The following is a 230,686-nucleotide window of genomic DNA, read 5'->3' as shown; positions in this document are numbered from 1 at the left end:
TGGCGGAAACCGCCGGCGCTGAAGCCGTAAAGCGCTTTACGCAACGGCTGCCCCACCCTGACAGGGCTACCTTTGTAGGCAAGGGCAAGCTGGAAGAGATCAGGCAGTACGTGGTGGGGAAAGACATCAGCCTGGTGATATTTGACGATGAACTGAGCGGCTCGCAGATCGCCAACATCCAGAAGGAGCTGAAGGTAAAGGTGATTGACCGGAGTGACCTTATTCTCGATATTTTTGCCCGCCGCGCCCGCACCGCGCAGGCCAAGGTACAGGTAGAGCTGGCGCAATACCAGTACATTCTGCCCCGCCTCCGCGGTATGTGGACGCACCTTGAACGGCAGAAAGGGGGCATTGGCATGAGAGGCCCCGGTGAAACGGAAATAGAAACGGACCGCCGTATCGTAAAAGACAAAATATCCCTGCTGCGCAAGCGCCTGGCGGAAATAGACAAACAGTCGCTCACCCAGCGGAAAGACCGCGGAGAATACATCCGTGTAGCCCTGGTGGGATACACCAACGTGGGCAAAAGCACCATCATGAACCTGTTGTCTAAAAGCGAAGTATTTGCCGAGAACAAACTTTTTGCCACGCTGGACACTACTACCCGTAAAGTAGTATTTGAACAAACGCCTTTCCTGCTCAGCGATACGGTAGGGTTTATCCGCAAACTGCCGCACCACCTGGTAGAGAGCTTCAAATCCACGCTGGACGAGGTACGCGAAAGCGATATACTGATGCACGTGGTAGACATTTCCCACCCCCAGTACGAAGACCAGATAGAAGTGGTGAACCGCACGCTCACCGAGCTGAAGGCGCTGGACAAGCCCACCATTCTTATTTTCAATAAAATGGACCTGTATGAGGCCCAGACCTTTGACGAGTGGCTGACGGACGAAGTGAAGCAAGACATTCTGCAGCAGCTTAAAGGAAGCTGGGAGCACCGCACCCATGGCAACAGCGTATTCATTTCCGCTACCGAAAGGCGCAATATTGACGAACTGCGCAAAACCATACTGGACAAGGTGGTGCAGCTCTACCGCGAGCGCTACCCCTACAAATCCGAATATTTCTTTTAATGGCCAAACAATACAACTGGTACCGCCTCGGTGACGAGCAGGTGGCGGCAGAAAAGCATATTACCGTACATGAAGTGAACGGTAAAAAGATCTGTTTCACCCGCCATGAGGGCCAGCTGTACGCATTTGCCTACAAATGCCCGCATGCCGGCGGCATTATGGCAGACGGGCATATAGACGATAAAGGCAACGTGACCTGCCCGCTGCACCGCTACCGCTTTAACATAAAGAACGGCTATAACAGCAGCGGCGAGGGTTTTTACCTCAAAACGTACCCGGTGGAGCTGCGGGAGGAAGGGGTGTTTGTGGGGCTGGAGAAAAGCTGGCTGGGCTGGTAACAGGTAACCGGTGTTTGAGAAGAAAGGCGCGGTTTGACCGGCCGGCCGCTGTTGTAACGCATGGACCGCATAAAACACAAAACCGGTCAAAGCAATGCTCTGACCGGCGGGCCCTTCAATGGATGAGCGCTGTTCTGCTATAAATGGATGATGATCTTTTCGCTCCCGTTCGGGATAACGGCCTTCCGCACTTTACAACTGATCTCCGGGTTAGCCTCCCCCTGCGGGTCAAAGCGGGAGATAGGCTGTATGAAGGCCACGGTGCTTTGCTGAAGCGCCTCCTCCCGGCCGTTCACCGTTATTTTTTCCTGCCCCTCAAAACCGTGCAGTATAAGCTGGATGTGCCGGAACCGGGAGGAGCGCCGGCCGGTGGGCGGCTCCAGCGTAAGGGTACCGGGCTCAAACCGGATGAGGCGTTTGTAAAACCCTTCCTTTTCATAGTCGTACGTTTCCCCGTCATCTTCATAGTATTCAAACCCGTTCTTCACGGCGCCGTTGTAAATGTGGAGGAACAGCGTGTCTGCCGGCTTTTCTCCCGTATGCTGCACCAGTGACTGCGTGGGGATAATGCTGCTTTCCCTTACGTAAACAGGCAGCTGATGAAAGGAAAGGCCCAGCATCTTTTCCCGGCCGCCTTCTTCCGGGGCATCGTCATACAGGCTATACCACCGGCCTTTGGGGAAATACATGGGCGCATAGTTTTCCCTGCTCTCAAACGGCGCCACCAGTATGGACGGGCCAAAACAGAACTGGTTCTGGAAGCGGGCATCATACACCCTGGGGTCATGCGTGTCTGTCAGCGCCAGTGTGCGCATAACGGGCAACCCCGTTTGCGATGCCGTATAAAAGCTGGCGTACAGGTAAGGCAGCAGGCGGTAGCGCAGGTTGATGTAGTTGCGGCAGATTTCCAGCACCTCTTCGCCAAACGCCCACGGCTCCGCGGACTTGGTATTGACGCCGGTGTGGCTGCGGCAGTAGGGAATGAACGCGCCTATTTGCATCCAGCGGGCATACAGGCTGGGTGTAGGGTTGCCGGTGAAACCGCCTATGTCCATGCCGGAAAAGGGCACGCCGCTGAGGCCCAGGCTGTTCAGCAGGCGCACGCCCAGCAGCATGTGGTCTTCTTCCGAGCGGTTGTCTCCCGTCCAGATGGCGGCGTAGCGCTGCAGGCCGGCATAACCGGCGCGGGTGAGTATAAAGGGGCGTTTGTTGGGCGCCACGCTGCGCGCGCCTTCGTAGCTGGCGCGTATCATTTGCAGGCCGTATACGTTGTGTGCCTGCAGGTGTGTAACAGGCTGGCCTTCAAAATTGAACAGCACATTGTTGGGCATGTGCTGGCCCCAGGTGGCAATTTCGTTCATGTCGTTCCACAGGCCGGACACACCGGCATTGGCATACGCCCTGATCTGCTGCTGCCACCACTCCCGGCCCTTTGCGCCGGTAAAGTCAGGGAAATGGCACCAACCGGGCCATACCTGCCCTGTGTAGGGCTGCCCGTCGCTGTATTTGATGAACACATCGGCCCGCAGGCCGCTTTCATACGCATGGTAGCCTTTTTCCACCTTGATGCCGGGGTCTACTATCACCGTGGTCTTAAAGCCCATTTCGCCGAGGCGGGCATTCATGCCGGCCGGGTCGGGAAAACGGGTACTGTTCCAGGTGAACAGTTTGTAAGCGTCCATGTAATGAATATCTAGCGTAATGCCGTCTGCCGGCACCTGTTTTTCCCGGAGGGTTTGCGCAATGCGGTACACTTCCGTATCAGGGTAATAACTGTAGCGGTTCTGCTGGTAGCCGAGGCTCCAGAGCGGCGGCATGGGCATGCGGCCGGTAAGGCCGGTGTAGGAAGAAACAATGCCGGCTACGTCTTTATGGTAAATAAAATAATAGTTCATTTCCCCGCCCGCCGCGCCGAAAGATGAAAAGCGGTTATTGCTGGCGCCGAAATTGAAATAGCTGCGGAAGGTGTTATCGAAAAATATCCCGTAGCTCATGCCGTGGTGTACGCCTATGTAAAAGGGAATGGTGGCGTAAATGGGGTCTTGCCCGGTAGTGTAGCCATAGGCATCCGTATTCCAGTTGGTATAGGCATTGCCCCTGCGGTCAAGGTTGCCCGTTTTTTCTCCCAAACCAATGAACCGCTCGCCTTCCTGCATGGTTTTGTAAGTGGTTACCTCTTCTCCTATCCAGGAGGTGCCCAGGCCCGGTTCATCCGCATTGATGACGGTACCATCCGGCCGGGAAAAGGTAATGGCGAATGGCTTTTTGGCAATGCGCACCGTGAGGGATTCTGTTTCCACTGTTACCGCTTCCGCATTTTGCGTGATGCGGGGCGTGAACGGAGCGGGTTTTGCCACAACGGCGTAGGAGAAGTCCCTGCCGGGCGCCTGTTTGTCCATCCGCACGCGGATCACGGAAGGGCTGTACGCAGTGATGCAGGCATATCCGTTTTGTGTGGCGAGCCGCACTTCCTGCGGCTGTATGTTTACTGAGGTGACATTGCCGGGGCCGAGGACCTGCTGGGCATGGGCGGTGGCGCAGAGCAGCAGCAGCGAAATTACAGGTGCGCATAATAGCCGGCCCGGCGGGTAGTTGTCCCGCAGCGGTACCAACTTGGGCGCAAATAAATGATGGTGCAGGTGTAGCGGGCCATCCACACATACAAAATGTTTCAGCAACAGCCGGGTGATGGATCTGAAAATCATATAGGCATTCTTTTTTTATGGCTACCGGCAAAGAAGGCCCACCGGGAAGCACTGTGGTGCCTCCCGGGTGGACAGACTGCCTGGAGAAGCAGGTCTTTAATAACCAGGATTCTGTTTTAGATTGGGGTTAACAGCCAGATCGTTTACAGGTATCGGAAACAGCAGGTACGTAGGGTCTGTTTTCGACTTGAGCTGCCAGGGCTGCAGGAATTTGTTGAAGCGGATCAGGTCTTGCCGGCGAAAGCCTTCCCAGTAAAATTCCCTGCCGCGCTCATCCAGCAATACGTCCAGGTTGACGCTGGCTAGCGGGGTGGCCTTGCGTTTCACGCGCAGCTCGTTCACAATGGCCAGCGCCCCCGCGCCGCCGCTGCGGAGCAGGGCTTCCGCCTTCATCAGCATCACGTCCGCATAGCGGAAAAACACCCAGTCGTTACTGGCATTGTTGGTGTTGGAGCCGTTGAGCGTTACCATATCCGGCGGGTATTTCACTACGCGGATGCCTTTTACTTCCAGGTCGTTACCGGTTTCCTGCAGCTTGATCTCGCGGGTGAAAATGAGGAGGTTGTCTTTACGGTCTTTGAGCGCTACGCCGTCTTTGTTATACTGCTGCCCTAACAGAAAGCCCACGCGCAGCCCTGTTACTTCGGTAACGCCGGGGTAAGCGCCGCCACGGCGGGTATCTACCGCTTCAAACTTGTCGTAAAAGTCAGACACGGTGGTGAACCCGTTCCAGCCGCCCGGCGTTTGCGCATAGTGCAGTGTGGGCGCCCAGTGGCAGAACGCCGCATTGCCGCCGCGCACCGTGCTGGCGCCGGGACCGTTTTCCTGCGTGAATATCAGTTCTTTGGACAGTACGTTGTTGTTATACGCAAAGTTGTCGAAGTAATTATCCGCCAGCGCATATTGCCCGCCAGCCGCGATCTCGTTGGCAAGCGTGATCACCTTTTGCATGTCTGCCGCGTCAAAAGTGGGCGCGTTGCGGGTAATAAAGGCCCCTTTGTTCAGGTAACATTTCATGAGCAGCGTTTTGGCTGCATCCTTGTTTGCTACAAAAGCCGCTACGGCGCTGCGTTCCGGCAGGTCGGGAATAATTTCCGTCAGTTCCTGGATGATCAGCTCCATGCCTTCCGCCGGTTCCAATACAGCCGGGGGCAGCAACAGGTTATCTTCCGGTTTGCGGTAGGGTACCTGGCCCCAGCCGTCCAGCACGGAAAACATAGACAAGGCCCTGAGGAAGCGGGCTTCCGCCGCCTGCCGGGGAGTGGGGCTGAAGTTGAGCACGTTGGTGGCATTGAACTGCAGCAACAGCAGGTTGCGGAAGCTGTTGGCCACCTGGATGTGCTCGGGCGTCCAGTCGTGCGTTTTCAACGCCCGCCAGGCGCCATTATCGTCCCAGTCGCCGCCGCGGGTGGGGGCCACCGCTTCGTCTGAAGGCATGGTCTGCAGCGACCAGAAGTTGGACTGGTCCTGGTAAGGCAGTTGCAGCGCATCGTACGCAGATTTCAACAGTGACGGTACTTTGATAACAGAGTCTGCCTCACTTTTGGTAATGGTGGAAGCCAGTTTTTCATCCAGCTTGGTGCAGGCGGTCAAAGCGGACCCTATCAGCAACAAGCAAGCTATTTTTTTATAGAAGGTCATAGTAGTAGTTTTTAGTGTTTACAGAGACAGCGTGATGCCCAGTATAATGTTCCGGGCCGTGGGGTAAGGAGAATACTCGATGCCGAAAGACGTTACGCCGTTGATGCTTTTGTCTGTATTCACTTCCGGGTCAAAGCCGCTGTATTTGGTGATCACAAAAAGGTTCTGGCCGGTGAGGGAGAGGTTCACGTTCTTGAATACGCCGCCAATGTTGCCCACATTGTAGTTGAGGGACACGTTAGACATTTTCAGGAAGTTGGCCTTTTCCAGGTAACGGTCAGAGGTGGTAATGGGGTTGGAAGGATTTTCCCCGTTGCCCAGCAATGCCTTTGCAATGTTGCGGGAGCCCAGGTTGTTGATGGGCAGCACCGTATTGGCCGTGTTGTTGTACACATAATGCCCGAAGGCGCCGTTCATGTTGATGGTGAGCCACCATTTTTTGAAGCCCAGCTCCGTGGTGAGACCCAGCAGTTGTTTGGGGTTCGGGTCTCCGGCGTAATACATGGTATTGCCGTTGTTTTCATAAATGCCCTGCCCGTCCTTATCAAAACCCTGGAATTTGCGCACGTAAAACACATTGAGCGGATGCCCGTTGGCAAAGCGCTGCACGGAGGCGTCAGAAACGCCCTGCCCGCTGATGGAACCGGTGAGCACGTTGGGACCGGTGTAATGCTGCAGTTCGTTTTTGATGAACGTAGCATTTACGCCCAGCATCCAGGAGAATTTTCTGCCGCGGATGATCTCTCCTTTTACCGCCAGCTCCACCCCTTTGTTGATGACCTCGCCCGGCAGGTTGATCCAGTAAAAGGATGCCGGGGCGGGGAGAATGCTGGGGAAGTTGAACAGCAGGTCAGACGTTTTTTTATGGAAATAGTCTACGTTGCCGGAGAGGCGGTTGTTCAGCATATAAAAATCTACCCCCGCGTTGAGCTGGTTGGACTTTTCCCACTTCAGATCGGGGTTGGCCACGTTGGAGAGGTTAGCGCTGCCGCTTGCGCCCAGCACATACTGCTCCTGCGCGGCGCCGGCCGGGAACTCCTGGTTGCCGGTAATGCCCCAGCCCAGGCGCAGGGCCAGTTGCTGGAAGAGGCTGCCGCCTTTCAGGAAACTTTCATTATGGATATTCCATTTGGCCGCAAAGGAGGGGAAGTAACCGTATTTGTTGTTAGACCCGAATTTGCTGGAGCCATCTGCCCGCAGGGTGGCAGTGAGCAGGTATTTGTCTTGCAGGTTAGCCGTAACCCTGCCGAACATGGACTGCAGCTCGGAGTTAGGGTTTACGTAAGCGCTCATGAACGTGTTGGCCTGGCTGGCGTTTTGCAGAATGCTGGTGTAGGGCAGCGCGTCTGTAGAGAAACCCAGCGCCCCGAGGTCTACCCCCTGAAAGTTGAAATCCTGGTATTCGTAACCCAGCACCGCGTTCAGGTTAAAGGCGGCGCTGATCTGTTTGTTGTAGCTGAGGGTATGGGTGAAGAGCTTGGTGGTCAGCTCCGCATTGCCATAGTAGGCCTGGCCGAGGTCCTGCACCCCTTCCAGGTTGATGAAAGACTGGATCTGCGCGCGGCGGATGCCGGTCTGGCGGTTGATGGAGAACAGGAAGCGGTACTCCAGGTCATCCGTGATCTTGAAGTAGGGCGAAACATTGCCGAGTATGTAGGAGATGCTTGACTTGTCGTCCCAGGCCTCAGACATGGCCAGCGGGTTCACCGGCGAGTTTTTGGCCAGCAGGTGGAAGGAGCCGTCTGCGTTCAGGATGGGCGTGGTAGGGTTCCATTGCAGGGCCTGCGCAATAAGGCTGCCCGTAAAGCCCGCGTTGTTGGTAATAGGCGCCAGTTGTTCTACCGTTTGGGCGGCCATTACATTAAAATCTATGCCCAGCCGTTTGCTTTCCAGGAATTTGAATTGCCCGGAGAGGTTGCCCGTATATTTTTTCAGGCCTGATTTGCGCACAATGCCTTGCTGGTCCATCAGGCCAAAGGAGGCGCGGTATTTGGCATTATCGTTGCCGCCGCTGATGGCCAGGCTGTAGTTTTGGGTAACACCGTTGCGGAGAATTTCCTTCATGCCGTCGCTATTGCCGCCATCATCCCCGCCGGAGGAGTTGTATTGTTTCAGGGCCTCGCGGTACCCGGCGGCGTTCAGCACTTCCAGTTGTTTCATGATGTTGCTGACGCCTACGGAGTAGCCGAAATCCAGCTTGGCCGGCCCGGTCTGCGCTTTTTTGGTGGAGATGATGATAACGCCGTTAGAGCCGCGGGAGCCGTAGATAGCCGTGGCGGAGGCATCTTTCAGCACTTCCATGGAAGCAATATCCGCCGCGTTCACAAAGTTGAGGGGGTTGGCATCCGGCATCTGGCCCAGATTGTTGGCGTTGATGTTGGGGCGGGCCACCCTGCCGTCTAGCGGTACGCCATCTATCACGTACAGCGGCTGGTTGCCGGAGCGTACGGAGGAGTTGCCGCGGATGCGTACGGTAGCCGCCGCGCCCGGCGCCCCGTTGTTGTTCACCACCATAAGGCCCGCTACCTTGCCCTGTATGAGCTGGTCCGGCGCGTTGGTGATGCCGCGGTTAAAATCTTTGGCTTTCAGGGAGGCAACCGCGCCGGTGAGGTCTTTTTTCCGGGCAATGCCGTAGCCTACCACCACCACGTCTGTCAACGTGGTGTTTTCCGGCTGCAGGGAAACGGTTACGTTGGAAGAGGCGGTAACGTCTACCTCCTGCTGGGCGTAGCCGATGAAAGAAATTACGAGGGTGGTGGCCGAAACCGGCACGTTCATTTTGAACAGCCCGCCGGCGTCTGACACGGTGCCGGTGTTGGTGCCTTTTACGGAGATGGTGGCGCCGGGTATGGGCTCGCCTTTTTCATCCGTAATTTTCCCGGTAACGGGTTTTGTCTGGGCTAAAACTGTCGGAGCGAGCAAGAAAAGCAGCGAACAGAACAGCAGCGCTTTGAGTAGTCGCATTTTGGTCATAACGTAGTGATTTTGAGATTTAGGTTTTGGATAAGTACATCACTGTACGCGGAATCAGTTTTTGGTTGAATTATCCAAAGTAAACGGGTCTTGCAACCGTTGCCAATTAGTATAGCCGGAGTATAGAAATTAAAGGGGGAAATGCGGGGTTATGGCGATGCAGTAGTTTGTTTATCAGTCAGTTGTAAATAAATATAAATTTCCTTAATATAGGTAAATTTATATCTTGATCTGCATGATCCTGTTTTCAAATTCATCGTTGGGAACGATGGATTTGTTCCGGATCTTGGTTTTATAGGCGTAAATGGTGTTGACGGAATATTCCAGGATGCGGGCAATTTTTTCGTTTTCGCTGATGCCGATGCGGAAGAGGGCGTAGATGCGGAGATCGGTATTCAGCAGCTCATTGTCTTTCAGCCTGACCTGGTCCTCTTCCCGGAAGAAGGAATTGAACTCCGCTACAAAGTTGGGGAATATCTTCAGGAAGATGCGGTCAAAGTTCCGGAACAGCTCTTCCCTTTCCTGTTTGATATTGATGTTATTGACAATAAAGCGGATCTCCGCCGGCTTATGGTCGTTCAGCTTGCCGTCTACCTGGTTTTTGAGCTTTTCGATCTTCTCAATGTAGGCCGATGCGATGTGAAAGCAGTAGCCGATGTATTCTTCTTTTATCTTGTTGGATTCCAGCAGTTTATCGTTGATTTCCCGTTGGCGGTGATGAGCGCGGGTAATGATGTTCTGCGCGGTTTTGAGTTTTCTGACCTGTTTAAGGATGATGTAAGACAGCACAATGGAGGCCGCCAGCAGAAAGGTGGCGATGCCGAGGTAAACGAACAGGCGGTTTTTCTGGCTTTCCACCGCGCTGAAGCGTTCCCCTTCAATGATGGGAAGAATGGCGCTTACCTGCACCTTGCGCTGGCGGGCGCCGTAAAAGGTGGCATCCGCAATAGCCCGCTCAATGTAGCGGGAGGCGTTTTTGATATCGCCCGTCTGGAAGAGCAGGGAGGCCAGGTTAAAAGCGGCCGTGGTCTCTTTGATGGAGCCTTTTGCATCAGCCATGGCGGAGCCGGCCAGCAGTTCAACCGCCTTATCGTATTCTTTTTTGATAACATATATGTTGCCGAGGTTGGCATTGATCATGGCCTGCTCGTGAAAGCTGAGGCCGGGGAGGGCAATGGTGCGGTTGAGGTAATGCAGCGCGCTGTCCAGGTTGCCCTGTTTAAAGAACTTGTACCCCAGGCAGCTGAGGCGCTGGAAGTGGTTTTCCGGATAGAGGGCCACGGCAGAATCCGTATACCGGGCCGCTTCGCGGAGGTAGTGGGGAGAATAATGTTGATCGTTTACATAGTCTGCCAGGTCGTAATAATAGCGGCGCATCAGCACAAAAAACTCCGCCCGCATGGAATCCGGCAGGTGGCGGGTACGCAGGGTATCCATCAGCTCGCCCGTTTCCCGGAACATGCCTGAAGAGAGGAGAATGAAGCCCAGCTTTATTCTGGCGTAGAGAAGGCGTTGCGGGTCCTGCAGTTTTTCCGCTATTTTCTGCAGCTGTTGGGCGTAAGAAAAGGCGGAATCATAGTTGTAGGCTTTATATGCTTCGCAGAGGAGGAGGCAGGCATCGTATTCTTGCTGCGGCGCCTGGGCGCGGGAATAAGCGTTTTTCAGTTGCTGGAGGGAGGCTTTTTTGGCGGCATCAAATTCGCCGGTTTTGGCAATGGTGAGGTTGAGTTCGCGGAGGAGGCTGTCCGTACGGTTACTGGCCTGCACTCCCGTTCCCGTGGAAGCAAGGGTAAAAAATAGGCTAAGCAGAATCCATTTCATAATATCACTGGCTGTATAAAGATATCAGAAATAGGGCTGTTTAGAAAAAAAGATGAATTAGATTTTGCAGAAATAAAAATTTGTCTATTTTTGCAATCCCAATTTGCGATTGAGATTCAATTGGTAAAAGGGAAAATTCCTCCTTAGCTCAGTTGGTTAGAGCATCTGACTGTTAATCAGAGGGTCGTTGGTTCAAGTCCAACAGGGGGAGCTTGGTTATCAAACATTTAATAGGTCACTTCGGTGACCTATTTTATTTTTTGCCAACAATTTGCCAGCAGCGTGGTCGTGAGGTAGAGACTTACTATTGTAAATTACAGAATTATTATTAATGCCGCATTGTGATAACGAGCCATAGGCTAGGAATAGTATCGGTGTAGGCTTTAGAGCCAATAGGGAAACGCCAATTAAAACGTTATTCAAAGGGCATCGTAATTATTTTCCAATGAAAAGAAAATTCTACAAGGTTATTGTTTTTTGTAGTAACCCTATAACCGGATTTTTTCGATTTAAAGATATTTTCCAATTATATCCATTAGAATCAAAGAACGCACCAAAATCAGATAAGGTAAAACAATACCCATTTATACTGGAATTCTGGATCGATCACAAGCCCGATGCACCAATTCCCGACGACCTTTCTGAAATAGAAGACTATGTGAGGCAGTCTACTGAAGTAATAAATGCTCAGAAAGAACTTCTATCATTATTATCCGCTTTAACAAATTATCGATTTTATTATCCCACTCCAGATATTAAATGGTTTATTGCATTACCGGACGACATACCGCCAGAGGAATATAATAAAAGTAAGTGTGAACCAGGGTTACAGGCGTATTGGTATCCAGAGATTAGGCAAGAAAATAGCATTGTGAGTTTCTCACCACAACAGCACAATGAAATAAAAAGGATAAAACAGCCGGACTATTACATCGACTTAGATTTATCAGGGAGCAATGAAGTAATTTTTCCGGAGCATATTGATACTGCTCTTCATAACTACTATCTCCTTAATGCTCTTTCTAGGAAAACTATAAATTCCGCTTCTACTCTTATAAGCAATGGCCTAGACCTACGGCTATCTATGAAGAGTATTTCATACGTTTCCTTTATATCTAGCATTGAAACGATGGTGAGCTATGAATATAAAGATGTTAAACCTGTGAATTGCGAAAGCTGTGGCAATTCTAATTATTCTGTAATGAAAAAATTTAGGGAATATATTCTTAAGTACGCTATAGATAATGAAGCCACTAAAAAGAAGATAACTGAAATTTATGGACTTCGCTCCAAAATTGCCCACACAGGTTTACTTCTTTTAGGAGATAATGAAATTGACTGGTCTAACGATCAAGTAAAAAATGAACAGTGGCAGCTACATATAGAGGTCATGCAATTGAGTCGAATCTGTTTAATAAACTGGCTACTTATAGAACCAAAATAGATGACGTGTACCTATTTACTGTTATTTATTCAGGCTATTATCTTTAATCAAATTGTAAATTGGAATAAATCTTCCAAAGACATCTAAAATTGTTTCTACAATATTAGTTTTGCTCAGTTCTGCTGTGCCTAATTTGAAATTCTTCCCAATAGTAAAATAGTAATTACGCCAATTATCATGGGTAGTGAATTCCCATAAAGCCTCTGGGGTTTCAAAATCCAACACTGGTTTAGTATCTCCTGCGATTTCAATCCAGAAAGAGTCGCCTAATTGTTTGATTAGGTTAAAAAAGGTTGATCTGAATTGAATTTCTCTCATTCGAAGCGCGAAATTTTCGCGATCAATTTGTCCAGCTCCTTGTTTGCCTGGCATCAACCAAATTCCAATTTCATTGTAGCGTACAATTACTTGCATACGCATAAAAAGCAGTGGAGTGGCCCAATCCCCATATTCTTTTAATTCTTGCCTATTTCGTCCATATGCAATCCATAAAGCTTTCACATTAAAGTCATGATGAAAGTGATTTTCAATATGCGCAACTATATGTTCATTTTCATAATGTGGATATATTGACCATTCGCGTGGAAATGCAGCAACTAATAGATCATTCAATTCAAATAGTTTTCGGCGGACCTCACTTCTTTCACCTAAAATTTCCACTGTTTCAAGGTGAGTTTTTCCTGGCTCAAAAGCTTGATGATCACTCTTGATGAAAAGCTGACCCGAAAAATCAATATTGTTGATGTTAAACGTATTATTTAATAGATCCAGTAACTGCTTAGTGTTTGATTGCAGCTCTTTCTGTTTTGGCAAATTTGCGAAGTAGATTTGGGAATAGACTTCCAAAAATTTATTAGTAATATCAACAGCTTCATCAAACCAAGAATCGAATTTCTCCTTTAATTTTTGACAGATTATTTGATCAGTAATTTTAATAAATAGTTCTTCGTTCTCATGCCATCCCCCGTTAGTAAAGTTACCTGAGCCCACAAAAGCTATCCAATCATTATTAGTTTTAAATAAGTATAGTTTAGGGTGGAAAAATTTCCTTGTGTAGGCTTTAGCCCGGACAAAGTTACTTTCCTTCAGTTTCTGTAAAACCTTTGGGGGCGTAGGCAAATGTATTCCTGTAATTAGCGCAATATTTGCTTTTGGTGAAACATTACGCATGAAAAAATCAAATTTATTATCTGTCACCATACCCACGGCGATGTAGACATCAGTTATGCTCTCTTTTATTTTGTTAAACTCAATAGTTATTTTATTAGCGATCATCTATATGTATCGTGTTTAGTATTACCATATCCAAAATTGAATGGATGCATTAGTATGGTTACAATCTAAATTAATGATACTATTCTTCAAAATAATTATTGTCCAGTTTTCTTCCGTTTTTGTCATCAATTACTTCAATTCGCCTCCATGTCCTTTAAATCATCTAGTAACTGTCGGAAGTTTCCGAGCCCTGATTCAATGTTGTCAATTATTTCTAATGCCAGCACATCAGGATCAGGAAGGTTGTCCAAATCGGTTAGGCTTTTATCCTTAATCCAGAAAATATCCAAACTGGTTTTATCTCGAGCTAAAATATCATCATAGCTGAATTTACGCCATCTCCCGTCAGAATTAGAATCGCTCCAGGTTTCTTTACGTTTATAAATATTGGATGCATTGTAGCATTTAACAAAATCATCGAGATCGGCTTCTGTTAATGGCTTCTTCTTTAAGGTGTGGTGTACATTGGTCCGATAATCGTAAATCCAAAGCTCTTTGGTAGCGTTCTCTTTTCCTCCCCGCTTATTTTTGAAGAACAATACATTGGCCTTTACGCCCTGGGCATAAAATATTCCCGTAGGTAAACGTAGAATGGTATGCAGCTCAGTAGTCTTAAGTAATTGCTTTCGTATTTCCTCACCTGCGCCACCCTCGAACAAAACATTGTCTGGCAACACTACCGCCGCTTCACCATCTATACTCAAAAGCGTTTTGATATGCTGTAGGAAATTTAGTTGCTTGTTGCTGGTGGTCTCCCAAAAGTCCTGACGATTATAGCTCAGGTCTTCTTGTTCCAGTTCGCCTTCTTCGTTGGTTATCGTGATGCTGCTTTTCTTTCCAAATGGTGGATTGGCCAACACATAGTGGTAAGTTTGTTTAGGTTCCGATATCAATGCATCTCCTGAATCAATTAGAGGCTCCTTGTCAATCTCCCCAATACCATGCAGATACAAGTTCATCAAGCACATACGTCGTGTACTTGCAACGATCTCATTGCCATGAAACGTTTGATTCTTTAGAAATTCCTTCTCGTCTTTATCTAACTTGTTGTTTTCCGTGATCCAGTCGTAAGCTGCTAAAAAAAAACCACCCGATCCGCAGGAAGGATCAGCAATTGTCCTTAACGGCTTGGGCTGAATACATTTCACCATTGTTTTTATTAGCGCTCGTGGGGTAAAGTATTGCCCTGCACCAGATTTTACGTCTTCCGCATTCTTCTCCAACAGCCCTTCATAAATCCGACCCTTAACATCGGCACCAAGCAACATCCAATTCTCTTTCTCTATCATGCTGATAACACGCTGTAATTTAGCCGGATCTTGGATTTTATTCTGGCTCTTAACATAAATTTGGCCCAGCATTCCCTTTTCAGTGGAAAGAGTACGTAATAACTGAGTATAAAATGCTTCAAGCTCTGCCCCATTTTTATTAGTAAGATTCTGCCAGTTGCACACTTCCCCTTTCGGTATTTCTTTTCCAGCAACATCCTTCAACCTGGGCAGGTGGAGTTTTTTACTGTAGGGTGGTTTGTTAAGCTCATCTATCATTTTTAAAAACAACAGGTAAGTGATCTGCTCAAGGTAATCACCATAACCTACTCCATCATCACGCATTACATTGGCCAGGTTCCATATTTTTGATATTATTGTTGCGTCTGTCATTTCTTCTTTTTTAAAGGTGATGGTACAAGTAGCCCGTAACCAGTGGGAATTAAATTGACTTCTTTTTTCCTTAGCCAATTAATAGCATTGAAAAAACGCTCTCGCGAGATTTTCAATTTACGGGCAGACCAGTTCTCCCTGGATTCGGTAACTATTTCTTCATCGGAAGGATTACTATTCCCCAATATGATCAGGTTATTCCATCCTGCATACGTAGTTGCCGCAATTTCTGCCTGTTCCAGGTCAAATTGCAGGAATACTTGAAGCAGTGCATTCACCTTATCATTTTGGTCAATAGAGAGGGAGTTTTCAAATTTATGAATTACACTATCAATTTGATTCCCCGATAAATATGTATAACCAATATTGTTTTTCTTAATCTTGAAAAAACCGGCTTTGATGGCGCGGCTTTCCACCTTCTTCAGATGTGGATAATCATCCGGCCCAGCGGCATCTTTTACAGGTTGACGGCCTAGCGGAACCTGCGCATGGTACTCTACTAAATGGGCAATCTTCTCGCATTTTATATGACTTAGTTTATCCCTATGATCCGGATTTGTTTCATGCAGTTTTATAATCTTAGCAATAAGCCCTGCGTGAATATCGGAGGAAATTTTGGGCGCCTTAACGATTACAGGTTTTATTTCTTGCGAGGAAGTTATTTTCTTATTTATGGTCTTAACATTTCCCTTTTCTTCTTTAATTCTTTCGAGTAGCGCCGAAGCTGGTTCATAATCCGGCTCTTTTTTGCAGGCCGCTATTTCCGCTCGGGTAAGCAATTCTCCGGCAAATGCTTTTTTTAGAATGCTTTGTCGCAAGGCTTCTGATTCTTGCAGGCTGGCATTTATTTGTTGCTCAAGTGTATCGCAAATGGATAACCGGGCTTCTATTTCCTTGACAATCTGTAGCTGTTCTTCAGGTGGAGGGATTGACAACTCGAACTGTCTGATATCATTTTGGAATAGATGGGGAGTTGCGCTGCCGGTGATCCTTTCAGAAACTATTTTCTGCAAATCAGGGCCAAGAAATAAATAATATAGAAAGTCTTGATTCAAAATTTCCATACCCCTAATTACTAAAACGGAGGAATTTACAGTGGCTTTATTCGGCAAATTCTTAACAATGCCTAATTTTCCGATACCTGCACCGTCCTTGCAAAGTAAAACATCCCCCTCTTCTAATTGAATTTCCGGGCTTTCTTGATATCTCTCAATGGATATATGAAATGCCTCATTGTAATCAACGTATTTTCCATGATTTAAAGAATGTACACTTAAGAAAAGTGGACCTTCTTTCTGATATTCATCTTTTTTAAGACCTCTCCACCCTATTCGTGCGGCTATGTACACTAGTTTGTCGAGCGTGCCGCGGGCCCAAGTTGAAATATTTGGATCAACACTGAACTTGAAGTCGTGCGACAATTTGTTATGGTATATTGAGCCTTTTTTATAGCCGCTACTCATGCGTTTTTTTGAAATATCTTTCAGGAATTCAAAAGCTGGAGTCAATCCCTTGTCTTTCCTCCATTTTCTTGTTAGTTTTCCCTCAAACGCCTTTTTCAACACGGCCTGCCGGTATACTTCCAACTGTTCCTGAGCCTTTTTCAGATCTGCAATACCTGCATCTAATGCTGAGAATAATTGTTCTATTTTTTTTACGATGGCACGTTGTTCAGGAAGTGGAGGAAGCGCGATATGCAAACTTTTCAAAATAGTTTGACTTATATTTGGCTGTGCTCCGCCAATAGCTTGTTTAAGTAAAAAAGGTCTTTTGCTGTGAAGCAGGTGATAAGTAAATTTTGTATAAACATACGGGGTTTCAAAAATGCCACAAACTGCCTGATTTGTGGCTGCATCGATACCTAGTACAGCTATCCTTCCAATCGTTGCCCCATATAGAGCAATTAAAATCGTCCCTTTCGGAAATACTTTAGCGCTTGAATTTTGTATCGCCTCCCCAGTAATATGCTCATCTGCTGAAATGATAACATTACTTTTTAGTTCCCCAGATTTAACCCAAGGAATATTTCCATTATAATAATGTGCATGTTTTCGGTTGGGAGTACCACCTGATGTAGTGTCCAGTATATCTTCTAATTTACATTCTATCCAATCCCGTTTCATCATGCTGCCAACGCTTCGTTTAATTCGTTAATAATCTGATCCATTTCATTACCAAACAATTGATACATCCTACCACGGCCACCGCGGGCGTCAAAAGGAGTATAATCCAGGTCATCCAATTCAATATGGTAGGAACTTATGATGTGGTCTTTGATCATACGGAGCCAGTCCATTTGCTCCTGTGTAAAACGGTTATGCTGACCGGCATTCTGCGCAAAAATCCACTTTTTGAAATTGTCGTCAATAGTCTTATCATAAGGCCGTAGCTCTTTATCAATGCCACAAATCCGGCGTATCAGCGAGACCAATGCGGTTAGCTCATCTTTCGGACAGTCTCCATTGGTCTTTTCTATGATAGCAAATGCATCCCAAACGTAGGCTGGGGCAAGCATCGGTTTTTCTAACTTTATTTTTTCCATCACTTCTTTGATCATCTTAAAGGTTATTTCCCGCCGATTGTAAGGCTGGTTGTAAAAAATACTTAACGCCTTTATTTCGTCTTTATTGGCTTCTAGGTAGGCAGTAAAATCGGTTATTAGATTTTGGGCAGCATCCATGGATGTTTTATTCCATTCGGCTTTTAGCACCGTATCCAAGTTAATGTGATCAATGATCTGGTCGTGTTGGCGACGTACCGTATCTATGTATTCGTTCAGTCTACCATTAAAAAGCAGCGAGGCTTCTTTTGCCAATACCTTTTGTGCATCCTGCCTTGCCTGTTCCTCCATTGCTGGGCTGCGGTCTACCGGCGGAGTCTGTTCAATAATTGCTTTTGCCCTTGTCTCGATCACATCTGGATCCCAGGCATCTATCAGCATTTTTGTGAGCTGCTTCAGGGTTCTGCCATTGGCGTATTCCTGGAGCTTTACGGCTTCAGTTTCGGTAAGCTGTTTATCCAACCGTATCAACCTGTTCGCCAAAGAAAGGAACACATCTTCCTCGTTTACCCCCATTGTTACCGCCTGCAAAAGATCTTTTAAAGCTACTGTAGGCTGACGTTCCAGGGGACGGCTATCCGTTTTCTTTGATTTAATAGCGCCGACTGCATCTACAATCACAAAATGAGTTTTGATATCTGCGGTCTTAGTAACCAGTTGGAGTTTATCCGGCGGAATAGTTCGGGTACCACGCCCTTTCATCTGCTCAAAGTAATTGATGCTTTTTACATCCCGCATAAATAGAAGCACCTCCAGGGGCTTTACGTCAGTACCAGTAGCTATCATATCCACCGTAACGGCTATGCGTGGATAATAGTCATTGCGGAAGCGGTTTAATACCGACTTGGGATCCTCTTCTATCTTATAGGTCACTTTTTTACAGAAGTCGTTGCTTTCATCAAATTCCTCCCGAACAATTTGAATGATGTCATCTGCGTGACTGTCCGTTTTGGCGAAAATGAGTGTTTTCGGCACTTCGTATTCCCCATTTTCATCGATACGTTTCGGAAAAATATCTTTTCTCAGCGCCTCTTTATATGCTTTGATGATCGTGCGTATTTGGCTGGGGTTAACAACTTTCTTATCAAGATCATTTTTGTAATACTCGGTGTCTTCGTCTTCTTGTTGCCATCTTTTTGCCCGCGAGAGTTTGTCCCGACGGTCTACAAACCACCCTTTTTTCACTTTAGCTCCTTTTTGAGAGATATGAGTTTCAATCTCGTAAACATCATAAGGTACATTTACACCGTCAATCACAGATTCTTCATAAGTGTACTGGCTTACTACATTTTCATTAAAGAAACCAAAGGTGCGTTTGTCGGGGGTAGCGGTCAACCCAATCAGAAAAGCATCGAAATAGTCGAGTACCTGCTTCCATAAATTGTAAATAGAACGGTGGCATTCATCTATGATAATGAAATCAAACTGTTCAATCGGCACTTTAGGATTGTACACAACGGGCAACGGATCCTTTTTATTAAGATGCTGCTGCAGCCAGGAGCCGCTTTCATTGGGATTAGTTTCATCAGCAAACTCATCCATTTCTTCGCCTTTAAGAATGGAGTACATTCGTTGAATGGTAGAAATGCAAACCTGGCTTTCATTTGCAATGTAAGTTGACGCGAGTCGCTGAACATTATACAGCTCGGTAAATTTTCTATTATCATCATTTGGCTGATAGGCCATAAACTCCTGTTCCGCCTGTTCGCCAAGGTTTTTGGTATCTACAAGAAACAATATCCGTTTAGCTTTGGCAAATTTCAATAACCGGTAGATGAAAGTGGCTGCTGTAAATGTCTTGCCCGCGCCTGTCGCCATCTGGATCAATGCGCGGGGGCGATTTCCTTTAAAAGATTTTTCTAGGTTATTGATGGCAACAATTTGTGCTGGGCGCAGGCCGGTTTCATCCAATTTAGGAAAATCTGCAAAACGGCCCCGGAGACTTTTTTCTTTTTTGGACCATTCCAGCAGCGTTTCTGGACGATGAAAAGAAAATACACTGCGGCCACGCGGTTTGGGATCGGTATAATCTGTAAATCTGGTAAGCACACCGGTGCTTTCATAGATATATTTCAGCCCCTCTGTGTTTGTGAAAAATTTGAGGTGGGCGGTTGCATAGTCGGCAGATTGATCTTCTACAACCGTTAATCGGTGTCCATCATCTTCTTTTTTGGCCTCAATTAACCCCAGTGGTTGTTGACCTACGAACAAAACGTAATCCGCTGGGCCAACACTTGTCTGATACTCCCTGATTGCGATTCCTAAACCCGCACTAAAATCAATACGTTTCTTAGACTGAACGATCCAGCCCGCATCCATAAGCATACGATCAATTCGGTCTCGGGCTATTTGTTCCGGGTTTTGGTTAGTGGATATTTCAGACATAGACAAAAAAGGGGAATACGATTACATTTTCTTTTTACTAATTAATAACTCGCAAACATTTACCTCCAATGCTTCTGCAATATCAAATAAGGTCTCCAATGTAGGTTGTTGATCATTAGTACACCATTTTGAAATGGTGCTCTTATTTTTACCTAATTTCTCAGCAAGCCATAAGTTCGTTTTATCCTTGTCGGCTAATACGCTCTTTATTCTATTCAATGTCCGTTTTTCAACCATATAATAGCGAATTTCACCATTAAGTAGGCAATATAAGAACCTCAAATAATTCATTCTGAGCAGATAAAAGCTAAAAAACAGAATTAAATTTCCTAATAACGATATTATATTTCTGAAATTCGGAACTATTTACTATCTTCGTTATTATCCATATTTTTTTGTTTATGAAGACTCATTCATCTACCAACAGCACATAGTTGCTTCAAAATATAATAATTAAGCGTATTTGCTTTAGTTCTCGCACTGAAAACTGCGACCTTTCAAGAATCCGAGAATAGGGTAAATCGCTCACGTTTTCCTTTATATCTTTAAAGGCAAAGGCGTGGGCGTTCTTATTCGGATTCAGGGTGTCGCAGCCCTTCAGTGCGGTAAGGACCAACCCACGTCTTCTTTATGCGTTGGGCAGCACCGGTCCTTACGGGCTTACATTACTTACTGACAAGCTGCCGACGCCATGAATCACTACATAACCACGAATACTCCGGAAAACGAGTCATACTTCCTCCTTTATCAAAAAGGCCAGGAGGGAGCCTTCACCTATATATATGAGCATCTCTACAAACCGGTTCTATATTACGCCAATCGCATAACAGGGGATGAATTCGCCAATCACACCATTGTCCAGGAAGCCTTTCTCCGCGCCTGGCAGTTCCGGGAGTGCATGACCAGCATGTTGCACCTGTTCCGCTTCATCCGGTTATGTACCCGATGGGGTTGTTATGACTATTTCCGGCAACCGGCAAACCGGTTCTACAGTCAACTTATACATCCTGAATACCTTGAGGATCATAAGGCAGCGGCATACGATCCTGATAAGGAGGAAGATCTTGCAGGCCTTTCCAATACGGAGCAGGAAAGAATTAACCTGGTAAAGGACGCCATTCCCTACCTGCCGGGTAACCGCCAAACCATCATGACGCTTTACTTCCGCTATGGCCTCAGCCTAAAGGAAATTGCCAGCCGCTTTGCCGCACCTTACCAACAAATCAGCCAGGAGGTGCAGGAAAGTATTAATGCATTAAAAAAAATGATCCTGCGAATAAAGCTACCGGAACCCACCTACCAGATCGCCTCTGGCAGTTCACCACCCTCTCATTGGAGTAAGCTACTCAATGATCTCCAAATAAAAGTCTGCCAGTTAAGGCTAGAGCGACAATACAGTTTTGACAGGATTGCCCAGGAGTTACATATTCCCCTTTGGCAAGCCCTGAAAGAGTACGTGTCAGCTCAAGAAATCCTCAAACCTGCAAAGCGATGAAGGAAAACAAGGTAGTGCTGACCCGGAAAATCCAACTATTGATCCATTCGGAAGATCCCGCAGTGAAGCGCCAAACGCGGGAAACTTTCTGGCGATGGCAGCGAATGGTCCACCGGGCCGCCAATTTCATCTACACCCACCAGTTCATCCAGGAACAGGTCAAGGACTTATTCTATTTCACGGATGAAGTACGGGTAAGACTGGCGGACATAAAGAAAGATAAGGACGGCATTCTCACGATGTCGCAGATCGGAACTACCTACCAGTTGCTCAGCCGGTATTTCAAAGGACAAATGCCCATGAGCATCCTGGGGTGCCTGAATAAAATACTGGTGTTTAGCTTCAGCAAGGAAAGGGACAGGCTTTGGAAAGGGGAGCGGTCACTCAGGAGTTTCCGACGGGATATTCCGATGCCAATCGCCCCTACTGACCTCCGCCAGATAAAACAGGAAGACGGCGGTCGGTTTTATACCTGCCAGATATTTGGCCACACCTTCCGCCTGTATTTTGGAAAAAAGGGCGGTGACAAGCGGGCGATCTGGGAAGCCGCCCTCAGAGGAGAGTATAAACTGTGCACCAGCTCCATCCAGGTGGAAGAGCACAAGTTCTTCCTGCTGGCGACGTTCGAGGTTTCAAAAGAGGATCATGCCCTTCATCCGGAAGTAGTGGCCGAAGCCACCCTATCGATGGAAATTCCGATCCGGGTAAAAATCGGGCGGCATAGCTATTCCATCGGCACCAAAGAAGATTTCCTGTACCGGCGGCTGGCCATTCAAAAAGCGCTTCATCGCTGCCAGCAATCCGCCACCTATAACCGGTCAAAGAACGGCTTAACCCGGAAACTGCAAAATCTGGAGCATTACCGGGGCGCGGAAAAGCGGTATGTGAACTATAAACTGCACGTTTACAGTCGCCGGTTGATCAACCTATGCCTGAAGCACCGGGTTGCCACCCTACTGCTTACCGGTCAGCAAGGGAAGGAAGCCGCCGCAAAGGAGGAAGAATTTTTGCTGCGCAACTGGAGTTATTACAGCCTGAAGGACAAAATTGCCTACAAAGCCAACAAAGCGGGCATTGCCCTGGTTGTAGAATAGTGCCCGGCGAAATATTATTACGAGGGTGCTTGTACACCCGTAGCGTGAGGCCTCGATGCACTCACGGAGCATTTTAATAATAATGCATACAACGCGTGGGTTCTCTTGTTTAGAGTAGGCAATTACTACTTTTTAGCCCTCTGGCGAAGCTGCTCGGCCTCCGCTTCTTTGCGGTTCGCTTCATCGAGCATTTCCAGGCGGCGGTGCTTTTCCGCTTCCTTAGAAAGCACGCTGTCCCGGAAATAGTCAGGCTGCGCTCTTTGCAAACTATCTGTGAAATGCAGCAGGTGGACCACCTGCTTGTTGTCGATAAGTTGCAAATAGCGGTATTTAATATCATTGTCACGGAAGTCGTTTAGCCAGGAAGCAGAGAGATACCACCCGGTGCTTACAAGGCATAACATGAGGAATAAGCCTACGGTCGCCCAGGCAACCTTGGGGAAATGATGATGGTGATTTTGCACCTGCGGCCGTGAAAGGGCAGTGATTGTGTCCCGCAATGTCTGGTCCAGGCGCTGGTGCAGATTTGACTGCTCGGGTAGATGGATTAATAATTGATTAATGGGACCGCCGGCTTGGGTGAGGTGATTGAGCGCGCCTTTCAATGCTGATAACTGGCTCATAGTTTCCTGCAAGGCGCTGATTTGTTGGTCGTGTTGTTCTAATTTATTCGTGTGACCTTCACTGATCTCGGTCAGGGTGGTCAAAAGATGCTCATTCATGGTTTGAATTTTTGGCATTTAAAATACTGTTCTGATCTAGCGCAGTCTTTTACGCTTCTTCTTTTTACGAGCTTCGCGCAACAAGTCGGGGTTAACACCCTGCGGTACATACTCCGGCTTCATAAGATCCGATAGCAGGCTACCGGTTGATTGCAGCATTATATTCTCAAGTTCCTGGGCCAGTTGAATAGCCGGATTGGAAGTATTAGAAACGCCAGGCCCGGATAACGGTATTGGATTCGTCGCTCCCATAGCCTGGATTGGATTTTGCCGCTGACCCTGTGAAAGCGTCTTTTCAAGGTTGCCCAATGAGAAGTTCCGGTCTACTTTGCTGCCCTTGAAAACATCCTTCTCCAGGCGAAAACTGATGCCTTGCCGCTCCTGGGTCTGTCCTTTAAACTTGTACAGTACCTCAATGCCATAAGTTTTGAGGCGGGCTTCCAGCTCTTCCAGGTTCCGGCATTTCGTGAGGCTTTCCATGATAGCCGTATAGATTTTGTAACGGTTGGCTTCGGACTGGTCGAGCGCTTCCTGGTGAGTGAGGTCCAGGTTTTTCCTTTCGGCTACGATGAGCCCGTGTTTCAGGGTAAGCTGTTGGGCGGCTTTTTTTCCTCTCAACCCGATATGATTGTCTTTGATACTCCGGGCGTCGTTGTTCACCATATTAGCGATGAGATGCACATGCAGGTGCGCTTTGTCGGTATGTTTGGTAATGGCAAACTGGGTATTGGAGATGCCAATTTCCTGCAGGTACGCCCTTGCGATGGCAACGATCCTGGAATCCTCCGGCTTTTCATGGGGATGAAAGCTCAGTACCGCGTGGAAACAAGCCTGCTTTTTAGTAGGTCGTTGGGCGGCCTGGCCGATGAAATCTTCCGCCATCAGCTTGTAGTCATACCCGCGCACTCCCTCCGTCGCCAGCACTTCTGCGCCTTGTTTGTTACACATATACCGGCAGGCATGGTAAAAGCTATGTCCATCGAAAACCTTACTTATCACTTCTCAATAGTTTTAATAGCTGATCCACTTTGTCCCTTAGCCCTTCAACATGGGCGGCAGTTTTTAAGATGCCGGCTTGTTTGAATTCCTTTACCAACTGATTCAAGTTGTTGGCCATTCCTACAAGCTTTCGGATGAAATCCCGCTCTTCCGTGGTAAGCTGGGCTTTGATTACAGTTACTTCCGCAGCCTGGCGGAGATAAGCGGAGAAGTTTAATCCGGCCTTCTGGGCTTTATGCCGGAGGATAAAATACTGCTCCTTGTCGAAGCGCACCCGGACAATTGTTGCTTTCTTCTTCGCCGCCACTGGACGGCCTCCTGCTTTTTTCTTCGTTGCTATCGTTGTCATCATACTTTGATTTAACTGAGAAACTGTGCATTTCTTCTCCCCATGTGACCAACGGGAGCAAGGGGCAAGCGGTTTTTGTCCTACAAAAACACCGCTTGCCTTAAACCGGACGCTTAAAATCGATCCTGCAAGCCACCGCCGTTTTGAGCAATTGCAAAGCGGGAAAAAGCCGCGGTACTCCCAATGATTCTGGCATCATTATTTGCTGGATTCCTGGTTGAAAACCTTCGGGCTATCCACGCCATATTTCCGGAGGTTGGCTTTCAAATTCATCCAAAGCTGGATGTTGAAGTCGGCCAGTTCCATCAGATCTTCCCGGTCGAGCTTGTGGGGGTTGGTTACTTGACCGGCCTCCTTTCCTCCAGACTGACCTTCGGTGAATGAATAAATATTAGGGGCGTACCCTTCCCCGATCTCCAGGCTTTTGGAAATGGCAAGGCTGCTGCCGTAAAGTTTCAGGAGCTTTCCGCTGGAGAGGGAGAGCGTTTTGCGTTTCAAATCTGCCATCTGCGTCGTTTTTACTGTTAAAAAATAGATTGAATTGGTATAATAGATTATGGACTTGAAGAACTTACATGCGCTTACCCTTCTTACTCTGAGAAATATCCGGTGGAAGGTGTTGGACATCCCGCAATACCTTACCTACCTGTGGGAGGATAGATTGATCTTGCTTCAACCTTGGGAAATTTTGGATCAGCCACTCGTTCAGGTCATTATTACCGACGTAGAAGTGGCTTCCGTCGCGGAACTGCGGCCCGAACTTCAACGCCTGGCTGGTGCATTGGAGTCCTGCGGCATCCCGGTCCAGGTACAGGGTGACCCCGGCATGTTGATCCATGATGGATCTGTTCTTCCGAAAGTAAGCGAGGGAATTCAGGACCAGGAAATTGCAGGTAGGTAGGGAGCGGTATTGCCCGAGGGTAAGAAAGGACAGGAAATTGAAAAAGCCTTCGAATACCGCCAGCTCATGACAGCCCTGATCCAGGAAGGTAGATGCCTTCGGGGCACTGCTCCCTTTGAAATGCGCATTACGTAGCTCAAAGCCACCCAGGTCATTTTTAAACCCGATGGCAAAAAAGCGCCGACCGGACAACTCGAATCGTACCTCCTGGCAATAAGCGGCCGCTATCGACAAGGGAATTTTGCGCTCGGCCAAATAGCGGGAAAGCTGGGGCGACTCCAGCGGGCCGGCGGACAAAACAACAATCCCTTTCTTTTCACCAGCCTGGCTGGTCGAGGATTGAACGGCTGATGGAGCGGAAACCTGCATGGGAAGTTCGGGGCGATGAAAAGAAAGATATGGCGTCAGCCTGTCCAGAAACTCCCGAACATTACAGTGGAAATAAGCTTTCCCGAAATCAATAATTGTTCCTCCCTGGCCGATTCCATGATCGTACCATACGCCTTTCGCCCTGTCTACCTTAAAGGATGGGGTATGCACTTCCCGCAATGGCGATCTGTACCAGTATTCCTGACCGCGGATCTTTTCCGGGTAAAATCCCAGGAATGCGAGGTAATCCACCTGGTCCAGCAACTTGGCTTCCTGAATGGTTACCCTATTCATGCCCGGACAGTTTATCCTGGAATTTGCGTTTCTGCTTGAGGTATTCCAGTACTTCGGAGCGCAGGAAGTATACCCGGCCTCCCTGCTTATGAAAGGGCAAACCCTGTTTCATCCACTCATGGAGGGTTACCAGCGACACCCGGAAGATGCCCGCGATTTCCTTGCGGGTGAGCAAGGGCTCCTTCTGCGGGTCGGAAGTCGCGCCCTCTTTTACCGGGAGATTCTCCAGGCACTCCTTTAGTGCCTCCCTGATCCACCGCCGGAAATCGTTCTCGTTGGGAATAAATAAAGTGTCCATAAACTTTCTGTGTTATGGACGCAAGATGGGTTAAGCAGGAAGGGAAGTCAATGCCGGATTGGTCATGGATTTTTATCTATTGAAATTCAATAGGTTTGCGCCAGTTCGAAAAGGTCAGTATGGGTAAATTAAGACTGGCTATACCTTATGCATAGAAGAATTCCTCCAAAGCCAGGATCAACTTTTGGACTTTGGGGTCGTTATTCTTGAGCTTTGCGATACTTGCTTTTGCATTTTTCTCGATCGTGTTGGATTTCTTATCTGCAAAATCTCGGAAATGGTGCCGTAGTATAGCCGCCAGGTTAATGTTACTGAAGCCGCTGAAGAGCGCCTCCGTCCTATTTTTAGGGTTATGAAGGTTCTGTAGTATATAAAGAAGTTGCACCAGCTTATCCTGGTGGTTTTGATTATTCAGGCCAATACTACCGGTCGGAAGTAGACTTGAGGCGCTCTCCAATCGGGCAATTGCATCGTCAAATCTGTGGTCCAGCTTATCTGCAAGTTTATCCAGTCGCTGTTGCGCCTCATCAGCTTTGCCGGCCGCCTTACTATCGATTACCAGTTGGAGATCCCGCGAAATATCCTCTTTGGTCAGTTCCGCTTTTGTCCGGAATAATTGCTTTTTCTCCGCCACCCAATCGGCGGCTGATTCCAGTTTTATTTTGCGCTCTTTACTGGGGCTTTTCTTTAACCGTTCTGTCAATTGCCTGTCGAGGTATAAAATAAAGGCGTTTTTCTCGGGAAAGGCGTCAAAGTGGAAGTCGAGGTATTTAAAGATATCTTCTCCGGCGTATTCGAATAGCTTATTGAAGACCTCATTGTTGTATCGAACGGCGAAGGGTTCTTTGGGGAAGTAAAGGTGGTGGTCGCGCTGGTAGGTGCCTATCTTATATTGGAAATAAGCGATAAACCCTCCCGGTTCCCCGGTATAGGCAGACCTCGATCCGAAGTCGGCCAAAATATTACGGAATAGCATGTTCGAGGAAAGCCAATTTCTGAAATTTCCCATGACCCTATAATTTGTTCTACTGAAATTTAAGAAATAACAGTCAAAGGAAATCACAGTTTGGGCCAACTTACTTATGTGCTACGCTTAGACAGTCCAGTAGCAATATATTCGGCATGGGTGCAAAGTAGTTTCTTTAGCCACTTCAGGCGATACCGTCAGAACTGGTTTGTTTTTCTTCCTATATCCGTACTCATAGTACGAATAAACCACCTAACTTAAACTTATCTAATAAATATCCTTGTGAAAAACCGAGCGTTGGGACTGATTCCTTTCTATAGAGAATTCTAGTGCTGAGTTGCAATCGTCGATTAATCTTCACGTCTTTTCCAGTTGCCGCAATCGGCCTTGATACGATTGCAAGTAATTACGCTTGGTGGTTTCATCCAGATAGGACGCCAACGTTAATTCCTGCACCTTATCTGTTTGGGAAAGCATAAGTTGCCTGATTGCATCGAAAGAGGCCTGGGAAATGCCTGCCTGATCGGCCAATACTGCAAACTGCTGCATAATTTTCCCCTGCGCCAAATTTTTGGGGAGTAAGCCATCATCTAAGGCGAAATCCTTGTCTTTAATGTGGATCCGGCTGTTAAGCAAGTCATACGCCGGACTCAGCCGGTAATCCCCCATCGGCGTTTCGAGGAGAGAAAAATTCTTGAAATGTGCATCACCATTTGAGAAGAGATAGTTGAACATGAGCAATTTCAATAATTTGGGCGCTTCTACGGGATAAGCCGGGACGTATTTTTGCATGAGCTGAAATAACTCCAAATAGTTACCCAGATATTTATAATGTTCTCCATGTGTTTGAGGCGTGCGCCCGGCTAGGGATGCAAAATCTTCCTGCGCGAGTTTTCTATCATTTTCATCGACATCAAAACGTTTGGTGATGTACGCGGGTGCTCCATTACGGAAAAAAATCAGCGCATTCTCCGCCGTTTCGATATGATATACTTGTCGCGCAATCTGCATCGTAAGGTGTTCATTTGCGGGCATCTGGTCCGGTCGCCGGCCGGCTGCCGGAATTGGTTTCAGGATGTAGCTACCCCGTTCGCCCTCGTTAATCAATCGAAGTTTGTTCTTCCCGAGCAGAACGGAAAATTTTTCTTGTACCCCCGAGATAGAAATGCGTTTTCTGTTCTCATCAAAGAGTTCGTCCATTGCCGCATTAGAGGCGGGTGAATCATAGGGAAGAAGATGACTTACCTTGCGGCCCTTGAAGACCCGGACAAGTGCCGTTCGACTATAGGTCCGATAGCCAGGGGCCAGCGTACCGGGACAATGTTGGATATCTGGTAAACTCATGTTTAATCGATTTTGGACAAGGTAACCGCGCCGATGGTATCTGTTTGGGCAATCGTCAGCAATAACCCGAAATAGTCGGTCTTGTCCAAGTGGTTAAGTTGGCAAACGACCTGTTTGTTTGATCCTTCCGGCAGCATGTTGTAAAAGAACGGGAATAGGTAATTAGAATGGTATGGGGAGGCGGTCTTCGGTAATGTAAGGCTGATGGCTGGCTTGCTACTGTCTTCTACCCACGATGCGTTATACTGGAACGTGAACGTACCATCATCATGTTGTGTTAAGACGCCGGCTTCTTGCCCTTTGAAAAGAATGTTGGCTGCTCTCATACGTTATTCCCCTTGTTTTTAATGACGACCGTTACTTCAAGCCCCAGCGCGTCACCGAGCTTTTGGAGTGTTTGCAAGGTAGGATTGCCCTTGCCGCTTTCAAATTGTTTCAAGGTTCTCAATGCTACGCCGGAAAGTTGAGCGAGCGTCTCCTGCGTCACATTTAGAGATTCTCTTCTGGCTTTCACGATGTTGAATATTTCCCTAGAGTGCATTATAATACCTTTTTCATAGTAAATTTAAGCATTCTGGAGTAAAAATTCATTGTAAAGTGCAGCAAAAAGCACTTTTCGACTAAAATATGTGTGAAGTGTGCCCAAACACAATAAAAAGGGCACTATAATGCCCTTTTGAGACTTTTTTTACTCGTTAACTGTAGCTATTAGCCATTTGTTCACTTTTTGAGACTGTTCACTAAAAATGAACGGCCCGCAAAAGTGAACAACCAGGCCGTTCAGTCGCCCTTGAAATAGTTCATCTTTCCATACCCTCCTTAAAAGCCACCAAACGCTGCGAGTATTCTTTCTTCACCGACTTTTCGAAACTATCCAGGTAACTTTCCGTTGTCTTCATGCTGGTATGCCCCAAAGATTCCTGGATAAACTCCGTGCTGACGCCCGACCGCTTTAAGATCGTTGAAAAGGTATGCCTGGCCACGTAGGTCGTCACTTTTTTCTCGATACCCAGCTTCTTCCGGATCTTCGCCATCCAGTCATTAATCGCCTGGACAAACAATTCGCATAACTCCACCTGGCGCAAAGGTGTAACATTATGCTCCATCCAGGGGAAAATGTAATTCTCCGGGCTCTTGTCTTTATTCCCCCAGTAGTCAATAATCCGTTGCATGTCATCCGAAATAAATACCGTGATGGGGCGGGGATCAAGCCTTGTAGAGTTTACTGTCTTGGCCCGCTCGAAAACGAGATAATCACCGTCTATATTCTTGTATTTAAGATGCATGATATCAGTAGGATTGATTCCATTCGCCAGGTAAGAAAACAACCAAAAGTCTTTCGCCTTCCGTTCCCGTTCATTTTCGGGCTGGTAATAGTATATCTTACTCACATCCTCCAGCGTCAACGCTTTCTTGATATTCCGGGAGGATGGTGGTTGATAAAGCCTCCGGCCAAAAGGATAACAGTTCTCCCGCTTAATGATTCCCTGGAAAATGGCCTCATTAAAGGCGGCACGCAAGCAACGGGTGTAAATACCGACGGTAGTCTTAGAATATCCATGCTCCAGCATCCAGGCCTCAAAACGCTTCAGATAGCTGACATTAATATCAACGAACCGTACATTACCGCTGAAACGGGCAAGTATATTGTACGTAGTCTGGTAATGGACAGCCGTCCGGATGCGGTGCTCGTTCAAAAGTTTGCTGATATAAAATAGGAACACCGCCAAGATCGTGTCGGGCTCTGGCTTGGGCAACCGGAAAATAGGGAAGCGGTTATCATACATCACCTGGTTGAAAGGGTGGTTATCGAGTTCAGCTACTTCTTTGATCGCCTTCCGCTGGTGAAAAGAAGGATTGTTTAGAATGAACGCTTTCTCGAAACCTTCGAACGTGAATGGCTGCAATCCTGCCGCCGCTTCCTCGGCATTTCGCTGCAATTGCTTGAGGGTTTCTTGCATCTTTTTCAGGCACTCTGATTTTTGCCTAGCCGACAAAGCCTTGAATTCTTCCTCGCTCAAGTCGTAAACCGTCTGGTAGCGGCGAGGTTTGCGATTAAAAATTGCCAGCAGCTTCACCGGAAACTTTCCCGTTTTTTTAGCCCGGCGGGTGTCCAGGCTGATCGAAATACTCAATGACATCTTGACTAAATTTTCAGGTTCACAATGGCTCTCCGACCTCCAAAATTTGCCAACAATTTGCCAGCAAAGTCCCGTTAAAGGGCCTTCGGACGGCTTTTGTCAAATTAGTCAAAAAATATTAAACGATTGATAATTAAACAGTTAAGTTAATTCAAGTTCACCCTGGTTAGCCCCGATTAGGCCTCCTCAAGGGCTGTTAATCAGAGGGTCGTTGGTTCAAGTCCAACAGGGGGAGCAAAAGCCGCGAGATCTTCGTGGCTTTTTTATTGAACCAGCCCTGCAGACAAACTGAAACCACCCTGCGCAGTACTTCCGGATTCAGTCTCCTATTCCACAATATTCGAAGAGGACAAAATCTTGAAATCCGCATACTTCCACGCTTCATCAAAAGCAGATTTAGCTTTTTGCGCTTCACCATGTTTTTCCTGCAATGCCAGCGCGTTATGCAGCCCTATCAAAGCCCAGCCGTTTTTCCGCCAGGTCTGTAAATCCCTGTTATAGACCTTCTCCGCTTCTCCATACTTTTCCGCTTTGAGCAGAATAGCGCCCAAATGATGCCGGACGGAGAAAAACCAGTCTGGTGGTTCATTATAATTGAGGCGGTCTTCAATGGCCACCGCTTCTTCCAGTAAGGAAACGGATGCAGCCACCTTGTTTTGTTTAAATGCAATGCCGCCTCCAAGCACCTTCGTGGCAATTTGCACCAGGTCTGCCGTGGTGTTGATCCCCCAAACGGTGAGGTCTTGAAGTGAGGTGTCTGCCGCCAGTATGCGCAGGCTGTCCATTTCTTTTTGTGCGTTGGTGATATCGTGTTTCCCGAGGTATGCCATGCCTTTGGCGTAATGCAGGATGGCATTGGGGTACACAAGGTCTTTTGCGGGAGGGGGGATGGCAATGATCGTATCCCACATGGAGAGTTTTACAGCAATGTAATATGGAATGGTATAATAATGTTGCAATGTTCCCCACCCGGGTGTGCGCATGATGTCTGTGGCAGTATGCGCCTGCAATTTTTTTGCCGCGTTCCAGGCTAATGTTGAGTTGCCTTCCAGCGTGGCGGTTGCAGCGAGAAAATGGTAATTATGCGGATAATACGATAAGGGATAAGCGCCTTGTGCATGGCAGGCAGTGGTATAAATGCTGTCTACCTCTACTGCGCGAATATTTGAAACGGAGCCCAGATGGTAATCTCCCGTATTGATGTAAATATGTGAGGGCATATGCAGCAGGTGGCCTGAGCCGGGTACCAATGTTTCCAGCAGTTTTGCGCTGGCCAGGGCTTTTTCGGGCGTGGCGGAGGCTTCCAGCGCGTGAACGTAAAAATGGTGTGCACCCGGGTGCATCGGGTTTGTTTTGATCAAGTGCTCCAGGATGGCCATCAGCTCCGGCGTCCAGGCCCGCGGCGCCTTTGTTTCTTTATCGTACAAATCCCAGGGGTGCAGGTCCATCAGGGCTTCCGCATATAAGGCCCCGATATCCGGGTCTGTAGGGTACTGTGCATACACTTTTTTCATGGCTGCGGCATAGGCAATGTCTAACGGGCTACGGTCGGCCGGAGGCTCCGCCGCATACCGGGCGGCTAATGCTTTGATCAGCGCCGCTTCTTTGGGTGTACAGTTCCCGATCAATGCATTAGCCTTTACAGCCGCTTCATACGCGCGTTGAAAATTATCTTCTTCCATGCCGCCGTTGTAGTTAGGCCCCAACACGTACGCAAATCCCCAGTAAGCCATGGCGCAAGTGGAATCCAGCCGGGTGGCTTCGTAAAAAGACCTTGCTGCTTCTGCGTGGTTGAATCCGTAAGCTAACATCAATCCCTGGTTGAAGTACTCCTGTGCTTCCTTGCTGGATGTTGATATCCTGCAATCAATACCTTCCAGCCCTTCAAACCTGGGCGCTTTTTTTCCGGTTGCGTACCATTCTTTATCATTTGTTGGGGGTTTATAACAGCCAATTGTCTGGGAATCTTTGCCGGTTGACTGTTTTTCCTTGTTGCCGCTGTGGCTGCCGCAGGCAAAAAGCATGGCGATGGGGAAAACGGCTAGGTAGCGTTGGCGCATAAAACAACGATTTTAGATTTTACCAATGGGGTTAGCCCAAGCATTCACCAACGAGCGATGGAATGGGGTTCTACTTCAATGACCATGATGTTGGAGCTAACATTTTAAATTAAGGAAAAAGCATCATATAAGCAAATTAATTAAAGCCGGTGTGCAATTCCGGCCGCACCGGGCCACACGGGCACGGGTATAGGTAAAAAAGCATGGACGCAAAGGTAACTTTCGTAACTTTAGTTACGACCAATCCCCCGCTTTGATGTTTAATCCCGGTTTTAAAGGCAATGGTTACGCCATACAACCAACGTTACGCTGTTGGACCATTACGGTCATTGGCTGTTTTCTATTTGTATGCGCATCTGCTCAAAACAACCCGGTCATCCTTTCAGACAGCAACGTTACCAGACCGCTATGGCTGGATGGCCGCCAGTGGAAGTTCCACCCCGGTGATAGCATGGCCTGGGCCAGCCCGGCCTACCCGGATGGTCATTGGGATGTTATTGCCGGTACCAACTTTGGCACGGGGAAGTTTAAAAGGGCAGATCCGCCCAAAGGCTGGACGGGCTTTGGATGGTTCAGGATCTGGATCAGGCAGTCAGACCCGGCGGTTACCGGTACATGGGGGTTGTACATCAACCACGATGCAGCGTCTGAGACCTACTTTGACGGGAAGAAGGTTATGACGCTGGGCCGGCTGGGGCATTCAAAGGAAACGATGCGGTCCGCCCGGAACCCCTATCTCACCATACCGCTTGCAATTACGGATACCCTGCCGCATTTGCTCGCTATCCGCTACAGCCACTATGGCAATTTCTTTCCGGATTTTACGGGTTTCAACGCGTATATACAGGATCTGCACCAGATGAACGCTGCGCAAAAATCGTCGCAACGTTTTATGGACCAGCTTTTGATGAGCGTGGCGGCGGCATGCATCCTTACGCTCCTGCACCTGCTGTTGTTCATTTTCTACCCTAAAAACAGGATAAACCTGTACTATGTGCTGTTTGTTGCCGCCGTGGCCGTTGGGTTGTATGCCAGGTATCAGACGGTGGTGGCTACAGACCCGGGGTTGCAGGTGTTCTTCATCAAACTTTTTATTGGGTTCGTTCTTTTGCACCTGAATTTCGGGGCATTGCTCCTGTACGCCGCGGCATATGAAAAGATCCCCCGCTGGAGGGTGGCGGCCATTGCCGCTCTCACCCTGGCGCTGGCTATCTGGGTTTGGGTGGACTGGTACGACCTGTATTATGACCGCTTCAAAACAGCCTTGTCAAACTGGTACCAGATCATTTTTGTACTGGTTGTTTACACGGATGCCATGATTTCCATCGTAAAGGCGATCAGAAAAGGGAACCAAAAACTATGGCTGATCGCTGCGGGGTTGATATTGATCTATTTGATGGGGATCTTTGTGGGGTCAAATCAGTTTGGCTGGTTTACTTTCAAAGAGGTAATGATAGCTTTTGCCTGGGGAAACCTGTTAATGCCGGTATTGTTCTCCATTTACATTGCCCTGGAGGTAGCCGCCACCAACCGCAGACTGGCCACGCAATTAAAAGAGAACGAACGCCTATCCACCGAAAACCTGTTAAAAGAGCAGGAAAAGAACCGGCTCATTTCCGAACAGGCTGAACAGCTGGAAAAAACCGTGCAGGAGCGTACAGCCCAGGTAAGGCAACAGGCAGAGCAGCTGAAGGAAATGGACATGGTCAAATCTCGCTTCTTTGTAAACCTTACCCACGAGTTCAGAACGCCGCTTACCCTCATCACCAACCCCGCAAAGGAATTGTTGCGCCAGGCAGATACAGATGCCGGCCGGCAATATGCGGGATTCATTTTGCAAAACAGCGAACGGTTACTGCAATTAATTAACCAGCTGCTGGACCTTAGCCGGCTGGAAAGCGGGCAGATGGAGATCAGAAATGAGGCCCTGGACGTAGTGCGGTGGTTGCGCCTCCATGTGCAGCAATTCAGTTCCCTGGCAGAACAGTGGCGGGTGCGGCTTTCGTTTCATACAGATACCCCGGTGCTGTGGATCAGTGCAGACGCGGATAAACTGGAGAAAATACTGCAGAACCTGATCTCGAATGCCTTTAAGTTTGTTACGGACGAAGGGATCATTACTGTTTCTTTTGCAAAAAAGTCCGGCCACCAGTTTGAAATAAACGTGCAGGATAATGGGATCGGCATTGCGCCGGAGAAGCTGCCCTATGTATTTGACCGTTTTTACCAGGCAGACGCTACAGACACAAGGTCCAGGGAAGGCGCCGGCATTGGCCTGGCCCTGTGCAAGGAACTGTCAGAGTTGTTGGGAGGCTCCGTTGCTGTAACCAGCGCCTTGCATGCAGGAACAACATTTACTTTAAGGTTGCCCTATCAAGAAGCGGCAGAGAAGGCAACAAATGATGCAATAGCGAAAACCCCGCACAATGAGGGTACGCCCGGGTATGTGCAGGAAGAAGAGACAGTGCCGCAAACGGAGCCTGACGCCACCACTATACTGGTAGTGGAAGACAATGAGCAGCTAAGGCAGTTTATTGCGCTGTCATTGTCAGCATATTATACCGTGCTTGCTGCAAAAGACGGGGAAGATGCCATCAAAATGGCATCTGAGACCATTCCCACACTGGTGATCACCGACCTGATGATGCCGCAGAAAAACGGCTACGAGCTTTGTGCCGCTTTAAAGACGGATGAGCGCACCAGCCATATCCCTGTGATCATGCTAACTGCCAAAACAGACCGGGACAGCCGGATCAAAGGGATCGAAACCGGCGCAGATGCCTATCTTGCCAAGCCTTTTGATAGAGAAGAGCTGCTGGCATTGATAGAGAACCTGATCCGGACACGGCAGCAATTACGCAAAAAGTACAGCAAGGGCAATAACTGGATCACGGTTACGGAAGAACTGCCTTCCATGGAAAGGAAATTCCTTGAAAGGGTACATGCGGCTATAGAAAGCGAACTGGACAATGACCAGTTGAGCACCGATTTCCTGGGGCGGAAAATTGGCTTGAGCCGCACGCAATTGCATAGAAAATTGAAAGACCTGACAGACCAAAGCCCCGGTGAACTGATCCGTACCATCCGTATGCAGCGCGCGCATGACCTGCTGCAGCAACATGCTGCCACTGTAGCCGAAGTATGTTACAAGGTAGGCTATACCAATCCCGCCAACTTCTCCACGGCCTTTTCAAAACATTTTGGCTACCCACCCAGCGCGGTGCCCGAACGCGGGGCGGTTTCCTGACAAACGCGCTTATGCAACAAAAACAAATGTAGCTGCAACAATTCCAAATGATTGTAAACCAACAATTTGGGATACAACATATTCAAGGGTATTTGCAACACGGGCAAATGCCTTTTTTTATGGGAGAACATAGCTTTGAGAATTAAAGAGCAGTTATGAAACAATTGAGTACACTATTGACCGCAACCATCATTTTCAGCGCTTGTAACAACGCGCCGGAAAAGCAACCCGAACATAACATCGTGGGCGAATGGGACGCCCATTTATCTTACAAAGAAAAGCCATATGTGGTGATCGGCCGCTTTAAAGATAATGGCACGTACGATGCTTTTATTGACGGCAAACTGATAGTGAGCGGCAAGTACCGTACGGTGGGTGATTCCATTTACTTCAGGGACGGTAATTGCGATATGGACTACGAAGGTTTATACAAGCTGACCTATTACAAAGATTCCGTCAGCTTTAATGCACTGCAGGATACCTGCCAGGAAAGGGTGCATGGCTCCAGCGGCATGGCCATGAAAAGGGTGAAACAATAACATCATACATCAGACATTTTTTATGAAACTCATTTTATGCTTGCTTGCTGGAGTGATATTTTCTTCCTGCCGGCAAAACCACATGGAACACAGTATTTACGGCAAATGGCGCGTAAAGTTCAACAGCGGCCCTATGGCAGAGGCACGTTTTCATAGTAACGGAACGCATGACTTTTATATAGATGGAAAGTTATTCAGCAGCGGAAAGTCAACGTTCAGAAGTGATACGTTAAAAGCCTATGACCCTATTTGCGGCGGCAACGGCGAGTATTATGGTACTTATAAAGTTGATTTTCTGGGTGGCGATTCCATTCGTTTCAAAGTGATCGATGACAGTTGCCGGCCCCGGCGCTTCGATATGGACGGCACGGTGCTGCATCGGATAAGGAAAGGCTGATCATTGCAGGTTAAATGACGTATCATGAGAATTTATTTCATCGTCATATTACTGATAGCCAGTACAGTAATGTTACCCAATTACTTCTGCGGTAATGCTGATGAATTGCCGGGGGATGATATTACCCTGGGCAGGCGATTATTTTTTGATACCATTTTATCGTCCAATAAAAAGATCAGTTGTGCCAGTTGCCACAAACCGGAATTTGCATTTGCAGACTCCAGCGCAGTAAGCCCGGGCGTATTTGGAAGAAAGGGTGCGCGAAATACGCCATCAGCCATGAACCTCAATTCCGCGGCTTTCTTTTTCTGGGATGGCAGGGCGCCAACACTGGAACTACAGGCGCTGTTCCCCATCACCAATCCTTTGGAGATGAACCTGCCGGTAGACAGCGCAGTACAGCGCTTGCAGCGAAACGAATTTTACAAGGAGGCATTTCAAAGAATATTTGGAGAAAGACCTTCAGCCCAAAGCCTGGGCAAGGCGCTGGCGGCATTTCAGCGTTCTATGGAAACAAACGATTCTCCGTTTGACGAATGGAAAACAAATGAAAATGAATCTGCCGTAAGCGAATCAGTTAAAAGGGGATTTGAGTTGTTCAATGGCAGCGCCAAATGTGTTAAATGCCACTTCGGAACGGATTTCAGCAACACCGAATTCAGGAATATCGGGTTGTTTAACGGAAAACAACTGCATGACAGCGGCCGGGCAGCCATTACTAAAAACCCGGCAGACGTGGGCATGTTCAAGATCGGGCCTTTGCGGAACATTGCATTGACGGCCCCATACATGCACAATGGCATGTTTAGGACCTTGCGGGAGGTAATTGATTATTATGATGACCCGGACAAAATAGTGCATGACCCGGTAAACAGGGACACGTTGTTGTCAGCTCCCCTGCGCCTGTCTGAGCAGGACAAGCAAGACCTTGAGAACTTTCTCCGTTCTCTTACCAGCGCATCGCTTGTAAAGAAATAAATGTGACCGGTCATTCTTTAACGGAAGTTCCTCCCTTCCGGGAAAATCCTGGTTTGGCCGCTGTCTGCCGGTTTTTCATCTGCCGCTGTAAGATGCAATAGCAGCTTGTTCAAATTGTAGCACCGCTGTACAACCACGTGTACCACCTCCCCTTCCCGCTGGAGCTTTCCTTCCACCATCAATAGTTTTGACTGAAGGATCTCCCTGCGGTATTGCGCAAACAGGTTTTTGAAAACCACGAGGTTGCTGCAGCCGGTTTCATCTTCTATGGTAATAAAACAGATGCCGGAGGCGGTACCGGGCCGCTGCCGCACCAGTACCAGCCCGGCCACTTTTACCGGCGCGCCGTCTGCCAGAGCGCTCAGTTCATCTGTGGAAAGGATATGCAGCAGGCGGAGTTTTTCCCGGATAAAACTCACGGGGTGGGCTTTTAAAGACAGGGATGTGGCGGCGTAATCCTGCACCACATGTTCCGATTCCCGCATTTCGGGAAGCTGCGCCGGCGTTTCCGGGGTGGCCTGGCCGGTGTATATGCCGGTGGGCCTGTCATGCAGGGCGGATACTTCCCAGAGGGCGCGGCGGCGGTCAAGGCCTACAGACCTGAATGCATCGGCATCGGCAAGTTTTTCCAGGGCAATATGCAGCACGCCGGCATTGCGCAGGGCGGGTATGCTGGTGTAGCCGGCGCCCCTTGCGGAAAGAAGTGTTTGCATATCCTCTTCCTTCAACCCTTTTACCTGCCTCAAACCGAGGCGGAGGGCGCGGTATTGTCCGGCGGCTTCTTCCAGTGTATTATCCCAGGAAGAATGGTTGATATCTACAGGCCGCACCTCCACGCCATGTTTTTTAGCATCTATCACAATCTGGGCGGGTTGGTAAAAGCCCATAGGCATGCTATTCAGCAGGGCACAGGCAAAAACCTCCGGATAGTGATACTTGATGTAGGAGGAAACGTAGACCAGCAACGCGAAACTGGCGGCGTGGCTTTCAGGGAAGCCATAGCTGCCAAAGCCTTCCAGCTGGCGGAATACGCGCTTGGCAAATTCACGTTCGTAGCCGTTTTTCACCATACCTTCTACCAGCTTTGTTTCGAATTTGGTTACCTGCCCGGGCGCTTTGAAAGTGGCCATGCTGCGGCGCAGTTCATCTGCTTCGGTTGGCGTAAAATCAGCGGCGTCTATGGCAATTTTCATGGCTTGCTCCTGGAACAGGGGTACGCCCAATGTTTTCTTAAGAATATTTTCCAGCTTTTCTGAAGGATATTCTACGTCCTCCTCCCCATTGCGGCGGCGGAGGTAAGGATGCACCATATCCCCCTGGATAGGCCCTGGCCGAACAATGGCCACTTCTATCACCAGGTCGTAAAAATTTTTCGGCCTCAGCCTGGGTAGCATGGACTGCTGTGCCCGGCTTTCTATCTGGAATACGCCAATGGTGTCTGCATGGCTGATCATTTCATACACTTTCTTATCATCTTCCGGAATGTTGGCCAGCGTATAAGATTTGCCATGATGTGTTTCCAAAAGGTCGAAGGCCTTGCGGATGCAGGTAAGCATGCCCAATGCCAGCACATCTATTTTAAGCAAACCGAGGGCATCAATGTCATCTTTATTCCATTCAATACAAGTTCTGTCTTCCATCCGTGCATTCAGAATGGGGCACAGGTCAGACAGTTTGCCCTGTGTGATCACAAAACCGCCGGTATGTTGCCCCAGCTGGCGGGGAAAACCCATGAACTGTTCCGTGAGTTGCAATACCTTGCGCAGGTGCGGGTCTCCGGGGTTGAGCCCTTGTTCCGTGAGGCGGTCTTCTTCAAACCACTCCGGAGTGAACTCCCAGATGGATGCGGAAAGGCGGTTGATGGTATCTACAGACAGGCCCATGGCCTTTCCTACATCACGGATGGCGCCTTTCTGCCGCTGCTGGGTAACGGTAGCCACAATGGCGGCCCGGTCACGGCCATATTTGTTATAGATGTATTGTATCACTTCTTCACGCCGCTCGTGCTCAAAATCCACATCAATGTCCGGCGGTTCGTTACGGGCGGAAGAAAGGAAGCGTTCAAACAGCAGGTCAATTTTTTCCGGGCTAACGGAGGTAATGCCGAGGCAATAACATACAATGGAATTGGCCGCTGAACCCCGCCCCTGGCAGAGGATATTTTGACTTCGCGCATACCTTACAATGTCATGCACGGTTAAAAAATAGGCGGCGTAATCCGTCTCCCTGATAAATTTCAGCTCGTGATGAATGATGCCGGTGATTTTAGGAGAAATGGCATCGCCAAACCGTTCACGCGCTCCCTGCCAGGTGAGAAATACCAGTTCTTCCTGCGGGCTGCGCCCATCATGGGTGATCTCTTCCGGATAAACATATTTCAAACTGTCTAGCGAAAACCGGCAGGCGTCGGCAATTTCGCAGGCATGGCGTATGGCGTCAGGATATTGGCGGAAAAGACGGTGCATTTCATCTGCGGGTTTCAGGTACCGCTCACTATTTTGATGCAGCCGGAAGCCCGCGGTATAAATGGTGCATTTTTCCCGTACGCAGGTAACCACGTCCTGCAGCTCGCGGCGGAGGGGATGGTGGTAGTGTACATCATTGGTGGCTGCCAGCGGAATGTTGAATTGGCCGGACAGTTGTGAGAGGCGGTATAGTTTTTTCAGATCGTCTCCCTGGTAGGAGCGGGTAGCAGACAGGTAGAGTTGCCGGCCGAGGGCTTCCCGGTATTCCTGCAAGGCTTCCACAAATGACGGGGTGAAATTAAATGTTTCATCCAGTGCCGGTGGCGGCAGGGCAATGAACCGCATGCCCTGCGCATGCTGGTATACATCTGCTTTATACAGGTGGCAGTCTCCTTTTTCTGCCCGCAGGTTGCCTGTGGTGAGCAGGTTAGACAGCCGGCTGTAAGCGTCTTTGTCAGTAGGATAGGCGAGCAGGCTGGGCCCGTCTTGCAGGTCCAGCCTGCAGCCGGGAATGAAGCGTATCCCGTTCTTTTTAGCAGCCACATGGCCACGCACAATGCCGGCCAGTGTATTGCGGTCTGTGATGGCAATTTCAGTATATCCATAACCGGCGGCCTGTTCTACCAGCTCTTCCGGGTGCGAGGCGCCCCGTAGAAAACTGAAATTGGAGGTTACCTGTAATTCTGTGTAGCGCATACTTTCCCTGTTCTTTTACGCAAAAAAGCCATGGATAAACCAGTTGCGTGGTTTGTTCACGTCATAGTGGCCAGATCTGAAAAGCCAGTACCTGCGGCCTTCTTCATCTTCCACGCAGTAATAGTCCCGGTGCTCACCGCCTTCCAGCCACCATTCCCGTTCAATCCGCTCAGGCCCATCGGCTTTTTTGATGGTATGCAGTTTCCCTTTGTAACGGAACAGCATGGGCGGGTAATCCGGTATGGGGGCTGTAACGGTGATGGGCTCCGGCCGCGGCAGCATTCGGATAGGGCGGGGCCTGTTGGCAGGCCAGGCGGCCGTGTTTTTTTCCTGCAGATCTGCAGCCGGCTTCATGGAGCGTTCCGGCCAGTAGTGTTCGGCAGGTAAATAACGATGTACAATGCCCGGCCCCATTTTACCCGTCAGGCGGTCCAGCAGTTCTGCTATGTTCACATCTTCCAGCGCGCCGCTCCTGTTCCAGAAAGCATCCTGGCGGGAGGGCGCTGCTTCTGTACGGGTGGCGTGCAGCACAAAAAGCTCAATGCCCAGCGCCGGTTCCATGGAGGGCACCTTCAGTTCGAACAATTTGAACAAGTGGCCTGCATTGTGAGACGGGCGGTTGGTGCCTATCTCCACCTGTTCAATTTTCCCGTCTACACGGTGTCCTTCCAGCACGGCCGTTCGCAGGCCTTTTTCTTCTTTCCGGAGACGGGCGCAGAGGGTTTCCAACAATTTTTGGAGGGCAATTTCAATACCTGTGCCGGTTACAATTGGTTCCAGGCATGGCAGCCTTTCCTGGTACGGCTCAACGGGCTGCAATGGCAGGAATGCCTCTCTCTCCAGGCCCAACGCCTGATCCAGCCGCTGCAGCAGGCCTGCACCGAAGCGCCGCCGTAAGGCGGAGCGTTGCAGGCCAATGAAACCGCGTACCTGGTGCAGCCCCAGTTTGTGCAGGCGCTCTATGGCTGCGGGCTCCAGGCGCAGGGCGGCGGGAGGAAGGGGCAGCAGGGCAGCGAACTGTTCTCCGGGAGCAATAATGGGGGAGAACTTGCCAAAGCGGGCTATGGCCCAGGCTGCGCCCATCGTATCTGCCATGGCGGCGCGTACTTCGTAGCCGGTATTTTTCAGGCGGGTAACAATATCTGTCAGGTAGGGTTCTTCACCACCCCATAGGTGCGCGCAACCGCTCACGTTCAGGATGAGCCCGTCAGGAGGGTCTATGGCGGTCAGGGGGGTGAAGCGGATGCACCATTCTCCCAATGCGGTCAATAACCTGACGGGCAGGCCCGGCTGATCATCCAGCACCTGCAGGTGCGGAACAAGCGCTCGGGCATCGGCCACCGTCATGCCCGCATCTATTCCCTGCTGCCGGGCTGCTGCATTGGCGGCCGTGACCATCAGCCGGCCGTGATCAGGCGCGCTCAGCACAAAGGCCGCATTGCGCAGCACCGGCTGCCGCCGTATGCACCAGTCTGTTGTAAGATGCCTAAACCATATGGAGATAAAACGCTGCCTCATACTATTCACTTTCACGCATGGGTCCACCTGTTGAGACGCAACTAATTTTTGTTCATGCCACCTCTTTCTACACAATTTTACGCACCGGCTGCTGCGGCGCCACCATAGTGTGTTCTCCCACCTGCCGGAACTTCCCTGCAAACCATTCCATAGCCCAGGTGCCTGGCCTGCCATTGCGCACCTTCAGCAGTTCTACCTGCCAGCGTGGAAAACCCATGCCCGGCATGCGCGCTTCCAGTTGGCTGGCCAGCGGGGTAATGCGCCACCGCGAAGTGCAGGCCGTAGCATGCAGGCGGCGGGGCTGATGGCGGAGCACAAAACCGGTAGCCCGGCTTTGTTCTACAGCAAGCTGCAACCGCCGTGAAGCAGTAAAGTCCAGTTCTCTTACTTCACCCACTACGGCGGCCAGCCCCTCACATTTCAACGCTTCTTCCATAGCCCACAATACATCTTTCTCCCGTTGCAGGGTTATAAAAAAGACCCTGTCCGGCTCAATGCCAAATGCTTTTAGCGCCGGGGGAAAAATAGTACCGGAGGTGCTGATCCATAAACAAACACTGCCGTTTTGCATCAGGGCGCCCAGCAACCCGCTGATGAAGCCGGCGCTGGCCGCAGCGTGTTCCGCCGCTTCACTCACGAACTCATGAATAGCCCCCGTAGGGAACGTTGCACCCGGGAAGGCGTTTTTTACCGGCCCCAGCCCTACATCCACCACACCACTGTTACAGGCCGGCCTGAGCCCTTGTAAAAGAAGGATGTCCTTTTGCAATTGCGCAATGATATCGGCTTTCTGTGCAGACATCAACAGCTAATATTTTTAGCAATAATACTAAATTATTTAGTAAGACAAAAAAATTATTCCCTTTGTTCCGGGGCCCTGGGCCAGCAAGGGAACCCCTTTTTATCTCACCCGCAGCATTCTTGCATTTACCGCTACCACTATAGTGCTTGCGCTCATCAGGATAGCGCCCATAGCCGGGCTCAGCATGAATTGGGGGTACAGCACCCCGGCTGCCAGCGGTATGGCAATCACGTTGTAGCCAACGGCCCAGAGGAGGTTCTGCACCATTTTCCGGTAGGTGGCCTTCCCGAAAGCGATCATCTGCACTACGTCTTTCGGGTCACTGTTCACCAGTATGATGTCTGCCGTTTCTGCCGCCACATCTGTACCGGAACCAACAGCAATGCCTACATCCGCCTGTGCCAGCGCGGGCGCATCGTTCACCCCGTCTCCGGTCATGGCTACAATTTCCCCTTTCTGCTGGAACTCTTTCACTTTGCCTTGTTTTTCATGTGGTAGCACATTGGCCAGGTAGCCGTCCATCCGGAGTTTTTTTGCCACGGCGGCGGCCACCTGCTCATTATCGCCGGTAAGCAGGAAAGATTTGATGTTCATGTTCTTCAGCTCCGCAATGGCCTCGGCGGCAGACTCCCGGATGCTGTCTGCCAGCGTAATGATGCCGGCGGGCTGGTCGTCTATCAATACAAAGTTCACGGTGTCTGTAGACTGGTCAACACTGTCAGGAATAGCAGGCATGGTCAGTTTTTCCTGTTTGAAATAATTGGGCCCGGCCGCTACGACCTTCTTTTCGTTCACCATACCCTTTACGCCAATGCCCTGCATGTACAGGAAGTCTGAAGATTTCCACAGTGCCAGTTGTTTCTCCTTCAGCTTTCTCAGTATGCCGTGCGCAATATGATGTTCCGAATTTTGTTGTACAGCGGCGGTGTATTGCAGTATTTCATCTGCGCTGAACTGTTCATTGAGCGGAATAACCTGTTGTACTTCATGGCTTCCTTTGGTAAGCGTACCTGTTTTGTCAAATATGATGGTGGTGAGGCGCCGTGCGTTCTCAAACGCCGTGCGGTTGCGGATCAGCAGGCCATGTGTGGCGGAAAGCGTGGTGGATACGGCCACTACCAGCGGAATGGCTACGCCCAGCGCATGCGGGCAACTGGTTACCATTACGGTTACCATACGCTCCAGCGCATACGCCAGCTCACGGCCGGCGGTGAGCCATACAATGAAGGTGATCACGCCCACGCTGATAGAAATAATGGTCAGCCACTTGGCCACTTTATTGGCCAGGTTCTGCGTTTTTGATTTGGCTCCCTGCGCGGATTGTACCATGCTGATCACTTTATTCAGATAGCTGTTGCTGCCCGTACCGGTTACCCGAACGCGCAGGACGCCGTCTCCATTCACGGCGCCGCCTATCACGGAAGCGCCTGTTTCTTTTTTTACCGGTGTGCTTTCGCCGGTGAGCATGCTTTCATTCACGTAAGAGCTGCCTTCAAGAATGATACCGTCTGCCGGTATTTTTTCGCCCGGCTTGATCACCACTACATGGTCCTGCTGCAGTTCTTTTAACGGAATATCCATTACATGATCATGATGCTCAACATGCACAGTGGCCGGCAACAGTTCCACCAGCGATTCCAGCGCGCGCGAGGCGGCCATCTGCGATCTCATTTCCAGCCAGTGGCCCAGCAGCATAATGTCTATAAGGGTAGCCAGCTCCCAGAAGAAATCCATTCCCGGCAGGCCGAACACTACCGCCACGCTGTATACATAGGCAGTAGTAATGGCAACCGCTACCAGCGTCATCATGCCGGGGTTGCCATGTTTCAGTTCGTTGACCAGCCCTGTGAGAAAGGGCCATCCCCCATATATAAAAATGAAAGTACTGAGGGCCAGCAACAGGTACCGGTCTCCGGGAAAGGCCATGTGGAACCCCAGCCATTGCTGTATCATATGGGAAAGCAGGAGTACAGGTACGGTGACCAGCATACAAATCCAGAAACGCTGAAGGAAGTTGGCGGTATGATGCCCCGCATGCTCGTTGTAGCCGCCGGTATGATCATGTTCCTTATGGTCCGCGGCCATTGATGTATGCTGGTGATGTGCATGATGGTCCATATGCTTGAAGGGTTTATGGTTATAACATTAAGTGACAGGCTTTGTTCGTACTGCTTGTTGCCGGAAGGCGCTAACAAAAATAGGCTGCTGCCGGCGGCATGTCATTATATAATTTTGCCTTTCTTTTATATTTAATCTATATTTGAAAAGTTGTTTTCCCCCGTTAACCAGCCACTGCCTGCCAAAGGCGCTCCAATAATTATGGAAAACCAAAATCAGAGAGAAATATGGAACAGTTTAGCGAAGCCCAGCGTGATGCGATGTACGCAAATATGTTTGCATTGTTTAACCAGTTGTACCCGCTTTCGCCAGCAGTGCTGGCAACCATCCGCCGCCATACGAATATTGTGTTCTTTAAAAGGAGGTCTATCATCCTGGAACACGGAAAAATATGCCGCAATTGTTACTTCGGGCTGAAGGGCATGGTGCGTGCGTATTATATAAAGGATGACGGGCAGGAGATCACCTCATGGTTCATGAAAGAAGGCGATATTATTATTTCCGTGCAGAGCTTTTTCACGCAAACGGAAAGCCATGAGGTGCTGGAAGCGCTTGATGACACCTTATGCATCTCGCTGCGGATAGACGTGCTCGAGGAAATCTACCGCAAGTTCCCCGAATTTAATTTTGTAGGGCGGAAGCTGACGGAACACTATTATATCCAGATGGAGAACCGGGCCTTTTCTTTAAGGATGGATGATGCGCGGCAGCGGTATGACCGGCTGGTGGCCCAGCATCCTGATATTATCACCCGGGTGCCGATCGGTTACATAGCGTCTTACCTGGGCATATCAGCAGAAACATTGAGCCGGATCCGTTCGGGCACCTACTGAATTTTTTGATATATATCAAGACTTGTGAAAATGGATGTATCTATTTTTGTGATAAATCCATTGCATATGAAAGAAATCAGCAGAAAGCTCTACATTCTCCGCATTCTTCACAATTACACCCAGAACTACATTGCGGAGCAACTGAACATTGCAGGGTCTACCTACGTATCTATGGAGCAGGGCCTCTCCAACATCCATTATGGCAGGCTGGAGTCTATCCTGGCCATCTATAACCTCAGCACGCGTAATTTTTTCTCTTTTTCGGAGGAAGACCTGCTGAACGTTATCAGGGGAAAATGCGTCATCATGCAGGATGATGATTCTCCTATGTACCCCTATGTAATTACCAAACTGGAAGCCATCATCAAGCTGCTGGTACAGTTGCTGCAAATGGCAACCGGCGGGCAGAACGGCCCCGGCAGGCCGCTTGGCCTTGACCCTAAATAGTGGAATAATTTTACGGGCAGGCCTTGTTTTACGCCAGACAATGCACGATATTGTAACGCACCTTTTTTGAACGGTGCAGCGAACTAAAAAATATCTGCCACTGTCTGGCGTAGAAACATGCTGTATAGTCTTCTCAAAATATGGGTACGGATAGCTTTGCAATTCTATTGTAAACGCATCGTATTTCATTATAAGGAAAATCACGATCCCTGTATCCTGGCTTGCGCTCATCCCAATTCTTTCCTGGACGCCATGATCATGGGCGCTTTGATGCCCCGGCGCATCCACTTCCTGGCGCGCGGGGACGCGTTCAAAAAACCCGCGGTGGCACGGTTGCTGGGCGCCATGCATATGATACCTATTTTCAGGCTCAGCGAAGGGAAAGAAAACCTGGTGAAAAATGAAGAAACCTTTCACCGGTCTGTGGAGATATTGCGGAAAAACGGTTGCATACTGATTTTCCCGGAAGGGATTTGTGTGAATGAATACAAGGTGAGACCCCTCCGGAAAGGCACGTTCAGGATGGCCATCAATGCCTGGAAGAACGAAGGGCTTGCGTCGCTGCACATACAGCCAGTTTCTATTGTGTATGATTCTTTTGATGCCGTGCCTAAGAGCATTCACGTACACTTCGGGGAGATCATACCGGAATCCCATCACGGCAAAACGTTCAATGATACCCTGCACCACCGCCTCGAAACCGGTATGCAGGCCGGCCTGCAGGATATTGCACCCGCAAAGCGGAACCGCTGGCTGCTGGCATTGCCGGCGGCCATAGGCTGGTTCACGCAAAGATGGTTCTATGTGATCTGGCGGAATTTTGCCAGGAAGAAAACGAAGGGCACGGTTTTTTATGATTCCGTTCTATTTGCCTGCATGTTCCTCACCTACCCGCTTTTGCTGCTGGTAGTTGCCGGGGCAGCCGCGGCCTTCCTTGGCCCCTGGGGCTGGTTGTTGCTGGTGCTGCTGCCCTTTACGGCGTGGTGTTATAAAGAGTACAAGTCTATTTGACCTTGCTGAGAGACAGCATCCTGATCATCCAGTCCGGCAGGGGTTTTTCCAGCGAACGTTTTTTCAGGTTGAGGTAAAGGCCCCATTTTTTATAGAGCGGCACTTTATGTGTTTCCACCAGTTCTATCAGCGTACCGTCCGGGTCTTCCACATAGCAGAAGCGGCCGGCGGCACTTTCCATGGCAAAAGAATCCATACTGTCAATGGAAAAATGATAGCCGTATTTGGAGGCGTGATCTTTCAGCGCGCACATGTCTATTACATCAAAACAAAGATGGATAAAACCGCAGTCTCCCCAGTAACGGTTATGATAAATTTTCACCGGCTCGCGGTCAAGGCATTGCACCAGTTCAATTTCTACGGAGCCCAGCAGTTTATGGAAGGCGCCGATGCTGCCCGGATGTTTTCTCAGCAGCACTTTACGGAATTTGGCATCTGACACGTCGTACACCATTTTATCTATACCGAGAATGTCGCGGTAAAAGCCAACGGCCTTTTCCATATCCCGCACGCCTATTACCGCGCCGGTAACGCCGCCGCAGGCATTGCTGTTTTTATGGAACCAGTGGTTGCCCGTTACTACGTCAAACACATTTTCGTGGGCGTCTGTTACATAAAAATGAGGCTGCCCGGCAGGGTCTTTGGTAAGTTCCCCCACTTTTACGGAGCCGGAGCTTTTCAGGTGTTGATGGGCGGCTTCAATGTTGCGGCATTTGATCTTGGCGGCATAAATGCCCAGGTCCCCATACTGGGGCACCTGCGCGGGCGCTACAGGCTGGCGGTCCTGGAACTGCCAGATCTCGAACCCGCCGCCGCCCTGCATGTTCAGGGACAGTACGGCGCGCCTGCGGTGTACGGTACCGCCGGTATAGGGAGTCATCAGCGTGGCTTCAGAAGTGTCATCAAATATCAGCACGTCCATGCCGAAATGTTCCTTGTAGCCCAGCATGGACTCTCGGACATTTCTCACACCGATCCCTATTTGCTGAATTCCGGTAATGTAAGTCATAACAGTTGATTTAGGCTTTTATTGATTGGCCCCCACTTTGCGGGCAATATAATAATACAAGGGCGGGCAAAATTTATGGAATACCCATAGCAGCCGCTCGCTCCGGGCCACTATCACCCGTTTTTTCTCTTTCCGCATACCCGCCACAATTTTCCTGGCACAGGTAGCCACGGGAATACCGTTGGCCTGCCCCTTGTCCATTTTATTATGCGCCTGGCCGCTGCCGGTAAGCGCATGCAGGGAAATAGGGGTGTTGACGCGGCCGGGACTGGCAATCAGTATTGAAAACCCCGGAATGGTATGTTCCACCTGCAAGGTCTCAAAATACCCCTGCAGCGCATGTTTGGCCGCTGCATAGGAGGTACGCAGGGGGAAGCCCATCAGTCCCGCCATACTGCTCATCACCACCACCTGGCCCGTTTTTCTTTCCCGGAAATGGGGCAGCAGGCTTTTGGTGAGCGCCACAGGCGCAAAAAAATTGATCTCCATCAACCGCCGGTCTACTTCCAGCCTGGTATCTTCTGCCAGGGCGCGTTGCGTAACGCCGGCATTGTTGATCAGGATATCAATATGGCCGAAGGCTTGTAATGCCGCCGCGCTCAACTGGTCCAGATTATCTTTTTCCAGATCTGCGGGCAGCAGAAAACATGTTGCGCCTGTTTGCTCCTTCACCCTGGCCAATGCCTCCGCGTTCCGCGCGGTCAGTATCAGCCGGGCGTTTTCGCGGGAGAGCTGCAGGGCGAGTTCTTCCCCCAACCCGGAGGATGCCCCCGTGATCCATACTACCTTGTTCGTAAAAAATCCCATGCTGTTAGTCTTTTGTGGCGCGCCACATCCATACGCCAGCGCCGGCCACAGACAGTTTTTGCCCGGCAATCCTTTGCCATGGCTGGTTTAGCAATCGTTTCCGGATTCTTTCCCCGTGAGTAATGTCAGTATCAAGGGATAAATGCGGATTCATGCAACGATGGAATACACCAATGATCTGCAATGCGTACGCGGTTGTTGACAGGTCATGAAGATAAGAAAATTAAAATCTTTTCATACTTTGAATCAGGATTAACTTTTTTCCCCTGTAAAATGATGAAACGGTCCGTATTATTTCTGGCTATATTGCTTGCTGGCAGCGGCGCCAGCCTGCTACGCCGCATAACGATGCGGGTTGCCTGACCTGCCATTACAGTAGCGGTAATAAGGAAAGCAAAAAGCTGCCTGTTCCTGCGCCCGGAAAAGTATCATTTCCTGTAATAAAAACAACCCTCACCAGCCAACAAGCCACTTGGCTAGCTGACGGCTAATTGACAGGTACTGGCCATCACCGCAGCGGGAACAAGGCTTGCAGATGGCAATGCCGGCGGCAGGAAGTTCCCCACCTTCTACTAAAAACTGACCAAAACCAGACAATTCTTTCTCTTTAACAACAATACGAATAATGAATTTTCGTTATTTTTGTGGACTATACTTTTTGAAAAACCGTTTTGTTGAATGAAAAAAGAAATTGATGCGGATGAATTTACGTATTAGCAAAAAGACCTTTATACTTCCCTTTATCGTACTCACGTCCCTTTTCAGCCTGAAAGTATCTTCCATTGGCAAAAAGAGCACAGGGGTTGTAGCGCCCGCAGTAACAGCCGTAACAGCATCGGCTGCTGAAATGCTGTACGGGCAATTGTCGCTGGACTCGCTGGGCCTTTCCCATGAGGCGTTCCAGTATGCGCTGCAGGGGCACGACAGCCTGCTGAAAGCGGGAAGGTTATCTAACACGGATATTATTTCTATTGTTGACTTCAGCCTTCCTTCTACCAAAAAGAGGCTGTTTGTAATAGACCTGGCTGCTGGCCGGGTGTTGTTTAATACATTGGTATCTCACGGCCGCAATTCAGGCCGGGAAATGGCCACCAATTTTTCCAATGCCCCGGAAAGTTTTAAGTCCAGTCTTGGTTTCTATGTAACTGGCGGTACCTACAGGGGGGCGCACGGTTATTCCCTCAGGCTGGAGGGCGAAGAGCAGGGCATTAACGATAATGCCATGGAAAGGGGCATTGTGATGCATGCGGCAGATTATGTGAATGAAAAGCTGGGCCGCAGGCAGGGTTACATTGGCCGCAGCCTGGGTTGCCCCGCCGTACCGGTAAACCTGCATAAAAAAATTATCGGCAAAATACAGAACGGCTCCTGCCTGTTTATCTACAGTCCTGACCGGCAATATCTCTCCGCTTCCAAAATGATCCAGCTGCCCATGCAAAAGCAGTACCTTTCAGGTACCGGACATGAGGCATAACGGTTCATAATATGCAGTTTGTCTCTTTACCGGAACAATGCTGCTATTATGAAACGCTGTATACTGCTTATTTTGCTGCTGCCTTTGCTGATGGCTGCCCGGGAAGGAACCACGGATTACATCCGCATTAACCAGCTTGGTTATTTGCCGGGAGGAGTGAAAACGGCGGTGTGGGGGAGCCTCGGCGGGTCTGTGATCAGCCGGTTTGAACTGGTAGACTCCGCCAGCAACAAAGTGGTCTACAAAGCATCTGCCGGCCGGGCTTTCGGCGCCTATGGCCCCTTCAGGCAGAGTTTCCGGCTTGATTTCTCAAAGTTCAACAAACCCGGCGCCTACTTCCTGCGAGCAGGCAATGCCCGGTCCCCGGTTTTTCGTATAGGCGCACACGTTTATGACGGCGCGGCAGATTTCTGTTTGCGTTACCTCCGCCAGCAGCGCTGCGGGTTCAATCCTTTCCTGAAAGATTCCTGCCATACTTTTGACGGCTACACCCTGTACGGCCCCATGCCTGACAGTACGCGTATCAACGCCATCGGTGGCTGGCACGATGCCAGTGATTACCTGCAATATTCCACTACTTCCGCCAATACCGCCTGGCACCTGCTGGCAGCTTATCGGGATTTTCCGGCGGTGTTTACGGACCGGCACAATGCCAGCGGCCTGCCCGGCAGCAATAATATTCCTGATGTGCTGGATGAAGCGCGCTGGGGGCTTGACTGGCTGATGCGCATGCACCCCCGCAGCGACTGGCTGTTTAACCAGATCGCTGACGACCGTGACCACCGCGGCATGCGCCTGCCTGCCCTGGATTCTTTTTATGGCCGCGGGTTTGAAAGACCGGTATATTTCTGTTCCGGCCAGCCGCAGGTACAGGGCGTGAAGTATAAAAAAATGAACAAAAGCACCGGGGTGGCTTCTACCGCCGGAAAATTTGCCAGTGCCTTTGCGCTGGGCCATTCATTACTGAAAAAAGACGACCCCGCCTACGCGGCGGCACTGCTGGAACGCGCTGGCTCCGCTTACCGGCTGGGCCTGCAAAAGCCGGGCGTGCAGCAAACGGCGTCTGTACTTTCCCCCTATATTTATGCGGAAGACAACTGGACGGATGACATGGAGTTGGCCGCCGCGCAATTATATGGTGTAACACATAAACCGGCATTGCTGCAGGCGGGCATGGCCTACGCAGAACAGGAGCCTGTAACCCCCTGGCTGGGCGCAGACACGGCCAGCCACTATCAGTGGTACCCTTTCATCAACATCGGGCATTTTGAGCTGGGCAAAGTGGCTGCGGCACAACAAAAAACGCAGCTGGCCGGCTACTATAAAAGCGGCATTGAAAAAGTATGGGCCAAGGCGAAACAGAACGCCTTTTACCGCGGGGTGCCTTTTATCTGGTGCAGCAATAACCTCACCACGGCTTTTGCCATACAGTGCTACTGGTACCAGCAACTGAGCGGAGACAACACTTACGCCGCCCTGGCCCAGGCCAATGTAGACTGGTTGTTTGGCTGCAACCCCTGGGGCACCAGCATGGTGTATGGCCTGCCGGCATGGGGAGATACCCCGGCAGACCCGCATTCTGCGTTCACTCACCTGAAAAATTACCCGATAGACGGCGGCCTGGTAGACGGGCCGGTGTATGGCACCATCTACGGCAGTCTCATTGGCATACGCCTGGCGGAGCCGGATGAGTACGCTGCTTTCCAGAGCGGCCTGGTGGTATATCACGATGATTATGGGGACTACAGTACCAACGAACCCACCATGGACGGTACGGCCTCGCTGATCTACCTGATGGCTTTAAAAGAAAATGAGGGAAAGGCTAAAAAATGAAAATGCTGATGCGGTGAAGCCCGTTGCGCAGCAAACGCAGCGCTTTGCGCATATGCTGCTCCACGGTGTTAACGGAAATGCCGGAGCGCTCCGCAATTTCCTTATTGCTCAGCTCGCCGTTGCGGCTTAATAAAAATACCTGGCGGCATTTTTCGGGCAGCTGCTGAATAGCCTCTGACATTTGCAGCACCAGTTCTTTATGGGAAAGGTAGGATTCCACATCATTGCTGGCAGCGGCCGGCCGTGTTTCCTGGAACAATTCGTATTTCTGGTGAATGGCCTGCCGGTGCAGGAAGTTCAGTACCCGGTTACGCAGCGCGGTAAAAATATATGCCTTGAAAGAAGTATGTATCTCCAGCCTGTCTTTTCTTTCCAGCAATTCCAGGAATACTTCCTGTACAAATTCGCGGGCGGTCTCTTTATCACCCGTTTTTTCATATGCTTTTTTCAGCAACATAACGGCATAGCGCTCGTAAAGCGCGTCAAACGCGCCCTGATCGCCCTTTTTCCAGAATGAGAGGAGCTCTACGTCTGTATGGTGAATGTAATGTGGAATAGACTTTGGTTCTTTTGCGTAAGTTAAATGTAAGGAAAAATAAGCGCTAAATACAAAGTGAAACCGTTAAAAAATTATTTTTTTTAAGCGCATAACGGTTTCGTTTTTATTGTTTGTCCATATATGTAACCGAAGTTTATTTTTAACGTATGAGCCTGTTTGACGTAAAAGAATTACTGGAAAAATATAAGGCCGGAACGTGCAGTCCGGAGGAATTGCAGGCTCTGGAAAGCTGGTACGAATCCTGGAAGCACCCCGCCGCGGAAGCGGTGGAATGGCGGTCTGATGAAGAGCTTGCCAGGGAACTGCTGCAGGACTTCCGGGAGGTGCGCCGCCGGAAAGACGCTCTTTTCAATGGAGAGCGCCGTCATACCTGGTGGAGGGCCGCTGCCGTACTGGCCCCTATTATAGGCATTGGGGCATTGCTCTGGTTCAGCCGTCCCGCTTCCACAGCGGAAGAAGCCGGCGCCGGGCCGGTACTGGCCATTGCCGCCAAGAAACCGGACAGTAAACGTTTCATCCTGCTGCCGGATAGCAGTACCGTGGTACTGCGTGAAGGCAGCAGCCTCAAATACCCTGAAAAGTTCAACGGCGCCACCCGGGAGGTTACGCTTATAGGGGAGGCCTACTTCGACATCAAAAACCGGCCCGGCCAACCCTTTCTCATCCATTCCGGCAAACTGATAACCACCGTGCTGGGCACGGCATTTAATATTAAAGCCTATCCGGACCAGGCATCCGTAACTGTAACGGTAACCCGGGGGAAGGTAAAAATAGAGGAAGAAGAAGGGCGCAAGCTGTTGGGCATATTGCACCCTGACCAACAGATCGTATATAACCCCGGAAAGGTGGAAACAACCCCTGTAAAATCAGCCGAAACGGTAGCCTGGCTGAAAAAAGGGATGGACTTCAACGCCGTACCGTTTGACGATATTGCCCAACAGATCAATGAACAATATCAGGTAAACATCAGGTTTGCCAACGAAGTAATGAAAAAATGCCGCATCAGGGCCACTTTTGAAGGCACTGAAACGCTTGACAAAGTATTGTTTGTGCTTTGTACGGTGAGCAATGCCTCCTACACCATTTCAGGTAGAGATGTGGTGATCAGTGGAGAAGGATGTTCGGACAATTAAAAGAGAATAACTGGTAGCAATCAAGTTCAGTAAACCAAAATCTTATACCATGACATTTAGTATGGGCCCGCCGTCCTGAGTGAGGTGGGCTACGAAAAACCCCTCCGTCTGTGGTAGGTCGGGAGGGGTATCGCTTAAAACGTAAACAGCCTCAATGGGCTATTTCTTCATCATTTTAAACTATTGCAAATTATGCAAAAATCCGTGGTTTTTGCTAATAGACGGCTATTGCCGGCTTTTACAACAGCAGTTTATTCTACGCAAATGCGTTTTTTTATGAGATTGAGCCTCTCCACCCTCATTTGCATGTTGGCCAGCATCCACCTTTTGTGGGCAATACCCACCAAAGGCCAGGCACTTGACGAGAAGAAAGTGACTATGGAGGCCTCCAATGCCACCCTTGAGAAAGTTCTGGGCCAGCTTGAAAAACTCTCCGGTTTCCGGATTGCTTATGCCTCAAAAAATGTGGCTAAATATGCCAGCGTGTCTCTCGACTTTGCTACCAGGAGCGTCAGCGCCACGCTGAAGGCCTTGCTGAACAATACGGACCTCGGCTACAAGTTGTCAGACAATACCATTATGATCGTAAGTCGCCATGAGCTGCCCCCCGCCCCTGTAGCGGACCAGCAGGCGGCAGATACCACAGTGACAATAAAAGGGCGGGTAACGGACGAGGCCGGCATGCCCATGCCCGGTGTATCTGTAAGGGTAAAAAATACCACCAAAGGCGTTTTTACAGACGCTGCGGGGGGGTATACCCTTACCGTGAACCGTGGCGATGTGATCATTTTCAGCTCCATTGGCGCGGTAACCCATGAGCATGTAGCTGGCAGGGCCTCCGCGGTGAACATCACGCTGAAGGCAGACAACCGTAAACTGGACGATGTGGTGGTAATAGGTTATGGTACGCAAAGAAAGGCCAACGTTACCGGCGCCGTATCTACCGTAGATGTGAAAAAAACGCTGGAATCTCGCCCCCTGTCTGATGTGGGCCGCGGCCTGCAGGGCGCCGTTCCAGGCCTTACCATCACCACCACCAGCGGCGATCTGGGCCGCAACCCCAGCATCAGGCTGCGCGGCATCACCGGCTCGCTCAACAGCAGCGGCGGCGCCAGGCCTCTTATACTGGTAGACAATGTGGAAATACCCAGCCTGCAAATGGTAAACCCGCAGGATATTGAAACCATCTCCGTGCTGAAAGACGCCGCCTCCACCTCCATTTACGGCACGCGTGCGGCATGGGGCGTGGTGTTGATCACCACCAAATCCGGCAAAAAAGGCGCGCCCGCCAGCATTAACTATTCCAATAACTTCTCTTTCAGCAGGCCTACCAAACTGCCTACCATGGCCCCTGCCGCGGAAGGCGCGGAAACCGTGCTGGAAGTACTGCGCCGCTCCAGCAACAACCCCGCCCAAAGCCAGTTTGGCGTGCTGGGGATGTATTTCGATGATATTGGTATCCAGAAGATCAGGGATTGGGAAAAAACGTACGGCGGCCAGAACCTCGGCCCCGAAATGGTAATGGGCCGCGACCTGGAGATCAGGGACGGCAAACTCTTCTTCTACCGCCCCTGGGACGTGGCCGAAGAGTACATGAAGAAAAATACCATGATGCAGAAGCACGACCTGTCATTCACCGGCGGAACGGAAAAAACAACCTTCCACGTGGGCCTGGGCTACCTGAACCAGAACGGTGTGCTGAAATTCAAGACAGATAAATTTGACCGGTACAACGCCAATGTGAACGTTACTACCAAGGTGAACGACTGGGTAGACGTTCGCGGCAAAATAATGTTGGCGCAAACCAATTTCGAAACGCCTTTCACCTTCTCCGCAGATACCTACGGCCCCTGGTACTACCTTTACCGCTGGCCAAGGATCTACCCCTACGGTACGCTTGACGGCAAGTCTTTCCGCAGCGCATTAACAGAAGTGCAGCAGGCTAATATGAACGAGACCAAGTCCCGCTTCAACCGGGTACAGGTGGGTACCACCCTCCGCCCGCTGAAAGATCTCACCATAGATGTGGACTACACCTATTCCGCCACCAACACCCGTGAACGGAACGTGGGCGGTGGTACGGCCGGTATAGATTTCTGGGGCGGTTCATTGAACTATCTCCCCAACTACCAGTCTGCCGCGTATGACTATGTAGCCTATTATTCTTCCTGGAACGATATGAACTCCGGCAGGGCGTTTGCCACTTACACCAAGAGCCTGGGCTCGCACAACGTGAAGGTAATGGTGGGTACGGACGTAGACGTGTATACCAATGGCGGCCAGTCATCCAAAAGAACAGGGCTGATAGACCCTGACAGGGGCGAGCTTTCACTGGCAACCGGAGATCAGACAGTAGGCGGCTCCAGCGGCCATTGGGCTACCAATGGTTACTTTGGAAGGATCACCTATGATTATAAAAACAAATTCCTGCTGGAACTGAACGGCCGTTATGACGGCTCTTCCCGTTTCCCCAAAAACGACCAGTATGCCTTCTTCAAATCTGCTTCAGCCGGCTATGTGATCTCGGAAGAGAAATTCATGGAATTTGCCAAACCGGTGCTGTCATTCCTGAAATTCCGCGGTTCCTATGGTTCTGTGGGTAACCAGAACGTTGGCGACTACAGGTTTATTCCTACCATGAGCGGTACTACTTCAGGCTGGCTGATAGGCAATACGAACATGACCACCGTGGGTACCCCGCAGGAAGTATCCCGCTCGCTCAGCTGGGAAACCGTGGCCACTACAGACTTTGGTGCAGATATCCGTTTTCTGAACAATGCGCTGGGCGTTTCATTTGACTGGTATAAGAGAAAAACAACAGACATGATCACCCCGGGCATCACCCTGCCCAGTACTTACGGCGGCACCATTCCTACCCGTAACTATGGCGCCATGCAGGCTACCGGCTGGGAACTGGCCATTGACTGGAACCATTCGCTTGACAACGGCATCCGTATCAACGCCATGGCCACCTTGTCTGATTTCAGGGAAGAGATTATCCGCTATTCCGGTACAAGGGCTATCAGCGGTTATTACGACGGTAAATTGCTGGGCGAGATCTGGGGGTATGAAACAGACCGCCTCTTCCAGGAAAGCGACTTCACCAAAAACGGGAACAACTGGATACCGAAAGAAGGCATCCCCAGCCAGACCAAGCTGGCCGGCAATACCAACTGGTTCCAATATGGCCCTGGAGATGTGAAGTACAAAGACCTGGATGGCAGTGGCGAAGTATTCTCCGGCACCAGCACGCTGGATGATTATGGAGACCTGCGGGTGATAGGCAATTCCACTCCCCGCTACCAGTACGGCCTGCGTGCAGGTGCGGACTGGAAAGGGATCGATTTCAGCTTCTACCTGCAAGGCGTAGGCAAACGTGAACTGTGGCCCAGCGGCCCGGTAGTGATACCCGGTTTCAATGCCGCGGAAGGCTGGTACACCCACCAGATGGATTACTGGAGGGCAGACCGTACAGGCGCCTTCTATCCCCGCCCCACCGACGCCGGCAAGTCCAACAACAGCCGCAACTTCTTTGTGCAATCCCGCTACCTGCTGGATATGTCTTACCTCCGCCTGAAAAACATTTCACTGGGGTATACATTGCCCGCCCACCTTACCAACAGGGCGCACATCAGGCAGGCACGCGTGTACATCAGCGGTGAAAACCTGCTCACCTGGGACAACCTGAGCGTGCCCATTGACCCTGAAGTGGATCTGACGGCAGAACAGACGGATGCATCATCCTTTGGCCGTGTGTATCCTTACCGCAAAGAAATTTCTTTCGGCCTTCAAGTCACCTTTTAATATTTAAACCGGATAATTATGAAAGCGAGAATATATTTAGCTCTGATATTGATGGCAGGTTTGATGGCAGGGTGTAAGAAAGACTTCCTGGTACGCGACCCGCTTGACAAACTGGACGATGATTCTTACTGGGCCAACGAAAAAAACCTGCGCACTTTTGCCTACGGCTTTTATACCACCTATTTTGTAGGCTACGCCAGCGGGTTCACCTTTGGGCCGTACTTTTACCAGGGCCAGTCTTTGAATGACGACTTTGGCCCTACCAGCCCTCCGCAGTTCACTAAAGTTGTTCCCGCCACAGATGGCGGCTGGAGCTTTACCAACATTCGCAAGGCCAATATTTTTATAGACAGGATAGGCACGGTGCCGGGTCTTTCAGACGAAGCCAGGAACCACTGGCTGGGCGTTGCCCGCTTTTTCCGCGCCCTGGCTTTCTCCGACCTGGTAAATACGTATGGGGATGTTCCCTGGTTTGGCAAACCGCCGCTGTCATCAGAGGAAGAGCTGATCTATAAACCCCGGGACCCCCGTGCCGTGGTGATGGACAGCGTGCTGGCAGACTTCAAGTTTGCCGCGGAAAATGTGCGTGCGGCAGATGGAGAAAAAGGCCTGAACGTTTCCAAATGGGTGGTGATGGCCTATATGTCACGCATCATGCTGTTTGAAGGCACCTGGCAAAAGTACCATAACCTGAGCACCGCCAAGGCGGCAGAGTACCTGGCTGCTGCCAAATGGGCGGGCAATGAAGTGATCACCAAAGGCGGCTTTAAATTTACCAATGCCTACCGCGAGTCTTTCAATTCGCTGGACCTGTCCAAGAACGAAGACATGATCATGTACCGCAGGTACGCTACCGGATTGCTCACTCACTCCCTCAACAGTTATGTGAACCGGGAAGGTCAGACAGGGCCTAACAAAAACCTGGTCGAAACCTATCTTTGTGTGAACGGGTTGCCCATAGATCCCTCCGGCGCAAATCCCAACCCGCTCTATGTGGGAGACAAGAATATTAACGAGGTAATGGCCAACCGTGACCCGCGTATGTTCGGCACCTACAACATGGAGGTCCGCCCGAACGGCTCTTATAACAAAACGAACCTGCTGGGCGTGTCTACTTCCGGTTATTGCACGCTCAAGTTCCTGAATGATGAAATTAAGGACCAGTCCATCGGTCTTTCCAACCTCAATCCCACCCATGCCCCCGTGATCCGTTACGGAGAAGTGCTGGTAAACTACGCCGAAGCGGCCGCTGAACTGGGCACGCTGGGCCAGCCCGGCATTACACAGGAGGACCTGGACAAATCCATCAACATATTACGGAAACGCCCCACCGGTATTCCCGGCAACGATACCAAGTTACCAGACCTGCAGGTGGTTGGCGGCCAGCCGGCCGTTGGCGGCACTGTATATGACGATGAAAAGCGGGATCCTCTGGTGCCGGCCATGATCTGGGAAATCAGGCGGGAACGCCGCGTGGAGCTGGTGATGGAAGGTTTCCGGCTGGATGACCTGCGCCGCTGGAAAAAACTGGATTATACAGACACGGAGAAAAACCCGGACATCAACCGCGGTGCGTGGATAGTGCGTTCCGAATGGGATAAACAACCGCCCGCTACCGGCTCCTGGCTGAAAGACGTTACGCTCACGGGCGCCAACGAAGGGTACATCATTCCCTCGCCGGTGGCTAAACGTATTTTTGAAAGCGACAAGGTATACCTGCAACCTATTCCCCTCAACCAGATAAAACTATATGAAGACGCCGGGGCAGAATTGTCCCAAAATCCGGGCTGGACGCAGTAACTTTAGGAAAAAATTTGCGTATGCTGACAGCACTCACCGGCGCGGTTATTTACACTGGAAAAGACATTGTGAGAGAGAAGGCCTTATTAATCGAGAACGGAATTGTAAAGGGCCTGGCAGTTCCTGACAGCATCCCCACAAAAGCCCGCATCATCAACCATACAGGCCATAGCATTGCACCCGGCCTGCTTGATCTGCAGATATATGGAGGAGGAGATCATCTGTTTTCAGATGATCCCTCCTTCACTGCTTTACAGCAAATTGCCGGTTCCCTGGAAGCCAGCGGCACAACCGGTTTTCTGCTCACCCTGGCCACCAACAGCCTGGCCGTTTTTGAAAAGGCCATAGACACTGTGCGCGATCATCCGGTACCTTCCGTATTAGGCCTGCACCTGGAAGGCCCTTACCTCAACCCCGTAAAACGCGGCGCGCATATTCCCGAGCACATCCGGCGCCCGGAAATAAAAGAAGTGGAGGCATTGATGGAAAGAGCGCAAGGAGTAATAAAAATGATGACCCTGGCCCCGGAAATGTGTGACCCCGCAGTGATAGACCTGCTGCTCCGCCATGGCGTGATCATATCTGCCGGCCACAGCAATGCTACTTTTGCAGAAGCTGCCGCAGGTTTCAGGCAGGGCATTCAAACCGCCACCCACCTGTTTAATGCCATGAGCGCCTTTCACCACCGCGATACCGGTTTGCCCGGTGCGGTATACCAGGCGGAACATGCATATGCCAGCATCATACCTGATGGTATTCATGTTGATTATAACACCCTGGCCATCAGTAAAAAAGTAATGGGCAACCGCCTGTTCCTGATCACAGACGCTGTAGCGCCCAGCAAAGGCGCTTACCCGCACGTGTTCAGGGGAGACCGGTACACGCTTACAGATGGCACGCTATCTGGCTCCGCCATCACGTTGCTGCAGGGTGTAAGAAACTGCATGCAGCATGCAGGCATTCCGCTAGACGAAGCCCTTCGCATGGCATCTACCTATCCCGCCCGCCTGATGGGCATGCCGGAGCGTGGAGAGATCACACCCGGTCAACCCGCCAACCTCACCATTTTTGACGAAGCATTTCAACCCAGGGGCATTTACATAGCAGGGAAAGAAAAATAAAAAGCCACCTCCGCTTGCTGGAGATGGCTTTGGGGTTATTGCATACCGTCACCCTTATGGTACGCGCAGAACCGTTTTCGGAGTTATGGAAATAATAGAATCGTGTGTCCAGTTGAAAGTGTATTGTGTGGCGGTGGCCGTAACGCTGCCTGTATAATTTTGACCGTTCAGCTTGATGATGAGAGGATAGTTGCCGGGCGGCTGCACCTGGCCGTACATGATGCACGTTGCCTGCCTGCTGATAACAGAAGGGCCGATATGACTGATGCCGTATGGCGCAATGTATAACGTACTGCTGTCAATAGACCCTTCTACCAATAAATTGGCGGCTGCCGTAGGGTAAAAATCGGTGGTTTTGATAAACAATACCAAAGCGGAATCCCTCACGGCATCAGGAGTGATCTGCAGGCCGCTGATGATATTGAATACACTGTCCGGCACGTGAGGAATGGTATCAGGCCGGCTGGTATCGCCCGGGATGGTATCCCGTATGCCGGCTCTTATTTCCGGCAGGTTTTCCGCTAATGAAAATTCTTTACCGCATGCCAGCGCAAACAGCAAGCCCGTTAACATCATCGGGAGAAGGGGAAATTTTTTCTGCATATACATGGTTTTGTATAGATAGACAGGCCGCTTTACGGAGAAGGTTGGGTACCGCTAAAATTCTTTTTCCGGAAATACCATCTCACCTCTGCCTCCAGCCAGGAGGAGAACGGCAGAGTGGGAGCATTGCCAATAAAACCTTTCCCCGCCGGCTGCGCCTGTAATTGTACATTATACCGCAGCCCAGCCTGCCATTGCGGGGCCAGCCTGTAACTGACGCCGGCCTGTAAACCCAGCCTGCCGCTGCCCGGGAGCCTGCGGGGAGAAAACAACTGGGGCTGGTAGGCTGGAAGATGAACGGTATCTGCACGCGTGATAAAAACAGAATCTCTCCGGCCATTCACTTTGAGCATACGCTGGTAAGCAATACCGGCAAACAGCTCCCATTTTCTGTAATGGTAGGTTACCTGCAGCCCGCCTTCGCCCAGCCATGCGGATGTGGCTTTAAAATCTGTTACGATGCTGTCTATCCAGAACGAGTTGCCGGAGCCGGCACCGTGAGAGCGCTCATAGAAAGCCTGATGCTGATATACCTGGTTGAGGCCGGCCATGTACCCGCCGCCTATATAGGGCCGGAGGCTCCACCGTTTTGACAGCGGGAACGTATATGCCGCGGCCAGGTTAAAGGCATACGTGCCGCTTTGCGGAAGAACGCCGCCCAGTTTTATGCTGAGACCAGCGGGTTGCTGGTTAAAGCGGTGGCCTGCTTCCGGGCGGAGCTGTATGGTTGGAGGAAGGTTGCCGGAAAGGGTAGCCTCCGGGTTTGCGGTGGAACGCCGGACAGTGGCGGCGGGAGCTATGTTATTGAACTGCCGGTTACCCCCAGCCGCATGATCAACGGGCAGGGTTGCGGTTGAATGCATACTATGTTGTGCGTGTACCACATGGGCACCGGTGTTTTTCTTGCCACTATTATTCCCGGCCTTGTGGTCTACAGCCGGAACGTTGTTCCTCCGGCTATATTTTCCTTTCGTGTTTTCACCCTTGTTCGCCGTTTCCCGGGCACCCGCTTTTTCCTTTGCGGGAAGACCTTGTTCTTTTACACTTCCGCCTTTATTCGCTCCCCCTTCACTACTACCTGAAAGCCTTTTCTCCCCGCGTTTCACATCCATATCAACCGCCTTCTCAACCCCGGCGCCATCACCCGTCCGCAAGGCCGTTTCACTGCCATTCCACCGCAGCAGGAAATAACCCGTTAAAGCCAACAACAGCGCCCCGCTCAGCCAGAGCCCCCAGCGGCGCCGGCGCGGGTGGAGCATGCCCTGCAACGCAGCCCAGGCGGCCTGCTTCTCCTGCAGGGAAGCGGGCTCCTGCTCTTGCCGGGCGGCGGCCTGTTGCAGCCATTGGTCAATATGGGTATTGCGTTCTTCCATGCGTCAATACTGGTTTTCTGGAAATTGTAACAACTGTTTCAGCAACTTCTTCCCTTCGGCCACATGCCATTTGCTGGTGCCGGTGCTAATACGCAGCATAGCCGCTATTTCTTTATGGGAGTACCCTTCAATAATGAATAGATTGACCACCAGCCGCGTTGCCGGCGGCAAACGTTGCAGTATGGCCACCAGGTCTTTTTGCAGAAAGGGGTCCGCGGTGGTTGTTCCGGCAGAATTTTCCGTCAGTTCGCCAACGGGCCGGGCCAGCGCCGCCTTGTTGGCCTGAAAGTGGTCTGCCACCGCATGCAGCATAATTTTCCGCAGCCAGCCTTCAAAGCTGCCGTTACCACTGTATTGCGAGATCTTTTTAAATGCCCTCAGAAAGCCGTTGTTTAATATGCTGATAGCCGTGTCTTTGTCGGGAAAGTTACGCCGCACCACCGCCAGCATCTTGTCAAAAAAAAGCATATACAGCTTTTCCTGGCATAAGCGGTCTTGCCTTTGGCAGCCCTCCAGCAGGGGGGCCAAAAGCTCGGGCTGCCCGGTGGGTTCAGCCGGTTTGTGCTTATGGATATTTGATGTGTCCAACAGTGTTAATGATTACAGACACCCTGGCGGGAAAGAAAGGTTGGGTGAAAGGGAAAATTTATTTCCGGGTCACCAGGTAGTTATAGTCGTTCAGCAGCGTTTCCAGGAAGGCAAGGGCATCCATATCGGTCTCAATATGCAGTACAGACTTTATTTTGTCTGCAATACGCACGGCCATTACGGTGTCCCGGGTGCGGCCGGCATTGTCCAGCACGGCCTTTATTTTACTGAGGTCGCGGTCTGAAAGGCGAAGGATCTGGGGAAACTGGGGCACATAGTCTTCCCGGTCTATTTCCCGGAAAATAGTGTCGTGAATGGAATGGCGCTGTTTGTTCACCACCAGTATGGTGCCAGCGGCAATATCTCCCAGGCGCTGGTTGTAATCAGAGCGCACTACAATAATTATAGGTAAAATACCCACTGCCAGCCAGATGATGGCCACAAATGCAGACTCCTGGCTGAGGGTGGCGCTGATAAAGGCCAGGCTGAGCAAGGGAGATTCTACCAGCCTGAACATCCACCGCAGCAAGATCTGGCTGATGCTGGGCGTATTGCCCATGAGGCTCACCACTTTGATGTTCATGGCTTTCTTACCCGGACTTTGCCCCTTCATCAATATTTCAAAAAACAGGTAGTACAGGGAAACAGGCACCACCACTATGGCAAACATCAACATCTCCCGCGTTTTGTAATAGAGGCCCATCTTTGAAATGAGGTAAATACCCAGCAGCAGAAATGCCACCCGGGCCAGCAGGTCTATAAAATATGCAACGGCCCGCCGCCCAAGGTCCGCCCGCTCAAACTCCAGGTCTATATTAAAAACAGTGGGTATTTTGATAATAGGCATAAACAAATTTAAAATTTATTATATTTCCACTGCGTATTTTTATCCCCCCGCTACGGAATGAGAGAATCCTCGTTTATCAAAAAGAACCTGCCGCGCTGGAAGAAGATCCAGGAGGAGCCCACGGAAGACCCGGATGAGATGGCGGAGCGTTTTACTTCCCTGCTGGACGATCTGGCCTATGCCAAAACTTTCTACAGCCACAGTAAAGTAACCCAGTTCATCAACGGTCTGGCGGCGGGTATATTTCAACGCATTTACCGTGACCACCAGGGGGAAAAGGGGCGCATCGCCAAATTTCTCTATTACCAGTTACCTCTGCTGATACGCAAACATCACCGCCTCTTCCTGTTCACTTTTGCCTACTTTCTGCTGTTTTGCATCATTGGCGCTTTTTCCGCGGCGCATGACGAAACTTTTATACGCGGCGTGCTGGGAGATGAATATGTGAACATGACGGAGCAGAACATAGAGAACGGAGACCCTTTCGGCGTATATAAGAATGAGAACGAATGGTCTATGTGGCTGCGCATTGCCTACAACAATATCAGGGTAAGCATGCTTTGTTTTGTGCTGGGCGTCAGTTTTTCCGTTGGCACCATGTGGGTGATGCTGCAGAACGGCATCATGCTGGGCTCTTTCCAGTATTTCTTTTTTTCGAAGGGGTTGGGCTGGGCATCGGTGCTGGTGATCTGGATACATGGCACGCTGGAGATATCTTCCATCATTATTGCGGGTACGGCGGGCATGATCATGGGCAACAGCCTGTTGTTTCCCGGTACGCATACCCGTAAAGAATCTCTGAAGAGGGGCGCTATGGAAGGGCTGAAAATTATTGTGGCCCTGGTGCCTATTTTTATTGTAGCAGCCTTCCTGGAAAGTTTCATCACCCGCCAAACCTCCATGCCGGTGGCGCTCAGCATCAGTATACTGGCAGGCTCGGCCGCTTTTATGATCTGGTATTTTGTGATTTACCCGGTGCGGGTGCAGCGGGCAGGGTATCGCCTCAGCGAAGACGGGAAACTGTTAAAACCTGCGGCCATATGAACGGGGTGAAGATGCTGATAGTGGCGGCGTGCATGCTGTGGGGCGCCCGTGCCGCGGGCCAGGACTCAATTGGCGCAGATAACTTCCGGTATGTAGATACGGCTGCCGCCGGGGAAACAGATGCGGAAGAAGATAATACAGACCTGGAAGGAAAGGTCAGGAACGGGAGCGTAGCCCACTCCACCTGGGACAGCCAGGTGCCCGGAGAGTGGAGCGATGGTTCACAGACCCGCCTCACCATCCGTAAGGTGCCGGCCGCCACCCTGAAAAACCTGCGTGCTGCAAAGGCCCTGCAATACCAGCGCGCCGGAAAATCCCAGCCTCCCAACTGGGCCACGCGTGCACTTGTCTGGATAACCGCTCACGGCAGCGCTTTACAGGGCGTATTGCTCTGGTTGCTGGCCATTCTCCTGTTTGCCATTATTGTATTGTTTATTCAGAAAAACGATATCCCCGTTTTCAGGTGGAAGCGCCGCGCCACGGTAGATGAAGATGAGCCGGCCGCTGCGTCGGGGCCGGTGAATTACGACGCGCAGGCGCAGGCCGCCATTGCTGCGGGTAATTACCGGGAGGCAGTGCGGATGCGCTACTTGCAAACCCTGCAGGCGCTTCAGAACCGGGAGCTGATTGCCCCGGGGAAAGACAAAACCAATATGGACTACCTGCGGGAGCTGGCGCCTACTGCTTGGCACAAGCCGTTTGCGGCCCTCACCCTGCATTATGAATACGTGTGGTATGGCAAGCTACCCCTCAGCAACGGACAGTTCTCACACCTGGAAGAACAATTTTTTTCGTTCAGACAATCTTTAAACCAGCACCGGTGAGAGCAGTCATTATTATCATTATATCCATCATTACAGCCGCGCTGCTTTTTCTGCTGGTCCTCGCCGCCAGCGTGAACAATAATGCGGCCGTGGAAGAAGCTCGCTTTACCCGCCGCAATATCAGCTACAGCAGTCGTGACAAAGCACCCTACGGTGCTTTTGTGGCGCATCGCCTGCTGCAAGACCAGTTCAACACCAGGCCCAAAACCATTACCAGGTCTTTTGCGTCTACCTACCGCAAGAACGCGGTCATGAAAGACTATAACAACCTGTATTTTATTGTGGCCGGCAAGCTGTATGTGACGGCAGAAGATGTGAATGCCATGTACAACTATGTGAGCAACGGCAACCGCCTGTACCTGGTACTGGAAGAAACCGACTCGCTGCTGGAGGCTACCTTTAACTTCCAGACAAAATATATGGCAGACTCCGCCGTAACACTGCAATTCGGCGCCGGCGAAAACAGCCAGTCATTTTCCAATCCTCACCTGGCGCCAGATACGCTGTTTTCCGCCAAAGGCATTCCCATGAACAACGCCCTGGCCCTTGCAGACTCTGCCGTTACCACCATATTGGGTACCAACGCCAGCCACAAGCCTAACTTTTTCAGGATCAATGCCGGCAACGGACAGTTATATGTGCTGCTTAACCCCATGACCTGGACCAACAACTTTTTGCTGGAAAAAGACAACATCAAGGCGCTGGAAACACAAATGGCCTACCTGCCGCAGTTTCCGAAAAATGTGTATTGGGATGAATTTTACAAACAATTGCGTGGCCGGCAGGATGGCGATTTTTCCAACTGGCAGGTGCTGATGCGCCACCCTTCGCTGCGCTGGGCGCTGTGGCTGACCGTGCTGCTGCTACTGCTCTATGTACTTTTCGAAGGCAAACGCCGGCAAAGGCTTATCCCGCCAAAACCTGTGCTGCACAATAGCTCGCTGGACTTTGCCGAAACGCTGGGCCGCCTGTACTATCTGCATCACAACAACAAGAACCTTGCGCAGAAAATGATACAGCACCTGCTGGAGCATATCCGTACCCATTATTTTATGAATACGGGCCAGCTGAACGCGGAGTTTATCAGCAACCTCTCCCGCAAGTCGGGCCGGCCGCCGGAGGTGGTGAACAATATGATCAGCCAGGTGCATGCTATCCGCATGGCAGATACCGTAAGTGATGAAGACTTGCAGTATTTTTATGACAGTATCTATCAATTCTATATAAAACCGAACTAATGGAGATCAATACCTTTGAGCCGCGCGCAGACCTGTCTGCCCTTCACGAGGCGGTAGCGGCCATCAAAGCTGAAATAGCAAAAGTGATAGTAGGGCAGCACCAGATGGTAGACCTGCTGACGGCGGGCCTGCTGGCCAATGGCCACATCCTGATAGAAGGTGTGCCCGGCGTAGCCAAAACACTGGCGGCCAAACTGCTGGCGGGTACCATTGACGCAAAGTTCTCGCGCATCCAGTTCACGCCAGACCTGATGCCGGCTGATGTACTTGGCACTTCTATCTTCAACCCGCAAAGCAAGGAGTTTGAATATAAAAAGGGCCCCATCTTCGGCAATATCATCCTGATAGATGAAATTAACCGCGCCCCGGCCAAAACACAGGCGGCGCTTTTTGAAGTAATGGAAGAGCGCCAGGTTACCAGCGATGGCATCACTTACTCACTGCAGCAGCCGTTTATGGTGATAGCCACGCAAAATCCCATAGAGCAGGAAGGTACTTACCGCCTGCCGGAAGCGCAGCTGGACCGTTTCCTTTTCAAGGTGGAGGTGAAATACCCCGCCCTGGAAGAAGAAATTGCCATTCTGCAGGCTGCCAACCGCCACCAGAGCGAACATAACCTGGTGGCCAGCGTGAGCAAAGTGGTAGATGCCGCTGTTATACAACGCCTGCAGGCGCAGGTGCGCCAGGTGCTGGTAGAGGAAAAACTGTTGCAATATATTGCCACACTGGTAAATGAGACCCGCCTGAACGCCAGCATCTACCTGGGCGCTTCCCCGCGCGCCTCCATTGCGGTCATGAACTGCGCCAAGGCCATGGCCGTTATGCAGAACCGGGATTTTGTAACGCCAGACGATATTGTGTTCATTCTTCCACACGTGCTCCGCCACCGCATTATGCTTACGCCCGAACGGGAAATGGAAGGCATTACGCCAGACGATGTGATCGCTGAAATCTTAAAAGCCGTAGAAGTACCGCGCTAATATGACCGTACTGAAAAAGTTATACCGTTCCCTCTTTTTTCACCTCCGGATGTACCTGGCCCTGGGGGCGGTCATTGTGCTGTTTATCATTGCGTTTTTCGTTCCCCTGTTCATGATGATAGGTACGCTGGCGCTGATGGCCCTGGCCGGGCTGGCCCTGCTGGATTTTCTGCTGCTCTACTTTAACCGCCATGCTTTAAAGGCGGAGCGGGAGGTGGCAGAAAGGTTCAGCAACGGAGATGTGAACCCGGTCAGTATCCGGCTCCGCAGCTATTACCGCTTCCGCATCAAAATGGAGGTGCTGGACGAAATACCCTTCCAGTTCCAGCAGCGGGATTTTTTGCTGAAGGGAGAACTGAAGGGCCAGGAAGAGCAGGAACTGCAATACCAGCTGCGGCCGGTGGAAAGAGGGGAATACGCGTTCGGAAGCATCCATGTGTTTGTACAAAGCCCCTTTGGCCTGGTGAAGCGGTGCTTCACCTTTCCGCAGAACGAAATGGTAAAAGTGTACCCTTCCTTTCTGCAGCTGCGCAATTATGAACTGTTTTCCATCCGCCACAAGCTGAATGAAATTGGCGTTCACCGCAAACGTGTGCTGGGCCACAGTATGGAGTTTGACCATATCAAAGAGTACACCCGCGGTGACGATGTGCGCACGCTCAACTGGAAAGCCACCGCCCGCCGCGGCAACCTCATGGTGAACAGCTTTATGGAAGAAAGGAGCCAGCAGGTATACTGTGTGATAGACAAGGGGCGCACCATGAAAATGCCGTTTGACGGGCTTACGCTGCTGGACTATGCCATCAATGCCACGCTGGTGTTCAGCAATGTGGCACTGGGCAAGGGAGACAAGGCCGGGCTGGCGGCTTTTTCAGGACAGCAAACAGAGTTTTTGCCCGCCAGCAACAAGAAAGTACAGTTAAATAAGATACTGGATTTGCTGTACGCCCAAACCACGCAGTGGATGGAGAGTGATTACGAGCGCCTGGGCGTACACCTGCGTGCTTCCCTGTCTCAGCGGTCCCTGCTCATTCTTTTTACCAATTTTGAATCTGCTTCCGCCCTGCAGCGACAGTTGCCCTACCTGCGGCAGCTGGCCAAATATCATTTGTTGCTGGTGGTGTTTTTTGAGAATACAGAGATCAAAAAACTTAATGAGCGCCATGCGCAGGAAGTGGAAGATATTTACATACAGGTTATTGCCCAGAAGTTTGCGCACGAAAAAAAGCAGATCGTTAAGGAACTGGCGCAGTACGGCATTATGTCACTCCTCACCACCCCGGAACATTTGACGGTAGACGTGGTGAATAAATACCTGGAGCTGAAAGCCCGCATGCTGGCTTAATTACAGCGGCTCTTCCTTTTCAAAGTCTTTCGGCCCTTTCTGGCCCAGCTTGGTGAACTTGCGGATGTTGTACGTAACGTTCAGGCTGAGGTAACGCACGTTCCTGCGGGCATTAGACGTTTGCTCGTAGGTACTGGTCAGCTCGTAGGAGTTACGCACCGTGGAACCGAAAAGGTTCTCTATGGTAAATGACACGTTCAGCTTGCGCTGGAAGAGGTTTACCTGGCTCCGCAACCCGCTGTTGAAACGCGCTTCCTGCTTGCCCTGCGCATAGTACCGCGGGCCGTTGTAGCGCCCGTTCACTGAAATGGAGAACACGCGGATGCGGTAGGCGGCCCACATGGTGAGGTGAGACGTCCACCCTTCTACATGCGCAAACTTTTCGCTCACCGCGTCTTTCCCTTCTTCCCCCCCGTCTGTAACAGTGTTGTAATACCGCACCCCGCCGCTGATGTTCATGTTGAACGAGCCACGGTTGTTTTGCAAGGCTTTGAAAAAGTGGGAATTGATGGTGATATAGGCATTCCGGTCCCGGCGGGAGGCCAGGTTGGTGTAAGTGATGGTGTTCACCACTGTAGTGTCGTTAATAAAGTCAACCTTGGTGTAGCGGGAAATAATATCGTCCGCATCTTCTTTTTCAATACCTGCCTTGATCTGGTGACGTTTGATCTGCACCAGGTATTCCAGCCGGTAGTCTTTTTTGAAAGAAGGCCGCAGATTGGGGTTGCCCATCCGGATGTTGAAACTGTCTGCCGTGTTCACAAACGGGTTCAGCTGGTCTGGCGTGGGCCGGTCCATATTGCGGTTGAAGTTGAACGTGAGCTGCTGCTGCTTGTAATCATACTGGAAGTTGATACCCGGCGAAACATTGGTGTATTTGAAGGGTACCCGGCTCCGCAGTGAATCCAGCAGGGCCAGCTGGTTGAAGAACTGAACGCCCGGGTTGAAGCGCAGGTTAGCCATATGGTTTTTCCAGGGGCTGTAGTTGATGCCCATGGAACTGCGTACTTCGTACGTTTCGTTATTGAACTGGTTGCCGGCGTACAGCTCTTCAGACTTGGCACCCGCGTAGCTGAGGCGGCCGGTGAAGTTATAGCCCAGCTTGCGGCTGCGTTTGCCTACGGCGGCATTTACGGCGTAGGTCTGGTTAAAGTTGGAGTAGTCTGAAGACAGGCGCGGCGAAAAAAGCAGCTCATTGTCGTTCACGTTCTTGCGGCGGGCCAGGTTTTCGCTGGTGCCGGAGGCCAGGTCTACGCTGCTGCTCAGGTCATAGTATTTGCCGTTTTCCAGTGGCTTACGGTAGTGAAAGTTGGCGCGCATGCTGTAGTTGCCGTTCTTTCTCTTAGTTCTTTGCAGGGAAGTATCTTCTGTTAAGAGGTAAAAATAGTCGTTGTTGCCGTAGCCGTTGCCATTGTTTTTGGTGAAGTTGAAGCCGGCTTCCATCTTATGGTCAGGCTTCTCATATTCCTTGTAATAGAACCAGTCTGTTACCGCGCGGTAGCCGTTGCGGCGGTTTTTACTCTCCTGGTCTTTGAGCATGGTGGGCTTGTGGTTCTTGTCGCTGTTGATGCTGTTATTGTAACCATTGCTGCCGTCTCCCGTCCAGCCCAGGGTCACAGAGCCGCGCAGTTTCTCTTTCTCCGAGATCTTCAGCTCATACCGCCCGTTCAGGTTATGGGCAAAGTTATAGGAAGTACGGAAGTTTTTCTGGTCAAGGAAAGTAGTGTCTTTTCCTGCTTCCTTGGGAAAATTTTTCCGGCTCAGGTAGCTGCTGTCCGAGTTGTACTGCCCGTTGTTGAAATAGGTAACCTGGAAAGGCGCCAGGTTCAGGTTGTACCGCATTTTGGCGTTGAGGTTGCGGCGGCTGTCCATGCCTGCCGTAAAGGCCGCAGAGTAGCCGCGGAACTGTATTTTACGCGTAATGATGTTGATGTACCGGATGTTGGTGCGGCCCTCCACCAGCGCTTGTTCCCGCTCCACCGCATCGGGCGGTGCTTTCAGCACTTCAATTCTTTCTATCATAAAAGAGGGCAGGTTGTTCAGGTAGCTGTTGGCATCCATACCGGTGAGGGCTATGGGTTTATCATCCACATAAAATTTTACCTTGTCCTTTCCCTCCATGGTAATATTATTGTTGGCATCTATAGTCACCCCGGGCACGTATTCCAGCAGCTCCATGCCGGTACCCCCGGGCAGGAAATTTTCATCAGGCATGAAAACAATGCTGTCTTTGTTCATGGTGAACATCTGCTTCTGGCCCACTACGTTCACTTCCTTGAGAGCGCGGGCGCCGGTTTCCATGAGTATATTGCCCATTTCCCACAGCGACCTTTCCGCATTGGGCTTTACTTTCAGGAAAACAGGGGTATAGCCCATGGTGCCTATCCGCAGCAGGTAGCTGCCGTAAGGCACGGGTTTGAGCACAAAGGCTCCCCGCTCGTCAGCGGCTACACCGGTAACAATGGTAGAATCGTCTTCGTTCAGCAAAGCAACGGTAGCAAACGGGATAGGCTCTTTATTGGTAGCTTGCATCACTCTCCCGCTTACTGTGCCTGTTTCCGTATCCTTATTGGATGGGGTTTGCTGCGCCCTGGCTTTGTTTATAGACAACATACATCCCAGCAGGCATACACCCATAAGTGAGGGTATGCTGCTGATTAACTTAATATTCATCTAAAAAATACTTCTAGGTTGATGGTTGATGGCCGTAAATTAATACCCTGCTCTTTCCTAATTGTATTATTTACACATATGCATGATAAACAGGATAAATGGTAGGGACATGCCGCATATGCCCTGTTTAACGGGCATTAACCATCCACGGCCGCAACAGGAGGCGTCCAGGGCATGGGGGCTGTTATTTAGTAAGACGGCAAAAGGAAGAAAAACCTGCGCGGGAAAAGTATCCTTTCCCGGCATATTGTGGTGAGGGTACTATTATTTTTTGATGAGCCGCTGCTCGATCAGCATTCCGTATTGCACACGTACAAGTGGTAGCGCGGCATGTCTGAAAACCAGGCCAGCGTTTGGGCGGCCGCCTCGGGGTCTTTTCCTGTGAAATGGATGAAATGCCGGCAGGAAGGGATGAAACGTATGTGCCCGCATCCAGCATAAAAAAACCGGCCTTTTCGGCCGGTCCCCTCATGGCAAGCATATACTCTCGGGGCGCCAGGTATCCGCCATCTACCGGATAATATGCGCCGGATGGCCTCCACCGTAGCATTGCCGCCTTCTTCGTTCACGTCAGACACGATCACTTTGGCGCCGTGTGCGGCATACAACAGCGCGGTAGCCTCACCAATGCCGGAGCCGGCACCGGTTACCAGGGCTACTTTCCCGGTAAATAACGGTTCTTTCATATATCTTTTTTTAGTATGAATAATAGCTGGGGTATGGGAACACATTATTATTAACAGCGGGCAGCGGGGAAGGGTTGTGTTGCATTAACACATTTGTGTTAATGCAACCGTAAAACATAATAATTTTCAGTTATTTCTGTTATAGAAACGGCATCCGGCATCCTATGTTCCTAACGTACAGGCATATATTGTTTTTTTTATTGGTTTTGCCGCCATGGTGGCAAGTGCAAGCCCAAAACCTGGTGGCCAATCCCAGCTTTGAGGATGTGAACATCTGTACGGAGTTCAACGCTCCCTGCGCCCCTGCCGCCTGGGAAAGCGTATCTCCGGAAAGCGCCAAGCTGGATTACATGTTCCACCAATATAGCGGCGGGGCCGGCAACAACCTGGTGAGGCTGGTACACCGCTCGCAGGACGCGCTGCGTAATTATGCCCAAACCCGCCTGCTCTGCCCACTGGAAAAAGGGCGTAGCTACCGGGTTACCCTGGTAGGCTGGCAGGATGGAGATGCGCCTCCGGCCATTGAGCTGCGCTTTGACACCACGTGGACCTTCCGGGAAACAGGCGGCCAGTTAACAGACCTTCAACCCGGCTTGCAACTGGACTCGGCCAGCGTGGCGGCAACAGGCAATAAAAAGCGGGTATTCACCCTTCAGAAAGAATTTATAGCGGGAGACCACTACACCCACCTTGTGCTGGGCACCTTTCGCAAACGGCCCTGGTCTGCCGCCAAGATCTGCAATTATATAGATAGTATTGCTATTACGCCTGTTTCCGGCGGGCCTCTCTGCGTAACCGCGGCCGGGCAAAAAGACAGTTTGTACAACCAGCACCGGCGCCATAGCATTCCCTCCCGGTTCTACCAGCACCACGAGGCCCGGCGCCGTCACCTACTGGAAGGCCCGCTCAAGTGCATCACCGTTCGGGTAAAAGACCATACCATTTTCACCGCCGCCGGGCGGGCGCAGAACCCGGAAGCCGCTGCCCGCATAGATTCTGCAGTGCGGATATATGAGCCCGCCACAGGTATGAAGGTGCGCATTACCGGCCACTCTTTCCGCGAAGGCTCTTTCAATTACAACAAGATAGTTGGGGAAGTAAACGCCAAAAAGGTGATGGACGTGCTGATTTACATGAAAGGCTTCAGCTTTGAGGATATTACTGTAGACAGCAGGGGCAATACCCAGCCGGCTTATGATACGGCTACGGCAGAAGGCAGAGAGCGGAACAATTTTGTAGAGCTGGAATTTTGCATGCCCCGCTCCCCGGAAGAAGCTACAGTAGCCGCAGCGCCGCCCGTGCAACGGCCTGATACGCTGGTGGTGCCGGATGTGCTGTTCCTTTTCAACAGCGATGTGCTCAATACCAAACTTCACCGGGAGCTGGACAAGCTGCTGAAAAAAATCCCTGTTGGCCAGCCGGTGCAGTTACAGGTGATAGGCCATACAGACAACCGGGGAGAAGAAGACTATAACCTGGAACTGTCTAAACGGAGGGCGTTGGCCGTGGCCGCGTATTTAAAGCTGCAGGGCTGGGGCAACTACATCCGGCATGTGGCTGGTGAGGGCGAAAAACGCCCCGCTGCCTCCAATGAAACCATGGAAGGCCGCCAGCTTAACCGCCGGGTGGAGATCATTGTATACCAGGGCCTGGACTAAAAATTTTGCTGGCAGGCAACAACAAGAAGGCCGGTCAACGTAATGTTGATCGGCCTTTCTTACCAGGGGGCAATAGTTTATTTAGACAGGTATGACCGCAGCATCCACGCCATTTTTTCGTGCTGGCGCAGCAGGCCGGTCACAAAATCGGAGGTACCGAGATCCTTTTGTTTGTCTGAAAATTCTGTGATCAGCTCGCGGAGGAAGCGGATAATGGTCTCATGATCGTCCAGCAGGTATTTGATCTGCTCCGTCTGTTTGTTGGTGTACTCCTGTTCCAGCAGGTTGGTCAGTTTCAGGAAGTCACCCATACGGCCCGTGCTATAGTGGCCAATCATGCGGATGCGCTCCGCTATCTCGTCAATAATTTCCGCCAGCTCGCCATATTGTTTTTCGTAGAAAAGGTGCATTTCCGAAAAGTTGTCCCCAACTACATTCCAGTGGAAATTCCTTGTTTTTGTGTACAGCACATGCTCGTCTGCCAGCAATACCTGTAATTTGTTCGCTACTGCCTGCAAATGTTTGTCGGGTATACCAATGTTTACTTTCATGGTTATAATGTTTTTGAGTAAAAAATCTACAATTCTATCAGGGCATACACTTTGTCATTCAGGTACCGGCCACCGGGGTGCCTGGCGGAATAATCCAGGTTGATCCAGTATTCGCCCTTCATTTCATGATAATATAACTCCTTAACAGGCGGATTGTTGAATAAAAGCGCAATAGCCTGCTTCAGGGTCTCAAAATCCTCTTCGTTGCCGCAATACAGCTCGGGGTATGCATGCCCCCTGATGAGCACTATGCGCGTTCTGGCGCCAATAGCCTGCAGGCAGGAGGCCATGAGTATGGAATGATCGTCACAATCCCCGCCAAGGCCGTTTTTAATGGTTTCCATGGGCGTGGCAAAATACTCGTCCCGCTGGCTGTCATTTACATATTTAAAATTTTCTCTAATGTATTTAAAAAGCGATAGGTACCGTACAATTTTGCCGTATTTGGGCCAGTACTCGTCGAAGTAGGCCAGGGAGTGGGTAACGGCAAAATTACGGACGGTAGAGTCCTGGTAATTCGTTTTTTCCCGGATGCCGCGTACCGTTTTGTCTACATAACTTTCCACCTTGCGCGGGTAAAGGCTGAGAATGTCCAGTTGCTTGTTATCCCGTGTGCCCCAGTTGCCCTGTACCATGCCCTGGTAATCATTCAGCACGTTGGTAAAAGAATAGCGGCCGGTAAAGGAGTTAAACACCAGTATACCGAACACCAGTACAAAAGCCGGTATGATCAGCGGTTTGAAAACCCACAGCAGCAGGCGGGTGAACAGGAAAGCGATGAGTATTGACAGGAACAGGTCAATATGCCATTGCCCGAGCTGCACAATTGGCATGAACCTGTTGATATACGGCGCAAGGGGCAGTATGGTCAACAGGCTCAACAGGTTCAGCAAAAACTGCTGAAAAGTGGTGTATTTGCTCTGGTCTATGGGCATGCGGTAATGAATACCGCAAAATTATGCCAATTATATGCAAAGGAACCGTTAAAGGAGGCCTTTACAGGTGCATCAGGTTAGGTAAGGCCTGGGCAAACGTAGTGCTGTCACGGATCATCTCAATTTTCTGCTGCGCTTCTTTCCGCTGCTTGTCCATTTGCAGGTGATGGTAAATGCGGTTCAGCACACCGAAGTTCAGGAGCACAAAAATTTTGAAATCGAGCTTCAGCGCGGTTTCCATGGCATATTCTCCCGCTCTTACGGCCTTGTTGTACTCATTTTCCCGGGCATAGATATCTGCGGCAATTATTTTTTGCAGAGTTTCCAGGTGCCGGCCATTGAAGAAATCGGTAGAAAAGTGTTTTAATACGATGTCTACATGCCGGTTGATGCGTTTGGCGGTGTTGATATCATTCAGTGCCAGGTGCGCCTGTGCTTTCCAGCAAAGCATCATCAGGCGGAAGGGGTCCGTTCGGTTAAAGAGGAAAGAGCGGTGTTCTTTAAACAGCCGCTGCGTAAAATCTACCAGGTGCTGATGGTCTCCCAGCAGCAAAAAGATGAAGCTGATAGCACGGAATACGGCCTCATCCGCCACGGAAATGGTTTTCTGTTGCGGAAAGCTCCAGCATAAGGCAAAGTGATAGATCTTTTCTTTGGCGGCCTCGTCCGTTACGCCAAACTTCAGGTATTCGTAAATGAAATAATACGCCTCATAGGGGGTTACCCGCATATCCCGGACGGCCTCATCTGCCGTACATATTTTGCGGATGTTGGACAGCTCAATTTCGCACTGCTCCGCGTCCAGTTGCATCAGCGCAATAATATAAAGGTTGGAGCGGATCTTCAGCTTGTCTTCAGAAGACTCCGCCAGGCTCAACAGCGCCTGCAGCAGTTTCCGCTTTTTGAAGTGTACAAAATCGTCGCTGATAAAAGTGCTGATCGGGTTTTTTTTGAAGTAGCCTGCGGGAAACACTTGTGCAAACCGGGGGTTGCCTTCTTGCTGGTAGTGCAGCACCAGGTACTCGAGGAGGTGCGCTTTTTCCGGCGTGGCCAGCGGGAGGGTGAAAACGCTTTGTATACCCGCCGTTTGCTCATGCGTGATGGCGTAACGTAGCAGCCACTTGAACACATACATGCGGAAAGGTGACTGGGGAAAGTCTCCCAGCACGCTGGAAAGCAGTTCGTTATTGACCTGCTGCCCGTGTGCCTGTATGTAGTGCATGGCGGTAAAATATTCCAGCAGGAAGTTGTGGGCAAAGCGCACTTTTACATTGAACATGATCTCCTGGCTGAGGTTTTCCTCCACCAGTATATTGTCAGCCAGTAGCTCGCGATAGGCGGGGAACAATTCGGGGTTTTGTTTCAGCAAGGCGGCTTTGTCTGCGTACAGGCCCGCTCTGCCCATATCCAGCAGTTGCAGCAGCTTTTCAATGATGCTTACTTTAAAGGCATTGTTGGGAGAGCTGAACAGCCGGTTTTGTATAAAGTGCGAAATGATCTCGAAAAGGCTCAGGTTTTCATCTATGAATGTTTGCCCACCCGCGCTGTTCAACTGGGTGAAAAGCTGGAGGTAATACGGATGCCGCAGTTTTTGCAGGAAGCTGTCTGAAAAAAGGCGTACGGTTTCCGGCTCAAAATCGGCGTTATACAATACGCTTTTCGCTTCCTGCTCCGTCAGCATGGGAATATTGGTGCTGGTGTCTTCGTCCATTTCCGCGCCCAGGAACCAGAACCGCCGGAACGCGGGCGACTGTTGGGATTGCTGGAACACCTCGCTCCAGGTGCTGGAGCGGATGGAGAGGATCACTTTTATCCAGGGATGCTGATCATTAGAATATACAAAGTCTTCCAGCTTGTTGTACAGCAGCTTCAACTTGTCTCCTCCCATGGCAATTTCGTCAAACCCATCTATGATCAATACAAGGCGCCCGCTTTTTTCTTCCGGGTGGGCACTGAAGTATTCCCTGAAATTATCTCCGTTGCCGAGGTTAAGCTGGTTGTCCAGCCAGGAAGACAGGGAGAACCCTTTCAGCAGCAGGCTGCCGGCGGCATGCGCGTTAATGAACCAGCAAACATCCTGCGGGTGAACGGCATTTTTACCAAACCAGTAATGTTCCGCCGCATGTACAAGGGCCAGTGATTTGCCCCAGCCAGCGGGCGCAATAAATACAGTGGCGGCATACTGGCTTTCCAGGAAACGGTCAATGTGGGAAAGGCAGTATTGACGCGGGGCGGTATGGTCAAAAGGGATACCGCTGCGGTTTTTAAGGGTGAGCATGGTGTACTGGGACACTGCATTGGCTTTCTTTTTCACCTCTCCCCACCGGGAAAGGTCTGCCTGTTGCCGCGGGCGGAACGCTTTTTTGTAATAATGGGCCTGGAAGTCGTCCCAGTCTTTGTACCGGCAATACTGTGCCAGTGTGTTCAGGGTGTAGCGCGAAAAACTGTGCTGGGTAACCGCAAAGCCAAATACCCGCTTTAATGTGGTTTCACTAACAAGTTTGCCAGTGTGGTTAAGAATGGCCTGGGCAAGCAGCTTACATTGATTCGGTTGAAGATTGTCAACACCAAATTGCCTGAGCACCTCGGACTGTAAGGTGTTAATGAAATCGTAGGACAGGTCGATCATAAGGGTACAATTAATGGATCACAGTGATATAGGACCAAAATGAATAGATACGTAGTAGAATGAACGAATGGATTTCGGGTTTTAAAAATGAACAAAATGAACGGGATACATACAAATGAATGGTCATATTTACATTTTTGAGTATAAGGAAATTAAGAAGATAAAATCGACAAAAAAATTTTTTGTGCGGCTCATGTGCAAAATATCATAAGTAGGATGCCTAACCGCTTGAAATGGAGTGAATAAGGGTGAGAGGAAATGAGGGATTTTACAGGAAACTGACAATGCTGGCCACTTTCAGCCGACCGTACAATTATTCAGCGCTTTTGTTCTGTTTGCCAGAAAATGAACAGAGTTTTTTTTAAATGAACAGAATGGCAAATACTGAATGGAATGAATAGGAATGGCCTTTCGTTTCCATTGACGGGCCTGTTAATTTCGCTGTGAAGAATGCATAACAACCAAAAGAAAGTATCCTATCAAAAACATCAACGGAACTGTTAGCTATGGAATCTTTTTGACAGATATTCTTTCTACAATTCATAACCCTATGCAGAAATCAAAGGACAGTTTTTGTTGGAACCATATCCTGTTCATATACAGGTGTGATCCCCATAAGCTATACCATCAATAAAAACTTTTTCATTCTTACCCAAACCATTGTATATGAGTCTTAATGTTACTCCTGGGAACTTATTGCGTCTCATTTGCATCGTTGCGGTTGCCTTGCTCCAGCTTGTGCCATTGCAGGATGCGCGCGCAGCATCACCACAATACTGGTGGTATCCCGCTCACCACGAAAGCAACGCCGGGGAAATGACCCGGCCACAGGCTTCTTCACAATTTTTTGCCGCACCTATTATGACCCGCGGTACTTCCGCAAGCCCCGTTACCTTATCAGGCTTGTGTTTGCTCTGTTCGCTGTCCAGCCCGGGAGCCTCCTGGGACAATGACCCCAACACCGCCACTACCATCAACATGGGGGTAGGCGTGGTGGCAACCTTTGGCCAGCGTATTACACTGCCGGCCGCGTATGAGGCGGGAGACAGCATACTGGTTGACTTTGAGGTGCCCAATGCAACGCTCAGCCTGGATGTGCTGAACGCCATTACGGTAACGCTCCGCATGAACACCGGCGCCGCCGTTACCACGGCAAGTCTTGGCAGCCTGGCCAACCTGCGGTTGCTGGGAGCCGGCGTTGGCAGCACGGGCAAAAGAAGGGCCGCTATTGCGGCCACCGGCGCCTTTAACACAATAGATGTTACACAAGGTTCTGTATTAAGCGCCTTAGGCGGATTACATATATATGATGTACGTGCAGTGGTGCCCGTAGTAGTAACGCCTTCCCCGGCGGTTACCCCTTATGGTTCTACCGCTACGCTGAATGCATCTATTCGTGGTACAGACCCGGTTTTTAACTGGTACACGTCTCCAACCGGCGGTACCCCCGCATTTTCCGGCCCATCTTTTACCACGCCTGCGCTTACCCGCAGTACCACTTACTACGTGGAGGCGGTAGACGGCGGCATAGCCAGTCCTGACAGAAAAGCGGTAAACGTAAACCTTGGTGGCGGCCCCGGCCCGCTATGGACGTATGGAGACCGGCAGCAAAGCCCCGTTATCACCCCGCTCTGCGTAGGTTGTACCGTGTCTAATGGCAATGCCGCTGTAGATGGTGATACCACCACCGCATCTACCGCATCTATTACGGTGGGCGCCCTGGGATCAGTAGGGCAGCGTATTACCTTCCCTGGTACCTACCAGGCGGGAGACAGCATTTCCTTCACCCTGGGCGTGCCCGCACAATTGCTCAGCGCAGACGTGCTCTCCGGCATCAGGATACAAACCTTCAATGGAGACACGCCTAACGGAGATACCCGGACGCTTAACAACGCACTGGCCAACCTGCAGCTGCTGGGGCTTGATCCCACCGGCAGCGTAGGTAAATTCCGTGTAACGGTCCCCGTTAACAGTACTTTTGACGGGGTGCAGATAGACCTCACCGGCGCAATATCCGCCCTTTCCAACCTGAACATCTACGAAGCAGCGGCCTTCATCCCCGTGTCTGTTACACCAAACGATCCCGCTGTGCCTTTCGGCAGCGATACCACGCTCACAGCGTCTATTCGCGCACCAGGCGCCACATTCAGCTGGTATACAACACCCACCGGCGGCACGCCTGTTGCCACCGGGGCCACATTTAATACGCCTGTACTGGTGCAGGGCACTACATACTATGTAGAGGCATCAACGCCTGACGGTCTGACAAGTTACATCCGTACTGCCGTACCGGTAGCAGTAACAGTAGGCCCCAATAGCCCCAACCTCGATTGCGGCGCCGGCGCAACGCAAACCAATGGCACCACAGGCCTCTGTTTGCTGTGCCAGGTGAACGAGCCCACGCTGGCGGTAGACCAGAACCCGCAAACGGCCACCAACCTGCATGTACCGGTTGGCCTGCTGGGCGCTGCGGTGTACCAGCGCATAGCGTTTGCGAATGAAAGTGTACCGGGAGACAGCCTTCGTGTGGTGGTAGGCGCCACTACCGGGCTGCTTAACCTCAGCCTGCTGGGCAACGTTACCCTCCGTCCGCGTAACAATGGCGTAGAAACTGCGGCAGACGTACGCGCTCTTAACAATGGCCTGCTCAGCCTGCAACTGCTGGATGGCGGTACCCGTGCATCCATTACCTACGCTCCTTCCGCCGTATTTGACGAAGTAGAAATAAATGTAGGTGGTGTGGCTACGGCACTTACACAAATAGATGTGTATTATGCGCAGCAGATTACGGCCCGGCCGGCTCTGGCGGCAGATACCGTGAACGTATGCATCGGCCAGACGGCCACACTTACCGCCAACGCACCGGCAGGCGCTACCTTCAACTGGTACGACGCACCTACCGGCGGTACACTGCTGGGCTCCGGCGCCACCTTCACCACCGGCGCCATAACCGGAGATGCGGTATATTACGTGGAGGCGGTTTCAGCCGGTTCACAATGTAAAAGCGAAGTGCGCACACCGGCATTTGTGAAAGCAGGCCTTGCGGCCGTATCGGTTACGGCATCGTCTGTTACCATCGGCAAGGGGCAAACGGCCACGTTCAACGTAAATACGCCTGATCCTGCGCTTACCTATAACTGGTACGGCACGCCCGCCGGCGGTACGCCGCTGTTCTCCGGCCCCAGCTTTACCACCCCGCCGCTGGACGCTACTACTACCTATTACGTAGAAGCTACTACTGCTACCGGTTGCGCCAGTGCCCAGCGGGTACAGGTAATTGCCAATGTACTGATAGATAACCCGGACGTACCTTGTGACTACGCTAATACGCAGGTAAGCGCCGCCAATGGCCTTTGCATAGGTTGTTATGTAGAGAACCAGCCTTCTGCCATTGACGCCAGCACCACCACTTTCTCCAGCATGCATGTAATAGCAGGGCTGCTGGGAGGTTATGTACAGCAAACGCTCATTTTCCCCTCGCCGTCAGATGCAGGAGACAGTGTGCGGCTGCTGGTATCCTTCCCTGCTTCCCTGGCAGATGTAGGGCTGCTGGGCAGCATACAGATAGCTACTTATAATGGCACTACCTATAATAATGACCGTACGGCCTTTAACAGCGCCTTGCTGCACCTGCAGCTCCTGCCCGGCAACCAGCAGGCCATACTGACCTTTGCGCCGGCAGCTGTGTTTGACAGGGTGGAAGTGCGCATGAACTCCGGTGTGGCCACCGCGCTGAGCGCGCTTAACATACATTACGCGCAGCGTTTTGTACCGGCGCCGGTACTGCAGCCGGATGCTGTAACCACCTGCGCAGGAGGTACGGTCTCTCTGGGTGTTGCGCCCAGGGCCAATACCACCTTCCGCTGGTACAGCACGCCTTCCGGCGGTACACCGCTCGCCACAGGAACTACCTTCGAATCCGGGCCGGTTACAACAGACACGGCATTTTATGTTGAAGCGGTGAAAACGTCTATCAACTGCGCCAACCCTGTAAGGGCCAAGGCTGTAGTAACGCTGGGCGCTGCTCCGGCGGCTCCCACCGTAGATAACAGTTCCGTTGCCACCTGCAGCGGTACCAGCGCGGTATTGAAGGCCACCGGCCCCGCCGGTGCTACTTTCCGCTGGTATGCTACACCCACCGGCGGCACGGCGCTCTTTACCGGAGATACCTTTACTACTCCGGTGCTTGACAGCTCGGTGGTATATTATGCGGAAGCCGTTTCTTCCGGCGGTTGCGCCAGCGCCGCCCGTACGGCGGTGCAGGTGAATATTGCTGCAAAACCGGTAACACCGGTGATCACACCGTCAGCGGCAATTATCTGTGCCGGTTCCACGGCTACCCTCACAGCCAGTTCTACCACGCCCGGCGTTGTGTTTAACTGGTACTCCAGCGCGGCAATGGATAACCTGGTATTTACAGGGCCGGTATTTGTAACGCCCGCGCTGAGCGCCAATACCAGCTACTACGTAGTAGCCGCTAACGGGCAGTGTACCAGTGCCGCGGCCATTGTGAACGTAACGGTGAATACCACGCCGTTGCAACCCACTGTCAGCATTTCACCCGCCAGCGGCACTATTGAATACGGCCAAACCGCTACACTCACCGCTTCTTCCACCACGCCGGGCGCCATTTACAAATGGTACCTGAGCCCCACCGGTGGTACGCCTGAGTTTACCGGAGCCGCTTTCACCACTCCGCAACTGGCGGCCACTACCAAATACTATGTGGAAGCGGCCAGCGCATCAGGTTGCGCCAGCGCCCGTACGGAAGTAACGGTGAACGTGAACCGTAACTTTAACCCGGCCTGCGATTTTGCAACAGCGCAGACTAACGGCGTGGGAGGCGGCATTTGCCTGCTTTGCGGCGTAATTGATCCGTTGTTCTCCACTGACGCCGATACTACCAACGTATCTTCCCTGCGGTTGACCGGCGCATTGCTCGGCACCTCCGTTTACCAGCGCCTCGACTTTGGAAGCGTTGCAGCGGCGGGCGATACGATAAAAGTTCGCTTCCGCGTGCCCACGGGCCTGCTGGACGTGAATGTGCTCTCGGCAATTGAAATCACTTCCTACAATGGCACTACCTCCAATGGAGACACCAAGGCGCTGAATGCCAGCGGCCTGCGGTTGAGCCTGTTGGGCGGTACGCAGGATGCCGTTGCCCTTTTTGTGCCGGAAGCGCCATATACGCAGGTGGAAATAAGGGCAAGAGGCGGCCTGGCCTCTGTGCTCACCGGTGTAGATGTACTGTACGCCAACCGGGTGCTTAGCGCCCCGGCCGTAACGGCAGATAACACCACTGTGTGCGCAGGCACCACTGCTACGCTCACAGCAACAGGGTCTGCCAGCGGCACCATCAAGTGGTACACCACACCAGCAGGCGGTACGCCTGAATTTACAGGAACTGTATTCACAACGCCTGCATTAACGGCTACTACCACTTATTACGCAGAGATCACGCGTACGTCTACCGATTGCGTAAACCCATTACGTACGCCTGTTACCATACAGGTTCGTCCTGTACCGGATGCGCCTCAGATACTGAAGGGAGATACCGCCATTTGCGTAGGCAACACCGCTGTTCTCATAGCGCGCGCAGTAGATCCCACGCATACTATCCGCTGGTTCACCACAGCCACCGGCGGTACACCGGTATCTTCAGACAGCGTGTTCACAACACCGGCCCTCACGGCCAATGCCATTTACTACGCAGAAGCATATAATGGCAGCTGTGGCAATGTAACCCGCGTGGCCGTGAACGTAACGGTAAGCACAGCGCCCGCAGATCCTGTGGCGGAGTCAGCCAACGTAACGGTTTGCACCGGTATGCCTGCCACCCTGCGCGCTACCTCTTCCACTCCGGGCGCCATCATCCGCTGGTACTCCGTACAATCTGGCGGCACGCCGGTATTTACGGGTAGTGAATTTACTACACCGGCCATCAATACCACTACGCTGTATTATGCAGAAGCCGTGAACAGTGGCGGCGGATGCCCCAACAGTGGCGGCCGCGTGATGGTAACCGTCAATGCGGACGCTACGCCGCCCGTGCCGGTAGTAGCAGACAATGCAAAAACCTCCTGCGCTAACCAGGCTGTAACCTTCACGGTGCAGAACCCGGTTGCCGGTATTACTTACCGTTGGTACGATGCAGCTACCGGTGGCACGCTGTTGCACACCGGCGCCAGCTATACCACCGCCCCGCTTACCGCAGATGCAACATTCTTTGTAGAAGCGGCCGGCGCCGGTAATTGTGTCAGCACTACACGAGGCACCGCAACCGTAACAGTGGTGCCCGGGCTGGACGCACCAACCGTAGAAGCCACAGATGTAACCGTTTGCCGCGGTTCGCAGGCTACGCTCCGCGTAACCGACCCGCTGGCAGGCGTTACTTATAACTGGTACAGCACGCCGGGCGGAACCATCCTTTTTAGCGGCGCTACGTTCGTAACCGGTGTGCAGGTGGCCAATGGCAGCTTCTATGTGGAAGCGGTGAGCAGCAGCGGTTGCCGCAGCACCACGCCCACGCGTGTGAACATCCAGGTAACGGATGCTCCGCTGTTACCTGTTATTGCAGGCAATACCACCATATGTGAGGGAGCTACGGCCAATCTGTCTATACAAAACCCGCTGGCAGGCCTTACCTATAGCTGGTACGATGCTGCCACCGGCGGCAACAAGCTGGCGGAAGGCACCACGTTTGCACCTGCAGGTCTTACTACCACCACTATTTTCTATGCGGAAGCCATGAGCGGCAACTGCACCAGCGCCGGCAGAACCAGTGTAACCGTAGTGGTGAACCCCGCACCGGGCGCCGTAACGGTAGACGCCACCAGCAAAACCGTGTGCATTGGCAATACGGCTACCCTTCGCGTGGCAAACCCCGCGGCCGGTATCAGCTACCGCTGGTATGATGTGGCCACCGGCGGCACGCCGCTGGCAACTACCGCGGACTTTGTAACGCCGGTATTGACAACTGACAAAACGTACTACGTAACGGCGGTAAATGCCAATGGTTGCTCCAGCATCAGCCGTACACAAGTGAACGTAACTATTACCAACGGTCCCGATGTGCCGGTAGCGCCGGCTGAAGTGACCGTGTGCAGAGGCCTGCGGCCCACGGTAAGAATTACCAACGCACGCACGGACCTGCAATACCGCTGGTACGACGCGCCCATTAACGGCACACTGCTCTTCATTGGTGAAGCATATACCACTGCCAGTCCGCTGAGCACAAAAGACACCGTGTATGTGGAAGCAACCCTGTCTGGCGGCACCTGCGCCAGCAACGGCCGCGCACAGGTGATACTGGTAGCGGCAGATGCCCCGGCCACGCCTGTACTGGCCAATGGCGGTGCGGTAACGATCTGCTCCGGTACTACGGCCACCTTCAATGTACAAAACCCGCTGTCTAACGTTACCTACCGCTGGTATGATGCGGCAGGCAACCTGCTGCGGGATGATGCCTCCGGCAGCTACACCACCGGCCAGTTAACGGCAGACATGGAAGTGTTTGTTGAAGCGGTAATTGGCGGCGGATGCGCCAGCGCCGGCAGGGCCAGGGCAGTAGCAACGGTAGGCGGCGTGCCGCAGGTACCCAGTGTAACGGCCAACGCCAATACGGTTTGTCCTGATAGCACGGCTACGCTTACTGCCACTTCTGCACAGGCCGGCGTGGTATTCAAATGGTACACCACGGCTACCGGCGGCACACCGGTATTCACCGGGCCGGTATTCACAACGCCAGGCCTCACGGCAGCCGCCACCTACTACGTGGAAGCAGCCTACACCGGCGGATGCGCCAGTGCTACCCGCGCGGCCATCACCATCAATGTGTATGCTCCGCTGCCGGCACCTGCCGTAACCGTAGCCGCCAAAACGGCCACTTCTGTTACCTTCCAGTGGAATGCCGTAGCCGGCGTACTCGGCTACAGAGTATCAACAGACGGTGGTACAACGTTCACACAACCCAGCTCCGGGCTTACAGGCACTACGCATACCGTGGTTAACCTGCAGCCGAACCAGACGGTTACCCTGCTGGTGATGTCTGTAGGTGCCAATGAATGCGCCAACAGCTCCTGGTTCCAGGGCGGTGGCGAAACGGAAAACCCGGCAGGTAACACCATATTTGTACCGAATGCATTTACACCGAATAATGACGGGGTGAACGATATTCTCTACGTGTATGGTACTACTATCAATACCATGGAGATCAGGATATACAATCAGTGGGGACAACTGGTGTTTGAATCGAGAGACAAAGCGCGCGGATGGGACGGCACCATGAGCGGCAAACAGCAACCCCTGGGTGTTTACACCTACGCGCTGAGAGCCACCCTGCAAGATGGGACTACTGTACAGAAACGGGGAACAATTACCCTTGTAAGATAACCCCGGACGCAATAGGCAAGCACACTCAAAAAAGGCCGGAATGAAGCCCCGCGCTTCACTCCGGCCCATTCAAAATTCAAAAAGAATTTCTCATGAAACATAAAATTCTTGTCACCCTGCTGGCCATCAGCGCCTTCTTTGCAGGTACGGCCCATGCGCAGGTTGATCCGCATTTTTCACAGTATTATGCATACCCCTTATGGCTCAACCCCGCTATGGCCGGGGTGATTGACGGAGACTACCGGCTTACCGGCAATTACCGCAACCAGTGGGCCAATTTCGGTTCCCCCTATTCTACTGCCGGCGTATCTTTTGACGCACCTACGCAGAAGAACCTGGGCCTTGGTATTACTGCACTGAATATGTCTGCCGGCGAAGCCGGGTTTAACTATTTTAACGCTATGGCCACCGTGTCTTACAGTGGTGTTAAAATGGGCAGGAACGGTACCACCCGCCTGGTAGCAGGGGTACAGGCCGGCATCATCAACCGCCGGGTAGACCAGTCCAAATTTCAACTAGGCAGCCAGTACAACCCTGTGATGGGCTTTGACCCCAACATTCCTTCCGGAGAAACGCTGAGAGCCACCTCTTCTACCGTTTTTGATGCCAATGCGGGCCTGTTGCTTTTTGATGGCAACCCCAACCACCAGTTCAACCCCTTTATTGGCGTGGCCGGTGCGCACCTCACCCAGCCGGAAGATCCCTTTGTGGCAGATGACACCGAAGCGCGCAAACTGCCTGTACGTTACCTGGTACATGGCGGGTCCCGCATCCGGCTGACAGATATCATCGCCATCACACCGCACGGCCTTTACATGCGCCAGGGCAACGCGGAAGAAATTGTAGCGGGCGTATATGGTCAACTGAAAGTGAACGAAGAGTGCGACCTGCTGCTGGGGGCTAACTACAGGATAAATGATGCGGTGTCTCCCTTTGCCGGCGTTCATTATAAAAACTTCACGCTGGGCCTGAGCTACGATGCCAATACATCCAACCTACGGCGCCTGGCCAGCGGCAGCAATGCTTTCGAGATATCGCTGTCTTTCATAGGCCGCAAGCGCAGAATTATGCAGCCCGAATATTTTATCTGCCCGAGATTATAAAAAAAAGTTCCAGTAACATCAAACAGAACTTATGAAAAAAGTTACACTCATATTGTTGTTGATGGCAGGATGCTCATTGAACGCCCTGCGCGCACAATTGATATACGATTATAAACGCACGGCGGATACCTACTTTGAACAGAAAGATTATTATTCCGCAGCGCAGTACTACAGCAAGGCCCTCACTACCTTTACCGTGAAGCCCGGAGAGTACAAACCCTACCAGCTTGTCAAAGATGGCAAGAGCAAACAGAAAAAGCTGAAAGATTATGAACAGGTGGTATACCGCCTGGCAGAGTCTTACAGAATGTACTATGATTACAGCAATGCTGAAAAATGGTACGCGGAAGCTGTCAATTTTGACCCGGTGCAGTTTCCCCTGGCCCGCTTCTGGTACGGCACCTGCATCCGCGCCAATGCAAAGACCGCGGCAGATTACGAAAAGGCGCTGGCACAGTTCCAGCAGTTCAAACAAAGTTATAAGGGGGTAGATGAATACTCTAACCGTACCGGACTGGAAATACAGAACTGCGAGTTTGCGGTAGAGGAAATGAAATACCCGCCCCGGTACGAAGTGGTGAAGGTAACCGGCAATATCAACCAGGGCGGGGCCAACTATGCACCCGTGCCGGTGAGCAGCAATACATTTTATTTCACGTCTTCCCGGCCGGATTCCGTACTGCTGGAAAAGAAAGCCAATCCTTTTGTGAACACATTGTACGTAGCAAGAGGCGGCCCCAGCAATTTCGAGAGTAATGAAAAGCTGTCTATTCCCATGGAAAAAGGCATGGAACAAGGGGCCGCTGCCATTACACCGGATGGTAATACGATGTACATCACCCGGTGGACGAAGAAAGACGGCATCAAACAGTCTTCCATCTACCGCAGCACCCGCAGCGGCAGCACCTGGTCAGAGCCGCAGCCGCTGGAAGCTGCCATCAATGCGCCTGGCTATAACGCCAAGGAACCGTACGTGACGGCTGACGGGAAATATTTTCTTTTCGTGTCAGACAGGCCTGGCGGTAAAGGCAAGTTTGACATCTGGTACAGCACCATCGGGGCCGGCGGCGCCCTGAGTGCCCCCAGCAACATGGGTAACACCATCAACACCATAGAAGAAGAAAGCGCCCCGTTTTATGACCCTGCCAAACAGGTGCTGGTATTCAGCACCAGTGGAAGAACGGGTTTTGGCGGGCTGGATTTTTTCAGCAGCAAGGGAGACTTTACACGTTGGGCCGTACCGGAAAACATGGGTTACCCCCTCAACTCCGCAAAAGACGACCTGTACTTTGCATCACTGGTTTCAGGCAACGCCCTGCAAAAAGGGTTCATCAGTTCAGACAGGGAATCTGTATGCTGCCTGGAAATATTTGCTGTAAAACGCAAGGTGAAAATGGCCGGAGGCCTGGTGCTGGACTGTGATGGCAACAAGCCGCTGGAAGGCGCCAGGATCACGCTGCTTGACAGTACCCAGCGCAATGTACTGGAAACGCAAACCACTGGCCCGGGGGGCAACTATACTTTTGAAGTGGAAATGAGTAAAAAGTACAAGGTGCTGATAGAAAAAGAAAACTACTTCTCCAAAAACTTCAATTTCACGTCAGAGCAGCTCAGCATGGTAGATTCCATGATGAACCCTGCCGTCTGCCTGAAACGTTTTGAAATAGACAAGCCGATTGTGATCAATGATATCTTCTATGATTACAATAAGGCCTCCCTGCGCCCGGAATCAAAGGTAGTATTGGACTCTCTGTATTACCTGTTGCTGGATAATCCTAAAATGGAAATAGAACTGGGGGCTCATACGGACAGTAAAGGCACGGATGCCTATAACCTGAAATTGTCTAACGAACGAGCTAAATCCTGCGTAGACTACCTGGTGGGCAAAGGCATTCCTCAAAACCGGGTGATCAGCAAGGGCTATGGCGAAAGCAGGCCCATTGCACCCAACACACTGCCCAACGGGAAAGATAATCCTGATGGCCGGCAATTGAACAGGCGCACGGAATTTAAAGTACTGAAGAATTAGGAGCTGAACAGTTAACGCAGTAAAGATGTTCTTAGCGGGAATTCTTTCCCATCATGAACCATATCCTATTCATATACAATGATGGCCGGATGCTTTATCCGGCCATTCCTTTTTACCGGCGCCTGAAAAATAAAAGGCTGCTCTGTGGGGCAGAACAGCCTTCTCCATCTATCAACTAAAAAAACTGTACGTTAATTACTGTGCACTTTTGCCGATGTTGCCGATGGCTACCAGGCTATCTTTTGGAGCGGCAACATCTTCCAGGTCTTTGAAGGTTACGTTTACAAAAGCCTGGTATTTCAGCAGGCTGTCATACGTAAATTTCTGCTTGTGCGTTTCGTCTATCTGTATGCTGTCTATCCGGTCAAACTTGGCGTCTACAGGCGCGCCGGTGGTTTGGCTGGTAATGCGCATGGCAAATGCGGTATCTGAAGTGGGCGTACCGGTGCTGCCTTTTAAAATGGCAAAGGTGTAGCTGGTGTCTTTGGTAGATTTGTCGAGGCGGATGGTCAGACGGAAAGTGCTGTCAGAAGTTTCCTGAACGGTTACTTTACCGGCCGCTGCGTTGGCTTTGTCTTTCAGCGGGTATTCTTTGGAGCGGTATACCTTGTCCGGCTCCTCGTTTTTTGAGCAGGAGGCAATGGTAATGCCGGACACGGCAATAGCGATCAGGCCCAGGGTACGGGCTTGGTTTTTAAGCATAAGCATGATTTCCGTTTTAATAGCTTAGTTTAAAGTAATTAGGTTAAGTGGTGTACTTTTCGTTTGCAGTACATGTGTTAAACGGAGCTTGTTTTAAAAAGTTACAAAGGGAACGCAGGTTTTTTTGAAAAGAGTACTGGTGAACATGCTCAAATGCTTTACGGTATTGCGTTGCAGGTAAAATATTTTTTGGTTCTATCATGTGCTTTCTTGAAGACCGGGCATTTGCAAACGATGTGAGGATGTTTTTATTGTGAGAGGCGCCGGTGTCCGCCATTATGCTCAAATGGGGCGTTTGACTATTATTATGGCCGCCCGGTTTGTTGCAGCGGCATCGCCATCAGTATGGGCCCAGGGAGGGGAATTGGAAGAAAACCTGGGTTTACAGGCTAATTTGTTACATTTGCTGCGTTTTTTAAACCTTTAAATCAGCTCATTACATGTCTCTTACCGTAGTAGGTACCATGGCGTTCGACGATATTGAAACGCCCTTTGGTAAATCGGATAAAATCGTAGGTGGCTCTGCTTCATATATTGCCTGGGCAGCTTCCAACTTTATACAACCTGTGAACCAGGTATCTGTGATAGGCGGGGACTTTCCCCAGGCCGAGCTGGATGCCCTGGTAAAAAGAGGCGTAGCCCTCGACGGGGTGCAGGTAAAAAAAGACGAAAAATCCTTTTACTGGGCGGGCAGATATCACCTGGACATGAACTCCCGTGATACCCTGGCTACAGAATTGAACGTGCTGGCAGATTTTCAGCCGGTAATACCTGCCAGCTACCAGGGCAGCGAGTTCCTGATTCTCGGCAACCTTACGCCCCAGGTACAGATGAGCGTAATAAACCAGATGAACCCACGGCCCAAGCTCATTGTGATGGACACCATGAACTTCTGGATGGACGTGGCGCTGGAAGACCTGCTCAAGACCCTGAAAATGGTAGACGTGCTGATGGTGAATGACAGCGAGGCCCGCCAGCTTACCGGAGAGTATTCCCTGGTGAAGGCGGCCAAAAAGGTGCTGACCATGGGCCCGCGCTTCCTGATCATCAAGAAGGGCGAACACGGCGCGTTGCTGTTCCACGAAAACCATGTTTTCTTTGCACCGGCGCTGCCGCTTGACGAAGTGTTTGACCCCACCGGTGCCGGTGATACCTTTGCCGGCGGTTTCATGGGCCACCTCGCCAAAACGAAAGACATTTCTTTCGAGAACATGAAAACAGCCATCATTGTAGGATCTGCCATGGCTTCCTTCTGCGTGGAAAAGTTTGGCGCCGCCCGCCTGCGCGAAATTACCAAAGAAGAGATCAGCGCCCGCCTGGAGCAATTTGTACAGCTCGTTAATTTTGATATTGACCTGGTATAGCAGGAAATGATATTGTAGCATAAAAAGCGGTTGCCTTCATTACAGGGGCAACCGCTTTTTTTAACAGGCCTGGCGGATGAGGGGCCGCCGGCTACCCGAATACCTCGTTCAATACCTTTGCCAGCCGTACGCCGCCTTTCAGCAACTGGCTGTTGAGATCTTCCGCAAAAAGATAATTGTACCGGTAACTGAGCTTGTCACCTGGTTGGGTGCGGTCATATATTTTGTCAGACAGCAGATGGGATTCCCACATCCAGTCTGCCGGGCCTCCGGCCCGTATGGCTTTGGCCTGCGCCTGCGTCATTACCCGGTTCAGGAGGCCGGCATATTCTGTATAGCTGTACTGTTGAAAGTCTACCAGGTGCTCGTCCCACACACGGTGCAGGTTGGTGGGCCGTTCAAACCAGGTTACCTGTATCTTGTTGCCACCCTGGTCTTCGTCCCGCCCTACATGCAAGGGCATATGCATATCCCCGATCATATGCACCAGGAAGCTGAGGGCAAACCGTTTGCGGGCCTTAGGGGTGACCGGGTTTTTCAGTTCTTTCATCATGGCCAGCGTCATGGTATACAGGTTCTCTCCCCTGGAGGCGGCCATAATACTGTCAAACGTAGCGCGGCTGCAATGCCCCGGAAAATCCAGGTAATGCCAGGGCGAAGTATGTTTATACAGGTTGGTAGTATCTGATTTAATGAAGTCCGGCCAGTTGGATATCATGGCCAGTGTTTCATTCCCGATAATGCCGCTAACGGCCTGGCGTGCTTTCTGGCTCAGGTGAAAAGACGCAATTTCAGCTACTACCCTGTGCCCTGTAGGGCCCCAGGCTAAAGCCGCCCTGTTGGTTACCGCCAGCAGCAGCACTGCCAGTGCCGCCTTCCAAAAAAGTTGTTTCATGGAACTGTAATTGTAGATATTTTAACGTCCGAATTTCGGTCATTCCCCGGTAAATACCGAAATTCGTTTCCCGATCAACGAAATCCAAATATAATTATGCCCTTCAAGCTGCACGCACCATATCAGCCCGCCGGCGATCAGCCGGGGGCCATCAGGCTCCTGACGCAAGGACTCCAGGACGGAGAAAGGGCGCAAACCCTGCTGGGGGTAACAGGCTCCGGGAAAACCTTCACGGTGGCCAATGTAATACAGAACGTACAGAAGCCCACCCTGGTACTCACCCATAATAAAACCCTGGTAGCCCAGCTCTATGGGGAGTTTAAGCAGTTTTTCCCGGAAAACGCCGTGGAATACTTTGTGAGCTATTACGACTATTACCAGCCGGAAGCCTACATGCCGGTAAGTGATACATATATAGAAAAAGACCTGGCCATCAATGAGGAGCTGGACAAGCTCCGCCTCCGCGCCACCAGCAACCTGCTTTCCGGCCGGCGGGACATTATTGTGGTGGCCAGTGTTTCCTGCATTTACGGCATGGGTAACCCTACAGATTTCGAGAACGGCATTCTCCGTATCCATAAAGGCCTTACCATTGGCCGCAACACCCTGCTGCACGGTCTTGTAAACGCCCTCTATACCCGTACCACCGGAGACTTTAACCGCGGCAACTTCAGGGTACAGGGAGATACGGTAGATATTAACCTGCCCTATGTAGACTACGGCTACCGTATTACCTTCTTCGGGGACGAAATAGAGGAAATTGAAAGCATAGACGTTGCCAACGGCAAACGTATTGCCACGCTTGATACCGCGGCCGTATTCCCGGCTAATCTCTACCTGGCGCCCAAAGATCTCATGGTGCAGATATTGCACGAGATCCAGGACGAACTGGGCGCCCAGGTGGAATACTTCAAAAGCCAGGGCAAGCTCATTGAAGCGCAACGCCTCTCTGAAAGAGTGAATTACGATATTGAAATGATCCGGGAACTGGGCTACTGCAGCGGTATTGAGAACTATTCCCGGTTCCTTGACCGGCGAAACCCCGGCACAAGGCCGTTCTGCCTGCTGGATTATTTCCCGAAAGATTTTCTGCTGGTGATAGATGAGAGCCATGTTACCATTCCCCAGGTAAGCGGCATGTACGGCGGAGACCGCTCCCGAAAGCTGACGCTGGTAGACTTCGGGTTCAGGCTGCCCTCGGCGCTAGACAACCGCCCGCTGAACTTTCATGAGTTCGAGAACCTGCTGAACCAGACCATATTTGTCAGCGCTACCCCCGGTGAATACGAGCTGAAACAGACGGAAGGGGTGGTGGTAGAGCAGATCGTTCGTCCTACCGGCCTGCTGGACCCGCCTATAGAGGTGAGGCCGAGCAAAAACCAGGTAGATGATCTGCTGGATGAAATAGACAAGCGGGTGCTGAAGGGAGACCGGGTACTGGTAACCACCCTCACCAAACGTATGGCGGAAGAAATGGATAAATACCTGCACCGTATCAATATCAAGAGCCGTTACATCCATTCCGAGGTAGACACGCTGGAGCGGGTGGAAATTTTGCGGGACCTGCGCCTTGGCAATATAGACGTGTTGGTGGGCGTGAACCTGCTGCGGGAAGGGCTTGACCTGCCGGAAGTATCCCTGGTGGCTATTCTGGACGCGGACAAGGAAGGGTTTCTGCGGGATGAGCGGTCTCTCACGCAAACAGCGGGGCGCGCGGCCAGGAACGTAGACGGGCTGGTGATCTTTTATGCAGACAAGATCACTGACAGCATGCAGCGTACCATGGACGAAACGGCCCGGCGCCGGGAGAAGCAGCGGAAACACAATGAGGCACATGGTATTACGCCCAAAACCGTGCGGAAATCCAAAGAACAGATACTCGGCCAAACGTCTGTACTGGAGATCAGGCACTTTGATGACAGCTCTCCTTATGCCGTGCACGATGAAATGGCGGTGGTAGCGGATGATGGCGTCACTTTCAACCAGAATACCATTACCAGCATCCCGCAAATGGAGAAAACCATACAGCGGGTGCGCAAGGAAATGGAAAAAGCCGCAAAAGATCTTGATTTTATGGAAGCGGCTCGCCTGCGGGACCAGATGTTTGCCATGCAGCAGGAACTGGAAAATATGAAACGGAAATAGCCGGCTAAAATAAAAAGTCACATAGAATTTATTATAATATTAATAAGGGAACAATGCTGTTTATATATAAACAGCATTGTTCCCTTTAATATTTAAATCCTTACTGGTCAAATGTTTCAACCAATTTATTGATTTTTGTAGTAACAAACTGATCCAGCGGAATTAGATTTTCGTAATTTAAAGATCATTTCTTCTTAATTAAATGATTATCAAATATTTAAATGCAATGAACAACCACATTTAGCACTATTGTACCTGTCCAAAACAAACATTATATTATAATTATTTAATATTTCATTGCGCTCAACCCTCCCTTAATCCCCATTTTTTCAAAAATTTCCAATTTTTGCCTCTTCTATTTGACGTTTTAAATCTCGTGCCTACTTTTATTTCGAAATTTAAAATGAAACGCTATGAAGAAAATTTCATTTCAGGACTATCTGCCTTTTATTTTTTTGACTGCCATTGCATTAATTGGCATTTTTTTACCTACAATTCCCACATTTGCTGATGCCAGCAAATATAATGTTGCAGATATCGCCTGGATTTTGGTGGCTGCTTCACTGGTGTTTTTAATGACGCCCGGCCTTTCCTTCTTTTACGGAGGCATGGTAAACCGTAAAAATGTGATCTCTACCATGATGCAGAGCTTTATTGCTACCGGGCTCATCAGCATTATTTGGGTAGTAGTAGGGTTCAGCCTTGCGTTCGGAGAATCAAAAGGAGGGCTTATTGGTGACCCCACCACTTACTTTTTCTTTAACGGAGTAGCTTCCGGGGAGCCTTGGGGCACTATTCCCCTGATGCTGTTTGCCCTGTTCCAGTTAAAATTTGCCGTTATTACGCCGGCGCTGGTAGTAGGTGCGGTGGCCGAACGTATCCGTTTTACTTCTTATGTATTGTTCATGGTACTGTTCAGCCTGCTGGTATATGCGCCCATAGCGCACTGGACCTGGCATGCAGACGGCATTCTCTTTAAATTGGGTGTGCTGGACTTTGCCGGCGGCACCGTAGTGCATATTTCCGCTGGTTGCGCTGCCCTGGCAGGCGCCCTGGTACTAAAACGCCGGAAGGCCCATATTGCCAAGCAGGAGCTGCAGCCCGCCAACATTCCTTTTGTACTGATCGGTACCGGCCTGCTCTGGTTCGGCTGGTTCGGTTTCAACGCCGGTTCCTCCCTGGGTGCCAACGCGCTGGCAGTAACAGCTTTTGCCGCCACCAACACAGCTACCGCAGCGGCCGGTCTTTCCTGGATATTCTTTGACGTGATCCGCGGCAGAAAACCTTCCGTGCTCGGCTTCTGTATCGGTGCTGTGGTAGGCCTGGTGGCCATCACCCCAGCCGCCGGTTTTGTTGGCGTACCGCAGAGCCTCTTCATCGGTTTTGTTGCAGCCATTGTGTCCAACATTGTGGTGCATTATAAGAACAAATCTTCTGTGGACGATACGCTGGACGTATTCCCCTGCCATGGTGTAGGTGGTATGACGGGCATGCTGCTTACCGGTGTATTTGCTTCTGCTGCTGTTAACCCGGCCATTTCAGAAAGTGGTTGGGCTTACGGTAACTTCAACCTCTTTAAGAACCAGGTACTGGGCCTGCTGCTGGTAGTGAGCTACAGCTTCGTAGTATCCTGGGCTATTTTCAAGCTCATCAACTACATTCACCCCCTGCGTGTGACTGAGGAAGAGGAAGAGCTTGGCCTGGACGTTACCCAGCACAACGAGATCTATCACCCGAACAATCTCAGCGTGAACGGCCATGGCAAGCTCGCGGACGAGGAAGTGGGTGTACAACAGTCCTGATTTCCCCTATCATCTTATCAACCAGTCAATAATCTAGTCAGTACAATTTGTTTGATCCCGGATACATTGTTTACCACTGCGGCGCATAAAACGCCGTGGTGGTGGGCAGTCCGGCCGGCTCATGCCTTTACTCAGCACCTCAACAACCAGCGGCCTTATCATTTTATTCACCAGTTCAAACCAAATCTCCCGTATAATGAAAAAAAGTTTATTCGCGCTTCTGGCTGTATGCTCTGCTATGTCTGTCTCTGCACAAGACTCCACCCGCCTGCTTCCGGTAGGTTTCAAATTATCCGGATCTGCAGACGTGTATTACAAGTATAACCTCAATGAAAATGATACGGACGGGAAAACCAGTTTCACCAACTCCCACAATTCTTTTGAGCTGAACATGCTTTCCCTCAAACTGGAAAGCTCTTTCAAGAATGTGGGCATGGTGGCAGACATCGGTTTTGGTAAAAGAGCGGAGGATTTTTCTTATAACGATGAAAATACCCGGCTGGCCATCAAACAATTATTTGTTACATATGCGCCTGCGGACTGGCTGAAATTCACTTTCGGCAGCTACGGCACGCATGTGGGGTATGAACTGGTGGATGCGTATGCTAACAGGAACTATAGTATGTCTTATATGTTTTCCTATGGGCCCTTTTTCCACACCGGGTTAAAAGCAGATTTAACTTTCGGATCGCACAGCTTCATGGCAGGCGTGTTCAATCCGACAGACTTTAAGTCTGCTTCCTGGGGTGGGATCAAGTTTATAGGTGCGCAATATGGATTTTCCCCGGCTGAAGTACCGTTCAAGTTTTACCTGAACTACATTGGCGGCCGCGATACCTTCCAGACCCGTAATGACCAGCTGGATGCCGTGATCACCTACCAGGTAGCCCCCAAGTTCGGCCTGGGTTACAATGGTACTGTGAGCATGTACAACAACAAACCGGCCGATACAAAAGGCAGCTGGTTCGGTTCCGCCCTGTACCTTAATTACGACCCCGTTGAGAGCTTCGGCCTTACGCTTCGCGGAGAGTACCTGTCTGACAAAGACGGCCTGAAATTCTATTCCCTGGCGGAATACCCGCAAGGCGGCAGTGTAGTGGCGCTCACCCTTTCAGGGCAGTACAAGGTAGGCGGCTTCACCCTCATTCCGGAGGTGCGGCTGGATATGGCTTCGGAAGATGCGTTCATGAAAAAAGCAGAAACGCCCAAGAGCAATTCTGCCAACGTATTACTGGCCGCCATTTACAAATTTTAAATCTAAACGCTGGCTCATATAAGAAGGTTTAACCAGACCATTATGCTGAGGGGCCGGTTATTTTAGCCGGCCCCCAAATTGACCGCTCCGGTTTGCCAGAGGAAAAAAATCCCCGGCAAACCGGAGTTTTTGTATCTTTTTGCCCCAAAAGGGGCAAAATATATGCTACAACGTTCTACATTGAAATTCCTGAAAGACCTCCGGCTACACAACAACAAACCCTGGTTTGACGATAACAGGGCCCAGTACCAGCAAGCCAAGGAAGACTTTGAGAGCCTGGTACAGCAGATCATAGACGGGCTTGCCAAAATAGACCCCGCCCTGGGAAGCCTGCAGGTGAAAGACTGTGTGTTCCGTATATATAAAGATGTGCGTTTCTCGAAAGATAAAACGCCTTACAAGGCCAATATGGGCGCTTCCTTTTCCAAGGGCGGCAAAAAGAGCCCTTATGCCGGTTACTATTTTCACCTGGAGCCCGGTGGCAACAGTTTTGCCGGTGGCGGCATCTGGATGCCGGAAGCGCCGGTGCTGAAAAAGATGCGGCAGGAAATAGACTACAATTTCCCGGAGTTTGAAAGTATTATTGGACAGAAAGAATTTATACGCCTCTTCGGCAAAGTAAACGGCGATTCTCTGAAAACAGTGCCGCAGGGGTATCATGAAGATAATCCGGCTATAGCCTATATAAAATTAAAAAGCCTGATCGTTAGCCACCATGTGCCAGATGAAGCGGCCATACAGCCAACCATTGTGCGTGACATACTGCGTACGTTTGCGACCATGCAGCCTTTTATCAATTTCCTCAACAGCGCGTTGCACGAGTAAGACACCCTTGCTGCACTAGTTACCGGAAGGTACCTGTTTAAAAGGGCTGCCGGCAACTAGCATTTCGCCCGGCGCCGTTGCCGGAGAAATAAGGGGGAACAGTAAATCAATTCTTGTGTATCAAAAACTCAAACGGGCGGGATTTACGGTTTTTCAAAAGGTTCTCCTTGTCTGTACGTGTTTGTGCAAAACGTTGATTGTATACGTTCGCTACTTCAATGATAGGCATAATTCCATCGAGGGTGTCTTTCTGATCAACAATGTTCATGATCCGGGAGACCTGTGAGGAAAAATTCGTGCTCCACTCTTCGGTAAACTTGTGCATTAACAGAAGTTCACGGTTAGTGTTGGTTTTCATAGGATAAAGGGTGTTTAGTTTGATAGTTTAGTTGTCATGCAAAAAACAGATAAAGAATTTATTAGCATAGGATTGTAATTCAAAGTTGAAGTTTATCCCCCACATATCCATACTACTTCTGTGTAGTTTTTATTACTAGTTATTAACAGTTTCTCACGCTAAAAAAAATAACGGCCCGCAGGCACTTTGGCAGTTGCTCTTAACAGTTTGTTCGTATATCCCGCCACGTAATTTTTTGACGGGGAAGTGAATTTACATTTCTTTTTTTCAAATTCCAAATGTGCAATTATATAATTCATTGAGAATAAAGGACGCATGACGGTCTTTACCGGTAAAGCGGTATGGGCGGGCTTAATAATCGGTTGAAAGTAGCTACAGGTAAGTGATTGAGATGCAATGGGATACTAAAAAGCAGAAAAAGGGCCGAAGTGTGCTGTAACAGTCTCCGGCCCTTTGGAATAAATTTTTGTAACGGATTTATAACCAGTTTTTCTGTTGCAGGTATTCCGCAATTTGTACCGCATTGGTAGCGGCGCCTTTGCGTAAATTGTCTGCCACAATCCAAAGGTTAAGCGTATTGGGCTGCGTTTCATCCCGGCGGATGCGGCCTACAAAAACTTCGTCTTTGTCATGTGCATCTTTCGGCATCGGGTAACTTGCACTGGCAGGTTCATCTACTACTATCACACCCGGTGTGGCTGCCAACACTTTCCGCACTTCGGCCAGGTCAAAATCTTTTTCAAACTCTATATTCACGCTTTCGCTATGCCCGCCCATTACAGGTATTCGTACAGTCGTTGCCGTTACCTTTACCCGCTCGTCTCCCATGATCTTTACCGTTTCCTGTACCATTTTCATTTCCTCTTTGGTGTACCCGTTGTCCAGGAACACATCTATCTGCGGTATTACGTTGAGGTCAATTTCATGCGCATATGCCTTTTCACCGGCAATGCCCTGGCGCTCGTTCATGAGCTGCGTAACGGCTTTTATACCGGTACCGGTTACAGACTGGTAAGTAGATACTACCACGCGGCGGATGCCGTATTGCTTGTGCAACGGGTCCAGCACCAGCACCATTTGTATGGTGGAGCAGTTAGGGTTGGCAATAATTTTATCTTCCGGCGTTAACGCGGCGGCGTTCACTTCCGGCACCACCAGTTTTTTGGCGGGGTCCATCCGCCATGCGGACGAGTTGTCGATCACCGTAATACCGGCCGCGGCAAATTTGGGCGCCCACTCCAGCGAGGTGCTGCCGCCGGCGGAAAAAATGGCTACGTTCGGTTTCATGCTGATAGCCGTATCTGCGCTCACCACCTTGTACTGCTTGCCCTTATATTCCACTTCCTTGCCTACAGATTTTTCGGAAGCTACGGGTATCAGTTCCGTTACAGGGAAATTTCTTTCCGCCAATACTTGCAACATTTTGGAGCCTACCAGACCGGTTGCTCCTACTACGGCTACTTTCATTTTACATATGTGTTTTTAAGAGGCCCAAAATTAATACAGAAAACCAAGATTTTATTTATATTCGGTGAGTTTGTTAACTCATTAAACTCTTCTTGTATGTATTCCATTGTTTGGGGCGTCCTGTGGGCCGTTCTTCCTTTGCTGGCAATTGGCCAGCGGCCTTCTCCACACCGTTACCAGGTGCTGATCCACGAAATTATGGCAGACCCTACACCAACCGCCGGCCTGCCGGAGTATGAATTTGTAGAGCTGCGCAATGCCGGTACCGCGCCGGTGAACCTGAAAGGCTGGCTGCTGAAAGACAGCACCGGGGCCATGAAACTGCCGGAATACTGGTTGCAGCCAGACAGCCTGGTGGTGCTGGCCTCCCGGCCTGTTTTCTCGCCCTGCATTGCCGGCTCCGGTTTTCCGTCTCTTTCTAACGAAGGGGAGACCCTGGCCTTGTATGACGTGCAGGGCGCCCTGGTGCATGCGGTGGCTTACCGCAAAAGCTGGTACCAGGGCAGCATCAAGGACAATGGCGGCTGGAGCCTTGAAATGAAAGACGCGCGCCGGCCCTGCTCCGGGGAGTGGAACTGGGCCGCGGCCACGGCGCCTGCAGGCGGTACGCCGGGCCAACCCAATTCTGTGGCGGGCGCTATACCCGAACCGCCGCTGCCGGTAATAGTTCGTATATCCGTTACCGATAGTGTACAGCTTGTGCTGCATTTTTCCGGCGGGGTAGACAGTGTTTCCGCCGCCATAGCGGCAAATTACAGCCTGCCGGGCATTGCGGCCGTGGTAGTGGCGCCGCCGCTCTTCCATGCCGTACATATACATCTGGCGGAGCCGCTGCAAAAAGGGCGCAGTTACAGCCTGCAGGCCAACGGTTTACAGGATTGCGTGGGCCGCCCGCTGGGCGCCCTGCCAGCTGTTCCCTTTGCCCTGCCGGAACCACCCGCCCCGGGGGAGCTGGTGATCAGCGAAGTGCTGTTTGACCCGCCGCCCGGTGCGCCTGATTTTGTGGAGATCTATAATAACAGCGGCAAGGCGCTGGAGCTGTACCCGCTGCACCTGGCCGGGCGCGGTGAAGACGGGGCGCTGCGGCAGGCAGTGCCGCTGGTAACCGGGCCGCACATGCTGCTGCCCGGAGCGTACCTGGCCTTTACTGACAATGCGGCCGCCCTTTGCCATGCTTACACCTGCAAGGGCGCGTTGCTGCAGCTGCCCGCACTGCCCACCCTGCCGCCCGATGCCGGCCATGTTGTGCTGCTGCACCCCAACGGCCCGGTGGTGGATGAACTGGCCTATCACCGCTCCTTTCACCTGGCCACCTTGCCTGCTACCCGTGGCGTTTCACTGGAAAGGCTGGGGCTTTCTCAACCTGCGCAAGACCCGCAAAACTGGCATTCTGCTGCTGCCACAGCGGGTTATGCCACGCCCGGGTATGAAAATTCCCAGCGGTTGCAGGGGGGCGGGGGGCAGGAAAGCCCGTTTGCGGTGCATCCACCGGCGTTTAGCCCGGATAATGACGGGCAAAACGATGTGGCCGCCGTTCAGTGGCAACTGCCGGAGGCCGGCTATACAGGTTCTATACTGGTACTGGATGCCCGGGGCCGGGAACTGCGCACGCTGGCAGGTAATTTGCTGTTAGGAACGGGCGGAAAGGTGTTTTGGGACGGGCTCAACCATCAAAAAATGCCGGTTCCGCCCGGAATCTATGTTATATTTATAAGGATTTTCAACCCGGCAGGCCGGGTGAAAACCTGGAAACTCCCGCTGGTATTGACCGCCCGCTGATTTTTGTAGGAGCCGGCCACCAAGTGAAAATTTGTCGGGGGTTATCTATTGCTATTTTTTTATATTTGCCGTTCTTAAAAATGAATTCATGCAGTACAGAGAAATTGTTGCAGTAACCGGTTTGGGCGGTTTATTCCAATTGCTGGCCAGCAAGCAGGATGGCGCTATTGTAAGATCGCTGGAAGACAAAAGCACCCGCTTCGTGTCTTCACGGGTACATAATTTTACCCCCTTGGAAAGCATTGAGGTGTTCACTACGGGCGATAATGTAAACCTGTCAGCGGTATTCAAGGCAATGCAGGAGAAAGAGGCCCAGTTCCCCCTTGCAGACGGCAAAGCCGATAATAATGCCATCAAAGCGTACTTCAAAAACGTGTTCCCCGAATTTGACGAGGAGCGCGTTTACGTGAGCGATATGAAAAAAATGGTGAAGTGGTATGCCATCCTGAAAAGCAACGATCTGCTGACCTTTGAGGAAGAGACCGAAGAAACCGCGGCAGAAGAAGAGGCTGCTCCTGCACCGGCGGAAGAAGCCAAGCCCAAAGCCAAGGCAAAAGCAAAAAAGGAAGAGGCGCCCGCTGAAGAAGCACCGGCGGCTGAAAAACCCGCTCCCAAAAAGAAAGCGGCGGCTAAAAAAGCGGCAGCTGATACGGCGGAAGGGGAGGAAAAAAAGCCTAAAACTACCCGCAAAAAGAAAACTGAAGAATAAAACCGGCATCGCACCGGTGTTAAAATTCCAAATCCAGCCCGGATTTGGAATTTTTTTTAAAGGGGCTTATCTTTTTATATCATTAAATCAAAGGGACCATCATGCAAAATGCTCATATAACAGCGCCGCCCAGGCGCTTTTTACCGGAAGATTTCAGTGTTACCACCTGGGAAGCCTTGCAGCCGTACTTTGAGACCCTGCAAAACAGGGAGATCAGCAGCCTGGCAGATATGGAAAAATGGCTGGCAGACCTCAGCGAGCTGGAGGCAGTGATCAGTGAAGATGCCTGCTGGCGCCAGATACGTATGACGCGTGATACCGCCAGCAAGGAATATGAAGCAGCCTTCACGTATTTTTGCATGGAGATACAGCCCAAACTGCAGCCCTACGCGGATGCGCTGAACCGCAAACTGCTGGCCTCTCCTTATAAAAAAGAACTGGACCCGCAGCTGTATTTCACCTACCTGCGCAACGTGGAGAAACAGGTAAAGCTGTTTAACGAGCAGAACATACCTATACAGGCGGAGTTGAGCGTGCTGGCGCAGCAGTACGGTGTTATTTCAGGAAAAATGACAGTGGAAGTGAATGGCCAGGAGTTTACCCTGCAACAGGCCGCCAAGTTCCTCGAAAACCCTGACCGCGCCCTGCGCGAAGAGGTGTTTGCCAAAACTGCCGCCCGCCGCCTCCAGGACAAGGACGCGCTCAATGAACTGTATACCACGCTCGTTACCAAACGCCACCAGATTGCGCGCAACGCCGGCTACGAAAACTACCGGGATTACAAGTTTGTGGAGCTGGGCCGCTTTGAATACACCAAAGAAGACTGTTTACAGTTCCATACTGCTATTAAAGAACACATGCTGCCGTTGGTACGCCAGACACTGGAGCGCCAGCGGGCCAAGCTGGGCCTGGATACTTTGAGGCCTTGGGATACGGAAGCGGAACCGGCTGGCACCAAACCGCTGGAACCTTTCAAGACCGGCGATGAAATGATTGGCAAGTCTATTGAATGTTTCACCCGCCTGCGCCCGTTTTTCGGGCAATGCCTGCAGGTGATGAAAGAAATGGGGCGGCTGGACCTGGATAGCCGCAAGAACAAGGCGCCGGGCGGTTACAACTGCCCGCTTGCGGAAACAGGCGTGCCTTTCATTTTTATGAATGCCGCCGGGCAAATGAAAGACCTTACTACCATGGTACATGAGGGTGGGCATGCCATCCATTCCTTCCTCAGCCACAACCTGGCGCTCAGCGCCTTTAAGGAATACCCGATGGAAATTGCAGAAGTGGCCAGCATGAGCATGGAGCTGTTCAGCATGGAACATTGGGACATTTTCTTTAGTAACAGCGAAGACCTGCGCCGGGCCAAACTGCAGCAACTGGAGCGTACCATCACCATCTTCCTCTGGATAGCTACTATAGACAAGTTTCAGCACTGGGTATATGAGCATCCCCAGCATACGGTGGAAGAACGTACGGCTGCCTGGCTGGCCATCATGGACGAGTTCAGCCCGGGTAACGTTGACTGGAGCGGCCATGAAAACTACCGGGCCGGCAACTGGCAACGGCAGTTGCACCTTTTTGAAGTGCCTTTCTACTACATTGAATATGGCATTGCGCAACTGGGCGCTATTGCCATGTGGAAACAGTACAAGGAAAACCCCGGCCAGGCGCTTGACAACTATATGAAGGCCCTCAGCCTCGGGTACACCCGAACGCTGCGGGAACTGTACACGGCTGCCGGCATCCGCTTTGATTTCTCTCCTGCTTATGTAAAAGAATTGGCGGGATTTGTGCAGGGAGAAATAGAGAAAGTACTGGCCGAAGCCTGAAAATGATAAAATTTGCGATATACCTGTTTTTGGCCTTTATGGCCGCCATTCCCATGCAGGCGCAGGATGTGGGCAATGCTGCGCTTGCCCGGGCTATGGACAGTATTTACCGTAAAGATCAGCAATACCGTCTGCTGCTGCAGGCCGTAGAGACCCATCCGGCCCTGAAAGACTCTATAGCCCGTGCCGCAGGCATTACCGCAGATGCGGACACGGTTTATTTTTACCTGCTGGACGAAGTGCTGGCCCTGGATGCTGCCAATGTCCGTTTTATTGACTCCGTTACGAGGCAGGAAGGTTTTCCCGGCATTAAAGCGCTGGGCCCGCAACGGGCACATTTTGCCTGGCTGGTTATTCAGCATTCGGACTCAGCCACGCTCAGCCGTTATCTGCCTATTATAAAAGAAGCCGCAGACAAAAAAGATCTTCCTTTTTACTGCTACGCCTATTCGGCTGACAAAGACCTGGTGCGCAAAGGGAAAGCGCAGCGGTACGGATCGCAGATAAGGGAGGGCGTGATAAAAAAAACAGGGAAAACCATGCGGTTCATATGGCCGGTAGAAGTACCGGGGCAGCTGAACGAGCGCAGAAAGGCCGCGGGGCTGGCAGATACCGTGGAGGAATATGCACGTAGCAACGGCTTTACCTACCAGGTGGTAAAACTGGGGGAATTTACAGTGAATACAGAGAAAGAATAACTATTTGCACTCTTTGCAAACCCCGCTCACTACTACTTCCACATTGTGCGCATCATATCCTTTGGGCAGCGAAATAACAGGGATGTCTGTTTCTTCCAGGCAACGGGTACTGCCGCATTCTTCGCAGCGGAAATGCACATGATGGTCGTGATGGTCATGTTCCCCGCAGTCGGACTTGCAGATGGCATAACGAACAGAAGTGTCTGTGGTAGGGATTTTATGTACAATGCCTTTATCCAGGAACGTCTGGAGGGTACGGTAAATGGTTACCCTGTCAAACGATTTTCCACTTAATTTTTCAAAATCAGCATGTTCCAGCGCGCCGTTACTTTTCAGAAAGAGCTCCAGGATTTTTACACGCGTATCCGTAATACTGAGTTTACTGGAGCGCAACAACTGCACGATGAGTTCTTTTTGTTTTGCAAGCATGTTCATCAAATTTATTCATGCATGAGCCGGTCAATGTCTGTGATCAGCTTCTCAATATCTTTGTCTTTAGTGCCTTCATACAGGCCCCGCACCTGGCCTTCGCCGTCTACCAGCGCAAACCACTGGGTGTGAACGAAATCGTCTTCACCCGTGAATTGGCCATCATCTACCAGGTAGCTTTCGCGGGCCAGTTTGTACAGGTGCTGTTTGTTTCCCGTGAGGAAATACCAGTTTTTTGAATCGGCACCATGTTTCCCGGCATATGCCTTCAGTACAGGAATGGAATCATAGTCAGGGTCTGAGGTATGGGAAAGAATGAGAAAGTTGGGCGTGCTGCCGTATTTCGCATACACCTTTTCCATGTTTTTATTCATTACCGGGCAAATATTGGTGCAGGTAGTAAAAAAATACTCTGCCACATAGATCTTGCCCTTTACATTGTCCTGGGTGATGGTATCCCCGTCCTGGTTCACCAGGGTAAAACCCTGTATCTTGTGGCCGGGCGTGCCCAGCACCGGCAGCTTCTCTTTCCCGAAAAATTCTCCGGTACCTTCCTTGATCATCAGGCCGGAATAACCCATGAAGCCAATGCTCAGCACCACAAAAAATATGATATAAAAGATCGCTTTCTTTGACATAACTACACTCTTAAATCCAATATGCAAAGGTAGCACAGTTTGTTTACTTACCCATGAATACGGCGTCGTCTAAATTATAGTATAATTCGTATATGTTTTTCTCATTGAGTCTTAATCTCCCTTGCATGCTTACATAATCATCTGTTTCAAAAGAGGGTTTCCCTGATTTGAATTTCAACGCCATAATGGTTTCCGGCCCGGCCCCGCCGCAGAAAAAGCAGGAACTGTTGGGGTTGGAAGACAGCACGTACATGCCTGCCTGCGCCTCTACGGGGATCACGTAACCGCTGATGCGGATGGTTTTCCCATGAAGCGCCTTGATGTTACGGGAGAAAGAGGGGTAGAGCATGGGCATTTGCATCTTTTCGTCCCATTTGCGGTTGAAGATCACGTCAGACAGCTGCTTCCAGGTCACCTTTTTTACTGCGGTGTCTTCATAGGTAACCGTAGAAACGGGCAGTTCATCTGTGTAACCGGCCTGCTGCCGGAGCGTGAGCAGCTGGTTCAGGTACCCTGCGCCGGCATTGCCATGTTTGCACCACTGGGAAATGTTGGAGCAGGAAACGAAGGTAAATGCCATGGCGGCAATGAATATCTTTTCTATTTTAAGCATTAGCCAGAGTTTTAGAAATGTTCAGCCGGAACGCCCGGATGGCGGGGAAGCTCGCGGCCAGTAAGCAGGCGGCCAGTATAGCCCCGGCAGTCAGCATATCCGCCTGCGTTACCTTCCAGGCGCCGGAAAAATTCAGATGGTACCGGGTAAATACCTGCTGTTGCAGGAACCAGCCTGCCAGCCTGCTGAGCAAAAAGCCGCCCAGTATGCCGCTGATGCCCAGGATGGCGGCTTCCGCTACTACCAGCGCCAGCAGCTTGCTACGGCCGCAGCCCATGCTGCGCAGTAAGGCCAGCTCGTAGCGGCGCTCGTGGGTGCCTTGTACCAGCATTACAAATATACTACAGGCGGCGAGCGCGGCCAAAAGCCAGCCCAGGATGCGCAACACCTCCGTGCCGGAACCCAGCAGGGATTGCAGCCGGTTGATCTCTATGGCCGGTACGGCAGCCTGCATGTTGGTGTTTTCATTGATCATCCGGGGAAGCTGCAGCTGCGCCAGCGGGTTTTTGAATTTCATCAGCACCGCGGTGATCTGTGTATTGGGGGAGAATTGCGCGCTATTGTTCCGGGGGCCAGGTGTATCAGAGGCCTTGCCGGAAGGCGCATGTTGATGATGGGCGCCCTCCGGCCGGTGGTCACCATGCTCATGGCTGTGTTCCCCATGTGGGTCAGTGCCGGTTTCACTTCGTGCATGATCATGGGGTTGAGCTGCATGGTGCTCATCCCGTTCGTTCTCCGTATTTTCCGCATGACCGTGTTCATCATGATCATGACCGTCTTCTTCCTCCCGCACCTGCACGTTGGTTGCATGTATGGCCCACACGCTTTCCAGCGGCGTGAGTATCAGCTGGTCAAGTGAAAGCCCCGTAGCCGGCAGAATACCTTTTACCACGTACTGATGCTCATCATGCACATGCCCTTTTTCTCCCAGCCCGTGCGTGCCGGCAAAACTGTCACCCAGCGCAAGGCCTGCGCGTTTGGCCACGGTAGCGCCTATCACTACTTCCATTGATTTGTTGAAAACAGTGCCGGCGGCGGGTTTCAGCTTGTATTTATCCAGGTAGGCGTGTGTGGTGCCAATGATGCGGTACCCCCGATAAGAGTCTCCCAGTGAAACGGGAATAGCGTATTCCACCAACGGGTGCTGCATGAATCGCTGCGCGTCCCGCAGGTAGATGTTACCGGTGGGCGCATCCAGGTTGTATACGCTGGAAAGAATGAGCTGCAAGGGGCTGCCTTTAGCGCCCAGCACCATGTCTACCCCCGCAATCTGTTTTTCCAGTTGTTCTTTGGCCTGCCGGTTGAGGGCTACCAGCAGCAGCAGCACTGCTGTACTGCAGGCCAGCAGCAGCCAGCAAAGGCCGGCGTATAGCGGTTTGTGGAGCAGGTTCTTGAAAGCGATGCGACAAATCATGATAAGATAATCTGGTTGGCAAATAATTCTTTCAGCCGGCTGTCGTGCGTAACGATCAGCAGGGCTGCCTGTTGCTGCTGCGCCTGTTCTGCCAGCAGTTGCGCTACGGCCATACAGTTCTCATCGTCAAGACTGGCGGTGGGCTCATCTGCCAGCAGCAGTTGCGGGCGTTGCATCAGCGCGCGGGCTATGGAGGCCCTTTGCTGTTCACCCTGGCTGAGGCGTGCGGGCTTTTTGTGCAGGAGCGTGCTGATCCCCAGCTTTTCCGCCAGTTCCTGCAGCTCTTCCCGCTTCTGCGCACCATGGCCCAGGGTGGCGGCCAGCTGCAGGTTTTCCGCTATGGAAAGGGCCGCAATAAAATGAGACTGCTGGTAAATAATACCGATGTGGCGGCCGCGAAAAGCGTCCATGGCCGCAGGCCGCAATGTTTGTATGAAAGTGCCCGCCACATTTATTTCCCCGCTGCCGGGCCGCAGCAAACCGGCCAGCAGATGCAGCAGCGTGGTTTTACCCGCGCCGGAACGGCCCGTTATGAGCAATACTTCCCCGGCCGCGCAAGCCATGTCGGGAAATTGCAGCACGCCGCCGTTGGGATGGGCATAAGCAAGGTTTTTAGTATAGATCATGTCCTTTCAAATGTTAAAAGCAACATAGTTGCATTCTGTTATTTCTGCGGCGTGAAGATACCCCTCCCGCCTGATATTATTTCTTAAATTTAAATAAAATTGCAACAATGTTGCATAAACATCCTAGATTTGTTGTCCACAAAAAAATCAACACCCATGAACCTGTTCTCAAAATGGAGCCTGGACACGCTGGGCATAGGCGCTTCGCTGGTATGCGCCGTTCATTGCGTGGCGCTGCCGCTGCTGATTACCGCCCTGCCGCTGCTGGGCCTTGAAGTACTTGAAAATGAAAACCTGGAATACGCGTTGCTGGCGCTCTCTTTTGTAGTGGGCTGTACCGCGCTGTGGCGGGGGTACCTGAAGCATCACCGCCGGGTGGCGCCGCTGGTGCTCTTTGCCGCGGGTTTTGCCGGTCTGCTGGCGGGGCATTTCCTGATGCCGGAAAACTGGGAGCCTTTTGTGATTGCGGCAGGAGCGGGGCTGATCGTGTGGGCGCATCTGCGGAATATCAAGGCCTGCCGGCACTGCGTGGTTTGCAGCCGCGAAAATGCCGCCGGATGTGAAGGGGCGGAAGGATAAGAGGCGCCCGCCCGTTTGCCGGCTTTTTGAAACATCATCTAAACGACCATAAAAAACACGCAACATATGCAACTCCCCTTTACTCCCGGCGCGCCACGCCGCGCCAAACTGCCGGTTACCGTACTCAGCGGCTTTCTCGGCGCGGGCAAAACCACCCTGCTCAACCACATATTGCACAACAAAGAGCAATTGCGGGTGGCCGTTATTGTGAATGACATGAGCGAAGTAAACATTGATGCGCAACTGGTACGTAATGAAAACGTACTGCATCAAACGGAAGAAAAACTGGTGGAAATGAGCAACGGCTGCATTTGCTGCACCCTGCGGGAAGACCTGCTGCTGGAGGTACAGCGCCTGGCCGCGGAAAACCGGTTTGATTACCTGCTCATTGAATCCAGCGGCATCTCGGAACCGTTGCCCGTGGCACAAACCTTTACTTACCAGGATGAGCAGGTGGGCATAGACCTGGGCGCTTTCAGCCGGCTGGATACGCTGGTAACCGTAGTAGACGCCTTTAACTTTCACCGGGACTACGGCAGCAGCGCTCTTCTGGAAGAAGACGGCCGCGCGGTTGCCAACCTGCTTACTGACCAGGTGGAGTTTGCCAATGTAATTGTGCTGAACAAATGTGACCTGGTGAGCGCCGAACAAAAACAGGTCTTGAAGGCATTGCTGCGCAAGCTGAATGCAGATGCGCATATTATAGAGGCCTCGCAGGGAAAGGTACCGCTGCGGGAAATACTGAACACCGGCCTCTTCAACTTTGAGAAAACCTCGCAAAGCGCAGGCTGGATAGCGGAACTGGAAAAGGAACATGTGCCGGAAACGGAAGAATACGGCATCAGCTCTTTTGTATACCGGAGTCGTGCTCCTTTCCACCCGCAGCGCTTCTGGAACTTCATTCAGCAGCAGTGGCCTTCAGGCATCTTACGCAGCAAAGGCCTTTGCTGGATAGCTTCAAGGCCTGATGCGGCTATTAACTGGAGCCAGGCCGGCGCTTCGGTCATGGCAGACAAGGCGGGTGTTTGGTGGTGTACCGTTCCGAAGGCGGAATGGGGGTTGAACGCGGCGGAGGAGCAGGCGGTGCTTCACCGCTGGCACCCGCTTTTTGCAGACCGTTACAATGAAATTGTGATCATTGGCCGCCACTTGCGGCAGGAAGAAGTTTCCGCCGCGCTGAACGCCTGCCTCTGTAACGAAGAGGAGGTTAACCGCTGGTTACAGGGCGGAGCGTTTACAGACCCGTTCCCTGCCATGTAAATGGTCACTTAATTTAGGCTAATCTAAAAATAAATTTAGATATATATTGTTTTAGGTTTTAAATTTGCCTTATAAAATTTTACAATGTTCCCTAGAATAGTATGCCTCGTTTTAATGTTGGCCGTTGCGGCGGGTGCTTCCGCGCAGGGGCGCCTCAAAGGAAAAGTAATGGCGGCAGACAAGCCCGTGCCTTTTGCCAGCGTTGGTTTCAAAGATCTGAAAACCGGTACCGTCACCAACGAAGCCGGTGAATTTGACATACCCTCCCTTACGCCCGGCAGGCATACGCTGCAGGTAAGCGCTGTAGGATATGTTACCTATGCGCAGCCGGTACAGGTGAAAGCAACCGGTACCACGGTGGTGGCCATACAGCTGCAAGCAACCTCTTCCAGCCTGAACGAAGTAGTGGTGAGCGGTACTTTGCGGCCGGTTACCAAAATGGAGAGCCCGGTGCCGGTAGAAGTATATTCTCCCGTGTTCTTCAAGAAGAACCCGACCCCCAGTATTTTTGATGCGTTGCAAAACGTAAACGGTGTACGCCCGCAGCTGAACTGCAATGTGTGCAACACCGGAGATATTCATATCAACGGCCTGGAAGGGCCGTACACTATGGTAATGATAGATGGCATGCCCATTGTCAGCGCGCTTTCTACGGTATATGGCCTCTCGGGTATCCCTAATAGCCTGGTGGAACGGGTGGAGATCGTAAAAGGCCCGGCTTCCACGCTTTATGGTTCAGAAGCTGTGGCGGGGTTGATCAATATCATCACAAAATCTCCGGGTACCGCCCCCGCCTTTACGGCAGACGTGATGGCCACCAGCTGGCAGGAATATAGCGCAGACCTGGGCATGCGCTTCAATGCTGGCGCAAAGGCGGAAGCACTGCTGGGCCTCAACTATTTCAACTACCAGCAGCCGTTTGACAAGAACGGTGATGGTTTTACGGACGTTACCCTCCAGCACCGCATCTCCGTATTTAACAAATGGAACTTCAAACGCCCGGAAGGCAGGGTGGCCACTATTGCGGCCCGCTATTTTTATGAGGACCGCTGGGGCGGCCAAACGCAGTGGAATAAGCACTGGCGTGGCACAGACAGCATCTATGGCGAAAGCATTTTTACCAGTCGCGCGGAAATAATAGGCCAGTACCAGCTCCCGTTCAAAGAACGGGTAATGCTGCAGGCTTCTTTCAATTTTCATGATCAAAATTCCTACTATGGCGTGGTGCCGTTTATGGCCAAACAGCAAATATCCTTTGCGCAGCTTACGTGGGACAAAACAGCCGGCAAACACAACCTGCTGGCCGGCCTTCCTTTCCGGTACACGTTTTATGACGATAATACGGTGGCCACTGCCGGTAAAGACCATAACGAACCGGAGCGTACCTTTCTGCCGGGGGTATTTGTGCAGGACGAATGGAAATTTGCTCCGCAGCACTCCCTGCTAACCGGTCTCCGGTATGACCATAACTCCATTCATGGCAGCATTTTCACGCCCCGGCTGGCCTATAAATGGTCTCCCGACTACAAAAACGTATTACGGCTGAACGCGGGTACCGGCTACCGGGTGGTGTCTATTTTTACGGAAGACCATGCCGCCCTGAGCGGAGCGCGGGAGGTGGTGATCGAAAATGAGCTGAAACCGGAACGGAGCTGGAACGTCAACCTTAACTACACCAAAAAGATACCGCTGAACAATGCTTTCCTCAATCTGGACGCTACGGCCTTTTACACCTATTTTTCCAACAAGATCATGCCTGATTACAGCCGGCCTGATACTATTGCTTATGATAACCTTGCCGGCCACGCCATTTCCAAAGGCCTGAGCCTCAATGCAGACCTGATGTTTGCCTTTCCCCTCAAGGTGATTGCGGGGGTTACCCTGATGGACGTGTATGAGCAGGAAGGCGGGGAAAAAACGCGCCCCATGCTGACGGAAAAGTTCTCCGGCACCTGGGCCGTTTCTTACAGCTTTGCCGGGGCGGGCCTGAGCGTGGACTACACCGGCAACATATACGGCCCTATGCTACTGCCGGTGCAACCCAATGATCCCCGGCCTTCCCGCTCGCCGGTATGGAGCATACAGAATGTGCAGCTGACCAAAAAATTTGCCGGCGGCTGGGAGCTGTACGGCGGTGTTAAAAACCTGCTGAACTTTTTGCCGCCCCGCAATTCCATTGCGCATGCGCATGATCCGTTCGATAAAAACGTGGGGTATAATGCGGATGGGTCAGTAGACCCGTACGGGCTCACGTTTGACCCAAGCTATGTATTTGCGCCCAACCAGGGTATCAGGGGGTTTTTGGGTGTGCGGTTCACAAAGCAGTAAAGAAGTTGCCCGGCTGTTCAACCGTGGAAGATAGGCTACTGGCCTGTATTAGTTATGCAACCGTAGGAGCGGCCGCGGTTTTGCAGAAAGAAGCTCTTACAGGCTGAGGCCCACCTTGATACCCAGGTGCAGGCTGGGTAATACGTTCACCACCTCGCCCCGGTCCACATTCACCGCTACGCCGGAAGAGGAGTGGTTGGTATAGTGGTACACCTTGCTCCTGACGCCAATGCCCAGGTAAGGGTCCAGTATCCACTTTCCCCTTGTCATTTGCCTGCCCAGCAGGAATTGAATGCCATATATACTTTTATCGCCGTCATCTTTATAGATGACGTTGTTGAGGACTACGTCCTCTTTGGGGTAGAATATCTTTTTATAAAAGAGTACGGGCTCGAAGTAGGTGCCCCGGGCGTTAAAGGCCGCGGCCTGCCTGACCAGGTACCACTTCATGCCCACCCTGAAGCCGAGGCCCCGGCCTTCCACAAACTGCTCCGTAGTGATGCCGGGCTTTTCCCTCCCCAGGTCTATGCGCTTAAAGAACACATAATCAGGGTAATCTGTATAAATGCCGGTAATGCCCAGTTCCAGGCTCAGCTTTTCGGAAAGGTCCTGTTCCAGGTAAATGTCCAGTTCATTAATAATGGTGGAAGGGTTTACTTTCAGATAGGTGCCCTTGCGGAAGGGGGCCTGGCGGGTTTCCTGGGCAACAGTGGTCAGGCAGGAAAAGGCAAACAGCAGGAAAAAGGGTAGTGATCTTTTCATACAACTGTAGGTTCTCTGAATTATTTCAATAATCGTTCCACAATTAGGGGGAACCATTGGTGTTCCAGCACCTGTACTTTTCTGGCCAGTGTGTCTGGCGTATCTTCCGGCAATATGGCGCAGCGCTCCTGGAGGATCACCCCGCCATCGTCATACTTTTCATTTACATAATGGATGGTAATGCCGCTTTCTTTCTCTCCGGCGGCCAGCACCGCTTCATGTACAAAATGCCCGTACATGCCTTTGCCCCCGAACTTGGGAAGCAGGGCGGGGTGTATATTAATAATACGGCCGGAGAACGCCTGCACCAGGTTAGCGGGCACCTTCCACAGAAAACCGGCCAACACCACCAGGTCCGTTCCCAGCTCCTGCAGTAGTTTCACATAGGTATCTCCCCGGAAAAACTGTTCTTTATCTATTACTACGGCGGGTATCTGCTCCCGTTCGGCTATGGTCAGCACCCCGGCATCGGCTTTGTTGGACAGTATAACGGATACCCGGGCCAGCCCGGAGCTTCTGAAATGGTCTATGATCTTCTGGGCGTTGCTCCCGGTACCGGAAGCAAAAATCGCAATGTTTTTCAAGCCGCTTGTTTTATTAAGCTGCAAAAATAGGCAGATAAGTCTTTATGGTTCAGGTATTTTTTTCCTAAATTTAGGGAATTGAGCTTCCCCGGTGTTGATATATGATGATAATCAGACCATGTGAATGACCCTGGTCAGCCGGACTCAACCTTTATTATTATATCTTGTTAAGGATTGGTATCGGCAGGCAGGCTCTTCTCCAACCAACAGGCTTTTCTTCTACTGCAAAAATAGTATCACTCTTACACCGCAATTTGATGGATTGCGGAAATATGATTTTTATCAGGAATTTATAACAGAATAACGGGAGCGGCTATTGGGTATACCCTTGATATTAGCCATGGAATTGAGTTTCGGGAGATTCAGGTCTCGCGGATATTATATAAAAAGCGCTTTCAAAACAAGGACAACTTTTTTTTAATTGTTGGGAAATTGTCAACATTCTGTCTTATTTTTGCTGGCACTTTTAAGAAACCTTAGGTCAAATCTAAACTAAATAGGCTGTGTATCGTCGTGTTTCCATTCGTTTGCGTAAGCAATTTGTGAGTGTTCTTATCCTATGCGCGGGACTGGTTGGTGCTATTTCCGTTGCGCGGGCACAGGATCCTGCTGCAGGTAAGACGCTATTTCAGCAGAAATGTGCTTCCTGCCACAATCCTCATAAGAAATTAACCGGGCCTGCGCTGGCCGGGGTAGAGGACCGGTGGCCGGACAAAAAACTGCTTCATCAGTGGATACGCAACTCCGCATCCGTTCTTGCTACTGGTGACAAGTATGCCAATGATCTGTTCAACGAGTACAGCAAGCTCACCATGACGCCTTTCCCGGAGCTGAAAGACGAGGATATCGATAATATCCTGGCCTATGTCAACTCCGTACCGGCCCCGGGCGCGGCCAAGCCGGGCGCTGACAGCGCTGCTGCCGGTGAGGTACAGGAAGAATCAGGCAGCAATAGCCTGCTTTTCGGCGTAATTACCCTCATACTGGCTATTGTAGCGGTAATACTGATGCAGATCAACAGCAACCTGAACAAACTGGCTGCTGAGAAAGAAGGCCACGAGCGCCTGGAGCCCGTTCCTTTCTACAAGAACAAGGCTTACATTGCGCTGGGTATCCTGATCCTGTTCGTTATTGGCGGTTACTTTACCATCCAGGGCGCTATAGGCCTGGGCCGCCAGCAGAACTACATGCCGGAGCAACCCATCTTCTACTCCCACAAGGTACACGCCGGCATTAACCAGATCAACTGCCTGTACTGCCACTCTTCCGCAGAAAAGAGCAAGCACGCCATGATCCCTTCAGAAAACGTGTGTATGAACTGCCACAAGGCCATTACGGAATACACCGGGCCTGAGCTGTTCACCGCGGAAGGCAAAAAAGTGAACGGTACGGCGGAAATCCAGAAATTATTCGACCACGTAGGCTGGGACCCGAAAGCCGGCCGTTATACCAAACCCGGTCAGCCCATTGAATGGACCAAGATCCACAGCCTGCCTGACCACGTTTACTTCAACCACTCCCAGCACGTAGTAGCCGGCAAAGTACAATGCCAGACCTGCCACGGTGATATTCAGCAGATGGACGAAGTAAAACAGTTCGCAGACCTCTCTATGGGCTGGTGCGTGAACTGCCACCGTACTACCAAAGTACAGTTCACCGAAAACAACTACTACAGCATCTTCGAAAAACTGCACAACGATATCAAGGAAAACAAGATTGACAGTGTAACCGTAGAAATGCTGGGTGGCACCGAGTGTCAAAAGTGTCACTATTAATATATAAGGAAGCAACGGCTGCCCACAAACCGGCCGTAACTCAACATTTTTTAAATCGTAACTCGATATAATCACATGGAGCAAAAAAAGTATTGGAAAGGCTTGGAGGAGTTGCACAATACCGCTGCGCATCAGGAAGCTGTGAAGAACGAATTCAGGGAAGATCTGCCGTTTGAAGAGAGTGACAGTTTTCTGGGTGCCACTACCCCCCGCCGGGATTTCTTGAAATACCTCGGGTTCACCACTGCGGCCGCTACCATTGCCGCCAGCTGCGACATCCCGGTTAAGAAGGCCATCCCTTACGTGAATAAACCCCAGGACATTACACCTGGCGTACCCAATTATTATGCTTCTGCCTATACCGTTGACGGTGAGTATGTGCCCCTGGTGGTAAAAACCCGAGAAGGCCGCCCCATCAAGGTAGAAGGTAACGAAATGTCTACCGTAACCGAAGGCAGCAACACCGCCCGGGTACAGGCATCTGTACTGGGCCTGTACGATGTGGCACGCCTCCGTTACCCCGGCATTAACAACGGGCCTGATAAAGAAAGCCTGGAAGAAAGAGTGAAGGAAATTGCCCTTTTCTCCGAGCTGGACAAACAAGTGACGGCCGCTATTACCGGCAAACCTGTTGTACTGCTCACGGCTACTATCATCAGCCCTACCACTAAAAAGCTGATCGGCGAGTTCCTGGCCAAATACCCCGGCTCCCGCCACATAACATACGACGCAGTGTCTTACTCCGGCATGCTGCTCGCCAACGAGCAGTCTTACGGCAAAAGGGCCCTGCCTTCCTACCATTTTGAGAACGCAAAAGTAGTGGTAAGCCTTGGGGCCGACTTCCTCGGCACATGGCTGAACCCCTCCGAATACTCCCGCCAGTACGGCAAAAACCGCAAGATCGACGCTAAGAAGCCGGAAATGAGCAAACATTTCCACTTTGAAAGTATGATGAGCCTTACCGGCGCCAATGCTGACGAGCGCTACACTCACCGCCCTTCAGAGACCGGCGCGGTAGCGCTTGGCCTGCTGGCTGCCCTGGGCGGCGGCGTTACTGCCCCCGCACTGGTAGACGCCCGTTTGAAAGAAGGCATTGCCAAAGCCGCCAAGGCCATCCAGGCCAACCCCGGCAAAGTACTGGTAGTGTCAGGCTCCAACGACGTGAACGTACAGATCATCGTCAACGCCATCAACAACCTGGCTGGCGCCAACGGAACTACCATAGACTGGGCCGTTACCAGCAACTACCGCCAGGGTATTGACGCGGAAATGGAGCAACTGGTGAAAGACATGAACGCAGGCAGCGTAGGCGCCCTGCTGGTACATGGCGTAAACCCCGCCTACGATTACTACGATGCGAAGAAATTTGTTGACGGTATCAAAAAAGTAGGGGTCACCGTATCTTTCAACGACCGTTACGACGAAACAACCCAATACTGCAAATACATCATCCCTGACCATCACTTCCTCGAAAGCTGGGGCGATGCGGAAGGCCGTACCGGCTACTATGCCTTTATTCAGCCTACCATTGCACCGCTGTTCAAAACCCGCGCTTTCCAGGCTTCCCTGCTGAGCTGGAGTGGTAACACCACCGCCTGGGAAGACTACCTGAAGAACGAATGGGTGGCCAAACTGGGCTCCCAGGAAGCATGGGACAAAGCCCTGCAGGACGGTGTGATTGAGCCTGCCGCGGGCGCCCCGCTGACAGGCGCCGCTTTCACGGCAGACGCTGGTTCCGCCGCAACGGCCATCAGCGCTCCCAAAACCGGCGGCATGGAACTGGTGCTGTACGAAAAAGTAGCCATTGGTAATGGTAAAGAGGCCAACAACCCCTGGTTGCAGGAAATGCCTGACCCGATCACGCGCGCTACCTGGGACAACTACGCCTGCGTATCCAACACCGTGGCCAAAACTTTCAAAACCGAACTGGGCGATAATTACGAGATCAACGCTGAAAGACGGGTATTGAAGATCACCGCCAAAGGCTACTCCGTAGAGCTGCCGCTGATGATCGTGCCCGGTATTCACCCCGATGTAATTGCCATTGCAGTAGGTTACGGCCGCGGCAAAAAACAGTTCATCGGCAAGGCCGCCGGTGAAATAGGCGCCAACGCTTATCCCTTCGCTTCTTTCAACGGTCAGACCTTCAGCTACTTTGCTACAGACGCAAAAGCAGAAGCTACCGGCAGAAAATATCCGGTGGGCCTCACTCAAACGCATAACAGCTATGAGGGCCGCCCCATCATCAAAGAAACCACCCTCGACGCGTTCATCAAGAACCCGAAAGAGGTGAACCACGACAGGGAGCACCTGGCTCATTACGGTGAAGATTTCCGTAACGATGCCACCCTGTATACCGGCGGTACCAAGTTCGAATACCCCGGCATCAAATGGGGCATGTCTATAGACCTGAACTCCTGCTTTGGCTGCGGCGCCTGCGTAGTAGCATGTACTGCGGAGAACAACGTTTCCGTTGTAGGTAAGGAGCAGGTGGTACTGGCCCACGAAATGCACTGGCTGCGTATTGACCGCTACTTTGCGGGTGACGAGAACAACCCCGAAGTGGTGTTCCAGCCTATGCTGTGCCAGCACTGCGATAACGCTCCCTGTGAGAACGTTTGCCCGGTAGCAGCTACCAACCACAGCTCTGAAGGTCTTAACCAGATGGCTTACAACCGTTGCATCGGTACCCGTTATTGCGCAAACAACTGTCCGTATAAAGTACGCCGCTTCAACTGGAGAGACTGGAACGGGGCAGACAGCTTTGAAGGCAACCTGCACGATACGGCTGATATGAACGACGCTATTACCCGCATGGTGCTGAACCCGGACGTGGTAGTGCGCAGCCGCGGTACCATGGAGAAATGCTCTTTCTGCGTACAACGCTTACAGGACGCGAAACTGGCGGCCAAAAAAGCCGGCCGTCCCATGAAAGACGGCGAGGCCCGCACCGCCTGCCAGCAGGCCTGCGCTACAGACGCTATCGTGTTCGGTAACATCAACGATAAAGACAGCCGTATAGCCAAGGTTCGTAACGAGGAGCAAACTGACCGCCTGTACTACGTACTGGAAGAAACGCATACGCTGCCATCCATCAACTACCTGGCCAAGATCCGTAACAAGGATGCTGCACCGGTAGCTGCAGGAGCGCACAAGGAAGAAAAAGCTCATCACTAGGATGAGCCTTTCCCGGAAGCGGGAAATGGCAAAGATCGAATTAGAAAAGAATCAGTTTTAAGTTTTGAAACAACGTAGTTCCGGAGAGATCCGGGACGAGCAAAGCTCAAAATACTATGCATTTGAAGTACGAATCCACACTGAGAGAACCTTTAATAGATGGGGTTAAGGATTATCACCAGGTAACCGAGGATATTATCAGTCCTATTGAGGCCAAGCCTGGAAAGCTGTGGTACATTGGTTTATTTATTTCCATAGCCCTCTTGCTGTTCGGTGTTTTCTCTGTAACCTGGGAAGTTTATTTCGGTACCGGGGTGTGGAACCTGAACAAAACCATTGGCTGGGGTTGGGACATCACCAACTTTGTATGGTGGGTAGGTATCGGCCACGCCGGTACGCTGATCTCCGCTATCCTCCTGCTGTTCCGCCAGGGCTGGCGTACAGGGGTGAACCGCGCCGCGGAGGCCATGACCATCTTTGCCGTAATGTGCGCGGGCCAGTTCCCGATCTGGCACATGGGCCGCGTCTGGATGGCCTTCTTCGTAATGCCTTACCCCAACACCCGCGGGCCGCTCTGGGTAAACTTCAACTCGCCCCTGCTGTGGGACGTGTTCGCGATCTCTACGTACTTCACCGTTTCCCTGCTGTTCTGGTACTCAGGCCTGCTGCCTGACTTTGCCACCGTACGTGACAGGGCCAAAACAAAACTGCGTAAATACCTGTACGGCGTAGCTTCTTTCGGCTGGACCGGTTCCACCAAACACTGGCAGCGCCACGAAGCGCTTTCCCTGGTGCTGGCCGGCCTGTCTACCCCGCTGGTACTGTCTGTACACACCATCGTATCTTTTGACTTTGCCACTTCGGTGATCCCCGGATGGCACACCACCATCTTCCCTCCCTACTTTGTGGCCGGCGCTATCTTCTCCGGTTTTGCCATGGTGCAAACACTGCTGATCATCACCCGTAAAGTACTGAAGCTGGAAGAATACATCACCATAGGCCACGTGGAGGCCATGAACAAGGTGATCGTGCTCACCGGTTCCATAGTAGGGGTGGCTTACCTCACAGAATTGTTCATGGCCTGGTATTCAGGCGTACAATACGAATTTGACACCTTCTACAAGTTCCGCGCCGCGGGTCCCCTGGGCTGGAGCTACTGGATCATGATGACCTGCAACGTAATTTCCCCGCAGGTGTTCTGGTTCCGTAAAATGAGAAGGAACATCATGGTAACGTTTATCATGTCTATCATTGTGAACATCGGTATGTGGTTTGAACGTTTTGTGATCATCTGTACTTCACTGTACCGCGATTACCTGCCGTCCAGCTGGAGCTACTACCGCCCGTCCTGGCCCGAAGTTGGTTTTTACCTGGGTACCTTCGGCCTGTTCTTCACCTGCTACTTCCTGTTCGCTAAATACTTCCCGGTTATTGCAGTGGCGGAGATCAAGTCCATCCTGAAAACTTCCGGCGAGAACTTTAAAGAGAAAATGGTGAAGTACGAAGACGAAGACGTGGAGAAATTTGCGCACGATCAGACACATCACTAAGAATTGAATTTGATTAACGGATTATTGAATATTTATCCATATGGCTGTTAAAAAATTTGTTGTAGGCTGTTTTGACGATGAGGCGGTACTGTTTCCGGCGGTAAAGAAGGTACGCGCAGCCGGGTACAAGATACACGATGTGTACACGCCTTTCCCCGTACACGGGCTTGACCATGCCCTGGGCCTGCGGGAAACCAGCCTGCACACCGCCGGGTTCATTTACGGTATTACCGGTACCACTACCGCATTATCTTTCATGAGCTGGGTATTTACAACAGACTGGCCCATGAACATTGGCGGCAAGCCGCACTTTCCGCTGCCCGCTTTCATTCCCATCACCTTTGAGCTGACCGTACTGTTTTCTGCCGTAGGGATGGTAATGACCTTCATGTACCTCTGCCAGATGGCCCCCTTTGTGAAAAAACACATTTTCCACCCGCGGCAAACGGACGACCTGTTCGTGATGGCCATTGAGGTAACGGAAAAAACCCGTCCTGAAGAGGTGAAAGCCTTCCTGGACAGTGTGGGCGCCAAGGAGATCAATGAACAGACCGCAGAAGCCGGCTGGTGGTTAGGCCGCTTTGACAGGGAAGACAAGCTGTTCACCAAACAGATTGAACCGCTGAACGCATAAACAAAAGAGATCAGCTAGAATATAAACGAGATGAGACCGAGCCAAGCAAGGTTCCATCCGACCACTGAAAAGACAACTAATTACGGATGAAAAGGACTTCCAACATACTGATTGTAGCAGCCTTGGCCGGCGGGGCATTATTGTCCGCCTGCGGTAACAAGGGAGCACATAATAGAAAGCCCGGTAAGATCTATATGCCTGATATGTACGAGTCCCGTGCATACGAGTTCTACAGCGGCCGCCTGGCCGGCCTGAAACCGGTGGAAGGTACGGTTAAGAGAGGCGCCATGCTGCCCTATCACCTGAAAGCGGAAGATACGGCACAGGCAAACCTGGTGAAGAACCCGCTGGTGTTGGATGAAGCCGGTATCAAGGAAGGCAAGCGCCTTTATGATATCTACTGCGGCGTATGCCATGGCCAGAAGCTGGACGGTAACGGCCCCCTGTACAAAGGTGGGGACGGCCCGTACCCCGCAGCCCCTGCATCTTTCATTGCAGGCAAGGTGCTGGGCTTCAGCGAAGGCCGTATCTTTCACGTAATCACCTACGGGTACAACGTGATGGGCAGCTACGCCAGCCAGCTGGATATGGAGCAGCGCTGGAAAGTGGTAGCCTATATCAAGAACATACAGGGCGGCGGTAATGCACCGGCGGCACCCGCGGCAGACTCAACTGCTGCGGCAGGCGCACCGGCAGTAGCGCAGGCACAGTAATTTGTTTTAAACGCATTTCAACTTAGTATTTAATATACAACGGTAATGAAGGACCAATTTGTAGTACCAGCAAGATTAAAAACGACCAGCTACGTGCTTTTGGGTATTGGCTTGCTGACTTTATTGATCGGATTATTTGCATTCCATGGCGAGCATGGTTCCACCCGTTTCTGGGCAGGCTTACTGCAAAACAGCACCTACTTCCTGATGGTGGTGTTGGCCAGTACCTTCTTCATTGCGGCAACCACACTGGCCCAGGGCGGCTGGCAGATAGCGTTCCGCCGCGTGCCTGAAGCAATATCCATGGCTGTACCCGTACTGAGCGCAATTTTGCTGGTTGTGCTGGCTTTCCTGATCTTTGGTAACAAAGGGCACATTTACCACTGGATCCACCCGGAAGGAGACAGGATACTGGAGTTCAAATCTCCCTTCCTGAACCCCTCCATGGTAACCATCTTCACGGTGATCACCATTGGCGCATGGACGGCGCTGACGCTGAAGATCCGGAAAATGTCCCTCGCTGAAGATACCATGAAGCTGGACCAGAACAGCCGCAGGACCCTCCTCTGGAACGGCACCGTTTGGTGCGCCGTTTTCATAGTGGTTTACGCGCTTACCATGGGCTCCACCACCCCGTGGATCTGGCTCATGAGCATAGACGCGCACTGGTTCTCTACCATGTATAGCTGGTACACCTTCGCCAGCACCTGGGTATCAGGCCTTTCCCTGATCGCATTGTTCGTGATCTACCTGAAAGGCAATGGTTACCTGCCCTGGGTAAATGAAGAGCACCTGCATGACCTCGGCAAGTTCATCTTTGCCTTCAGCATCTTCTGGACGTACCTCTGGTTCTCCCAGTACATGCTGATCTGGTACGCCAACATGCCGGAAGAAACGGTCTACTTCCAGCCCCGCGTATGGGGTGCTTTCAGGCCCGTGTTCTTCCTGAACCTGATCATTAACTTCATTGTACCGCTGTTGATCTTTATGAAACGCTCCACCAAAAGGAACTATACAGTAATGGCCGTAATGTCAGGAGTAGTTATTTTCGGCCACTGGCTTGATTTCTTCCAGATGGTAATGCCGGCTACCGTAAAAGAGCTGAATTTCCCCTGGTTTGAACTGGGTATCGGCCTCGGGTTTGTGGGACTGATCATCTGGGTTACGGCTAACCAGCTGGCCAAAGCGCCGCTGACGCCGAAAAATCATCCTTACCTGAAAGAAAGTATTGTACACCACACCTGATGCGTGGCGTAACGAAAGGAGAAAAAACGTTTAGCATTAGATAACTTAATTATTATTCATAGCAATGTCAGGATATTTAGCAGTTTTAGTAGTTGTTCTCATATTCGTCGTGATCTTCCAGATCGCGAAGGCAAGCGAATATGTGTCCATTCTGAAAGGTGAAAAGAAATCGCGCGAGCAATCCAACCGCATCAACGGTTTCCTGATGATCGTATTCCTGGTGTTGGGGCTGATTGCCGTATGGTGGTGCCACGATCTCCTGGATGACAAGATGCTCGGAGAGTCTGCTTCCGTTCAGGGCGAAGGGGTGGACCAGCTCATCAAGGTGACATTCATCATCACCATGGCGGTGTTTGTGGTTACACAGATACTCCTGTTCTGGTTCTCTTTCAAATACCAGGAAAAAGAAGGCCGCAAAGCCTTTTATTTCCCCCACAATAACAAACTGGAGGTGATCTGGACGGTGGTCCCTGCCATTGCGCTTACTATCCTGGTGGCTTTTGGTATCCGTCACTGGATGCGCATCACTTCCGAAGCGCCGAAAGACGCCATGGTGGTAGAAGTGATAGGCAAACAGTTTAACTGGATGATGCGCTACCCCGGGAAAGACGGCCAGCTGGGCCGCCGCCACTTTAAACAGATCAACGAAAGCAACAACCCGCTGGGCCAGGACTGGGCAGATAAACTAAATCACGACGATTTCATCTCTTCCGAGCTGCACGTGGTAGTAGGCAAGGACGTGAAACTGATCATCGGCTCCCGCGATGTGGTGCATGACGTAGGCCTGCCGCACTTCCGCCTGAAAATGGACGCGGTGCCCGGCATCCCCACCACCCTGTGGTTTACGCCCAAGTTCACCACGGCAGAAATGAGAAAACGTACCGGCAACCCGGACTTTGTATATGAACTGGCCTGTGACCAGATGTGCGGAAAGGGGCACTATTCGATGAAAGCGAATATCGTAGTGGAAACACAGGAAGAATATGACGCATGGCTTGCATCTCAGCCCACGCAGTACTCCCAGGCCCACCCGGCTCCCGAGGCTGCCCCGGCCAAGCCAGCAGACAGTACCAAGGCCGTAGCAGTAGCTGCCGCCCATTAATTTTGAAGCCAGCGATTTTTGAAGAGAAAACATTAAAGACATAGCCGGCAGGCCTGCCCCGTTTACCGGCTGATCATAAACAGAACTTATTATGAGTAACGAAGCAACATTGCACAGTCAAGATTTAGCGCACCACGGCCACGTGGAGCACGGGCATGGTAATGGCCATGATGGTCACGACCATCATCATGAGGAGACCTTCATTTCGAAGTATGTTTTCAGCATGGACCATAAGATGATTGCCAAGCAATTCCTCATCACAGGGATCATCTGGGCTATCATTGGGGCGTTCTTCTCTGTACTGTTCCGTTTGCAACTGGGTTATCCTGAAGCTACCTTCCCCTGGCTGGAAAGCATTCTCGGCCACTGGGCCGAAGGCGGCAGGATCACGGCTGAAGCATATTATGCCCTGGTTACCATGCATGGTACCATTCTCGTATTCTTCGTACTGACGGCCGGTTTGAGCGGCACCTTCTCCAACCTGCTGATTCCCCTGCAGGTAGGCGCGCGTGACATGGCTTCTCCATTTATGAATATGCTGAGCTACTGGTTCTTCTTCCTGGCCAGCGTGATCATGATGAGCTCCCTGTTCGTACAGACCGGGCCTGCTTCCGGAGGCTGGACGGCTTATCCCCCGCTGAGCGCCCTGGGAGACGCTTCCATCGGTTCCAAAATAGGGATGGACCTCTGGCTCATCAGTATGGCCATCTTCGTTGTGTCATCACTGCTGGGCTCACTGAACTATATTTCCACTATCCTGAACATGCGTACCAAGGGCATGAGCATGACGAGGCTGCCGCTCACCATCTGGGCGTTCTTCTTCACCGCCGTGCTGGGCGTACTGTCTTTCCCGGTACTGCTGAGCGGTTTCGTACTGCTGCTGTTTGACCGCCATGCGGATACCAGCTTCTACCTGAGCGAGATCTTCATCCAGGGTAAGGCGCTGGCCCACGAAGGCGGTTCCGCTATCCTTTACCAGCACTTGTTCTGGTTCCTGGGGCACCCTGAAGTATATATCATCATTCTCCCTGCCATGGGTATGGTGTCTGAAATACTGGCCGTTAATTCGCGCAAGCCGATATTCGGCTACCTGGCAATGGTGGGCTCCCTCTTTGCGATCTGTATCCTTGCGTTCCTGGTATGGGCGCACCACATGTTCGTAACGGGGCTGAACCCCTTCCTCGGCGCGTTCTTTGTACTGCTGACCCTGCTGATTGCCGTACCGTCGGCTATCAAGGTGTTCAACTGGTTAACAACTATCTGGCGTGGTAACATCCGTTTCACCCCGGCGTCGCTGTTCTCCATCGGTTTTGTGAGCACCTTCATTTCCGGTGGCCTTACCGGTATCTGGCTCGGTAACTCCGCTATAGACATTCACCTGCATGATACCTACTTTGTAATTGCGCACTTCCACATTGTAATGGGCGTGTCCGCGTTCTTTGGCATGTTTGCCGGTATCTATCACTGGTTCCCGAAAATGTACGGCCGTTATATGAACCAGACGCTGGGCTTCATCCACTTCTGGATCACCCTGGTGGGCGCGTACCTCATTTTCTGGCCCATGCACTACGAAGGGATGGCCGGCATGCCCCGCCGTTACTTTGATTACTCTACCTGGGCTTCCTTCAACCAGTTTGAAGGCCTGAACCAGTTCATCAGCTTCGTGGTAATTATTGTATTCGCCACGCAACTGCTGTTCGTTTTCAACTTCTTCTACAGCATATTCAAAGGCCGCAAGCTCACCACGCCTAACCCGTGGAACGCTACGTCACTTGAATGGACCACCCCGATCAATCCCGGCCACGGTAACTGGCCCGGCGAAATTCCGGAGGTACACCGCTGGGCTTATGACTACAGTAAAGACGGGAAGGACTTCATTCCGCAGACCGTACCTGTATCGCCAGACGAGTCCAACCACTAGGGAGTAGAAGGGTGTTGTAACTGCTTATGGATCAATTTTATGCAGTTACAACACAAAACAGGAATTAGCGCGGGAGATCGAAATTGTGGAACAGATTTAGTGAAGAAATCATATGTTGCAAGAAAATTCCATAAAGTTGTCTTTATCATACGCCATCGCAAGCAGGGTGAAAGATTATTTCATGATGATGAAATTCACCCTCACCTTCCTGGTAGTGTTTTCCTGCGTGGTAGCCTACCTGCTGGTGCCCGGCGTGGAATTTGACTTGATCAAAGTTCTTTTATTATTTACAGGTGGCATACTGGTATCCGGCTCGGCCAATATCATTAACCAGATACTGGAAAAAGAAACAGACAAGCTGATGGCGCGCACGGCCCCCAGGCCATTGCCCGCCGGCCGCCTTACTGTTTCCGAAGCCAGTGTGGTGGCGGTAGTGACCGGGGCCACGGGTATTGCCGTTATGGGTTTTACCTTTAACTGGCTGGCCGCGGGCCTGAGCCTGCTTTCCCTGGTGATATACGGTTTTGTGTACACACCCTGGAAAAAATGGAACTCCCTGGCTGTGCTGGTGGGCGCCTTTCCCGGCGCTTTGCCCCCGCTGATAGGCTGGGCGGCAGGGGACAACGCCCTTTCAGAAGGCGGCTGGGCCTTGTTTGCCATACAGTTCCTCTGGCAGTTCCCCCATTTCTGGGCTATTGCCTGGGTGGCGCATACAGACTATACCCGTGCGGGTTTCAGGCTGATGCCGTCTGACAGGGGGCCGGGCAAAATGATAGCCCTGCAAAGCGCCATGTATGCGCTGCTGCTGATACCGGCGGGCGTAGCGCCTTACCTGCTGGGCCTTACCGGGTATATTTCAGCTATTGTGGCCATCCTCATAGGCTGTTTTTACCTGTACCGCGCCATCAACCTGTACCGTAAATGCGATGTGCCTTCGGCCCGCAAGCTGATGTTCGGCTCGTACATTTACCTGGCAGTAATATTCCTGGCATTGTTGTTTGATAAAGTAAAATAGTGAGGAGATGATTACAATGAACGCGCAAAAAAACAAGATACACCCGCATAAATACTCCATGTGGATAGCCATGGCCAGCATTACCATGATGTTCATCGGCTTCACAAGTGCTTATGTGGTGAAACGCGCCCAGGCCAGCTGGCTGAGCTTTGAGCTGCCCTCCATTTTCTGGGTGTCTACCGGCCTTATCCTGCTGAGCAGCGTAACCATCTATTTTGCGCAACGCCAGTTCAAGGCCCGGAACATGGGCAGCTATAAACAGCTCATTACCATTACGGCGCTGCTGGGCCTGGCATTTGCCGCGTGCCAGGTGATCGGTTTTTCAGACATGAAGAACCATGGGCTGGCGCTGGACAGTACGGTGTCTGCCTCTTTCATTTACGTGATAGTAGGGGCGCACATCCTGCACGTGCTCGGCGGTGTGGTAGTATTGCTGGTGCTGTTTTTCCGCGCTTACCGTACGCGCATCAGGACCTACAGCTCGGTGCCTATTGAAGTGGCGTCCACTTACTGGCACTTTGTAGACGGGCTCTGGATTTACCTGCTGATATTTTTCAGCCTGGCAAGATAATTTTTAAAGAAGATACTGTTTAGAACCAATAAAATTCATAATTCGTAAAAATGGATAACGCAGTAACAGCGAAGAAAAAATGGTGGAACGGAGGGTATTCCCCCTTCAGCGTGAGCTATGGCAAGTTGATGATGTGGTATTTCCTGATCTCCGATGCCTTCACGTTTGGCGCATTGCTGATATCTTATGGTACGCAGCGTTTCATGGCAGAAGCCTGGCCTGACCCGAACGTGGTGTTCCACTCCTTCCCGTTCATGGGGCATACCAACTTGCCGCTGGTATTTGTGAGCTTGATGACCTTTATCCTCATCATGAGTTCCGTTACCATGGTACTGGCTGTGCACGCCGGCAAGTATATGGACAGGCAGGGCGTAACCAAATGGCTGGTGCTCACCATTGTTGGCGGGTTGATGTTCCTTGGCTGCCAGGCCTGGGAATGGACGCATCTGCACGAAGTAGGCGCCTGGTGGGGCCGCAACCCCTTCCCGAACGCAGACGGGTCTGCCGCCATCTCTACCAACTTTACTGACTTCTTCTTCACCATTACCGGTTTCCACGGCCTGCACGTAACGTCTGGTGTGATACTGAATATCATTGTGCTCATCAACGTACTGAAAGGTACCTACGAGCACCGCGGTCACTACGAAATGGTGGAAAAAGTAGGCTTGTACTGGCACTTTGTAGACCTGGTTTGGGTATTTGTATTCACCTGCTTCTACCTGCTGTAAGTAACAGAATTGAATTGATTATCATAAAAGAAACTGAATTATTTAGATCATGGCGCATACACATTCAGCACACGATAAAGACGCACAGGTAAAGGTTATCTGGAAAACGTTCTGGATATTGTTAGGCATCACTATCGTGGAAGTAGGTATGGCATTCGTGCACCTCTACACAGGCTTTCCCAGCAAGTTATGGCTGAACTCACTGTTCATTCTCCTTACCTTGTTCAAAGCCTTTTACATTGTGGCAGAGTTCATGCACCTCAGGCACGAGATCAAGAACCTGATCATGACCGTCCTGATGCCGTTGATGCTCTTCATCTGGTTCATCATCGCATTCCTTGCAGATGGAGACTCCTGGAAGAACATGCGGAAAGACCTTTCACCGGGCACGCCCGTCAAAAAGGAAGCGCCTGTAGCAGCGCCTGCTCATCATTAACACCATTGATCAACGATCATCGCAGAATGTAAAAGTGATGCCTTCAGGACCTGATTGCTTCACTTTTACATTTTTGCATTTATGTCACTTTAAAATCTTAACGTCATTTCCAGGAAAGCATTATTAGGAGTAGCATTGGCCATGCTGGTACCCCTGGCGGGTTACCTGATAGTGGACCATTACGGCAAGAACGTGGTGCATATACCGCCCTATCTTATTGCGGAAAGGGTAGACACCATTGTGAAAGATGGGAAAACCACCTACGATACCGTGTATCACCAGGTGAAAGATTTTACGCTGACCAACCAGCTGGGAGAAGCGGTACGCCTGAGCGACGCCAAAAACCGGATACTGGTGGTAGACTTCTTCTTTACCAGCTGCCCCACTATTTGCCCCACCCTCACACAGCACCTCAAACGGGTACAGGACGCGTACGAAAAGAACGATACGCTGATACAGATCATTTCCATTACGGTAGACCCCACGCGGGATACGGTACAAATGCTCAAGCGGTATGCGGACCGGAACAATGTTGACCCGAAGAACTGGTGGCTGCTCACCGGGGACAAGAAGGAGATCTATGACCTGGCCCGCCACGAGTTTTTTGTGAACGCGGTGGAAGGAGACGGCGGCCCGGACGATTTTATCCATACAGAGAAGTTTGTGGTGATAGACAAAGACCGGTACATCCGCGGCTATTACAACGGGCTTGATACCAATGATATCAGCCGCATGGTGAATGATATTGCCGTGCTGCACATTGCGAAAGACAAGAAGAAACCCGGCCTGCTGAAGCGCCTGTTCTCTTCCAAACAGTAGTGAACATGAGTAACCTGAAAAACAAGAACCTGAACCTGCCCATAGCGATCATTTCCATCGTTATACCGGTAGTGGTGGCCGTACTGTTTGTACTGCCCAAGCCTGATATTGAGACCGGTTTTGATGTAAGGGTGATGCCCTTTTTTCATGCGCTGCTCAACTCCGCCACCGCCGTATTGCTGCTGGCCAGCCTGTTTTTTATCAAGAACGGGTATGCCACCGCCCATAAATGGGCTAACCTTACCGCGGTGATCTTGTCCGTTTGTTTCCTGCTGTCTTACGTTACGTATCATTTTCTTACAGAAAGCACCAAGTTCGGGGACATGAATCATGACCAGGTGGTAGACGCTATGGAAATAGCCGCGGCAGGCAACATCCGTTACCTGTATTTCTTTTTCCTGCTTACCCATATTGTGCTGGCCGTGGTAATAGTACCGCTGGTGCTGTTTACGCTGCTGCGCGCGTTCCAGGGAGATAACGCCCGCCACCGCAAAATTGCGCGCTTTACCTGGCCCATCTGGTTTTATGTAGCGGTTACCGGCGTGGTGGTATACATCATGATACAGCCGTATTACGCATAAGCTGACGCAAATCAGGTGCGGCACTATAAAAATGCCTTAACTTCGTACCGTGAAAAAGCTGTTTTTAATACTGACAATATTGGCGCTGCTGCTGCCCTGCAGTGAATTGCTGGCGCAATGTTCCCTCTGCACCAAAACGGCCCAGCAACTGGGCGAGGGGCCTGCCAAAGGCCTCAATAACGGCATTCTCATGCTGGCATTTACGCCGCTGGCCCTCATGGCTTTTTTAGGCTACCGCTGGTGGAGGAGCCAGAAAGCCCAATAAATTTTCAATTGCTTAAACCGGCCAACGGCACGGTAAACTCGGGGCAGTCTACCCGCAGGTCTCCCGCTTTCAGGAAAGATTTTACAAGGTTGCAGTAATGCAGCTTGCCTTTCTTTTCATAAAAACGGCAGTTGAGGCACATGCGTTGCGGCGTGATCACCAGGTTGCGGTTCAGGTCTTGTATCAGGTTCAGCAGCTGCTCCAATAAACCGCCCTGCTTTTCTGCTGGTATGGTATTTACAGAGCGTTGGATGGGGTTGGCAAAATCTTCTATTTTACGGGCAATCATTTTTCCCTCCCTGGTGAGCAGGAGCGTGTGGCTGCGGCTGTCTTTAATATCTTCTTTCCGTTTCAGCAATCCTTTTGATTCTACAGATTTGATAGCATCACTGATGGTAGCCTTGGTCATGTTAAAATGAGAAGCCAGGTGCGTAACGGTCTTGAACTTGTCTGGATAATGCAGCAGGTAAGTGAGTATCTGCACCTGTATGGGGCTGATACCATGTTGTTTGGCTTCCTGCCAGAGCAACACCCGAAATGCTTCAGACAGCCTTTCTAGTGCCGCTACCACTTTGCTTGCGGTATTGGTTGCCTGGTGTTCAGGGTTAAAGGTAGATTCCTTTGCCATGTTCAAATTTATGTAACGGGTTGCTGCTGGTGCCCGAAAAGATCCTAAAAATACTAATTTTCAGTAGTGTGCGAATAGCACGTTCATGTTGTTTGAAAAACCGCCATTAGAACGATGTAAATCAAACAAAATTGTGTCTGGTTGATGTCGATGGTCCTTACTGCCGTAACAAATATAAGGTGGTTGCATGAAACCGCCCGGAATGGTGAAAAATTTCACTGCGGTCTTTCCGCAGCGGTCCACTTTGCATATTGTTGTACAATGCGGTAAAGGTTGAATTGCGGATGGTCCAGCAGTGCCTGTACTTCATGGAGGAGCGCCTGTTTGTCTACATCCTGCATGCGGCGATGCTGTATCAGCTGGTAGGCTTTTTCCGCCAGCAGCAGCGCCTTTCTTTCCCGGTTGCCATGCGTCTGCAGGCGGTGCGCATCCAGGGCGGCTATCAGTTCCGGAATGCCCGCTGCCGTGGTGGCAATGGTTTTGATCACCGGCGTTTCCCAGCCTGCCGTACGTTTGGTATGGGCCAGCAGGCGGAGGTTCTTTACAAATTCGTTTGCAGCAGGGCGGTCGGCCTTGTTCACTGCAAAAATATTGGCGATCTCCATCAGTCCAGCTTTCATGGTCTGTATCTCGTCTCCCGCTTCCGGCACCACCACTACCACCGTGGTGTCTGCCACGCCGGCTATTTCTACTTCGCTTTGCCCTACGCCTACTGTTTCAATGAAAAGATAATCGAACCCGGCGGCTTTCACCAGGTCACTCACCTCCAGTATTTTAGGGCTGAGCCCGCCGAGCGCGCCGCGGCTGGCCATGGAGCGGATAAATACGTTGGGGTCTGAAAAATGTGTGCTCATGCGGATGCGGTCTCCCAGCAGCGCTCCGAAATTAAAAGGGCTGGAAGGGTCAACGGCTATGACGGCCACTTTTTTCCCTTCCGCCGTTAAAGCGGTGATCAGCGCATTGACCAGCGTACTTTTACCGGCGCCCGGCGGCCCGGTAATGCCCGCCACCCGCGTATGCCCGCCTGCCGGCAGGGCCTCCAGCAAAGCGGTGTAACCCGGTGCTTCGTTTTCCACCAGTGATATGCAGCGCGCCAGTGCCCGTACATTGCCCTCCCCTAAACGGGCGAGTAATTGCTGATACATAAAACAAATGTATCAATGATTTTCCACATCTTTGCAGCCATGAAAGTGTCCGGATTTACTTTTGTTCGCAATGCGGTGAGGTATGATTACCCGGTGGTGGAAGCGATCCGCTCCATTTTGCCGCTGTGCGATGAGGTGGTGGTCAGCGTGGGAGATTCGGACGATGGTACCTTGCAGCTGATCGAATCCATTGGTTCTCCCAAGCTGCGCATTGTACATTCCACGTGGGACGATTCCCTGAAAGAAGGCGGCCGCATTCTGGCCGTTGAAACAGACAAGGCGTTTGCGCATGTGAGTGAAGACAGCACCTGGGCTTTTTACATACAGGGAGACGAAGTGGTGCATGAAGATGATTACCCCGCCATCCGCGCCGCCATGGAACGGTATAAGGATGATGCGCGGGTGGAGGGCCTGCTGTTCAACTACCGGCACTTTTACGGCAGCTACGATTACCTGGGAGATTCCCGCACCTGGTACAACAAGGAAGTACGCATTATCCGCAACAATAAAAATATCCGCTCCTACCGCGATGCGCAGGGTTTCCGCCTCAACGGGAATAAGCTGCACGTAAAACCTGTAGCGGCTTGGATGCATCATTACGGCTGGGTAAAGCACCCGCAGGAGCAGGCTAAAAAACTGAAGAACTCTATTTCCCTCTACTTCGGGAAAGAGGAAGAAAAAGCGATTGAGCGCCATGGCCTGAAAGACGCGTTTGACTATGCAGGCATAGACTCGCTGGTGCGCTTTACGGGTCAACATCCCGCTGTGATGCAGGCGCGTATTGCCCAGAAGAACTGGCAGTTTGAACACGATGTGAGCAGGAAGAACTTCAAAGGCCTGAAACGCAAGGTCCTGTACTGGATAGAGCAGAAAACGGGCAAGCGCCTGTTTGATTACAGGAACTATAAATTATTGAAATAGACTGATCCACCATATGTCTTCCAGAAATTTGCTGATCATGCCTTTTGGCAACCAGTCTTTGTTAAGCAGCTGGATAACGGATGCCGCCAACCGGCGCTTCAACGTACTGCTGCTGTATTATCATCCGCAGATCACACAACCGGAGCTGTTGCAGCCTTCCACCGCCTTCCGCGTATGCCACCTGAAAGATTTTAAATGGTGGATGATCAAAGACCTGTTTGATCAGCAGCCGGCGTTGCTGGAAACCTATGACCGTTTCTTTTTCCCGGATGATGATATTGTGATGGCGCGTGAAAAGATCAACTGCCTGTTTTATTTCTTTGAGAGGTCCCGCACCGAACTGGCGCAGCCCGCGCTCACCCGCAACTCTTTCAAAAGCTGGAAGGCCCTGCTGCAAAAGCGTTTGTCAGGTATCCGTTATATGAACACCGTGGAGCTGATGTGCCCGATGATGACCAGCGCGGCCGTCAGGCAGTTGCTGCCTACCTTCAAGCTGACCCGCTCGGGTTATGGAATAGACCTGCTGTGGGGCGAAATGGTGCGCAAGGCGGCCGGGGATAGAAGCATTGCCGTATTTGACACGCAGCCTGTGTACCACTCCAAGCCGGTAGGAAAGGGCGAGCTGTACAAAAAAGTACCGGAGTCCGTATTTGCGGAGCGGGACCGGATATTCAGCGATTATCATATTACAGACCAGGAGATCCACAGCATGCCGCTGCCGGAAAACAGCTGGTGGCAGCAATGGAAAAGTTACCGGCAATACCGGCAATACGCAGTTGACTGCAAAGCTCAGTGAGTGATGTGGCGGGATAGCCCTTCTTCCGCAAAGGTCCTTCTTTCCAGCCGGGTTTGGGCCAGCAGGCGGTCATTCTCCGCTTCGCGGCCGCGGGAGGCTTCGCGGTGATGAATGTGGTACATGATGCCGCCGCCTTTTAGGAAACGTTTGCGAACGCCTGCATTCACCAGGCGGATGGCCAGCTCGCTGTCTTCCCTTCCCCAGCCCGTGAATATTTCATTATAACCGTTCACCTTTTCCAGGTCAGCTTTCCAGAAAGCCATGTTGCAGCCTTTTACGTCAAACGGGTCTTTTTTATAGCGGTGGGCCAGGAAGTCCGATATCCACGGCATGTGCAGGCTGTTGAAAAAGTTCTTGCTGTTTTTACGCAGCAGGGTGGCGTTGATATTTTTGGTGGTCAGTACTTCCCTGGACAAGGCTTCTCCCATCAATACGCGGCTGCCTGTGGCAAAACAGCCCGGCCGGGCAAAGCGTACGTGGTCTTCCACAAATTGCGGGTGCAGTATCACATCTCCGTCAATCTGGACAATGTAGGGCTGCGCGGCAGCCAGTATGGCCTTGTTGCGGATGCCAGCCAGCCGGAAGCCCTCATCCGCCTGCCAGATATGTTTCAACGGTATGGGAAACCGCTGCTGGAAGGAGGTGATCAGTTCACGGGTGGCGCCGCCGGAGCCATCGTCAGCCACCAGCACTTCGGCCGGCATCACTGTTTGCCCCAGCACGCTCAACAGGCAAACCTCCAGTGCGGCCGGCCAGTTGTAGGTAGATATGCTGAGAGAGATCTGCATGTGTTCTTAATTCGGGATATTAAAATAATCAAAAAAATAATTCGCCGGCTTCAGGTTCAGCAAGGCTTCGCGGTTTTGTTCCAGGTCGTTGTACCCCATATGCCGGATCTGCTCCGGTGAATAGGGCAGTTTTTTCTCCGGGGCGCCTTTGGTAATGATACCCAGCCCTTCGTCACAGTCCAGTACAAATACGTTAATATCATCCCGGGTGCTACGCAGGTGAACAATTGACTTCCATACGTCACCGTTCCATTTACCGGTGAACCTGGCCGCTTTCCACTCTTCAAAAGTGCCCGCATGTTCCGGGGTTACCGGGTTGCAGTCATGCATCACAATGACGCCGCCCTCTTCCAGGTATTGCAGGCAGTTTTCCACATCGCGCAGCGCATAACCATATTCATGCATGCCATCTACCAGGCTCACCTGCAGGGCTTTTTCCGCAAATACCTTTTCCGCGTTCTCGCGGAAGAAACGGTCGCTTTCCTTTTCAAAAAAGCGGCTTTCCCAGATATTGGCGGGCTGTTTTATATGCATCCAGATCTTTTTATACCATTTCATTTTGAAATAGGGATCTACGGCAATTTTGCGGGGCGCCCTGATCGGGAAAAAATTGTAGCCCTTAAATACTCCGATTTCCAGATAGGTATGGGCGTTGATTTTCCGTATAAGGCGTTCGATGACGAAGCGACGGTTGATATCCATGTAACAGTTGTTGTAGTTGTAGGTTTTCGCGTTGCGCTGCTGAAAATTCTGCGGCAAGATATATATAAAATCTTTAGTTTAGATGTGTATTTTCATTGTATTGTTACAGGTACCATGACCAATTTCATACCCATATTTCCCCTCGGCATAGTTGTTTACCCGGGTGAGCAGCTGAACCTTCACATTTTTGAGCCGCGGTACAAACAACTGGTATCCGAATGCATCCAACACCAGAAGCCCTTTGGTATTCCCGCGGTGATAGACAAAAAGGTGAACGAGTTCGGCACGCTGGTAGAAATAACGGCCGTGGAAAAGCAGTATGACAACGGGGAGATGGATATTAAAACGAAGGGCCTCAGGGTGTTCCGCATCCTGGAGATCATCCGCGAGGTGCCTGACAAGCTGTACGCGGGCGCTATTGTGAACTATCCTGAAAACCACCAGCGTACCAGCCGCAACCTGCAGAAGCAGGTGCTCACGGCGGTGAGGGAGCTGCACCAGATATTGCAGGTGAGCAAATCTTTTCCCCGGGCAGACGAGCACCTGCATGCTTATGACATAGCCCACCATGCCGGCCTTTCCCTCCAGGAGGAATATGAGCTGCTGCATCTTTTCCAGGAGCTGCAGCGCCTGGAGTACCTGAAGCGCCACCTCACCAAGGTGATCCCCATGATGATGGAAATGGAGCGGCTGAAAGACCGGGTGAAGCTCAACGGCCACTTCAGGAATTTATCCGTGGATAATTTTTAACTTGGCGCCATGATAGGCCCGATTTTTTGCCTGGACCTGGGTAACTCCCGCCTGAAATGCGGGGTGATGCTGAACGGGGAATTGCAGCAGGAACTGTTTTTTTCAGCCACCGGATTGCTGGACGAAGTGCGCGGCGCGCTGGAGCAATTCCGGCCGGTGGCGGCTATTTTATCTTCCGTGGTAGACCACCCGCGGGAGCTGGAAACCCTGCTGGCCGCCCATACTGCCTTTACCCGGCTGCACCATACCACGCCGCTGCCCATTGGCCTGGCCTACGAAAAGCCGGAAACGCTGGGGGTAGACCGCATTGCCCTGGCCGCGGGGGCCTGGCGCCAGTTTCCCGGCCGGCACAGCCTCATTATAGGCGCCGGTTCCGCCATTACCTACAATTTTTTGCATAAATCCGGCCAGTTCATGGGCGGGGGCATCAGCCCCGGCATAGACATGCGTTTCAAAGCGCTGCATGCCTTTACGGATAAATTGCCCCTGGTGGAGCCATCCACCCAATATGCCTTTGTAGGGTACAACACCCGCCAGAGCATACTGAGCGGCGTGCAGGAAGGGGCCGTGGCTGAAGTGGAAGGCATGATAACAGCGTACGCCCGCCGCTACAGGAACTTTAACGTGCTTTTAACAGGGGGGAATTTGGTTTTTTTTGCTTCCCGCCTTAAAAATAAGATATTTGCAAGCCCATATTTAATGTATAAAGGTTTAAACTCAATTGCAGAACTCAATGTATTGGACAAAAGCTAGCTTCTTTTGCCTGTTAGGCGTTATTGTGCTATCGGCAAAAAATGCTGCGGCCCAGGATAATTCTCCGTACTCTCGCTTTGGTTTAGGCGAGCTTTCGCGTTCCGAAAATGCCGTCAATCTGGGTATGGGAGGGGTTGCGCAGGCTTATTCAGACGCCCAGTCCATCAACTTCCTGAACCCGGCCAGTTACTCCAACCTGCAACTGGTTACATTCGATGTGGGCCTTAACGGCGGCGTACGCCGGCTGGCTGGCGCGGATATCAGCTCCCGGTCCGGTTTCGGCACGCTGAGCTACCTGCAGCTGGGCATGCCCCTCGGCAAAAAATGGGGCCTGAACATTGGCCTCCGCCCTATGACAAGGGTGGCCTACAACATTGCGGAATCTGAGGAAAAGACCTATTTCGATACGTTGAAAGTACCCGTAGTACACCAGTACGAGGGCAGCGGGGGTACCTATCAGGCCTATGTGGGCACCGGTATAGGCTTTGGCGGTTTCAGCATTGGCGCTAACATCGGCTACCTGTTCGGTAACGTGCAGCACAGCACCAAAGAGCTGTATTCCACCGCTTCCAGCATTCTGCCCAGCAAACACAGCCGCCGCATCAGCTACAGCAGCTTCTTCTACTCCGTAGGCCTGCAGCAGTCCATCAGCCTGGGCAAAGACCTTGAGCTGTCACTGGGCGTAAGCGGCAGCCTGGAGCAAAAGCTCAACGCCCGCCGCGAGCGGATGCGTGAAACGCTTTATTACGACGCCGCCTCAGACGAGTATGATACGCAAGACACTGTGCTGTACGAAAGAGGCACCAACGGTGATATTGTATACCCCCAAACCATCGGTGCGGGCATCATGCTCACCAAAACCGATAAATTTACCTTTGGCGCGGACTTTACCACGTCCAAATACAGCAACTTCCGCAGCTTTGGCGATCCTGACTCTACGCAAGACAGCTGGAGAGTAAGCATAGGCGGCCAGTTTGTGCCCAACGCCAGCTCCTTCACCGGGTACTGGAACAAGGTAGCCTACCGCCTGGGCGGCTTCTTCGGAAAAGATTACATAAAAGTGGGCAGCAAAGACATGAACATCATGGGCTTTTCTATTGGCGCCGGTTTCCCCGTCAGGAGGATCATGCCGGCCATGAACCAGTTCACCATGATCAATGCCGCATTTGAAGTAGGCCAGCGCGGAGACATCAACATTGTCAAAGAGACCTATTACCGGCTCACCCTGGGCTTCACCCTTAGCGACCGCTGGTTCATCAAGAGCAAATACGACTAATACCTTGAAACAACTTCTCACATACCTGGCCGTAGCGCTGGTTTGCTGTAGTTGTGAAAACGACATGAACGCTGTACGCCGTTTTGATAAAGACAAGCTGGGCGTAGAGCAGGGGTATAACGTGGAAACCATCATGAGCCAAACGGCCCACGTAAAAGGTATCCTCACTTCGCCTTACATGGAAAGGCATACTACCCACCCGCCCTATACGGAATTTCCCCGCGGCCTCAAAGTAGTGTTCTATTCAGATTCCCTCACTATTTCAAGCATACTCACCGCCAATTACGGCAAGTACATGGACGGCGAAAAAGACGTGTACCTGCGTGACAGCGTAGTGTTCATCAGCCTTAAAGATCCCAAGAACATTCAACGGCTGGATTGTAAAGACCTGCGGTGGGACGCAAAAAAATCCCTGTTCACCACGGATAAATACTGCCGCTATTCCACCCCTTACGATACGCTGTTCGGCGTGGGCTTTGACGCCAACCAGGATTTCTCCTGGTCAAGGTTTCACACGGCGCACGGCTCTTTCATGGCGCCAGACAGCAGTTTTGTAGAATAAACATATTCCGCTATAAACGCAGCAAGCCGGTCATATGACCGGCTTGTGCGCTTTAACCTATTTTTTAACCTAAAATTTCCTGACTTACATGGTCAACAACCATGCCAAAGTATTATTTTCCAGGGCTTCCTATTGGGAGCATGAATATTTATTTTTGGTTCCTCAATATCAAATCAACACATCATGGAATACAGAAGACTCGGTAAATCCGGCCTGCAGCTCAGCGTACTGTCTTTCGGCAGCTGGATCACCTTTCACAAGCAAATAGACGATTCGCTTTCTGACCGGCTCATGGGCCTGGCGTACGACAACGGTATCAACTTTTTCGACAACGCGGAAATATACGCCCTGGGCGAATCTGAAAAGATGATGGGCCGGATATTGAAGAAGAAGAACTGGGACAGAACATCTTACACCCTTTCCAGCAAGGCGTACTTTGGCTGGCGGGGCGAGCAGAACAAGCCCAACCAGACCGGCCTCAGCCGCAAGCACCTGACAGAGGCCTGCCATGAGGCGCTGCAACGGATGGGGGTAGATTACCTGGACCTGTTTTTTTGCCACCGGCCAGACAAGCACGTGCCTATGGAAGAAGTGGTGTGGACCATGAACATTCTCATCCAGCAGGGCAAAATTCTTTACTGGGGCACGTCTGAATGGAGCCCGGCGGAAATTATGGAGGCCCACATGATAGCCCGGCAATACAACCTCATTGGCCCCGTAGTGGAGCAACCGGAGTACAACCTCTTTCGCCGGGAAAAAATGGAGCATGAGTACCTGGATGTTTTCCGCACGGTAGGGTTGGGCACCACCATTTTCAGCCCGCTGGCCTCCGGCCTGCTGACCGGCAAGTATAACAAAGGCATTCCGGAAGGTTCCCGCCTGGGCCTGGAAGGTTTTGAATGGCTCAAGAACCGCAATTTGCTGGAAGAGAATGTGGCCCGCGTGGTAAAGCTGGAGGCGGTAGCCGCGCAGCTGAACACCAGCCTGGCCACCCTGGCGGTAGCCTGGTGCATCCGCAACCCGGATGTAACTACCGCCATCCTTGGCGCCACCAAGGAAGAGCAGCTGAAAGAGAACCTGAAGGCGCTGGAGGTGTACCCTTTGCTGACAGACAGCATATTGGAGGAAATTGACGGTATTATGCAAACCAAACCCCGGGCGCGTACGCATTGATGCTGCCGCGGAAAACGTGTAGCCCTCCCCGGGGCCGCAGGCGGGTGCCGCTGGTTAAATTGCTGTTAACAGTACTTTATTTAATACGTTTACGAGATAAAACCTGCCTTTGGCGAAAACAGGAGTACAGATGTGCGGCACGTGCCTATCTTTGTATTGGTTTTTCATAGGATATGGTTAAAAATATTGAGGGCGGTATTCTTACCGCCCTATTTTTTTCCCCCTCTCTTCCCGTATTTCCCCTCAATTTGGCTAATTTCCCTTTATTAAATATTTATAGCATGGAAACCATTACATGGAATGATTTTGAGAAGGTACGCATTCATGCCGGCACTATTCTGACGGCCAAAGTGTTTGAGAAGGCCCGTAACCCTGCTTACCAGCTGGAGGTGGATTTTGGCCCCGCAATAGGCATTAAACGGTCTTCCGCGCAGATCACCAGGCTCTACAGCCCTGAAGAGCTGGTAGGCCGGCAGGTGGTGGCGGTAATTAACTTTCCCGTAAAACAGATCGCAAATTTCTTTTCGGAGTGCCTGGTGCTGGGTGTAGTGGGCGATGAGCAGGAAATAGTGCTGCTGCAGCCGGACAGGCCGGTTAAAAATGGCTACAGGATTGCATAGTAGTAAAAATAATAATTTAAATAATTTCAATATCCAATTGCAAAATAGGTGATTTTGGCGCTTCACGAACAATTTTAGCACGTTCACGGAAATGGACTTGCGCGGCAGATGAACCACCTTATCTTTGACTTAGGTTTTTCATAGGATATGGTTAAAATTATTACAAAGGCGGTATTCTTACCGCCTTTTTTCATTTCCACCCTTCTCTGCAATGCCCTGTCCGCGGTTATCTCCTCGTATCTAAACATTCATCATATTTGTTGTTGCAACATGATTTTACGGTGCGCCGGAAGCAGGCTGGAAGCGGCTATAAAGTTATCTTGAAGGCCATTTTAAGGGGAAAAACCGTGTAGTAATGGATCGTTTAAAGCAGTTTTCGCTACGTTAACCAGAAAAAATATAGCGTTCACTAGTTTGGGGATTAAGCTTACTTCTAAATTATTGAAATTTGTACTAGGTTTTTCAATAAAGATATGGTTAAAATTTTTCGGGGCTGTATTCTTGCAGCCCTGTTTTTTTGCCCCTAAGTCATTAAAAAAGGTCACTCCCGCGGGAGTGACCTTTTCTTTTTATAAGGTACTAATGTTTTAATTGGCGCCTTTGAATGCGGCCGGCAACGGCTTGCGCAGCAGGTTTTCGTATACAAAGCGGTAGGTCTCATTGCGCAGGTGCGCGGCCTTGGCGCCGCCCCAGCCGTGGCGCTCGCCGGGGTACAGCATCAGCTCAAAGTGTTTGCCCAGGTCCTGGAACTTGTTGACCAGCTGTATGGAGTTCTGCAGGTGTACATTGTCATCCATGGTGCCATGTACAATGCGCAGCAGGCCTTTGTATTTTGCCGCGTGGGTGAGCACGGAGGTGATCTTGTAACCTTCCGGGTTGTCTTGCGGGGTATCCATAAAACGTTCGGTATAATGGCTGTCATACAGGCTCCAGTCTGTTACCGCAAAATTGGCCATGCCATAGGGGAACACGTCCGCGCCGTAGGTAAGGGCCATGCATGACATATACCCGCCAAAGCTGCCGCCTGTAATGCATACTCTTTCCGCATCTACACCGGGCTGGCTGGTGAGCCAGCGGGTAGCGTCCATATAATCTTCTATTTCGTATTTGCCCAGCTGGCGGTGAATGTAATTCATGCCCGCTTTGCCGAGGTGGCCGGCGGCGCGGTTGTCAATGGCCACCTGTATGAGGCCTTCCTGTGCATACCATTGTGTGGCCAGCAGGTTGGGTTTCCAGGCATCGTATACCGTGCCGGCATCCGGCCCGCCGTAAATGCTGATCAGCACGGGGTATTTTTTGCCCGGCTCCATGTTCAGCGGCCAGATGATGGTGAGCGGCAGTTCAAGCCCGTCTCGCGTTTTATAGGTCTTCAACTCGGTGGTGGCCAGTTTGTAGGTATCAAAGGCTGCGCCTTTTGCATTGCCCAGTTCACGCACCACTTTGCCTTTTTCGTTGAGCAGGGCCATGCGCGGAGGGGTGCGGAGGTTGCTGTAGGTGGTAATAAAATAATCCCCGCCCGGCGCCAGCTTCACATCGTGAGAGAACTCCCCGAAGGTGAGGCGCTGCGGTTCACCGCCATTGATGCTGATCTTGTAAAGATCGTACCGCGTGCTGGCTTCTTTACGGGCGGTGAAATAAACGGTCTGCTTCCGCTGGTTGATCTCCAGTACGGCCTTTACACGCCAGTTGCCGCTGGTGAGCTGTTTTTTCAGGCTGCCGTCCATATTGTGGAGGTAGAGATGGTCCCAGCCGGATTTATCGCTTTTTACAATGAAACCTTTGTTATTGTCCAGGAAGTAGATGTCTGTGAACCAGTCTATCCATGTTTTCTGCGTTTCGTTGTAGATGGGCTTTTTAGCGCCGGTGGCGGTGTTGATGGCGTAAATGATGAGGTTGTTCTGGTCACGGGGCATCCATTGCGCCCAGAGGGCGCTGCCGTCAGGCGTCCAGAAAGGCTGGCCGAAATACTGGTCGTCTTGCGCGTTGAAGTCGGCCCAGGTAATGTTGCCGCCGGCAACGGACACCATGCCCAGCTTCACTTCCGGGTTGGTATCTCCTGCCTTGGGATAGCGGGTGTTTTCCAGGAAACCGTGCTGCCCTGCTTCGCTGTAGATCGGGAAAACCGGTACTTTGGAATCGTCAAAGCGCATAAATGCCAGCCGGCGGCTGTCCGGGCTCCACCAAAAGGCGCGGTAGCGCGAGGCACGGCCCAGTATTTCTTCGTAATACACCCAGGAGGCCCAGCCGTTGTAGATCACGTCAGACCCGTCTGTAGTGTACCTGATCTCTTTTTTGGTAGCTACTTCTACCGCATACAGGTCGTTATTGCGGGTAAAGGCCACATATTTTTCGTCTGGCGAAAGAGTAGGGTTCTTTTCCAGGGCGCTGTCACTGGTAAGGCGTATTTCCGCTCCGCCGTTGGGCTCCTGTACAAATACATCGTTATTTTTTACCGCTACCGTTCTGCCGGTGGCCGGCGGCGGCGTGTAAGGAGTGGCGCCGCCTGTTTTTACATCTACTGCCAGCGCTTTACCGGCGCGGGTCTCAATATAGTGCCCCTTGTCCGCCCAGCCGCGTACTACGGGCAAAGGCTCGGTAATGTTCACCGGGCGGGTAAAAACCTGGTCAAAGGTCAGTTCCTTTTTTTCCTGGGAAAAAGCCGGCTGGGCGGCCAGCAGGTAAATGCCCGCCAGCAGGGTTGGCAGTGGTCTGTACATACTTCTCATAATTTTTTACAGGTTGATTGCAGATTAGCGCAAACGAAAATAAAGATCAAATATCAAATATAGCAATGAAATATACCGGCGGCGCCGGCTACCCGCGGAAACCGGCTGGTTATAGCGCTAAAGCCGCAACGCAGCAACTCATGCTGCCATGGCATGGAGAATCGGATTACATTAGCACTGGTTTTTCACAGGATATGGTCGAAAATCAAACAGGGCAGTCATTCAGTTACTGCCCTGTTTGTGAATAGGCCGGATGTTGGCAATGATAATGGCGCCGCAAAGCAGCCCCAGGTCTTTCAGGATATTCACCGGCGCCATCAGGTTGCCATTGATAAGGCCCGGCACATGTATCGTAAAAATGAATACCAGCAGCATAAGGGCCAGCAGGTAGCCGGCCAGCCTGGCCTGTATGTTGAAAATAATGGCGATGGCCGCCAGCAACATGGCTACTCCTGTGAAATAGATCCAGAATACACCGCCCGGTACGGGCACCATACTCACTATTTCTTTTGCGTTGATGAGGTGATTGATACCGAAACAGGCCCATATAAGGGCGTAAAGTACTACTGCGGCCTGGGTAGGGATGTTGAATCTCATAGAAAAGCTTTTGTAATTAACAGGAAAGGCCGGCAAGGGTTCAATGGGCGCTTTGCCCTGCTTCCTCATTTTTGGATAGATGCTATATCCTACGGTATATTTAGGGTTATCCTGGGGTTTTCTTAGGGTTTGAGATATAAAATTACTCAAGAAAACCCTAAGAAAACCCCAGGATGAACCTAAGAAGATAAATGAATGACCATCAGATCCACCTGGCACGGTCTAGTCCTGGTATAGGTTACACCTGGTGCAGCCACAGGCCTTTCCCGGCCGGGTGTGTACCTGCCAAAAAAAGGCCGGCCCATTGCATGGCCGGCCTCCGGTTTCAAAAAATAAGTTGTTTATGCTTCGCCGCTGGTTTTCTCCGGGCGCATTTGCGGGAAAAACAGCACGTCCTGGATGGAGGGCTGGTTGGTCATCAGCATGGTCAGGCGGTCTATACCGATGCCGATGCCGGATGTGGGCGGCATGCCATATTCCAGCGCGCGCAGGAAATCATAATCGATATACATGGCCTCGTCATCTCCCCGCTCCATCAGCTGCACCTGCTCTTCAAAGCGCTGGCGCTGGTCTATGGGGTCATTCAGCTCGGAGTAGGCGTTGGCAATTTCCTTCCCGTTCACGATCAGCTCAAAACGCTCTACCAGGCCGGCTTTGCTGCGGTGCTTCTTGGTCAGCGGGCTCATTTCTACCGGGTAGTCTATGATGAAGGTGGGCTGCACGTAGTGGTGCTCGCATTTCTCCCCGAAAATTTCATCTATCAGCTTGCCCTTGCCGGCACTGGCTTCTACGGGTATGCCCAGTTGTTTGCACACGTCGCGCAACTGCGCTTCGTCCATGCCGGTAATGTCTATGCCGGTGTGTTCCCTGATGGCATCGTACATGGATACGCGGCGGTAGGGGGCTTTGAAGCTGATCACCTGCTCGCCGGCCTGCACGTCCGTGCTGCCGTTCACGTTAACGGCCACTTTTTCCAGCAGGGCTTCCGTGGTACGCATCATCCAGTCATAGTCCTTATAGGCGGCATACATTTCCATTACGGTAAACTCCGGGTTATGCGTGCGGTCCATGCCTTCGTTGCGGAAGTCTTTGGCAAACTCATACACGCCTTCAAACCCGCCCACGATCAGCCTTTTCAGGTACAGCTCATTGGCAATGCGCAGGTACAGCGGCATATCCAGCGCATTGTGATGGGTAATGAAGGGACGGGCGGTGGCGCCGCCGGGGATAGCCTGCAAAATGGGGGTTTCCACTTCCAGGTAGCCCATTTCGTTATAAAAATCACGGATGGTCTGCATGAGGCGGGTGCGTTTTTTAAACACTTCCTTCACCTCCGGGTTGATCACCAGGTCCGCATACCGCTGGCGGTACTTGAACTCCGGGTCTGTTACCGCGTCAAAGGTCTCGCCTTCCTTTTCCTTCACCACGGGCAGCGGGCGCAGGGCCTTGGCCAGCACCGTCAGTTCTTTCACGTGTACGGAGGTTTCGCCGGTTTTGGTAGTGAATACATAACCTTTAACGCCTATGAAATCGCCAATGTCCGTCAGCTTTTTCCACACTACGTCATACAGGGATTTATCTTCACCGGAACAAATTTCGTCCCGCTTGATGTACAGCTGGATACGGCCCTTGCTGTCTTGCAGCACGGCAAAGTTGGCCTTGCCCATGTCTCGCGTTTGCATGATGCGGCCTGCCAGGCATACCTGCTGGTACTGGTCTTTCGTTTCTTCGGAATAACCGGCCTTAATGTCTGCAGAATACGCATTCACGGGGTATTCCGGCGCCGGGTACGGGTCTACGCCCAGTTTCTGCAGCTCCTGCAGTTTTTCCCGGCGGATGATCTCCTGTTCGGAGAGTTGCTGTTGGGTATTTACGCTCATTGGTGTTTATCATATACGGCCGGCAGATTCAGCCCCGCCGGCCTTTTAAGGAGTGCAAAAATAACGGATTTGCGCAGATTTGTCTATACCGGCGGAACACGGCCCCGTGCAGCGCCATGTATATATTCATCTTTTATAATTTATTTATGACTTTATGCCAACGATTGGTGCGGTTATTGCGTAACTTTATATAAAATCTCCCAGGCATGAAAACCATCATTGTACCAACTGATTTTTCAGCAACCGCCTATAACGCGGCCCGCTATGCCCTGGGCCTGGCGCAGCAAACGGGCGCTACCCGTGTGCTGCTGTACCATGCCTATGAACTGATCGTTCCCATCCCGGACTTGCCTACCGCCGTGCCTATGGTGAACATGGAAGACCTGAAAGCCTCCAGCCTGGAGGGCCTGCAGCATATGCAGGCGGAGCTGGCGCCGGCAGTGCCCGCGGGCATCACCGTAGATCACCGGGCAGACAATCACCTGCTGGCCGCCAATATAGACCAGGTATGCAGGGAAGAAGGGGCGGACATTATTGTAATGGGCATCACCGGCGGCAGCCAGCTGGAAGAAATACTGGTAGGCTCCAACACCGTAGATGTGGTCAAAAATTCCAGCTTCCCCGTTATTGTAGTGCCTACCGAAGCCGTTTTCAGGCCGGTGAAAAAAATAGTGTTTGCCTGCGACCTCCGGAAGGTGGCCAAAACCACCCGCAAAGAGCTGCTGCATGGTTTGCTGGACGAGTTCAAGCCGGAGCTGCTGGTGCTGAACGTACAGAAAGAAGGCAAAGAGCATATGCACCCGGAAGAGAACCAGGAGCTGGACAATATGCTGCATAATTACAACCCGCAATATCATTTTGTAGACCACCCCAATGTGGTGGAAGGCATTACCGGTTTTGCGGAAAAAGAAGGCGCGGACCTGCTGCTCATCATCCCGAAAAAACACGGGTTGTTTGACAGTATCTTCAAACGGAGCCACACGTCGCGCATTGCTTTCAACACAAACGTACCGTTATTATCCATACATGAATAATTCCCTTTACAGCTACCATTCATGAATTTTCAGACTATGCTAAAAAGAACATTGTTATTACTGGCAGGCGTATGCCTGCTGCACACCACCCAGGCGCAGATACTCAAAAAGGCCTCAGGCATATTGAAATCTGCCGGCGGCGCCACCGCTACCGGTTCCGTTACCGAAAACGAGGCCGGCATGGGTATTAAGGAAGCGCTGGAGAAAGGCGTAAGCGCGGGCATTTCCCTGCTCAACAAACAAGACGGGTTTTTCGGCAACGAGCTGTATAAAGTGCTGCTGCCGCCGGATGCGTTGAAAGCTGAACGCGCCCTGCGCAGCATTGGGCTGGGCAGCCAGGTAGACAAGGCCATTCTCCAGATCAACCGCGCCGCGGAAGAAGCGGTGGGTTTTGCCAAGCCCATTTTTGTGAATGCCATCAAGCAGATGACCATTACAGATGCGCTGAACCTGTTGCGCGGCGGCCAGCGCTCGGCAACGGACTATTTCCAGGGCAAAACCACGGAGTCATTGAAAAGCGCTTTTGCGCCGGTGATAGACAGCGCGCTCAATAAAACCAGCGCCACCCGGTATTATGGGGACCTGGTCACCAAATACAACGGCCTGCCTACTACCTTCAACAAAATTAATCCTGACCTGAAGGGATATGTGACGGAAAAGGCCGTGCAGGCACTGTTTGACCAGATAGCCAAAGAAGAGCTGGCCATCCGGCAAAACCCCGCGGCCCGTACCACAGACCTGTTGAAGAAGGTATTCGGGAACAAAAGCTAGTGAGGATCGTTTATCAGCAAAAAGGGCTGGCCGGCATCCGCGGTCAGCCCTTTTTGCTGCAACTGCAGGGTGTTGCATGCAAACATGCGCCCTGTCATGCGTGCTCATTTCCTGCCGGCACGCGGCAAATCAGTTCATACGGTTTCTTCCGCCTCACACCCCCGCCAGCAACACCTGCCATGCCTCCGCCACTTTCCCCTGCTCCAGCAATTGCCGGGCGTAGCGGTGCAGTTCTTTCTCCATTTCATCGGGGCTGATGCTGTAGTACTGGATGATATTTTTCAGGTGGTCATCGTGGAAGGCAACATCGATCACCGGCATTTCGTGTACATTGGCCAGCTGACCCAGGTTGTTGCCGGTGAGTATGTGGCTGTGGCGGATGCCCTGCGGCAGCGCATCCACCCCAATACCCAGCTGCAGGTTGGGCTTGGCCACTTCAAACACGGCGCTGCCGGATGCCCGGCAATAATAGTCCGCGCCCATGCGCGCCACCAGGTCTATTCTCTGCGGGTCTATGCGGCCCTGGGCGTTCAGGATGCTTTCGTTGATGTGCAGCAGCACTGGCTCACAGATCACCAGGTTGCCCGCGCCGCCGCCGGTACCCGTCTCTATCACCTGCTTCACCACGCATTCCATTTGCACGGGACTTTCCTGCACCCTGAAAGGTTTTATTTTCTCGGAGGGCAGCGGCGTAAAGCCTGCTTTTTCGAACTCGCTCACCCCCTGGGGATATTCGCAGCTGGAAAGGGAGGCCTGCTGCACCATGGCATAGCTCACCACGTTGATCACCACTTCTTTGGTGGCGTAGATATTCTCCAGCGTATGCTTCACCGTATTATCCCGCACGCGGCGCGAGGGGGAAAAAATAAGCGTGGGCGGGTTGGAGCCGAACACGTTAAAAAAACTGAAGGGAGAGAGGTTGGGGCGGCCCGCCGCGTCTACCGTGCTGGCAAAACAAATGGGGCGGGGCGCTATGGCCCCCAGCAGATAGGCGTGCAGCTCCGCTGTTTTCACATCACCGGGTACTACTCTCATACGTTCTTTTTCTGGGCAAGGATCGAAAAGTCGCTTTCTTCCGCTACAATGGTATTGCTGAGCAGCCCCAGGCCGTCTATTTCCATCTCCACCACATCGCCGGGCTGCAGCCATTGCTCCTGGTAATCGGGATCGTTGAGCTTGCCGGTGCCGTTCAGCTCCAGGAAGCAGCCGGTACCTACCGTGCCGCTGCCGATGATATCGCCGGGCAGCAGGTCCGCGCCATATGCGCAGCGTTCAATAATTTCCGCAAAGGTCCAGTCCATGTCTCCCATATTGCCTTCGCTCACCTGCACGCCGTTTACCCGGCAGCGCATGCCGAGGTTGTAGTTATTGCCGGTGTGGCCGTCTTTGGCGGGTATGCGGTAAGGCTCCAGCTCGTCTGGCGTTACCAGCATGGGGCCTGTGATGGTGGCAAAGTCTTTCCCTTTGGCCGGCCCCAGGTTGAGTTTCATTTCTTCCAGCTGCAGCACGCGGGCGCTCATATCGTTCATGATCATGTACCCGCCAATGTAGCCGTCTGCTTCCGCGGCGGGAATATTGCGGCCGCGCTTGCAGATCACCACGGCCGCTTCCAGCTCAAAATCCAGGTTGCGGAAATGGTCCGGCATGCACAATACTTCGCCGGGGCCTTGTATGGCGTTATGATTGGTGAAATAAAAAATAGGGTATTGGTCAAACTCGGGTATCATATCCGCTTTGCGGTTGCGCCGCGCCGCCGCCACATGCTGGCGGAAGGCGTAGCCGTCCCGGCAAGACGTAGGGAAGGGTACGGGCGCCAGCAGCTGCGCGGTTTCGTACGGCACGCCCCAGGTGGTCATTTTGGGCATCTTCCCGGCTTTCAGCTGCGCGTCTACATGTATGGCAAGGTCTATCACCTCCTCCCACATCTGCAAAAACATATGCATGGTGGTGGGCAGGTCAGGATGCAGCTCCTGCATGCTATATAACTGGCCGTTTACCAGTATGGCCAGCTGGTCTACATCTTCCCGGATATAGGTAACGAGTTTCATTGACGGTTGAGTTTTGGTGTTTACGGGCCAAATATAGCCCTTTTGGAGAACCATGGGATTTTTATAGCTTTAAGGCATGTCTCGCACCTGGCTCATATCCCTGCTGCTGCTGGCCACCGCTGCGGCAAAGGCGCAGCAGCGCACAGACGCGTTCCTGCAAGACCTGCTGGAGCGGCACGCGTCGCCGGCATTGCGGCATATATTGCAGCACCCTGACTCTTTCCAGGTGCAGCTCATTTACACCCGCATCAACCGGGACGCGCAGAACCGCCCGGTGTTCAAGCACTATTATTACCACCTGGACAAAAACACGTATTTCAACCCCGCGTCTACCGTTAAAATGCCGCTGGCCTTTCTGGCCCTGGAGAAGCTGAACAGCCTGGGAATTGACAAGTATACGCCTATGCTGACAGACAGCGCGTACAGCCGGCAAACCCGCGTAACTACAGATACCTCCGCTGAAAACGGCCTACCTTCCATAGCGCAGTACATCAAAAAAATATTCCTGGTAAGTGATAACGACGCCTATAACCGCCTGTACGAGTTTATAGGGCAGCAGGCCATTCATGAAAAATTGTGGGCAAAGGGCTATAAGGACATGCGCATTGTACGGCGGTTTGTGACCATGAACGAGGAAGAGAACCGCCACACCAACCCGGTATATTTCGTGCAGGGCACAGATACCGTATACCCCCAGCCCGCCGCCGTGAGCACCTTGCACTACGACTATGGCAAACCCGTTTTTATAGGGCAAAAACACTATGACCGGGATGATGTGCTGATTGACCGGCCAATGGATTTTACCCGGCATAACAATGCCCCCCTGCAAGACCTGCAGCAGCAGCTGCAGTCTGTATTATTTCCGGCATCCGTACCCGCCAGGCAGCGTTTCGGCCTTACGCCTGACGATTACCGTTTCCTCTACCGGTACATGGCCGCGCTGCCCTTTGAGTCCGCACATCCCAAATACGACACTTCGGAGTTTTTTGACAGCTATACCAAGTTCTTCCGGTTCAAGGCCGGCCGGGGCAAAATTCCGCCCTATATGCGGGTATTCAATAAGACCGGCTGGAGCTACGGGTTTTTAACCGATGTGGCTTACTTTGCGGATTTTAAGCATAACGTGGAATTTATGCTGAGCGGCAGTATTTATGTGAACCGGGACGGGGTGCTGAATGATAATAAATACGAGTACGAGGAAGAAGGGTACCCGTTCTTCAGGGAGGTGGGCAACATCGTATACGACTACGAGTTACAACGGCCCCGCCCCCACGCGCCGGACCTGGGCATTTTTGAGGAAGCCACCGCCGGGCTGGGCCAGGCCCCCGCGGCCATTACCCGGGGAGATACTACCCGCCGCCGGCTGGCCCTGGTGTTCACCGGTCACGAGTTTGCGGACGGAGGCCGGCATATTGCGGCCGTGCTGAAAAAATGCGGGGCGCCCGCCTCTTTTTTCCTGACGGGCACATTTTATGATACCCCGGCTTTCAAGCCCCTCATCCAGCGCCTGAAAAAAGACGGGCATTACCTGGCCGGCCACTCCGGCCGGCACCTGCTGTACTGCGACTGGACAAAAAGGGACAGCCTGCTGGTAACCCGCCGCCAGTTTGAAGAAGACCTGGCCCTCAATTACCAGGCCATGGCCCGCCACGGCCTGCCCGCCCCGCATTATTTTTTGCCGCCCTATGAGTGGTATAACGACTCCATTGTGAAATGGACCGCGGCGCTGGGCCTGCAACTGGTGAATTTCAGCCCCGGCACGCGCAGCACGGCAGATTATACCTACCCTGAAATGGGGAAAAGCTACCGCAGCAGTGACAGTATCATGAAATCCATTACAGACTTTGAAAACCAGCGCCCTGCGGGCCTGAACGGATTTATACTGCTGGTGCATATTGGTACGGACCCCCGGCGTGTAGATAAATTTTATTTACAATTGGAGAAATTGATACGATATTTGCAGGGTAAACAATATGAATTGGTTACAATACCCCGGTTGTTGTCCCTTCATCTGTGAGCTGTGCCGGTTGTATCGACAATAACCTGATAATTTTAGTTTCCCTACTCCTGTTATACTGATGAATTAAAAGGTTTAACCAAAAATTTGGGAGTCATGAAATTCGACAAGATCAAGAATAAAGGACAGGCGCGTTTGTTTGAAAGCCGGTATCTGGAAATGCTGACCAAAACCCATCCCCTCATAATCTGGGGCATGTACCTGCCTATTATCGGGTACATGTTGTATTACAGCCATACTACCCTGGGTTATGGAATAGGGAAAATTTCGCTGATATTCCTGGGCGCTATTTTCTTCTGGTCCTTTTTTGAGTACATCATGCACCGCTTCCTGTTCCACCTGGTAACAGACAACAAGCGGCTCACGCGGTTCGTGTACGTGCTGCACGGTAACCATCACGAATACCCGAGAGACAGGCAGCGTCTCTTTATGCCGCCCGTGCCCAGCCTTATTATTTCTTCCATCATATTTGCCCTTATGTACGTGGTGATACGGGATGTCACTTTTATGTTCTGGCCGGGCTTTATACTGGGATACCTTATCTACGGCAGCATGCACTACGCCATTCATGCCTGGAACCCGCCTTTCAAGTTCATGAAGCCGGTATGGCGCAACCATCACCTGCATCACTACAAGAACGATGAAAAGGGCTTCGGGGTCAGCTCTTCTTTCTGGGACAGGGTGTTTGGCACCGTCTTCGACCTGGAAAAAGAGAAAGAAGACAAAACGAAAGTAAAAGAACTGATGTTCGACAAATAATATGCTGGAACTGACCGCAATAGAACGGGCTGACCTTTGCAAAGGTCAGCCCGTTCTTGTTGGGAGCCAATCGGCCTTGTAATATGTTCACCACCGTTTGCTTCTCCTCGTTTTTGTCGGGAGCCATCCGGCCCTGTAATATGTTCACCATCGTTTGCTTCTCCCCGTTCTTGTTGGGAGCCATCCGGCCTTGTAATATGTTCACCACCGTTTGCTTCTCCCCGTTTTTGTCGGGAGCCATCCGGCCCTGTAATATGTTCACCACCGTTTGCTTCTCCCCGTTCTTGTTGGGAGCCATCCGGCCTTGTAATATGTTCACCACCGTTTGCTTCTCCTCGTACAGTTCGGCAATCAGGTGGCTTTCTGCTGTTCCTTTTCACCGCACCGGTCTCACCATTTCTCCTCATCGTCCGGCAGGCTCTCCGGCGGCTGCCGGTACTTTTCCCGGCTTTTGATCTTTTCGGTCTGCCGGCTGATAATGAGCCGGGCAATAGACAAGAACACGTCCGGGTAATTTTCCGAAGCCAGTATTTCTTTCACCTTCCGTTCCGGCACGTCTACCTGGTAAAGCAGCAGTACAAATTGCTGAAAGTCCCGTTCTACCAGCATTTCCAGGTGGCGGGCCAGTACGGCCTCCAGCTCCGCCATGTTCATGGCGGCCGGCAGGCGGATGCCGGCGTTTTGTTCCAGCCAGGCCCCGGTTTGCTGCAAGTAACGGTCTTCCATTATTTCACCTGCTTGATCTTGTAGGAGGCGTTGGTCACAATTTTTACTGGTACTTTCAGGTCTTTTTTGAGTTGCTTTTTGCGGTTGGCGAGGTACACGTATTCACCCTTCATTTCTGTATTCTGCACACAAATGCTGGGCAGGCCGCTTTCGCGGTTAATGAGGTAGTTGGTGGTTTGCGTACCCTCTATGGCAGCCGTGGCCTGAATGCCTTCTTCTACGGTGAAGGTTTCTATTTTGTCTGTTTTGATGTTGCCTTTACCGTCTATCTTGGCGGTCTGGCTGTCCCAGTGCGCCAGGTTCCAGTAAAGGTCTATGCGGCCCTTGAGGCCGGTGCGCAGGGGCACGGTTTCCTCCCACTGCGTGCCGTTCTTGATACCGTGAACGGGGTATACCACCAGCAACTGTTCCAGCCAGGAGCGGAAGGCATCCGTGCCAAACTGGTCTTTCAGGAGCTTTTTATAGGCGGCCTGCTCGTCTGCCTTGAGGCTGGAAAAAGCGGCGGAGGCTTTGTCCATCAACGCGTCCAGGCTGTTCACGTTCTTGATAAGGCCGTTAGACTGCAGCTCCACCGTAAAGGGTTGGTCAAGAATGAGCTTCAGCGCGCCTTGCAGAGGCTCCTGGTCGTTAGCTACCTTGGCGTCTACAAAAATGTTCTGGTTCTTGGCGTTGAAATTGAACTTGATGTCCGAGTAGGACCATTCCAGCAAAAACCGGCCGCCGCCGGCCTCTGCCACCTTCATGTTCATTTTGGTGTTGTAGTCTCTTGTGGTGCGTTGTATTACTTCATTCACCGTAATATAGGTTTCGCTGCGGCTCTGTTGTTGCAACTCAAACGCATCACCGGTTTTAAATCTGTAATCAAGCTCCACATAATCCTGCGCGGAGAGCGATAAAACGTAGCAGCACATCGCTACCAGTACGGTAATTTTCTTCATTATCTGGTAAAAATTGATCTAAACATACTTTTCGATCACCCCCAGCCCGAACAAGGCAAAATCATATTTGACCGGGTCTTCGGGGTCCAGCTCGCGGAGCCTTTCAGTCAGCTCCACGGCGGTGTTCCAGTTGGCATCCGGTTTATTGATCAGGCCGAGCCTGGCCGCTACCCTGCTCACATGCACGTCCATCGGGCATACCAGCTGGGCGGGCGAAATATATTGCCATAGTCCAAAATCCACGCCATTTTCATCGTTCCTCACCATCCACCGCAGGTACATGTTCAGCCTTTTGCAGGCCGAGTTGCGGGCCGGGGTGGAAATATGTTTGCGCGTTCTTTCCGGGTGCTCCATGGAAAAGAACATGCGCTGAAAACCGGCCAGCGCTTTTTCCACATCGGCGTCTTCCGGGCTGAGGTGGGCGCTGAAGGCAAATTCCAGCGAAGTTACATTATTGTAATAATGCTGGAGAAACTCCACAAAATACATCAGGTCCAGCCCGTTGAAGGTCCGGTGTTTGAAGCCCATCAGCCGCATGCGGTCCCTGGCCTGGTGGTTACGGATAAAATCGTACGGCGCGTTATCAAAGAGCTCCATCAGTTCCGTACACTTGTTTATGATAGTGGTACGGTTGCCCCAGGCAAGGATGGCTGCAAAAAGGCCGGCTATTTCAATGTCCTGCAATTGACTGTAGCGGTGGGGGATGCATATGGGATCTCCGGCTACAAATGCGGGCTGATTGTAATAAGCTGCCTTGGCATCTAAATAATCTTTCAGTTGTTGGGACTTCATTGGTTTCTTCGGTATATGGAAACCTCCCGGAACAGCCGGGAGGCGTAGGTGTTACCCTTAAAAGTAAGTAGTTTATGCCAACTTTAAAAATTGCTGTTTATCAACCTATTGCCTGTTCCAGGTCTTTCACCAGGTCTTCCGCATCTTCAATACCCACGCTAAGACGGATGAGCGAGTCTACAAGGCCGTTTTTCATCCGCTCCTCGCGGGGAATGGAGGCATGGGTCATGCTGGCGGGGTGGCCTATCAAGGATTCCACCCCCCCCAGGGATTCCGCCAGGGAAAAGAGTTTGGTGCCGCTGAGCACTTTCAGGGCGGCCTCCATGCTGTCATCCTGCAGGGTGAAGGAGATCATGCCCCCGAAACCGCGCATCTGCTTTTGCGCCACGGCGTGATTAGGATGGTCTTCAAACCCGCACCAGAACACCTTGCCCACTTTGGGGTGCTGGCGGAGGAAGCGGGCCACCGTTTCCCCGTTCTCGCAGTGCCGCTGCATGCGCACATGCAGGGTTTTCAAGCCCCGCAGTACCAGAAAGCAGTCCTGCGGCCCGGGTACCGCCCCGCAGCTGTTCTGTATAAAGGCCAGCTGCTGCGCCAGGGCATCGTCTTTTACGATCACCGCGCCGTGTACCACATCACTATGGCCGCCCAGGTATTTGGTAGCGGAATGCACCACCAGGTCTGCCCCCAGGTCAAGCGGGTTTTGCAGGTAGGGAGACGCAAAGGTGTTGTCTACCGCCAGCAGAATGTTGCGGTCACGGGCCAGGGCGGCGCAGGCGGCAATGTCAATAATGTTCAGGAGGGGGTTGGTGGGCGTTTCCACCCATATCATTTTCGTATGCTCATTTACGTAATTGAGCAGGTTGTCAGCGTTTTGCAGGTCCGCAAAATGGAATTTGATGCCGTAGCGGGCAAATACCTTGGTAAAGATGCGGTAAGTGCCGCCGTAGAGGTCTGCCGAGGCGATCACCTCGTCTCCCGGCGCCAGCAGCTTGATCACCGCGTCTGTTGCGGCCAGGCCGCTCCCGAAGCAAATACCATGTTTCCCGTTCTCTATGGCGGCCAGGGCGTTCTGCAGGGCATCGCGCGTGGGGTTTTGCGTACGGGCGTACTCATATCCCTTATGCTGGCCGGGGGCCTGCTGCACATAGGTAGACGTTTGGAAAATAGGGGTCATAATGGCCCCTGTTGAGGGGTCTGGCTCTACGCCCGCATGTATGAGTTTGGTGCCTAACTTCATGGTTTGCTATATTTTATGGGAATGGCAAAGGTACGGAATTTGGCGTTGGCCCCTCATAACGGCCCCGCGGCACGCATATACGTAGTTATCACATCACACGTACGTAGTAGTACGGATACGCTGTAGTTCAATTACTACGGGCATTTGCGGGGATTCCAGGGCCTGCCTGGCATCATACCTTCCATATCCCGGCACTTACGAGGAAATTTGATGCGTTCACCAGAAACGGGTTTTCCCGTAACTGCTGTTGCCTTAATTTTACCGTAGGTTTTTCATAGGATATGGTTAAAATTTCTGAAGGCGGTATTCTTACCGCCTTTTTTTATGACGCCAATGCAAGCCCGGGCTTGCAACATTATAAAAATGGGCAGGCCACTTTGTGGCCTGCCCATTTGATTATTAACTGATTTGCAGCGGATTATTTCTTTTTCCTGGCAGTGGGCGCCCCGGCTGATTCAGACCAGCGGATGGGGAGACTGACCAGCGTTTTGTCCCACCCCATCAGCAGGTTGGCGCCGTAGGAGGCCTTTTCAAATACCATGCTGAAGGCTTCCAGCTCTTCGTCATTGGCGGCTACGGGCACGTCCGTACGCAGCAGGTCAAGGTTTTGTTCATATTTATAGGCGCCCCAGATGTCCGTTTGTTTGTTGAGGATAACGGTCCATTTTGTTTCATTGGGAATGGCATAGAGCGTATACCGGCCTTTAGGCACCAGTTTGCCGCCAATGGTCACCGGCCTGAAAAATTCAATTTCCGTGGCCTCATTAGCGCCGAGGCGCCATACCTTGCCGTATTCCACCAGGTTGCCGAAAATAGGCCGGCCTTTTTTCTGCGGGCGGCTGAACACGGCCCGGGCCACCAGCATGCCGGGCTCACCTTTCACCTTGCATACATAAGGGTACATCACCGGGTAATAGGCCATGTCCATGGGGCTGGGGTCTACCGGCGGTAATTTCTTTTCCTGCGCAAAGGCTGCCTGGGTGGCAACCGCCAGGCATACTATGGCAACTAGCTTTTTTACTGTATTCATAACTGTCTTTACTTTTTGAATTGCGGGTCAAATTTGCCCCAAACCTACGCGTTTTTCGGAAAATCCTCAAAATGCGGTGCGGCAGGTGTAGACAGACGCGCCGGGGCGCCGGTACCCCTATTTTAGATTGCCGCCGCCCCGGTTTTGAGGGCGGGGGGGCGGGGAGTTGCCCGCCGCCAGCTTTTCAACCCCGGCGCAAGGGCTTGGTATGTTGCCGCCGGCTTTTCACCCCCGGCGCAAGGGCTTGGTATGTTGCCGCCGGTTTTTCACCCCCGGCGCAAAGGCCTGATATGCCGCCGCCGGCCTTTCAACCCCGGTGCAAGGGCCTGACATGTCCTTATAAAAGGAGATCAGTACTGGCCTTTCATAAAGGTTTCCGCATCCGGGAAAAACTCGCGGTAGCAATCGCCCAGCGTCAGGTAGTGTTCTTCAAACACGGCAAAAGGCACCGTGGCCGGGCGTTTGAAATATTTGGCGCGGCGTACTATACCGGAGAAGCTGCTGAATATGCCATCCCACTCCCGGTAATGGAGCAGCCAGTTTTGCGTGCGCATATAGGCAAACACCTGCTGAAACATGGGCGGCAACAAGTGGTGCTGTTCTTCCAGCAAGGCGTATACAGTGGCCGCAAACTGCGTCAGCGTGTCAGCATTGAAGCGGGTTTCATCATTGGCCAGGTAATGATCATACACCACGTCCATGAACACGCCCCCGTAAGCCCCGCACTCCGGCTGAAAAATGGCTTTGGCGCGGCGGGTGGCGGGGTGCCTGTCTGTATACTCATCCAGCGCCCGGTGCATGCGGATGCCCTGCTGAATGCGGGCGGGGTAGGTGTACAGCTGCTTTCCCTTTACAAAGTCCGCTATCATCTGCCCTGCCGTAATGGACGGGTCTTGATAAGAAAAATATGCGTGCGCTAGGTAGTTCATGGGCTGTTGAGCGGTATTGTTCCTGAATGAGCGGCAATAACCTGGTAATCAGGCGGGGCCGGCTTTCCGAAGATAGTGATAAATAACGAGGCTGTTCAGTATTGGAACACGGTGTCCGCTTTCGTAAAAAGAGGTTTGTATGCTACCGGTTGTCACCAGCATTCCACTTTAACAAAGTCTTAACCTTCAGCCGTGCAACATTTGCTGATTCCGATCAACTCCTTTGCTGGCAAGTGTTTCAAGGGTATTGGCTAGATGCGTTTATATATGCGGGGCAACATGCATAACATTGAATTAATCTTGGTAAACCAGTCATAACTATTCACTTGGCGCCGGCTGCGCCTGTTGCTACTTTTACATCGTCAATCAGACAAAACATTTTAAATAACCTGGATAAAATTTTTCCGCCATGAAAAAACTTATCGCCATTCTGACCATTGCTGCCATATTGGGCAGTAGTGCAACTTTTGCACGAGACGCTACCGTTAACAACAAAAAGGTAATGGAAGCATTCAAGAAAGAATTTGTAGGAGCCTCCGATGTTTCCTGGTACACCACGGCAGACAAGTATGTTGCCAAGTTTACCATCAAGTCATCTAAAGTAACTGCGCATTTTGACAGGGAAGGTAACTTGCTGGCCACTTCCCGGTACATTACAGACAGCGATCTGCCGTTGAACGTAATTACCCGGCTCATGAAGAAGTTCCCTGACCAGAAGATCCATAACGTTGTGGAGTACGAATCAGAAGGGGCTACCACTTACGTGATCACCCTGGAGAGCGACACACACTGGACGGTTTTGAAGGCCGCTTCATCAGGCGGTTTGTCAACGCTGAAAAAATTAAGAAAAGCATAACGGCACGCCGTTCGCCGACCTGGTTTTAGTTTTAGTTTTAGATCAGTATAAACCGTTCCGGTTCATCCGGAACGGTTTTCTTTTTGCCCCTTTATCTTGTACCTTTTATTGTACCTTTGCCGTTTGAAACATTTAACTGTTATGAATAAAGGACCGATTTCTCAGTTTATCCAGCACCATTACCGCCACTTCAACGCGGCGGCCCTGGTAGACGCGGCCAAAGGCTACGAAACGCATTTGCTGGAAGGTGGTAAAATGATGGTAACCCTTGCAGGCGCCATGAGTACGGCTGAACTGGGCATCTCTTTCGCGGAAATGATCCGCGCCGGTAAAGTTGACATTATCTCCTGCACCGGTGCCAACCTGGAAGAGGATATCATGAACCTGGTAGCCCACACCCATTACAAACGCGTACCCCATTACCGTGACCTGAACCCGCAAGACGAGTGGGAGCTGCTGGAAGGCGGTTTTAACCGGGTAACGGATACCTGTATTCCGGAAGAAGAGGCCTTCCGCCGCATACAGCAGCATATCCACAAGATCTGGAAAGATGCCGAAAGCAAGGGAGAACGCTATTTCCCGCATGAATACATGTACAAGCTGCTGCTTAGCGGCGTCATGAAAGAGCACTACGAAATAGACCCCAAAAACAGCTGGATGCTGGCCGCGGCGGAAAAGAACATTCCCATTGTAGTACCGGGCTGGGAAGATAGTACGATGGGCAACATCTTTGCCTCTTATTGCATCAAGGGAGAACTGAAAGCATCTACCATGAAGAGCGGTATTGAGTACATGGTGGAGCTGAGCGACTGGTACCGTAAAAACTCCGGTGGTAAAGGCGTAGGCTTTTTCCAGATCGGCGGCGGTATTGCGGGAGACTTCCCCATTTGCGTGGTGCCCATGATGTACCAGGACCTGGAATGGACAGACGTGCCCTTCTGGAGCTACTTCTGCCAGATATCCGACTCCACTACCTCTTACGGTTCCTACTCTGGCGCTGTGCCCAACGAAAAGATCACCTGGGGCAAGCTGGACATTCATACTCCCAAGTTTGTGATAGAGTCTGACGCTACCATTGTAGCGCCGCTGATTTTCGCTTATTTGCTGGGCTGGTAAGGATTTTATTATTGTGCCGGGCAACCGGCTGAAATAGATCAAAAAGGGCTGCTGCTGCGGCCCTTTTTATTGCCTCCGTGTACCGGCGCCTGCTATCACCGGCCAACGCGGCCCCCGGTGCACCGCGGGGCCGCTCTTTTTACCTCGATAAATTCAAATTTCTTCCTTCCCCTCGTGTTGTTTCTATTAAAACCCCGTGCCCCGCGGTTTTAACAATTCTTTTTTCATTTACATATATAAGTATTAAATATTTCTTTATGTTTGCATCACAATTGTGTTATGCATTACAATTTCTGTAGTTCTTTATAAATCCGGAGAAAATTCTTTTTGCTGTTCCAAAAAAGGGTGTACATTTGACCCGCAAAGTCAAAAAGTCAAACGGTTCTTTGCAATTCCGACATGGCGGAACAGGATCAAAAAAGGGAAGTGATACTGGAAGCTGCGCTAAGGCGTTTCAAGCGCTTTGGCCTGGCAAAGACCACCATGGAAGAAATTGCCCGGGACCTGGAGATATCGAAAGGCTCTTTGTATTACTACTTTCCTGACAAAGATAGGATCTATGTGGCAGTGATTGAAAGAATTGTGTCACAATGTTTTACAGATGTCAGTGCTACACTTGAAAGTGCGGCGTCCGTAAAGGAGGTGATGGAGAAATACCTGTCAGTCAAGGAAAGGATTTTACTGGACTACCATTTTCTGTTCGGCATCCATGAGTGGGTGAGTGACAAGCCCAGCAGCCTTATGCGGCAGGTGGGGGACCTGGTACACCAGTCGGAGATCAGCTTTTTATCTGCATGGATCCGCAAGGGGAAAGCCCTGGGAGAAATAGCGGTACAGCACGACCCGGAAAAAACGGCCGATCTGTTGGTGCATGTGTTGTTTGGTTTGTGGGTGATATGGTGCAAATGGCAGGCCGCAGGTTTTGAACTTCAAAATTCAGATAATATCAAAGAATTCATGAGCCGGGAAAGGGCGGTACTGACCATCTTTTTCCAGGGATTGAAATAGTAACCCATCATCAGCCATCTTCTTCTTCCCCCAATCGCTTAAGTAGTATTATGTATGTAGAACATAATTAGCAGAATCAATTATTGACATATCAAATTTAAATTGTACGACAGATGAAAAAAATGATCGTTATGGCCGTTTTGGGCCTGGTTGGTACCCAGTTTGCAAAAGCTCAGGTTCAGAAAGGTGACTTCCTGGTAGGTGGCAATGTAGGTGTTACTTCCACCACTCCTGACAAAGTAGATGGTTCTGATGACAAAACCACTACCACTACTTTCAACATCAGCCCCAAGGTTGGTTATGCCCTTTCTGACAAATGGATGGTAGGTGTATTTGTAGACGCGGGTTTTGCCAATATTAAGGACGTAGACGCCGGTACTACTACAAAAATCAAGAGCCACCTGATTGCCCCCGGTATATTTGTGCGTAACTACCACATGCTGGGCGAATCCAAAGTAGCTATCTTCGGTGAGGCCAATGTTTCTTACGGTTTTGGTTCCGTGAAAGCAGATGACACAAAAACTGCGTCTCTGAACACCCTGGAAGCCAATGTACTGCCTGGTATCACTTACTTTGTGACCAAACGTTTCATGCTGGAAGGCGTATTCGGCGGCATCACTTACCGTACCGAAACAGAAAAGGCTCAACCGGCTGGTACTCCCAAAACTACCACCAGTACTTTTGATTTCTCTTTCACCAAACAATTCCAGGTGGGCGTTTCCTGGTTGTTCTAATAATATTAGAATTATTTACAAAGGCATTGTCGCGCTGCGGCAATGCCTTTTTTGTTTCCGGCACAGTTTGGCAGAGTTTTGGATGGCATAATACAGAACAACCTAATGATGAAAGTAAACCGGATACACCTGCTGTTAATGCTTGTTTTGGGCGTATTGTTAAGCAGTTGCACCGTATATCACGACGCCTCCGGCAAGCGGGTCCCGCCGGGACAGGCAAAGAAGATGTATGGTACAAAATCTGCCAAGCCATTTGCACCGGGACAGCGCAAGAAGCAGCATTAAAATTTTAACCATGAAAAATTCGAGAAAACTTCAGGCCGCTGCTATTGCACTGTTATTTTTAGCAGCAAGCTGCGCATCGCAAAGAAACATGCCAGATGATCCGACTACGCCACCGCCGGAAAACCCGGCGATGCCGAATGAACCGTCAACACCAGCACCGCCGCCGCCGTCTGAACCGCCATCAACACCACCGCCACCGCCGCCCTCTTCACCGCAAACTCCGCCGGTGAACGGGCAGCATCACGTTGATCTTGACCATAGCATACCCGCACAGATAAACACAGGCACATGAATTGAAGAAAAAAGGGCTGTTACACCATCGCGTAACAGCCCTTTTTATATCACATCGTGGTATAGTTACCTGTTCATGGTAATGAGGAACTCTTCGTTGTTGCGGGTGCCTCTCATATGCTGCAGCATGAAGTTCATGGTTTCTTCCGTATTCATGTCTGCCAGGTGATTGCGCAGGATGTAAATACGTTGCAGCATTTCTTTTTCCAGCAGCAGGTCATCGCGGCGGGTAGAAGACGCGGTAACGTCAATAGCCGGGAAGATGCGGCGGTTAGCCAGCCTGCGGTCAAGCGCCAGTTCCATGTTACCGGTACCTTTGAACTCTTCAAAGATCACCTCGTCCATTTTGGAGCCGGTATCTATCAAAGCGGTAGCCAGTATGGTAAGCGAGCCGCCGTTCTCTATCTTGCGGGCGGCGCCGAAGAACTGTTTAGGTTTCTGCATGGCATTGGCTTCCACACCACCGCTCAACACCTTGCCGGAAGCGGGCGCCACGGTATTATGGGCACGGGCCAGGCGGGTAATGGAGTCCAGCAGGATCACCACATCGTGGCCGCATTCTACCAGCCGTTTTGCTTTTTGGAGGGCTATGGCAGATACTTTCACGTGTTTTTCGGCGGGCTCGTCAAAGGTAGAAGCAATCACTTCCGCTTTCACGCTGCGCTCCATGTCTGTCACCTCTTCCGGGCGCTCGTCTATCAGCACTACCATCAGGTAAATTTCCGGGTGGTTGGTGGCAATAGCGTTGGCCACTTCTTTCAGCAACATCGTTTTACCTACTTTCGGCTGCGCTACAATGAGGCCGCGCTGCCCCTTACCAATGGGCGTAAACATGTCCATGATACGGGTAGAATAGTTGTTGGACGTGGTGGTGAGCGTCAGCTTTTCAAAGGGGAACAGCGGCGTCAGGTAATCGAACGGTACGCGGTCGCGCACCTCTTCGGGAGACTTGCCATTGATGGTTTCCACCTTCAGCAGGGCAAAGTATTTTTCTCCTTCTTTCGGCGGGCGCACGCTGCCGCGTACGGTATCGCCGGTTTTGAGACCAAACAGTTTGATCTGAGAGGGAGATACATAAATATCGTCGGGCGAGCTGAGGTAGTTATAGTCTGAAGAGCGCAGGAAACCATAGCCATCGGGCATCATTTCCAGTACGCCTTCGCTCACTATCACCCCGTCAAACTCAATGTTGAATTGAGGTTCTTTTTTGCTCGGATACTTGTTGGCCGGGCCGGCGGCGGCTTTCGGCTGTATTACAGGCTCCTGCACGGTTACGAAATCATCTTCCGGCTCTTCCTCCTGCAACACAACTTCCTCTTCCTCCTCCTCATCTGACAAGGCCGGCAACACCAGGTCTTCGTCATCGTCAAAAGTAAGTGAGGGAATGTCCAGATCTATATCGAGCTTACGTTTTTTGGGTGCTTCGGGCTCTTGTTCTGGTTTGGGAGTAGTTGTTTTGGTGGCGGCTTTTTTGCCTTTTTTTGCGGAAGGTTTTTCTTCGGAGGGAGCGGGTTCTTCAGGTGCCGGTGCTGCTGGTGGTGCTTCTTCTTTTTTCGAGACCGGTTTCCGCTTTCTTGTTTTCTTTTCGTCTCCGTTGCTTTGTTGGTCTTCTGATGCTATCACGGCTTGTTTATCTAGTATTTTATAAATTAATGCTTGCTTGTCGAGTTTCTTTGGGTTTGAAATATCCAGTTTTTCTGCAATATCAAGCAGCTCGGGAACGAGCATGTCGTTCAGTTGTAAGATGTCGTACATCATCTGAGTTTGTCAAATTTTAGAATTGTCGTAAGGAGGGTACCACTGCATACCAACATACACCAATTAACAAATAATTGTTTTGAGTCAATAATAAAGCTTTGATCATTAAATTGATAGGGATCGCTTGAGTTAAGGACTGCGCTGATGAAGATGGCAAAATGGAACTTAATCAGACAGATTGTGGGTACAAGATTAAAACAAGTTTTGCTAATCTCCAAAAAAATATTCGCCGGTAAATACCTGCCAGCAGGGGCATTAACCGGTTTGCCCTGGCGCCGCAGCGGCTCCTTTACCCTGCTCCCGGCGCAAATTCCCGGCCAGTTTTACAGCCTTTTCTCTATTTTTGCACTCAATTTCAAAAAAAATATCAATGATATGAGCCAAAGAGTAAAGATCAGGCAGATCCTGCTGAATAGCAGTACAAACTATGACGTAACGGTAAAAGGATGGGTGCGTACCTTCCGGAATAACCAGTTTATAGCTTTGAACGACGGCTCTACCAATAATAATTTACAGGTGGTGGTGAACGAGGCGGAGATAGACCCCGCCCTCTTCAAACGCATTACCCGCGGCGCGGCTATTGCCGTTACCGGCCAGATCATCCCTTCCCTGGGCAAAGGGCAGCGGATAGAGCTGAAAGCCGCGCAGCTGGAGATACTGGGAGACTGTGACGCGGAGGCCTACCCCATCCAGCCGCAGAAACAAAGCCTGGAGTTTCTCCGGGAAATTGCCCACCTGCGCTTCCGTACCAACACCTTCGGCGCCGTTTTCCGCCTGCGCCATGCGCTGGCCTTTGCCGTACACCGCTTTTTTAACGAAAAAGGTTTCGTATACCTGCATACCCCCATCATCACCGCTTCAGACGCGGAAGGAGCCGGGGAAATGTTCCGCGTTACCACGCTTGACCTGAAGAACCCGCCGCGTACGGAAAACGGGGAAATAGATTATAAGGAAGACTTCTTTGGCCGCACCACCAACCTTACCGTATCCGGCCAGCTGGAAGGCGAACTGGGCGCTATGGCCTTTGGTGATATCTACACCTTCGGGCCTACCTTCCGTGCGGAAAATTCCAACACGGCCCGCCACCTGGCGGAGTTCTGGATGATTGAGCCGGAAATGGCGTTTTACGATCTGAAAGACAACATGGACCTGGCGGAAGAGTTCATCAAATACGTGATCAGGTATGCGCTGGACAATAACCGGGAAGACCTCGAGTTCCTGGCGCAGCGCCTGGCAGATGAAGAGAAAGGCAAACCGCAGGTAGAACGCAGCGAAATGGGGCTGATCGAAAAGCTGGAGTTTGTGCTGAACAACGAGTTTATGCGCATTACCTATACGGAAGCCATAGACATCCTGAAAAACAGCAAACCCAACAAGAACAAGAAGTTCCAGTACCCGGTAGAAGAATGGGGCACAGACCTCCAGAGCGAGCATGAACGCTACCTGGTGGAAAAACATTTCAAGAAACCGGTGATACTTACAGACTATCCGGCCGCCATCAAGTCTTTCTACATGAAGCAGAATGAAGACGGTAAAACGGTACGCGCCATGGACATCCTGTTCCCCGGCATTGGTGAAATAGTAGGCGGTTCGCAACGGGAAGAGAACTATGACAAACTGGTGCGCCGCATGAACGAACTGAACATACCGGTAGAAGAGCTGTACTGGTACCTGGATACCCGCCGCTTTGGCACGGCGCCGCACGCCGGCTTTGGCCTTGGCTTTGAGCGGCTGGTGCTTTTTGTGAGCGGCATGAGCAACATCCGCGATGTAATCCCTTTCCCCCGCACACCGAAGAACGCAGAGTTTTAATAACAACGTTTGTAATACATGCAAAAGGCCGGCTCACAAAGAGCCGGCTTTTTTATGCGGTAGCCGGAAAACAGGGAACTGACGCATCAGATTTTTGAGGTCATAGGCGCCCCTGGCGCAGGCAGGCATTTGATGTGAAACCAGTGCTTCAGGAACACTTCCTGCATCTTATGGAATTTTTTTCCTCCCGCATCTCTTACCTGAGCAAACAATGCAAAGTGTGTGTTATCCCAAAACGGCAGCGGGTGCTATACCCGTTGCCGGTTTTACCACCTTTAAATTTACGGCCATGGCAGAAATGAACACATCCACCGAAAATGGCTGCCAGCGCGGCGGCAGGCGCAGCAAAAAGTTATCTACGAGAGTAGACATGACGCCTATGGTAGACCTTGGTTTTTTACTCATCACCTTTTTTATGCTCACCACGGTTTTGACCAAACCCGGCGCCATGCCGCTGGTAATGCCGGCAGACGGGCCGCCCACCCCCGTAGGGGACAGCAAGGCCCTCACGCTGCTGATACACGGCAACAACCGTATTTCGTGGTACGACGGGCAGGGGCAGGATGCGCAACACCCTCCCGTGATATATGCCAGCAACTTTTCCGTACACAATGGTATCGGCGAAGTGATACGCGCCAAACAACAAAAGGTGGCCAGCGCCACGGGAGATGCAGACCAGCTGGTGGTGATGATCAAAGCAGCCGGGAGCGCCCGCTACCGCAGTGTGGTAGATGCGCTTGATGAAATGAAGATCAACCGGGTGGCCAGGTACGCCATCACAGACATCACCCCGGAGGAGCTTGAAATGTTGGGGGAATAGGCAACGGCACGAAGGTGTTTTTCCCTTACCTTTAGTGTTCCAAAACACCACTATATGGCTACCGTTAATTCCATTCCTTCTGTAGACCTGGCGGAGTTCACCACCGGCAACCCCGCCCACAAGGCAGCTTTTGTAGCGCAACTCGGAAAAGCATATGAAGAAGTAGGTTTTGTTGCGGTAAAGAACCATGGCATACCGGACCAGCTGATCGCAGACCTTTACCGGTACGTGCAGGAATTTTTCAAACTGCCGCCCGATGCCAAGCACGGGTATGAAATACCAGCCCTGGCAGGGCAGCGCGGCTACACGTCTTTCGGGAAAGAACACGCGAAAGGTTTTGATGCGCCTGACCTGAAGGAGTTTTTCCAGTTCGGGCAGTCTGTGGAAGACGGGGACCCTGTGCGGTCTGAATACCCGGAAAACGTACAGGTAAGGGAAGTGCCGCAGTTCACGCCCACCCTCTTCAAGGCCTACCGCGCTTTTGAGAAATCCGGCCAGGCGCTGCTGCAGGCCATTGCCTTGTACCTCGGGCTGGACGAGCATTACTTTGACAGCCGGATACACAACGGCAACTCCATTTTGAGGGCCATACATTATCCGCCTATCACGCAGGAACCAAAGTCTGCCATACGGGCCGAGCAGCATGAAGACATTAACCTCATCACCCTGCTGGTAGGCGCTTCTGCAGACGGTTTGCAGGTGCTTGACAAACAGGGCAACTGGGTGCCGGTTACTTCATTACCAGACCAGATCGTGGTGAACGTGGGAGATATGCTGCAACGCCTCACCAATAATAAACTGAAGTCTACCACCCACCGCGTGGTAAATCCTCCGCGCGAAATGTGGGGCACCTCCCGCTTCAGCATCCCATTCTTCCTGCATCCCAAATCCAGTATGGACCTCACCTGCCTGCCGGCTACGGTAGATGCGCGACACCCTGCGGAATACCCGCCCATTACGGCCGGTGAGTATCTTGATGAGCGGCTGCGGGAAATTGGCCTGAAAAAATAAGAGGGGGTTGATCAGAGGTGTGTGTGGCCGGCCGTTTCCTTCCCGGTGTCAAGCAGGCTGATAGCCTCGTTGGGAGACACTTCCTGCCCGTTGAAAATTCTTGAGAAATAGGCTACCATGGCCGGCGTTAGCCTAAACTCGTTTTTGGGAAAGTTCATGAAATAGCTGTGCTGCCAGCCCACCATGTTGTGGAAGTTAACGTATACCGCGTTGGATGCGCGGTGGCGTTTCTTCACTTTTTCTCCCAGCTGTTTTTTCAGCATCAGCAGGTGGGCGCCTTTCAGCTGCAGGTCTGACCGGTTGTAGTGTATGTATACCTGTTTGGCAAAATTTATCTTTTCCACCCATTCCGCATGCCCCTTCTGCGGTACGCAGGCGGCGTTGATCACCAGGTTGTCTATGAACGGCGTGTTGTTGAGGCCGCTGATATGCTGGTGCTGCACCATTTCCTCGAGGATGATATTACCCATACTGTGGTAAAATGTGGTGAGCCTTGCACCTTCTATCCATGGCGCCCCTGCGGTTTTAGCCTGCTGCAGTTGCCGCATGAGCTGCAGGTACTGGCCGGCGGAAAGCCTGGCATTGTGCCGGGCAAATTTGAAGTTTTTGGAAGGTTTGTAGGAATTGTTGATACTGGCGTAGTCAAACATGATCACGTTCACCTTGTACTGTGCGGCCATCAGCTTGGCGCGTACCACGTTGGCCGTGAAAATTTTGCCCATGCCTTCCGCGTACACCACAATGTCTTTTCCCCGGGGCATATGCTCCATGGCCTCTCCGAGGGAGGGGGCCTGGTATACGTTCCACTTGCCGCCGGTTTTCTGGAGAAAGAAGTATTTAAGGGAGGTAGTGTCCAGGTGCTCATCTGCAAAGCGGAGGCTATCCGGGTGAATGTACCGGTTGCTGACAAAAACGAGGCAGGTATCGCTTTGGGTTTGCGGTTTCAGGGTTTCCGGCTGGAGGAGGAACTCCTGCCAATGCTCGTTGCTATTGTAGGGGGCGGCCCCGTTCTGCGCCTGCGCCACCGTAATGCCCGCCATCAGAAAAATGGCCGTCAAGAATCGCTTCATATAATGTACCGTTGAGCTGTTTTTCTTTAACGCCTAAACGAAGGCATTTGTTGGTGCCCTACCGTTGTTTTCAGTACAAGTTCCATGCCTTGTTGCAAGCCGTTGAGAAACAGGATGTAGGATAGAAGTCGAAAATTTCATTACTTTACTGGAAATTGGGCAGCTTTTATCCAAACCTATAGTGTTTTTACGTCACATTTCATTTCTGAGGGCCGTATTGTTGCACAGCATCACCGCTTTTGGTGGACCACAAGGCCACCTGGCCATGATGATGAAAACGTTTGTGCAACAGCGGAGAGATGTAACGGAGCAGGAGCTGATGGAATACAACGCTTTCTGCCAGTTGCTGCCGGGCGCCTCATCGTCCCAAACTCTTACCCTGATAGGGTATAAACGGGGCGGCGTAATGCTGGCCGTGGTCACCCTCATGATCTGGGTCACCCCTGCCTGCCTGCTGATGGGCTCCCTCAGTTTTTTGCTGCAGTACTTTGACAAGCGGGCCCTGGAGGTAGACATTTTCAAATACGTACAGCCTATGGCGGTGGGCTTTCTGGCCTACGGCGGCATCAGGGCCTACCAGATCAGCATTCGCAGCACCGCCACCCTCGTTATTATGCTGGTGGCCATGCTGGCCAGCTATTTCCTCAAGTCTCCATGGACGTTCCCGGCGCTCATCATCCTGGGCGGCATTATTTCCAATTTCAGCAACAAACGTATCCCTGATATTGATGAAAAGCCCAAAAAGATACAGTGGGGGAACCTCTGGCTGTTTGCCCTCCTGTTCATCCTGGCCGGCTTTTTATCCGAGCTGGCGCGTACCAATAACTGGATCACGCGGCGGCCTTTCAACCTGTTCGAGAACTTTTACCGTTTCGGCAGCCTGGTATTTGGCGGCGGGGACATTCTCATAGCCATGATGCTGGAGCAGTACGTATTCCGCGCCAAGTCTACCTTTATGACGGCGGAAGAGTTGCTGACCGGTGCGGGTATTATGCGGGCCATGCCCGGGCCTACCTTTTCCGTGTCTGCCTATGTAGGCGGCATGGTGATGCGCAACCTGGGGCCCGGCGCCCAGTTCCTGGGCTGCATACTGGCGCCCATGGCCATTTTTCTGCCCAGTTTGCTGCTGGTGCTGTTTTTCTTTCCTATCTGGAACAACCTGAAAAAGCACGTGATGATCTACCGGGCGCTGGAAGGTATCAACGCCGTTGTGGTAGGCATTATGTGGGCCGCTACCTTCATCCTTTTCTTTTCCATACAGGTTACCTGGTACAATGTGCTCATCATGCTGGTTACCCTGAGCCTGTTGTGCCTCACGCGGCTGCCGTCTCCCTTTATCGTAATTGCCTGCATACTGGCGGGGTGGCTGCTGTAGCCAGCGGCTCAGTCCTGTTTCCACAAAGCCACCAGCTCCCGCATCCGGCGTTCCGTTACATCAAGGCAATGGTTTTGCAGGTGAATTTTATTGCCGGCGGGGTCTAGTTGCTGAATATGGGGCACCTGCACCATGTGGGTGTTATTGATCTGATAAAAACGCATGGGTGCAAATAACTCTGTGTAGTAGCGGAACGTGCGGGCGGAAGGCAGTGTGCGCCCGTCCCGGAGGTAAAACACCGTTTTGTCTGCCTGCCCTTCCAGGTAGAGGATGTCTTCCACCCCAACAATTTCTTCCGGGCCGGCGGCTGCGGGCAATACCAGCTGGCGCACTTCGCCCGCGGGTTTGCCGAAGTTGCGGAGCAATACCTCATACCGGTCGTGATGGCGCTCCTGCCCTATGCGCTGTACCACTGTGCCCACGGCCTGCAGCAGGCTTTCCTTGTCTATGGGTTTCAGGATCAGCTCCACTTCGCTGAGGCGGATGGTATGCAGAAAGCGTTTCTCGAAAGCCGTTACGAATATGGCCTCAAAAGAGGAGTCGTATGCTCCGGCCAGCACGTCAAAGCCGGTACCGTCCGGCATTTCGAGGTCGAGGAATACAAGCTGGGGCTGGTGCATGCGGATCTGTTCTATGCCCTCCCTGCAGTTGGCGGCCATGCCTACTGCTTCAATTTCGGGGCAGTATTTGCCCAGCATCAGGGAGATGATATCCCTGCTGTTCCGTTCATCGTCTATAATTACAGCGCGGATCATAAGCGTTTTATAACTGACACAGGCAACTATAACTGGGGTATGAATATTCTGATGATGGTTCCGCTATCGTTGGCCTGTTTTCTTGATTTATCTATTATTTCTATCTGGATATCTGTATTATACATTTTGTTCAGCAGCTCCGCCCGGTTGAGGCTTATTTCCATGCCGGAAGACTGGTGGTGCGGCGGCAGGGAACGCAACGCCCTGGAGCGTTCTATGCCTATGCCGTTATCTTCAATGACACATTCCAGCATGTCTGACGCTGCCAGCCTGAAGGTGATAACAAGCAGGCCGGTAACCCTTTCATCATTATTCATGCCATGTTTGACGGCGTTTTCCACGTAGGGTTGGAGCAACATGGCCGGCACTTCCAGCTCTGCGGCGGCAATGGTGGGGTCTATCACTATTTCGTAGCTCATCTTCTGCTCAAACCGCATTTTCTCCAATCCAAGATAGGTATTTAAATAGGTAATTTCGTCAGCCAGCGAAATAAAATTCCGCCGGGAAAAGTCCAGCGTTTTCCGGATCAGGTACGAGAAATCCGACAGGTACTTCTGGGCATGCTCAAAATCCCGTTGCATCACAAATAGCTGGATGGAGTTGAGGCAATTGAAGATGAAATGCGGGTTGATCTGCGCGCGGATGGCCTTCAGTTCAATTTCCGCCAGTTTTTTGCCGTACTCTATGTCCAGCTGCAGTTTGCGCTGCTCTTCCAGCTCCATTTTTTTCCGCAGTATTTCCGTGGTCTGTTCTTTTACCAGCTCTTCCAGCTGTACATTGAGCTTGCGCTGGAGGTCCTTGTTCTTGTTCAGCTGTTTGATGAGCATTTCCTGCGTTTTGGTTTTTTCCTGGTGTACCAGTTTGTTGCGGTAGCTGAGGCCCGCGGCAAAAAACAGCACATGCAGTAAAACGCCCAATATTAACAGGTTGTACGGCGCCACCAGCTCTGGCAGCGGCGTAAAGCCCACCGGCTCCGTATTGACCAGGAATGCGTAGAACGACAGCAGGAAAAGGCTCAGGGAGCCGAAGAGGAAAAAGCGCACCAGCGGGTGATGGCGGGTACGGCGGGCCAGCGCAATAAAGGAAATGGCCAGCGGGATGAAAGTGATGTAATACACTGCCTTGTAAATAATGGCGGGGGCCTGGTAGTTGCCCATGGCAATCAGCGTAATGCAGAGCACTATCAATACGCCCGTGGCAATAGCGCCGTAGCGGTAGGCCTTTTCCAACAGCGGGTAGCGCTCCCGCAGGCTCAGGAACATGTTGCCGAATAGCATGTACATGAGGTAAAAGCAGAACAGCATGGCCGGCACATCCCAGTAATATTTGAACATGGGGCAGAAATGGAAGAAAGATAACTGGAAGGGTTTTGTTTCCAGCCGCAGGGCAAAGAAAATGATCAGCCCCAGCAGGTAGCCTGCAAAATAGAGCGAAGAGCGGTCTGGCAGCTGTGTGTAGTTGATGATGGTGATGGCCAGCAGCACCAGCAGCATGCCCAGCAACAATTGTATGATCAGCGCTTCTGACTTGTAGTGATCTGCCTGGTCCTGGCGGAACTCCGCATAGTTCACGGCATCAAACAGCACCGGCATGAAATTGTTTTCCCGGTAGAAGCGGTTCACCACGTGCAGGTAAAAAGTGCCTGCCTGGCCGGGGGCCAGCTGAACGGGAAAGGCAAAACGGTCCCAGCGGCTTACGTTGCCGCGGTCTGTCATCAACCCCGTGGCCACGGGCGTTTGCGGTGCGGGCGGGTACCAGGTGAGCGCATCGTGCCAGCCGGTAAAAAAATAAAGGGTGGCGGTTTTGGCGCCGGTATTTTTTATGGAGAACCTGAGCCAGCGGTCGTTCACCGTATGGAGGGCTTTTTTGTGGAGGTGAAAAACGGCGGTATCCTGCACAAAAGCGGCCGGGGGAATGCTGGCGGGAGCGTTTATGCCGGGAGAACCGCGGAACAGCTGCAGGTACGGGCGAACGTCCAGCTCCCGCACCGGCGCTGTAAAGTCCAGGGCCAGCGTATCCTGGGCAAACGCTTGGCCGGCGGGGCGCAGGGCACAACAAAACAATAGGAATGTAACAATAAGACGGTTCACGGCTGGCCGGTTGTTAAGAGGGTTCATATAATTTATCAACAGCCGCGGCCAGCTGGTGGTCTTTTTCTGTTACCACGTTGCCCGCGCTGTGCGTGGAGAGGTACATATCAACCTGGTTATAGGTATTGGTCCAGGTGGGATGATGGTCCATTTTTTCAGCTACCAGGGCAACCTTGGTCATAAAGGCGAAGGCTTCCTTAAAGTCGGCAAAGCGGAAGGCCCGGTGGAGTTGATGATCTTTTTCCTGCCACATATACAATTGGTTTGAGGGGAAGTTAAAGCATAGCTTAAAATATCAGGTTGATCTTGTTGCGGATATCTTTCATATCCAGCAGCGATACCAGTTGGATAAGCTCTACTTTCCGGCATTGTTCAATCAGTGTTTTCACGTCTGCGTCCTGGTAGTAATTGCCTTTAATGAGCCAGATGTAGTCCACATGTTTCAGTTCCGGCAACAGAAATTCCGCTTTGCAGTGGTTGTTGTACAGGTAGTGCGCGGCGGACTTTGTAAGCTCTTCATATTCGAACACCGTAAAATAAAAAGCGCGCCGCTGTTTGGTGAGGTTGATCTCCAGGGAATTGTTGACCCGGAAATCGTACCCGAGGTGTTTGTTGATCTGCCAGCAAAGCTGGTAGTCTTTAGCCTGGGAAATGATACCGGCCAGCCAGGTGTCCTCGAAAAAATCTTCCACCAGTTGTTCCTGGTCCAGCTTGAGCTTTAGTACGGACATATCGGAAAGAAAAATGCTTTCGTAAAGGTATTCAAACTATGCGGCATCTACCGTGGTTTTTTGCGTTGGGGGGATTTGGCGGCTTTTTGTTTGGCCGGGGCCGCTTTGGCGGGTTGTACGGCCGTTGCCTTTTTGGAACGGACTTTAAGGGCCGCCGGTTTTACCGCCGCCTTGCCGGGTTTCCCCGCCGGGTCCCAGAATACGCGCTCAAAATCGGCTATCCGGTCATTTTTCACGGTTACGCCTTCCTGCTCCAGCAGTTCCTGCATGAGCGTGGGGGTGGCAAAGAACGATCTTCCTGAAAGCTCGCCTTTGCTGTTCACCACGCGGTGGGCGGGCACCGGCGGTTTGGCGCGGCCGGCGGCGTTCATGGCCCAGCCTACCATTCTGGGGGTGAGGCGTATGCCGGCGGCTTCCGCAATGGCGCCGTAGCTGGTGGCGCGGCCTTTGGGTATGCGGCGCGCAATGCTGAACACCACTTCCATGTAGTTACTGCCCGCCTTGCTTTCCGCGGGCTTTGCGGGCGGCAAGGAGGCCGCCTTTTTTATTTTCGGGGACGTTTTCATAATCAAAAGGACAGTGCAGGCAACCATTTCCGCAGCAATACCCCCGCTCGCGGTGGTATTTTTCAGTGAGCACTACATACCCCTGCTCGTTATAATAAAAGTCAATGTTCTCCTTCAGCGGCTGCTTCATCTTCCGGTTCCGGTTTAAAGGCCCGCCAGTTGATGGGCTCCGCGGGCAATGCAAATTTAAGGAAACGGATGGTGCGGCCGTCTGCCAGGTGCATGCCTTCGTAATACGTCTGGATGCGCAGCAGCTCGGGCACGGGGTTTAGGGCGTACACGTTTGGGATATCTTCCAGCAGGGTGCAGCCGGTAGCCGCTATTACATATTGTGTGAAATGGTACAGTTCAGCCGAGTCCGTTTTCAGGTGAATGGCGCCGCCCGGGGCCAGTATCTGCTGGTAAAGCGCCAGAAACCTGGGGTGGGTGAGGCGTTTGCGTGCTTTGGACTTGCGCAGGAAGGGGTCCGGGAAGGTGATCCAGATATTGCTGACCTCCTGCGGGGCAAAGTAATCCGTCAGTTTTTCTATCTGGGTACGCAAAAACGCAACGTTCGGCAGTTTTTCCGTTAAGGCCGTTTTGGCGCCCCGCCAGATGCGGTTGCCCTTCAGGTCTACCCCCAGGAAGTTGCCTTCCGGGTACCGCCGGGCCAGGCCCAGGGTGTAATCTCCCTTGCCGCAGGCCAGCTCCAGGGTGAGGGGATGGGCGTTGCCAAAGTGGCTGGCCCAGGCGCCCGGCATGTTCTCCGGGTAGATCAGTACGTTGGGAAAGGTCTCTATCTCAGCAAACCGTTGTAGTTTCTTTTGTGCCATGAGGCGGCAAAATTATAAAATTGTTCCCTGCCGGGCTAAAAAAGGTATATTCCCATCTGTCATCCTTCGGTGATCCTTCGGTGATCCTTCGGTCAACCTTCGGTTAAACACCCTCAAACCCGTACTGGCACCGAACACCACCGAAGGATCACCGAAGGATTGTCAGTAGCATGTCAGTAGCGCGCCAGGGGGTCAGGCGTTGTTTTGGGCCGCCAAACAGGCTGGGAACGAGGGCGTTAAGGAAAAGCGGCCGGGGTGCTGATGTATGCATGGCGGTGTGTGGGCCGGGGTGCAACGAAAAAGGGCCGACCGGTTATGCGGTCAGCCCTTTTGAAAGCTGTAGGAGTAGGATTCGAACCTACACGAGGCAGTTAGCCATAGCACAAAGAAGATTAGTGGTCAACCCATTACGCTACGTTTATCCCGTGATCCTCACCCCCGAGACGAGAGGGCATGTCTGCCAATTCCATCACCCCACAAAGTTTGGAGCGCCCGGTCAGAAAACTGCTTCTTTCAAGCGTTTGCCGGCTTCCGGGAGCGGCTTGTTTTCAACGATTATGATGCAAATCTAAAGAGAGGGGGTATTTTTTGCAAATATTTTAAGAAGAATTTTGGAAATTTCGATATTTTTTAAATATTTGCATGTAAGTTTAAAACATTCAAAAACAATTTGTCAAAATGAGCCACAATTTGAATATTGACAAACTGGACCTCCAGATCATCAGCGAGATGATGTCTAACGCAGAAATCTCATACGCAGACCTGGGGAAGAAACTCTTCGTTTCAGGGGGAACTATCCACGTTCGTATGAAAAAACTACAGGAGCTTGGTATTGTTAAAGGTACGAGATTACATGTAGATTTAAAAATGATCGGTTATGACGTGATCGCTTTTATCGGCATTTTTCTCGAAAAAAGCTCCATGTACGATGCCGTAGCCAAAGAATTGCGCAAAATGCCCGAGATAGTGCGGCTGAACTACACCACCGGTGGCTGGAGCATGTTCGCCGAAATTATCTGTAAAGACATTTCCTCCCTGCGCCGCGTGCTGCACGATGAGCTGCAAAAGATCAAAGGCATAGAACGCACCGAAACATTCATTTCCCTGGAAGAGAGCTTTACCCGTACCATCAACGTGGTAGAATAAAGCCTCCCGGTTTTATACGCAATAAAAGCAAAAAGGGCCACGGCGCCCGTAGCCCTTTTTGCTATTTAACCGTACCATATCAGGTAAAGCCCAGTCTTCTTCCCATTTCCGGACTTAATACCGGCAATTTTCTCCTTTCTATCAAAAAACTGGTGAGCTTGGCCACATCGGCAAAAATGTAGTGTTTGTCCAGCGCGCCCTTCAGGTAATTGCGCCCTGTGCTGCCGCCGGTACCTATGCGGGAGCCGATCATCCTGTGTACCATGCTCATGTGCCGGTACCGCCAGGTGCTGAGCTGCTCGTCTGTTTCCAGCAGGCTGTTCAGCAACTGGAAAGGCAATTGCAGCAAGGGATAACCTCTGTACAGCATAATGAACAGGGCCGCGCGGCAGGCTTTGGGGGAGAGCCGGCGGGGTACGGCCATATCGCTTTTTTCTGAAGCCGCGGCCGGCGCAGTGCCTGTGGTTGCACCCGGCGCCGTATCGCTTCCTCCTGCAGCGGCGGTTAGCGCTGCACCGTCTTCCGGCGGGGTACCTGCGGCAACGTTCCCGTTCCCGAACACGGCATCAAAATGCGCCAGGTTGCCTTGTTCGGCTTCGGCCAGGCTGTTTTGGTACACCTGCCTGTAATGGCGCCAGAAAATATGCGTGCTGTTGCTTTCTGAAGGGGCGCCTTCTTCCAACTCCGCGTTGTAATGTGCCCAGTTGGCGGGCTCGTTGAAGAAGGGCATTCTTTCCAGCCATTCGTTCACCAGGGTCAGGATGGATTTTTCACTTTCTGCGCGGCGGATCATGTCTACCTTGTCCTGCTGCAGTTGGGAAATATAATATTCCTGCCCGAAACGTTGCTCGTATTGCAGGCCCAGCCGGGCTTCCAGCACTTTAAACTGCCAGCTCTGAAACCCGGAGGCGGGCCGCAGCATATCCCGGAAGTCAAGAAAATCCATCGGCGTCATGGTCTCCATTACATCTATCTGCTGCACCAGCAGCTTGAGGATGGTCACCATGCGGGAGAGGCGGTGTACAATGGTTTGCAGCTCCGGTGAATTGTCGTTCACCGGTTTTTTTAGAATATCCGCAACAGATTCGGTTTCGTAGAGCAATTGTTTGAACCACAGCTCATAGGCCTGGTGGATCACTATAAAGAGCATTTCGTCATGGGCGGGTTGACGGTATTTGTCGCTTTCGGGAAACTGCGCATTGAGGATCTTGTCCAGTTGCAGGTAATCACCGTATTGCACGTTGGTATTCATCTGAAAAGAGGTTGGGTGGAGAAATAGTTCATTGTCCGGTATGAGCGGCGGGCCTCAGGTGGGGCTTTTGATGATATTTTTCCAGATGTTCATGCGCGGCAAAAATAAGGACCGGTCAGCAGCTTACAAGCTGGGTGTTTTGCCCCCGTCTACGGGCAGGTTGATGCCGGTGATATACCCTGCGGCGGGCGATGCCAGGAAAGCCACGGCCGCGCCAAATTCAGCTGGGTCCCCAAACCGCTGCATCGGTATTTCCTGCCGCCATTCTTCCTCCACGGTTGCCACCGGTACGCCGCGTGCCTCGGCGGTGGCCCTGAAGAGGCTGCCCAGCCGGTCTGTGCTCATGCTGCCCGGCAGCACGTTGTTCACGGTAATGCCGAAGGGCGCCAGCTCGCCGGCCATTGTTTTGGCCCAGTTGGCCACCGCGGCGCGGATGGTATTGGAAACGCCCAGGTTTTTGATAGGCACTTTTACCGAGGTGGAGATGATCTGTATAATGCGGCCGTAACCGCTGGCCTTCATACCCGGTACCACGGCCTGCGCCAGTAGCTGGTTGCACACCACGTGCATTTCAAAAGCCTTGGCAAATGCGCCGCCTTCGGCCGCCAGTATGGGCCCGGAAGAGGGGCCGCCCGTGTTGTTGACCAGTATGTTCACGATCTGTTCATCTGTAATGGCCGCTATGGTGGCTTTTACTTGCTCCGGCCGGGTAAAGTCCGTTACGTAGTAATTATGCTGCTGGCCCTGGCTGGCATCCAGCGAGGCGGCGGCCGCTTCCAGCGCTTTTTCGTTACGGGCCAGCAATATGCACGAAGCGCCGAGCAAGGCCAGTTCCCTGGCTGACGCAAGGCCCAGGCCTTGCGATGCGCCGCAAACAACGGCGGTTTTGCCTGCAAGTGAAAGGTTCATGCCATAAAATTAAGTAAATGGGCGCTCATGGGGGGCTGCCATGTTTTATAAATATTTTTCATTAGGTTTGCAGAAGTTGACTTCACCTGAAGCCGTTCCGCACCAAGGCACCTAGCGTTACTTCGCGTATGAATGGCTGGTAATCAAGCATTATACTTTTAAATTACTACAATGGAATACAATACCGCACGTAACCATTTGATCATGCGGGAATATGGAAGAAATATCCAGCGCATGATCGAGTACATACTGACCATCAAGGACCGGGAGCACCGCCAGCAGCAGGTAATGGCCGTTATTGAGCTGATGGGCACCCTGCAGCCGCACCTGCGCAATGTGGAAGATTTCCGCCACAAGCTGTGGGACCACCTGTTCCTGGTGTCTGATTTCAAGCTGGACGTGGATTCCCCATACCCCATTCCCACCAGGGAAACGTTGCGCAGCAAGCCTGACCGGCTGCCTTACCCGAAAAAATACCCCCGGTACCGCCACTTCGGCAAAAACCTGGAAATGGTGATAGACAAGGCGCTGAAGGAAAAAGACCCCGAAATGAAGGAGGGCTTTACCCAGGTAATAGGCAATTATATGAAACTGGCTTACGGCAACTGGCACAAGGAAAGCGTGCATGACGATGCCGTTAAGTCCGAACTGTCCATCATTACGGAAGGCCAGCTGCAATACTTGCCCGGCGTTGGTATTCCCGCATCTTCCGCAGGGTTTAACCTCCAGGGTGGAGACCAGCAGTTCCGCAGCGGCAACACCGGCGGCAGCGGCAAACGCAAGGCTTACCAGCAAAACAAGTTCAAGCAGGGCGGCGGCAGCAATTCCGGAAAAAATAAGCACAAATACAAAAACAGGAACAAGTGAGCAGCGTGTTCGAAGTAAGAGGCGGAAACCGTCTGAAAGGAGAGATTATACCGCAGGGAGCAAAGAACGAAGCATTACAGATCATCAGCGCGGTATTGCTGACCCCCGGCAAAGTGACCATCAACAACATTCCGGATATACTGGACGTAAACCTGCTCATAGAACTGATGGGCGATATAGGTGTGAAAGTGAACCGCATCAGCCGTGCCAGTTGCGAGTTTCAGGCAGATGATATAGACATGGCCTACCTGGAAAGCGCGGAGTTCAAAAAGAAATCAGGCCGCCTGCGCGGTTCCGTGATGATGGCCGGCCCGCTGCTGGCCCGCTTCGGCAAGGCCTATATCCCCAAACCGGGCGGTGACAAGATAGGCCGCCGCAGGCTGGATACGCACGTGATCGGCTTTGAGAAACTGGGCGCCGCGTTTGTGTACGATACGGACGATAATTATTTCCGCCTGGAGTCTAACGGCGGGCTGAAAGGCACCTACATGCTGCTGGACGAGCCTTCCGTGACCGGTACGGCCAATATTGTAATGGCCGCCGTGCTGGCGCAGGGTACCACCACTATTTACAATGCCGCCTGCGAACCTTACCTGCAGCAGCTTTGCAAAATGCTGACCAGCATGGGCGCAAAGATCAGCGGCATTGGCTCCAACCTGCTGGTGATAGAAGGCGTTAGCACCCTGGGCGGCTGCACACACGCCATGCTGCCAGACATGATCGAGATCGGCTCTTTTATTGGCCTGGCGGCTATGACGCAGAGCGAGATCACCATCAAGAACGCCGGCATACAGCACCTCGGCATTATTCCCGAAAAATTCCGCCTGCTGGGCATCCAGATGGAGTTCAGGGGAGACGATATTTATATTCCCGGGCAAGACAGCTACGAGATACAAACCTTCATAGACGGCTCCATTTTAACTATTTCAGACCACCCCTGGCCCGGCTTTACGCCAGACCTGCTCAGTATTGTGCTGGTAGTGGCCACACAGGCCAAAGGCAGTGTGATGGTACACCAGAAAATGTTCGAGAGCCGCCTCTTTTTTGTAGACAAACTCATAGACATGGGCGCGCAGATCATTCTCTGTGACCCGCACCGCGCGGCCGTAATAGGCCTGGGCCGGCAGCACAAGCTCCGGGGCATCACCATGAGCAGTCCTGACATCAGGGCCGGTGTATCCCTGCTGATCGCCGCGCTGAGCGCAGAGGGCAAAAGCACCATCCATAATATAGACCAGATTGACCGCGGCTATCAGTACATTGACGACCGCCTGCGCAACCTGGGAGCAGACATCAAGCGCGTGTAAATTTTATAATGGCAGCACACAAGATCATTATTGTTACCGCACCCTCAGGGGCCGGTAAAACTACTATTGTTAAAAAATTGCTGGGCGAAATGCCGCAGCTTGCCTTTTCTATTTCCGCCGCCACCCGCAGCCCGCGGGAGGGGGAAACCCACGGAAAAGACTATTATTTCCTGAGCCCTGAAGAGTTTCAGCAACGCATTGAGCACAACGAGTTTGCCGAGTACGAAATGGTGTACGCCGGCAAATATTACGGCACCCTCAAAAGCGAGTTGCAGCGCATCTGGGACAATGATCAATACCCCATGGTAGACATTGACGTGAAAGGCGCCCTTTCCATCAAGGAAAAATACCATGCCAACGCCCTTACCATCTTCATACAGCCCCCTTCCCTGGATGCGCTGCGGGTACGCCTCAGCGAAAGAGGCACGGAAACCCAGGCCTCCCTGGAGGAGCGGCTCGGCAAAGCCCGCTACGAACTGTCTTTTGCCCGGCAGTTTGACCAGATCGTGGTCAACGAAGAACTGGAAAAAGCCTACCGGGAAGTAAAAGCCCTGGTAGAGAACTTTTTAGCCGGCTGACCGTTATATAACGACGGGGTTGCCGGCTTCCCCGAATTTCATATCTTTGTTTAGATGGATATTTATACGATTGTTTTACTGGTTATAGTAATCCTTGTGGCGGGCTTCTTTGCCGGCATGGAAACTGCTTTTGCCAATGTGAACAGGTTGAGTATAGAGTTGAAAAAAAAGCAGGGCCGCGCTACCGGCAAAATACTGTCGGGCTTTAACGAGCAGCCGGCCCGCTTCCTGGCTACCAGCCTCATTGGCCTTACGCTGGCCATTGTGGTGTACAGCATGCTGGTGGCCGGCTGGCTGGACTCTCTCTGGGCATCTATCTGGACGGAGAACCAGATGGCGCAGTACGTGGCCATTTCCCTCTTTGTAGAGATCATTGCCGCCACGCTGATTATCCTCTTTTTCGGTTTCTTCATTCCCCGCAGCATCTTCCGCTCCCGGCCGGAGGCCATGCTGGGCTTTTTTGCCCTGCCTATTTCCGTACTGTCCAAGCCGCTGTACGTGCTGGGCAACCTGCTGGAATCCATTTCGGAATGGATGCTGAAATACCTTTTTAACGTCCGCATTCTTGACAACAGAAGCTCCTTTGCCAGGGTAGACGTGGAGCATTTTATCAGGCAGAGCCAGCAGCACCTGGGAGACTCGCAGGAGTTGAACACGGAACTGTTCGAGAACGCCCTCAGCCTGGTGCATGTGAAAATACGCGGCTGCCTCATTCCCCGGAAAGAGATAGAAGCGCTGGACATTGGCAGCACCATAGAACAGGCGCGCGAGAAGTTCATCAACACCAAACTCTCCAAGATCATCATTTACGAACAGAACATAGACAATATCCTGGGTTATGTACACCAGCTGGACATGTTCAAGGACCCGTCAGACATCCGTTCGGTGATACACCCCATTCTGGCCGTGCCCGAAACCATGAGCGCCATAGACCTGCTCAGCAAGTTCAACAAGGAGCGCCGGAGCATTGCCTGGGTGGTAGACGAGTTTGGGGGAACGGCGGGCATTGTGACCATTGAAGACGTGCTGGAAGAGATCTTTGGAGATATCAAGGACGAGCACGATGTGGAAGAGTTCGTGGAAAAACAGATCGCTGAAAAGGAGTATATTTTTTCCGGCCGGCTGGAGCTGGACTACCTCAACGAACGGTACGGCTTCGATTTTCCGGAAGACGAAAGCGAAACCCTTTCCGGCTACATCATTTCCCATTACGAGACCATTCCCCGGCTGAAAGAGCGGATCATTATAGACGATTATGAGTTTGACATTCTGAATGTTACGGATACGCGGATAGAAATGGTCAAGATGAAAATATTGAATTAGTGGCTTTCGGCGCGAAAATTGCTGTAAAAGTGAATACGGGGATTTTTTCCTACGGGCCCATGCGGGTTTAGTGGCATCAGCCACTCAACAGGGAACATAATTAAAGACTGGTATACAATAAATTAGGAATAATTTCGTTTAGTAATTATACAAAAATATAATATCGGCGTTTGTTAAACCGCTTTGAGCAGAGTAGTAGTAAATTAACACGAATTGCATTCACCGCATAGGCTTAACGTAACACAATAATTTGATTTTTGTTAAAAGGTTGTAAAAAACTTTGTTGTAACATTGATAATACGATATTTCTTTCTATTTTTGTTTTAGAAATTTAAAAGCGCTGTGCGGGTTGTAACTTAAATCTGATAGCTTGCCATTAAAAGAGTAAGTTATTTCTTGAACAGTAGCGAAAAAAGACATTCTCGAATTCAACTTTTTTGGGGTTAACAAACAATGGATGAAAGGCCGGCTCTTGATTCTTCTCGGGCTGGCTCTTTTTTTTGCCCTGCATCCCGCACCTCCCGCCCCGGCAAAATTCTCCCGCTCTTTAAATTCGTACTGGTAATTCCCGATTCGTAATTCCTAATTCGTACCTTACACCCGTTTTTCACATTTTCTATTCACTGTGCACGTATTATATTTGTGCTCCTGATTCATCATATAGCATGTTAAAGAAGTTATTCTCGAGCAACGAGGACAAAGCAGAGATGTCGTTTTTTGACCACCTGGAGGAGCTGCGCTGGCACCTGGTAAGGTCTGCCTTCGCCATTGTTGCGGTGAGCATTCTCGGGTTTGTTTTTACGGACTGGATACTGACCAACGTAATTTTTGGGCCCACCCGCCCCGATTTTCCCACATACCGCTGGTTGTGCAGCGCCAGCCAGGCCCTGGGCCTTGGAGACAAGCTGTGCATTGTGCCGCCGGATATCAAATTCCAGAACTATAAAATGGCCGGGCAGATCATGCTGCAGTTCAAGCTGGCGTTCATCCTGGGCATTATAGGCGCTTTCCCCTATATCATTTACGAATTTTGGCGCTTTATACGCCCGGCCCTGAAAGAGAACGAGGCCAAGGGCTCCCAGGGTGTTATTTTCTGGGTGAGCCTGCAGTTCCTGATGGGTATTGCGTTCAGCTATTTCCTGATCGCCCCCTTCATGATCAACTTCCTGGCCAGCTACACCGTGTCTGAAGTGATCAAGAACGAATTTTTCATTGACGACTATTTTGGGCTGATGTCCCAGATCATACTCGGTATGGGCGTGCTCTTCGAAATGCCCATTCTTGTTTATTTCCTGACCAAACTGGGCATTCTCACACCCATGTTCATGCGTTCTTACCGAAGGCATGCCATTGTGGTGATACTCATACTGGCGGCCGTTATTACCCCGCCAGACGTACTGGACCAATTGCTGGTTTTCGTACCTTTATACCTGCTGTACGAGATCAGTATCTTCATTTCCGCCAAGGTATACCGTGAGAAAGAGAAAGAAGAAGCGGAAGAATGGTCTTGATAACCGTACGCCGCACATTGCTTAACCAATATAAACTGTAGGGTATGGAACAAACAACTTTTGATCTTGCATTGCCGGTGGCCATTGGATCTGACCATGCGGGTTTTGAGTATAAGGAAGAGGTGATCTCTTACCTGGAAGGGAAAGGAGTGCAGGTAAAAGATTATGGCACCCATTCCGTTGATTCGGTAGATTACCCTGATTTTGCGCATCCCGTAGCCAATGCAGTAGAATCCGGGGAATATGCCTATGGCATTCTCATTTGCGGCAGCGCCAACGGCGTGGCCATTACGGCCAATAAACACCAGGGCATCCGCGCCGCCATTTGCTGGGGCGATGAGCTGGCCCGCCTGGCCCGCAGCCACAACAATGCCAACGTGCTCTGCATTCCGGCCAGGTTTGTAGACACCGCTACCGCCAAGGAAATGGTGGATATTTTCGGGGAAACGCCGTTTGAAGGCGGCCGCCATATGAACCGCGTAAGCAAAATAGCTTGTAGCTGATACATCGAAAAAAAGTTACAGAACGGGCCGCGTCTTTCGGGATGCGGCCCGTTCTCTTTTTAAGCGCATGGCAGCCTTCCCCCGCCCTGTTTTTAAAATAAATTAAAATAGAAACTTGCATTATTAAATTTTAATTCGCATTTTTCGGTTACCCTCCAGTAAACATTTACATACAACCAGAAACACGTTCATGCAGTAGTTTCAACATGCCGTTTTTACACGTTTGTTCCCGCCTGCAAATGGCTATGGGAAAGGCATGCCATACCCTGATGGCTGAACCTGTTCTGGCAAAAAGAAAATAGAATAAAATGCTACGGAACTATTTGCTGCCGGTTGTATTGCTGGTGTTACTAGCCTCGTGTTCAGGCCCCAAAAAGAAAGTACTGTATTACGCCGCCCTGCCGGAAGACCCGCTGGCCGCACAGTTGACCCGGGTAGCCGCCAGCCACGGTTACACCGCCGTGGTAACCGGCAATGCCGCGTACCTGCACGCAGATTCCCTGGCCATGTTCCACCTCATATGCATGCCTGTTTCTGCCATGAACGGGCTGAACTACATAACCATACCAGAGCTGAAACGCTACCTGGAAGCGGGCGGCGGGCTGCTGGCCATCAGAGACACGGCGCTGGGCCAGCGCGGGCACCCCTGGCTGCACGCGCTTGATACGGCCACCGGCGCCCTCCGCCAGGATAACGGTACCGTCTATATGTTGCCGCCGCAGCCCGGTGAACAGCAACTGGAGGCGGCATTGACGGCCGCCGCCGGCCGGCCTGATATGAGCAGGGCCGTTACCCTGCCGGTGCCTGACAGTGCGCGCTACACCCGTACCGTGCTGGCGCAGGGTTTTGACGAGCCCATGGAAATGACCGTATTGCCGGGAGGGGATGTGCTGTTTGTAGAGCGCAAGGGCGCGGTGAAGTTATATGACCACATCACCGGCGCTGTAAAGACCATTGCAAGTTTCAGCGTATTCAGCGGCATTGAGGACGGGCTGCTGGGCATGACGCCGGACCCTGGCTACGAACAGAACCACTTCATTTATTTTTACTACGCCGTGCCCGGAGAAAAGACCGTCAACCGGCTCTCGCGCTTTGAGCTGAAAGAGGGCAACCTGTTGCAGGCGTCTGAAAAAATATTACTGGAAGTGCCTACCCAGCGGCGCTATTGCTGCCACTCCGCGGGCTACCTGCAATTCGACAATAAAGGGTTGCTCTATCTTTCTACCGGAGACAATACCAATGCGGAAGAAACAGAAGGCTATACGCCCGTAGACGAGCGGCCCGGCCGCCACCTGTCTGACGTGCAGGCCACCTCCGCCAACACCAAAGACCTGCGCGGAAAGATACTGCGCATCAGGCCGGAGCCCAACGGCACCTACAGCATACCAGACGGCAACCTGTTCCCGAAAAACGGCTCCAAAGGCCGCCCTGAAATTTATGTAATGGGCAGCCGCAATCCCTACCGGTTCAGTATAGACGCAGAAACCGGCTATCTCTATTGGGGAGACGTGGGGCCAGATACCAAGGTGCGCGGGGAAGACGGGGAGCTGATGAGCTATGACGAGATCAACCAGGCCAAACAACCCGGTTTTTACGGCTGGCCCTACTTCCTGGGCAACAACCAGGCCTTTCCCTTGTACAATTATGCCAGCAAGCAGGAGGGGCCTAAAAAAGATCCCGCCCGCCCGCTGAACGTTTCTCCCAACAATACCGGTCTGCAGGAGCTGCCGCCCGCCCGCCCCGCTATGATCTGGTACGGCAAAAGCGCCTCCCGCTATTTTCCGCTGGTGGGCAAAGGCGGCGCCAGCGCCATGGCCGGCCCGGTATTTTACAGCAAGGCGTTTGAAAAGGCGCCCTACCGCCTTTCTCCCTACTACAACGGCAAATTGCTGATCTATGACTGGATACGCGGCTGGATGATGTTCATCACCTTTGATGAGAAAGGTAATTACCTGCGCATGGAGCCGTTCTTGCCCCACATACAATTTGAAGCGCCGGTAGACGTGCAGTTTGGGCCGGATGGTGCGTTGTACGTGCTGGAATACGGTTCCAACTGGTTCTCCAGGAACACCAATTCCAAACTGGTGCGCATCAACTTCAAGGAAGGCAACCGGGACCCCGTGGCCGCCATCAGCGCAGACCGGCGCTATGGCGCCGCGCCGCTTACCGTGCGGCTTTCCGCGGCCGGCTCAAAGGATTTTGATAAAGGGGACGTGCTTTCGTTCCAATGGAAAACCGGGGAGCATACCATGGAGGGCGAAACAGCTACGCATACGTTTGACAAACCGGGCGTGTACACAGTAACCCTTGCGGTAAAAGACGGGAAAGGCGGTGAAGGCCGCGCCACGCTCCAGCTGAACGTTGGCAATACGCCGCCGGTAGTGAACATTCAGACACCCGCCAACCGTACTTTTTACTGGGACAATGCCCCGCTGGAATATCGGGTGGAGGTGACGGACGCGGAAGATAAAGTGATCAGTCCTGACCAGTTGCAGGTCTCTTTCGGCTTTTTGCCGGATGGCCGGGATGCGGCGGTGGTACTGGCCCAGGGTGGCACGGGCAGCATACAGCACCTGGCCGGCCAGCAATTGCTGAACGCGCTTGATTGCAAGGCCTGCCACGCCATGAAAGATACTTCTATTGGCCCCGCCTATACGGCCGTAGCAGCGCGGTACGCGGGCAAGGGGCATGAAACGGCGCAAACTCTCGCCACCAAGATCATCCAGGGCGGCAGCGGCAACTGGGGCACCCGCCAGATGTCTGCCCACCCGGATATGCAGCCCGCAGACGCCCTGGCCATTGTACAGTACATCCTTTCGCTCGCGGAGCAGCCCGCGGCACTGCCCGCGTCAGGCACGCTGGTGCTGAAAGAGCATATAGGCAAAAGCCCGGAAGGCCGCTACCTGCTGAATGCACGGTATACAGACAAAGGCGCCAACGGGGTGCCCGCCCTCAGCGGCAGCGCCTACCTGCTGCTGCGCAACCAGCTGGTAGAGGCGGAAGATTTTGATGAAGGGGATGTGCATACCAGCACCATCACCACACAATTCCTGACCTTTGCCGCCAATGTACGCCATCACAACTACGCCCGCTTTAATGATATTGACCTGACCGGTATCAAACACGTGAAGTGCAGGGTAAAAGGTCTTGACGGCGGTACAATAACATTGCACACAGATGCGGCCAACGGGCCGCAGGTGGCGTCCGTAACGGTGCCCGGCGGCATGAAGGACTGGCAGGAAATAACCGTGCCCGTACAAGGGCTTCCGGGCGTGCATCCTTTGTACCTGGTATTTACCGGGGCGGCCGGCAAGCCGCTGATGCACTTTGACCGGATCTATTTCGACCACCGGTAGCAACTGGCAATTATTGTGAAGGCGCTGCGCTATGGCAGGCATATTTCTTTATTTTTACCGCCATAAACAACCGTACATGAAAAAACTTGTATTCATGGCCTGCCTGATGGCGGGCGGCACCGTGGCTTGTGCGCAGGTAGCTACCAAGCGCAGCGCGCCCAGGGCCGCTGCTCCCTATGCCAAAACCATTAAGGCGGCAGATTTGAAGAAACACCTCTACATTATTGCCGCAGATGACATGGAAGGCCGCGAAACAGGCAAGCCGGGGCAATACAAAGCCGCGCAATATATTACCGAACAGTTTAAACGCGCAGGCCTGCAGCCGGGCGCGGGCAATGGTGAATGGGAGCAGCCCTTCAGCCTTTACCAGGACACGCTGGTGAACGCCACCATCACCGCCGCCGGCAAAACGTTCGAGTTCGGGAAAGATTTTTACACCGGCCTGCGGGATGCTAAAAACCTGGAGCTGCAGCAAACAGGGGTGGTATTTGCCGGCTACGGCAATGTGAGCGAAACTTTCAACAGCTACGAAGGCATTGATGCTACAGACAAAGTGGTGGTACTGGCTGAAACACCCCGCCAGGGCGCCGGAGAGCAGAAAGACAAACTCCGCGCCGCGGCCGCCAAGGGCGCCCGTACGGTGTTTATCGTGTCTTCCAACATGCCGGGCATTACCCGCGCTGGCAGCCGCCTCCGCAGGACCGGCCTCTATTTCGGGGATATGGCCACTACCATGGAGTTTATTCCCAATGTATATTTTATTTCACCGGACGTGGCTTCGGCCATATTCGGGAAACCCTACGCCAGCCTCGCGGAAGGCCTGAAGCCGGATAACCCCGTACCTTCCGCCACCGGGCAGATAACCGGGCTTACCTGCCGCAAAGACGTGGTGGAGATCAAATCCAGCAACGTACTGGGCATACTGCCGGGAACGGATAAAAAAGATGAATACGTTTTTGTGACCGCCCACTATGACCATATCGGCATCATCAACGGCGAGGTATACAACGGCGCAGATGATGACGGCTCCGGCACGGTAGCCGTAATAGCCATGGCGGAGGCGTTCATGAAAGCAAAAAAAGCCGGCAAGGGCCCCCGCCGCAGCATTGTGTTCATGACGGTGAGCGGTGAGGAAAAAGGGCTGCTGGGCTCCCGCTATTATACGGACCACCCCGTGTACCCGCTGGCCAATACGGTGGCGGACCTGAACATAGACATGATAGGCCGCATAGACGCGGACCACGCCAAAGACAGCAACTATGTGTACATCATTGGAGACAACAAGCTCAGCTCGGAGCTGCGCCCGGTTAGCGAAGCGGCCAACACCCTGGTGGGCCTCAAGCTGGACTACAGGTATAACGATCCCAATGATCCCAACCGGTTCTATTACCGCTCGGACCACTACATGTTCGCACAGCATAAGATTCCCATCATCTTCTACTTCAACGGGGTACACCCTGACTACCACGGCCCGCATGATACGCCAGACAAGATCAGCTACCCCATGCTGGAAAAACGCGCCCGGCTGGTGTTCTACACTACCTGGGAAGTGGCCAACCGGGAAGGCAGGCTGAAGGTGGACAGGAATGAGAAATAAAAGACAGGCAACTTATAACCACGGGCTGGCCGGAAAGTACCGGCCAGCCCTTTTTCTATGCTGGCGGCTGACTGGGAAAAGAGGTGCTCAGGCGCTTGCCCTGAGACCGGTCGAGCCTCTCAATCTCTCATTCTCCCGGACTTTTGCCGGGCCACCGCGGCGGGTTTACGCCTAGTTATCCACTTATTTCGTGATCCCACCCCCAAATCGTACTTTTACAACCTGCAAATTTTTTGAAGTGATGAAGGCAAACTATTTAGACGATCTGAACGAACGGCAACGCGAAGCGGTCATCTCCCTCAAAGGGCCCCTGATGATCATTGCGGGCGCGGGTTCAGGCAAAACCAAAGTACTGACTACCAGAATAGCCCACCTGATGCGGAACGGGGTGGACGCTTTCAATATACTGGCGCTGACCTTTACCAACAAGGCGGCCAAAGAAATGAAAGAAAGGGTGGAAAAGATCCTTGGCGGCAACGAGGCGCGCAACCTCTACATTGGTACCTTCCACTCCGTATTTGCCCGCCTGCTGCGGGCGGATGCCCCCAAGCTGGGCTACCCCGGAGATTTTACCATTTATGACGCGGATGATGCCAAAAGCGTGGTGAAAACGATCATCAACGAGCTGAACCTGGACGACAAGCATTATAAGCCCAACCTGGTATACAACCGTATTTCCGCCGCCAAAAACAGCCTGATGGGGCCGGAAGAATACCAGCACGATTATTACATTCAGCAGGAAGACCAGCGGGCCAGCCGCCCGCTTACCGGCAAAATATATGACATGTATGCCAAGCGCTGCTTCAAGAACGGCGCCATGGACTTTGACGACCTGCTGTTCAAGATGTACGTGCTGCTGAAAAGTTTCCCGGAAGTGCTGGCCAAGTACCAGCACAAGTTCCAGTACATCATGATTGACGAGTACCAGGATACCAACCCCGCCCAGTACGAAATAGTGAAGCTGCTGGGCGCCGTGCACGAGAATATTTGCGTGGTGGGAGACGATGCGCAGAGCATCTATTCTTTCCGCGGCGCCACCATCCAGAACATATTGCAGTTTGAAAAGGATTATGACGATGTAAAGGTGGTGAAGCTGGAGCAGAACTACCGCAGCACCAAGTCCATTCTCAATGTGGCCAATGAGGTGATCGCCAAAAACAAGGGCCAGATAGAAAAGAACCTGTGGACGGACAATGCGGAGGGAGACAAGATAAAACTCATCCGTACCAATACGGATAACGAAGAAGGCAAATTCGTGTCTGATACCATTGCGGAACAGAAACTCCGGAACCATTACAACAACCGGGATTTCTGCATCCTCTACCGCACCAACGCCCAGAGCCGCGCCTTTGAGGAAAGCCTGCGCCGCCTGGCCATCCCCTACCGTATTTTCGGAGGGCTCTCTTTTTACCAGCGCAAGGAGATCAAAGACTTTATTGCCTACCTGCGCGTGATCATGAACTCGCGGGATGAAGAGGCCATCAAACGTATTATCAACTACCCCGTGCGGGGCATTGGTAAAACCACCATAGAAAAAGTGTCTATCTACGCCAATGACCAGAACATCACGTTCTGGCAGGTGCTGGAAAACGCGCGTGACTTTGGTTTCAAAGGCGGCACGCTGGATGCCATAGACAACTTTGTGACCATGATACAGAGCTTCCGTATAATGCTGGACAAACACAACGCCTACGAAGTGGCTGTACAGGTTGGCAAGTCTACCAACATGGTGAAAGAGCTGTTTAACGATAAAACCACGGAAGGGTTGGCCCGGTACGAAAACGTGCAGGAGTTGCTGAACTCCATCAAGGAATTTACCGAAACGCCTACGGAAGACGGGGAGTTGCTGGACAACAAGAGCCTGGGCATATACCTGCAGCAGATCACCCTGCTCACCGATGCGGACAATACCAATGACGAGAACAGCGATGTGGTGAAGCTCATGACCATTCACGCCGCCAAAGGGCTGGAGTTCCCGGTGGTGTTCACGGTAGGCCTGGAAGAAAGCCTGTTCCCCAGCGGCATGTCTATCAACTCCCGCGAGGAGCTGGAAGAAGAACGCCGCCTGTTCTACGTGGCCGTTACCCGCGCAAAATCACGCCTGTTCCTGACATACGCCAACAGCCGCTACCGTTTTGGGCAGCTGCAGCAAAATGAGCCCAGCCGCTTCCTTGACGAGATGCCGGAGAACTTTGTAGACCGCAGCTACGCCGGCGGCGGGCTTCGTAACACCGGCAGTGTTGGCGGCGGCGTTTCCTGGGGCGGCATGTTTGACAAAAAAAGAACAACCCCGGCGCCTGCCGCATCCAACCCGCTGGCCAGAACAGCGCCCAAGCCTGCTGCCGCTCCTGTGAGCACGCATGTGCCCACGCCCGGTTTTACGGCAGACGATCCGGCTACCATGGAAGCCGGCATGGACGTGGAACACCAGAAATTCGGCTTTGGCAAGATACTCAACCTGGAAGGCGCGCCTAACAACCGTATTGCCACCGTCATGTTCCCGCAGGCAGGCGGAGAAAAAAAGATCATGCTCAACTACGCCAAGCTAATGATCGTGAAAAAGTAAATTTTTCCTTTCATGAAAGCCGATCTGCTTAAACTGCGCCACTACTGCGCCTACCAGGAACGCTGCCATTCCGAAGTAAGGGAAAAGTGCTACGGGCTGGGCCTGCGTGGCGAAGATATAGAGGAAGCCATTGCCCACCTGGTAGAAGAGAATTTCCTTAACGAGGAGCGCTTTGCCAGGGCCTACGCCGGCGGCAAGTTCAGGATGCAGCAATGGGGCCGCAAAAAGATCAGCATGGTGCTCAAGCAAAAACAGATAAGCCCGTATTGCATCAAAAAAGGGCTGGAAGAAATTGATGAGGAAGATTACCGCAGCACCCTGCAGGCCCTGGCGGAAAAGAAATATCACCAGCTGCGGGGAGAACAGCTCCTGAAAAGGCAATACAAAACCATGCAGTTCCTCCTGCAAAGAGGCTTTGAACAGGAGCTGGCGAGGGAAACCATTGAACAAATCGCAAAAAAGGAAGAATAAATCCGCAATAATTCAAAACTTTCTAAGTTTTACTGGCGTAAATTTGAGGTCGTTTTGTAGTAATTCAACTTTGTTATGTCTGATTTAACGGTCACGCTGATCCAGGCTAATCTGCACTGGGAAAACATTCCGGCCAACCTGGCCATGTTTGATGAGAAAATTGACGCTATCAGGGAAAAAACTGAAGTGATCGTACTGCCTGAAATGTTCAGCACCGGTTTCAGCATGCAGCCGGAGAGGCTGGCCGAAACCATGGATGGCAGCGCTGTGCAGTGGATGAAGAAGAAAGCAAAAGAAAAGAACGTGATCCTCACCGGCAGCCTGATCATTGAAGATGGCGGCGACTATTACAACCGCCTGATCTGGATGCTGCCCAACGGCCAGTACGGTATCTACAACAAACGCCACCGTTTCGGCTTTGCCGGAGAGGAAGATCATTATGCCGCGGGAGACAAACGGCTGATTGCCCAGGTGAAAGGCTGGAAAATAAACCTCAATATCTGCTACGACCTGCGTTTCCCCGTTTGGGCACGCAATACCATACAAGACAATGGCGCGCCAGAATATGATGTGCTGATCAACGTAGCCAACTGGCCCGAACGCCGCAGCACGCCCTGGCGCGCTCTGCTGCAGGCCCGCGCTATAGAGAACCAGTGTTACGTAATTGGTGTAAACCGTGTGGGTAATGACGGGAACGACATTTACCACAGCGGGGACTCCAGCATCATAGACCCCGTGGGCGAGATCATCTACCACAAGGCAAACAGCGAAGACGTGTTCACCCACACCTTCTCCCGTGCCCATCTTGATGAGATGCGGGCCAAGTTCCCCTTTATGAAGGATGCGGACAAGTTCATGATCCTTTAACTATCTTCGCGGACTATGATCCGCTTTTTTACCAAAAACCAGTACAAGTACGGGATTTTTGCCCTTTGGGCCATACTGGCCATTTTGCAGGCCTCCTTCACAGAGCTGATGGATGATGAGGCGTATTATTGGGTATACTCCGGCCACCTGGACTGGGGGTATTTTGACCATCCCCCCATGATAGCCCTGCTCATCAAAATGGGGTACGCCCTTTTTCACAATGAACTGGGCGTAAGGCTGGGCATGGTAGTGCTGAACGTCCTCACGCTGATACTGGTAGACAAGCTGATACCACAAAAGAACAACCTCGTATTTTATCTCATACTGGCCGGCATGGGCGCCATGCAACTGGGCGGCATACTGGCCGTACCGGATATTCCGCTGATATTTTTCGCCACGCTGTATTTTTATATTTACCGCAACTTCCTGGAATCCCAAAGCTGGAAAAACACCCTGCTGCTGGCCCTCAGCATGGCGCTGATGTTTTATAGCAAGTACCACGGCGTACTGCTCGTTTTTTTCACCGTGCTCTCCAACCTGCATTTGCTGAAGCTGTACCGCTTTTACATAGCCGTGCTGGTAACCAGCCTGTTGTTTTTTCCGCACCTGTACTGGCAGTACACACACGGTTTCCCTTCCCTGCAATATCACCTGGTAGAGCGCAATGCTTCTTCTTATGACATCAGTTTTACGCTGGATTACCTGGCGGGGCAGGTGTTGCTGTTTGGCCCGCTGGTGGGCTGGCTGCTGCTGTATTATGCTTTCCGCACGCCCGTGCAAGGCAGCTTTGAGCGTGCCCTCAAATTCAGCCTGGTGGGCGTGCTGGCCTTTTTCCTGTTCAGCACTTTCAAGGGCCGCGTGGAGGCCAACTGGACCGTAATGGTGTTTGCCCCGCTGGTGATACTGGCCCATCAGGGCATGGTACGGCAGGGCTTTTCCGTGAAGGTGCTGCGGAAAACCTGGTGGGTATCTCTGTTGCTCGTATTGGTGGTGAGGGTATATATGGTGTGGGACTTTGTACCCGGCGTAGAGATCCGCCCTGAAATACATCATAACAAAACCTGGACGGCCGCGCTGTCCCAAAAGGCCGGCGGCCGGCCCGTGGTGTTCGTGAACAGCTACCAGGCCCCCTCCAAATACATGTTTTACGCCGGCGGTGTTTCGTATAGCCTTAACAGTGCCTGGGCGCGCAGAAGCCAGTACAATTACTGGCATACGGAAGAAACCATGTGGGGTAAAGGAGTGTTGCTGGCCACGGGGTATAGGCCTCACATCCCTGACCAGGACAGCCTGCTGCGTACACAGGGCACCATTTACTGCCGCATAGATTCGCCCTACTACTCCTATCAGCTTATACAGTTCATGCCGGCCGTAAACGAATATACCCTGCGGCGGGGAGACACCCTTCAGCTGAAGGTAGGGGTACAGAACGGCTACAACGTGCCGGTGCAAACCAGCGCCGGGGCCGCGCCTTTTGTGGAATACGTTTACTGGAACGATGAAGGAGCGCGGAACGTAGTGAGATCTGCGTTGCCGCTTGCCGTTGCCTTGCGGCAGGATAGCGTGGAGATCCCCATAGCGGCTCCTGCAACACCGGGAAATTATAACCTGAAACTGACACTGCCTGTACCTGCGGGCCTGGACCCTTCCAATAACAGCCCGCTGATCCGGTTAAAAGTGGAATAAGACCTTGCCCGGCACGTTAAACAGCCTGTTCATGCCCAGGGCCCGCCGTTCGTTGTAGGCTGCTGACAGGCAGTGCCATCTACCTGCCGGAATGTTCCAAGGTGCCTCATCCGTACGTACGCGCCCGATTGAAGGTCATTTGAACGCGTTCCACCCCTGCGCGGTGATCTGGTGCTTGTTGCCGCTGCGGGTAATAATGTGGCTGCCTTCCGCGGGGTCTGTCATATAACCGATCACGGCAATTTCTTCGTTCAGGGTGATCTTGTCATAATCCGCCTGCTTCATGGTAAAAAGCAGCTCATAATCCTCTCCGCCGCTAAGCGCGCAGGCGGTGGGGTCCAAGCCCAGCTGCATGGCCAGCTGGCGGGCATCGTCTGCCACGGGGATCTTTTCTTCATACAGTACGCAGCCTAGCTGGCTCTGTTTGCAGATGTGCAGTATTTCGGAGCTGAGGCCGTCGCTCACGTCCATCATGGCGGTAGGCATTATTTCTTTGCCGGCCAGGAAGGAGATGATGTCTTGCCGGGCTTCGGGCTTCAGTTGCCGTCCAATTACGTAGGTCTGGTTTTCAAGATCTGGCTGTACCTGCGGGTTCTCCAGGAAGATCTTTTTTTCCCGTTCCAGCAGGGTAAGGCCGAGAAAAGCGGCCCCCAGGTCTCCGGATACGCAAAGCAGATCGCCCTTTTGGGCGGTAGAGCGTTTCACGAACTGGTCAGGCGCTACTTCCCCTATAGCTGTAACACTGATCACAAACCCCTTTTGGGAGGTAGAAGTATCTCCGCCCACCAGGTCTACCTTGTATCTTTCGCAGGCGGCATATACGCCTTCGTAAAACTCGTTCAGCGCCTCCAGGGAAAAGCGGTTGGAGAAGGCCAGGCTCACGGTGATGTGGGTGGGCGTGGCGTTCATGGCGTAGATGTCAGAGAGGTTGACCACTACGGATTTATACCCCAGGTGTTTCAGGGGGGTGTACATCAGGTCAAAGTGAATGCCTTCCACCAGCATGTCTGTAGACACAACGGTTTGTTTGCCGAAGTGGTCTATCACGGCCGCATCGTCCCCAACACCCAATACGGTGCCGGCATTGTATATTTCAATGTTGCGGGTGAGGTAGTCAATCAACCCGAACTCGCCCAGGTCATTAATTTCAGTTCTTTCTTCCATGGCATTATCTGTTGATCTCTTTCAGCAGCTCGTTATGCAGATGGCCGTTGGTGGCCAGTATTTGTTTCTGGTAGGGGGAATAGGTGTTGCCGCTGAAATCCGTCACCTTGCCGCCCGCCTCCTGTACAATGAGGTAGCCGGCCGCGGAGTCCCACGCATTGAGGTGGTGCTCCCAAAAAGCGTCAAACCGGCCGCAGGCCACCCAGCAAAGGTCTATGGCGGCAGAACCCAGGCGGCGCACCGGCAGGCCCTGTTTAATGAAACGCTCCAGGGTTACCAGGGCGTGGTTGGGCTGTTCCTCTTCCCAAAGGTACGGGAAGCCGGTTACCATAAAAGCATTGCTCATGCTGGTTTTGGAAGAAACATTGATGCGCTTGTCGTTCAGCGTGGCCCCAAACCCCTTCTGGGCAAAGAACAGTTCGTTCATGAGGGGGTTATATACCGCGCCCAGTATCATCTCACCGTCTTGCTCCACCCCAATGCTCACGCAACACAGCGGTATGCCGTGGGCAAAGTTCACGGTGCCGTCTATAGGGTCTATGATCCACTTTACGGAAGAGTCAGTTTTGATCTCCCCGGATTCTTCGCTGAGTATATGATGACCGGGGTAGTCTTCCCTGATCACGTTTATAATGGCTGTTTCCGCAGCTTTATCGGCTTCTGTTACCAGGTCGTTCACCGTAGATTTATGGCTAACTGTGAAAGTACCGTTAAAATATTCCTGCAAAACTTTTGCACCGGCTTGCGTAGCTTTGAGTAAGGTAGTTTTTAACATGGCGCAAATGTACGAAGCTTCGCCAACTTCCCCCCCAATTCCAAACGAATTAACTATTTTTGCTTTTTAAAACCAGAAACGCAATTAATGGCCATCATTGGTAACCTGATTTCCAGATCCCTTCGAATCCGAAAACAGTTCACGTTCAAGTTAGGGACGCCTCGCCAGTACCAGTTGCAGGTATTGCGCCGGCTAATGGAAAAAGCGAAGCATACGCAGTTTGGTGAACATTATGAGTACGAGAAGATACTGAACAGCCCCAATTGGGTAAGCCAGTTCAGAACGCGGGTACCCGTGCACAACTACAATAAAATGCACAAGGAATGGTGGCACAAATGCCTGGAAGGGGTGCCCAATGTGAGCTGGCCGGAAAAAGTGAAGTATTTCGCCCTCAGCTCCGGTACCTCTGAGTCTGCCAGCAAACATATTCCCGTTACGCGAGATATGCTGAGAACGGTTAAAAAGGTAGGGGTCAAACAACTCTACTCCATGGCCAACTTCAACGTGCCGCCCAAGTCTTTCGAAAAAGGCATCCTGATGCTGGGAGGCACTACCTCTTTATTTGAAAAAGGGGATTACTACGAAGGGGATATGAGCGGCATCCAGGCCAAAAACATCCCGAAATGGTTCCGCCGCTTCTATAAACCCGGCGGCAATATATCCCGCAAGCCCAACTGGGAGCAGCGCATCAAGCTGATCGTACGCAAGGCCCCGCATTGGGACGTAGGCACCGTTTGCGGCGTGCCGGCCTGGGTGCAGATAGTGCTGGAAGAAATTATCAAATATCATAATGTAAAAAATATCCATGAAATATGGCCCAACCTGGCCATTTACATTCATGGCGGGGTGAGCTTTGAACCGTACCGGGACAGTTTCCAGAAGCTGCTGGGCAAACCCATTACCTTTATAGAGACCTACATGGCCTCTGAAGGCTCCTTCGGTTTCCAGGCCAGGCCGGGCGTAAAAGGCATCAAACTGGTGCTGAACGCGGGTATTTTTTATGAGTTCATTCCTTTTAATGAAGAGAATTTTGATGCGGACGGGGAGGTGAGGCCCAACCCGAAATCATACATGATACACGAGGTGGTGGAAGATGTGGAATACGCCGTGATGCTCTCTACCTGTGCGGGCGCGTGGCGTTACCTGATCGGTGACGTGGTGAGGTTCACCTCCGTAAAAGAGCACGAGATCACCATTGTAGGGCGTACCAAACAGTTCCTCAGCCTGGCCGGCGAGCATATGAGCATAGATAATATGAACAAGGCCATAGACATGGTGCAGAAAAAGCTGGGCATCACCATCCGCGAGTTTACCGTGGCCGGCTTCGGGTACGAAAACCTGTTTGCCCACCGTTGGTATATAGGTACGGACGCGCTGAATGTAGATGCGGAGAAGGTGCGGGAAATCATTGACCAAACCCTCTGCGAAGTGAACGACGACTATGCGGTGGAGCGTACCTCCGCCCTGAAAGAGATCTTTGTAGAAGTATTACCTAACCAGGTTTTCCTCGATTACCTGCGTTGCAAAGGAAAAGAAGGGGCCATGAACAAATTTCCCCGCGTATTGAAAGGTGAGAAACTGAAAGACTGGGAACAGTTTGTGACCACGAAAGTAGCTGTGAAAGCATAACAAGTAATTGAACACATGATTGCCGCCATCATTGCCGGACTGGGATTGGGAGTGTTTTTATCCGTGTCTGTGGGGCCCGTTATTTTTGCTATCATTAAATACAGCATCAGCAACGGATTCCGCGCGGGTATTAGTTTTGCGCTGGGCGTATCCGCCAGCGACATTATGTTTGTGCTGCTCGGTAACCTGGCTTCTTCTTTTGTTGGCTACCTCGGCAATTTCACCACGGCCATTGGCATTGGCGGCGGTATTCTCCTCATTGGCATGGGCGTGTACGGCCTGCTGTTCAAGAAAGTAAAGATCACTACCGGAGATGAGCCCCCTGAAATGTTCAGCACGCGGGACTATGCCAAAATATGGCTGGGCGGCTACTTGATGAACACGCTCAACCCCGGCGTTATCATATTCTGGCTGGGCGTATGCGTGGCCTATGCCGGTACTTCTGTAAGCTACCGGGTTACCATGTACAGCGTTTGCCTGGCCTTTGTACTGTCTGCCGATATTTTAAAGGTTTTTGTATCTGACAAGATCCGCCATAAGCTGACCCTTACCAACGTGGTGTGGCTGAACAAGGTGGCGGGCGTATGTATGATCATTTTCGGGCTGGCGCTGCTGTACCAGGTATTTTTCGGAGACGGTACGTTTACCCATTAGGGAAAAAGCGATTCCCTGCAATATGCACAAAGGCCCTGGTCCGTTGAAGAACCAGGGCCTTTGTTATTTTTTGGAGAATGGTTTACAGGATCGTCCAGGTCTCATTCCCGGCCAGCAGCTTGTCCAGGTTGCCGGGGCCTCTTTTGGCCGTAGCTTCCTCCAGCTGCGCCGTCATGATATCATCATAAGTGGGCCTGAAAATCTGGTAGAACACGCCGAACGGGCGCGGCAGGTGGCCTTCTATGCGCGGATCGTCAAACATCCGGGTCAGTATCTGGGCTTTGCCGAAGTCTTGCTCATCATGTATCCAAAGGTCTGAGGCGCTATATTGGCTTTCGCCGAGGTCTACCACTACGGGCCGGTGACCGTCCAGCCGGATGCCTTTGTTTTTCTGGGCGCCGAAGATCAGGGGCTGGCCGTGCTCCACAAAAATAGTTTCCTGCGCCTTGGATGATTTTTCAGTGAACACCTCAAAAGCGCCATCGTTGAAGATGTTGCAGTTCTGGTATATTTCCAGGAAAGAGGCGCCTTTATGGGCGTGGCTGCGTTTAAGCATTTCCTGCAGGTGCTTGGGGTCCCGGTCCATACTGCGCGCCAGGAAGGTAGCGTCTGCGCCCATGGCCAGGGCCATGGGGTTGAAGGGGTGATCTATACTGCCGTAGGGCGTGCTTTTGGTGACTTTATTCCTTTCTGAAGTAGGAGAATACTGCCCCTTGGTAAGCCCGTATATCTGGTTGTTGAACAACATCAGGTTCACGTCAAAATTACGGCGCAGCAGGTGAATAGTGTGGTTGCCGCCAATGGAAAGCCCGTCCCCGTCTCCCGTTACGATCCATACGCTCAGCTCGGGGCGGGTTGCCTTCAGGCCGGAAGCGATGGCCGTGGCGCGGCCGTGGATAGAGTGCATGCCGTACGTGTTCATGTAATATGGAAAGCGTGACGAGCAGCCTATACCGGAAACGATCACTATATTTTCACGGGGTATGCCTAAGCCCGGCATGATGGTCTGAACCTGTTTCAGTATGGAATAATCCCCGCAACCCGGGCACCAGCGTACTTCCTGGTCCGTTGCAAAGTCCTTGGCCGTCAATGGCTGCGGAGGGATGGTGGTAGTTGACATTTATTTATATAGTTTGAACTTCAAAGTTACGAATTACGCAGTTCATCCCAATACGCCGCCTCAGCTCGGATCGGGAATTTTTTTGCCTTGTAAGTACGTATTTATCAATGTTTAGTAACTGATACGCCTGCAAGGGCAGTGCTGTTTGCTGCGCTGGCAAAGATAGGTATTAATCTACTAATATGGTAGGATGTTAACGCGCCCCGGGGGCTGGCTGAAAAATACCCATTAATGAGTATTGTACCAGTGAAGGGGAATTTACAATTTTACAGTACTGCGTATTTTAGGAATTCCCCGCACCGGCCCCTGAAACACTGCCTAGACATGGGACATGACTATACCTGGTTAAAACGTTATTTCACCTTGAGTAATATATAATAAAGATTCGTTCTGGATATGGAAATACCGTAAACGGTTTACTGTCACGGTTATTTTACATGGCTCCCTCTGCGGGAGCCATTTCTCTTTTCAGGGGGTAGCGCACCATATATTTTGGTTATGCAGCATAACAAATTGGAATGGTATAGGCGGGTATCCTGCGCCTTTTGAGCGGGCCTGGCTGAATAGAGGCCCCCCTCCAGGCGGCCGTTTGCCCACATACAATGTTTATCCACCAGGCCGGTTTGCCGTGGCCGGCATTTATTCTCCCGGCTTTGCGTAAGACGCGGCCACAAAATCCTTGATGCCCAGCACAATTTTATCCGCCATGCTTTTCCGGAAGCCGGCGTCCAGTATTTTCATTTCATCTTCAGGGCTGCTGAGAAACACTGTTTCTACCAGTACGTTGGGGTATTCTGTGGGGTTGTTAAGGGCAAAGTTGAAATTGCCCACATTGCCGAACTCATTCAGCCCCAGCTCCAGCAGGTGTTTGTAAATATACTGGCTGAGGGGGCGGAACCCCACGTGTTTATAATAGGTGCTGGTGCCTTTGATGCGGATGGGGTCTGCGGCGGAGTTAAGGTGAATGCTCACCAGCAGGTCAGGGTCTTTGTCCCGGTAGGAAATAATGCGGTAGTTGTTGTCTACATACGAGTCGTTCACCCTGGTCATCAGCACGCGGGCCCCTTCTGCCCGCAGGGCCTGCTGCAGGGCAATGGCCACGGCCAGGCTCATTTCTTTTTCGTACACCCCGGTGGGGCCGCGGGCGCCGGCGTTGCTGCCGCCGTGGCCGGCGTCTACCGCAATGGTGAGGTTGCCCAGGCCGGGTTTGGCGGGCGGCCGTTTCACTTTTACGGTAAGGGTGTTGCCGTTGTAGTACACCTGGTGGCCCCAATGCTGGTTGTGTTTTAACTCTATGGTGACCCGCAGGATGTCATCTTCTACCTGGTCGTAATACACATTCTTTATCTCGCGGGTGTTTTCCAGCTGGGAGATCCAGTTGGTATTGGCGGTGGCGCCGTAGATGTCTACAATAATTTTTGACGGCTCCAGCTGCTGGGTGGAGCGGTAAGGCAGCTTCTGGCCCAGGCCAACAGTCACATAATCGAACTTTTCATCTCCCCATACGCGCCAGGAGCCGGTGAGGGAGGAAGGAGGGAACGTGCCCGCCGGCAGCAGTTTTACCATATCCTGCGGAATGTAGGCGGTAAAGTTCTTGGCCAGTTTTACGCGGTAGTCAGACCCTACCTTGCCGGTCAGGTGGAGGTACACGCCTTCGTCCAGGTAGCCGGCTTTGGTACCTCCCAGCCGGTCATCTCCCAGGCCAAACTTCAGGAAGGGGGCATCTCCGGTGGTAACGGCTACCTGGGGCTGCAGCTGCGGGTCTCTTAAGGTAAAGCTGTACACCGTGTTGCGCTGTACCTGCTGGCTGCCGTTGCTAAGGGTAACGGGCAAGGCCCTGCCATTGATCATCGGGTCATTGCATTGCACGGTGTAGGTGCCCTGGTAAATGCCGGGCATGGTCTGGCTGCCGCTCAGGGGCAGCTCCGTAAGCGCAAAATTGTTGCCGACCATAACGGTGCCGCCGGGCATGGCTTTCACCCTTATTTTGATCAGGTCTCCGGGGGCCACTATCAGGTTCCCTTCCGGGAAGGTCTGTATATAGCCGATGTTGAAAGAATTGATGGGCTTGGGCGCTTCCGGTGTGCGGTAGGAGAAGGAGACGAGCCTGACGGTAGAATCTCCGGCCGGGCCCCTGGATTTGATCTCGAACTCGTTTTCTCCTTCCTCCAGCGCCACCTCAATGGCAAAGGCGCCGGTGGGGTATACCTTCTGCGGCTCGTCATTCACAAATACGGCGCAGCTGGTGCAGGTGCTGCCCACCAGGAACTGGCGGGTGGCGGTTACCGGGTTGTGCTGTTTGCCGGGCTGGGTGAGGCGTAAAAAGCTCTTGTTCTGCGCGGTGGCCTGTAATGCCAGCACGGCTGCGAGCAGCAGGCTTCCTCCTGTCCTTTTCATCATGACTCTCTGAATTATCCTGAAAAGCAAGGGGCTGTGCCGGTTACTGTCAACACACCCCCTTGCCATATTGATACTATGTAATTGCTGATGCAAAGATCATTATTCTGGCTCAATGCTGCAAGCCGTTAAAAAGCATACCGGTTGTCTGCGATCAGTTTGGCGGCAATGCGCCGGCGTGCATCCTTTGTGTTGAAGGGCGCGGTTTTGGTAAAACGTTTCAGGCCCAGGAGCATCATGCGCTGTTCATCACCCTCGGCAAAGCCATTAATGGCGTCTTTACCGGACTTGTTGACCCGGTCTGCCGCATCGCTGAGGTATGTGCGTACCATGTCTGCCTGCAGGGCCACGGCCGCCGCTCCTTTTTCTTCCGTGAGCCTGATGAGGCGCAGCAGGGCGCTTTCGCTCACAAAGGTCTCAATGGCCATGTCCGCAATGTTCATGAGTATTTCCTGCTCGCTTTCCAGCTTCATCTGCAGTTTTTGCACCGCCCCGCCCGCTGCCATCAGTATGGCCTTTTTCATATTGGCGATGATCTTTTTCTCCGGTGCAAAGGCCGCTTCGTCATCTCCGCCAAAGTCGGGAATGCTCATTAGTTCCTTCATAACGTTCATGGCGGGCGTCATCAGGTCCAGGCGGCCTTTGAGGGCGCGTTTCAGCGTCATGTCAAGCGTAAGCAGGCGGTTAATTTCGTTGGTGCCTTCAAAGATGCGGTTAATGCGCGAGTCCCGGTAGGCTTTGGAAATAACATACTCGTCACTAAAACCGTTGCCGCCATGCACCTGCACCCCTTCGTCCACCACAAAGTCAAGCACTTCGGAGCCGTTCACCTTCAGCATGGCGCATTCCACGGCGTATTCTTCCGCGGCGCCCAGTGAGGCTTCTCCCAGGGATTTGCCTTCCGCCAGCAGTTCCTGCTCTTTCTGGTCTATGAGCTGCGCCGTGCGGTACAGGGCGGATTCGCACACCCAGATGCGGGTGGCCATTTCGGCCAGCTTGTGTTGTATGGCGCCAAAATTGGCAATGGGCTGTTTGAACTGTTCCCGCGTATTGGCATACTGAATGGTGATGTTAAGGCTGCCCTTGGCCCCGCCCAGAGCGGCGGCGCAGAGTTTAAGACGGCCAATGTTGAGGATGTTGAAGGCAATGAGGTGGCCCTTGCCGATCTCACCCAGCACATTTTCCGCGGGCACCTTTGCGTCCTGGAAATAGATCTGCCGGGTGGAGGAACCTTTAATGCCCATCTTGTGCTCTTCCGCGCCCAGCGTGAAACCGGGCGTGTCTTTATCTACAATGAAGGCGGTAAACTTGTCTCCGTCTATCTTCGCAAATACGGTAAACACATCCGCAAAGCCGGAGTTGGTGATCCATATCTTCTGGCCGTTGAGCAGGTAGTGCTTGCCGTCTGCCGTCAGTTTGGCGGAGGTTTTGGCGCTGAGCGCGTCAGAACCGGAGTTGGGCTCGGTAAGGGCGTAGGCGCCTTTCATTTCACCGCTGGCCAGTTTGGGAATATATTTTTGTTTTTGCGCGTCGTTGCCAAAGTACAGGATGGGCAGGGAGCCAATGCCGGTATGCGCAGCCATGGCCACAGAGAAGGAATGCCCGGCGCCCAGCGCCTCGTTAATGAGGGTGGCGGTGATAAAGTCTTTTCCCAGGCCGCCATATTCCTCCGGGAAGGCCGCGCCCAGCAGCCCCTGTTCCCCGGCTTTTTCCAGCAGGGAAGGCATCAGGCCTTCTTCCAGTTTATCCAACCGCTCCAGCACGGGAGTTACTTCCTTGGCAACAAATTGCTCGGCCATGTCACGGATCATCAGCTGCTCTTCCGAAAAATTTTCCGGGATAAATATCTCTGCCGGCGAACTTTCTTTCACGAGAAACTCAGCGCCTTTGAGGGCTGCTTTACTGTTTACTGCGGTTTCCATCTTGCATATTTTAGTCTACTCGTAATTTACCTAGATTATAGCAATTGGCAAAAGTTGTTTAAAATTGTTGCCCCGTTGGGAACAGGACATGGATTTTTTTCTCCCATATAAACAAAGTGAGTTTACCGGCATTGTTGCCGGTTCCGGGCCTGAATTGCTGATCTGCTTTCACGGGTTTGGCGAGCGCGCATCGCACTTTCGTTGTATGGATGCGGGTTTGGGCAATTTATTTACGATCATCGCGTTAGATATGCCCTTTCACGGAAATACCGCCTGGCGGGAAAACAGGCCGTTTGAAAAAGAGGACCTGGCGGCGCTGACGGAAAAAATATTGGAAAAATTCGGCAAACAAACTTTCTCCCTTATGGGTTATAGTATGGGAGGAAGGCTGGCCTTGTGCATCATTGAAAAGCTGGCATCCCGGGTAAAGCACCTGGTACTGGCGGCGCCGGATGGACTGAAAAATAATCCGTGGCATATGTTTGCCACGCAAACCATATTGGGGAACCTGCTGTTTTCTTACAATACCCGTCATCCGGCCGTGTTTTTCAGATTGCTTGCCTTATGGCGGCAGTGGGGGTTCCTGAATGAAAGTGTGTACAAGTTTGCTTATCACAGAATGGATAAGCCGGAGAAACGCCTGCTTGTATACAACGTATGGACCATTATGAGAAGGATGATGCCTTCCATGAAACATTGCAAGCAACTGCTGGCGCGTTACAGGGTAGACACCGTTGCCATTTTCGGGCGTTATGACCGGGTGATCCCCCCCGGGATAGGTGAACGCTTTGCAGACGGTTCGTTCCCCTGCAACATTGTAGTGCTGGAAAAAGGCCACCAGCTGATTACGGAGGAGCTGGGATTCATTATCAGAAAAAATATCAGGAGCTAGCAAGCATGAACGCTTTATTGATCATCACTTTAGGACTCGCTTTTTTATACGGTATACTTATGCTGTCTTACAGCTATGGCTGGCGGCGGCTGAAAACATTTGATCCCTCCGCGCATGCCTATACCTTCAATACCAGGGTGTCTGTTATCATTCCCGCCCGGGATGAGGAGCAAAACCTGCCGCCCCTGCTGGAAGCCCTGCAGCACCAGAGCTATCCCGCCAATCTTTTTGAAGTGATAGTGGTAGACGATTTTTCGGAAGACGGTACGGCAGACATCGTCAAGTACTTCCCCGCCGCCAACATACGCCTCATCCGCATGAGCGATCATATCAGCAAAACGCAGCGGCTGAACTCTTACAAGAAAAAAGCCATAGAGCTGGCCATTGGCCAGGCAGAAGGGCATCTCATAGTGACCACTGACGCGGATTGTGTGATGGGGCCCAAATGGCTGGAAACCATCGTGAAGTTTTACGAGACCTATCACCCCCGCTTTATTGCGGCCCCCGTTGCTTATCACCGGGAAGATGGTTTTTTCAAAAAACTGCAGTCGCTAGACTTTATGACCATGCAGGGCATTACCGGTTCGGTGGCCTACCTGCAAACGGGCACCATGTGCAACGGCGCCAACCTGGCCTATGAAAAAACGGCCTTTGAAGAAGTGGGCGGGTTTACAGGCATAGACATGATAGCGTCCGGAGATGACATGCTGCTGATGTACAAAATATACCACGCCTACCCGGACGGGGTGATGTACCTCAAAAGCCGCGAGGCGGTGGTACGCACATTGCCGGTAGATACGGTAGGGGGCTTTATGCAGCAGCGCATCCGCTGGTCTTCCAAGGCAGATAAATATGAGGATAAAAGGGTTACCCGCGTGCTGGTGCTGGTGTACATCTGGAACGTGATACTGGTGTTGCTGGCGCTGGTAGCGGTTTTTAACCCGGCTTTGTGGAGCTGGTGGCTGGGCGTGCTGGTGTACAAGGTGGTGATAGAACTGATCTTTCTGGCGCCGGTAGCCTCATTTTTCCGTAAGGCCCGCATGCTGGCCTGGTTCATTCCCGGGCAGCCTTTTCATATTATCTACGTGGTGGCGGCCGGCTGGCTCGGCAAGTTCGGATCTTACGAATGGAAAGGGCGCCAGGTGAAGTAAGCGCCCCTTCCATCGCTTTTTTACAGGCGGGATATGAGCCAGTTGCCGCTGGCCGTTTCCGTGATGTTCATCCGGTACCGGGCCGTGTCACCGAAGCTCCAGTCCAGGTTGGCCCGCATCCAGGCTTTCAGTACGGTGATGTAACGCTGCAGTTCATCGTTGGTCTCTTCTCCAAATGCCGGCAGCGACTCGCTAAGGGCAATAAACCGCCGTACTTCCGCATCGTGCATGCGGGCGGCTTCGTTCATGGCCTCTTCCAGGGAGAGGCCCCTTTCTTCTTTCAGTACCAGCACCAGGTTGTGTACATCGCCCTGGCGGCGCTCCTTGTCAAAAGAGAATAGATCGTTGGCCCAGCACACTACGTTGTTGCAGGCCAGGGAAAGCTGCTTCACCGTTTCGTGGGCGTGAACTTCGTCCGGCAGATAGATGCTTTCCAGTACTTCTATCAGCTCAATGTCTGCAAACAGCGCGCCGGTGTAAGGGCGCTTTTCGATGTAGTCCGCCACGGCCGGCGCCTGGTGACGCATGCGGTTTTCCACCTCCCAGAGGCAGGCGTCCAGGTAGTCCGTCATGCTTTTTACGAAGCGTTTTTGCCAGGCGGCGCTGCCGATCCTTTTCATGCGTTTCCAGAGGTCCGCAAAGCTGTTGGCCAGCGGCATGCCTTCGTCTGGCGCTACCACGGCGTTGTTCTGCAGGATCATGGTCACAAATGAATGCACCATTTGCAGGAAGTCCATTTTACCGAACATGGACTCGTCGTTTTTGTCGTCCAGCAAAAAGAGCCAGGTGTTGAACTCCGCGGCAATGCAAAGTTCAAAACGCCCTGCCGTGGGAAAAGCGCGCGCGGAGAGCATGGCAAATTTGGCCCGGCGGAAGCGCTCCCAGGCCTTGTCGGATTTTACCAGCTCAAAACGGCTGACCCAGTCTGTGGTGTGTTTTTCTGCTTCTTTTGCGAAGGGATTGAGCATAGAAGGGAACGGGCAGTAAATCTGCGGGAGTTGGAGGGATAGCATAAACTGTGTGTTTAATGATTAATATAAATGGTTACAATCTGTCTTCAAGCGTGCATTAAACGGTTACTATGTCTGGCATAAGCTAAAAAAAACGGTTACGATCAGTCCTTAATCGTGCTCTTGGTAGTTACTGTGTCTGCCCATAAATTACATCATTTAAACCGTATGTAGATACTGCATTTTAGTAGCAGCGTTGATATTCGTGTTACTAACGGTAACGGATAGGTGAAAGCGCCCGCGTTGGAAATTCGGGGGTTTGCTTTAACTTGTAGCCTTCATGGGCATGTCCGCATCATCATTTCAGCAACAGGCATGGAAGCGCCTGCGGCGCAACAAGGGCGCCATGGGTGGCCTGGTGGTTATTGCCATTGCCATACTGGCAGGCATTTTCGCCTATTTTATAGCGCCTGACCATACGCCTTTTGCCAACGGCATGGTGCTGGAGATCAGCGGCCAGAAACCCGGTTTCAGCATAGACATGCTGGCCTTGCAGAAGCCGCAGCCCGCCCCCCGCCGCGGCTGGTTTCACCGCCTGGTGTACGGGCAGGAAAGCCCGGTTACCCTGGTGCCGCTGAAAAGCTGGGCGCTGGCGGGAGACTCCGTTCATGTGCAAAAATATGTTGATGAGGCTACAGCGCAAGGCCAAAGCTATTCGCTGGGGCAGGTGCTGTACGGGAAAGATACCCTGCTGGCAGACCTGCCGGCCGCGCAGGAAACCCTCCGCCGGCGGCACTTGCAAACGCACCGGTACTGGCTGGGTACGGACAAGTTTGGGCGCGATATTCTGAGCCGGCTGCTGGTAGGCACCCGTGTGAGCCTCAGCGTGGGCTGCATTGCGGTGCTCATTTCACTCACCATCGGTATTTTCCTCGGCGCCGTGGCCGGATATTTCAGAGGCGTGGCAGACGAGGCGGTGATGTGGCTCATTAACGTGATCTGGAGCGTGCCCACGCTGCTGCTGGTGTTTGCCATTACGCTGGCGTTGGGAAAGGGCTTCTGGCAGGTGTTTGTGGCGGTGGGCCTTACCATGTGGGTGAGCGTGGCCCGTATTATCCGCGGGCAGGTGCTGGGCCTGCGGGAGCTGCAGTTTGTTGAAGCCACAAGGGCATTGGGCTACGGCCACTTCCGTACCATCACCCGGCATATTCTCCCCAACATCCTGGGCCCGGTAATGGTAGTGGCAGCCGGTAACTTTGCCACCGCCATTGTGGTGGAAGCCGGCCTCAGCTTCCTGGGCGTGGGCGTGCAACCGCCGCAACCTTCCTGGGGGCTGATGATCAAGGAGAACTACAATTTCATCATCACCCACAACCCCCTGCTGGCACTGGCACCCGGCTTTGCCATCATGCTGCTGGTACTGGCATTCAACCTGTTAGGCAATGGCCTGAGAGATGCGATGGACGTAAAGGGGCGCATATAAGAAATAATTTGAATAGAACAATGAATTGTTATAGCTTTATGGTATAGAAACCATATCCTGTATGCCCTACAAGCAACTTTTACTGGTCTTTTTCTGCGCCTTCACCGTGATGGCCGCAGGTTGCAAAAAAAAGAAGAAAGACGTGCCGGACCCCGTAACGCCGCCGGCGCAGGAGGCAGACCTGGTGGTGGCCATTCCCAATATTTACCTGAATGAAGACAGAAATGCCGCACAGGGCAGTACCCTGGGCATCAAGGTGAATATCACCTCCACGCCGCCGCCGCCCTCCGGTGTAACCATCACTGTTACCGCGCTAGACCCCGCGGGCCTGCCTATTGCGCAGAACCCTGCGTTTGACAGCTCTACACCCAGCACAGACGTAACGCTCATCAACCTGCCCAGCCTGAAAGTGGCCAGCATACTGGTAACCGTTACCTCCAAAACCAAACCTTCCAATAGCCAGCAGTTCCGTTTTGGCGTGTTGAATAAAACACCCTGACCGGTGGTGACGCCGGGCGCCTTCCCTGCAAAAGCATAACGCAACGGCATGCCTGCCGCGGTTTTCCGCACATCAGGGAGGTAAGCCGCTGTTTCCGGAGAACACCATCCCGCATGGCGGCCACGCGCTTCTTTTCTTTATTTTTCCCTAGGTTTGTGATCTTTCGAACTGGAAATTAACATGCGTATTGCCGTCAACGCTGTTCCCATGCTGCAGGATACCCTGCCAGACACCGGGAATGTGCTCACCGAAATATTTTACAACCTCTGCCGCCTGCATCCGGACGTGGAGTTCCTGTTGATCAACAACCGCCCGTTGCGCCCGGCGCAACCGCTCCCTCCCAATGCCAGGCTGGTGGAACTGAAGCCCCTGGCCGGCGGAAAATTGGGGCAATATATCTGGCGCCGCATGCAATGGCCCCGCGCGCTCAGGAAACTGAAAGCAGACCGGATATTATCGATGGACGATGTGCTGCCCGTGCCGGAAGGCATGCCGGCCCACCTGCTGCTGGGCCGCAATGTGGCCGTGCTGGACACGGTGAGCGCTTCCAGGTACATCCGCCAGTATGCTTCCATTTCTCTTTTCTCCGCCTTCATGCAGGAGCAGCTGAACAAACGGTTTGGCGGGCTGGGGGCCCGGGTACAGCAACTACAGCCAGGCACCGCAGATGTGTTCAGGGCCGTGAACTGGGAAGAGCGGGAAGATATCAAGCGGGAGTTCACCAGCGGCATGGAATATTTTATTGCGCTGGGCAGCCTGGACCCGTCCAACAACATCATTCCCCTCCTGAAAGCATTTTCGATGCTGAAGAAACGCCTGCTTTCCAGCATCAAGCTGGTGCTGGCAGGGCAGCTTACCGGCCCGGGAGAAGATATTGCGGAGGCCCTGAAAACCTACAAGTTCAAAGACGATGTGATATGGCTGAAGAACGCGGATGATGAAACGCTGGCCAGGCTGGTGGCGGCTGCCTACGCCCTGGTGCACACGGCCGGGGCAGACGGGCTGGCGGTACCGGTATACGCCGCGCTGCGTTGTGATGTGCCTGTGGTAACCCTCTATGCCGGCGCGGCGCCGGAAGCCGGGGGAGATGCCGCCCTCAACGCCCTGCCCAATGATATTTCCGACCTCTCGGAAAAAATGGGGGCCCTTTATAAAGATGAGCTGCTCCGGGGGCGCCTGCTGGCGCATATTACAAGGGTGCCTGACTGGGAGCAGGCGGCCCGTACGCTGGGGAATACCATTATTGGCTGAACATGCCCGCACAAAATCTTATTTTTGCCCTTTCAAATCATTTTATAAGCAACGTATGACAAAGAAATCTACCATACAGATACAGGTGGAGCTGGACGAGCAGCGGGTGCCCGAATCTATTGAATGGACGGCCACAGACAGCACCGCAGACAGGATGAACAAAGCCAAGGCCATGATGGTGGCTTTCTGGGACGGGGCAGACAAAACCGCCCTGCGCATAGACCTGTGGACAAAAGAAATGATGGTAGATGAGATGGCAGATTTCTTTTACCAGACCATGATGACCATGGCGGACACTTACCAGCGCGCTACGCCTTGGGGAGACCAGGCGGACGACCTGCGTAAATTTGCCGCTGACTTTTACAAAAAATTTGAAGAAAAACTGAAAAAGGAGAACCCGTAATATGTCATTAGAACAAAACATCAACGGCGCTATCAAAACCGCCATGCTGGCCAAGGCGGAAGCTGAACTGCGCGCTCTTCGCGCCATCAAGGCCGCCGTGTTGCTGGCCAAAACCGCAGAAGGCAGCACTGGTGAACTTTCTGAGGCAGAAGAGCTGAAACTGCTGCAAAAGCTGGCCAAACAGCGGAAAGATTCCCTGGAAATTTTCCGGCAGCAAAACCGGCCTGACCTGGCGCAGAAGGAAGAAGAAGAACTGGTGGTGATTGAGCGTTACCTGCCCCGGCAGATGGACGAGGCTACCCTGCGCAGCGAGCTGACCGCCATTGTAGCCGCCGTTGGCGCCACCTCTCCCGCGGATATGGGCAAGGTAATGGGCGCTGCTACCAAACAACTGGCCGGCAAGGCGGACGGTAAAATGATTGCCGCGCTGGTAAAAGAATTATTGACCAAATAACCTCCCGCGGCCTTGGCCATAGACGTTATTTTTGCCGTTATCATGGCCTTTGCCGTGTACCGGGGCTTCACACGCGGCCTCATTGTGGCCGTATTCTCCCTGGTGGCCTTTGTATTGGGCCTGGCCGCCGCGTTAAAGTTATCTGCCGTGCTGGCCGCATACCTGGCCCAGTCCGGCATGCAGGGCCGCTGGTGGCCTGTGATCTGTTTTATCGTAATTTTTCTGGCGGTAGTGATACTGGTGCGCCTCGGCGCCGCCGCACTGGAAAAAGTGGTGCAATGGTCCATGCTGGGCTGGGTAAACCGCCTGGGCGGCATATTGCTGTATGCCGCCGTGTTCCTGGTGGGCTACAGCGTACTGCTGTGGCTGGCCAACCAGCTCTACTGGCTCAGCCCCGAAGTGAAGCTCCAGTCTGTTACCTACCCCTACATTGAACACCTCGGGCCTAAAGTAATGGAGCAAATGGGCCGTATTTTACCGGTTTTCAGGGATGTTTTTGCTGAACTAGAAGCATTCTTCGAAAGAGCGGCCCGTGAAATGCCTGTACAGTAGGGCCGTCTTAGAAATTATTTGAATTAAGAAAAAGAATTATTTTAGCGCAAAATTGACTTCAAGCATAGGTAATGAATTACGAAATCAAAACACAGGGCAAGTTCAAATTTGTAGAAGAAGGAGAAGGAGAACCGGTGATCCTGCTGCACGGACTTTTCGGTGCCCTCAGTAATTTCAGCGGCCTCCTGGAGTACTTCAAACAATACAATAAGGTAGTGATCCCTATGTTGCCCCTGTTTGACCTGAATATCCTGGAAACCTCCGTAGGCGGCCTTGCCAAATACGTGCATAAATTTATTGAAACCCGCGGCTATACCAATTTTCACCTCATGGGCAACTCCCTCGGCGGTCATGTGGCACTGGTGTACATTCTCAAACATCCGGAAGATGTAAAATCCCTGATACTCACCGGCAGTTCCGGCCTTTTCGAGAACGGCATGGGAGAAACCTATCCCAAACGGGGAGATTACGAGTATATCCGCAAAAAGACCGAGCTCACTTTCTATGATCCCGCCATGGCCACCAAAGAACTGGTAGACGAGGTGTTCGAGATCACCAGCAACCGCCTGAAAGTGATCAAGATCATCACCCTGGCCAAATCCGCCATCCGCCACAACCTCGGAGACGAGCTGAAAACCATACAAGCACCCACCCTGCTCATCTGGGGCAATAACGATACGGTTACGCCGCCCATGGTGGGTGAAGAGTTCCATAAACTGATCCCTAACTCGGAACTGCACTTTATTGACAAATGCGGCCACGCCCCCATGATGGAAGTGCCGGACGAATTTAACGTGATCATGCACGATTACCTGAAAAGGCTCAACAGCGGCGCCATCAAGCCGAAGGCCGTTTAACCGCTCATCCATACTGCATTGCCACTGCTCCGCGATTCTGTAATTTTTACAGGGTAGTTTCACGGTATTGGAATATTCTTTGTTATTATTGTAGCAGAAACACGATCTATTATGTTGGCACAGGAACTTATTTCTACCGTAGTGCCGGTTTTGCATCCCATGGATACCGGCGCAAAAGCATTACGATTGATGAATGAATTTCATCTGACGCAATTGCCTATGGTAGTAGATAACAAGTACCTGGGGCTGGTGGAGGAAGACCGTGTGATGGATTGGGAAGACCCTGACATGCTGCTGGGAACACTGAACGGCAACACCTTCAAGCCCGCCGTTACGGAAGGGGCCCACTTTTATGAAGCCCTCAAACTGTTTTATGACCAGAAATTGTCTGCCCTGCCGGTGGTGAACCGGGAGAACGACTACCTGGGCATGATCACGAAAGACAACCTGCTGGCCATACTGGCGCAATATAACGGTGTGAAGGAACCCGGTGGCCTGCTGGTGCTGGAAGTGGAACCGAGAGACTATAGCCTCAGCGAAATAGCCCGCATCGCCGAAAGTAACGAAGTGACCATTCTCAGTGTCAATACTATTACCAACCCCAATACCGCCCGCCTCGAAGTGCTGCTCAAAACCAACCGGCAGGAATTGCAGGGCCTTGTAGCCACCTTTGAGCGCTTTAACTACACCATCAAGTACATGTTCAGCGAAGAGCTGGAAGAGGACCTGCTGAAGAAGAACTATGACCTGCTGATGAACTACATCAGTATGTAGTTGTTCTAAAAGCCTTATTTTTAAGCAGAACCTACAATCCTGCATGCAACTGTTTCAATTACAAAAAGGGAAATGCCAGGCATTCATCATCTTTTTTACATAACGCGGATATGAATGCGGCCAATCATTTAAAAATACGAAAAGATAGTGCCCGGAGGCTGTTTTACGGCCTTGCCTGCTCCGTGTTGCTGGCCGCGCTTGCCGTGGCGCTCCCCGTGGCCGCGCAGGTGCAGGATAGCGCCGCCGCCCCGCCGGATACCGCCACCACCCCCCGCCCGCTGGCCGTGGTGCAGGATTCCGGGTATGTGATTGTGCGGAATATACTGGTATCTGGCAATAAAAAAACGCGTACTTCCATTATTATCAGAGAGTTGCATGTAAAGCGCGGCGATACCGTGTACCTCCGTACCCTGGCGGAAACCCTGGAAGCCAACCGTAAACAGCTTCTGAATACCTCCCTTTTCCTGAATACCACCGCCAACGTAAAAAACTGGGATGGCAACCAGGCGGACTTTGTATTCGAAGTATGGGAAAGATGGTACCTCTTCGCTTTTCCTATTTTCAAGCTGGCAGACCGCAATTTTAACCAGTGGTGGGTAGAGCAGAAACGCAGCCTCAACCGTGTGAACGTTGGCATAAAGGCATTCCAGGATAACCTCACCGGCCGTGCGGACGATGTGTATGCGGACGTAACGGTAGGTTACACCCAGAAGTTCCTGCTGGGCTACAACCTGCCCTATATAGACCGCCAGCTCCGGCAGGGGCTGGGTTTTGTGGTGTCCTACAGCCGCAACAGGGAGATCAATTACATTTCCGATCTCAATAAACAGCAGTTTTTCCGGCAAGACGATTTCTTGCGCCGCCAGTTTGCGCTGGGCGTCAACTACACCTACCGCAAGGCCATCTCTACCCGCCACCAGGTAGGGCTTAATTATTACTTTGAGGCGGTAGACGATTCTGTGGCCATCAAAAACCCTGATTACCTGGGCAACGGCCGTACCAGTATGGGCTACCTGGAGCTGGCCTACAAACTGCACTACATCCAGGCAGACAGCTGGCAATACCCCCTGGTAGGCCAGAGCTTTTATGCGGAGGTGGCACGCGCCGGTTTCGGGCAGCTGAACGGGCTGGAATACTTCAAATTCAGGGTGAAAGGCGCCAAATACTGGGAGCTGGCGCGCAAAACCTACGGCGCCCTGAGCCTGATGGGGCAGGCCAAGCTCTCCGATAAGCAGCCCTACATAGGCATGCGCGCCATGGGGTATACGGACGATTACCTGCGGGGCCTGGAATATTATGTGATAGACGCCACCAGCTATTTCATTTTCAAATCCACCCTGCGCCGTGAGCTGCTGAACTTCAAGGTACACCTGCCCATAGTACCCAAAAAATTCAGCAACCTGCCCATCCGCGTATTGGCAAAAGCCTATGGGGATATGGGATATGGTTATGCCCGCCAGGGCCTGGTGCTGAACGGCAAGCTCAACAACCGCATGCTTTACACGGCCGGAGTGGGGCTGGACGTGGTTTCGTTCTACGACGCCTGCATCCGCGTTGAATATAGCATCAACCAATTGGGAGAAAAAGGCCTATTTTTACACGCTAAACTGGATATGTAAATGCACGTTGCCCTTTATAGTCGCGGTTTTGTCAAGGAAGACCTGGAAGATATACGATTGTTGCTGGATGAGCTGAACCGCCAGGAGATCACCCCCGTAGTGTACGAGCCTTTTTTCAAGGAATTGCGGCCCCACGTGCAGTTTCCCGCAGATGCGGATACTTTCTCCAAAGCGGCGGACCTGGACGGGCGCATAGAGTTCCTGATCAGCCTCGGAGGAGACGGCACCCTGCTGGACACGGTGAGTTTTATACGGGACAAGAACATTCCCGTAATGGGCGTCAACTTTGGCCGGCTGGGCTTTCTGGCCAGCATAGGGCGCGAAGAGATCCACGAAGTTGTGGGCTCCCTGGTAAGCCGCAGCTATGTGGCAGACCGCCGTACCCTCATTCACCTGGATGCCAGCTCCCCCCTGTTTGGCGAAGTGCCCTATGCCCTCAATGAGTTTACCATCCATAAAAAAGACACCTCGGCCATGGTAAAGATCCATACCTACCTGAACGGGGAGTTCCTCAACACCTATTGGGCAGACGGGCTGATTGTGGCCACCCCCACCGGCTCCACCGGTTACTCCCTGAGTTGCGGCGGGCCTATTGTGTTCCCGGAGGCCGGCAGCTTTGTGATCACCCCCGTAGCCCCCCATAACCTGAACGTAAGGCCCATTGTGGTGCCGGATGATCATGTCATTTCCTTTGAGGTGGAAGGCCGCAGCGACCAGTTCATCTGTACGCTGGATTCGCGTATGGAAGTGATCGATAACCGGGTGCAGCTGGCCGTAAAAAAGGAAGATTTTGGCATTAACCTCCTGAGGCTCAATGAGGGCAACTTCCTGCATACCCTGCGCAACAAGCTGCTTTGGGGTATAGATACCCGTAATGCAGGTAGAAAATAAGTTATACGAAGCCGGGCCCCCCAAGCGTTTATGCACGGGGCAAACACCCCTACGAGGCTCCCGTCTGTCCTTGAAAAAGCCAGATAGTGGCGGGTAAAACCGCTTCCGGGAAATGTTTCTATGACTGGGAATGTGAATGCGCGGTGGCATCAGGCCATTGAAAAAGTCCGGGGCCCACAGATGAAAATGGCTTATTTTACGTTTTTACTGGTACTTTATGCTGCAATCGCGTATTTATTTGAAGGTTTTGCTAACGGCCGCCCTCGGGCTGGCGTTGCTGCCGTTTAACAAGGCCTTGGCCCAGAACGAGGAGAGCTACGTGGGAGAACTGGGTTTTACGGCCGGCGGCGCGCATTATTTTGGCGACCTGAACACCCATACCGGCCTGCAGGCCATCAAGCCCGCTGTGGGCATTTACTACCGCAAGTATTTCAATGGTTACGTGGGGGCCAGGGCCCATTTCCGCTTCATGCAGCTGGGGTATTCAGATGTCTACAATACCAACAGCTTCCAGCGGCGGCGCAATCTGAGCTTCAATACAGACCTGTATGAGCTGGCCGTACAGGGGGATTTTAACTTTTTCCGCTTTGAGCCCGGCAGCGACAACTACCGGTTTTCTCCCTACCTCACCCTGGGCGCCTCTTTTTTCCATTTTAACCCCTATGCGTATTACCAGAACAACAAATACTTTCTGCAGCCCCTGCATACGGAAGGGCAGGGCACCAGCCGCTTCCCGGACCGCAAGCCCTACCAGCTGTACTCCTACGCCTGGCTCATAGGGGGCGGCTTCAAATACAGCCTGAACCGGCGGCTGAATATAGGGGTGGAATGCCTGTTCCGCTTCACCCAAACGGATTACCTGGACGATGTGAGCACCACTTACGCCGGGATGGACGCCTTTGCCGCCAAGCCGGACGGGAGCAACACCATAGCCGCCATTCTGCAGGACCGTTCGGCGGTTACAGGCCCGCCCATAGGGGAAATGGGCCGCCAAAGGGGCAATAGCCGGGATAAAGACCAGTTTGCCACCATAGAGGTCACCCTGGGCATCCTTTTCACCTCCTACCGCTGTAAGTTCTAAGGCCCAAAATGCGCCCCCAGCCGCTATTCCCGTTAAAACTACGTTAAAACCACCCCGCCCCCTTTGCAGGAAAGGGCATAAAGTTATTTTTGTATCTTTGCACACTTTTAGTAAATCTGTTTTTAACACGCCTGAAATAGTCATGAGTTTGAAGGATCAATTAGACCTGCAACGACTGCCTCGACATATTGCCATCATTATGGACGGCAATGGCCGCTGGGCCAAGGAGCGGGGTCAGGACCGGCTCTACGGGCACCATCAGGGAGTGGAAAGTGTGCGCGATATAGTGGAAGGCTGTGCCGAGCTGGGCATAGAGTACCTTACGCTGTACGCATTTTCTACAGAAAACTGGGACCGTCCGGTGTATGAAGTGAATGGTATCATGGAGCTGCTGGTAACCACCATCCGCAAGGAGGTGGATACCCTGAACAAGAACAACATACGCCTGCACGTGATCGGAGATATGACCATGCTGCCGGCTCACTGCCAACGTGAGCTGCAGGAAGCTATGGATATTACGGCGCCAAACAAGGGGCTTAACCTTGTTATGGCACTGAGCTACAGCGCCCGCTGGGAAATAGTGCAGGCCGCCCGCAGCGTTGCAAGGGACGCGCAGGCCGGCAAGCTTAACCCGGAGGAGCTGACGCCGGAACTATGGGAAAAATACCTATGCACCGCCAAACTGCCGGACCCCGAGCTGATGATCCGGACCAGCGGCGAACACCGTATAAGTAACTTCTTATTGTACCAGCTGGCCTATGCGGAACTTTATTTTACCAGTACACGCTGGCCCGATTTCCGCAAGGAGAATCTTTACGAAGCCATCTTAAATTATCAAACCAGAGAACGTCGATTCGGCAAAACAAGCGAACAAATACAGCAGAATGAAGAAATCGTTTCCTAAAAGCCTCCTGGCCGTAGTTTTATGTTGCAGCGCGGGTATAACTGCGCGTGCCCAACAAAGGGATACTGTTCCCCCACCGGCAGAAAGACCGGCGGACATCAGCCCTTTTTCCCTGGGTAACCCGCAGCAATTCGACATTGCCGACATTGCCGTAACCGGTACAGAGTTTCTCGATAAATCATTACTGCTTTCCCTCTCCGGCCTTGCTGTTGGCGACAAGGTGGTGATGCCCGGAGACCACTTTGCCAAAGCCATACAGGCACTGTGGGGGCAACGCCTGTTCTCGAACATCGCTATCTACATCACCAAAATAGAAGGCAACAAAGTATGGCTGGAAATCAACCTGGTAGAGAAGCCGCGGATGTCTTCCTTTGTATTCAGGGGCGTTAAAAAATCCGAATCGGACGAACTGGTTACCAAGGCCGCCCTGCGCAAGGGGAGCGTGGTAACGGAAGCACTCCAGCAAAATACCCTGGCCGTAGTACGCAAGTATTACGCGGAAAAAGGTTTTCGCAATGTGACCGTTCGCATGGAAGAAAGAAAAGACCCCCCGCCGGCCATTAATTCGGCATCTGTGATCTTCTGGGTAACCAAGGGGAACAAGGTAAAGGTGAACGATATCAATATTGTAGGTAACGAAAACCTGGCAGACAATGCGCTGAAGAAGAAAATGAAGGGCACCAAGGAACTGACCCGCATCACCCTTTACCCTGAAATGGCTGACGCCTGGACGGACAGCATGGCCACTTCAGACAGCTACTGGAAAGACATGGGTTTCCTTTCCGCCACCCGTACCCTTCAAAAACTGGACCCCTACTTCCGCTTCCACCTTTTTTCTTCTGCCAAGTTTAACGACGTCAAATACACTGAAGACAAGGAAAAACTCATTGCTTTTTACAACTCCAAAGGCTTCCGCGACGCACAGATCGTGAACGACACCACCTACAGCTCCGCCAAAGGGAACCTGAACGTGGAAATGCAGATAGAAGAAGGCAAGAAATATTATTTCGGCAACATTACCTGGCGGGGTAATACCGTGTACAGCGATACCGTGCTTTCCCGCGGCCTCGGCATTAAAAAGGGCGATGTATATAACCTGGAGCTGCTGGGCAAACGCCTTGGCAACCCTCCCGGTCCCGAAGGTGGGGACATTGGCAGCCTCTACATGGATGACGGTTACCTCTTCTTCCAGGTAGACCCCGTGGAAATTGGTATCCGCGGAGATACTATTGACTACGAGATCCGCATACAGGAAGGCCCGCAGGCCACCATCAAAGATATACGCATTGCCGGTAACGAAAAGACCAATGAGCACGTGATCCGCCGCGAGCTGCGCACCCTGCCCGGTGAAAAATTCAGCCGGCAGAACCTGATGCGCTCCCAGCGTGAAATTTCTCAGCTCGGTTTCTTCAACCCGGAAACCATTGGCATCAATCCAGTGCCCGATGTGCAGAACGGTACCGTGGATATTGACTACAAAGTGGAAGAAAGGGCCAATGACCAGCTGGAGCTGTCCGCGGGCTGGGGCGGCTACATCGGCCTCACCGGTACGCTCGGCGTAACCTTCAACAACTTCTCCCTGCGCAATATTTTCAGGAAAGAGACCTGGGACCCGTTGCCCAGCGGCGATGGCCAGAAACTGAGCGTAAGGATATCTTCCAACGGTAAAGCATACCGCTCCTATAACTTCTCTTTCACCGAACCCTGGCTGGGTGGCAAAAAACGGAACCCCTTCTCCGTGAGCTTCTACAGCAGCCACCAGAGCCCGTTTGCCATGGCCAAATATTATGGCCAGACGGTAGAGAACGAAAACGCATACCTGAAGGTTATGGGTGGCTCCATTTCACTGGGCAAGCAGCTGCGCTGGCCTGACGACTGGTTCTCCCTGCAATACTCCATTCAGTACCAGCGTTATAAACTGTGGGACTATAACTACTTTGGCATGCCCGGCTTCGAAACCGGCACGTCCAACAACCTGAGCTTCCGCCTTACGCTGGCGCGCTCTTCCGTTGACCAGCAGATCTTCCCGCGCAGCGGCTCCAGCTTTATGCTGTATGGCCAGTTCACACCGCCGTACTCCATGTTCAACCCGGAGAAGGACTACAAGGCCGAACCTATTGCGGAACAGTTCAAGTTCATTGAATACCAGAAATACCGTATGAGCGCTGAATGGTACGTGCCTCTCAGCCGCCCCCGCGGTACAGACAATAAATCGCTGGTACTGAAAGTGGCCGCCAAATTCGGTTACCTGGGCCGGTACAACAACCGCACCACGCTTTCTCCCTTCGGGCGCTTTGAGCTGGGCGGCGATGGTCTGAGCAACTTTGCGGTATATGACAGGGACATTATTTCCCAACGCGGATACCCGGTATATTATACCTCCAACCCGAAGCTGAACCCGGAAAACGGGGGCATACCGGCAGGGTACTCCGGTTTCACCATGTTTAACAAATATGTGATGGAACTGCGCTATCCCTTCAGCCTCAACCCGAGCTCCACCATTTTCGGCCTCATATTCATGGAAGCGGCCAACGGTTACCGCGACTTCAAAGAATATGACCCGTTCCGCCTGCGGCGCTCTGTGGGCGTGGGTGCGCGCTTCTACCTGCCCATGTTCGGCCTGCTTGGTTTTGACTATGGCATAGGATTGGATAGGTTAAGGCCGGGCGCAGGAATGAAGGATGCCGCCAAGTTTACCTTCATGCTGGGCTTTGAACCGGAATAAAATATTTATTATATATTGCGAAACCCCCGGAAACGGGATGCAGTATAACCTAACAAACCTTATTCACATGAAAAGATTTTTGATCACAGCGGCTTTGGTAATTGGCTCCGTAATGGGGGCGCTGGCACAGAAGTATTGTGTGATAGATACCAAATACATTCTTGAAAGCATTCCCGATTACAAGGATGCGCAAAAGAAGCTGGATGCTATTGCTGAACAGTGGCAGAAAGAGATCGACGCCAAGTTCCAGGAAGTAGACAGGATGTACAAATCCTATCAGGCGGAACAGGTCATGCTGACAGACGAGCTGAAACGGAAAAGGGAAGACGAGATCATTGCGCGGGAAAAAGACGCCAAAGACCTGCAGAAGAGCCGCTTCGGGTATGAGGGAGACCTGTTCAAGAAGAGGGAAGAGCTGGTGAAGCCCATCCAGGACAAGATCTACAATGCTGTACAAAAGCTGGCGGCTGCGCGTATGTATGATTTTGTGCTGGACAAGTCAGGCGGCATCACCGTTATTTTTTCAGACCCGAAACTGGACAAAAGCGAGGAAATACTGAAATCACTGGGCGTAAAAAAATAACCAGTCATTATTCTCTACCTATAACTTTTTTATTTTCTTTTAAACACTAGACAACATCATCATGAAGAAGTACGTAATTATTGCAATTGTTGCATTCACCGGCTTTTGCAGTGTGAAGGCCTCTGCACAGTCCAAAATCGCGCATATCAATACCCAGGCGCTGATAGAGGCTATGCCGGAAAGCAAAAAAGCTCAGACAGAAATTGAAACCTTTGCCGGAAATCTCGAAAAAGAAAGCAAAACACTCATTGACGAATATAACAGGAAAATGAAGGCTTTTGACGACGAGCTCGCCAAAACTCCTACCATGAGCGAAACCATGAAGGAAGTAAAAGCCAAAGAGATCCAGGAAGCACAACAACGCATTCAGCAGTTCCAGCAAGTGGCCCAGGAAAAGATCGGCCAGAAACAGAATGAACTGCTGCGGCCGGTATATGACAAAGCCCGCAAAGCTATTGAAGACGTGGCCAAAGAAAAAGGGTACAACTATGTGCTGGACAGCTCTCAGGGTGGCCTGCTGGTTTCACCTGCCGGAGATGATATTCTGGCTGCCGTGAAAACCAAGCTGGGCATTTCGGCTACCGCTGCCGCGCCTGCCAAATAAACGTAATAACGAATGGAGACCGGGAGGCTGTAAACATGGCCTCCCGGTTTTTATTTTAGGGAGGAACAGACCTGCTGATGGGGCCGTTCATGTACCCGGGCGCAGATTTCCCCGGAACAGGCAGGGATTGAAGCGGGGTGTTTATTTATAGGTATTTGATTATCAATACATTATTGTCTGCCTCCATTTTTTGTCTTTTTATTTCCGCCCCTGCTTTTCAATTTAAATATTTTACCCTACCTTTGCCTTCCGTTTTAAACGGGGCTGATCACAGTCTGCCTGAAACGGAAGGGTATCAAAGTTTAAGTGAAAAATTAAAAAAGGATGAAACCGGGCATGCGCGGTTCCGTCTGACAAAGCAAAACAAACATTAACAGATGAAACGTACTTTTCAACCGCATAACAGACGCAGAAAGAGCGTACACGGTTTCAGAAAGAGAATGGAAACTGCCAACGGCCGTAAAGTATTGGCATCCCGCCGGGCCAAAGGCAGAAAAAAACTGACTGTATCTGACGAGCGCAAGCTGAAATAATCCGTCATAAATTCATATTGCCATAAAAACTTATTCTTTTAACAAGGAAGAGAAGTTAAAAAGCAGGAAAATGATTGAAACGCTTTTTCGGGACGGAAAAGCGTTTTCTGTTTTCCCTTACCGGGTGATCTTTATGCCGGCCAGGCTCACCACGGAAAAGTACCCCGTTCAGGCCGGTTTCAGCGTGTCTTCCCGCCGCTTTCCCCGGGCGGTAGACCGCAACCGCATCAAACGCCTGGGCCGGGAATGTTACCGCCTGGAAAAACAGGTGCTGTACGATGCATTGCAGGCCAGATCCGCCCGGATGGCCGTTTTTTTTATCTATACAGACAAAAAAATACCCGATTTCCCCACGTTGCGCCATAAATTTTCGGTAATTTTAGAGAAGCTGGTAAAGGAAACAAACAAGTGGCCGGCGGATAGTGTGCAATAATGAAGAAAATACTGCAAATACTCGGCATCCCTTTCATCATACTCATCAAAATATACCAGTGGTGCCTGAGCCCCCTGCTCGGCTCCCGCTGCAGATATACGCCTACCTGCTCACAATACGGATTGGAAGCGTTCAAAAAGCATGGTATCTTTAAAGGCTTCTGGCTTACCACGAGGCGCATCCTCCGGTGTAATCCCTGGGGAGGCCACGGTTACGACCCGGTACCTTAACCGGGCTTCATTCATCTTTACAATTGTACAGCATGCGGATTTCAAAAAAGAAGATCATCCTGTTTTCACTGCTGGGCCTCTGCCTGGTGTTTGCAGCATTCCGCAACAGCGATAAATACTTCCTGATTGCCAAGAACCTCGATATTTTTGCCGCATTTTACCGGGAACTGAACACCTACTATGTAGAAGACCTGCCGCCCGAAAAACTCATGCACAAAGGCATAGAGGCCATGCTGGAAGAAACGGACCCCTATACGGACTTTGTGCCGGAAGAAGAGCTGGACGAGTTGCGTTTTATGGCCACCGGCAAATACGGTGGCGTAGGCACTTCCATTTACACGGAAGGAGAATGGACTACCATTACAGATGTATATGAAGGCAGCCCCATGGCCCGCGCAGGTGTAAAGGCGGGAGACGTTATTGTATCGCTGGACGGCAAGAGCGCCAAAAACATGGAACAGGAAGAAGTGAGCCGTTACCTCAAGGGCAACCCCGGCACCGTGCTCAACATCGTACTGCGCCATCCCATCACCCAGCAGGAAACGCCCTATAAAATAGTGCGGGAAGATATTAACGTGAAACCCGTGAGTTTTGCCGGCGTGGTGCGTAATAACATCGGCTATATCAAGATGACGCAATTCACGGAAGGCAGCGGCCAGGCTGTGCAGAACGCCTTTGAGCAGCTGAAGAAAGACCACCAGGGCCTGAAAGGCATTATCCTTGACCTGCGGGGCAACCCCGGCGGGCTGCTGGAAGAAGCTGTAACCCTCTCCAACATTTTTATAGACAAGAACAAGCTGATAGTATCCACCAAAGGCAAGGTGAAAAGCTGGGACCGTGAGTATAAGACCACGCAAACCGCGCTGGACCTGGCCATTCCCCTGGTGGTGCTCACCAGCCGCTCCTCCGCTTCCGCGGCTGAAATTGTGGCCGGCGCCGTGCAGGACCTTGACCGCGGCCTGGTAGTAGGCCAGCGCTCCTACGGCAAGGGCCTGGTGCAAACTACCCGCCCCCTGCCTTACAACGCCAAGCTGAAGGTGACCACAGCACGCTATTATACGCCCAGCGGCCGCTGCATCCAGGCTATAGATTATACTACCCGTAATGAAGAGGGAGAGGCAGACTACGTGCCGGATTCCCTGCGCCGCTCCTTTGTGACCGCCGGCGGCCGCCCCGTGAAAGATGGCGGCGGCATTGAGCCTGACGCCAAGGTAGACAACATGGTGCTGAGCCAGGTAGCCATCACCCTGCTGCGCAAACAGTATATTTTCGACTATGCCACTCAATACTACTACTCCCACCAGCAGGTGAAACCCGCTGCGGGCTTCAGCCTCTCGGAGACCGAGTTTGACGAGTTCGTGAAATTCCTGGACGGGCGGGACTACAGCTACAAGACCCGCAGCGAAGAGGCCCTGGAGAGCTTCCGCACCACGGCGGAAAGGGAAAAGTACTACAGCGGCCTTGCCAAAGAATTTGAGGCCCTCCAGCAGAAAATGAAACATGACAAAAAGCAGGACCTGCTCCGCAATAAGACCGAGATCAAACACCTGCTGGAAGAAGAGATCATGAACCGCTACTATCCGCAGCAGGGCCGCATTGAGAAAGGCCTCACCTGGGACCGTGATGTAGACCGGGCCGTGGCCCTCCTCAACAACCCCGCCCAATACCAGGAACTGCTGGGAAAAAAATAATTGCTCCTGTCCCGTTACATCTTTTATAATTTAACCGTGCATCCGTTGCACGGTTAAATTGTTTTTTGTTTTTTTATGGTTTCTATCCTCATTAATTGCTGACCATGCGAAACAGCTTACTCCTCTTGTTGTCTGTGCTACTGGCTGCCTGCGCCGGTTCCCGCCGCGTTGTGGTTGAAACGCCCGGTACCATTAACGTGCTGAGCTATAACATCCACCACGCCAATCCGCCGTCTGAAAAAGACAAAATAGACATACCCGCCATTGCCAAAGTGATCAGCAATACTGCGCCGGATATAGTGGCCCTGCAGGAAGTAGACGTGCATACAGACCGTTCCGGGAAAGACCTCCACCAGGCCGAAGCGCTGGCCAAACAGGCCGGCATGCATTCCTTTTTTGCCAAAGGCATTGACTATGGCGGTGGGGAATACGGCGTGGCCATTCTTTCCAGGTTCCCTATTGTGGAAACCAAACGCTACCCGCTCACCACCCTGCCTGGTACCAATGGTGAGCCTCGGGTACTGGCTACCGCGCTTCTGCAGTTGCCGGGCAACAAACGCATGCTGATGGCCTGCACCCATCTGGATGCGCAACGCAGTGACTCCAACCGGCAGGTACAGATCAGGGAAGTAACGGCCATTCTGCAAGAACAACCCTACCCGGTAGTGCTGGCGGGAGACCTGAATGCGGCCAACGGTACGCCGGTGATCAATGAGCTGGACAAGCACTTTACCCGCAGCTGCAACGATTGCGCCCCCACTATTCCCGTCATCAATCCCCGCAGGTGCATAGATTTCATTGCGTTCACACCGGGCAAATTTGACGTGGTGAAACATGAGGTGATCCAGGAAACCTATGCATCAGACCATCTGCCGGTAAATGCCGTTTTGCGTTTGCGGTAAATTATCTTTAAATTAACACCTTGCGCCTGCCAACGCGCAAATAACGGTTAACAAATAAATGACTGACAATATGAAAAAACTGATTCTCCCTGCATTCTGCGCTGTTGCCCTGGCAGCAGCTTCCTGCAATAATGCGGCTAAGGAAGAAAAGAAAGACTCCGTAACGGCCGGCAGCGAAAACATGGCCACTACCGAAGCGCCCGCCAACGTGCTCACAGACGCTGAAAAAGCAGAAGGATGGGCATTGCTCTTCAACGGCAGCAGCCTGGACGGCTGGCGTATTTACAAAGGCAAGGAATCCAACACCTGGGGTGTGCAGGATGGCCTGCTGCATTGCATAGGCAGCGCTACAGACAAGAGCGACATGCGCGGTGACCTCATCACCAACAACCAGTACGATAACTTTGAGCTGGTGGCAGACTGGAAAATTGCGCCCCAGGGCAACAGCGGCATCCTTTACCTGGTAACGGAAGAGTTTGAAGCACCCTACATGAGCGGCCCTGAATACCAGCTGATCGATGATGAGAACTTCCCTGAAAAGCTGGAAGACTGGCAGAAATCAGGCGCCAACTACGCCATGAACCCGCCTTCCAAACTGGCCGCCAAGCCCGTAGGCGAGTGGAACCATACCCGCATTGTGCTGAACAAAGGCAAGCTGGAGCACTGGCTGAACGGCGAAAAAGTGGTGGATACTGAAATGTGGACAGACGAGTGGCAGAAACACAAAACCACCGGCAAGTGGAAAGACTACAAGGGGTACGGCACGGCCAAAAAAGGCCACATCTGCCTGCAGGACCATGGTAGTGAAGTATGGTTCAAGAACGTGAAGATCAGGGAGCTGAAATAAGCGCCCCGCTTATAACGGAAAAAGGGTTGCGTCCATACGGGCGCAACCCTTTTTGCATGTAAGAAGATGTCAACTAGGCAAAGCGTTTGCTCACCGCATCCCAGTTTACCAGGTTCCAGAAAGCGGCCAGGTACTCTGCGCGGCGGTTCTGGTACTTCAGGTAATAGGCATGCTCCCATACGTCTACGCCCAGCAGCGGAGTGCCTTTTACTTCAGCCACGTCCATCAGGGGATTGTCCTGGTTAGGGGTGGAGGTGACCTCCAGCTTGCCGTCTTTTGCGATCAGCCAGGCCCAGCCGGAGCCGAAGCGGGTCATGCCGGCGTTGTTGAATTTTTCTTTAAAAGCATCAAAAGAGCCGAAGGCGCTGTTGATGGCATCAGCCAGTTTACCACTGGGAGCGCCGCCTGCCTTGGGGGCCAGGCTGGTCCAGAAAAAGCTGTGGTTCCAGTGGCCGCCACCGTTGTTGCGAACTGCGGGGCTGATGGAACCGGCTTTAGCCACCAGTTCTTCCAGTGTTTTATTTTCGTTTTCGGTACCAGCTATAGCCTTGTTCAGGTTGTCTACATAAGCCTGGTGATGCTTGCCGTGATGTATTTCCATCGTCAGCTTGTCAAAATGCGGTTCCAGCGCATCTGAAGCGTACGGCAAAGCAGGAAGTGTAAATGCCATAATCCAATTTTTATGGGTTAAAAATTATATTATAATACAACGAGCACCAAATTTACTGCCTAATGCGGTAATTGTCAAACCCTTTCTCCAGACTGTCGTTATGGGCAAAGCAGGGTGTTAATGGTGCTTGGATATATGGCTTTTTCTTTTATATTTACATAAAGGTGTTATAACGGATGTTTCACATTTAATTATATTCGTATAGTATTCATCGTTAGTTTTCACTATTGTTTGTTTAAAAAATAAATATGCAGGACATGGGCACAGAAAACCGCGATTCTCAGGATGCGCTGATATCGGAGAATGCAAAATTGCGGAGCCGGCTGGAAAGATTGGAAGCAATTATAGATCAGGTACCGGCAATGCTTTATACGTCCAACAATTCCAGGAAGGCAGTTAACTGGTGTAACAAAAGGCTTACAGACACATTAGGGTATTCACAGGAAGAGATCCTCTCACTGGGCACTGATTTTTTCAGGCAAATACTTCATCCGGACGATACAAGCATTCTGGCTATCTCCCAGCAATCTTTCCGGGAAAAGAAATCGATGTACGGCGGCGTGCTGCGGGTGCGCCGGCGCAACAGCCCAGACTGGTTCTGGGTGGTTGGGCTGGGCATTCCCTTTACTTTTGACAAGCAGGGCAATGTGATAGACGTGATCTGCGTGTTCCTCGATTTCACCAATGCCATAGATACCGGCAACCAGATCAGCGAAGCGCTCCGGGAGGTACTTCGCCGTCGCAACGAAGACGCCCTGAACAAACTTACCGCGCGCGAAAAGGATATTTTTATGCTGGCCGCCGGTGGCCACAACAATAAGGA

195 protein-coding genes and 1 tRNA gene (2 of these 196 cut by a window edge) are annotated in these 230,686 nt (G+C 51.8%); 115 read left to right on the top strand and 81 right to left on the bottom strand.

What is annotated here, in order from left to right; translation table 11 throughout:
- Together hflX and D3A97_RS06625 are read left to right on the top strand one after the other, a co-directional pair.
- Positions 1 to 1,076, top strand: the 3' portion of a protein-coding gene (gene hflX, locus D3A97_RS06630) for a GTPase HflX (protein WP_119077599.1). It extends 115 nt beyond the left edge of the window; only the last 1,076 of its 1,191 coding nucleotides appear in the window; its start codon lies beyond the left edge, outside the window; it ends in the stop codon at positions 1,074 to 1,076.
- On the top strand, positions 1,076 to 1,414 hold the full coding sequence (locus D3A97_RS06625; protein WP_119077598.1) for a Rieske (2Fe-2S) protein: 339 nt from the start codon (positions 1,076 to 1,078) through the stop codon (positions 1,412 to 1,414). The genes hflX and D3A97_RS06625 overlap by 1 nt, the downstream gene beginning before the upstream one ends.
- Positions 1,415 to 1,551: 137 nt before the next feature.
- On the opposite strand, the gene D3A97_RS06620 is transcribed toward D3A97_RS06625, so the two are convergent.
- The 4 genes from D3A97_RS06620 to susR all read right to left on the bottom strand — a co-directional run bounded on the left by D3A97_RS06620 (position 1,552) and on the right by susR (position 10,554).
- Positions 1,552 to 4,119, bottom strand: a complete 2,568-nt coding sequence (locus D3A97_RS06620; protein ID WP_119077597.1) for a glycoside hydrolase family 31 protein — start codon at positions 4,117 to 4,119, stop codon at positions 1,552 to 1,554.
- A 96-nt stretch (positions 4,120 to 4,215) separates the two neighbouring features.
- Complete coding sequence (locus tag D3A97_RS06615) at positions 4,216 to 5,760, bottom strand: RagB/SusD family nutrient uptake outer membrane protein (protein ID WP_119077596.1); 1,545 nt, start codon at positions 5,758 to 5,760, stop codon at positions 4,216 to 4,218.
- 18 nt (positions 5,761 to 5,778) lie between these two features.
- Complete coding sequence (locus tag D3A97_RS06610; protein ID WP_119077595.1) at positions 5,779 to 8,733, bottom strand: SusC/RagA family TonB-linked outer membrane protein; 2,955 nt, start codon at positions 8,731 to 8,733, stop codon at positions 5,779 to 5,781.
- Between the two features lie 219 nt (positions 8,734 to 8,952).
- A complete protein-coding gene (susR, locus tag D3A97_RS06605) occupies positions 8,953 to 10,554 on the bottom strand; it encodes a SusR family glycan utilization regulator (protein WP_119077594.1) in 1,602 nt (533 codons plus the stop codon).
- A gap of 137 nt (positions 10,555 to 10,691) precedes the next feature.
- Here susR and D3A97_RS06600 point away from each other — a divergent pair.
- Together D3A97_RS06600 and D3A97_RS06595 are read left to right on the top strand one after the other, a co-directional pair.
- Positions 10,692 to 10,765 (top strand) — tRNA-Asn (locus D3A97_RS06600).
- A gap of 234 nt (positions 10,766 to 10,999) precedes the next feature.
- The gene (locus tag D3A97_RS06595; RefSeq protein ID WP_119077593.1) at positions 11,000 to 11,998 is read left to right on the top strand and encodes a HEPN domain-containing protein; all 999 of its coding nucleotides are present in this window, start codon (positions 11,000 to 11,002) and stop codon (positions 11,996 to 11,998) included.
- Positions 11,999 to 12,019: 21 nt separating this feature from the next.
- Here the strand turns inward: D3A97_RS06595 and D3A97_RS06590 are convergent, their stop codons facing one another.
- From D3A97_RS06590 to D3A97_RS06570, 5 genes are all read right to left on the bottom strand, one after another.
- A complete protein-coding gene (locus D3A97_RS06590; RefSeq protein WP_119077592.1) occupies positions 12,020 to 13,273 on the bottom strand; it encodes a phospholipase D family protein in 1,254 nt (417 codons plus the stop codon).
- 134 nt (positions 13,274 to 13,407) lie between these two features.
- Positions 13,408 to 14,934, bottom strand: coding sequence for a type I restriction-modification system subunit M (locus D3A97_RS06585; RefSeq protein WP_119077591.1), 1,527 nt, complete (start codon positions 14,932 to 14,934; stop codon positions 13,408 to 13,410).
- On the bottom strand, positions 14,931 to 17,060 hold the full coding sequence (locus D3A97_RS06580; protein WP_119077590.1) for a restriction endonuclease subunit S: 2,130 nt from the start codon (positions 17,058 to 17,060) through the stop codon (positions 14,931 to 14,933). Before D3A97_RS06580 ends, D3A97_RS06585 begins: the two co-directional genes overlap by 4 nt.
- On the bottom strand, positions 17,057 to 19,879 hold the full coding sequence (locus tag D3A97_RS06575) for a type I restriction endonuclease subunit R (RefSeq protein WP_119077589.1): 2,823 nt from the start codon (positions 19,877 to 19,879) through the stop codon (positions 17,057 to 17,059). Before D3A97_RS06575 ends, D3A97_RS06580 begins: the two co-directional genes overlap by 4 nt.
- A gap of 21 nt (positions 19,880 to 19,900) precedes the next feature.
- Positions 19,901 to 20,116 (bottom strand): helix-turn-helix transcriptional regulator, encoded by a 216-nt coding sequence (locus D3A97_RS06570; RefSeq protein ID WP_119078464.1) that lies wholly within the window; start codon positions 20,114 to 20,116, stop codon positions 19,901 to 19,903.
- Between the two features lie 454 nt (positions 20,117 to 20,570).
- On the opposite strand from D3A97_RS06570, the gene D3A97_RS06565 reads away from it, so the two are divergent.
- On the top strand, positions 20,571 to 21,374 hold the full coding sequence (locus D3A97_RS06565) for a sigma-70 family RNA polymerase sigma factor (RefSeq protein WP_119077588.1): 804 nt from the start codon (positions 20,571 to 20,573) through the stop codon (positions 21,372 to 21,374).
- Complete coding sequence (locus tag D3A97_RS06560) at positions 21,371 to 22,468, top strand: hypothetical protein (protein WP_157986383.1); 1,098 nt, start codon at positions 21,371 to 21,373, stop codon at positions 22,466 to 22,468. The genes D3A97_RS06565 and D3A97_RS06560 overlap by 4 nt, the downstream gene beginning before the upstream one ends.
- Before the next feature lie 125 nt (positions 22,469 to 22,593).
- On the opposite strand, the gene D3A97_RS06555 is transcribed toward D3A97_RS06560, so the two are convergent.
- The 12 genes from D3A97_RS06555 to D3A97_RS06500 all read right to left on the bottom strand — a co-directional run bounded on the left by D3A97_RS06555 (position 22,594) and on the right by D3A97_RS06500 (position 32,912).
- On the bottom strand, positions 22,594 to 23,190 hold the full coding sequence (locus D3A97_RS06555; RefSeq protein WP_157986382.1) for a hypothetical protein: 597 nt from the start codon (positions 23,188 to 23,190) through the stop codon (positions 22,594 to 22,596).
- A 36-nt stretch (positions 23,191 to 23,226) separates the two neighbouring features.
- The gene (locus D3A97_RS06550) at positions 23,227 to 24,138 is read right to left on the bottom strand and encodes a relaxase/mobilization nuclease domain-containing protein (RefSeq protein WP_119077585.1); all 912 of its coding nucleotides are present in this window, start codon (positions 24,136 to 24,138) and stop codon (positions 23,227 to 23,229) included.
- A 40-nt stretch (positions 24,139 to 24,178) separates the two neighbouring features.
- Positions 24,179 to 24,541: a plasmid mobilization protein gene (locus D3A97_RS06545; RefSeq protein WP_119077584.1), complete on the bottom strand. Its 363-nt coding sequence runs from the start codon at positions 24,539 to 24,541 to the stop codon at positions 24,179 to 24,181.
- A gap of 195 nt (positions 24,542 to 24,736) precedes the next feature.
- On the bottom strand, positions 24,737 to 25,045 hold the full coding sequence (locus D3A97_RS06540) for a hypothetical protein (RefSeq protein WP_119077583.1): 309 nt from the start codon (positions 25,043 to 25,045) through the stop codon (positions 24,737 to 24,739).
- Positions 25,046 to 25,109: 64 nt separating this feature from the next.
- A complete protein-coding gene (locus D3A97_RS06535; RefSeq protein ID WP_119077582.1) occupies positions 25,110 to 26,102 on the bottom strand; it encodes a DUF8464 domain-containing protein in 993 nt (330 codons plus the stop codon).
- The gene (locus D3A97_RS06530) at positions 26,095 to 26,400 is read right to left on the bottom strand and encodes a helix-turn-helix domain-containing protein (RefSeq protein WP_119077581.1); all 306 of its coding nucleotides are present in this window, start codon (positions 26,398 to 26,400) and stop codon (positions 26,095 to 26,097) included. The genes D3A97_RS06535 and D3A97_RS06530 overlap by 8 nt, the downstream gene beginning before the upstream one ends.
- Before the next feature lie 145 nt (positions 26,401 to 26,545).
- On the bottom strand, positions 26,546 to 27,409 hold the full coding sequence (locus D3A97_RS06525) for a hypothetical protein (protein WP_157986381.1): 864 nt from the start codon (positions 27,407 to 27,409) through the stop codon (positions 26,546 to 26,548).
- A 315-nt stretch (positions 27,410 to 27,724) separates the two neighbouring features.
- Positions 27,725 to 28,711, bottom strand: a complete 987-nt coding sequence (locus D3A97_RS06520) for a type II toxin-antitoxin system HipA family toxin (RefSeq protein WP_119077579.1) — start codon at positions 28,709 to 28,711, stop codon at positions 27,725 to 27,727.
- A gap of 2 nt (positions 28,712 to 28,713) precedes the next feature.
- Positions 28,714 to 29,037, bottom strand: a complete 324-nt coding sequence (locus tag D3A97_RS06515; protein WP_119077578.1) for a HipA N-terminal domain-containing protein — start codon at positions 29,035 to 29,037, stop codon at positions 28,714 to 28,716.
- Positions 29,034 to 29,225, bottom strand: a complete 192-nt coding sequence (locus tag D3A97_RS06510) for a helix-turn-helix domain-containing protein (RefSeq protein ID WP_198673886.1) — start codon at positions 29,223 to 29,225, stop codon at positions 29,034 to 29,036. Before D3A97_RS06510 ends, D3A97_RS06515 begins: the two co-directional genes overlap by 4 nt.
- A 286-nt stretch (positions 29,226 to 29,511) precedes the next feature.
- Complete coding sequence (locus tag D3A97_RS06505) at positions 29,512 to 30,852, bottom strand: tyrosine-type recombinase/integrase (RefSeq protein WP_119077576.1); 1,341 nt, start codon at positions 30,850 to 30,852, stop codon at positions 29,512 to 29,514.
- A 326-nt stretch (positions 30,853 to 31,178) separates the two neighbouring features.
- Entirely contained in the window at positions 31,179 to 32,912 is a 1,734-nt protein-coding gene (locus D3A97_RS06500; RefSeq protein WP_198673885.1) for a tetratricopeptide repeat protein, read from the bottom strand.
- Between the two features lie 256 nt (positions 32,913 to 33,168).
- On the opposite strand from D3A97_RS06500, the gene D3A97_RS06495 reads away from it, so the two are divergent.
- The 4 genes from D3A97_RS06495 to D3A97_RS06480 all read left to right on the top strand — a co-directional run bounded on the left by D3A97_RS06495 (position 33,169) and on the right by D3A97_RS06480 (position 38,073).
- A complete protein-coding gene (locus D3A97_RS06495; RefSeq protein ID WP_119077574.1) occupies positions 33,169 to 36,159 on the top strand; it encodes an ATP-binding protein in 2,991 nt (996 codons plus the stop codon).
- 155 nt (positions 36,160 to 36,314) lie between these two features.
- A complete protein-coding gene (locus D3A97_RS06490) occupies positions 36,315 to 36,698 on the top strand; it encodes a hypothetical protein (protein WP_157986379.1) in 384 nt (127 codons plus the stop codon).
- A 22-nt stretch (positions 36,699 to 36,720) separates the two neighbouring features.
- A complete protein-coding gene (locus D3A97_RS06485) occupies positions 36,721 to 37,095 on the top strand; it encodes a hypothetical protein (RefSeq protein ID WP_157986378.1) in 375 nt (124 codons plus the stop codon).
- 24 nt (positions 37,096 to 37,119) lie between these two features.
- The gene (locus D3A97_RS06480; RefSeq protein WP_119077571.1) at positions 37,120 to 38,073 is read left to right on the top strand and encodes a cytochrome-c peroxidase; all 954 of its coding nucleotides are present in this window, start codon (positions 37,120 to 37,122) and stop codon (positions 38,071 to 38,073) included.
- 17 nt (positions 38,074 to 38,090) lie between these two features.
- Here the strand turns inward: D3A97_RS06480 and D3A97_RS06475 are convergent, their stop codons facing one another.
- The 4 genes from D3A97_RS06475 to D3A97_RS06460 form a co-directional block, all read right to left on the bottom strand.
- Positions 38,091 to 41,234, bottom strand: coding sequence for an error-prone DNA polymerase (locus D3A97_RS06475; RefSeq protein WP_119077570.1), 3,144 nt, complete (start codon positions 41,232 to 41,234; stop codon positions 38,091 to 38,093).
- 15 nt (positions 41,235 to 41,249) lie between these two features.
- Complete coding sequence (locus tag D3A97_RS06470) at positions 41,250 to 42,752, bottom strand: Y-family DNA polymerase (protein WP_119077569.1); 1,503 nt, start codon at positions 42,750 to 42,752, stop codon at positions 41,250 to 41,252.
- Positions 42,753 to 42,819: 67 nt separating this feature from the next.
- Complete coding sequence (locus tag D3A97_RS06465; protein ID WP_119077568.1) at positions 42,820 to 43,554, bottom strand: ImuA family protein; 735 nt, start codon at positions 43,552 to 43,554, stop codon at positions 42,820 to 42,822.
- A 99-nt stretch (positions 43,555 to 43,653) separates the two neighbouring features.
- Positions 43,654 to 45,672 carry a copper-translocating P-type ATPase gene (locus D3A97_RS06460; RefSeq protein ID WP_119077567.1) on the bottom strand — a complete coding sequence of 673 codons (2,019 nt, stop codon included), beginning with the start codon at positions 45,670 to 45,672 and terminating at the stop codon, positions 43,654 to 43,656.
- Positions 45,673 to 45,899: 227 nt separating this feature from the next.
- Between D3A97_RS06460 and D3A97_RS06455 the strand changes: the two genes are divergently transcribed.
- The 3 genes from D3A97_RS06455 (at position 45,900) to D3A97_RS06445 (ending at position 47,963) form a co-directional block, all read left to right on the top strand.
- Positions 45,900 to 46,505, top strand: a complete 606-nt coding sequence (locus tag D3A97_RS06455) for a Crp/Fnr family transcriptional regulator (RefSeq protein WP_119077566.1) — start codon at positions 45,900 to 45,902, stop codon at positions 46,503 to 46,505.
- Between the two features lie 66 nt (positions 46,506 to 46,571).
- A complete protein-coding gene (locus D3A97_RS06450; RefSeq protein ID WP_157986377.1) occupies positions 46,572 to 46,952 on the top strand; it encodes a helix-turn-helix domain-containing protein in 381 nt (126 codons plus the stop codon).
- A 156-nt stretch (positions 46,953 to 47,108) separates the two neighbouring features.
- Positions 47,109 to 47,963 (top strand): 1-acyl-sn-glycerol-3-phosphate acyltransferase, encoded by an 855-nt coding sequence (locus D3A97_RS06445; RefSeq protein WP_157986376.1) that lies wholly within the window; start codon positions 47,109 to 47,111, stop codon positions 47,961 to 47,963.
- Here the strand turns inward: D3A97_RS06445 and D3A97_RS06440 are convergent.
- Together D3A97_RS06440 and D3A97_RS06435 are read right to left on the bottom strand one after the other, a co-directional pair.
- Positions 47,956 to 48,933, bottom strand: coding sequence for a VOC family protein (locus D3A97_RS06440; RefSeq protein WP_198673884.1), 978 nt, complete (start codon positions 48,931 to 48,933; stop codon positions 47,956 to 47,958). The two genes, D3A97_RS06445 and D3A97_RS06440, sit on opposite strands and share 8 nt — an antisense overlap.
- Before the next feature lie 57 nt (positions 48,934 to 48,990).
- On the bottom strand, positions 48,991 to 49,779 hold the full coding sequence (locus tag D3A97_RS06435; protein WP_119077562.1) for an SDR family oxidoreductase: 789 nt from the start codon (positions 49,777 to 49,779) through the stop codon (positions 48,991 to 48,993).
- Between the two features lie 700 nt (positions 49,780 to 50,479).
- On the opposite strand from D3A97_RS06435, the gene D3A97_RS06430 reads away from it, so the two are divergent.
- On the top strand, positions 50,480 to 51,253 hold the full coding sequence (locus D3A97_RS06430; RefSeq protein ID WP_119077561.1) for a murein L,D-transpeptidase catalytic domain family protein: 774 nt from the start codon (positions 50,480 to 50,482) through the stop codon (positions 51,251 to 51,253).
- Between the two features lie 48 nt (positions 51,254 to 51,301).
- The gene (locus D3A97_RS06425; RefSeq protein ID WP_119077560.1) at positions 51,302 to 53,086 is read left to right on the top strand and encodes a glycoside hydrolase family 9 protein; all 1,785 of its coding nucleotides are present in this window, start codon (positions 51,302 to 51,304) and stop codon (positions 53,084 to 53,086) included.
- Here D3A97_RS06425 and D3A97_RS06420 read toward each other — a convergent pair.
- Positions 53,076 to 53,630 carry an RNA polymerase sigma-70 factor gene (locus D3A97_RS06420; protein ID WP_232825928.1) on the bottom strand — a complete coding sequence of 185 codons (555 nt, stop codon included), beginning with the start codon at positions 53,628 to 53,630 and terminating at the stop codon, positions 53,076 to 53,078. The two genes, D3A97_RS06425 and D3A97_RS06420, sit on opposite strands and share 11 nt — an antisense overlap.
- A 161-nt stretch (positions 53,631 to 53,791) precedes the next feature.
- Here D3A97_RS06420 and D3A97_RS06415 point away from each other — a divergent pair, with 161 nt between their 5' ends.
- The 4 genes from D3A97_RS06415 to nagA all read left to right on the top strand — a co-directional run bounded on the left by D3A97_RS06415 (position 53,792) and on the right by nagA (position 61,503).
- Entirely contained in the window at positions 53,792 to 54,778 is a 987-nt protein-coding gene (locus D3A97_RS06415; RefSeq protein WP_119077558.1) for a FecR family protein, read from the top strand.
- Between the two features lie 276 nt (positions 54,779 to 55,054).
- Positions 55,055 to 58,582 carry a TonB-dependent receptor gene (locus D3A97_RS06410; RefSeq protein ID WP_198673883.1) on the top strand — a complete coding sequence of 1,176 codons (3,528 nt, stop codon included), beginning with the start codon at positions 55,055 to 55,057 and terminating at the stop codon, positions 58,580 to 58,582.
- A gap of 51 nt (positions 58,583 to 58,633) precedes the next feature.
- Positions 58,634 to 60,382: a RagB/SusD family nutrient uptake outer membrane protein gene (locus D3A97_RS06405; protein WP_198673882.1), complete on the top strand. Its 1,749-nt coding sequence runs from the start codon at positions 58,634 to 58,636 to the stop codon at positions 60,380 to 60,382.
- Positions 60,383 to 60,402: 20 nt separating this feature from the next.
- Positions 60,403 to 61,503: an N-acetylglucosamine-6-phosphate deacetylase gene (gene nagA, locus D3A97_RS06400; protein ID WP_119077556.1), complete on the top strand. Its 1,101-nt coding sequence runs from the start codon at positions 60,403 to 60,405 to the stop codon at positions 61,501 to 61,503.
- Positions 61,504 to 61,557: 54 nt separating this feature from the next.
- On the opposite strand, the gene D3A97_RS06395 is transcribed toward nagA, so the two are convergent.
- The 4 genes from D3A97_RS06395 to D3A97_RS06380 form a co-directional block, all read right to left on the bottom strand.
- The gene (locus D3A97_RS06395; RefSeq protein ID WP_157986375.1) at positions 61,558 to 62,106 is read right to left on the bottom strand and encodes a hypothetical protein; all 549 of its coding nucleotides are present in this window, start codon (positions 62,104 to 62,106) and stop codon (positions 61,558 to 61,560) included.
- A gap of 32 nt (positions 62,107 to 62,138) precedes the next feature.
- Positions 62,139 to 63,479 (bottom strand): autotransporter outer membrane beta-barrel domain-containing protein, encoded by a 1,341-nt coding sequence (locus D3A97_RS06390; protein ID WP_119077554.1) that lies wholly within the window; start codon positions 63,477 to 63,479, stop codon positions 62,139 to 62,141.
- A 3-nt stretch (positions 63,480 to 63,482) separates the two neighbouring features.
- Positions 63,483 to 64,007: an RNA polymerase sigma factor gene (locus D3A97_RS06385; protein ID WP_262697045.1), complete on the bottom strand. Its 525-nt coding sequence runs from the start codon at positions 64,005 to 64,007 to the stop codon at positions 63,483 to 63,485.
- Between the two features lie 118 nt (positions 64,008 to 64,125).
- Positions 64,126 to 64,914 (bottom strand): RDD family protein, encoded by a 789-nt coding sequence (locus tag D3A97_RS06380; RefSeq protein WP_119077552.1) that lies wholly within the window; start codon positions 64,912 to 64,914, stop codon positions 64,126 to 64,128.
- A 57-nt stretch (positions 64,915 to 64,971) separates the two neighbouring features.
- Here D3A97_RS06380 and D3A97_RS06375 point away from each other — a divergent pair, with 57 nt between their 5' ends.
- Genes D3A97_RS06375 through D3A97_RS06355 form a run of 5 tightly spaced genes read left to right on the top strand, consistent with a single transcriptional unit; the run spans position 64,972 to position 70,345 of the window.
- On the top strand, positions 64,972 to 65,958 hold the full coding sequence (locus D3A97_RS06375) for a stage II sporulation protein M (protein ID WP_119077551.1): 987 nt from the start codon (positions 64,972 to 64,974) through the stop codon (positions 65,956 to 65,958).
- Positions 65,955 to 66,782 carry a DUF4129 domain-containing protein gene (locus D3A97_RS06370; RefSeq protein WP_119077550.1) on the top strand — a complete coding sequence of 276 codons (828 nt, stop codon included), beginning with the start codon at positions 65,955 to 65,957 and terminating at the stop codon, positions 66,780 to 66,782. Before D3A97_RS06375 ends, D3A97_RS06370 begins: the two co-directional genes overlap by 4 nt.
- Positions 66,779 to 68,020, top strand: a complete 1,242-nt coding sequence (locus D3A97_RS06365; protein ID WP_119077549.1) for a DUF4350 domain-containing protein — start codon at positions 66,779 to 66,781, stop codon at positions 68,018 to 68,020. Before D3A97_RS06370 ends, D3A97_RS06365 begins: the two co-directional genes overlap by 4 nt.
- Positions 68,020 to 69,000, top strand: a complete 981-nt coding sequence (locus tag D3A97_RS06360; RefSeq protein WP_119077548.1) for an AAA family ATPase — start codon at positions 68,020 to 68,022, stop codon at positions 68,998 to 69,000. Before D3A97_RS06365 ends, D3A97_RS06360 begins: the two co-directional genes overlap by 1 nt.
- A gap of 1 nt (position 69,001) precedes the next feature.
- Positions 69,002 to 70,345, top strand: a complete 1,344-nt coding sequence (locus D3A97_RS06355) for a DUF58 domain-containing protein (protein WP_119077547.1) — start codon at positions 69,002 to 69,004, stop codon at positions 70,343 to 70,345.
- On the opposite strand, the gene D3A97_RS06350 is transcribed toward D3A97_RS06355, so the two are convergent.
- Together D3A97_RS06350 and D3A97_RS25285 are read right to left on the bottom strand one after the other, a co-directional pair.
- Positions 70,346 to 72,958, bottom strand: a complete 2,613-nt coding sequence (locus tag D3A97_RS06350; RefSeq protein WP_262697044.1) for an outer membrane beta-barrel protein — start codon at positions 72,956 to 72,958, stop codon at positions 70,346 to 70,348. It abuts the gene before it with no gap.
- Between the two features lie 350 nt (positions 72,959 to 73,308).
- The gene (locus tag D3A97_RS25285) at positions 73,309 to 73,704 is read right to left on the bottom strand and encodes an SDR family NAD(P)-dependent oxidoreductase (protein ID WP_119077545.1); all 396 of its coding nucleotides are present in this window, start codon (positions 73,702 to 73,704) and stop codon (positions 73,309 to 73,311) included.
- A 224-nt stretch (positions 73,705 to 73,928) separates the two neighbouring features.
- Here D3A97_RS25285 and D3A97_RS06340 point away from each other — a divergent pair, with 224 nt between their 5' ends.
- Positions 73,929 to 75,362, top strand: a complete 1,434-nt coding sequence (locus D3A97_RS06340) for an OmpA family protein (protein ID WP_198673880.1) — start codon at positions 73,929 to 73,931, stop codon at positions 75,360 to 75,362.
- 77 nt (positions 75,363 to 75,439) lie between these two features.
- Here D3A97_RS06340 and D3A97_RS06335 read toward each other — a convergent pair whose 3' ends face one another.
- The 3 genes from D3A97_RS06335 to D3A97_RS06325 form a co-directional block, all read right to left on the bottom strand.
- On the bottom strand, positions 75,440 to 75,913 hold the full coding sequence (locus D3A97_RS06335; RefSeq protein WP_119077543.1) for a Dps family protein: 474 nt from the start codon (positions 75,911 to 75,913) through the stop codon (positions 75,440 to 75,442).
- Positions 75,914 to 75,939: 26 nt separating this feature from the next.
- The gene (locus D3A97_RS06330) at positions 75,940 to 76,848 is read right to left on the bottom strand and encodes a transglutaminase-like domain-containing protein (protein ID WP_119077542.1); all 909 of its coding nucleotides are present in this window, start codon (positions 76,846 to 76,848) and stop codon (positions 75,940 to 75,942) included.
- A 61-nt stretch (positions 76,849 to 76,909) separates the two neighbouring features.
- Positions 76,910 to 79,477, bottom strand: coding sequence for an NACHT domain-containing protein (locus D3A97_RS06325; protein WP_119077541.1), 2,568 nt, complete (start codon positions 79,475 to 79,477; stop codon positions 76,910 to 76,912).
- Positions 79,478 to 80,386: 909 nt separating this feature from the next.
- Between D3A97_RS06325 and D3A97_RS06320 the strand changes: the two genes are divergently transcribed.
- The 3 genes from D3A97_RS06320 (at position 80,387) to D3A97_RS06310 (ending at position 91,000) form a co-directional block, all read left to right on the top strand.
- A complete protein-coding gene (locus tag D3A97_RS06320) occupies positions 80,387 to 87,868 on the top strand; it encodes an Ig-like domain-containing protein (RefSeq protein WP_157986373.1) in 7,482 nt (2,493 codons plus the stop codon).
- Positions 87,869 to 87,960: 92 nt separating this feature from the next.
- A complete protein-coding gene (locus D3A97_RS06315; RefSeq protein WP_119077539.1) occupies positions 87,961 to 88,971 on the top strand; it encodes a PorP/SprF family type IX secretion system membrane protein in 1,011 nt (336 codons plus the stop codon).
- A gap of 31 nt (positions 88,972 to 89,002) precedes the next feature.
- A complete protein-coding gene (locus tag D3A97_RS06310; protein WP_119077538.1) occupies positions 89,003 to 91,000 on the top strand; it encodes an OmpA family protein in 1,998 nt (665 codons plus the stop codon).
- A gap of 195 nt (positions 91,001 to 91,195) precedes the next feature.
- Here the strand turns inward: D3A97_RS06310 and D3A97_RS06305 are convergent, their stop codons facing one another.
- Complete coding sequence (locus tag D3A97_RS06305; RefSeq protein ID WP_119077537.1) at positions 91,196 to 91,702, bottom strand: hypothetical protein; 507 nt, start codon at positions 91,700 to 91,702, stop codon at positions 91,196 to 91,198.
- Positions 91,703 to 92,142: 440 nt separating this feature from the next.
- Here D3A97_RS06305 and D3A97_RS06300 point away from each other — a divergent pair, with 440 nt between their 5' ends.
- The gene (locus D3A97_RS06300) at positions 92,143 to 93,066 is read left to right on the top strand and encodes a PfkB family carbohydrate kinase (RefSeq protein ID WP_119077536.1); all 924 of its coding nucleotides are present in this window, start codon (positions 92,143 to 92,145) and stop codon (positions 93,064 to 93,066) included.
- A gap of 91 nt (positions 93,067 to 93,157) precedes the next feature.
- Here D3A97_RS06300 and D3A97_RS06295 read toward each other — a convergent pair whose 3' ends face one another.
- Positions 93,158 to 93,961: a S1/P1 nuclease gene (locus tag D3A97_RS06295; protein ID WP_119077535.1), complete on the bottom strand. Its 804-nt coding sequence runs from the start codon at positions 93,959 to 93,961 to the stop codon at positions 93,158 to 93,160.
- Between the two features lie 96 nt (positions 93,962 to 94,057).
- Between D3A97_RS06295 and uvrB the strand changes: the two genes are divergently transcribed.
- The 4 genes from uvrB to D3A97_RS06275 all read left to right on the top strand — a co-directional run bounded on the left by uvrB (position 94,058) and on the right by D3A97_RS06275 (position 99,988).
- Complete coding sequence (uvrB, locus tag D3A97_RS06290; RefSeq protein WP_119077534.1) at positions 94,058 to 96,106, top strand: excinuclease ABC subunit UvrB; 2,049 nt, start codon at positions 94,058 to 94,060, stop codon at positions 96,104 to 96,106.
- Positions 96,107 to 96,519: 413 nt separating this feature from the next.
- The gene (locus tag D3A97_RS06285) at positions 96,520 to 97,908 is read left to right on the top strand and encodes an ammonium transporter (RefSeq protein WP_119077533.1); all 1,389 of its coding nucleotides are present in this window, start codon (positions 96,520 to 96,522) and stop codon (positions 97,906 to 97,908) included.
- Positions 97,909 to 98,146: 238 nt separating this feature from the next.
- Complete coding sequence (locus D3A97_RS06280) at positions 98,147 to 99,163, top strand: outer membrane beta-barrel protein (RefSeq protein WP_232825869.1); 1,017 nt, start codon at positions 98,147 to 98,149, stop codon at positions 99,161 to 99,163.
- Between the two features lie 162 nt (positions 99,164 to 99,325).
- Positions 99,326 to 99,988 carry a DUF2461 domain-containing protein gene (locus D3A97_RS06275; protein ID WP_119078462.1) on the top strand — a complete coding sequence of 221 codons (663 nt, stop codon included), beginning with the start codon at positions 99,326 to 99,328 and terminating at the stop codon, positions 99,986 to 99,988.
- A gap of 106 nt (positions 99,989 to 100,094) precedes the next feature.
- On the opposite strand, the gene D3A97_RS06270 is transcribed toward D3A97_RS06275, so the two are convergent.
- Together D3A97_RS06270 and D3A97_RS06265 are read right to left on the bottom strand one after the other, a co-directional pair.
- A complete protein-coding gene (locus D3A97_RS06270) occupies positions 100,095 to 100,346 on the bottom strand; it encodes a hypothetical protein (protein WP_119077531.1) in 252 nt (83 codons plus the stop codon).
- A 477-nt stretch (positions 100,347 to 100,823) separates the two neighbouring features.
- Entirely contained in the window at positions 100,824 to 101,813 is a 990-nt protein-coding gene (locus D3A97_RS06265; RefSeq protein WP_119077530.1) for an aspartate-semialdehyde dehydrogenase, read from the bottom strand.
- A 96-nt stretch (positions 101,814 to 101,909) separates the two neighbouring features.
- On the opposite strand from D3A97_RS06265, the gene D3A97_RS06260 reads away from it, so the two are divergent.
- From D3A97_RS06260 to D3A97_RS06245, 4 genes are all read left to right on the top strand, one after another.
- Positions 101,910 to 103,592 carry a lamin tail domain-containing protein gene (locus D3A97_RS06260; RefSeq protein ID WP_119077529.1) on the top strand — a complete coding sequence of 561 codons (1,683 nt, stop codon included), beginning with the start codon at positions 101,910 to 101,912 and terminating at the stop codon, positions 103,590 to 103,592.
- Positions 103,593 to 103,680: 88 nt separating this feature from the next.
- A complete protein-coding gene (locus D3A97_RS06255) occupies positions 103,681 to 104,301 on the top strand; it encodes a DUF5606 family protein (protein ID WP_119078461.1) in 621 nt (206 codons plus the stop codon).
- A gap of 101 nt (positions 104,302 to 104,402) precedes the next feature.
- The gene (locus D3A97_RS06250) at positions 104,403 to 106,130 is read left to right on the top strand and encodes a M3 family oligoendopeptidase (RefSeq protein WP_119077528.1); all 1,728 of its coding nucleotides are present in this window, start codon (positions 104,403 to 104,405) and stop codon (positions 106,128 to 106,130) included.
- A gap of 2 nt (positions 106,131 to 106,132) precedes the next feature.
- Positions 106,133 to 106,828: a DUF6624 domain-containing protein gene (locus tag D3A97_RS06245; RefSeq protein WP_119077527.1), complete on the top strand. Its 696-nt coding sequence runs from the start codon at positions 106,133 to 106,135 to the stop codon at positions 106,826 to 106,828.
- On the opposite strand, the gene D3A97_RS06240 is transcribed toward D3A97_RS06245, so the two are convergent.
- Genes D3A97_RS06240 through D3A97_RS06220 form a run of 5 tightly spaced genes read right to left on the bottom strand, consistent with a single transcriptional unit; the run spans position 106,829 to position 110,548 of the window.
- Positions 106,829 to 107,257, bottom strand: coding sequence for a Fur family transcriptional regulator (locus D3A97_RS06240; protein WP_119078460.1), 429 nt, complete (start codon positions 107,255 to 107,257; stop codon positions 106,829 to 106,831).
- Positions 107,258 to 107,268: 11 nt separating this feature from the next.
- On the bottom strand, positions 107,269 to 107,895 hold the full coding sequence (locus tag D3A97_RS06235) for an SCO family protein (protein ID WP_119077526.1): 627 nt from the start codon (positions 107,893 to 107,895) through the stop codon (positions 107,269 to 107,271).
- A gap of 43 nt (positions 107,896 to 107,938) precedes the next feature.
- Complete coding sequence (locus D3A97_RS06230; RefSeq protein ID WP_119077525.1) at positions 107,939 to 108,508, bottom strand: DUF3299 domain-containing protein; 570 nt, start codon at positions 108,506 to 108,508, stop codon at positions 107,939 to 107,941.
- On the bottom strand, positions 108,501 to 109,922 hold the full coding sequence (locus D3A97_RS06225; protein ID WP_119077524.1) for an ABC transporter permease: 1,422 nt from the start codon (positions 109,920 to 109,922) through the stop codon (positions 108,501 to 108,503). Before D3A97_RS06225 ends, D3A97_RS06230 begins: the two co-directional genes overlap by 8 nt.
- On the bottom strand, positions 109,919 to 110,548 hold the full coding sequence (locus D3A97_RS06220; protein WP_119077523.1) for an ABC transporter ATP-binding protein: 630 nt from the start codon (positions 110,546 to 110,548) through the stop codon (positions 109,919 to 109,921). The genes D3A97_RS06225 and D3A97_RS06220 overlap by 4 nt, the downstream gene beginning before the upstream one ends.
- Positions 110,549 to 110,704: 156 nt before the next feature.
- Between D3A97_RS06220 and D3A97_RS06215 the strand changes: the two genes are divergently transcribed.
- From D3A97_RS06215 to D3A97_RS06205, 3 genes are all read left to right on the top strand, one after another.
- Positions 110,705 to 111,127, top strand: a complete 423-nt coding sequence (locus D3A97_RS06215; protein ID WP_119077522.1) for a MerC domain-containing protein — start codon at positions 110,705 to 110,707, stop codon at positions 111,125 to 111,127.
- Positions 111,128 to 111,193: 66 nt separating this feature from the next.
- Positions 111,194 to 112,387: a GTP-binding protein gene (locus D3A97_RS06210; RefSeq protein WP_119077521.1), complete on the top strand. Its 1,194-nt coding sequence runs from the start codon at positions 111,194 to 111,196 to the stop codon at positions 112,385 to 112,387.
- An 84-nt stretch (positions 112,388 to 112,471) separates the two neighbouring features.
- Positions 112,472 to 114,715 (top strand): TonB-dependent receptor, encoded by a 2,244-nt coding sequence (locus D3A97_RS06205; protein ID WP_119077520.1) that lies wholly within the window; start codon positions 112,472 to 112,474, stop codon positions 114,713 to 114,715.
- Between the two features lie 96 nt (positions 114,716 to 114,811).
- Here the strand turns inward: D3A97_RS06205 and D3A97_RS06200 are convergent, their stop codons facing one another.
- The gene (locus D3A97_RS06200; RefSeq protein ID WP_119077519.1) at positions 114,812 to 115,477 is read right to left on the bottom strand and encodes a hypothetical protein; all 666 of its coding nucleotides are present in this window, start codon (positions 115,475 to 115,477) and stop codon (positions 114,812 to 114,814) included.
- Positions 115,478 to 115,497: 20 nt separating this feature from the next.
- Complete coding sequence (gene purN / locus D3A97_RS06195; protein WP_119077518.1) at positions 115,498 to 116,061, bottom strand: phosphoribosylglycinamide formyltransferase; 564 nt, start codon at positions 116,059 to 116,061, stop codon at positions 115,498 to 115,500.
- Between the two features lie 542 nt (positions 116,062 to 116,603).
- Here purN and D3A97_RS06190 point away from each other — a divergent pair.
- The 15 genes from D3A97_RS06190 to D3A97_RS06120 all read left to right on the top strand — a co-directional run bounded on the left by D3A97_RS06190 (position 116,604) and on the right by D3A97_RS06120 (position 132,593).
- Positions 116,604 to 117,836, top strand: coding sequence for a c-type cytochrome (locus tag D3A97_RS06190; protein WP_232825868.1), 1,233 nt, complete (start codon positions 116,604 to 116,606; stop codon positions 117,834 to 117,836).
- Between the two features lie 75 nt (positions 117,837 to 117,911).
- Positions 117,912 to 121,013, top strand: a complete 3,102-nt coding sequence (locus tag D3A97_RS06185; RefSeq protein WP_119077517.1) for a TAT-variant-translocated molybdopterin oxidoreductase — start codon at positions 117,912 to 117,914, stop codon at positions 121,011 to 121,013.
- A 116-nt stretch (positions 121,014 to 121,129) separates the two neighbouring features.
- Positions 121,130 to 122,563, top strand: a complete 1,434-nt coding sequence (gene nrfD, locus D3A97_RS06180; RefSeq protein ID WP_119077516.1) for an NrfD/PsrC family molybdoenzyme membrane anchor subunit — start codon at positions 121,130 to 121,132, stop codon at positions 122,561 to 122,563.
- Between the two features lie 40 nt (positions 122,564 to 122,603).
- Positions 122,604 to 123,197: a DUF3341 domain-containing protein gene (locus D3A97_RS06175; protein WP_119077515.1), complete on the top strand. Its 594-nt coding sequence runs from the start codon at positions 122,604 to 122,606 to the stop codon at positions 123,195 to 123,197.
- 203 nt (positions 123,198 to 123,400) lie between these two features.
- On the top strand, positions 123,401 to 123,910 hold the full coding sequence (locus tag D3A97_RS06170) for a c-type cytochrome (RefSeq protein WP_232825867.1): 510 nt from the start codon (positions 123,401 to 123,403) through the stop codon (positions 123,908 to 123,910).
- Positions 123,911 to 123,955: 45 nt separating this feature from the next.
- Positions 123,956 to 125,155 carry a quinol:cytochrome C oxidoreductase gene (locus D3A97_RS06165; RefSeq protein ID WP_119077513.1) on the top strand — a complete coding sequence of 400 codons (1,200 nt, stop codon included), beginning with the start codon at positions 123,956 to 123,958 and terminating at the stop codon, positions 125,153 to 125,155.
- A 64-nt stretch (positions 125,156 to 125,219) separates the two neighbouring features.
- Complete coding sequence (locus tag D3A97_RS06160) at positions 125,220 to 126,257, top strand: cytochrome c oxidase subunit II (protein ID WP_119077512.1); 1,038 nt, start codon at positions 125,220 to 125,222, stop codon at positions 126,255 to 126,257.
- 91 nt (positions 126,258 to 126,348) lie between these two features.
- A complete protein-coding gene (locus D3A97_RS06155) occupies positions 126,349 to 128,178 on the top strand; it encodes a cytochrome c oxidase subunit I (RefSeq protein ID WP_119077511.1) in 1,830 nt (609 codons plus the stop codon).
- A 136-nt stretch (positions 128,179 to 128,314) separates the two neighbouring features.
- Entirely contained in the window at positions 128,315 to 129,193 is an 879-nt protein-coding gene (cyoE, locus tag D3A97_RS06150) for a heme o synthase (RefSeq protein ID WP_232825866.1), read from the top strand.
- A gap of 7 nt (positions 129,194 to 129,200) precedes the next feature.
- Positions 129,201 to 129,764 carry a cytochrome c oxidase subunit 3 gene (locus D3A97_RS06145; RefSeq protein ID WP_119077509.1) on the top strand — a complete coding sequence of 188 codons (564 nt, stop codon included), beginning with the start codon at positions 129,201 to 129,203 and terminating at the stop codon, positions 129,762 to 129,764.
- 50 nt (positions 129,765 to 129,814) lie between these two features.
- Positions 129,815 to 130,492 (top strand): cytochrome c oxidase subunit 3, encoded by a 678-nt coding sequence (locus D3A97_RS06140; protein WP_119077508.1) that lies wholly within the window; start codon positions 129,815 to 129,817, stop codon positions 130,490 to 130,492.
- Positions 130,493 to 130,541: 49 nt separating this feature from the next.
- Positions 130,542 to 130,928 (top strand): cytochrome C oxidase subunit IV family protein, encoded by a 387-nt coding sequence (locus tag D3A97_RS06135; protein ID WP_119077507.1) that lies wholly within the window; start codon positions 130,542 to 130,544, stop codon positions 130,926 to 130,928.
- A 141-nt stretch (positions 130,929 to 131,069) separates the two neighbouring features.
- Entirely contained in the window at positions 131,070 to 131,747 is a 678-nt protein-coding gene (locus D3A97_RS06130) for an SCO family protein (protein WP_157986372.1), read from the top strand.
- Between the two features lie 5 nt (positions 131,748 to 131,752).
- Positions 131,753 to 132,328 carry a DUF420 domain-containing protein gene (locus tag D3A97_RS06125; protein ID WP_119077505.1) on the top strand — a complete coding sequence of 192 codons (576 nt, stop codon included), beginning with the start codon at positions 131,753 to 131,755 and terminating at the stop codon, positions 132,326 to 132,328.
- A 49-nt stretch (positions 132,329 to 132,377) separates the two neighbouring features.
- Positions 132,378 to 132,593 (top strand): hypothetical protein, encoded by a 216-nt coding sequence (locus D3A97_RS06120; RefSeq protein ID WP_232825865.1) that lies wholly within the window; start codon positions 132,378 to 132,380, stop codon positions 132,591 to 132,593.
- 4 nt (positions 132,594 to 132,597) lie between these two features.
- Here D3A97_RS06120 and D3A97_RS06115 read toward each other — a convergent pair whose 3' ends face one another.
- Both D3A97_RS06115 and meaB read right to left on the bottom strand, forming a co-directional pair.
- On the bottom strand, positions 132,598 to 133,221 hold the full coding sequence (locus D3A97_RS06115) for a MarR family winged helix-turn-helix transcriptional regulator (RefSeq protein WP_119078457.1): 624 nt from the start codon (positions 133,219 to 133,221) through the stop codon (positions 132,598 to 132,600).
- Positions 133,222 to 133,436: 215 nt separating this feature from the next.
- The gene (gene meaB, locus D3A97_RS06110) at positions 133,437 to 134,366 is read right to left on the bottom strand and encodes a methylmalonyl Co-A mutase-associated GTPase MeaB (protein ID WP_119077504.1); all 930 of its coding nucleotides are present in this window, start codon (positions 134,364 to 134,366) and stop codon (positions 133,437 to 133,439) included.
- Positions 134,367 to 134,381: 15 nt separating this feature from the next.
- On the opposite strand from meaB, the gene D3A97_RS06105 reads away from it, so the two are divergent.
- Positions 134,382 to 135,287 carry a glycosyltransferase family protein gene (locus D3A97_RS06105; RefSeq protein WP_232825864.1) on the top strand — a complete coding sequence of 302 codons (906 nt, stop codon included), beginning with the start codon at positions 134,382 to 134,384 and terminating at the stop codon, positions 135,285 to 135,287.
- A gap of 13 nt (positions 135,288 to 135,300) precedes the next feature.
- Positions 135,301 to 136,083 carry a DUF707 domain-containing protein gene (locus D3A97_RS06100; RefSeq protein ID WP_119077503.1) on the top strand — a complete coding sequence of 261 codons (783 nt, stop codon included), beginning with the start codon at positions 135,301 to 135,303 and terminating at the stop codon, positions 136,081 to 136,083.
- On the opposite strand, the gene D3A97_RS06095 is transcribed toward D3A97_RS06100, so the two are convergent.
- Positions 136,077 to 136,871: a glycosyltransferase family 2 protein gene (locus D3A97_RS06095; RefSeq protein ID WP_119077502.1), complete on the bottom strand. Its 795-nt coding sequence runs from the start codon at positions 136,869 to 136,871 to the stop codon at positions 136,077 to 136,079. The two genes, D3A97_RS06100 and D3A97_RS06095, sit on opposite strands and share 7 nt — an antisense overlap.
- Before the next feature lie 6 nt (positions 136,872 to 136,877).
- Positions 136,878 to 137,573, bottom strand: coding sequence for a class I SAM-dependent methyltransferase (locus tag D3A97_RS06090; RefSeq protein WP_198673879.1), 696 nt, complete (start codon positions 137,571 to 137,573; stop codon positions 136,878 to 136,880).
- A gap of 114 nt (positions 137,574 to 137,687) precedes the next feature.
- Between D3A97_RS06090 and D3A97_RS06085 the strand changes: the two genes are divergently transcribed.
- From D3A97_RS06085 to D3A97_RS06060, 6 genes are all read left to right on the top strand, one after another.
- On the top strand, positions 137,688 to 138,323 hold the full coding sequence (locus D3A97_RS06085; protein WP_119077501.1) for an LON peptidase substrate-binding domain-containing protein: 636 nt from the start codon (positions 137,688 to 137,690) through the stop codon (positions 138,321 to 138,323).
- A gap of 9 nt (positions 138,324 to 138,332) precedes the next feature.
- Positions 138,333 to 139,076, top strand: coding sequence for a type III pantothenate kinase (locus D3A97_RS06080; RefSeq protein ID WP_119077500.1), 744 nt, complete (start codon positions 138,333 to 138,335; stop codon positions 139,074 to 139,076).
- Positions 139,057 to 140,352 (top strand): BamG family beta-barrel-assembly machinery protein, encoded by a 1,296-nt coding sequence (gene bamG, locus D3A97_RS06075; protein WP_498365907.1) that lies wholly within the window; start codon positions 139,057 to 139,059, stop codon positions 140,350 to 140,352. Before D3A97_RS06080 ends, bamG begins: the two co-directional genes overlap by 20 nt.
- 4 nt (positions 140,353 to 140,356) lie before the next feature.
- Positions 140,357 to 140,914 (top strand): LPS export ABC transporter periplasmic protein LptC, encoded by a 558-nt coding sequence (gene lptC / locus D3A97_RS06070; RefSeq protein ID WP_157986371.1) that lies wholly within the window; start codon positions 140,357 to 140,359, stop codon positions 140,912 to 140,914.
- A gap of 183 nt (positions 140,915 to 141,097) precedes the next feature.
- Positions 141,098 to 142,087, top strand: coding sequence for an aldo/keto reductase (locus D3A97_RS06065; RefSeq protein WP_119077497.1), 990 nt, complete (start codon positions 141,098 to 141,100; stop codon positions 142,085 to 142,087).
- Between the two features lie 281 nt (positions 142,088 to 142,368).
- Positions 142,369 to 142,707, top strand: a complete 339-nt coding sequence (locus tag D3A97_RS06060) for a tRNA-binding protein (RefSeq protein WP_119077496.1) — start codon at positions 142,369 to 142,371, stop codon at positions 142,705 to 142,707.
- A gap of 587 nt (positions 142,708 to 143,294) precedes the next feature.
- Here the strand turns inward: D3A97_RS06060 and D3A97_RS06055 are convergent.
- The 3 genes from D3A97_RS06055 to lysS form a co-directional block, all read right to left on the bottom strand.
- Positions 143,295 to 145,424: a S9 family peptidase gene (locus D3A97_RS06055; RefSeq protein WP_119077495.1), complete on the bottom strand. Its 2,130-nt coding sequence runs from the start codon at positions 145,422 to 145,424 to the stop codon at positions 143,295 to 143,297.
- 231 nt (positions 145,425 to 145,655) lie between these two features.
- Positions 145,656 to 146,030, bottom strand: a complete 375-nt coding sequence (locus D3A97_RS06050; RefSeq protein ID WP_119078454.1) for a DoxX family protein — start codon at positions 146,028 to 146,030, stop codon at positions 145,656 to 145,658.
- Between the two features lie 341 nt (positions 146,031 to 146,371).
- Complete coding sequence (gene lysS, locus D3A97_RS06045; RefSeq protein ID WP_119077494.1) at positions 146,372 to 147,910, bottom strand: lysine--tRNA ligase; 1,539 nt, start codon at positions 147,908 to 147,910, stop codon at positions 146,372 to 146,374.
- A 206-nt stretch (positions 147,911 to 148,116) separates the two neighbouring features.
- On the opposite strand from lysS, the gene D3A97_RS06040 reads away from it, so the two are divergent.
- Together D3A97_RS06040 and D3A97_RS06035 are read left to right on the top strand one after the other, a co-directional pair.
- Positions 148,117 to 148,944 carry a universal stress protein gene (locus tag D3A97_RS06040; RefSeq protein ID WP_119077493.1) on the top strand — a complete coding sequence of 276 codons (828 nt, stop codon included), beginning with the start codon at positions 148,117 to 148,119 and terminating at the stop codon, positions 148,942 to 148,944.
- A gap of 36 nt (positions 148,945 to 148,980) precedes the next feature.
- Complete coding sequence (locus D3A97_RS06035) at positions 148,981 to 149,715, top strand: DUF4197 domain-containing protein (RefSeq protein ID WP_119077492.1); 735 nt, start codon at positions 148,981 to 148,983, stop codon at positions 149,713 to 149,715.
- 153 nt (positions 149,716 to 149,868) lie between these two features.
- On the opposite strand, the gene D3A97_RS06030 is transcribed toward D3A97_RS06035, so the two are convergent.
- On the bottom strand, positions 149,869 to 150,750 hold the full coding sequence (locus D3A97_RS06030) for a flavin reductase family protein (protein WP_119077491.1): 882 nt from the start codon (positions 150,748 to 150,750) through the stop codon (positions 149,869 to 149,871).
- Positions 150,747 to 151,763, bottom strand: a complete 1,017-nt coding sequence (locus D3A97_RS06025; RefSeq protein ID WP_119077490.1) for a fumarylacetoacetate hydrolase family protein — start codon at positions 151,761 to 151,763, stop codon at positions 150,747 to 150,749. The genes D3A97_RS06030 and D3A97_RS06025 overlap by 4 nt, the downstream gene beginning before the upstream one ends.
- Before the next feature lie 76 nt (positions 151,764 to 151,839).
- Here D3A97_RS06025 and D3A97_RS06020 point away from each other — a divergent pair, with 76 nt between their 5' ends.
- Positions 151,840 to 153,780 (top strand): serine hydrolase, encoded by a 1,941-nt coding sequence (locus tag D3A97_RS06020; protein ID WP_119077489.1) that lies wholly within the window; start codon positions 151,840 to 151,842, stop codon positions 153,778 to 153,780.
- Positions 153,781 to 153,876: 96 nt separating this feature from the next.
- Positions 153,877 to 154,539 (top strand): sterol desaturase family protein, encoded by a 663-nt coding sequence (locus tag D3A97_RS06015; protein ID WP_119077488.1) that lies wholly within the window; start codon positions 153,877 to 153,879, stop codon positions 154,537 to 154,539.
- 390 nt (positions 154,540 to 154,929) lie between these two features.
- On the opposite strand, the gene D3A97_RS06010 is transcribed toward D3A97_RS06015, so the two are convergent.
- The 6 genes from D3A97_RS06010 to D3A97_RS05980 form a co-directional block, all read right to left on the bottom strand.
- Positions 154,930 to 155,265: a hypothetical protein gene (locus D3A97_RS06010; RefSeq protein WP_119077487.1), complete on the bottom strand. Its 336-nt coding sequence runs from the start codon at positions 155,263 to 155,265 to the stop codon at positions 154,930 to 154,932.
- Positions 155,265 to 156,203 carry a DUF6263 family protein gene (locus D3A97_RS06005; RefSeq protein ID WP_119077486.1) on the bottom strand — a complete coding sequence of 313 codons (939 nt, stop codon included), beginning with the start codon at positions 156,201 to 156,203 and terminating at the stop codon, positions 155,265 to 155,267. Before D3A97_RS06005 ends, D3A97_RS06010 begins: the two co-directional genes overlap by 1 nt.
- 18 nt (positions 156,204 to 156,221) lie before the next feature.
- Entirely contained in the window at positions 156,222 to 156,995 is a 774-nt protein-coding gene (locus tag D3A97_RS06000; protein ID WP_119077485.1) for a TIGR02757 family protein, read from the bottom strand.
- 100 nt (positions 156,996 to 157,095) lie between these two features.
- Positions 157,096 to 158,235, bottom strand: coding sequence for a cystathionine gamma-synthase (locus D3A97_RS05995; protein ID WP_119077484.1), 1,140 nt, complete (start codon positions 158,233 to 158,235; stop codon positions 157,096 to 157,098).
- 418 nt (positions 158,236 to 158,653) lie between these two features.
- Entirely contained in the window at positions 158,654 to 159,265 is a 612-nt protein-coding gene (locus tag D3A97_RS05990) for a DUF2911 domain-containing protein (protein WP_119077483.1), read from the bottom strand.
- 350 nt (positions 159,266 to 159,615) lie between these two features.
- Positions 159,616 to 160,194, bottom strand: a complete 579-nt coding sequence (locus tag D3A97_RS05980; RefSeq protein ID WP_119077481.1) for an acyl carrier protein phosphodiesterase — start codon at positions 160,192 to 160,194, stop codon at positions 159,616 to 159,618.
- Between the two features lie 409 nt (positions 160,195 to 160,603).
- Between D3A97_RS05980 and D3A97_RS05975 the strand changes: the two genes are divergently transcribed.
- The 5 genes from D3A97_RS05975 (at position 160,604) to D3A97_RS24790 (ending at position 164,485) form a co-directional block, all read left to right on the top strand.
- Entirely contained in the window at positions 160,604 to 161,050 is a 447-nt protein-coding gene (locus tag D3A97_RS05975; RefSeq protein WP_119077480.1) for a PepSY-like domain-containing protein, read from the top strand.
- A 141-nt stretch (positions 161,051 to 161,191) separates the two neighbouring features.
- Positions 161,192 to 162,166 carry a deoxyhypusine synthase family protein gene (locus D3A97_RS05970; RefSeq protein WP_119077479.1) on the top strand — a complete coding sequence of 325 codons (975 nt, stop codon included), beginning with the start codon at positions 161,192 to 161,194 and terminating at the stop codon, positions 162,164 to 162,166.
- A 399-nt stretch (positions 162,167 to 162,565) separates the two neighbouring features.
- Complete coding sequence (locus tag D3A97_RS05965; RefSeq protein ID WP_119077478.1) at positions 162,566 to 163,174, top strand: TetR/AcrR family transcriptional regulator; 609 nt, start codon at positions 162,566 to 162,568, stop codon at positions 163,172 to 163,174.
- A 113-nt stretch (positions 163,175 to 163,287) separates the two neighbouring features.
- Positions 163,288 to 163,908, top strand: coding sequence for an outer membrane beta-barrel protein (locus D3A97_RS05960; RefSeq protein WP_119077477.1), 621 nt, complete (start codon positions 163,288 to 163,290; stop codon positions 163,906 to 163,908).
- Between the two features lie 229 nt (positions 163,909 to 164,137).
- Entirely contained in the window at positions 164,138 to 164,485 is a 348-nt protein-coding gene (locus tag D3A97_RS24790) for a hypothetical protein (protein WP_157986370.1), read from the top strand.
- Positions 164,486 to 164,550: 65 nt separating this feature from the next.
- Here D3A97_RS24790 and rho read toward each other — a convergent pair whose 3' ends face one another.
- A complete protein-coding gene (rho, locus tag D3A97_RS05945; protein ID WP_119078453.1) occupies positions 164,551 to 166,239 on the bottom strand; it encodes a transcription termination factor Rho in 1,689 nt (562 codons plus the stop codon).
- A 378-nt stretch (positions 166,240 to 166,617) separates the two neighbouring features.
- Between rho and asnS the strand changes: the two genes are divergently transcribed.
- The 3 genes from asnS (at position 166,618) to D3A97_RS05930 (ending at position 169,885) form a co-directional block, all read left to right on the top strand.
- Positions 166,618 to 168,054, top strand: a complete 1,437-nt coding sequence (gene asnS / locus D3A97_RS05940; protein WP_119078452.1) for an asparagine--tRNA ligase — start codon at positions 166,618 to 166,620, stop codon at positions 168,052 to 168,054.
- A 289-nt stretch (positions 168,055 to 168,343) separates the two neighbouring features.
- On the top strand, positions 168,344 to 168,874 hold the full coding sequence (locus D3A97_RS05935) for an ExbD/TolR family protein (protein WP_119078451.1): 531 nt from the start codon (positions 168,344 to 168,346) through the stop codon (positions 168,872 to 168,874).
- A 54-nt stretch (positions 168,875 to 168,928) separates the two neighbouring features.
- The gene (locus tag D3A97_RS05930) at positions 168,929 to 169,885 is read left to right on the top strand and encodes an isopenicillin N synthase family dioxygenase (protein ID WP_119077474.1); all 957 of its coding nucleotides are present in this window, start codon (positions 168,929 to 168,931) and stop codon (positions 169,883 to 169,885) included.
- 11 nt (positions 169,886 to 169,896) lie between these two features.
- Here D3A97_RS05930 and D3A97_RS05925 read toward each other — a convergent pair whose 3' ends face one another.
- A complete protein-coding gene (locus D3A97_RS05925) occupies positions 169,897 to 170,955 on the bottom strand; it encodes an alpha/beta hydrolase (protein ID WP_119077473.1) in 1,059 nt (352 codons plus the stop codon).
- A gap of 181 nt (positions 170,956 to 171,136) precedes the next feature.
- On the opposite strand from D3A97_RS05925, the gene chrA reads away from it, so the two are divergent.
- Entirely contained in the window at positions 171,137 to 172,330 is a 1,194-nt protein-coding gene (chrA, locus tag D3A97_RS05920; protein WP_119077472.1) for a chromate efflux transporter, read from the top strand.
- Between the two features lie 8 nt (positions 172,331 to 172,338).
- Here the strand turns inward: chrA and D3A97_RS05915 are convergent, their stop codons facing one another.
- The 7 genes from D3A97_RS05915 to trmB are packed head-to-tail and all read right to left on the bottom strand — an operon-like array spanning position 172,339 to position 177,284.
- The gene (locus D3A97_RS05915; protein WP_119077471.1) at positions 172,339 to 173,085 is read right to left on the bottom strand and encodes a LytR/AlgR family response regulator transcription factor; all 747 of its coding nucleotides are present in this window, start codon (positions 173,083 to 173,085) and stop codon (positions 172,339 to 172,341) included.
- A 26-nt stretch (positions 173,086 to 173,111) separates the two neighbouring features.
- Positions 173,112 to 175,202 carry a histidine kinase gene (locus tag D3A97_RS05910; RefSeq protein ID WP_119077470.1) on the bottom strand — a complete coding sequence of 697 codons (2,091 nt, stop codon included), beginning with the start codon at positions 175,200 to 175,202 and terminating at the stop codon, positions 173,112 to 173,114.
- Complete coding sequence (locus tag D3A97_RS05905; RefSeq protein WP_119077469.1) at positions 175,189 to 175,428, bottom strand: 4a-hydroxytetrahydrobiopterin dehydratase; 240 nt, start codon at positions 175,426 to 175,428, stop codon at positions 175,189 to 175,191. The genes D3A97_RS05910 and D3A97_RS05905 overlap by 14 nt, the downstream gene beginning before the upstream one ends.
- A gap of 34 nt (positions 175,429 to 175,462) precedes the next feature.
- Entirely contained in the window at positions 175,463 to 175,906 is a 444-nt protein-coding gene (locus D3A97_RS05900; RefSeq protein ID WP_119077468.1) for an IPExxxVDY family protein, read from the bottom strand.
- Positions 175,907 to 175,953: 47 nt separating this feature from the next.
- Complete coding sequence (locus D3A97_RS05895) at positions 175,954 to 176,436, bottom strand: MGMT family protein (protein ID WP_232825862.1); 483 nt, start codon at positions 176,434 to 176,436, stop codon at positions 175,954 to 175,956.
- Entirely contained in the window at positions 176,396 to 176,602 is a 207-nt protein-coding gene (locus tag D3A97_RS05890) for a C1orf53 family protein (RefSeq protein ID WP_119077466.1), read from the bottom strand. The genes D3A97_RS05895 and D3A97_RS05890 overlap by 41 nt, the downstream gene beginning before the upstream one ends.
- A complete protein-coding gene (gene trmB, locus D3A97_RS05885; protein ID WP_119077465.1) occupies positions 176,574 to 177,284 on the bottom strand; it encodes a tRNA (guanosine(46)-N7)-methyltransferase TrmB in 711 nt (236 codons plus the stop codon). Before trmB ends, D3A97_RS05890 begins: the two co-directional genes overlap by 29 nt.
- 678 nt (positions 177,285 to 177,962) lie before the next feature.
- Between trmB and D3A97_RS05880 the strand changes: the two genes are divergently transcribed.
- Positions 177,963 to 178,430, top strand: a complete 468-nt coding sequence (locus D3A97_RS05880; RefSeq protein WP_119077464.1) for an Lrp/AsnC ligand binding domain-containing protein — start codon at positions 177,963 to 177,965, stop codon at positions 178,428 to 178,430.
- A gap of 79 nt (positions 178,431 to 178,509) precedes the next feature.
- Here D3A97_RS05880 and D3A97_RS05875 read toward each other — a convergent pair whose 3' ends face one another.
- Both D3A97_RS05875 and D3A97_RS05870 read right to left on the bottom strand, forming a co-directional pair.
- Complete coding sequence (locus D3A97_RS05875) at positions 178,510 to 179,682, bottom strand: tryptophan 2,3-dioxygenase family protein (protein ID WP_119077463.1); 1,173 nt, start codon at positions 179,680 to 179,682, stop codon at positions 178,510 to 178,512.
- Between the two features lie 123 nt (positions 179,683 to 179,805).
- Complete coding sequence (locus D3A97_RS05870) at positions 179,806 to 180,591, bottom strand: SDR family oxidoreductase (protein WP_119077462.1); 786 nt, start codon at positions 180,589 to 180,591, stop codon at positions 179,806 to 179,808.
- Positions 180,592 to 180,762: 171 nt separating this feature from the next.
- Between D3A97_RS05870 and D3A97_RS05865 the strand changes: the two genes are divergently transcribed.
- From D3A97_RS05865 to D3A97_RS05810, 12 genes are all read left to right on the top strand, one after another.
- Positions 180,763 to 181,458, top strand: a complete 696-nt coding sequence (locus D3A97_RS05865) for a DUF4290 domain-containing protein (RefSeq protein ID WP_119077461.1) — start codon at positions 180,763 to 180,765, stop codon at positions 181,456 to 181,458.
- Positions 181,455 to 182,765, top strand: a complete 1,311-nt coding sequence (murA, locus tag D3A97_RS05860; RefSeq protein WP_119077460.1) for a UDP-N-acetylglucosamine 1-carboxyvinyltransferase — start codon at positions 181,455 to 181,457, stop codon at positions 182,763 to 182,765. Before D3A97_RS05865 ends, murA begins: the two co-directional genes overlap by 4 nt.
- Positions 182,766 to 182,773: 8 nt before the next feature.
- Positions 182,774 to 183,343 (top strand): guanylate kinase, encoded by a 570-nt coding sequence (gmk, locus tag D3A97_RS05855; RefSeq protein ID WP_119077459.1) that lies wholly within the window; start codon positions 182,774 to 182,776, stop codon positions 183,341 to 183,343.
- A 117-nt stretch (positions 183,344 to 183,460) separates the two neighbouring features.
- The gene (locus D3A97_RS05850) at positions 183,461 to 184,666 is read left to right on the top strand and encodes a hemolysin family protein (protein ID WP_232825861.1); all 1,206 of its coding nucleotides are present in this window, start codon (positions 183,461 to 183,463) and stop codon (positions 184,664 to 184,666) included.
- A gap of 665 nt (positions 184,667 to 185,331) precedes the next feature.
- Positions 185,332 to 186,177: a twin-arginine translocase subunit TatC gene (tatC, locus tag D3A97_RS05845; RefSeq protein WP_119077457.1), complete on the top strand. Its 846-nt coding sequence runs from the start codon at positions 185,332 to 185,334 to the stop codon at positions 186,175 to 186,177.
- Positions 186,178 to 186,221: 44 nt separating this feature from the next.
- Positions 186,222 to 186,680, top strand: coding sequence for a ribose 5-phosphate isomerase B (gene rpiB / locus D3A97_RS05840; protein ID WP_119077456.1), 459 nt, complete (start codon positions 186,222 to 186,224; stop codon positions 186,678 to 186,680).
- Positions 186,681 to 186,988: 308 nt separating this feature from the next.
- A complete protein-coding gene (locus D3A97_RS05835; protein WP_119077455.1) occupies positions 186,989 to 190,036 on the top strand; it encodes a PQQ-dependent sugar dehydrogenase in 3,048 nt (1,015 codons plus the stop codon).
- A 76-nt stretch (positions 190,037 to 190,112) separates the two neighbouring features.
- Positions 190,113 to 191,633 (top strand): M28 family peptidase, encoded by a 1,521-nt coding sequence (locus D3A97_RS05830; protein WP_119078450.1) that lies wholly within the window; start codon positions 190,113 to 190,115, stop codon positions 191,631 to 191,633.
- Positions 191,634 to 191,874: 241 nt separating this feature from the next.
- On the top strand, positions 191,875 to 194,199 hold the full coding sequence (locus tag D3A97_RS05825; RefSeq protein ID WP_119077454.1) for an ATP-dependent helicase: 2,325 nt from the start codon (positions 191,875 to 191,877) through the stop codon (positions 194,197 to 194,199).
- A gap of 12 nt (positions 194,200 to 194,211) precedes the next feature.
- Positions 194,212 to 194,670, top strand: coding sequence for a regulatory protein RecX (locus tag D3A97_RS05820; protein WP_119077453.1), 459 nt, complete (start codon positions 194,212 to 194,214; stop codon positions 194,668 to 194,670).
- 75 nt (positions 194,671 to 194,745) lie between these two features.
- Positions 194,746 to 195,537, top strand: coding sequence for an amidohydrolase (locus D3A97_RS05815; RefSeq protein ID WP_119077452.1), 792 nt, complete (start codon positions 194,746 to 194,748; stop codon positions 195,535 to 195,537).
- Positions 195,538 to 195,552: 15 nt separating this feature from the next.
- Positions 195,553 to 197,223: an ArnT family glycosyltransferase gene (locus D3A97_RS05810; protein WP_119077451.1), complete on the top strand. Its 1,671-nt coding sequence runs from the start codon at positions 195,553 to 195,555 to the stop codon at positions 197,221 to 197,223.
- A gap of 135 nt (positions 197,224 to 197,358) precedes the next feature.
- Here the strand turns inward: D3A97_RS05810 and thiL are convergent, their stop codons facing one another.
- Positions 197,359 to 198,387 carry a thiamine-phosphate kinase gene (gene thiL, locus D3A97_RS05805; protein WP_119077450.1) on the bottom strand — a complete coding sequence of 343 codons (1,029 nt, stop codon included), beginning with the start codon at positions 198,385 to 198,387 and terminating at the stop codon, positions 197,359 to 197,361.
- Between the two features lie 4 nt (positions 198,388 to 198,391).
- Positions 198,392 to 199,162 (bottom strand): inositol monophosphatase family protein, encoded by a 771-nt coding sequence (locus tag D3A97_RS05800; RefSeq protein WP_119077449.1) that lies wholly within the window; start codon positions 199,160 to 199,162, stop codon positions 198,392 to 198,394.
- Positions 199,163 to 199,249: 87 nt separating this feature from the next.
- Here D3A97_RS05800 and D3A97_RS05795 point away from each other — a divergent pair, with 87 nt between their 5' ends.
- Both D3A97_RS05795 and D3A97_RS05790 read left to right on the top strand, forming a co-directional pair.
- Positions 199,250 to 200,791 carry a GH3 family acyl-acid amido synthetase gene (locus tag D3A97_RS05795; protein ID WP_119077448.1) on the top strand — a complete coding sequence of 514 codons (1,542 nt, stop codon included), beginning with the start codon at positions 199,250 to 199,252 and terminating at the stop codon, positions 200,789 to 200,791.
- 15 nt (positions 200,792 to 200,806) lie between these two features.
- Positions 200,807 to 201,445 carry a LysE family translocator gene (locus D3A97_RS05790; RefSeq protein ID WP_119077447.1) on the top strand — a complete coding sequence of 213 codons (639 nt, stop codon included), beginning with the start codon at positions 200,807 to 200,809 and terminating at the stop codon, positions 201,443 to 201,445.
- Between the two features lie 82 nt (positions 201,446 to 201,527).
- Here the strand turns inward: D3A97_RS05790 and D3A97_RS05785 are convergent, their stop codons facing one another.
- The 3 genes from D3A97_RS05785 to D3A97_RS05775 all read right to left on the bottom strand — a co-directional run bounded on the left by D3A97_RS05785 (position 201,528) and on the right by D3A97_RS05775 (position 206,884).
- Positions 201,528 to 202,565 carry a 2-oxoacid:ferredoxin oxidoreductase subunit beta gene (locus tag D3A97_RS05785; RefSeq protein ID WP_119077446.1) on the bottom strand — a complete coding sequence of 346 codons (1,038 nt, stop codon included), beginning with the start codon at positions 202,563 to 202,565 and terminating at the stop codon, positions 201,528 to 201,530.
- 639 nt (positions 202,566 to 203,204) lie between these two features.
- The gene (locus tag D3A97_RS05780) at positions 203,205 to 204,965 is read right to left on the bottom strand and encodes an N-acetylmuramoyl-L-alanine amidase (protein WP_119077445.1); all 1,761 of its coding nucleotides are present in this window, start codon (positions 204,963 to 204,965) and stop codon (positions 203,205 to 203,207) included.
- Positions 204,966 to 205,090: 125 nt separating this feature from the next.
- The gene (locus tag D3A97_RS05775; protein WP_119077444.1) at positions 205,091 to 206,884 is read right to left on the bottom strand and encodes an acyl-CoA dehydrogenase FadE; all 1,794 of its coding nucleotides are present in this window, start codon (positions 206,882 to 206,884) and stop codon (positions 205,091 to 205,093) included.
- An 88-nt stretch (positions 206,885 to 206,972) separates the two neighbouring features.
- Here D3A97_RS05775 and D3A97_RS05770 point away from each other — a divergent pair, with 88 nt between their 5' ends.
- Positions 206,973 to 207,776 (top strand): alpha/beta fold hydrolase, encoded by an 804-nt coding sequence (locus tag D3A97_RS05770; RefSeq protein WP_119077443.1) that lies wholly within the window; start codon positions 206,973 to 206,975, stop codon positions 207,774 to 207,776.
- A 5-nt stretch (positions 207,777 to 207,781) separates the two neighbouring features.
- A complete protein-coding gene (locus D3A97_RS05765; RefSeq protein WP_119077442.1) occupies positions 207,782 to 208,927 on the top strand; it encodes a glycosyltransferase in 1,146 nt (381 codons plus the stop codon).
- A gap of 20 nt (positions 208,928 to 208,947) precedes the next feature.
- Here D3A97_RS05765 and D3A97_RS05760 read toward each other — a convergent pair whose 3' ends face one another.
- Complete coding sequence (locus D3A97_RS05760) at positions 208,948 to 209,940, bottom strand: terpene synthase family protein (protein WP_119077441.1); 993 nt, start codon at positions 209,938 to 209,940, stop codon at positions 208,948 to 208,950.
- Between the two features lie 283 nt (positions 209,941 to 210,223).
- Here D3A97_RS05760 and D3A97_RS05755 point away from each other — a divergent pair, with 283 nt between their 5' ends.
- The 21 genes from D3A97_RS05755 (at position 210,224) to D3A97_RS05655 (ending at position 229,193) form a co-directional block, all read left to right on the top strand.
- A complete protein-coding gene (locus D3A97_RS05755) occupies positions 210,224 to 211,360 on the top strand; it encodes an ABC transporter permease (protein WP_232825859.1) in 1,137 nt (378 codons plus the stop codon).
- Between the two features lie 61 nt (positions 211,361 to 211,421).
- On the top strand, positions 211,422 to 211,859 hold the full coding sequence (locus D3A97_RS05750) for a hypothetical protein (protein WP_119077439.1): 438 nt from the start codon (positions 211,422 to 211,424) through the stop codon (positions 211,857 to 211,859).
- A gap of 180 nt (positions 211,860 to 212,039) precedes the next feature.
- Positions 212,040 to 213,110, top strand: coding sequence for a glycosyltransferase (locus D3A97_RS05745; RefSeq protein ID WP_119077438.1), 1,071 nt, complete (start codon positions 212,040 to 212,042; stop codon positions 213,108 to 213,110).
- A gap of 55 nt (positions 213,111 to 213,165) precedes the next feature.
- Positions 213,166 to 213,513 (top strand): gliding motility protein GldC, encoded by a 348-nt coding sequence (gene gldC, locus D3A97_RS05740; RefSeq protein WP_119077437.1) that lies wholly within the window; start codon positions 213,166 to 213,168, stop codon positions 213,511 to 213,513.
- A gap of 1 nt (position 213,514) precedes the next feature.
- The gene (locus D3A97_RS05735; protein WP_119077436.1) at positions 213,515 to 213,967 is read left to right on the top strand and encodes a GatB/YqeY domain-containing protein; all 453 of its coding nucleotides are present in this window, start codon (positions 213,515 to 213,517) and stop codon (positions 213,965 to 213,967) included.
- Positions 213,968 to 213,979: 12 nt separating this feature from the next.
- Positions 213,980 to 214,519: a CvpA family protein gene (locus tag D3A97_RS05730; RefSeq protein WP_119077435.1), complete on the top strand. Its 540-nt coding sequence runs from the start codon at positions 213,980 to 213,982 to the stop codon at positions 214,517 to 214,519.
- A 71-nt stretch (positions 214,520 to 214,590) separates the two neighbouring features.
- Positions 214,591 to 215,376, top strand: coding sequence for an alpha/beta fold hydrolase (locus D3A97_RS05725; protein ID WP_119077434.1), 786 nt, complete (start codon positions 214,591 to 214,593; stop codon positions 215,374 to 215,376).
- Positions 215,377 to 215,487: 111 nt separating this feature from the next.
- Entirely contained in the window at positions 215,488 to 216,150 is a 663-nt protein-coding gene (locus D3A97_RS05720; protein ID WP_119077433.1) for a CBS domain-containing protein, read from the top strand.
- A 110-nt stretch (positions 216,151 to 216,260) separates the two neighbouring features.
- Positions 216,261 to 217,769 carry a POTRA domain-containing protein gene (locus D3A97_RS05715; protein WP_119077432.1) on the top strand — a complete coding sequence of 503 codons (1,509 nt, stop codon included), beginning with the start codon at positions 216,261 to 216,263 and terminating at the stop codon, positions 217,767 to 217,769.
- Entirely contained in the window at positions 217,770 to 218,660 is an 891-nt protein-coding gene (locus D3A97_RS05710; protein ID WP_119077431.1) for an NAD kinase, read from the top strand.
- Positions 218,661 to 218,898: 238 nt separating this feature from the next.
- Entirely contained in the window at positions 218,899 to 219,741 is an 843-nt protein-coding gene (gene porG, locus D3A97_RS05705; RefSeq protein WP_232825858.1) for a type IX secretion system protein PorG, read from the top strand.
- A 142-nt stretch (positions 219,742 to 219,883) separates the two neighbouring features.
- Positions 219,884 to 220,645: an undecaprenyl pyrophosphate synthase gene (gene uppS / locus D3A97_RS05700; protein WP_119077429.1), complete on the top strand. Its 762-nt coding sequence runs from the start codon at positions 219,884 to 219,886 to the stop codon at positions 220,643 to 220,645.
- Positions 220,626 to 223,370 carry a BamA/OMP85 family outer membrane protein gene (locus tag D3A97_RS05695; protein ID WP_119077428.1) on the top strand — a complete coding sequence of 915 codons (2,745 nt, stop codon included), beginning with the start codon at positions 220,626 to 220,628 and terminating at the stop codon, positions 223,368 to 223,370. The genes uppS and D3A97_RS05695 overlap by 20 nt, the downstream gene beginning before the upstream one ends.
- A gap of 67 nt (positions 223,371 to 223,437) precedes the next feature.
- Complete coding sequence (locus D3A97_RS05690; protein ID WP_119078449.1) at positions 223,438 to 223,953, top strand: OmpH/Skp family outer membrane protein; 516 nt, start codon at positions 223,438 to 223,440, stop codon at positions 223,951 to 223,953.
- A gap of 61 nt (positions 223,954 to 224,014) precedes the next feature.
- Entirely contained in the window at positions 224,015 to 224,557 is a 543-nt protein-coding gene (locus D3A97_RS05685) for an OmpH/Skp family outer membrane protein (RefSeq protein ID WP_119077427.1), read from the top strand.
- A gap of 377 nt (positions 224,558 to 224,934) precedes the next feature.
- Positions 224,935 to 225,090, top strand: a complete 156-nt coding sequence (gene rpmH / locus D3A97_RS05680; RefSeq protein WP_012788729.1) for a 50S ribosomal protein L34 — start codon at positions 224,935 to 224,937, stop codon at positions 225,088 to 225,090.
- Positions 225,091 to 225,100: 10 nt separating this feature from the next.
- Positions 225,101 to 225,523 carry a ribonuclease P protein component gene (locus tag D3A97_RS05675; protein ID WP_317126378.1) on the top strand — a complete coding sequence of 141 codons (423 nt, stop codon included), beginning with the start codon at positions 225,101 to 225,103 and terminating at the stop codon, positions 225,521 to 225,523.
- The gene (yidD, locus tag D3A97_RS05670) at positions 225,523 to 225,753 is read left to right on the top strand and encodes a membrane protein insertion efficiency factor YidD (RefSeq protein ID WP_119077425.1); all 231 of its coding nucleotides are present in this window, start codon (positions 225,523 to 225,525) and stop codon (positions 225,751 to 225,753) included. Before D3A97_RS05675 ends, yidD begins: the two co-directional genes overlap by 1 nt.
- A gap of 32 nt (positions 225,754 to 225,785) precedes the next feature.
- Complete coding sequence (locus tag D3A97_RS05665) at positions 225,786 to 227,444, top strand: S41 family peptidase (protein WP_119077424.1); 1,659 nt, start codon at positions 225,786 to 225,788, stop codon at positions 227,442 to 227,444.
- A 104-nt stretch (positions 227,445 to 227,548) separates the two neighbouring features.
- The gene (locus D3A97_RS05660) at positions 227,549 to 228,346 is read left to right on the top strand and encodes an endonuclease/exonuclease/phosphatase family protein (RefSeq protein ID WP_119078448.1); all 798 of its coding nucleotides are present in this window, start codon (positions 227,549 to 227,551) and stop codon (positions 228,344 to 228,346) included.
- A 70-nt stretch (positions 228,347 to 228,416) separates the two neighbouring features.
- Complete coding sequence (locus D3A97_RS05655) at positions 228,417 to 229,193, top strand: 3-keto-disaccharide hydrolase (protein WP_119078447.1); 777 nt, start codon at positions 228,417 to 228,419, stop codon at positions 229,191 to 229,193.
- A 73-nt stretch (positions 229,194 to 229,266) separates the two neighbouring features.
- Here D3A97_RS05655 and D3A97_RS05650 read toward each other — a convergent pair whose 3' ends face one another.
- On the bottom strand, positions 229,267 to 229,863 hold the full coding sequence (locus tag D3A97_RS05650) for a superoxide dismutase (RefSeq protein ID WP_119077423.1): 597 nt from the start codon (positions 229,861 to 229,863) through the stop codon (positions 229,267 to 229,269).
- A gap of 257 nt (positions 229,864 to 230,120) precedes the next feature.
- On the opposite strand from D3A97_RS05650, the gene D3A97_RS05645 reads away from it, so the two are divergent.
- Positions 230,121 to 230,686: the 5' portion of a sigma-70 family RNA polymerase sigma factor gene (locus tag D3A97_RS05645; RefSeq protein WP_157986369.1), read on the top strand. It continues 127 nt past the right edge of the window; the window shows 566 of its 693 coding nt (coding positions 1-566); its start codon is at positions 230,121 to 230,123; its stop codon lies beyond the right edge, outside the window.

Origin of the sequence: Chitinophaga alhagiae (assembly GCF_003568665.1) — a bacterium.
Lineage (GTDB): Bacteria > Bacteroidota > Bacteroidia > Chitinophagales > Chitinophagaceae > Chitinophaga > Chitinophaga alhagiae.
The sequence above is the reverse complement of the archived record's forward strand: the minus strand, read 5'-3'. Positions and strand labels throughout refer to the sequence as shown.

Coding starts and splice junctions, on each gene's coding strand:
- D3A97_RS05900 (WP_119077468.1), bottom strand. CDS start 175,906: ATGTCCGTACTAAAGCTCAAGCTGGACCAGGAACAACTGGTGGAAGAT.
- gmk (WP_119077459.1), top strand. CDS start 182,774: ATGGCAGCACACAAGATCATTATTGTTACCGCACCCTCAGGGGCCGGT.
- D3A97_RS06550 (WP_119077585.1), bottom strand. CDS start 24,138: ATGTGTAACAAACAAGGCGCAGAAGTGCTGGCGACGGAGGGAGTGCGC.
- nagA (WP_119077556.1), top strand. CDS start 60,403: ATGCTGACAGCACTCACCGGCGCGGTTATTTACACTGGAAAAGACATT.
- gldC (WP_119077437.1), top strand. CDS start 213,166: ATGACAAAGAAATCTACCATACAGATACAGGTGGAGCTGGACGAGCAG.
- D3A97_RS05995 (WP_119077484.1), bottom strand. CDS start 158,235: ATGAAGTTAGGCACCAAACTCATACATGCGGGCGTAGAGCCAGACCCC.
- D3A97_RS06410 (WP_198673883.1), top strand. CDS start 55,055: ATGAGATTGAGCCTCTCCACCCTCATTTGCATGTTGGCCAGCATCCAC.
- D3A97_RS06585 (WP_119077591.1), bottom strand. CDS start 14,934: ATGACAGACGCAACAATAATATCAAAAATATGGAACCTGGCCAATGTA.
- D3A97_RS06505 (WP_119077576.1), bottom strand. CDS start 30,852: ATGTCATTGAGTATTTCGATCAGCCTGGACACCCGCCGGGCTAAAAAA.
- D3A97_RS05710 (WP_119077431.1), top strand. CDS start 217,770: ATGCACGTTGCCCTTTATAGTCGCGGTTTTGTCAAGGAAGACCTGGAA.
- D3A97_RS06390 (WP_119077554.1), bottom strand. CDS start 63,479: ATGGAAGAACGCAATACCCATATTGACCAATGGCTGCAACAGGCCGCC.
- D3A97_RS06310 (WP_119077538.1), top strand. CDS start 89,003: ATGAAAAAAGTTACACTCATATTGTTGTTGATGGCAGGATGCTCATTG.
- D3A97_RS05915 (WP_119077471.1), bottom strand. CDS start 173,085: ATGATCCGCGCTGTAATTATAGACGATGAACGGAACAGCAGGGATATC.
- D3A97_RS05755 (WP_232825859.1), top strand. CDS start 210,224: ATGTCCGCATCATCATTTCAGCAACAGGCATGGAAGCGCCTGCGGCGC.
- D3A97_RS06030 (WP_119077491.1), bottom strand. CDS start 150,750: ATGAGAGTAGTACCCGGTGATGTGAAAACAGCGGAGCTGCACGCCTAT.
- D3A97_RS06265 (WP_119077530.1), bottom strand. CDS start 101,813: ATGAAAGTAGCCGTAGTAGGAGCAACCGGTCTGGTAGGCTCCAAAATG.
- D3A97_RS05980 (WP_119077481.1), bottom strand. CDS start 160,194: ATGAACTACCTAGCGCACGCATATTTTTCTTATCAAGACCCGTCCATT.
- D3A97_RS06060 (WP_119077496.1), top strand. CDS start 142,369: ATGGAAACCATTACATGGAATGATTTTGAGAAGGTACGCATTCATGCC.
- D3A97_RS06315 (WP_119077539.1), top strand. CDS start 87,961: ATGAAACATAAAATTCTTGTCACCCTGCTGGCCATCAGCGCCTTCTTT.
- D3A97_RS06040 (WP_119077493.1), top strand. CDS start 148,117: ATGAAAACCATCATTGTACCAACTGATTTTTCAGCAACCGCCTATAAC.
- D3A97_RS06570 (WP_119078464.1), bottom strand. CDS start 20,116: ATGGTTGAAAAACGGACATTGAATAGAATAAAGAGCGTATTAGCCGAC.
- D3A97_RS06465 (WP_119077568.1), bottom strand. CDS start 43,554: ATGTCTGCACAGAAAGCCGATATCATTGCGCAATTGCAAAAGGACATC.
- D3A97_RS06165 (WP_119077513.1), top strand. CDS start 123,956: ATGAAGGACCAATTTGTAGTACCAGCAAGATTAAAAACGACCAGCTAC.
- D3A97_RS06490 (WP_157986379.1), top strand. CDS start 36,315: ATGAAACAATTGAGTACACTATTGACCGCAACCATCATTTTCAGCGCT.
- D3A97_RS06545 (WP_119077584.1), bottom strand. CDS start 24,541: ATGATGACAACGATAGCAACGAAGAAAAAAGCAGGAGGCCGTCCAGTG.
- D3A97_RS05655 (WP_119078447.1), top strand. CDS start 228,417: ATGAAAAAACTGATTCTCCCTGCATTCTGCGCTGTTGCCCTGGCAGCA.
- D3A97_RS06380 (WP_119077552.1), bottom strand. CDS start 64,914: ATGCCTATTATCAAAATACCCACTGTTTTTAATATAGACCTGGAGTTT.
- D3A97_RS06535 (WP_119077582.1), bottom strand. CDS start 26,102: ATGAATAGGGTAACCATTCAGGAAGCCAAGTTGCTGGACCAGGTGGAT.
- D3A97_RS05850 (WP_232825861.1), top strand. CDS start 183,461: ATGGAAACTGCTTTTGCCAATGTGAACAGGTTGAGTATAGAGTTGAAA.
- bamG (WP_498365907.1), top strand. CDS start 139,057: ATGTATTGGACAAAAGCTAGCTTCTTTTGCCTGTTAGGCGTTATTGTG.
- D3A97_RS06305 (WP_119077537.1), bottom strand. CDS start 91,702: ATGCTTAAAAACCAAGCCCGTACCCTGGGCCTGATCGCTATTGCCGTG.
- D3A97_RS06200 (WP_119077519.1), bottom strand. CDS start 115,477: ATGAAAAGATCACTACCCTTTTTCCTGCTGTTTGCCTTTTCCTGCCTG.
- D3A97_RS05975 (WP_119077480.1), top strand. CDS start 160,604: ATGAAAAAACTTATCGCCATTCTGACCATTGCTGCCATATTGGGCAGT.
- D3A97_RS06620 (WP_119077597.1), bottom strand. CDS start 4,119: ATGATTTTCAGATCCATCACCCGGCTGTTGCTGAAACATTTTGTATGT.
- D3A97_RS06185 (WP_119077517.1), top strand. CDS start 117,912: ATGGAGCAAAAAAAGTATTGGAAAGGCTTGGAGGAGTTGCACAATACC.
- rpmH (WP_012788729.1), top strand. CDS start 224,935: ATGAAACGTACTTTTCAACCGCATAACAGACGCAGAAAGAGCGTACAC.
- D3A97_RS05750 (WP_119077439.1), top strand. CDS start 211,422: ATGCCCTACAAGCAACTTTTACTGGTCTTTTTCTGCGCCTTCACCGTG.
- D3A97_RS06085 (WP_119077501.1), top strand. CDS start 137,688: ATGACCAATTTCATACCCATATTTCCCCTCGGCATAGTTGTTTACCCG.
- D3A97_RS06335 (WP_119077543.1), bottom strand. CDS start 75,913: ATGAAAGTAAACATTGGTATACCCGACAAACATTTGCAGGCAGTAGCG.
- D3A97_RS05960 (WP_119077477.1), top strand. CDS start 163,288: ATGAAAAAAATGATCGTTATGGCCGTTTTGGGCCTGGTTGGTACCCAG.
- D3A97_RS06425 (WP_119077560.1), top strand. CDS start 51,302: ATGAAACGCTGTATACTGCTTATTTTGCTGCTGCCTTTGCTGATGGCT.
- D3A97_RS06240 (WP_119078460.1), bottom strand. CDS start 107,257: ATGCTTGCAAAACAAAAAGAACTCATCGTGCAGTTGTTGCGCTCCAGT.
- D3A97_RS06230 (WP_119077525.1), bottom strand. CDS start 108,508: ATGCTTAAAATAGAAAAGATATTCATTGCCGCCATGGCATTTACCTTC.
- D3A97_RS05820 (WP_119077453.1), top strand. CDS start 194,212: ATGAAAGCCGATCTGCTTAAACTGCGCCACTACTGCGCCTACCAGGAA.
- lysS (WP_119077494.1), bottom strand. CDS start 147,910: ATGAGCGTAAATACCCAACAGCAACTCTCCGAACAGGAGATCATCCGC.
- D3A97_RS06175 (WP_119077515.1), top strand. CDS start 122,604: ATGGCTGTTAAAAAATTTGTTGTAGGCTGTTTTGACGATGAGGCGGTA.
- D3A97_RS05935 (WP_119078451.1), top strand. CDS start 168,344: ATGGCAGAAATGAACACATCCACCGAAAATGGCTGCCAGCGCGGCGGC.
- D3A97_RS05810 (WP_119077451.1), top strand. CDS start 195,553: ATGATCCGCTTTTTTACCAAAAACCAGTACAAGTACGGGATTTTTGCC.
- D3A97_RS06580 (WP_119077590.1), bottom strand. CDS start 17,060: ATGATGAAACGGGATTGGATAGAATGTAAATTAGAAGATATACTGGAC.
- D3A97_RS06250 (WP_119077528.1), top strand. CDS start 104,403: ATGCAAAATGCTCATATAACAGCGCCGCCCAGGCGCTTTTTACCGGAA.
- D3A97_RS06035 (WP_119077492.1), top strand. CDS start 148,981: ATGCTAAAAAGAACATTGTTATTACTGGCAGGCGTATGCCTGCTGCAC.
- D3A97_RS06560 (WP_157986383.1), top strand. CDS start 21,371: ATGAAGGAAAACAAGGTAGTGCTGACCCGGAAAATCCAACTATTGATC.
- D3A97_RS06050 (WP_119078454.1), bottom strand. CDS start 146,030: ATGAGATTCAACATCCCTACCCAGGCCGCAGTAGTACTTTACGCCCTT.
- D3A97_RS05775 (WP_119077444.1), bottom strand. CDS start 206,884: ATGGAAACCGCAGTAAACAGTAAAGCAGCCCTCAAAGGCGCTGAGTTT.
- D3A97_RS06355 (WP_119077547.1), top strand. CDS start 69,002: ATGACCGTACTGAAAAAGTTATACCGTTCCCTCTTTTTTCACCTCCGG.
- D3A97_RS05790 (WP_119077447.1), top strand. CDS start 200,807: ATGATTGCCGCCATCATTGCCGGACTGGGATTGGGAGTGTTTTTATCC.
- D3A97_RS06220 (WP_119077523.1), bottom strand. CDS start 110,548: ATGATCTATACTAAAAACCTTGCTTATGCCCATCCCAACGGCGGCGTG.
- D3A97_RS06590 (WP_119077592.1), bottom strand. CDS start 13,273: ATGATCGCTAATAAAATAACTATTGAGTTTAACAAAATAAAAGAGAGC.
- rpiB (WP_119077456.1), top strand. CDS start 186,222: ATGGAACAAACAACTTTTGATCTTGCATTGCCGGTGGCCATTGGATCT.
- D3A97_RS06470 (WP_119077569.1), bottom strand. CDS start 42,752: ATGAGGCAGCGTTTTATCTCCATATGGTTTAGGCATCTTACAACAGAC.
- D3A97_RS06575 (WP_119077589.1), bottom strand. CDS start 19,879: ATGTCTGAAATATCCACTAACCAAAACCCGGAACAAATAGCCCGAGAC.
- D3A97_RS06555 (WP_157986382.1), bottom strand. CDS start 23,190: ATGAATGAGCATCTTTTGACCACCCTGACCGAGATCAGTGAAGGTCAC.
- D3A97_RS05760 (WP_119077441.1), bottom strand. CDS start 209,940: ATGCTATCCCTCCAACTCCCGCAGATTTACTGCCCGTTCCCTTCTATG.
- D3A97_RS06475 (WP_119077570.1), bottom strand. CDS start 41,234: ATGCGCTACACAGAATTACAGGTAACCTCCAATTTCAGTTTTCTACGG.
- D3A97_RS06215 (WP_119077522.1), top strand. CDS start 110,705: ATGAACCTGTTCTCAAAATGGAGCCTGGACACGCTGGGCATAGGCGCT.
- D3A97_RS06360 (WP_119077548.1), top strand. CDS start 68,020: ATGGAGATCAATACCTTTGAGCCGCGCGCAGACCTGTCTGCCCTTCAC.
- D3A97_RS06415 (WP_119077558.1), top strand. CDS start 53,792: ATGAGCCTGTTTGACGTAAAAGAATTACTGGAAAAATATAAGGCCGGA.
- D3A97_RS06525 (WP_157986381.1), bottom strand. CDS start 27,409: ATGGGAAATTTCAGAAATTGGCTTTCCTCGAACATGCTATTCCGTAAT.
- D3A97_RS06610 (WP_119077595.1), bottom strand. CDS start 8,733: ATGACCAAAATGCGACTACTCAAAGCGCTGCTGTTCTGTTCGCTGCTT.
- D3A97_RS05690 (WP_119078449.1), top strand. CDS start 223,438: ATGAAAAGATTTTTGATCACAGCGGCTTTGGTAATTGGCTCCGTAATG.
- D3A97_RS06595 (WP_119077593.1), top strand. CDS start 11,000: ATGAAAAGAAAATTCTACAAGGTTATTGTTTTTTGTAGTAACCCTATA.
- D3A97_RS05890 (WP_119077466.1), bottom strand. CDS start 176,602: ATGAAGCAGCCGCTGAAGGAGAACATTGACTTTTATTATAACGAGCAG.
- D3A97_RS24790 (WP_157986370.1), top strand. CDS start 164,138: ATGGTACAAAATCTGCCAAGCCATTTGCACCGGGACAGCGCAAGAAGC.
- D3A97_RS06285 (WP_119077533.1), top strand. CDS start 96,520: ATGAAGAAAATTTCATTTCAGGACTATCTGCCTTTTATTTTTTTGACT.
- D3A97_RS05875 (WP_119077463.1), bottom strand. CDS start 179,682: ATGAATACCAACGTGCAATACGGTGATTACCTGCAACTGGACAAGATC.
- D3A97_RS05685 (WP_119077427.1), top strand. CDS start 224,015: ATGAAGAAGTACGTAATTATTGCAATTGTTGCATTCACCGGCTTTTGC.
- D3A97_RS05650 (WP_119077423.1), bottom strand. CDS start 229,863: ATGGCATTTACACTTCCTGCTTTGCCGTACGCTTCAGATGCGCTGGAA.
- yidD (WP_119077425.1), top strand. CDS start 225,523: ATGAAGAAAATACTGCAAATACTCGGCATCCCTTTCATCATACTCATC.
- D3A97_RS06275 (WP_119078462.1), top strand. CDS start 99,326: ATGCTACAACGTTCTACATTGAAATTCCTGAAAGACCTCCGGCTACAC.
- D3A97_RS06450 (WP_157986377.1), top strand. CDS start 46,572: ATGAAAGAAATCAGCAGAAAGCTCTACATTCTCCGCATTCTTCACAAT.
- D3A97_RS06205 (WP_119077520.1), top strand. CDS start 112,472: ATGTTCCCTAGAATAGTATGCCTCGTTTTAATGTTGGCCGTTGCGGCG.
- asnS (WP_119078452.1), top strand. CDS start 166,618: ATGAGCCAAAGAGTAAAGATCAGGCAGATCCTGCTGAATAGCAGTACA.
- susR (WP_119077594.1), bottom strand. CDS start 10,554: ATGAAATGGATTCTGCTTAGCCTATTTTTTACCCTTGCTTCCACGGGA.
- D3A97_RS06370 (WP_119077550.1), top strand. CDS start 65,955: ATGAACGGGGTGAAGATGCTGATAGTGGCGGCGTGCATGCTGTGGGGC.
- D3A97_RS06260 (WP_119077529.1), top strand. CDS start 101,910: ATGTATTCCATTGTTTGGGGCGTCCTGTGGGCCGTTCTTCCTTTGCTG.
- D3A97_RS06515 (WP_119077578.1), bottom strand. CDS start 29,037: ATGAGAGCAGCCAACATTCTTTTCAAAGGGCAAGAAGCCGGCGTCTTA.
- D3A97_RS05735 (WP_119077436.1), top strand. CDS start 213,515: ATGTCATTAGAACAAAACATCAACGGCGCTATCAAAACCGCCATGCTG.
- nrfD (WP_119077516.1), top strand. CDS start 121,130: ATGCATTTGAAGTACGAATCCACACTGAGAGAACCTTTAATAGATGGG.
- thiL (WP_119077450.1), bottom strand. CDS start 198,387: ATGGAAGAAAGAACTGAAATTAATGACCTGGGCGAGTTCGGGTTGATT.
- D3A97_RS06565 (WP_119077588.1), top strand. CDS start 20,571: ATGAATCACTACATAACCACGAATACTCCGGAAAACGAGTCATACTTC.
- D3A97_RS06005 (WP_119077486.1), bottom strand. CDS start 156,203: ATGAAGAAAATTACCGTACTGGTAGCGATGTGCTGCTACGTTTTATCG.
- D3A97_RS05660 (WP_119078448.1), top strand. CDS start 227,549: ATGCGAAACAGCTTACTCCTCTTGTTGTCTGTGCTACTGGCTGCCTGC.
- D3A97_RS06430 (WP_119077561.1), top strand. CDS start 50,480: ATGAATTTACGTATTAGCAAAAAGACCTTTATACTTCCCTTTATCGTA.
- D3A97_RS05925 (WP_119077473.1), bottom strand. CDS start 170,955: ATGAAGCGATTCTTGACGGCCATTTTTCTGATGGCGGGCATTACGGTG.
- D3A97_RS05965 (WP_119077478.1), top strand. CDS start 162,566: ATGGCGGAACAGGATCAAAAAAGGGAAGTGATACTGGAAGCTGCGCTA.
- D3A97_RS06135 (WP_119077507.1), top strand. CDS start 130,542: ATGGCGCATACACATTCAGCACACGATAAAGACGCACAGGTAAAGGTT.
- D3A97_RS06405 (WP_198673882.1), top strand. CDS start 58,634: ATGGCAGGTTTGATGGCAGGGTGTAAGAAAGACTTCCTGGTACGCGAC.
- D3A97_RS05770 (WP_119077443.1), top strand. CDS start 206,973: ATGGATTTTTTTCTCCCATATAAACAAAGTGAGTTTACCGGCATTGTT.
- D3A97_RS06090 (WP_198673879.1), bottom strand. CDS start 137,573: ATGGATATCAACCGTCGCTTCGTCATCGAACGCCTTATACGGAAAATC.
- D3A97_RS06025 (WP_119077490.1), bottom strand. CDS start 151,763: ATGAAACTCGTTACCTATATCCGGGAAGATGTAGACCAGCTGGCCATA.
- D3A97_RS05765 (WP_119077442.1), top strand. CDS start 207,782: ATGAACGCTTTATTGATCATCACTTTAGGACTCGCTTTTTTATACGGT.
- D3A97_RS05905 (WP_119077469.1), bottom strand. CDS start 175,428: ATGTGGCAGGAAAAAGATCATCAACTCCACCGGGCCTTCCGCTTTGCC.
- D3A97_RS06210 (WP_119077521.1), top strand. CDS start 111,194: ATGCAACTCCCCTTTACTCCCGGCGCGCCACGCCGCGCCAAACTGCCG.
- D3A97_RS06300 (WP_119077536.1), top strand. CDS start 92,143: ATGTCTCTTACCGTAGTAGGTACCATGGCGTTCGACGATATTGAAACG.
- D3A97_RS06280 (WP_232825869.1), top strand. CDS start 98,147: ATGTCTGTCTCTGCACAAGACTCCACCCGCCTGCTTCCGGTAGGTTTC.
- D3A97_RS05795 (WP_119077448.1), top strand. CDS start 199,250: ATGGCCATCATTGGTAACCTGATTTCCAGATCCCTTCGAATCCGAAAA.
- D3A97_RS05815 (WP_119077452.1), top strand. CDS start 194,746: ATGTCTGATTTAACGGTCACGCTGATCCAGGCTAATCTGCACTGGGAA.
- D3A97_RS06395 (WP_157986375.1), bottom strand. CDS start 62,106: ATGCAGAAAAAATTTCCCCTTCTCCCGATGATGTTAACGGGCTTGCTG.
- D3A97_RS06115 (WP_119078457.1), bottom strand. CDS start 133,221: ATGGCAAAGGAATCTACCTTTAACCCTGAACACCAGGCAACCAATACC.
- D3A97_RS05725 (WP_119077434.1), top strand. CDS start 214,591: ATGAATTACGAAATCAAAACACAGGGCAAGTTCAAATTTGTAGAAGAA.
- D3A97_RS06065 (WP_119077497.1), top strand. CDS start 141,098: ATGGAATACAGAAGACTCGGTAAATCCGGCCTGCAGCTCAGCGTACTG.
- D3A97_RS06000 (WP_119077485.1), bottom strand. CDS start 156,995: ATGAAGTCCCAACAACTGAAAGATTATTTAGATGCCAAGGCAGCTTAT.
- D3A97_RS06460 (WP_119077567.1), bottom strand. CDS start 45,672: ATGGACCATCATGCACATCACCAGCATACATCAATGGCCGCGGACCAT.
- D3A97_RS06530 (WP_119077581.1), bottom strand. CDS start 26,400: ATGGACACTTTATTTATTCCCAACGAGAACGATTTCCGGCGGTGGATC.
- uppS (WP_119077429.1), top strand. CDS start 219,884: ATGAGTTTGAAGGATCAATTAGACCTGCAACGACTGCCTCGACATATT.
- D3A97_RS06235 (WP_119077526.1), bottom strand. CDS start 107,895: ATGTCAAAGAAAGCGATCTTTTATATCATATTTTTTGTGGTGCTGAGC.
- D3A97_RS06225 (WP_119077524.1), bottom strand. CDS start 109,922: ATGATTTGTCGCATCGCTTTCAAGAACCTGCTCCACAAACCGCTATAC.
- D3A97_RS25285 (WP_119077545.1), bottom strand. CDS start 73,704: ATGAAAGAACCGTTATTTACCGGGAAAGTAGCCCTGGTAACCGGTGCC.
- D3A97_RS06105 (WP_232825864.1), top strand. CDS start 134,382: ATGATTTTCCACATCTTTGCAGCCATGAAAGTGTCCGGATTTACTTTT.
- D3A97_RS05930 (WP_119077474.1), top strand. CDS start 168,929: ATGGCTACCGTTAATTCCATTCCTTCTGTAGACCTGGCGGAGTTCACC.
- D3A97_RS06125 (WP_119077505.1), top strand. CDS start 131,753: ATGAGTAACCTGAAAAACAAGAACCTGAACCTGCCCATAGCGATCATT.
- D3A97_RS05780 (WP_119077445.1), bottom strand. CDS start 204,965: ATGATGAAAAGGACAGGAGGAAGCCTGCTGCTCGCAGCCGTGCTGGCA.
- D3A97_RS06015 (WP_119077488.1), top strand. CDS start 153,877: ATGAAATTCGACAAGATCAAGAATAAAGGACAGGCGCGTTTGTTTGAA.
- D3A97_RS06145 (WP_119077509.1), top strand. CDS start 129,201: ATGATTACAATGAACGCGCAAAAAAACAAGATACACCCGCATAAATAC.
- tatC (WP_119077457.1), top strand. CDS start 185,332: ATGTTAAAGAAGTTATTCTCGAGCAACGAGGACAAAGCAGAGATGTCG.
- D3A97_RS06020 (WP_119077489.1), top strand. CDS start 151,840: ATGTCTCGCACCTGGCTCATATCCCTGCTGCTGCTGGCCACCGCTGCG.
- D3A97_RS06485 (WP_157986378.1), top strand. CDS start 36,721: ATGAAACTCATTTTATGCTTGCTTGCTGGAGTGATATTTTCTTCCTGC.
- D3A97_RS06330 (WP_119077542.1), bottom strand. CDS start 76,848: ATGCCCATAGACCAGAGCAAATACACCACTTTTCAGCAGTTTTTGCTG.
- D3A97_RS06055 (WP_119077495.1), bottom strand. CDS start 145,424: ATGTACAGACCACTGCCAACCCTGCTGGCGGGCATTTACCTGCTGGCC.
- D3A97_RS06495 (WP_119077574.1), top strand. CDS start 33,169: ATGTTTAATCCCGGTTTTAAAGGCAATGGTTACGCCATACAACCAACG.
- D3A97_RS05715 (WP_119077432.1), top strand. CDS start 216,261: ATGAATGCGGCCAATCATTTAAAAATACGAAAAGATAGTGCCCGGAGG.
- D3A97_RS06500 (WP_198673885.1), bottom strand. CDS start 32,912: ATGCGCCAACGCTACCTAGCCGTTTTCCCCATCGCCATGCTTTTTGCC.
- D3A97_RS05970 (WP_119077479.1), top strand. CDS start 161,192: ATGAATAAAGGACCGATTTCTCAGTTTATCCAGCACCATTACCGCCAC.
- D3A97_RS06455 (WP_119077566.1), top strand. CDS start 45,900: ATGGAACAGTTTAGCGAAGCCCAGCGTGATGCGATGTACGCAAATATG.
- D3A97_RS06010 (WP_119077487.1), bottom strand. CDS start 155,265: ATGGAAGACCGTTACTTGCAGCAAACCGGGGCCTGGCTGGAACAAAAC.
- rho (WP_119078453.1), bottom strand. CDS start 166,239: ATGTACGACATCTTACAACTGAACGACATGCTCGTTCCCGAGCTGCTT.
- D3A97_RS06435 (WP_119077562.1), bottom strand. CDS start 49,779: ATGGGATTTTTTACGAACAAGGTAGTATGGATCACGGGGGCATCCTCC.
- D3A97_RS05835 (WP_119077455.1), top strand. CDS start 186,989: ATGCTACGGAACTATTTGCTGCCGGTTGTATTGCTGGTGTTACTAGCC.
- D3A97_RS06080 (WP_119077500.1), top strand. CDS start 138,333: ATGATAGGCCCGATTTTTTGCCTGGACCTGGGTAACTCCCGCCTGAAA.
- meaB (WP_119077504.1), bottom strand. CDS start 134,366: ATGTATCAGCAATTACTCGCCCGTTTAGGGGAGGGCAATGTACGGGCA.
- D3A97_RS05745 (WP_119077438.1), top strand. CDS start 212,040: ATGCGTATTGCCGTCAACGCTGTTCCCATGCTGCAGGATACCCTGCCA.
- D3A97_RS06625 (WP_119077598.1), top strand. CDS start 1,076: ATGGCCAAACAATACAACTGGTACCGCCTCGGTGACGAGCAGGTGGCG.
- D3A97_RS06130 (WP_157986372.1), top strand. CDS start 131,070: ATGCTGGTACCCCTGGCGGGTTACCTGATAGTGGACCATTACGGCAAG.
- D3A97_RS06140 (WP_119077508.1), top strand. CDS start 129,815: ATGGATAACGCAGTAACAGCGAAGAAAAAATGGTGGAACGGAGGGTAT.
- D3A97_RS05800 (WP_119077449.1), bottom strand. CDS start 199,162: ATGTTAAAAACTACCTTACTCAAAGCTACGCAAGCCGGTGCAAAAGTT.
- uvrB (WP_119077534.1), top strand. CDS start 94,058: ATGCCCTTCAAGCTGCACGCACCATATCAGCCCGCCGGCGATCAGCCG.
- D3A97_RS05880 (WP_119077464.1), top strand. CDS start 177,963: ATGAGCCACAATTTGAATATTGACAAACTGGACCTCCAGATCATCAGC.
- D3A97_RS05785 (WP_119077446.1), bottom strand. CDS start 202,565: ATGTCAACTACCACCATCCCTCCGCAGCCATTGACGGCCAAGGACTTT.
- D3A97_RS05825 (WP_119077454.1), top strand. CDS start 191,875: ATGAAGGCAAACTATTTAGACGATCTGAACGAACGGCAACGCGAAGCG.
- D3A97_RS06255 (WP_119078461.1), top strand. CDS start 103,681: ATGCAGTACAGAGAAATTGTTGCAGTAACCGGTTTGGGCGGTTTATTC.
- D3A97_RS06350 (WP_262697044.1), bottom strand. CDS start 72,958: ATGTTGTCTATAAACAAAGCCAGGGCGCAGCAAACCCCATCCAATAAG.
- D3A97_RS06155 (WP_119077511.1), top strand. CDS start 126,349: ATGAGTAACGAAGCAACATTGCACAGTCAAGATTTAGCGCACCACGGC.
- trmB (WP_119077465.1), bottom strand. CDS start 177,284: ATGGCACAAAAGAAACTACAACGGTTTGCTGAGATAGAGACCTTTCCC.
- D3A97_RS06270 (WP_119077531.1), bottom strand. CDS start 100,346: ATGAAAACCAACACTAACCGTGAACTTCTGTTAATGCACAAGTTTACC.
- D3A97_RS06480 (WP_119077571.1), top strand. CDS start 37,120: ATGAGAATTTATTTCATCGTCATATTACTGATAGCCAGTACAGTAATG.
- D3A97_RS05695 (WP_119077428.1), top strand. CDS start 220,626: ATGAAGAAATCGTTTCCTAAAAGCCTCCTGGCCGTAGTTTTATGTTGC.
- D3A97_RS05910 (WP_119077470.1), bottom strand. CDS start 175,202: ATGAACCCTCTTAACAACCGGCCAGCCGTGAACCGTCTTATTGTTACA.
- D3A97_RS06100 (WP_119077503.1), top strand. CDS start 135,301: ATGTCTTCCAGAAATTTGCTGATCATGCCTTTTGGCAACCAGTCTTTG.
- D3A97_RS06245 (WP_119077527.1), top strand. CDS start 106,133: ATGATAAAATTTGCGATATACCTGTTTTTGGCCTTTATGGCCGCCATT.
- D3A97_RS05720 (WP_119077433.1), top strand. CDS start 215,488: ATGTTGGCACAGGAACTTATTTCTACCGTAGTGCCGGTTTTGCATCCC.
- D3A97_RS05665 (WP_119077424.1), top strand. CDS start 225,786: ATGCGGATTTCAAAAAAGAAGATCATCCTGTTTTCACTGCTGGGCCTC.
- D3A97_RS06325 (WP_119077541.1), bottom strand. CDS start 79,477: ATGATCGACCTGTCCTACGATTTCATTAACACCTTACAGTCCGAGGTG.
- D3A97_RS06375 (WP_119077551.1), top strand. CDS start 64,972: ATGAGAGAATCCTCGTTTATCAAAAAGAACCTGCCGCGCTGGAAGAAG.
- D3A97_RS06295 (WP_119077535.1), bottom strand. CDS start 93,961: ATGAAACAACTTTTTTGGAAGGCGGCACTGGCAGTGCTGCTGCTGGCG.
- D3A97_RS06160 (WP_119077512.1), top strand. CDS start 125,220: ATGTCAGGATATTTAGCAGTTTTAGTAGTTGTTCTCATATTCGTCGTG.
- D3A97_RS05830 (WP_119078450.1), top strand. CDS start 190,113: ATGAAAAAACTTGTATTCATGGCCTGCCTGATGGCGGGCGGCACCGTG.
- D3A97_RS05870 (WP_119077462.1), bottom strand. CDS start 180,591: ATGAACCTTTCACTTGCAGGCAAAACCGCCGTTGTTTGCGGCGCATCG.
- D3A97_RS05990 (WP_119077483.1), bottom strand. CDS start 159,265: ATGAATACAGTAAAAAAGCTAGTTGCCATAGTATGCCTGGCGGTTGCC.
- D3A97_RS06095 (WP_119077502.1), bottom strand. CDS start 136,871: ATGCAGATCTCTCTCAGCATATCTACCTACAACTGGCCGGCCGCACTG.
- D3A97_RS06520 (WP_119077579.1), bottom strand. CDS start 28,711: ATGAGTTTACCAGATATCCAACATTGTCCCGGTACGCTGGCCCCTGGC.
- D3A97_RS05865 (WP_119077461.1), top strand. CDS start 180,763: ATGGAATACAATACCGCACGTAACCATTTGATCATGCGGGAATATGGA.
- D3A97_RS06615 (WP_119077596.1), bottom strand. CDS start 5,760: ATGACCTTCTATAAAAAAATAGCTTGCTTGTTGCTGATAGGGTCCGCT.
- D3A97_RS06170 (WP_232825867.1), top strand. CDS start 123,401: ATGTACGAGTCCCGTGCATACGAGTTCTACAGCGGCCGCCTGGCCGGC.
- D3A97_RS06540 (WP_119077583.1), bottom strand. CDS start 25,045: ATGGCAGATTTGAAACGCAAAACGCTCTCCCTCTCCAGCGGAAAGCTC.